Genomic DNA, 229155 nt, shown 5'->3' on the forward strand with positions numbered 1-229155 from the left:
ACCATAAGCCACCCCGCCCCTATCCCTATCAAGCAGCAATCAGCCGGAGTGCCCATGAACGACATGATTCAACAGCACGGCCTCAAGGTCGCATCGAGCCTCGCCCAGTTCGTCGAAGAAGAAGCGATTCCCGGCACGGGCGTCGATGCCGCCGCGTTCTGGCAAGGGTTCGATGCGATCGTGCACGACCTCGCGCCGAAAAACCGCGCGCTGCTCGCCGAACGCGACCGCATGCAGACGGAACTGGACAACTGGCACCGGAGCAACCCCGGTCCGGTGCGCGATCTGCGCGCGTATCGCAAGTTTCTGGAGGGCATCGGTTATATCGTTTCCGCGCCCGCGCAAGTGCGCGCGACCACGCAGAACGTGGACCGCGAAATCGCCGAGCAGGCCGGCCCGCAGCTCGTCGTGCCGCTGTCGAATCTGCGTTATGCGCTCAACGCCGCGAACGCGCGCTGGGGCAGTCTGTACGACGCGCTCTACGGCACCGATGCGATCGACGAAAGCGACGGCGCCGAGCGCACCGCCGGGTTCAATCCGAAGCGTGGCGCGAAGGTGATCGCGTACGCGCGGGCGTTTCTCGACGACAACGCGCCGCTTGCGCACGGCTCGCACGCCGACGCCACGAAGTACAGCGTCGAGCAGGGCCAGCTCGTCGTGACATTGCGCGACGGCCGCAGCAGCCTCGCGAATCCGGAACAGTTCGCAGGCTTTCAGGGCGATGCGAGCGCGCCGCACGCCGTGCTGCTCAAGCACAACGATTTGCATATCGAGATTCAGATCGACGCGAATGACGCCATCGGCAAGACGGATTCGGCGCACGTGAAGGATCTGCTGATCGAAGCGGCCGTCAGCACGATCATCGACTGTGAAGATTCGGTCGCCGCCGTGGATGCGGCCGACAAGACACAGCTCTATCGCAACTGGCTTGGCCTGATGAAGGGTCATCTGTCGGAGGACGTCACGAAGAACGGCAAGACCTTCACGCGCAGCCTCAATGCCGACCGCGAGTACACCGCGCCGAACGGCTCCACGCTCAAGCTGCATGGCCGCTCGCTGCTCTTCATCCGCAACGTCGGTCATCTGATGACGAACCCCGCCGTGCTCGATCGCGACGGCAACGAAGTGCCCGAAGGCATTCTCGATGCGGTGATGACCACGCTCGGCGCCATGCACGACCTCAAGAACAAGATCAACTCGCGCACCGGCTCCGTCTACATCGTGAAGCCGAAAATGCACGGCCCGGCCGAAGTGGCGTTCTCCGACGAGCTGTTCACGCGCGTGGAAGACCTGCTGGGCCTGCCGCGTCACACCATCAAGATGGGGATCATGGACGAGGAGCGGCGCACCAGCGTCAACCTCAAGGCCTGTATCGCGGCGGCGAGCGCGCGGGTCGCGTTCATCAACACGGGCTTTTTGGACCGCACCGGCGACGAGATGCATTCGTCGATGGAAGCCGGCCCGATGATGCGCAAGGGCGACATGAAGTCGTCGGCATGGATCAAGGCGTATGAGCGCAACAACGTGCTCGTCGGCCTGAATGCCGGCTTGCGCGGGCGCGCGCAGATCGGCAAGGGCATGTGGGCGATGCCCGACCTGATGCACGCGATGCTCGAACAGAAGATCGCGCATCCGAAGGCCGGCGCGAACACCGCGTGGGTGCCGTCGCCGACCGCCGCGACGCTGCACGCCCTGCATTACCATCAGGTCGATGTGCAGCAAGTCCAGCAGGAGATGGAAAGCATCGACTATGAAGGCGTGAAGAACGAACTTCTCGATGGACTCCTGACGATTCCGGTCGTCGAAAATCCGTCGTGGTCGGAAGACGATATCCGCAACGAGATCGAGAACAACGCGCAGGGCATTCTCGGCTATGTGGTGCGCTGGATCGATCAGGGCGTCGGCTGCTCGAAGGTGCCGGACATTCACGACGTCGGCCTGATGGAAGATCGCGCGACGTTGCGCATTTCGAGCCAGCACATCGCCAACTGGCTGCGGCATGGCATCGTCAAGGAAGAGCAGGTGCGTCAGACGCTGGAACGCATGGCCGCCGTCGTCGACAAGCAGAACGACGCCGACCCGTACTATCGTCCGATGGCGCCCGCGTTCGATAGCTCGTACGCGTTCAAGGCCGCGTGTGCGCTCGTGTTCGAAGGCCGCACGCAGCCGAACGGCTACACGGAACCGCTGCTGCACAAGTTCCGTCTCGCCGCGAAAGAGACGTCGTAAGCGTTTCGATGAACGCAGCAGCGCCATGCTGCTGCGTTCATTTTCATCGGACTACTGGTCCGACCAGAGCTTGCCAGCGGTCGCCCAGTTCTCGCGTTTCACGTCCGTCAGGATGATGTCCACCGAGCCCGGCTCGCAGCCGAGCGTCTCGCATGTCGTTCGCGTGATCGCCTCGACGAACTTGCGCTTCTCTTCCGCCGTGCGGCCTTCGAAAAGCTGGATGTTGAAAGTCGGCATTGCTTCGCTATCCTATTGAATATTGAATGTTCAATTGCGGTACGACGAATCGATGCGATCGAGCTTGCGCAGAAGCGCAGGCCATTCGAGCGCGCCCTCTATGGCGTCGTCGTCATGCAACTGCGCCGCCGTGCGCGCGACCACCTCCGGCGTCGGCACGATCATCTTGCTCACGCCGGCCAGCGCGCGCAATTGAATGTCGCACGCTTTGACGAGCATATCCATGAGCACGTAGGCTTCCGCGACCGTGCGCCCGAGCGTGAGCGGCCCGTGATTACGCAGCAGCATCGCGCGATGCGCGCCGAGACTGGCGACGAGCCGCTCGCCCTCGGCGGGCGAGAACGCGAGGCCCTCGTAATCGTGGTAGGCGAGATGACCGTGGAAGCGCATCGCGTGCTGCGACGCCGGCAGCAGACCGTGCGGCTGCGTCGATACCGCGATGGCCTCCCGCACATGCAGATGCATCACGCAGGCGGCGTCGGCGCGCGCGGCATGCACCGCGCCGTGGAGCGCGAAGCCGGTCGCGTTCACGCCATGCGCGCTTTCGCCGATCACGTTGCCGTCGATATCGATCTTCACGAGATTCGACGCGGTGACTTCATCGAACGCGAGCCCGAACGGGTTGATCAGAAAGCGTCCCGGCTCGCCGGGCACGCTCGCGGAAATATGCGTATAGACGACGTCGTCCCAACCGTTCAGCGCGACGAGCCGATACGCGGCGGCCAGTTCGACGCGCGTCGCGGCTTCGGCGGCGGAGCGCGGCCCGCTCTCTTGGATACGGCGCTCGGGAGTGTGAGTGAATGACATTGGGGTCTCCTGTTGGCCCGAGTGGGTGCTTCGACACCGGAGTCCGGTCCCATGCAAACTGTCTCGCGTCAGCGCCCCGCCCACGCAAGCCGCAGCACGCCTACTTCGGTCCCGCGCAGCATACCTCGTCCCGCGACGCCCCTCCGAGCCGTCGCGCGAACGCCATCACCGCCCACGACGCCAACACGAACGGCGCGGTCAGCGCGGCGATACCGATGCTATCCGCGATGCGCTCGATCAGCACCGCGACCGCGATGGCGATGACCGCGTACCGCGCGCCGAGCGGCGCGGCGGCGAGCGCGGCCAGCGCCGCATTGAAGCCGCACGCGCCCGACAGCAGCACGGCGTCGTCCGCGCCGCCCAGGCCGTGCAGAGCCGCACCCAACGCACTGCCGGCGAGCGCCCAGCCTGCCCGCGCGGGCCGCGCGGCGAAAAGTCCCGCGGCGATGAGCCCGCCCGCGAGCGCGCCCGACGCGAACACGATCGGCGCGAGTCCCGCGAATGCGGCCTTGGTCAGTGCAGCGAGACTCGTCGAAACCGGACCCAGCGCGCCCACTTCGCCGTGATCGGCGAAAAGCGGCATCCAGCACCAGGTGACGATGATCGCCGGGCTCGAAAAGATCGGCAAGTTCACGCGCGACAGCCGGCGCGCGAGCGCGCCCGCAAGCATCGTCGAGACGATGGCGGCGACGATCGCGACGGCCGCCGCCTGCGACGTATCGCGGATGAACGTGAACGCCGCGAGCGCCGCCAGTGCGCCGTTGAAACCGTACAGGTCGTCGCGCATGGCGGGCGAATCGGCGGATTCGGTGATGACCGTCACGACCTTGCCCGCGAGCGCGCCGATCAAGAGCGCGCACGCGAGGCGCGGGCTCGCGCAAAGCACGCCCGCAAAGACGAACGCGCCGGTCGTGGCATTTCGCTGCAGGACGATCTGCCCGATGCTGCGAGCGAAACTGCGGATGGATTCGCCGAGAACGGCGTCGGAACGGAGAACGGTGGACATGCGCGGCGGCTTGCGTGAAACGAAGCCGCCAGCATAGGACAAGCGGCGCGCGCCGTGCGACGGCGGGCCGAATAGCGGGTATGCGGGACCGAGAAAACGCCGTTAGAAGCGGCGGCTTAGTTGAAGGCCATCGGCATCAGCGTCGAGCCGTCGACCGTGGCGGTCGCGTAGTTCAGCTCGGAACTCTTCTGGACGAATTCCGTGACGTTTTCGCGGAAGTTAGGGTGCTCTTGCCATGTGATGTAGCTTGCATCGACGACGGCAGACAGCGTGAGCAACGTAAAAGCAATCTTTTCGAGAATGAGGTAACGGTGGCGCATGGCTTTCTTTCCTGAATTTGCACGGCATTGTAACAGAGCCTAGGGGTTTTCCCGTAGTCGTATGTTGCAATGCCGCAAATCCGGCCATGCGCCCTTTCGAGTGCCCTCTTACATCGACGCTTCGAGCATCGCCGCGTAATCGTCGCTCGTCGCCTCGCGCGGGTTCGTCTTGTGGCTGTGATCCTTCATCGCCCCGGCGATGATGCGCGGGAACAGTTCGCGCGTCACGCCCAGTTCCGCCAGGCCGCGCGGCAGGCCGAGCGTCGCGGTCATCGCGCGAATGGCGTCGCCGACCTCGTCGCCGGATGCGAGCCCCATCGCCTGCGCGATGCGGTCGAGCTTGCCCTCCTCCTGCATCGAGGGCGCGCTCTGGTTGAACGCGATCACCGCCGGCAAGAAGATCGCGTTGAGCGTGCCGTGATGCAGCTTCGGATTGATGCCGCCGAGCGAATGGCTCAGGCTGTGCACGCAGCCGAGGCCCTTCTGGAACGCGAGCGCGCCTTGCATCGACGCGCTCATCATGTTCCAGCGCGCGGCGCGGTCCGACCCGTCGCGCGTCGCCCGCTCGATGAAACGCCACGCGCGCCACAGACCGTCCAGCGCGATGCCGTCGGCGGGCGCGTTGAACGCCGGCGCCATGAAGGTTTCAAGGCAATGCGCGATCGCGTCCATGCCCGTCGCGGCGGTGAGCATCGGCGGCAGGCCGAGCGTCAGTTCCGGGTCGCAGATGGCGACTTTCGGCACGACGTGCGGCGAAATCACGCCGACCTTGCGCCCGTCGTCGAGAATCAGAATCGCGCCGCGCCCCACTTCGCTGCCTGTGCCCGCCGTCGTCGGAATGGCGATGACCGGCGCGGTCGCCGCCGTGATGCGCGCAAGCCCGCCTTCGATCACGGCGAAGCTTTGCAGCGGCCCTTCATGCGTCGCGCAGACCGCCACGCCCTTCGCCAGATCGATCGACGAGCCGCCGCCCGCCGCGATCACGCCATCGCAGCCGTTCTCGCGATACAGCGCCACCGCCGCACGCACGGCGGCTTCGTTCGGGTTGGGCGGCGTGGCATCGAAAACGGGCGCATCGAATGCGGGACCGAGCGCATCGACGATCTTGTCGAGCAGGCCCGCCGCGCGGATACCCGCATCCGTCACGATGAGCGGACGGCGGATACCGATACGCTCGCACTCGCCGGCAAGCAGGCGCACCGCGCCGAAGTCGAATTGAATCTGCGTGATGTAGTTGATGAGCGGCATGTCGAAATGAGGAAAAGTTATAGGCGCTTCGGCCGAGTATACGGACCGTCATGCTTCCGCGATACTGACGGCATGTGATAGGGGTATAACTTTTCCTCATGCCTGACGGTAGATGACGCCATCGCTCAATTCGATTCTCTCGCGGCTGCACGTGCGGCAATTGCGCCTTCTCATCGCGCTGGAAGAACGCGGTTCGCTGCAAGGCGCGGCGGCACAGCTCGCGCTCACGCAACCGGGCGTGAGCAAGTCGCTGCATGAAATCGAAACCACGTTCGGCACGCCGCTTTTCGTGCGCACGCACCGGGGGCTACAGCCGAACGCCGTCGGCCATTGCGTGATCCGCTACGCGCGCCTCATTCAGACCGACCTCACGCATCTGCGCGAAGAGATCGTCGGCATCATGCGCGGCTTCGGCGGGCGCGTGTCGGTGGGCGTCATCATGGGCGCGGTGCCGCTCGTCACCGATGCCATCACGGCGCTCAGCGCGCGTCAGCCGGAGATGTCGGTGGAGATCGTCGAGGATACGAGCGCGACGCTGCTGGGCCTCATCGATGCGGGACGGCTGGACGTCGCCGTGTGCCGCACGAGCGTGAGCCAGACGCCGTATCTGTATGACAGCGTCGTCGTGCAGCAGGAGACGCTTGCCGTCATTGCGAACACGGCGCATCCGCTGGCGAAACGGCGGCGCGTGGCGCTCAGAGATCTCGCGAAGCACCGCTGGGTGGTGTATCGCGCGAACATGCCCATGCGCCTTCTGCTCGAACGCGAGTTTCACGATGCAGGGCTGCGCTTTCCCGCGCATTTGCTGGAGACGACCTCGGCGTTCGCGACGCTCGCGCTCTTGCAGAAGAACCCGTCGCTGGTGGCGCTGGTCTCGGTGGATGTCGCGCGTTTCTGCACCGCGCATGGCGTCGTATGCACGCTGCCGCTGGCCTTCTCATCGAAGAGCGAGCCGTACGAAATGGTCACGCGACGCGATGCGCCTTTATCTCCCGGCGTTCGTTTGCTAATGGAAGAGATCGCTCAAGCGGGGCGCGACGTTCTTGCTTGAATCGGCGAAGCCATAGTTACCGATCAAACGATCGAACACGCATTTATTACTCACGAGCAGCCCGCGAATCAGCACTCACCGCGCCCTTATTTTCGCCACGCGAAACCTCGGCGTTTTAGGCAAACGTTTGCGTTTCGTTTGTGTTTCAATTGGAGCCCTTCAGCCACCGATACGACGAATCCCGCGCGCTACACTCCGCGCTTCATCGATGGAACACGAGCTATGCGCTTTCAGTATGAGGCTTCAGCATTCGACAAGAGGCACAAGCCCGATCAGCAACGCCAGGCGCATTTCCAGCGGTGGTTCGTCACCTTCGCCAGTCTCGCGCACTCGCGCCTGCCGCTGCCGGAGTATCTGCAGAAGGTCACGGACACGTTGAGGGAAGTCGCGGCTGTCGGGTCTGCGGTCGTCGAATGGATCGAAGGCGATGAGCTCGTCTATCGCGCGGCGAGCGGCAGCGCCGCGCAACACGTCGGCGTGCGGCTGCCGAGCGCCGGCAGTCTGTCGGGCCTGTGCATCACGCGTCAGCAGGCGCTGATCAGCCGCAACACCGTGAGCGATCATCGCGTGGATCGCGCGGCGTGTCAGGCGGTCGGCGCGATCTCGATGGTCGTGGCGCCCGTCATCTACGAAGGCCGCTCCGTCGCGGTGCTCAAGCTCATTTCCGGCGAGCCGGACCAGTTCAACCAGTCGGACATCGCGATCCTGAACGCGTTCTGCGCGTGCATCGCGGAGACCATCGCGCGCGAGGAAGTCGCGCAGGAAAACCGCCAGCTTCTCGCCGCCAACGCGAGTGTGAGCGCCAACCTGAGCATCGAATTGTCGCTGCGTGCCGAGCACGAGAAAAAGCTCGCCGATGCGCTGCGCCGCCGCCGCACCGTGCTCGACAATGCAAACGTCGCCTTCGTTTCGATGGACGAAGCCGGCATGATCGTCGACTGGAACGCGGCCGCCGCATCGCTCTTCGGCTGGCGGGCGCAGGACGCGATGAACCGCGAACTCGCGGAACTGATCGTGCCGGAGCGCATGCGCGACGCGCATCGCGCCGGGCTCACGCGCTATCTCGCGACGGGCGAAGCGCGCGTCATCAACACGCGTATCGAACTTCCGGCGGTGCGCCGCGACGGCACCGAATTCGCCGCCGAACTGACAATCAGCGAAGTCTGGTTCGACGGCCAGCGCCAGTTCGCGTGCTTCATCCACGACATCACGGACCGGCTGCGCGCGACCGAGGCGAACCAGCGTCTGCGCCTTTTGATCGATTCGGTCAGCGACTACGCGATCTGCATGCTGGACCGGCACGGCATCGTGCAATCGTGGAACGACGGCGCGCGCGCGCTCTACGGCTACACGTCCGACGAAGCCATCGGGCGGCATTTCGCGCTCTTTTACTCGACCGACGAGCTGGGCCGCGACCGCCCCGGCGACGACCTGCGCCGCGCGAGCGAACAAGGCCGCGTGGAGCACGAAGACTGGCGCATGCGCAAGGACGGCTCCGCGTTCTGGGCGCACGCCATTCTGAGCGCGCTGCCGTCGAGCAATGCCCGCGAGCAGAACTTCGTCGCGATCACGCGCGACATGACCACGCGCCGCCGCCTCGAAGAACTCGAAGCATCGAGCCGGCGCATGAACGAATTTCTCGCGCTGCTCGGTCACGAACTGCGCAATCCGCTCGCGCCGATCCGCAACGCCGTCAGCATCCTCAAGCTGAAGGCGTCCGACGATCCCGATGTCAACCGCAGCCGTCTCATCGTCGACCGGCAACTCGCGCATCTGACCAAGCTCGTCGACGATCTGCTCGAAGCGGGCCGCGTCAGTTCCGGCAAGATTCGCCTGTCGACGGAGATCGTGGATATCGCGGATGTCGTGCACTTGAGCGTCGAAGCCAGCCAGCCGTGGTTCGATGCGCGCGGCCAGCGCCTCGTCGTCGAGGACAGCGGCCAGCCCATGCACGTGAACGGCGATCCGACGCGGCTCGTGCAGGCGCTCAACAATCTGCTCAACAACGCGTCCAAGTTCAGCCCGCCGCAATCGACAGTCACGCTCGAAGTCGGTCCGCGCGGCGGCGCGGCGATGCTGCGCGTGACCGATCAGGGACGCGGCATTTCCGCCGATGCGCTCGCCACGGTGTTCGATCTGTTCGTGCAGGAGCATCCGCCCGGCGCGCATCCGGACGAAGGCGGGCTCGGCATCGGCCTCACGCTCGTGCGCGCGATCGCCGAGCTGCACGGCGGCCACGTCGAGGCGAAAAGCGGCGGTCCGGGCAAGGGCAGCGCGTTCACGCTGTGGCTACCGCTCGCGCAAGCGCCCGCGGGCATCGCGCACGCGCCGGCGGAGCCTGCCGCATCGGCGGACCGGCAGCTCGAAGTGCTCGTCGTCGACGACAACCGCGATTCCGCCGACAGCATGACGCTGCTCGTCGACATGCTCGGTCATGCGGCGCGCCCGGCTTACGACGGCGAAGACGCGTTGCAGCAGTTTGGCGCGCGCCGGCCGCAGGTCGTGCTGCTAGACCTTTCGATGCCGGGGCTGACGGGCTTCGACGTGATACGCGGCATCCGCGAACAGGCGAGCAACGACGGCGGCAAGCATGTGATCGTCGCCGCGATGACCGGGCTCGGCTCCGACGAGGATATCGCCCGCACACGCGCCGCCGGCTTCGACGCGCATCTGGTGAAGCCTGTCGATCTCGACGAAGTGGAAGCCGTGCTGGCGCTCGCCGGGAAGTGAGCGGCAAGTCAGCGGCTAGGGCGCGTCCGTCTCCGCGCGCTCGACGCTGACGTTTCCGCGCTCCATGAAGCGGCTCGCGGCAGACGGTTCGGCGAGCGAATCGGTGATGAGCGTCCAGTCGCGTTCGAGCGGCGTCCAGTGCTGCTGGCTCGCGCGCCCGAGCTTGTCGGAGGTGACGAGCACGAACACGCTCGCCGCCTGCGCGACGATGCACTCCTTCAGAAACGCCTGCTCCGCCGTGGCTTCGCACAGGCCGCGGCCCGCCACCACGCCGTCCGCGCCGAGAAACGCCTTGTCGTACGTGACGCGCGACAGCGCAAGCTGCGCGATGGGCCCGAGCGTGCTCATGCTCGACGGCCGCACGTCGCCGCCGATCAACGTCACGCGCACGTCCGCTGCCGCGAGCGCGCTGACCGCCAGCAGATTGTTCGTAACGACCTGAATCTCTCTGCGGCCGGCGAGGCACCGCGCGAGCGCGGCGGTCGTCGTGCCGCCGTCCAGGAAAAGCGTGTCGCCGTCCTGCACGTGCCGCGCCGCCGCCCGCGCGATGGCTTCCTTCTGCTCCCGAAAGCTCTCGCGCCGCGTATCCAGGGATTCCTCCGGCTCGTGCATGCCGACCGACGCCGCGCCGCCGTATGTCCGCACGATGCGGCGTTCTTCGGCGAGCGCGCGTAGATCGCGCCGCACCGTCGCCTCCGACATGCCGAAATGCTCGCAGAGCGCGGCGACGTCGTTCATGCCCGATAGCACGGCCTTCAGCATGGCTTCGCGGCGTTTCTCGACTTTCATGCGGTTCCTGTTCGATTGAGCGTCATTGAATATGCCTCACGGCGGCGGTCCGCAAGTGTAGCGAATCGGGCGGCGGTTCCGGGCTCAGGCAATGCTGATCCGAAGCAGAAACGTGCGCGGCTCCATTTGATCGCTTCGATCATTCTGATTCGCAACGTTTGCGTGAATCGCTCAGCGTAAACGCCTATGCGCGCTAAATTGCGCTCGGTTCGATCAAGCGATACACTCGGAATGATCGATGCAATCATTCCGCGATCGAATCAGACAAGATCTTCTTGGAGACACCCATGGCCCAGATTCCTATCAAGCGCGCGGTGGAGCGCGTACCCGGCGGCATGATGATCGTTCCGCTTCTGATCGGCTCGCTCATCGCGACGTTCATGCCGGGCATGCCGAAGTTCTTCGGCTCGTTCACCAGCGCGCTGTTCACCGGCGCGCTGCCGATTCTCGCCGTCTTCTATGTCTGCATGGGCGCGGGCATCGACGTGAAGGCAACGCCCTACCTTTTGAAGAAAGGCGGCGCGCTGTTCGCGACGAAGATCGGCATGGCGATTCTTGCTGGCATCGTGCTGGGCCACTTTCTCGGCGAGCAGCCGATCACGTCCGGCATGTTCGCGGGTCTCTCCACGCTCGCCGTCGTCGCCGCGATGAACGACACGAACGGCGGCCTGTACATGGCGCTGATGGGCCAGTACGGACGCTCGGAAGACGTCGGCGCGTACACGATCATGTCGCTCGAATCCGGACCGTTCCTCACGATGGTCACGCTCGGCGTCGCGGGTCTCTCGGCGTTTCCGTGGCCGACGCTCGTCGGCAGCATCCTGCCGCTCGCCATCGGCATGTTGCTCGGCAATCTGGACCGCGAAATGCGCGACTTTCTGGGCCGCGCGGTGCCGGTGATGATTCCGTTCTTCGCGCTGGCGCTCGGCGCGAGCCTCGACTTGCACAAGGTCTGGCAGGCGGGTCTGCTCGGCATCGGGCTTGGGCTCGCGGTCGTCGTCGTGACCGGCATTCCGCTCTACTTCGCGGATCGCCTGACAGGCGGCACGGGCGTGGCGGGCGCGGCGGCGGCCAATACCGCAGGTAACGCGGCGGCGGTTCCGGCGCTGATCGCGGCGGCCAATCCGGTCTACGAATCGGCGGCGAAATCGGCAACGCTGCTCGTGGCGGCGTGCGTGGTGGTGACGGCCATCGTCACGCCGATCGTCACCGCCGCCATCGCGAAGCGCGTGAACGCACGCAGCGATGCGCGCGTGGGAGTCGGCGCACGCGAGAAGCGGGGAGCCACGCAATGAGCGCGCAGGAAGCCAAAGCGGGGAGCATGCTGATTCTCGCCGACGATCTCTCCGGCGCGGCGGACTGCGCCATCGCGTTCGCGGCGTCGGGGCGAAAGACCGTCGTCACGCTGGATGTCACCGCGCCCGGCGACGACGCCACCGTGATCGCCGCCGACACCGACACGCGCCGTCTCGCGCCCGCCGACGCCGGCGCGCGCGTCGCGGATGCGTGGCAGGCGCTTCGCGCGCCCGGCCGGCGCCTGTACAAGAAAATCGATTCGACGCTGCGCGGCAACTGGACGGCCGAAGTCGCGGCGCTCGCGCGCGTCGCGGGACCGGCGATCGTCGCGCCCGCGTTTCCGGCGACCGGCCGCGCCGTGCGCGATGGCATCGTCTTCGTGCATGGCGTGCCGCTCGAAAAGACGGAAACGTGGCAGCTCGAACACGCCGGGCGCGACGCCCGCCTCGGACCGATGCTCGAAGCAGCGGGTTTGTCGACCGCGCACGTCGCCCTCGACACGCTGCGCGGCGCGCCGCAGACGCTCGCCGCCACCCTCGCGGCGGCGGCGGGCGAAGGTATCGGCGCGTTGATCGTCGATGCGGAAACGAGCGACGACCTCGCCGCGCTCGCGCGCATCACGGCATCGCTCGATACGCCGTTCTTCTGGGTCGGCTCGGGCGGTCTCGCACGCGAACTGGCGGCGCTGCCGGACCTTTTCGACGCAGCCTCGCCGGCGGCGCTGCGGCCCGCGTCGGCGGACATCGCGCACGGTCCGGTGCTCGCGCTCGTCGGCAGTCTGTCGGCGGTGTCCGAGCGACAATGCGCGATGCTGCGCACCGAAGCGGGCCTCGTCGAATTCATCCTGCCGCCGGCCGTGCTGCGCGACGGCGAGCGTCATGCGGACTGGCGCACGTGGGGCGAGCGCATCGGCGAAACAGTGCGTGGCGGGCAGGATCTGATCGTGCGTATCGGCCGCGACGATGCCTTCGATCCCGCCGAAGGCGCGCGCCTCTCGACCGCGCTCGCCGCGCTCGTCGCGCCGCACTTCGACGCGTTGGGCGGGCTGATCGCGACCGGCGGCGAAACCGCCCGCGCGATGCTCGCGGCGGCGAACGTCGGCAGTCTTGAACTCGTGCGCGAAATCGAAGCCGGCGTCGCGCTCGGCCGGGCCACGACGAGCGCATCGGAAATGGCGAGCGGCGCGGCCATCGTCACGAAAGCGGGCGCGTTCGGCAGCGAACACGCGCTCTACGGTGCGTATCGGCATTTGCGCGGCCTCTCGAACGAAAGTGCGGAGAAGGCCGGAAGCGCCGCGCCCGCCGCCGTCCGCCAATAGCGGCGAACGCCATACAACACCACGCGAAATCTCAACATTCACGAACCATCATGACCAACTATCTTCCCGTAATCGGCATCACGATGGGCGACGCGAGCGGCGTGGGCCCGGAAATCGTCGTCAAGAGCCTGGCACACGACACGGTGTATCAGCAGTGCCGTCCGCTCGTGATCGGCGATGCGCGCCGCCTCGAGCGCGCCATCGAAATCACCGGCGTGAAGGCGACCGTGCGGCGCGTCAAGGACGCCTCCGAAGCGCGCTATGAACCGGGCGTGATCGACTGCATCGATCTGGACCTGATACCCGACGATCTGCCGTTCGGCCAACTGTCGCCCGTCGCCGGCGACGCGGCCTACCGCTACATTGCCCGCGCGGTCGAACTCGCGCAGGCGAAGCAGATCGACGCCATCTGCACCGCGCCGCTCAACAAGGAAGCGTTGCACGCGGGCGGCCACAAGTTTCCGGGCCACACGGAGATGCTCGCGCATCTGACGGGCGTCGACGAAGTCTCGATGATGCTCGTCGCGCCGAAGCTGCGCGTGATTCACGTGACGACGCACATCGGCATCATCGACGCGATCCGCAAGATCGAGCCGGGCCTCGTGCAGCGCACGATCGAGCGCGGCGACGCGACGCTCAAGAAAGCGGGTATAGAGAAGCCGCGTATCGGCGTGTGCGGGATCAATCCGCATGCGGGCGAGAATGGGCTTTTCGGCTACGGCGAGGAAGAGGAGAAGATCATCCCGGCGGTGAAAGCCTTGCAGGCGCGCGGCCTCGACGTGACCGGCCCGCTGCCCGCCGACACGCTTTTCTATCGCGCGGGGCGCGGCGATTTCGATCTCGTCGTCGCGATGTATCACGATCAGGGCCACGGCCCGGTGAAGGTGCTCGGGCTGGAAGCGGGCGTGAATGTCACCGTCGGGCTAGACGTGGTCCGCACGTCGGTGGATCACGGCACGGCGTTCGATATCGCGGGCAAGGGCATCGCCGATGAAGGCAGCATGCTGGAGGCGCTGCGCCAGGGCGCGGTACGGCGAATGCGCCAGGACTGAGGCCGAAGCCGCTGCGCCAGCGGAACCCGCGATGCGGCCCGCTGTGGCTGGATCCGCTGCGCCAGGCCGGAGCCGCTCTGCGGCTCGGCTGTGGCTGAATCCGCTGCGTCAAGGCGCAACCGGCGACGCGAAGCGGCTGAGCCGAAGCCGCTGCGCCGAGGCGCGGAGCCCGCGACGCGCCACGGCTGTGGCTGCCGGCGCTGCGCTGGGAGGCCGAAAACCGGCGGCATGAAACACCCGAAGCTGAGTCCGTTGCGCTAGGCGCCCGGACTCGCGCTCGGCTGCGGTTGAGCACGTGGCTGAAGCCGCCCCGGAACCAGACCGCAGCGCCCCCGGCTCGGCGGCCGCGCATCGAACTGTAGCGGGAAAGCAAACCGAATCGGCGCGACAATGGCGCATCCAATCGCCGCGTCGCTCCGACCATGACCGCCTCCTTCGATACCCTCGCTTCCCTCTGGCGCATCGCCGGTCTGCCCGGCGATGCGCTTTCCTTCGCCGAGCTGACCGGGCACGACCCGGTCTTTCCGTCGACGTTCGCCATCGGCACGGCGGCGCAGTCCACTATCGCTGCCGCCGCGCTCGCCGCCTGCGAGCTTGCGCACGCGCGCGGCGCGCCGCGTCAGCGCGTGGCGGTCGATATGACGCACGCGGCCATCGAATGCACCGGCCATTTCACGCTCGACGGCAAGGAACCGCAGACGTGGGGGCCGTTTTCGGGGCTGTACCGCACCGCCGACGGCTACGTGCGCATCCACGCGAACTTCGCGCATCATCAGGATGGCGCGTTGCGCGTGCTCGGGCTCGATCCCGCCACCGCGACACGCGCCGACGCCGAGCGCGCGCTCGCCGGCTGGCGCGCGGCCGACTTTGAGGAAGCGTGCGCGCAACGCGGGCTCGTCGTGACGATGCTGCGCCGCTTCGGCGAATGGGACGCGACGCCGCAAGGCCGCGCCCTCGCCGCGCAGCCGCTGATGACTTTCACCCGCATCGGCGATGCGCCGCCGCTCCCGCTCGCGCCGCTTGCCGCAGACGCGCGTCCGCTTTCGGGCGTGCGCGTGCTGGATTTGACGCGCATTCTGGCCGGTCCGGTCGGCGGCCGCGCGCTCGCCGCGTTCGGCGCGGACGTGATGCTCGTGAACTCGCCGCATCTGCCGAACATTTCCGCCATCGCCGATACGAGCCGGGGCAAACGCTCGGCGCACGTGGATTTACGCTCGGAAGATGGACGCGCGACGCTGTGGCGCCTGATCGACGAGGCGCATGTGTTCTCGCAGGGGTATCGGCCGGGCGGGCTGGCATCGCTCGGCTTCGGACCGCAGGCGGTGGCCGCGCGGCGGCCGGGTATCGTCCAGGTCTCGCTGACGGCTTACGGCACGCAGGGCCCGTGGGCCGGGCGGCGCGGCTTCGACTCCCTCGTGCAGACGGCGATCGGATTCAACGCGGCCGAAGGCGAGGCGGAAGGCGCGGGCAAACCGCGCGCGCTGCCGATGCAGATGCTCGACATGGCGACGGGCTTTCTGATGGCGTTCGGCGCGGCGGCGGCGCTGTGGAAGCAGCAGCGGGACGGCGGAAGCTGGCATGTCGAGGTATCGCTTGCGCAGACGGGGCAGTGGCTGCGCGGCCTTGGCCGGATCGAGGACGGCTTGCGCACGGCGAGGCCGAATATCGCGCCGTTTCTCGAGCGCGTGCCGTCCGGCTTCGGCGAACTAGAAGCGGTGCGGCCGAGCGCGCAACTCGCGCGCACGCCCGCCGGCTACGAGAGGCCGTCGGTGCCGCCGGGCACATCCGAGGCGTGTTGGTGAGGGCGGGATGTGGCGGAAGGGCCGGTGGCGCCGCAGAACTCCCGACGAGCCGAACGCATCGGAGTTTGTAAACGACGGCGCTCGGCTTCTTGTCGCCGCGTGAATGCGAAGTGGAATCGCGGCGGCGACAAGATCATGGCTGGGATGGGCAAGTCGGAATGCATTCATTCGGTTTCCGAACAATCTCACACTTAACTCGCGCCGCTCACTAACAAGCTTCCACACAACCGGCGCAAACAGCGTTCACTTCCCCGACTTCCTCACTTTCGCCTGATTGAACTCGATAGCAGCGCGCACGAGACGCGTGAGCCGCGTCGCATCGACCGTATCGCCCTCGAAGAAATCGATGGCGCGTCGCGCGTTCCCTTCCAGCCCTGCGTTGAACAGCTTGTCGGGGTCCGGCAGCATCGCGCCGTGAGCGAACGTGAGCTTCACCTTGCCCTTGTGCGCGTTAGCCACCGCGATCATGCCGTCGCGATACCACACCGGGCTGCCCATGTACTTCCATTCCTCGACGATCTCCGCGTCCGCTTCGAGAATGCACTTGCGCACGCCGGCGAACGTCTCGCGACGCCAGTCCGTCAGCCCGGCGATCAACTGATCGATGCGTTGCGATGCGTTCATTCGAATTCTCTCAATCACGCGATGCCGCGAACGAAGCTATCGCGCAAGCAGCCCGAACACGCCGACGCCGCTTCGCGTGCCCACGTACACTTTGCCGTTCGCGATGGTCGGCGTGATGAACTTGTTGCCCTGGCCGAACTGATCGCGCGCGCCCGCCTGATTGCTGTTGTAAAGCTCCCGCGCGAGATTCGCTGCATCGTACGCGTGCAGCGCCGCGATGGTGCCGTTCTCTGCCGCCCACACGATGCCGTTGGCCGCGCCGTTCGCCGACACACTCGGCGTCGCGCCCGGCGAGCCGAAGCTGTTCGGCGTCTGGCTCGCGGGCGTGGACGAGAGCCGCGCGTCGGTGATCGTGAACGCCTTGATGCTGTCGCCGATCGCGCCGAAATACACCGTCCGGTTGAAATACGCGGGCATGCCGAACACCGGCCCGTGAATCTGCCCGACGATCTCCTGATAGATGTGATCCGCGTTCGAATCGAACTTGCCCATCGAATCGCGGTCGACCACGTAGATCACCGAGTTCTTGCCCGCGCCGAGCGCGAGATGGCGCGTCGTGCCGCTTGCATCGGGAAAATCGGGCAGCACCAGCGCGCCGCCGGAACCGAGATCTTCGTCCGCGCTGGATTGCTGCACCGTGTTCGACGGCTGGAAGTAATCGGTGACGGCGAGCGTCGGCGTCGCGCCGAGCTTCAGAAAGCCGTTGCCGAAGTCGCCGTGAATCGGCATGCCCTGCCCGTCGAGCGTCGCGTCGAAGGTGCCGTTCGCATCCAGGAAATAGATGGACGTGCCATCCGACGCGAGGCCCGCGCCGCTCATCCAGATCGCGCCCATCTGTCCGTTGGGCGTGACGTTCAGCACGCTCGCCTGTTGCAGCGTGCCCGCGTTGTAGCCGATCACCCAGCCGGTGTAAGGCATGATGTCGCAATGCGACGTCCACGACGTGTAGACGACGCCATTGAGCAGCAGCAGCGACGCGCGCTCCGCGTACTGGCCCGGATCGAAGGCGACGCGCCCGTTCTGGCTGCCCGCGCCGGTGCCGGGATACGACGCCGCGATCTCCGTCGGCCCGCCGAGCAGGTCCGCGCCCGTGGCGATGTCGAGCGCATGAATGCGCTGGTGATAGCGGCCCGCGCCATCCTTCGACATGCCGACGACGTACATCGCGCCGCGCGTGCGGTCGATGACCGGCGTCGCCGTGATGCCGATGGTCGGCGTGATCTGTGGGCAGCCGTGCTGGTCGCTCGGCGTCTCGCCGCTGGCAAGCGTGCTCGCTTTCCAGAGCGTCGCGCCGGTGTCGGCGTCGAAGGCATAGACGCTCGCGTTCTCGGTCGCGACGTACAGCACGTTGTGCTTGCCGCCTGCGATCGGCACGGCGGCGAGAAAAAGCGGCTGGGCATCGACGGGGCCGTCGGAAGCGAAGACGGCGAGCTTGCCGAAGGTCGCCGAATTGACGTTCGCAGGCGTGAGCACGGATTCGGCAAGCTGCTGCCCGGTGCGCGCGATGTCGTTGTGGTAGGTCGCGACGTCCATCGGGTTTGTGACCGGCTGCGTCGTGGTGGCGCTGCCTGAAGCGCCTGCCGGTGCGCTCGCGCCCGACGCCGCCGACGCCCCCGCGGGACTCGACGCGCCCGCCGGCGCGCCGCCGCCTGCCGCGACCGAACCCGTCGAAGAAGAACTGCCTCCGCTGCATCCGACGACAATCGCCGTTGCGATCATCGCCGCGCCAAGCAGGGAGAGCACTGTGCGACCTGAAAAACGCCGTCTCATGTGCATTCTCCTTCTGCGGACGCAGCCAAGCACGCGATGTCACTCGATTATCGCCCGCCGCGCACAGTCCGACGACGCGTTTTCGAACGGTGGCTAGCTCTTGTCGGATGCGTCGTTTGCTGCGTCGCATCAAAAGTGCTAATATACGGGTTACTACCTAGGTAGTTAACCTAGCATTCACAGATTCAAGGAGTCGCCATGGGTATCGTAGCCCCGTTTTTTTCGATCATCGCTGACGCCATTCGTGACGCACTGAAGGCGCGTGCCAATGTCAGCGCGCTGATGGCCGAAGCCTGCCGCCGCGCGATGTAAGCGCATCTGCGGGCGGCTGCGCCACGCGCCGCCGCCCGCAGTCTCGCTTCTCACGGCAACGTGTAAGCGATCACGTAATCCCCCGCCTTGGTTCCGAGCGAACCATGCCCGCCCGCCGTCACCACGACGTACTGCTTGCCGCTCGCGTCGGCGTAGCTCATCGGCGTCGACTGGCCGCCCGCCGGCAGACGCGCTTCCCAGAGCTTGTTGCCGTTGTGCACGTCGTAGGCGCGCACGTACTGGTCGAGAGTGCCTGTCAGAAACGCGACGCCGCCCGCCGTCACGATCGTTCCGCCCAGGCTCGGCACGCCGAGCGGCATCGGGATCGGCAACGGCGCCTTGTCGCGGATCGTGCCGTTCTTGTGCTGCCACGCGATCTTGCCGGTGCGCAAATCGACACCCGCGATATAACCCCACGGCGGCGCCTGGCACGGAATGCCGAGCGGCGACAAAAACGCGTTCAGCTCGAAACCAAACGGCGTGCCGCGCGCCTGCTTGATGCCGCTCGTCTCGCTGCCCTTCTTCTCGCCGGCCTGTTCGTCCAGCTTTTCGCGCGGAATCAGCTTCGACGTGAACGCCATGTAATCCGGATTCGCGATGAGAATCTGCCGCACGGGATCGACCGAAATGCCGCCCCAGTCGAACACGCCGAAATTGCCCGGAAACACGAGCGTGCCCTGCTCGGACGGCGGCGTGAACGGCCCGTCGTAGCGCAGACGCTTGAACGCGATGCGGCACCAAAGCTGATCGAAAGGCGTCGTGCCCCACATGTCCGCCTCGCGCACGCGCGGCGGATTGAAGTTCAGCGCGGAAACGGCCTGCGTCGGCGACGTGCGGTCGCCTCGCGCCGCGCCCTGCGGCACCGGCACTTCGCTGATCGGAACGATCGGCTGGCCGGTTTCGCGGTTCAACACGTAAATGCTCCCCTGCTTGGTCGATGCGATCAGCGCGGGCTGCATGCCCTGCGCGGTTTGCAGATCGACGAGCGTCGGCTGGCCGCCCACGTCCATGTCCCAGAGATCGTGGTGCGTGAACTGATAGTTCCAGCGCAGCTTGCCGGTCGCGAGATCCAGCGCGACGACGCCCGCGCCGAATCGCTCCGCCTGCTGCGTGCGCTGGCCGCCCCATTGGTCGGGCGTCTGATTGCCCATTGGCAGATAGATCATGCCGCGTTTTTCATCGACGCTGAACATGGACCACATGTTCGGCGAGTTGCGCACGTACGTCCCGCCGGGCGCGATCGGCTCGGTGGCGTCCGGGTTGCCCGAATCCCAGTTCCAGACGAGATGACCGTCGTTGACGTCATATGCGCGGATCACGCCGGACGGCTCGTTGTTCGATTCGTTATCCGTCACGTGGCCGCCGACGATCACGAGGTTGCGCGCGACGGCTGGCGGCGAGGTCGAGTAGTAGCCGCCCGGCGTGAACGGCCCGATGTTCGTGCGCAAGTCGATCGTCCCGTTCTTTCCGAAGCTGCTGCAGAGCTTGCCCGTGTCGGCGTCGAGCGCGATCAGGCGCGCATCGGCGGTCGGGAGAAAGAGGCGGCGCGGGCATTCGTTCGAGGGCGCGGCGGGTTGTGCGGCGGTCTGCGCGGGTGCTGATGCAGCGGTCTGAGCGGGCGCCGAAGCAGCGTTCTGCGTGGGCGCAGATGCAGCAGTCTGCGCGGGCGCCGATGCAGCAGCGGTCTGCGTGGGTGCTGAGGCAGCGTCCTGCGTGGGCGCCGAAGCAGCGGCATCGGTCGAAGCGGCTGGCGCAGACGCAGCGGCGTCCGTGGTCGCCGCAGGCGCCGAAGCCTGCGAATCAGACGCCGCCTCCGACGCGCCAGGCGCGGCCTGAGCCGCAGTCTCATGCATCGCCGGATCGTAATACGCGACGCCCCGGCAGGTCATGTGCTCCCAGTGCTTGAACCCGACCGGACTCTGAATCTGCGGATCGAAATGCCAGCGTTCCTTGCCCGTGGCGGCATCGAGTGCGAAAACCTTGCTGTGCGGCGTGCAGAGAAAGAGCGTATCGCCCACTTTCAGCGGCGTGTTCTCGTCGGTGGTTTCGGTCGGATCGTCGGGGCCGGGCATGTCGCCGGTGCGAAACGTCCACGCCGTCTTCAACTGATGCACATTCTGCGGCGTTATCTGCGCGAGCGGCACGTAACGCTGGGCGAGCGGCGAGCCGCCATAATCGATCCAGTCGCCCGGTTGACGTCCGGTTGCCGCGTTCTGATCGGGCTGGTTCGGATCGGCGGCGACGTTCACGTCGATGCTGCCCGCGCGGTCATGCGGATCCATGAAGTAGGTGCCGATGCCGAGCAGCACGGCCAGCACGATGGACGCCGCGAGCGGCACGCGCGCCTCGCGCGCGGTGGCGAGCGGACCGAACAGCGCGCCGCGATGCACGGACGGAATCAGCAGCCACACGGCGAGCAAGACCCAGATCCACAAGCGCGGCAGAAGCTGCCAGAAATCCAGATGCGCTTCGAACACCGCCCAGATCGTCGAGCCGAACAGCACGAGCGCGAAGAGGAGCAGCGCGGAGCGGCGTCGGATGAGCAGCAAGAGCCCGGTCAGCACGATCGCCACGCCGGTGATCGCGTAGTACCACGATCCATTGAGCGTCACGAGATACACGCCGCCTGCCGCGAGCACCAGGCCGATCACGATGAACGCAATGGCGGTGCCGAACGTGAGTGAATGAGGTCTTGAGGTACTCGCCATGCTGCAACCCTCCCTGACGAAGAATGGCGGAACGCGGCCGTCATCGGCCGTGGTTCGGACGTTGCGACGCGCATGCGGCAGCAAGGCACGTGCCGTTCGCGGATGGGGGAGCGACAGAGGAAGAGAAAGAAACGGCTTACGGCAATGTTTCGACGCGATGCGCCGAACCGTTCAGCGCGGACGCGGCCACCGTCCGCCGTGAACCGTCTCGGAATGCGTTCCCGAGACGAGCGCGGCTTTCAGATCGCCGCGCTCGGAGAAACGCGGCGCGTCGAACCAGAGCAGGAACTCGTCGCGCCAGACGCCCCAGGCGTTCTCGTCGAAATCGAAATCTTCGTCGATGCAGCCGTTGTCGCGCAGATATGCGCCGACCACTTGCTTGCCGTTCCAGTACGCAACGGCCACATCGGTCAGATCGGCGGTCATGCCGCGCGGGAGATCGCGGAGCAGCATGGCGACGTGCGCCTTGAACGATGTGAAGTCGGTCGGTCTCATCGTGTGCTCCGCTTCGAAAGATGCGTTGAAAACACATGCGCGGCGCGCGGACTCAGCCGAACGCGCCCTTATTGAGGTCCTTCTCGAACGCCGTCACCCATGCCGTGCCGTGTCCCGTGCGATAGTCGCGCTCCTTGAGCGTCGAGCGCCGCACGATGTTCACGTGCCCCTGCAGCGGATAGACATCGTCCACGACATCCGATTCGCCCGCCTCCTGCACAAGGAAATCGCTCGCGTCGAGCCGGTGGCGCGCGAGAATCGCGAGGAAAGCCGCCTTTTCGTCCGGTGCGATCACTGACATGGCGCCCTCCACCATCGAACGCTGCTCTTTCAAGGTAGCACACGCGCGCAGGGACGGCGAAGCGAATCGCGTCGCGCGCGCGGCCAGGCGCACGCGCCTGCACGCAACTTGCTGCAAGCTACGGCCGATTCATGCCCGGAGGCGTCGCCAATGAACATTTCGCCGCATCGCCACGCGCTGTTGTGCGCGGCCCTTCTCGCGTCCGCCCACGCCCACGCCGACCCGGCCGCGTGCGGCGTGCTGCAAGGCGAGGCGGGCAACGCGCTGACCTTGCAGGAAGGCGCGCGCGCCGATCTCGCGCAGGGCGACAAGGCCGTGCACGGCGCGTTGCATATCTATCGGGATGGCGCGGTGTATCGCGTGTACTGGCAGCCGGATGGGAGCGCGGAGCAATACGTGCTCGCGAATGCAGGAGAAAACAGCGTGCGGCTCGTTTCGACGCCGCGCGGCTCGAAAGTGGACGCGGGACCGGGCACGCTGCCGCCGCAGCAAGTGTTGTCGTGCCCCGCGTTGTGATACCGATGCGTCGAACGATGCCTTACTTCGCCAGCACCTTGCCGATGGCATCGGCGACAGTCTGGACATTGCTCTCGTTCAGGCCCGCGACGCACATGCGCCCCGAGCGCAGGATATACACGCCGAATTCCTCGCGCAGACGGTCCACTTGCGGCGCCTCCAGCCCCGTGTACGTGAACATGCCGCGCTGCTTGATATAGCGCGACAACGCCTCGCCGCGCACGTGGTCGCGCAGACCGTCGTGAATCGCGCGACGCATCCGCGCGATGCGTTCGCACATCGCGGCAAGCTCTTCTTTCCACGATTGCGCGAGTTCGGGCGTCGTCAGCACCTTGGTGACGATCTTCGCGCCGTGCGTCGGCGGATTGCTGTAGTTCGCGCGCACCGCGCTCGTGAGTTGACCGAGCACGCGGTCGGCTTCTGCGGCATCGTCGCAGATTACATGCAGGCCGCCGCAACGCTCGCCGTACAGCGAGAAATTCTTCGAAAACGAATTCGCGATGAACGCGGGCACGCCGCGGCGCGCAAGTTCGCGCACGGCAAACGCGTCGTCATCCAGTCCCGAGCCGAAGCCCTGATACGCCATGTCGACGAACGGCAGGAGATCGCGCTTTTGCAGCACGTCGATGATGCGCACCCACTGCGCTTCGTCGAGATCGACGCCCGTCGGATTGTGGCAGCACGCATGCAAGAGCACGACGCTCTTGGCCGGCAGCGCGTCGATGGCTTCGAGCATCGCATCGAAACGCAGGCCGCCGGTGGCTTCGTCGTAATACGGATACGTGTGAACGTCGAAGCCCGCGCGCTCGAAGATGAAGCGATGGTTCTCCCACGTCGGATCGCTCACCCACACCTTCGACGCCGGAAAGTATCGCTTGATGAAGTCCGCGCCGACCTTCAGCGCGCCCGAGCCGCCGAGCGTCTGCACGCTCGCGATGCGGCCCTCGGCACGCGCCGAACTGCCCGCGCCGAACACGAGCGCCTGCACCGCGTCCCGGTAATGCGCGAACCCGGCCATCGGCAGATACGGCTTCGGGCCGAGCTCTTGGAGTATCGACAGTTCGGCTTCGCGCACGGCCTGCATCACGGGCAAACGGCCGGCGTCGTCGAAATAGATGCCGATGCTCAGATTGACCTTGTTCGTGCGCGGGTCCTTCTGGAAGTTTTCGTTCAGCGAGAGAATCGGGTCGCCGGGATAGGCATCGATATGTTCGAACATGGTGTCGGTATCAGGACGTGAGTCAGGACGAAAAAGCAGGACGAGAAATCAGCGGGACGGCGCGCCGCGTCGGTTGCCGGCGGCGTCGGCCCTGGTTTTGAGATAGTAGCCGATTCCGAGAACCGCCAGCCAGATAGGGATGAGATACACGGACAGCCGCAGGCCCGGCGTCTCGTACATCACCCACACGATGCCCGCGACGAACGCAAGGCACAGATAATTGGTAAATGGATAGCCGAGGCTCCGGAACGACGTCGCCTCGCCGCGCTCGCGCTTATGCTGGCGAAACTTCAAATGGATGATGCTGATCATCGCCCAGTTGATGACGAGCGCCGATACCGCAAGGCCCATCAGCAGTTCGAACGCGCGGCCCGGAATGAAGTAATTGATCAGCACGCACGCCGCCGTGACGATCGCCGAGACGAACAACGCCGCGAGCGGAATGCCGCGCGCGCTCACGCCGCGCAACGCACGCGGCGCGTTGCCCTGCTGCGCGAGGCCGTACAGCATGCGGCTGTTGGCATACACGCCGCTGTTGTAGACGGAAAGCGCGGCCGTCAGCACGATCACGTTGAGCACGTTGGCAATGACCGTGCTGTTCATCTCGCGGAAGATCAGCACGAACGGGCTGCCGCCGGTGGCCACCTTGTCCCACGGATACAGCGAGAGCAGCACGCCGAGCGCGCCGATATAGAAAATGAGAATGCGGTAGATGACCTGATTCGTCGCGCGCGGAATGCTGCGCGACGGGTTCTCCGCTTCCGCCGCCGTGATGCCGACGAGTTCCAGCCCGCCGAACGAAAACATGATGACGGCCATCGACATGACGAGTCCGCTCGCGCCGTACGGAAAGAAGCCGCCGAGCCGCCAGAGATTCGTGACGCTGGCTTGCGGTCCCGCATGGCCCGAGGCGAGCAGATAGCCGCCGAAGAGGATCATGCCGACGATCGCCGCGACCTTCACGATGGCGAACCAGAATTCCAGCTCGCCGAATGACTTCACGCTCGTGAGATTGATCGCGTTGACAATCGCGAAGCACGCGAGCGCCGATACCCACGCAGGCAGCGCCGGCCACCAGTACTGCATGTAGATGCCCACGGCCGAAAGCTCCGCCATGCTCACGAGGATATACACGGCCCAGTAGTTCCAGCCGGAGACAAAGCCGGCGGCGTGCCCCCAGTATTTGTCGGCGAAGTGGCTGAACGAGCCGGCCACGGGCTCGTCCACGACCATTTCCCCCAACTGCCGCATGATGAAAAACGCCATCACCCCGGCGATCGCGTAGCCGAGCAGCACGGACGGCCCGGCGAGCTTGATGGTCTGCGCGACGCCCAGAAAAAGCCCGGTGCCGATGGCGCCGCCCAGCGCGATCAACTGGATATGGCGGCTCTTGAGTCCGCGCCTGAGGGTGTCGTGCTGCGCTACTGCCGGGTTGTTGCTCGATGCCATTGTCGATGTCTGCCTGAACTGCGAAAAAACGCGCCGCCTTGGCGCTGCGTGCCGGAAAGCGCGAGAAGTGTTGTTTTTTCGTCCGACGAGCCGGCGCGCGGCGCCCGCGTTCGCCGATCCGCCCTTGGCGGCGCACGGAAAAAACACGCGATTTTACCGCCCCGCCGCCCGCAAACCCTTGCCGGGCGGACTGCGTGCGTTTGCGCGGCCCGAGGCCGCGTCGCCAAGAACTCAAACTGAGGCCGGAATCAGGTCTTTTTCGGAGGATTGATTCGGACGCTCGCCGCGCAGAATTGGTTCATCCACTCACGGGGAAGCGAACATGTTCCAGACGATGCAAACGAATGGCAGGCCGCAGCAAACGGGGATTCTCGGCGCGATCGACTCTCAAGCCGACTCAGAAGCCGGCATGGCGGCTCTGGAAGCCGACCTGCTCGCCGAATTGCAGACGGCATCGGACAACGTGATGCGCCTCGCCGTTCAGGTGCGCACGCACGCCGGCGCCGACGCGGCCGCGACGCTCGCCGAGCAGCACGCAATCGCGCAACGGCTGATCGGCCGCCTGCTCGCGATGCCCGTCGCGCAAGCCTGAGCACAGAGAACACGCACCGAATCGGGAACACGAAAATGAACTACTTGACCATCATCGCCGCCGTCTGGACCGTTTGCGCCATCTTCGCCGTGCTGTTCATCCGTGGCGCGACGCTGCGCGACCAGAAGCCGGTGCCGGTCCAGAGCCGCGCGCGCAACGCCGCCTCCGTGAAGGACGTGAGCCGCGCAGCCTAAACGCGCATGACGACTGAACGCGCGGTGAGACGCGGCATCATCTGATCGCCGATACCGCCGCGCGCAGTCCCAGCAGATAGCTTTCCACGCCGAAGCCGCAGATTTGCCCCTTCACGACTTCGGAGAAGACGGACACGTGCCGGAACGCTTCCCGTGCATGGACGTTCGACATATGCACCTCGATCACGGGCGCGGTCAGAATGGCGAGCGCGTCGCGGATGCCATAGCTGTAATGCGTCCATGCGCCCGCATTGATGATGACCGCGTCGATGTTCTCGGTGAACGCCTGATGGATGCGCGAGCACATCTCGCCTTCGATATTGGTCTGATAGCACTCGACTTCGACGCCCAGCTCCTTGCCGAGCGCGGCGAGTTGCTCGTCGATCTGGGCGAGCGTGGCGGTGCCGTACTGCTTGGGATCGCGCTTGCCGAACATGTTGAGGTTGACGCCGTGCAGCGTCAGGATCTTTGCCATGGTGTGTCCTTGATTGAAAACTAGCGGCTCGGGGATTCGCAGATTCTGAATGCCGGCTCGCGCGATGACAATAGCGCCCGCCGACACGCATTCAGTTTTGCCGCCTGTTGCCGTAAACCCTTGTATGACGGTCCGCGCCGGCCGCCCGCGCTTCACCGAACCCTTCTCCGTTTCTTTCCGGTCCGCCGGTCATCCGCATGTCAGGCTCCTCGTCCTTGCTCGATTCCCTTCTGGCGACGCCGGCAACGGACGACGGGCGCATCACGTCCGGCATGCGCTCCTCCCTGCTCCTGACTCTTCTCGACGACATCCGCCCGCTGTTGCTCGCGGCCGGCTCGACGGCGTTCGTCGCGCTGGTGGCGCTCGTGCGCGTGCATACGCCTTGGACCGTCGCGTGGCTCCTCGCGGACGCGCTGCTGCTCCTTGCGCGCGTGGCGGTCGTGTATCGCTATCGCGCCGCGCGTCGACGGCAAGCGCCACAGCCCGAGCCGTGGGCGCGGCGCTATGCGCCATTCGGGCTCGTCGCCTGCGGCCTGACCGGACTGGGCGCAATGGCCTGCGTCACGTCCGGCGACGCCATGCTCGCCTCGCTCGCCATCATGGTGACGGCGGGGATGCTCGGCGGGATCGCGTCGCGCAACGCGGGCGTGCCGCATCTCGCGGTCTCGCAGATCTGCGCCGGCAGCCTGCCGATTGGCGTAGGCGCGCTCTTCGGCCCCGCTGGTTACTGGATGCTCGTGCCGCCGCTCATCGTCTATATCGCCGCGATGAGCGTCGTCGTGCGCCGCCACTACCGCAACCTCGTCGCGCTGATGACCGCCGAAGAGGAGCACGCCGAACTGGCCGCGCGCTTCGACGCCGCGCTCGCGCACATGCCGCACGGCCTCTGCACGATCGACGCCACAGGCACGGTTGTCATCGCGAATCGAAAGGTGGCCGAACTCTTCGGCGCGACCGCCGACATGCTGCGCCTGGGCGTGCCGCTGCCCGAGTTCATCGGCTATCTGGCGCTCGCGCAGCATGGCGAAGCCGTGCGCGGCAAGCTGACGAGCCGCTGCGCGCAATGGCTGAAGGACGGCCACGCCACGCTCGATGTGGCGCTGCCCGATGGCCGCCAGCTCGAACTGAGCCGCAATCCGGTGCCGGACGCAAGCGCCGTGATCATCGTCGAAAACGTGACGGAGCGCCGCCGCGCGGAAGCGAAGATTCTGCACTGGGCGCATCACGACTCCCTCACCGGCCTGCCGAACCGGCGCTATCTGAGCGACCACGCCGAACGCCTGATGGCCGGCAGCGCGAATCGCGAAAAGGTGATGGTGATGTACGTCGATCTCGACGGCTTCAAGCACGTCAACGATTCGCACGGCCACAACGCGGGCGACGAACTGCTGCGGCACGTCGCGGACCGTCTGCGCAACGCGATGCGGCGCGGCGAACTCGCGGCGCGTCTGGGCGGCGACGAGTTCGCCCTTGTCGCGACCTGCTTCGCGGACGCGGCGAGCATCGCGTTCGCGCGGCGCATCGTGCGCGATCTGTCGCTGCCTTACGAACTGGACGCGGGCATCGTCGTGAAAGTGGACGTGAGCATCGGCATTGCGCTCGCGAAGCCGGGCGAATCGTTCGAGCGCGCGCTCAAGCGGGCCGACATCGCGCTGTACGAAGTGAAGACAACAGCCCGCGGTGAATACCGCTTCTCGGAAGACGACGCGCTCGCGGCCCGTGAGGAACTCGAAGCGGCCGGCGCGCCTGCGCATCGCATGTGACCACGCCTCGCTATCGGCCGTGCGGATCGAGCGCCGCATGCAGCATGTCGCGAAGCTCGATCAGGTCAGCGCGAATGAGCGCGCTGAACGTGTCGACGTCTTCCACCCAGCTTTCCGATTCCCTCAGCAACGCGCGCAGTTCCTGGCACTGGTCGTAGAGCATCGACGGACCGAGCACCGTCAGCCCGCCCGCGAGCTTGTGCGCCCAGCGGCGCAGCTTGCGCGCGTCCTTGTTCTTTGTGATGTCGTCGAGCGCGACGATGTCCTCGTCGATCTGTCCGGCGAGATCGGGCATGTAGGCCGCGGGAATGGGCGGGAAGCGCGGAGGGAGATCGTCGTGCTCCGCTGATTCGCGCTCGTCGCTCTCGTTGCGCGCGTCGGCTTCGTGAACGGCGTTCCCCGCATCCGCGCCGGCCGTCTGCAACACGCCGGCCAGCACTGCGAGCGGAACGGGCTTGGTCAGATAATCGGTGAAGCCGCGCGCGCGACCGCGTTCGACGTCCTGCGCGCTGGCGCTCGCGCTGATCGCGTAGATACGCATGGCGGGATTCAGCGCGCGCGCGGCGACGAGCAACTCCGCGCCGGACATCTTCGGCATGTCCATGTCGGTCAGCACCAAATCCACGCGATGCTTGCGCAACAGATCGAGCGCCTCCTCGCCGTCGTGCGCTTCCAGCACGGACGCGCCGAGCGTCAGGAGCTGATCGCGCAAGAGCCCGCGATTGAGCCGGTTGTCCTCCGCGATCACGACAGTCGGCCCCGTCTTGCGCGCAGCCGGCAGCGCGAGCGCGTCCTGGGCGCCCGGCAGCGACGCCGCGCGTTGCCGTCCCTTGATGGTCGCGATCGCATCCTTGAATCCCTTGAGACTGAAGATGCTCACTTCCAGCACGCCGTCGCCCCAATGCACCGGCACGAGCGGGCCGTCCTGCGTCATGCGGATGACGCGCGCCGGGTCTTTCCACGCGGCCTGAATGTCCTGTTCGGTGAACTCGTCGGTGGCGATCAGATACTCGCAGCCTTCCGCGAGCGCCGGATCGGCATGGTTCAGATAGGTGACGGAACTGCGGTCCGGGTCGTACACATTCTCGAACCATTCGCGATACTCGCTCGCGCGGCACAGAATGGCCGGCTTGCCGTCGAGCCCGGCGGCATCGTCGCTTTTCGCCGATGCGTCCACGGCGAGCGGCAGCGTGACCTGAATGCGCGTGCCGACGCCTTCGGTGCTGTCGAGCGAGATGCGGCCCTTCATCAGCTGGCAAAGCCGCACGCAGATGGACAAGCCGAGCCCCGTTCCGCGCGCCTGCGTGAGACGGTGCGCGTCTCCCTGCATGAACGGCTGAAAGAGCGTCTCGCGCTGCGACGCCGGAATGCCGATGCCCGAATCCGCGACGCTGAGTTCCAGCGCGTCGTTCACCCATCGCGCGCGCACCACGACCTTTCCGGAATACGTGAACTTGAGCGCGTTGCCGAGCAGGTTGTTGACGATCTGCGAGACGCGAATCGGATCGAAGAACAGCTTCGCGGGGCAGGAACGGTCGATCACCACGAAAAGGCGCAAGCCCTGCCGGTTCGCGAGCGGCGCATGGGCGACAATCGCGCGGACGACGAGCTCGCGTACCGAGCTCCATTCCTCCGAAAGCCGCATTTCGCCGATATCCATCTTCGAGAAATCGAGGACATCGTTGACGACCTGCAAGAGCGCGCTCGCCGACGCCTGCATCGCGTGAACGCGGGCTTCCTGTTCGGCGGCGAGCGGTCCGAGCGCGACGAGCTCCAGATTGCCGACGAGCGACGAAAGCGGCGTGCGGATCTCGTGGCTCATCGAGGCGAAAAAGCTGAGCTTGGCTTTCGCGGCGGCGTCGCTGCTTTCCTTCGCGTCGCGCAGCAGCCGTTCCACTTCGCGGTGCTCGGTGATGTCGGCGATCGCGCAGAACAGCACGTCGGTTTTGTTGACGACCGCCGACGCGTACGACACCTTCAGATGCAGCGTCCCGGCATCCGGTTTGTCGAGCGTGTAGTGAAGCTGCCGGATGGTCGCGTCGGGGCCCTCTTTCGCCGGCGCGATGCCGTGCGCGCGAAACGCTTCGCAGAGACCGGCCGGCAGGCGCATGGACGCGTCGGTCAGATCGAACAGCGAGCGCGCGACCTGATTGGCCGCGATCACATGCAGGTCTTCCTTCAGCGCGATGCACAGACCCACGGGCGTCGCATGCACGAGCAGGTGATTGAGTATCTCGCCTTCGACCGCGCGGCACGCCTGCTCGTACGAGCGCGTGAGGAAGCGGAAATTCCAGTAGCGGTACATCGCGAGCAGCATGGCGATGAGCGCCCCGGTGACGGTCGTCAGAATGGACAACTGGATGCGCTTCGAGGACAGTTCGGTCGCGACCGGCAGCCCCACGACGATATGCCCGATGCCTAGCGCGAGCGTGTCGAGCCGTGCGCCCCAGCCGTGACCGGGCGTCCAATGGAACACGCCCGGTTGCGCTTTCGCGAGCTGCGCGTTGATGGTTCGCACATAAACCGTGTCGTCGCCGGCCAGCACGTGATTCCCGTCGTCCATGATGGCCATCTGCGATTCCATCGATATCGGCGTCGCGGCCTCCAGCGCCCCCTGAAGCGAGACGCGCGTGTACACGAGTCCGAAAGGCTCGTTGTTTCGCGCGACCACCATGAACATGATGACCGTCGGCGTCGCGAATCCGATCGACGCCGGCGCGATGAACCACATGACGCGCCGGGCGCGGGCGGCGTCGAGCGGCGCGATGCCGCGCGTGCGCATGAAGATTTTCGCCAGATCCGTGAGTGCGGACAGCCTCTCGGGCGGCGCGACCTTGTTGTCGGTGCCCTCGAAAAACGCGAAACCGTGGGACGCACTACCGTCGAACCTCGCGTACTGCAGGATGGGCGGCGTGCTTTCCTCGGGGATCATCTGACGCGCTGCCTCGCATGCGGCGGAGAGCGCCTCGTCCTCCGGGCCCGATGGATACGCCTGGCACTGGGGCTTGCCTCGCGGCTCCGGCACGCTGTTTTCCGGAGGCAGCGCGCCCACTTCCAGCAGCAGGCTGCCCGGCGTGAGCATGTTGTATCGGCTGAATACGCTGACGTTCACGCCGCGCATGGCCGTCTGCGCGAACTCGGCCTCGGTCTTCAACGTCGAGTTCAACATGAAGAACGCGGTGGCCGTCGCGCCGCACAGCGCCGCGAAGATCAGCAACCCCACGGCAATCGCGAAGATGCGCCGCTCGCGCTTCAGGTTGCTTTCGAGCATCCGCAGCATTTGCAGAGGGGAATTCTGCGATGCGGCGAAAAAACGCTCCATCAGGCTAACCCTGTTTTCGCGGCGTATTTGACGAGGTCCACGTGATTCTCGACATGCAGCTTGCGCATGGCGGAGCGTTTCTGGGTCGCGACCGTCGGCACCGAGCGGTTGAGCGTGCGCGCGATCTCTGTGACCGAGAGCCCCTGCGCGAAGAGGCGCACCACTTCCAGCTCGCGCGGCGAAAGCGGCTGTTCGCGGGCGAGGTCTTTTGTCGTGGACCCTTCCCGCGCGAGACGATGCTGGATCTTCGGCGAGAAGATCGTTTCCTTCGTGGAAAGCGCGCGCATGCTGATCTGCGCCAGTTCGCTCGCGGGCTCTTCCTTGCTCACGATAGCGGCGACGCCGAGCTTGCAGAGCTCATGGAACATGCCGCCGCTCGTCATCATGGTGAGCACGACGAGCGGAATATCCGGATACGAGCGGCGCAGCTTGCTCACGAGCCGCAAGCCATCGAGTTCGACTTCCTCGTCGCCCTGCATCACGAGATCGGTAATGATGAGATCGGCAGGCGCTTTGTCGAGCACGCGGATCAGTTCCGCGCCGGAGTTCACCGTGCCGGTGATCGTGAAGCCGGGAAGCTTGGAGAACTGGTCGGACACGGCCAGAAGAACGATGGGGTGGTCATCGGCCAGCACCACGCGGATGGGACCCGTGTGTCCCTTCATGAGCACACCGTTGCCGGCGTGTTGGACAGGTGCTTCGAGAAACGAAATGGACTCGCTGCCCGGCGCGATTGGAGCAACAGACGAACCGACTGTTTCATCATCACGTCTCCCCAGCGGGCAGAGATGCCCTGTAGTTATTTTAGGATAAGGGCATTCGCATTGAAAGACGGGGGACGGCGCGTGCGCAAGCGCGGTCTGGTCCGATGGGACGCTATTCATTCCTGTCTTCACAGTGGGCTCCAGGGGTCAGGCAGCCGAGGCGCAGGCGCCGGCCGCCGCTACGGCACAGGCGGCAACGCGGCTCGATACAGTCGCATTGTTCGCTGTTCGCAAGGGGGCGTTCATCGTCCTGCGGCGCGGGCTCAATCAGGCGACAGAGCGGCATCGACGTAACATGTGACTTTCCGCGTTTTTTGTACTTCCGGCTCTCGGCTAACAGCATGCCGGTAATCACGAGCATCGCCACGATGAACACGACTGCAATCGTTATATTTAATATGGACTCCGACATACCCACGCACAGCACCGCGAGTATGACGAACGACATGGCGAAGAACGCGGGCACCAGGAACGTCGACGCGATTCCCACTGCTTCACAACACTTGCGAAAGGCCTGGCTGATCGAATCTGAAACGAACATGTGAGCACCTGTCTAGGAATGCGGCTGGCAGCCGGTGAGGCGGCCGCTTCGCCTATGCGGTGCGTCTGCGAATGAACGGAGCCATCGCCGACACGCTGCATACATGGCTCGCGTCCATCCCCTGTAGCATCAATCCCATGACTCTAGTCAAACGTTGTCGCGCGATATATCGAACAATGTCGATAACGTGCAGCAACGAGGCAGACGCACTGTTTCGCTCGTCGAGCCGTTTTCTCCAGCAAAAAAAAACCGCCCGGGTAAGGCGGCGAACGGGGTCGAACAAGAACCGGAGGTCCGGGCGGGATGACTCCCTTGTGATTGAACGCGCCATGCATTGCACGCGCGGGCAAGCTTTCCCGGACATCGCAGGTCGCTTACATTTTCACGCGCCCGCAGCCTCGCGCGATATAGACGGATTTCGATTCGTTGACACAGGCTCGCCGGTTCAGCGCAACGACATGCCGAACCAAAGAAAAGCCATCACGCCGAGCGCGAGCCCCATCAATCGGCCGATGAAGAGGGCGTCGATGTCCGGCTCCGAGGCGAACATCGAGCGGCTCGCGCGGCGGCGCTCCGTTCTCAACGCGGGCCGCGCCACGACGATGCACGTCGCCGCCGCAATCACGATCAACGCGCGCTGTGGCGCCGCACAGCCGCTGCACGAGTCTCGCAACACGTTCGACGCGGCGAGCAGCACGCCCAATGCAAGCACGAAGCTGCCGATGAACGTCACGAACACCTGGCGCGGCGAAGGGCGTTTCATCACGCGCTTGCGGCCGGGGCCTGCATCGCCCGTTGATATCGCAAGTGGCCGCCGATGCGCGCGACGACTTCCGCCCAGTCGCCACCGAAGCGGCGGCGAAAGAGGCGCATGCTCGGATACCACGGACTGTCTTCCCGCGTGTAATGCCAGCGCCAGTCGCCGTAGGCGGGCAACATCAGCCACACCGGCTTGCCCATGGCGCCCGCGACGTGCGCGACCGACGTATCCACGGTCAGCACGAGGTCCAGTGCCGCGATGGCGCTCGCCGTTTCCGCCATCGTATTGAGGCGTGCGCCCACGTCGTGGAAATTGGCGCGCTCGGTTGCGTACCGTGCCGCTTCGTCGGCGCCCGCGCCCTTTTGCAGACTGAAGAATTCGATACCGTCCATCCCGAGCAGATCGTTCAGCACGGCAAGCGACGGCAGCGAGCGGTGGCCATCGTTCTCGTGCGTCGGGTTGCCCTTGAATACGACGCCGACCTTCAGCTTGCCCGGCGCGACATCGGGCAGCTTCGACGCAACGGCTGCGGGCGCGCGCAGATAAGGCACCGCGCGCGGCAGCGCGTCGAGTTCGAGCGGCATATGCGCCGGTATGGCGTGCGGAAACACCCAGTAGTCGATGCCCGTCATGTTCGCGGCGTGCTGCGCATTGACGACATCGCCCGCGCCGAGCGACGCCTCGTAAAGTTCGACGAGCGGCGCCTGACACACGACGACCACACGCTTCGCGCCGCACTTCTCGCGGAAGATCTTCGAAAAGCGCAGGAAAAAGATCTCGTCCCCCAGGCCGAACTCGCTCCAGATGGCGATCGACTTGCCGCTCAACGATTCGCCCTTCCACTGCGGCACGTTTTGCGGGGGCTCCATGGTGGTGCGGCGCTTCCATCCCAACGGCGCCATCAGCGTTTCCCGCAACGCGAAGCCTTCGTTCAGCTTGCCGCGCGCGATCAGATGCAACGCCTCGTAAAGACGCGGCAAATGCTCGCCCGGCAATCGCTCGACGCACTGCTTCCAGATGGCGTCGGCGAGTTCGGGCGCATCCCAGCGCAGGAACTGCATCATCGCGCGGTGATAGATGTCGAAGCGATACGGATACTGACGCACCGCCGCCTGCGCCGCGGCGATGGCGTCCGCCGCGTTGTGCGCGTGTTCCATCGCATGCTTCATCTCATGCGCTGTTGGCACGGCGCGCTTGCGCAGCACGAGTTCGATCACGCACTCGGCGTTGCTGTCGGCGGTCTGGTCGGCGTCCGCTCTCGCGGCGTTGAAGCTGTCGCGCACGAGCGCGATGCGCTCGCAGTCCGCCACGTGCGACATCGCCTGTACGAGTTCCAGCACGTTCACCGAGCGCGGGAGCGTCTTCTCGGCCTTGTAAATGGTGAAGCTCACCTTGTGCGCGCCGTTGAAGCGGCTCGGCCACACGCCCTTGCCGTAAAGGTCTTCGTCCGGCACGGTGACGACCACATGACCGCCCGGCTTGACGAGATCGAGCCATCGCGCGAGCGCCTTGTGCGGATTCTGCTGGCGGGCGAGCACATGGCTCGCGTGCACGAAATCGAATCCCGCGTCGCTCGCGCCGTCCATCGAGGCGAGATCGCCCTTGTCAGCGGCCCACGACGTGACCTTGCCCATGCGCGGAAAGACGTGTGCATGAGACGAAAGCGGATCATCCGTTACGCCGATATCGAGGCCGTCGCCCACGAAATAGTGCTGGACGAATGCGGGTTCATGCGAACGGCGCTGGCTTGCTTTGCTGGTTTCCTTCATGTTTGCCTCACTTCGCAGCGACAGCCGCAGCCGCCCCAGTCGCCACAGTCGCCGCCCGAGCGGCACACAAGTCCTTCAAGAGCGCCTGAATGCGCTCGCCCAAAATCTCCGGCCGGCCCTTGAAAATGAGCTTCTCGATGGCTTTCTTGCCCGCGAGCGTGCGCGACAGATCACGCCGCTCGCTCTCGTTCGCGATGAGACGCAGCGCCGCCGCCTTGTACTCGTCGTTGGTCTTCGCGACCATCCACTCGGGGAAACCGAGACGGCGGAACATGCCTTCGTCGATATGCTCGTGCACTTCCCGCCCGGTCTTGCATACGCCGACCAGACCTGCCCACACCGTATCGACGATGCCGTTCGTGTTGCCGAACGGGAACGGATTGAGGAACATGTCGCATCCGGCAATCACGTTCATGTAGTTCGCGTAGTCCTGATGCTTGTGGACCACGGCCTTCTCGCCCATCAGGCGGCGCACGAGATTGCGCACCTGCGGGAAAGTGAGGCCCGTCGCCTGTCCGACGAGGAAGTGAAACTCCACGGGCACCGGCGCTTCATGCGCAATGTCGGCGCACATCTGCAAGAAGCCCGGATTGAGCTTGATGGTCGTGCCCGCCACCGCGATCTTCACGGGATCGGCCTTGAGGCGCTTGCGCTTGGGCAAGTCGAGCTCGAGCATTGCCGCGGGCGGACGATACGGCATGCCGTCCGACGGCAGCTTGAGCAGCTTCTCGCTGAAGCAGGCATCGTCGCCGACATAGTCTTCTTCGACGACCACGTAGTCCATCGCGTGACCGTGCGTGGTGGCCGGATGACCGAGCGCCATCATCTGAAGCGGCGCGACGCGCAGGCACGCGAGCACCATCGTGATCGGGAACATGCCGACGCTCGGCATATACATGGCCTGAGCGCCACGCGCTTCGCTGACATCGCGCACCTGGCGCGCGTGGTCCCACAGGTCCGCGCCGTCGAGTGCGATGAATTCGTCAAAGACGTCGCGGCCCGCTTCATCGACGCGGCCTTCATAACCCATGCCGATCAGATGGAACTTGTCGCGCATCGCGACCATCGTTTGCGAATGCGTGCGATAGATCGAGTGATTCTTCGAGAACCATTCGAGCACCACCAGAAGCACCGGCTTTTCGCCTTTCTTCACCGCTTGCGCGCGGCGCTCGACATCGTGAATGCCGAGGCTCGCGAGATTGCGGTGAATCAGCGTGTTGATCGGTTTCTTGATGTCGTGCTTGCCCGGCAGGTCCGCATAGCTGCAATGCATGTACATGTCGTGCAGCACGCCGACCGGCAACGCGTCGATGCTTTCGATCTGGTCCAGCTTGTCCGGCAGCCAGCGCAGCAGCATTTCGCGCTTCTGATGCGCGGCAGGCGTGCCGAGAAAGCGCGACGACATGATGGTCGTCGCGAGGCTCGCGGTGGCGACCTTGTCGTGATTCCAGAGCACGTCCCAGTCGAGCCGCACTTCGGACTCGGGCGTATAGAACAATTGGAACTTGCGCATGTCGCCGGCGCGCAGTTGCACGGAGTGGCGCGCCTCTTCGTCGAGACCGAGCGAACGCAGAATGTGATCGGCGTTGCGGAACGGGCTCGCGGCGAACAGGCCCGCGAGCCAGCGTTGAAACACCTGCGTCTGACGGATGCCGACTTCCGAGAATCGAAAATCCGGATCGCTCATCAGCGCCGTGATGGCCGAGGTGATGCGCGTCAGCAGGTGATCGTCCATGATATTGCTTGCTTCGCCGGACTGCGCCCAGCTGTCGACGTCCATCAGAAGGCCGTAGTTGGCGTCGATTCGTGCGAGCAACTTCAAGAGCTCGCGGCCGGCGGCTTCCTTCTCACGACGATAGCAAAGGTACTCGAATTTATTGATGCTGAATTGCATGGTGCTGTGTCCCGGTTGTTGCAGCAAATGGGGTTGATCGCCGGCATCGCCTAAGCGGGTCGCGAGCTCAATGGCTCCAGGTGACGGAGAGCCAGTACTGCGTCGGCTTCTTGCCGGGCTCGACCCATGAGCTTTCGGAGAAGCGATACGGCCTCGAAACGGACGCGGACACCGTTGCGCCGATCGGCGTCAGCCAGTCGACGCTCACGCCATAGCCCGCGAGCACGCGGTTGTTGGTCACGCCGTCGACGCCGGGATAGGTGTTCTCCCAGCGGTCCCAAGGCGAATGGTTCACGCGTCCATAGGCGAAGTCGTTGAAAAGGCCCAACTGGATTTGATGGCCCGTGGCGACCGGAATGCGTTGATACAGGCCCACGTTGGCGACAAAGCCTTCATCGGCCGAACCTTCGTCGGCGCGGTAGGCGCGCACGGCATCCGGACCGCCGAGCGAGAGCTTCTCGCTCGCATCGAGATTGCGGCTCGCAAGCTGACCGGTGAAGCGGCCCGAGACAAAGAAGTTGCCGCTCTTCGAGAGCGCATACGTGCCGAACGCGGTGCTGCTCAACTTCGCGTAGTTGCCCGCGCGCTGCGTGATCGGGTCCGACGGGTCATCGTTGCGTTGATGTCCGAGCGTCAGCGCGATCTGCCCTGCCGCGAGATCGGTGCGCAGCGCGCGGGCGCGTTCGCCGTTATCCGCGGTCAATGAAAGTTGCAGCGAATCGAGCTTGCTGTGCGTAGTCTCGTGGTAATCCGTGAGGTCCGTCGAAGTCTGACTGTGCAGCAGCGACACACCGCCCCACACATTCGCGTCGAGTCCACGGGCGAACGGATACTGCACGCCGGCTTGTCCGGTCGTCGCCACGCCCCTGACCGGCGTCCCTGCGTTGATGAAGTACTGCTGACGCGTGACGCCGCCGGTCATGCGCAGGCCGTCGTCGAAAATCGGCGCGCTGCCGGTCAACGCGCCCGTCCACATCTTCTTGTCCGTGCTCGTGATGGTGAACGCATAGGCGTCGCCGGCATGGAACAGATTGTTCGCCGATGCCGTCACGCCCGCGCGATACGTACCCGTCGACTCGACACCCTTGTTGTCGAGAATCAGGTCCGCACGGACGGGCTTGCCTTGCTGTGCGATGTTGAACACGACATCGACGTCTCCCGTGGCCGCGCCCGGCGAGAAGCGCGGTGCGCCATCGAGCGCGACGCCCGGCAGGTCTTGCAGCAACTGCGTCGCGCGTTCGAGCCGCGACGTGCGCAGCAGGCACACGCCGCTCACGCCTTCGCTGCCGCACAGCGCATGGGTGACGAGCCGTTGCAGGCGCGCATCCGCGACGCGCGACTTGTTGTTGACGACGATCTTGCGAATGCGCCCCGGAAACACCGTGAACTGCACCTGCCCGCCCTTCTGCGCCGCGCGCCAGTCGGCATCCGTCATCAACACCTGACCGAGCGGAAAGCCGCCCTGACGCAGCGCCGTCGTGAGCACGTCGGACCAGTGATCGACTTCCTTGAGCGAATGCGGCGCATCTCCCAGCTTCCTGATATCCGCGTCGAGCATTTGCTTGACGAGGAGCGCATCCGCGCCTTCGGCGGGAACCACCTTCACGCTTGCGCGCGCTTCGTGCGCTTCTTGCGCTTCGTTCATTTGATGCGACTCGCTCGCGGCTGCATCCTGCGTGGCGGGCATCGCCTTCTGCACGATCGCCTCTGCATCCGTGACTTCCGATGCCACCGCGCGCTCGGCGCCCGTCACGCCGACCAGCACGACCGATCCGACACACACCATGCGGCGGACCGCTGCCGCAATCTCATTCATCTTCAACATTGCACGTATCCTTGCTATGAACCCGAACGCTGGAACGTCGCGCCTGGTTCATCGACCTTTGTTCGCGTATCGTCCTCAGAACAAAGGTTAAGGATTCGCTTGTCCGATCCGAATAGAACAAGTTCTAAAGTGCCTTCCAGCAAGCAAGAAACGCTGTGTTTCGATGCGTGCGTTTCGCTTTTCGAGCACGCTCGGACCCCGAATGCGGACCGCCAATGCAGAGAGCCCGGCACGATGGCCGGGCTCTCGACAGATGAGACGTGTCAGCGCGCTGGATGCTTATGCGATAGCCTCGGCAGGCTCCGCGTTCTCCGACTCGGCCTTGACGCTCGTCGCGCTTCGCAGCTGCTCTTGCCAGAGCGCCTGCATGCGTTCACCGAGAATCTCCGGCCGCCCCTTGAAAATGAGCTTTTCGATGGCCTGCGGTCCTGCCAGCTTCGCGGCGAGTTCGTTGCGTTCGTCGGCGTTTTCGATCAGGCGCAGCGCCGACGCCTTGTACTCGTCGTTCGTCTTCGTGACCATCCATTCCGGGAAGCCGAGACGGCGGAACATGCCTTCGTCGATATGCTCGTGCACTTCGCGCCCCGTCTTGCACACGCCGACGAGTCCCGCCCACACGGTATCCACGATGCCGTTCGTATTGCCGAACGGGAACGGATTGAGGAACAGATTGCAACCGGCGATCACCTTCATGTAGCTGTGGTAGTTCTGGTGCTTGTGCACGGTCGCCTTGTCGCCCATCAGGCGGCGCACGAGATTGCGCACCTGCGGGAAGATGAGACCGTTGGCCTGCCCCATCAGGAAGTGGAAATGCACCGGCACCTTGGACTCACGCGCAATCTCCGCGCACGTGTTCAGAAAGCCCGGATTCTGCTTGATGGTGGTGCCGGCGACAGCGATCTTCACCACGCCATCCGACGGCTGCTTCGGCGGCAATTCGAGCTCCAGCAGCGCAGCGGGCGCGCGGTACGGCATGCCGTCCGAGGGCAGCTTCAGCAGCGTCTCGCTGAAGCAGGCTTCATCGCCGACATAATCTTCTTCCACGACGACATAGTCCATTGCATGACCGTGCGTCGTCGCCGGATGACCGAGCGCCATCAATTGCAGCGGCGCCACACGCAGACAGGCGAGCACCATGGTGATCGGGAACATGCCGACGCTCGGCATGTACATCATCTGCGCATTGCGCTCTTCACTCGTCCGGCGAACATGCTTGGCGACCTCCCAGACATTGCCGCCTTGCAGCGGAATGAATTCGTGAAACACAGCCTTTCCTGCATCGTCGACACGGCCATCGAAGCCCATGCCGACGATATGAAACTTTTCGCGCATCGCAACGATGGTCTGCGAATGCGTGCGGTAGATCGAATGATTCTTCGAGAACCACTCGAGCACGACGAGCAGCACGGGCTTCTCGCCCTTCTTGACGGCTTGCGCGCGGCGCTCGACGTCATGGATGCCGAGACTCGCGAGCTTGCGGCGCACGAGTGCGTTGATCGGCTTCTTGATGTCGTGCTTGCCCGGATAGTCCGCGTAGCTGCAATGCATGTACATGTCGTGGAAGACGCCCATCGGCAGCACATCGAGGCTTTCGACTTCGGCGAGGCGCTCGGGCAGCCAGCGCAGCAGGAATTCGCGTTTGGCGTGCGCGGAAGGCGTCGCGAGAAAGCGCGACGACATGATCGTCGTGGCCATGCTGGCCGTCATCACCTTGTCGTGCTTCCAGAGCAGGTCCCAGTCGAGGCGCACTTCCGATTCCGGCAGATAGAAGAGCTGGAACTTGCGGAATTCCGCGTTGCGCAATTCGAGCGAGTTGCGCGATTCCTCATTGACGCTGAACGAGCGGAGGACGTGGTCCGCGTTGCGGAACGAGCTTGCGGCGAACAGCGCGGCGAGCCATCGCTGAAACAGCATCAGTTTGCCGATGCCGTGATCGGAAATGGTGAATTTCGGATCCGAGGCCAGCGCGGTGATCGCGGAGGCGAGGCGCGTGAGCAGATGATCGTCCATGATGTCGCGCGCTTCCACCGACTGCGCCCACGTATCGATGTCCATGAGAACGCCGTAGTTCTGATCGATCTTGTTGAGCAGCTCGAGCAGCATGCGGCCCGCCTTTTCGTATTCGCGGCGATAGCAGTGGTGTTCGAACTTTGCGATGCTGAATTTCATGTTTCGGTTCCTGGTCGATTGTTTCAACGCGCCGCTGACTGACGTTTCGTTGCTGCTCGTATTCGCTCTGGCGCTGACGAATAGAAGATTAAGGTTTCGACGGAAGCTGACGAATAGAAGAAGTTCTAATTTGCTCTGTGCGAATGTCGCGAGCACGCACGAAAAAGCCCGGCGCGAAGGCCGGGCTTGAAATTGCGTCTGTATCAGACACACGACGAGCGTGCTAGCTGCTCGTCGTGCGCTTCATCAGGCCTTGATTGCTGCAGTCGCCGCGTTCGGGTTCCCTTGAAGAACCGCCATGCCCGGCTTGAGCCAGCCATGCGACTTGACGACGTACGGCTTGCCGTCCTGCATGCCGCTCTCCGTGTAGAAGTACTCACGCGTCTGCATGTTCACCGACAGGTCCGCTTTGGTCTGCTTCTTATCGTCCTCGAACGTGTAGTGCTTCACGCCGTCCGCGCCGTCACGGTACGTCATGTGGCGCGAGAGCACGCCTGCGCGGGTCAGCAGATCGACATCAGCCGTGTCCGTGGTCAGGTCGATCGACACTTGCTGCACGGTTGCATCGGCCCAGAAAGCCGCATCGCCCAGTTCCAGCGTCAGCGGTTGTGCCTGATCCAGATACATGTGCATCGCGTTTTCATAGATCAGGTACGACAGACCGCCCGCCAGCGCCAGCCCGCCAACGACGCCCGCCGCCGTGCCGCCCGCCGAACTGCCCGAGCTGCCGTGGGCATCGGTGTTGCCACCGTTGTCCGTGCTGTTGCCGTTGCCGCCGTTGCCGCCGCCGTTGGTACCGCCGTTATCGCCGCCGTTGGCACCGCCGTTATCGGAACCGTTATTGTCCGTGTTGTCACCACCTGTATGGATGATTACGCCGTTGTCGATCACGTTGACCGTACCGTTGCCGTCGGTGTTGAACGTGCCGTTGTCGTCGATCACGCCCTGGCCGTTGGTCGAATTGCCCGAGATGTTGGTCGTGCCATTGTCCGTGGTGTTGATCGTGCCATCGTCGATCACGCCAGAGCCATTGGTCGAGTTACCCGAGATATTCGTCGTGCCGTTGTCGGTCGTGTTGATCGTCGCGTTCGGCTCGATCCACGTGCCGTTGCCATCGGTCGAGTTACCGTCGATGTTGGTCGAACCATTACCGTCGGTATTCACCGAACCGTTGATGTCCGTGCCGTCACCGTTGGTCGAATTGCCCGAGATGTTCGTCGTGCCGTTGTCCGTGGTGTTGATCGTGCCATCGTCGATCACGCCAGAGCCATTGGTCGAGTTGCCCGAGATATTCGTCGTGCCGTTGTCCGACGTGTTGATCGTCGCGTTCGGCTCGATCCACGTGCCGTTGCCTTCGGTCGAGTTGCCGTCGATATTGGTCGAACCGTTACCGCTCGTATTGATCGAGCCGTTGATGTCCGTGCCGTCACCGTTGGTCGAATTGCCCGAGATGTTGGTCGTGCCGTTGTCCGTGGTGTTGATCGAACCGTCGTCGATCACGCCGCTGCCATTGGTCGAGTTACCCGAGATATTCGTCGTGCCGTTGTCCGACGTGTTGATCGACGCGTTCGGCTCAATCCACGTGCCGTTGCCATCGGTCGAGTTACCGTCGATGTTGAGCGCCTCGGCAATCTGGATTCGTTGCTGCCTTCGAAGGCAGCTGGCAAGTCGCGGCGTTCAACGCCGTATCGGCGCGCCCAACTGCCTTACCGAATCCACAAGACGAATGGTAAAAAGCGACCGCTTTGGGCCATATAGAAGAAGTTCGAATCTCGGAGAGCCAGCTGACAGCCGGCCTCGGGCTGCCCGGCGCATGAGGCGCGGCGCGTTCAGCCAGCACGGGCCGAACGCAAAAACCGGAAATGTCCTAGCGGCAAAACTGCCCTGAATGGCAACCGGCTCACATTGCGCGACCGGTCGAAACACGCGCTAGATGTGATGTACGTCGCGCGCCGCGCGCGAGCGGTCCAGCGACAATCCGCGATTCACCGCGAAGCGATGCAACTCCGCCTCGCGCGAAAAGCCGAGCTGTCTGCATGCCTTGACGCGCCGCGCGCTGATCGTGCTCTTGCCGAGGCTGAAAAGCCGAGCCGTCTCGACGACGCCCATGCCGCATAGCATCAGGCCCGTGATTTCCATTTGCCACTTCGTAAGCGCCGCGAAGCGCCGCAGGTCCGGCTCCGCATTGAACTGCGCGAGCGCGCACATCGCCACGGGCGAGCGATAGTGCTTGCCCGTCGCCAGGTCGCGCACCGCGTTCACCACGACCGACATTTCTTCGCGCTTGCTCACGATGCCGGCGACATCGCGCTGGGCCAGTGTGCCGACGAGGAACGGATCGTCGAACTCGCTATAGACGAGAATCGGCATGTGCGGATACTTGACCGAAACTGAAGAGAGAAAACGCCAGCCGTCGAGCGCGCCGCCCGCCGGCATCGAATAGTCGGTGACGATGACGTCGCAATGCCCGCGATTTAGCAGCGTAATCAATTCAGAAGGACAACTAACGGCTCCAATTACTTCGATACCGGCGGTTTCGAGTGCGTTACGCAGTCCGCAGACAACGAGGGGATGATCGTCGACGATCGCGACGCTGATTTTTTTTCTTAGCATTATTAAGTTTTCCATTCAGACGGCATTTTCGCCGTCGCCTCCAACCACAACTTACTCGGGCGACGCTTACGCGCGCCCCGTCACGCGGGCCGAAGCTCGTTTCCCGCCGCCGAGCGATCCAGCCACAAGCCATGTCCGACCGCGAAACGGTACATCTCCCATTCGCCCGAAAAGCCGAGCCGCCTGCATGCTTCGGTGCGCTGCGCGCTGATGGTATTGACGCGCCGGTCGAGCAGACGGGCCGTTTCGCACACAGTGAGACCGCAGAGCATCAGACCTGTCACTTCCATTTGACGGCGGGTGAGCGCCATGAACCGCTTGTATTGCGGCAACTCACCGAAGCGTTCCAGCGACGCGCGAGCGATGGGCGACAGATAGCGCTCGCCTTGCGCGAGACTGCGCGCCGCGGCAAGCACTTCCTGCATTTCGTCGCGCTTGCTCACGATCCCGGCGACACCCCGCTGCACCAGACTGCCCACGAGGAACGGGTCATCGAACTCCGTATAAACGAGAACCCGCGTCTGCGGAAACTGGCTCGAGACGGAAGCGAGGAAACGCCAGCCGTCGAGCGCCCGGTCGCCGGGCATCGAATAGTCGGTGACGACCACATCGCATGGCTCGTCGCTCAGCAGTTTCAGCAATTGCGCCGGACTCGTTACCGCGCCCAGTAATTCGAAGTCCGCGCTCTCCAGTGTCTTCTGAAGTCCGCACAGCACGAGCGGATGATCGTCGACGACGGCGATTCTTGTCTTTCCCATCCTTAACCTCTCCCGACAGGCCGAATGGCCTTTCCATCAACTGACTCGCGCAGTTTTCAACCGTTAGCCCGGCTGGTCGGCGAGCGTCGCAGGAACGCGATAAGCGCGCTCTGCGAGGTCGTCACGGCGATACGATGCAAGCGTCCGTCTATCGACGTTCATCGGTGCATCCATGTGGTCGTGACTTGCATTGAACGATAAAGGCGCGGCAATTTCGGTCATATAGAACGATGTCGAAAACCCTGTCCCCTTAAATCGGGCATGCAGACCTTTGGCGCAGCGGGGCTTTCGGAGAGGCGGTGATGCGGCATGCGGATCGCATCGCAGATGCGCGGCCTGCCGTCCATAGAATGAGTTCTAAACGCTTTTCCGCGCGGTATTGCGAAGGTGCCATGCCCGATGGTTATTCGTCGTTATGCCGGGCATGGAGCGCGAGTCAGGCGGGCAGCGACGGCTCGGTTTCGACGCTGCTCTGCATACGCCAGCCGTCGAGCCAGTCGATGAGCTTCGCGGGCGGCAGCGGCCGGCTGAGGTGAAAGCCTTGCGCGAGATCGCAGCCGAGCGCGCGCAGGCACTGCATCGTCGCTTCGTTTTCGACGCCTTCCGCGACCACTTTCAGCCCCATGTTGTGCCCGAGGTCGATGGTCGATCGCACGATGGTCTCGTCGTCCTTGTGATGCGTCATGCCCATCACGAACGACTTGTCGATCTTCAGTTCGTCCACCGGCATGCGCTTCAAATACGAGAGCGACGAATAGCCGGTGCCGAAGTCGTCGATGGACAGGCAGATGCCGAGCGCGTGCAGACGGTCGAGCGTCTCGATGGCGTGATTCGGGTCGTCCATGATCGCGCTTTCCGTGATCTCGACGCGTATCCAGTGCGGCGCGACGCCGTGCCGGTCGAGCAGGCTTTGAAACGTCTCGGGCAGCGTCGACTGAATCAGCTCGCGCGCCGACACGTTCACCGACACGGCCAGCTCGATGCCTTGCGCCCGCCATGCCGCGCACTGCGCAATGGCTTTGTCGGCCACCCAGCGCGACACGGTCTTGATGTAGCCCGTCTGCTCCGCGAACGGAATGAACTGATCCGGCGACACGAACCCGCGCGTCGGATGATCCCAGCGCACGAGCGCCTCGACATATTTCACGCGATGCGTCGCCAGATCGATCTTCGGCTGATAGTAGAGCGTGAGCTGATCGTGCTCGACCGCCTGCCGCAGTTCGCTCATCAGCGAGAGACGTTCGGCGCTGTTCTGGTCGTGCCGCTCGTCGTAGAGCGCGTAGCCGAGATTCGCGCGCTTGGCGACATACATCGCGATATCGGCGCGGCGCAGGAGCACGGTCATGTCGCTGCCGTTGTCCGGAAACGTGACGATGCCGATGCTCGCGCCCACATCCACAAGCTGGCCTTCGATCATGATCGGCTCTTCCAGCGCACGCAGCATGCGCGCGGCGATCGCGCGCGCGGCCGGCAGATCGTCGGCGGGCAGCAGAACCGCGAACTCATCGCCGCCCAGACGCGCGACCGTGTCCGCCGGCCGCTGCAACGTGGCGCGCAGCCGCTTGGCGACTTCGCACAGCAGCATGTCGCCGATCGGATGCCCGAGCGTGTCGTTCACGAGCTTGAAGCGGTCGAGGTCCATCATCATGACGGACAACGCGCGGCCTTCGACGCGCGCCGCCGCGATCGCCTCCTGAAGCCGGTCGTTGAAGAGCGCGCGGTTCGGCAAGCCGGTGAGCCGGTCCATGTACGCGAGCTCGGTGATGCGCCGCTCGCGCTCCACGATACCTTCCTGCATCTGATTGAACGCGCTCGCCAGTTCGCCGATTTCGTCCTGATGGCGCACGTCGATCGGCGCGCTGTAATCGCCGTGTCCGACGCGCCGCGAGAACTGCGCGAGCGCCGCGAGCGGACGCGTGACCGAACGCGCCGTCAGCATGCTGCCCGCAATGGAGACGATTACACCGAGCATGGTGATGAGCAGCAGCGCGGACTGCAGCCGATGAAACGGCGCGAGCGCCTGACTGAGCGAACGCTCCAGCAGCACAGCGACGGTCTGCCCTTCCGAATGCAGATGAAGCACGCGCGTCGCGTAGCCGTCGTCGGCGAGTTGCGCCTGATTCTTCAGCTTCGCGCGCGCCGCTTCGGGCAGGGAACTCGCCAGCACGCCCCATGTGCCGCGGTCGTCCACGGTGAGGAAGGACACGTCGAGCGATGTCAGCGAACTCATCTCGCGGGCGAGCGCGTCGTCGATGGCGAAACCCATGACGACCCACGCCACGACGATAGGCGCCTTCACCGGCACCGCGACGAGCTGATACGCCTTGCCGCCGATCATGCCGAACGACGACGCATCGCCCTTTTGCGCCACTGTCTTGATCAGATGCGGGAACGGAAACGCGCGGCCCTGATAGCCCGCGCCGCCGCTGTCGGCAATGAGCGTGCCGTCAAGATCGACGAGCATCACGACATCCGCGCGAATGCGGTCGCCGTGATTCTGGAGCGCGGAAGCGACGGTCTTGCTGTCGTGCGTCGCGACCGCTTCGCGAAAGCCGAAGTCGGACGCGGCCACGCTCGCCGCCTGCGTCAACTGCTGGCTGTTGCTCCGCAGCACTTGCCCGAACACGCGCTCGGCCACGGACAACTGCTCTTCCGCGTTCTGATGCGCGTTCTTCAGAATCACGGAATTGATGACGACATACACCGCCGCCTGCGCGACGAGCATCAGCAACACGAACACAAGCGCGATCCGCGCGCGCAGGCTGTGCAGGCGCATGCTATTCGGCGGCCTTCAGTTGCAGCGAAAATTTCGCCGCGACGTCCGAGGCCGCGCTGATCTTCTGCGTGGGCTGAGCGTTCGGATCGGTCTGCCGGAAGTGCCACGCGATCAGCCTGTACGCGTCGGCGGGCAGGTTGTCGATCGTGGCCGCGCCCTTCGCGTCGGTCTTCGCGAAATACGGCGTATCGACGATCAACAGATACGCGACCATCGCATCGTGGATGTTGCAGCCCATCACGACGAGGCCGGGTTTGTCGAATACGACGGGCGCGCCCGGAATGCCGTGATACAGGTTCAGCTCGAAACGCTTGGCCGGCGAGAACGAATAGACGTCGTGCTCGATGTTGTCCTTGTTCGGAAACGTGACCGATGCGCCCGTCTGGACCACCGAGACGAGCGGCACGAAGCGGCGCTTGACCTGATCGATGACCGCGCTCGCGGGTTTCGCCGCGGGCAGCCTGCCGCTCGCGGGCACCGCATACACCACGGCATCAGGCACGGGCGCGCCCGCCTGATCGACGACTTGCACATGGACGCTTGCCGCGTGCGCGCACGCCGCGAAAACGGCCATCAGGGACAGCAGGGATGAGATAAGCAGGCGGGGTGTCATTCGCGGTCCTGTACGTCGCGGTACATCGGCGCGAGTTTCGCGAGCAGCTTGTTCTGCGCGTGAAACGGCACGCCGTTCTTGTCCATGGCGGCCTGCAAGTCTTCGACGAGCGCGTCGAACGCCGCGCGGTCGATGTTCTGGCCTTCGTGCGTGCGCCGCATCGGGCGGCCGGTGTATTGGCACGGTCCGCCGAGCAGCACGCAAAACTGTTCGACGAGCTTCGTCTTGATGCGCTTGATGGGCGCGTTCTCGAAGTAGGGCGCGGTGCGCGGATCGGCGAGCACGTTCGTGTAGAGATCGTCGACGATTGTCGTGAGTCCGGCCTGTTCCCCGAACTGGCGATAGAGCGTGTCGTCGCCGGCGCAAGCCGTGCCGCTGAGAGCGGCGAATGCGCTGACGGCGAGCGCGGCGTGGCGTAGCTTGATCATCATCAGAACCCCGCCTGTAAGGACAAGTACGGCCCGCGCTGATTCCTGATCGTCGCGATATCGCCGAGCGCGACATACGCCGCCGTCAGCGAAATGTGCTTGTTCGGCGCCCACGCGATGAACGCGTCGTACGCGTCCTGCTCCCGCGCGAACGAGAGGTTGTTCGGCTTCATGCGATATTCGCCGCCAATCGCGATGTTCTTCGTCAACAGATACGCCACGGACGATTCGAATTCAGGGTGATACGCATTCGACTTGTCGCCGCCGAAGCCCAGCAAGCCGAACTGATTGGCCTTCGTGAAGCGCAGCGTGCCGTTGAGCAGCAGGCTTTGCGCGAGCAGCAGCTTGGTCGCGGAGAGATAGAAGTCCGTGCCCGAATTGCTCGCCGCGCCGATCGCCTTCAGCACGCCGCCCTCTTCGTTGTGTTTGAACTGGACGCCGGCTGCGATCTGCGGCAGCCACGTGTCCTGATCGAGCACGGCGTCGCCGAGCAGACGCACCTTCACGCCGAAGATGTTCTGGTTGAACGTGTAGTTCTCGCCGAGGCCGAGTTGCGCGCCCGCGTCGCGGGTGTCGAAACGCTGGCGCGCAAGCGATAACTCGACGCGGTTCGCCACGCCAACGGTCAGTCCCCACGTGCCGAGCGCGTAGTCCTGCGTGTGAATGTAGGTGCCGTGGACGTTCGCGCCGAGTTGCCGTGCGGTGCCGTAGCCGCCGATGACGGCCCACGGCGTGAGGCCGCCGCCGGCCGCGCCTTCGACCTGCGACACGCCGCCGGTCAGGAGCAGCTTGCCGCCGGTGAGCGGCACGGTGGGCACGTCGTCGGCGCGCGCCAGCGGCGAAATGGTCGCGACGCCGGCGCTTGCGCACGCGATGGCGCAGGCGAGGCTCGCAGTCTTGCGATTGAATTGCATTGCGTGGATGGGCTCTCGAAACGGGTTCGTCAGAATCCCGCAGGCCGCGCTGGGAATGCCGCGTGCAAAGCGCGGCGAGCCTCGGCGTCTGGGCGGCGCTCGTCCGTGCGGGACGGCGCCTGTCATCCACGTGTATACGGCGGTCTAAGACAAAACTTGATGGAAGCCCGCGCGACGCTAGGGCTTCGGAATGCGGATGCGGCTGATCATCAGCGAGCCGGAGAGCGCGTAGACGAGCACGAGCGGATGCAGCGTGAAGCCCGCGAGCCGCCATTCGCCGAACCACATGCGCGGCCCGAGCGCGCCGAACCACGCGGCAAGCGCGAGCATCAGCACGATGGCGAACGATGTCGGTATCGGCGTGCCCTCGAAGTGCGTGACCTTGCCGCTGCCGCCCGACATTTCCTCGGTCGTCACGTTGTAGCGCGCGAGCCGCGAGACGCCGCACGCGACAAAGTACGCCAGCATCACGCGATCATAGAGGCCGCGCATGCCGCATCCATAACCGATGATGGCCGGCGCGACGCCGAACGAGATCACGTCCGCGAGCGAATCCAGCTCCTTGCCGAGCAGCGACGCCTTCTGCCGCCAGCGCGCGATGCGGCCGTCGAGCACGTCGAACACGAGCGCGGCGAACACCAGCGCGCACGCGAGATAGATATGCAAGACGTCGGCGTCGTCGATATAGCTCATCGTCGAGAAGAGCGCGCCCGTGCCGCAGATTGCGTTGCCTAGCGTGAACCAGTCGGCCAGGTGGAAATCTCGGATCATCGAAAAACGTTTCATGCGTTTTTATCTTTGCTGTTTGTCGGTCGTTTGCGTCGGGCGCGAGAAGCCTCTGAGTCGGGTCAAGTCTATCATCGCGCCCTCTTTCGGAACGCCCGCGCAAACCTGAACGTGGACGTACACGTTAGCGTTATAATCGGCGCACTTTCCCGATTCGCGAATGCCTGCGCTCAGCGCCATGTCCTCCAGCAAGCCCGCGCTGCTCACCATCCGCGACGCCGCCGAGCGTCTGAACGTCACGCCTCGCACGCTCAAGTACTACGAGGAGCGCGGGCTCGTCGCGCCGAGCCGCAGCGAGGGCCGTTACCGCCTTTACAGCGAGCAGGACCTCGAACGGTTCGCGCGCGTCTTGCGGCTGCGCTCGCTCGGGTTCTCGCTGCAAGGCATCGTGGAACTGTTGAAGCGGCCGGTCGAACCCATGGGCGACGGACGCAAAGGTTATTCCAGCGAATCGCTGCGCGAGATCGAAGAGGCGCTCGCGCAGCAGGTCGACGCACTCGACGCGCGCATCGCGAGCGTGCGGCGCGAACTCAAAGAGGCGCAAGCCGTGCGCGGCGAACTGAGCGACGACCTCGACTACATCCGGCGGCGCATCGCGGGCGAAAAGCAGGAAACGCTCTTCGAAGCACGGTTGGCCGCGCGGCGGCGGCGCAAGAGCGAAGGCAGCGAAGGCAGCGAGGGCGCCGACGAATGACCGCCGTGGCGCTTTCCCGCAATTCGTTGGTCTCACGCCTCTTCGACAACGCGTTCCCGTGGGCCATCGCGCTCGCCACCGGCCTCGACTACTTCGACAACGCGGTCTTCTCGTTCTTCACGAGCTATATCGCGGGCGGTATCAACGCATCGGCGGACGAACTCGTGTGGGCGTCGAGCGCGTATGCCGTCGCCTCGGTGCTCGGCATTCTTCAGCAGCAATGGTGGGTCGAGCGGCTCGGCTACCGGCGTTATATCGGCGGATGCCTGCTGCTGTTCGCGGCGGGCGCGGTCGCGGCGGCGGCCTCTGAATCGTCGCTGGAACTGGCGTTCGCGCGCGGCTTCCAGGGCTACTTCATCGGCCAGATGATGAGCGCGTGCCGCATCCTCATTCAGACGCGGATCGCACCGCAACGGCGCGCGACCGCCGTGCGTTACTTCCTCGTCATGATCCTGCTCGGCAGCGGGCTCGCGCCGCTGATCGGCGGCTATGTCGTCGCGTGGTTCGGCTGGCGCGCGCTTTTCGCGTGCGGCGCGGCGGGCGGCGTGGCGATGGGCGTGTTCGCGTTGCTCGCGGTTCCGCATACGGGCCACGTCCAGCCCGAGCAGCGCGGCGATGCCCACTTCTGGCCGTACATTCTCTTCGCGTTCGCGCAGGGCGCGTTGCAGATCGTGATGCAGCAAGTGCGCTTCGAGTTGTTCAGCACGTCGCCCGAACTGATCGTGCTCACGGTGGCCGGGCTGCTGTCGCTCGGCTGGTTCGTGTGGCATCAGTGGCATCATCCGCAGCCGTTGCTTCGCCTGCATGCGCTGCGCGAGAAGACGTTTCGCGCGGGCATCATGCTCTACATCGCGTTCTATTACGTCAGCAACGCGATGAGCTATCTCGTCTCGCGTTTTCTGGAAGGCGGCCTGCACTATCCGGTCGAAAACGCGGGGCGGCTCGTCGGGCTTTCGTCTTTGTTCGCGATCGTGATGGCGTTCGTGTACTTCCGCTTTTCCGCGCGCATCACGCACAAGAAATGGATGATCGTGCCGGGCTTCCTGCTTGCCGCGTTCGTCGGCGCATGGATGGTCAGCATGCCGCCCGATGTCAGCATGCAATGGCTCGTCGCGCCGCTCGTGCTGCGCGGTCTGCTGCTGCTTTTCATCGCGCTGCCGGTGGCGAACGTGACGTTTCGCCTCTTTGCGATCGAGGAGTTCAACCACGGCTACCGCTTCAAGAACATCGTCAAGCAACTGACGTATTCGTTCTCGACCGCGACCATCATCATCCTCGAACAGCATCGCATGGCCTTGCACGAGTCGCGGCTCGCGGAATCCGTGAACGCGTTCAATCCGCTGTTTCAGAACACTTTCGAGAAATTGACCGGCGGCTTTGAGGCGCTCGGCTACGGCGCGGCGCAGGCGAAGAGTCTCGCGCTCGCTGAAGTGGGACGCATCGTCACGCAGCAGGCGAGCTTTCTGAGTTCGCTCGACGGCTTCTACTTTCTGATCGGCGTTGCACTCTGCGCGAGTGTGATCGCCGTGTGGCAGAAGCAGATCGACTGAATCCGCGGATCAGTCCTCGGCGGCCTGTCCGTTGCGCAGCACGCGCGCGCCAGCGACGGCATCGGGCGGCATCATCCGCGTGTTGATGCCCATGACCGGGCGGTGGACGTCGACGGCGCGCCAGTGCGTCATGCATCCGCACGACGCGCAGCGATGAAACTCGAGCCGGCGCGGGCCCCACATGTACACGTCGGTCGGGCCGGAATCGGGCGCGAAGCGAACCTTCGACAATGCGTAGTACGCCCATCGCGCGCCATGGCGACGGCAGAGGGAACAGTCGCAATCGTTGATTTCGGCGGGCGCGGCGTCGAGCGTGAAGCGGACGGCGCCGCAATGGCAGGATGCGTCGATCATGGCAATGTGCGCGGCGGTTCAGAGTTGGGCTTCGATCGCGGCTTTGTCGATCACGGACCAGACCTGCGCGATCTTGCGCTCGCGGAATTCATAGAACACGTTCTCCGCGAACGACACGCGCCTGCCGCCGATGCGCAGGCCCATGAAGTCCTGCTTCGGCGTGCAATCGAACCACAGGCGGCTAGCGATGATAGGCGGTTCCGCTGTCAGCAGGCGGATATCGAAGCGCAGATCCGGAATCTGCTCGAAGTCGCGTTCGAGCATCTCACGATACCCGGCGAGGCCGATGGACTTGCCGTTGTGGACGACGCTATCGTGAACGAACGCGCCGAGCATCGTCCAGTTCTGCTCGTTGAGGCACGCGATGTAGTCGCGGTAGATGGCCGCGAGCCCGCTCTGTTCCGTATGCATTGCAAGCCTCATCGCGATGACACCACGCGCGCACCGCTTCGAGTCGCCGAAGCGGTGCGCGGAAACGACGCGTTCAGCCTTCTATCTTCGACATGACGGCCGTCGCGGGATCGTACCGATAGCCCTTCTGCGCAAGCTGCTGCGCGATCTTCTCGCCGATCACCTTCTGCTGCGCCTCGCGGAACACGAGTTCGTGGTCCGGCTTCAGGCGCTCCAGTTCCGTCGAGAGCCGGCGCAGCAGCGCGACTTCGCCGGTGCTGCGGGCATCGATGAAGAGGATCTTCTCGTTCGCCACGTCGAGCCGCTGCTTGAGGTCCCGCGCATACGTAACCCACTGCTCCGCGTTGCCGCGAAGCTCGTCGTAGGCCTTCGAATGCGTCTGCGCCTGCGCGGAAATCCGCCGCTGCAATGCCGCGATTTCCTCTTCCTTGGCAGCGCCCGCCGTCTGCAACGCGATCTTGTGGTCGCGCAGTTCGTCGCGGATGGCGGACTCGCTCTTCTCGCGTTCGGCAAGCTGCTGCGTGAGCGCCGCGGCGTGCTGCTGCGCTTCGTCGGCGCGGGCGAGCGCGGCGGCCGCTTCCTGCGATACGCGCGCCAGTTCGCCCTGCGCGACGTTCTTCTCCTGCGTGATCGCGTCGATGCGCTCGCGTGCTTCCTCCAGTTCGCGCGTGGCCTGCTGCAACGCTTCCTGCGCGGTGGATGTCTGCGCGCTCTGCGCCGCGTTCGCCTCGCGCTGCGTGGTCAATTCGGACTCCAGCGCCGCGATGCGCGCGTGGCCTTCGTTGATCTGAGCGCGCGCTTCGTCCAGTTCGCGCCTCGCCTGCTGCAACGCTTCTTGCGCCGTGGATGCCTCTGCGCTGTACGCCGCGCTCGTGTCACGGTGCGTCGCGACTTCGGATTCCAGCGCCGCGATGCGGTGCTGGCTTTCTTCGATCCGGGCGCGCGCTTCATCCAGTTCGCGCGTGGCGTGCTGCAACGCTTCCTGCGCGCCGGATGCCGCCGCGCTCGTCTCACGCTGCGCCGCCAGTTCGGATTCCAGCGCCGACATGCGTGCCTGGCTTTCGTCGATCCTGGCGCGCGCTTCGTCGAGCTCGCGCGTCGCGTGGTGCAACGCTTCGTCGCGGGCGGATGCCTCGGTTGCGCGCGCGGCGCCCGACTCGCGTTCGCTCGCGAGCGCCGTGCGCGCGGCGTCCAGTTCCGCTTCGAGCGCGGCGATGCGCGCGGCGCTCTCGCCGGCCTGCGCGGTCGCGCTCTCGGCGCGCGCCGCCGCCGTGCCGGCTTCCTGCGACAAACGCTCCGCTTCCTGCGACGCGGCCGCGTGCTGCTGCCGCGCTTCGTCGCGCTCGCGAGCAATACGCGCGATGTCCTCGTTCTTGCCCGCGAGTTCGGCGCTCAATGCTTCGCGCGCCTTGCGCTCCTCGTCGAGCGACAGTCGCGCGGTGCTCAGTTCGGCGTCCTGCGCGGAGACGCGCTGCGCCAGTTCGCCGGCGCGCGATTCCGCGGCCTCGGCGCGCTCGTTCGCGGCGTTCTGTTGATTCTGCAGACGCGCGACCGCTTCTTCCGACGCGCGCAGCGCGTGCATCAGCTCTTCCAGTTGACGGCGGCTGTTCGCCGCATCGCCCTCTGTCTGCTGGTAGACGGCGAGCGCCTCGTCGCGCTCGGTGAGCGCAGTCTGAAGCCGTTGCCCGAGGATGTCGGCGCGCTGCGCGATCGCGCTTTGCGCCTCGTCCCATGACGCCTTTCTCATCCGATGCGCCGCGCTCATCAGCGCGTCGGCGAATTCCTGCGGCATGTCAGCCGAAAATTGCGCGGCGGGCATGGCGGGCTGTTGGGCGTCGCGCCAACGCTGCAGCGCGGCGGCAATGGATACGATCGAACCGCGACGCAGTTCCGACCAGACCGTCACGGGCGAAACCGGACGACCGGCATCGGTCAGGCGTTGAACGGTCGAGAAAATCTCTTCATCGGTGATGTTGTCTGCTTCTGTGAACATAGGCGCCTCAAATTACAGGCATCGGGCAACGACTTGCCAGACGAAAGATAGGATTATCCAACAACTTGGCGCTCGCGCCGCGCTTTCGTCGGATGAACGCTTCGCTTTAGTCCTGTTCCTGCTCCAGAAGGCGCGACCGCGCCGCCTGAATCGACTGATGCAGTTTCGCCTGCAGCGCCTCGCGCGGCGGCAGCACCGTCAGATATTCCGCGACGTGGATGCCGCTCTTGTTCAGTTCCAGAAGCTCGATCTGCTCCTGCTTCTTGCCCGCGCACAGGATGATGCCGAGCGGCGGCAATTCGTCCGGCTCCTGCTCGTGCTTCGCGAGCCAGCGCAGATACAGCTCCATCTGGCTCTTGTATTCCGCCTTGAACCCGCCGAGCTTCAGTTCGATCGCGACGAGGCGCCGGAGCTTGCGGTTGTAGAACAGCAGGTCGATGTAAAAATCGTCGGCGTCGATCTGAAGGCGCTTCTGGCGCGCGACGAACGTGAAGCCCGCTCCGAGTTCCAGGAGGAACTGCTCCATTTCGCGAAGAATCGCGTCTTCGAGGTCTTTTTCGAGGTAGTGGTCGTTGAGCCCGAGAAAGTCGAGCACATAGGGGTCTTTGAGAAGCGCCGCCGGTTCGACGCGCCCTTCGTCACGCATGACGGCGATGTCATGGGCAATGGCGGCTTCCGGCTGACGCGAGATGGCGCTGCGCTCGAACAGCATCGAATTGATGCGTTCCTGCAGTTGCCGCGACGACCACCGCTCGACGCGCGCAAGCTCGATGTAGAAATCGCGCTTGAGCGGATCGTCGAGATAAATGAGTGTCTTGAGATGCGTCCAGCTCAAATGTCTCCGCACTGCGGAGACACTTTGCTCGTCCGGAAAAATTTCGGCGAGACGCATGCAGTGCCGCAGTTGCTTCTCGCTCCAGCCGCGACCGTAGCGCGCGCCGAGTTCGCGGGCCAGCGTCGCGACGACTTGCCGCCCGTATTCGGCGCGCGTGCCGCGCAGCACTTCGTTGCGCACGCGCTGTCCGATCTGCCAGTAGAGCAGCGTCAGTTCCGCGTTGACGGCGGCCGCCGCGCGCTCGCGGGCGGAATCGATCAGCCGGCGGACTTCGTCGAGAAGCGAGGAAGGAAGGAGGTCGCTCATAGGGTGAGAGTCGGGATCGGCGGTGAAGCCTAGCATCGCAGCGCGCCGATTGTCTCCGCGGCGCGGAGACAATCCGGTGGCGCGCCAGTGCCGATCGTAGCGCAAGCCGGGCGACGCGGCTCTCGCGCGCTCAGAACCCCGCCGACGCTCCCGGCGCCGAACCGATGTCGCGCCACGACGAGCGCGCCACGCCGCCGCCCGCTGCGCGGTTCAGAATGGCGCGCGTGCCGGGCGTCACGGCCAAGCCCGCGAGCTGCGAAAGCTCGACCCAGCGCACTTCGTCGATGCCCGCGCGGTAGTTCGCATGCGGACGCACGTCGGCGGGAATCGCCACGCGATAGACGTGATGCACGTGCTGCGCCGACATGTGCTGCCACAGAAACGCCGCGGCGCTCGCCTCCGCGCCGGTTTCCTCGTAGAGCTCCCTGATCGCCGCGCTCATCACCAGTTCGCCGTGACCGACCTCGCCGCCCGGCAGGAACCACGGGCCTCCGCGTTCCTTGACCAGCAGCACTGCGTGTTGGCGAACCAGCAATACCGTCGCCCGAACCCTCATGTCCCCGTCTCCAGATGAATGCCGCGCCGCCCAGTTCGCGCGCGGCGGTGTGTTACAGCGCCTTGCATCCGCGTCTTGCAACCTTATGGTCGGTCCGTTGTAACGCATAAGGGACGCATGACGCAATCGGTTACACCGCTATTTCGGCAAGGTCTCGCGGAAGTTGAGGGCTCCGTCGTGCTGAGAAAGTCGTATGAAGGTTGCGTTCCACGTCGCGGCCAGCGTCGATGCGCGCTGGGCGGGACCACGCGATGCCGCTATAGTGGCGCTACCGCATCCGCCGCATCCGACGATGAACGAGACCTTCAGCGAGATCGAACGCAACGCCGTCTATCGCGCGATCGAAGAGCGGCGCGACATGCGCCACTTCGTGAGCGACCCGGTTGCGCCGCCCGTGATGCAGCGTCTCATCGATGCCGCGTTGCATGCGCCGAGCGTCGGCTTCATGCAGCCGTGGCGCATCGTGCGGATCACGTGCAGCGAAGTGCGCGCGCAACTTCATGCGGCCGTCGAGCGCGAACGGCTCTTGACCGCCGATGCCCTCGGCGAGCGCCGCGATGCGTTCATGAAGCTGAAAGTGGAAGGCTTGCGCGAGTGCGCGGAAGTGCTCGTGGTCGCGCTGATGGACCGACGCGAGCGGCATATCTTTGGCCGCCGCACCTTGCCCGAGATGGACCTCGCCTCCGTCGCCTGCGCCATTCAGAACATGTGGCTCGCGGCGCGCGCGGAAGGCATCGGCATGGGATGGGTGTCGCTCTTCGATCCGCAGGAAATCGCGCAATTGCTCGCCATGCCGCCGGGCGCGCGGCCAGTGGCGATTCTCTGCATCGGGCACGTCGCGCGGTTCTACGACGCGCCGATGCTCGAAACGGAAGGCTGGGCGAAGCGCCGGCCACCGGAAGAATGCGTCTTCGAAAACCGGTGGCCGAACGAGTGACGATCAGCAGGCGGTCGGTCTGACGCGCTCGACTTCGAGCCCGAACAACGGCCGCAGCCGCGTGCCGATCACGTTGCCGAAGAACGCGGCGACGAGCCACAGCCAGCCGTGCAGACTGCCCGACACGATGCCGCTGAAATACGCGCCGATATTGCATCCATACGCGAGCCGCGCGCCGTAGCCGAGCAGCAGGCCGCCGACGACAGCCGCGACGAGCGAGCGCATCGGCACCCGCCACACGGGCGCATAGCGGCCGGCGAGCGCGGCGGCGAGCATCGCGCCGAGCACGATGCCGATATCCATGACCGACGTGACATCGTGCGAAATCGGCGCCGCGAGCGTGGCGGCGTTCGGCTTGCTCATCCAGTAAGGCCAGTTCGCGACATCGACGCCCAACGCCGACGCCGCTTTCGCGCCCCACAGCGCGAACGCCGAGGTCACGCCCCAGGGCCGCCCGGACAAGGCGAGCGTCGCGAAGTTGAGCACGGCGAGCGCGAGCGCGCCGGCCACGAGCGGCCACGGCCCATGCAGCCACGGCGAGGTATGCGCGGGCTGCACGTGCGCCGCGACGAGCTTGCCGTGCCGGCGCTTTTCGACGAACACGGTCAGCGCCGCGATCGCCGCGAACACGATCCAGTTGAGCAGCAACGCGGGGACGGCGCCCATCGACTTGACGAGCGAGATCGGCGCAAGCGCCGGCATCGCGGTCCAGAACGGCATGTGCGCGGTCGCGACCACGGAGCCTAAGATGAACGCGGCGAGCGTCACGATCATGCGCGTGCTGCCGCCGCCGACGGTATAGAGCGTGCCGGACGCGCATCCGCCGCCCAATTGCATGCCGATGCCGAACATGAACGCGCCGACGATCACCGAGGTTCCCGCCGGCGAAACGAGCCCCGTCACCGGCATGCCGAACAGCGAGCCCGAGGCCAGCGCGGGAAAGAACAGCGCGACGCCGACCGCGAGCATCAGCATTTGCGCGCGCAGGCCCGCGCCGCGGCCATCGGCGATGAAGACGCGCCACGCGGACGTGAAGCCGAACGCCGCGTGATACAGCGCGACGCCGAGCAGCGCGCCGACCACGTAGAGCGCCGCCTGACGCGCGCCGGCGGTCTGCGCGAGATACCACGCGCCTGCCACGATGAGAAGCGCGGCGACGCCGAGCGGCTTCGGATTCACCTCGCTGCGTCGAGGGAGTGAGGTTGCGAAATCGGACATGACTTTTCTGCTTTCGAAAACTTCGGGAAGAGGGAGCAACCCGGCATTGTCCGATTTTTGAGACAACCTTGCTGGCGGACGCGCGGGCGTCTCACCTTCAGCATTGGACGTTCCGCGAGCCGCGACGCAAAAACGCCCTCAATGCTTGCCCACTTCCAGCGCCTTCGAATACCCCGTCAGTTCCAGATAGCCGCGGCCGCGCTGCTGCGCGCCCGGCGCGTCGCCCGTCACCGTGACCGCGCCTTCCCAATAGACCGCCCCCGTCGATTCGCGCGAATCGAGTTCCTGATCGTCGATGAGCGGCGCGAGCCGCCAGCGCGTCGCGCCGACGCGCACCGTCATCGCGACGGGATACGCCGTGTTCGTGGCCGGCGAGCGCCACTGGCGTTCCGGCGTGAAATCGACATCGGCGGGGCCGTATTGCGTCGCGCGGCCCGTGCGATCGCGCAGCGCGGCGTGCGCCCAGATCGCGCGGCCATCGCGCGAGCGGACCTTGAACGCCATCAGCGCGGAGCCGTCGTCGAGATTCGCGCCGAGCCAGTCCCAGCCGGATGCGTCCGCCGAGAGCAAGGTGCTCGACCACTCGTGATCGATCCACGCGCTGCCGGTGACATCGACCGTTTCGCCTTTGCCCGAAGCCGATGGCCGCGTGACTTTTCCGCTCACCTGCAATTGCGGCTCGCTGTAGTAATAGCTCGCCTGCTGCGGCTGCGGCCCCTTGCGCGAATAGCCGGCTTCGCCCTGGATCATCGGCGGCTGCGTCGGCGTGAAAACAAGATGCAGCGCGAATCCCGCGGCGTCGGCATCGACGGCGTAGCGGCCATCGGCTGCGCGGACCATGCGCCAGGCATCGAGCTTGACATCCGTATTGCCCGCGTTCGCATACGCCAGCCCGAAGCCCTGCCGCGCGATGTCCTGATCGTGCACGAGCCGGCCGTAAGCGGGATCGGATAATGCCGCGTGCGCGACGATCAGCTGCGACGGATCGAATGCGCCCGCGCCGTTGCCCTTGCCGGTACTGGAGCGAAAGAACGTGATCTGGAAACCGAGCGGCTTGTGGTCGGGCGTTTCCAGCCAGCCGGTCGCGTACCACCACTCCGTGCGGTATTCGGGATGCGCGCCGCTGTCCTGCGGCCAGTCTATCGGCCGCCCCGGCACGACCGCCGCGAACTGCGGCTCGGCGGCGAGCGCGGCGCTCGCGGCGCTTGCCGAAAGAAGCGCGAGCAGCATCGTGAGGAAAGCGCGCATCACCAGTCCTCCCGCACGGCGCGCACCGCATCGACCGACACCGCGCGCCGCCCCGCCAGCACCGCCGTCGTGCACGACGACGCCAGCATCACGCAGCCGATGACGACGAGCATGGCCCACGGAACATGCAGCGACATCGTCCAGTGAAAGGACTGCGGATTCACGACGAACACGAGAATCAGGCTGATCGCGAAGCCGAGCACGCAGCCCATCGCGATGCCGAGCATCGTCAGAAGACCGCCTTCCGATGCGAGCAGCGCGAGGATCTGCCGCCGCGTCACGCCGACATGCCGAAGCATGCCGAACTCTCTGGCGCGCGCGAGCGTCTGCACCGAGAACGTGGCGGCCACGCCGAACAGCCCGATGACGATCGCCACCGCCTCCAGCAAATACGTGACCGCGAAACTGCGGTCGAAGATGGTGAGCGTGCGCGCGCGGATGTCGCCCGGCTGCGAGAATTCGAGCGCGTCGCCGAACGGCAGCTTTCTGAGCGCGGCGATCACCTGCCCCGCCGATGCGCCTTCGCGCAACGTCATGGCGGCATCGGTCGCGCCCATGTCGCCGGTCAGCCGCCGATAGTCCGCGAGGCGAATTTGCAGCGCGCCCGTCTGCCGCACGTAGTCGCGCCAGATGCCCGCGACGACGAAGTGCTCGCCCGCGCCGCCGATCGGCAGCGTGAGCCGTTGGCCGGTGCGATAGCCGTAGAGATCGGCCATCGCCTCGGACGCCCAGACGGGCGTTTCGTCCGCGCCCCACGTTTCGGGCGGCAGCGTCGCGCCGCTCATCTGCATCATCGCGCCCGGATCAGCGCCGTTGATTTCGCGGGCGATGAGCGCGACCGGCGGTTTCGAAGCGTCGAGCGTCACCTGCGATGCGCGCGAGAACGCCACGTGCGCGACGCCTTGCGTGGCGGCGATTTGCGCCTGCTGGTCCGGTGTCAGGCCGCCTGTGTCGCCGCTCGACGCCACGCGCGCGTAGACATCGGCGGAAAGGAGATGTTCGAGCCAGTCCACGACAGACACGCGAAAGCTCGCCACCATGATCGCCATTGCGACGATCAGCGTGAAGCTCGAGAGCACGCCGCCCATTGCGATCGACGCCTGCCCCGGCGCGTTCGCCAGCCGCGCGAGCGCGAGCGTGCCGACGGCGCTCCGGCTGCGGCTCTTTCGCAGCCACGCGTAGCTCGCCTCGGCCGCGCCGAAGACGATGGCCGTGAGGCGCGGCATCAGCGCGATGCCGCCGATCAGCAACAGCGCGACGGATGCGTAGCCGGCGAACGGCGCATCGTCGATGGGCGGAGCCTGCGTGAGCGCCGCGCCGAGCGCGAGACACGCGAGCGCGGGCGACGGCGTCGACAAGCGCGAGAGCGCGGCTTCCTCGCTGCCCGCCTTTAGCGCGGGCGCGGGCCGCGCGCGGGCCGCTTCGAGCGCGGGAACAAGCGTGCCGGCAAGCGCCACGCCGATGCCGAGCGCGAGGAAAACGGCCGTCGAGACGGGCTCGAAATGCACGCGCGGCTGAACGCCGGGGAAGTATCCGCCGCCGAGATCGCTGCCGAAGAAGCGCAATGCGACGCCCGCTACAGCGAAGCCGAGCGCGACGCCGAGCACCGCGCCCGCCACGCCGAGCAGCGCGCCTTCGAACATGATCTGCCGCAGCAGATGCCCGCGCGTCATGCCGAGCACGCGCAGCATCGCAAATTGGGCGCGGCGGCGCACGACGCCTGCCGCCTGCGTCGAAAAGACGAGAAACGCGCCCGTGAACAGCGCGACCAGCGCCAGCACGTTCATGTTGATGCGATACGCCCGCGAGAGCCGGTCCGTGCGGCTTTCGACATCGCGCGGCTCGCCGACGACGATGCGCGCGCCGAGCTCGTCCTGCAACGCGCGCCTGAACGCCTCGCGGTTCACGCCGCGCGCGAGCTGCAGGTCGATGCGCGTGAGCCTGCCTTGCAGGCCGAAGCGCGATTGCACGGCGGCAATGTCCATCACGCCGATGCGCTGCCCGGGCAACGCGCGCACGATGCCGCCCGCCACGCGCAGCGGCACCGGCGACGTGCCGTTCTGGAGATCGACCCGCGCGCCGACGCGCGCGTGCAGCCATTGCTGCGCGGCGGGCGAGAGGAAGATGGCGTCGCCGGACAAGACGTCGAGCGGCGCCTGTGGCGACGGCACGCCGGTCAGATCGGGCGCGATGCGCCGCGCGCGGAACACGTCGATGCCGAGCACCTTGAGCGGCGCGGTCTCTTTCGGCACGGCGACGTCGACTTCAAGCACGGGACTCGCTACGACGACGCCCGCGCGCATCGCGAGCATCGGGTACACACGTTCGTCGATGAACGGCTGCACGCCGCGCACGGTTACGTCGGCCTGGCCGGACAGACTGCGCGCGGCGGCGGAGAACTCATTGAACGCGGCGCTGTTGATGAGCTGCACCGCGTACCCCAGACCGACGCCGAGCGCGATGGTCAGAATGGCGACGAGCCCGCGCCCGCGATGACTGCGCCATTGCGCGCCGAGCAGCCAGCGCGAGAGCGTGCGATGAGCGGCGGCGCGGGCCGTCATCGTCCGCGCGCTTCGTTGAACGCGGCAAGCGATGCCGCTTCGTGCAGCGTGCCGTCGGCGAGGATCAGCACGCGGTCGGCGAAAGCGGCGGCGGCTTCCGAGTGCGTGACCATGATCGCGGCGGAGCCCGTGCCCTTCATCTCCGCGCGAAAGAGGTCGAGAATTTCATGCGCGGTTTCGGGATCGAGATTGCCGGTGGGTTCATCGGCGAGAATGAGACGCGGGCGATGCACCAGCGCACGCGCGATCGCGACGCGCTGAAGTTCGCCGCCCGACAGCTGGCGCGGAAGCTCGTCCTGACGATTGAAGAGGCCGACCGCCGCGAGCATGGCGTGCGCGGGCGCGATGGGCAGACCGTTGAGCAGGAGCGGCACGGCGACGTTCTGCGCGAGCGTCAGATGCGGCAGCACATGAAACGCCTGAAAGACGAAGCCGAGTTTCTCGCGGCGGGTCCGGCTGGCCGCTTCGTCGCTGAAGGTGGAGATGGGCGCGCCATCGATGAGAATCTCGCCGCTGTCCGCGGCGTCGAGGCCCGCTATGAGGTTGAGCAGCGTGGACTTGCCGACGCCCGAGTCGCCCATGATCGCGACGAATTCGCTGGAACCGAGCGTGAAGTCGAGGCCCGCGAGAATGGTTCTGCCAGGACCGAAAGTCTTAAGAAGGCGGCGGCATTCCAGGGCTGGGCTCATAGGCAGACATGTTCCGGTGTCCTTGCGGTGATGCCTATTATGCCTAGTTGTTTCGTCTGACGTGAAGCGGCCGGGCGGCGTCTGCATCGTTAGCCGTTGCACGCGCGCAGGGTTGCGCGTCAATTCATTCGGGTTCCTAACGATGACATGATTGATCCGCGCGCCGGCTAACGCGATGCGCCGCGCCCGTCGCCCTCGCCCGACCGATCCCAGCCGAACGCCTGCACGCTCGCGACCGGCCGGTCCACCGCGACGACGCCCCGCAATTCTCCGGGCATCGGCAGCACGAGGCCATGCCATGATGCTGCGCCGTCCTCGCCGCGCTCGGCTCGCGCGCGCGCAAGACGCGCCGCTTCCGCAATCGCCTCATGACCGCCCGGCGCCTCGACGCTCAGCCCGATCTCCACGTTCGCCGGCGCGACCGCGATCACGATCCAGATGCCGGAATACGACACATCGACGCTCACGCCGCGCTCGCCGCTCGCATCCCTCACGACGATGCGCTCGTTCGGCGCATCTTCCACGCGCACGTCCTGCGGGCGGCAAGCGAACATCTGCGAGGTAATGAGCCGCAGCGTCGCGCGTGCGACGCTAAAGCGCCGGCCGATCGACGAGTTCGGATAAAGCCGCGCCCGCTTGCGCTCCGCGACGCTCAGCCAGCTCCCGATGTTCGATGCCGACGCAAAGCGGAATTCGCTCGTGACGAGCCAGAGGCAGACCTCGCCCTCGGCAGGCGGGCATTCGACCGCGCGCGATCGGGACAGATCGTGAAAGCGCCACGGCACGTTGTCCGCGAACTCGAGCGGAAGCGAAACGGAGCCGCTCTGCATCACGCATGCGCTCCACACGAAACGGCCATTCCACGCGGCACGGCTTCTCCCATTAGTCGATCTCTTTCGATTTGCCCGGCGGGCAAAGGTCGATTTTCCGCAAAGAATTGTTAACAGATGCTTAGGAGATCCGAGACGTCCAGAATTCGTTCACGAACACCATGGCGATGGACGGTCGTTCGCTTCTCGCATCGGCGATGCGGTTGCGCATCGGTGTCAATCGGTCGTTTTCCGTCTGCATGGTTGTCACGCTCGCGCATTACGCTTTGCGCTTTTGCCATGTGCTTCGCGCGCGAACGCATTGCGCCGCTCATCTAATGTCTGACGGATAGGCGCACGAAGCGTGCATCTCATTACTTAAGACACCGCATTGACTCACACGCCCGCGACGCACGCCGGTATAGTCTCTATCGTCCGCGACGCCTCTTTAGCGCGTGGCTTTAAAAGACAACGCGTTAATCGTAAGAACGATGCTTGAAGCCAAGGGGATCTAGGTGCTGACATTCGCGCTCGGGGTACTGAAAAGACGCATACGAAGCGTCCACACGGATCATCGGCGCATCGCGAAGGGCGCCGTCATCGTTTCGGTGTTCGTCTTTCTCGGCAAGGGCGCGGGCGCTTTCAAGGAAATGGCGGTGGCCTACCGCTATGGAATCGGCGGAACCGTGGACGCGTATCAGCTCGCGCTCACGCTCGTTTCGTGGCTTCCGCTCACGGTCATCGGCGAGTTGAGCATTCTTCTCGTGCCGCTTTTCGTCGCGATGCGGGACAAGAAAGAGGAAATGGCGCAGTTTCTCGCGGAAATCGAAGGTGTCTGCATGCTGCTCGGCGTCGTGCTCACGTCGCTGCTCTTGCTGAGCTGGCCGCTTCTCGCGCATTTCACCGCGTCGAATCTCTCCGAGAGCACGCGCACCATGTGCCTCTATCTGCTGATGGGCCTCGCGCCGGTCGGCGTCTTGAGCTTCACCGTCTGCATCACCGCTGCGCGGCTTCAGGCACGCGAGAAGCACATCAACACGCTGCTGGAATCCGTTCCGGCGCTCGTGCTGCTGTGCCTCGTCCTCGTCGTGCCGCGTCGCGATTCGCTCCTTCCGTTGATGCTCGGCACGTCGCTCGGCGTCGCCGTGCAGGCGCTGCTGCTGCGCCTCTGCGCGCGCAACGTCGATGGTCAGACGGCGCGCCCTCGCCTCTCGTTTCGCTCGCCGCACTGGCGCAAGACCTTGCATTCGGTGAGCGTGCTGATGGTGGGCGGCGTCATCGTCAGCATGATCACGCCCGTCGATCAGTACTTCCTCGCTCAGGTCGGCGATGGCGCCATCGCCACCTACGGCTACGCGTATCGCGTGCTCACGCTATTGATCGGCATCGGCGCGCTTGCGATCAGCCGCGCCATTCTGCCGATCCTCTCCGAAATGCTGGCGGCGAAGGACGCCACGCGCGCCCGCAACACCGCGCTCAAGTGGTCGCTCGTGATGCTGGCGATCGGCGCGCTCGGCGCGCCGATCGCGTATGCGCTCGCGCCGTGGATGGTCGAGCTGCTGTTTCAGCGCGGCGCCTTCACGGCGGACGACGCGCGCGCCGTGACGCTCGTCTTCCGCACGGGCCTGATTCAGATACCGTTCGCATTCGCCGGTTTCGTCGTCATTCAGTTGTTCGTGAGCGAGGCGCGCTATCGGGCGCTCACGTTCATCGCGGTCGTCAGTTTCGTAGTGAAGGCAGGCGGCAACGTGCTGCTGGCTCCGCTTTACGGCGCGCAAGGCGTGATGCTCGCGACCGGCCTCATGACCGCCGCGTGCTTCGTCTGCTATCTCGTCTTCCTGAAGCAGCCGTCTGGGCAGCCGCGCGCCATTGCGCCGCACGGAGCGAGCGAAGAATGACCGCACGTTCGACGCCCGGCAGCCTCGACGAGCGCCCCGCGCACAATGCGACAGGCGGCGCGCAGCGTTTTCCGATGACGCTCGAACTCTGGATGGCGCTGGAGCGTGCCGCGTATCGGGCACCGCGCCCGCAGGAACAATCGCCGATGGATCGCCTCGACGACCTGCAATGCGTCGTGGCGTACAACGGCGCGTGGGGCGTCGCGAATTTGTGGCGCACGCTGCTGCGGCGGCAAACGCCGCATCTTCAGGTGGTATGGCGCGGGCCGGATGGAAAGACGCGTCTGATCGCGGAGTCGCACGTCGCGCTTCCGAATCGCGAGTTCTTTTGCTCGTCGCTCGCGCTAGCGCTCGACCGGCAGCGGCAACTGTGCGAACGCGCGCGTCAACGCCTTCGTGACAGGCCGCCTCCGGACGCCTTCCCCGTGATCGATATCGCGGACTCCGAACGCCCGCCCTCGCCCACCGACGTGTTGCGCTTCGCGATCCGGCATCTGCTCGGCAAAACGGCCAACAAGTTTCGCCGGGCGTTCGTTCGCAGCGACCATTGGGGCATGGCGTGGCGCAGCGACGAATCGTCCGATGCCAGTTGGTCCTTTTCCGACCGCGCGCCGTGGCGCCTGCTGATTCCATCGCCGGGCGACCGCTTCTACGCTGACCCGTTTCTCTGGCGCGACGCGGCGGGGCAGGTACATCTGTTCTTCGAAGACCTGCCCTATGCAACGAACAAGGGCGTGATTTCGCACGTCACGCTCGATCCCGTCTCCGGGTCATGCAACGCGCCGCCGCGCGTCGTGCTGGAGCGGCCGTACCATCTTTCGTACCCGTTTCTATTCGACTATGCGGGCGACGTCTTCATGATCCCCGAGACATCGGCCAACAGGACGATCGAGGTGTATCGCGCGGCGCCGTTTCCCGACGCCTGGGTGCATCACGCGACGCTGATGGAAAACCTGGTCGCCGCCGATACGACGCTCTTTCACGAGGCCGGAACGTGGTGGCTATTTACCACGATCGAGCAGGGCGGCGGGCCTAACTGGGACGAGCTGCATCTCTTTCATGCGCAGTCGCCATTCGGTCCGTGGGAGGCTCATCCGGGCAACCCGGTGGTGTCGGACTGCCGCGGCGCGCGAATGGCCGGCAACGTCTTCCGGGACGAGCACGGACGCCTCATCCGGCCCGCACAGGATTGCGAGCGCGAATACGGCGCGGCATTGCGTTTCTGGGAAATTACGGCGTTGAGTGCGTCGCACTATGCCGAAACGCAGGTGGCGGTGATGAACGCCCCGAGCAGCCGATCCGGCGTGCATACGTGGAACCGGACGGGAGACATCACGGTCGTGGACATCAAGCTGCGCGCATTGAAACGCGCGAAAGCGCAGACGGGATACTGCCGGTTTTGACGTTCCGAACGATGCCCGCTTGCCTAGCGGTCCGTGCCGTCGGAGCGTTCGAATTTCTGCCGCCGTGGGGCTTCCCGGCCTGCTGTCGCAGGGCGAGAGGTCTCAGGACGATCGTGTCGCCCGGCCCGTTTCGCGCCCGGCGAACGGACGATGTCGGAAACGGCGACCCCCGCTAAAACCACGACGGCCCCGATCGCAACGGTCCCAATCACGTTGAGCCAATCCATGTTTTCTCCGCGAGTTGCGCAGTCAGGATCCGGTTAAGGTCCGAACGCATGACGCACCGTCTTTGAAAGCACTACAGACGGTCGCACCAATATCTGCCATGGTATCACGCAGCCCTTCCTATGTGCGGAAGCACACGTTTCCGAAGAATCCATCGCGGCTACGCATAAGAACCGACACGATACCGTGCGATCCTGCACAGACGCGCGAGTTGATCGGGCGTGAATAATTGCCGCATTCAAGGCTGCTCTCGTCGCGCGACGAAGCGCAAGCACGAGTAATGCCGGCGGTTGGCATAGACCCCGCCGAGCATCTGAAATAACGGCTTCGGAGCGGAAAACTTTAGATGGCGCACGTGCGCCGGGCATGAAAAAACGCGGCGCGCCCGAGCGAGCGCGCCGCTTGTTTGCCAGCCCGCGAAATGTTCAGCTCGCGGCGTCGGTCAGGTCGAGTTCTTCAGCATCGACGGACTTGTTGGCATCGAGCCATGCCTCGAACATCAGCACGGTCCAAAGACGCGTGTGCCAGCTATGCGTCCCCGCCAGATGCTGGTCCCACATGGTCTTGACCATCTGCGCGTTGAGATAGCCCTCGCGTTTCAGACGATCGGCGCTCAGAAGATCGGACGCCCAGTCGCGCAGTTCGTTGCGCAGCCATGAGGCGATCGGCACGCTGAATCCGTGCTTGGGACGCTCGAACATGGCGCGCGGGACGTAGCGATCGAGCAGGCTGCGAAGCACCACTTTCCCGACGCCCTTGTTGATTTTCATCGACAGCGGCAGACGCCAGGCGAACTCGACGATGCGCCGGTCCAGGAACGGCACGCGCGTCTCCAGGCTCACGTGCATCGCGGCACGGTCGACCTTCGCGAGGATATCGGTCGGCAGATAGCGGACGGCATCCAGATACATCATGCGCTCGGCATCGGTCAGGGAAGCCGGCAAGCCGCTTAAACCGGACGCCGTCACCGGCGCGCGGTAGCCGAGCACGATCCGGTCGGGTGCATCGAACGCGGATGCAAGCCGTTCATACGATGCCTCCAGTCCTTCGGCGCTCATGGCGTCCGCGAGTTTCAGCAGCTTGTCGCCGACCTGCGTGTGACGCATGCTCGGCGGCATCATGCCGACGATTGGCGCCGCCATGCGGTCGAGACGCTCCGCGCCGAGGCCGCGCACGCAACGCGCGGTGAACGCGCGCGCGGGCAAAGGCACGCGGCTCAATTTGTCCCATAGCCCCTGCGCCGCGACATGGCGGTTATAGCCGCCGAAGAGTTCATCGCCGCCGTCGCCCGACAGGCTCACGGTCACATGACGCCGCGCCATCTGCGAAACGAGGAACGTGGGAATCTGCGAGGAGTCCGCGAACGGCTCGTCGTAGATCTGCGGCAACTGCGGGACCACGGCGAGCGCATGGGCGGGCGTCACATACAGTTCGTGATGCTCCGTTCCCAGATGCTCCGCGATGCGCCGCGCATGCGTCGCTTCGTCGAAACCCGCCTGATCGAAGCCGATCGAGAAAGTCTGCACCGCGCGCGCGCTTTCGGCCTGCATGAGCGAGACGACCAGCGACGAATCGATGCCGCCCGATAGAAACGCGCCGAGCGGGACGTCCGCGACCATCTGGTCCCGCAGCACCTTGCGGAACACGCTATCCAGTTCGCCGACCGCATCGGCTTCGGTGAACGGTTCGGCCTTCGCTCGCGCGACGACGTCTTCCAGACGCCAGTACGGGCGCACGACGACATCGCCGTACGCGGGCCGGACTGTCGCGAGCGCGCCGGGAACCAGCTTGCTGATGCCTTCGTAGATCGTGTGCGGCGCCGGAACGCTGGAATAGCGCATGTACATGCCGAGCGCATCGCGGTCGATGCCGACATCGCGGAACGCCGGATGACGCCGCAGCGCCTTCAGCTCGGACCCGAAGACGAACGTGTCGCCGAGCCACGCGTAATAGAGCGGCTTCTCGCCGAGCGGATCGCGTCCGAGCGTGAGGACGCGCTCGTGCCGGTCCCACAACGCAAAGGCGAACATGCCGTACGCCTTGCCGAGCGTCTTCTCGATGCCCCACTGCGCGAAAGCCGCGAGCAGCACTTCGGTATCTGAATGCCCGCGCCAGTCGGGCGTTCCCGGCAGCGCATTCAGTTCCTTGCGCAGGTCTTCGGCGTTATAGACCTCGCCGTTGTAGACGATCATGTAGCGGCCACACGCCGATGCCATCGGCTGATGACCGAACTCGGATAGATCGACGATCGCAAGACGCCGATGTCCGAGCGCGACGCCCGCTTCGGCATCGATCCAGTATCCGGCGTCGTCGGGGCCGCGGCGCGCGAGGCTGTCGCACATGGCGCGCAGCCGTGGCATGGCGCTCGATCCGTCAAGCCGACCGCGAGTCAGGAAGCCCGTAATTCCGCACATTCCCACGCTCCTTCTTTGACCGCTGCATAAACGCGTTCATATTTCTGCCACGTCGATTCGATGGAGAACACCGACACGATGCGCTCGCGCGCAAGCTCGCCCATGTTTCTTCGCTCGTCGAGCGGCAAGGACAGCACCGAAAGAAGCCCGGCGGCGAGCGCCTGCGGATTTCGCGCGGGCACGAGGCGGCCCGCATCGCCGATCAGCACCGCCGTATCGCCGACATCGGTGGCCACGCACGGCACGCCGCAGGCCATCGCTTCGCCGATCACGGTCGGAAAGCCCTCGCTTCTCGATGACAAACAGAAGACGTCGAAGCCCGGCACCAGCGCATCGACATCGTCGCGCGGGCCGAGCAGATGACACGCGTCGGCTACGCCCGCATCGTGCAGCGTCTGCTGCAAAGCGCGATTCTCGCTCACCAGTTCGTGACCGATCATGACAAAGCGGCACGCCGGCATCTCCCGATGCACGCGTGCGATTGCCGCGATGAAATTGTCGTAGTCCTTCACCGCGTGATAGCGGCCCACGATTCCGACGACCGGCGCGTCTTCACTTACGCCGAGCAACCCTCTGAGATTGCTTCGCGCGTCGGGCCGCGGCCTGAACGCTTCGACATCGAAACCATTGTGAATGACGTGCATGCGCGACGCGTCATAGCCGCCTTTCGCGTGATTGGCCCGCGCGGCTTCCGCGCAGCAGATGATGAGATCGGGAATGCGCGACGAACTCGCCGCGCAACACCGCGCGACCACGCTCAGCTTCGGCTCCGACGCGAAGACGGGATACTCGCTTTGATGGATGGCCCAGAACACGCCGAAGCCCGCGCTCCCGGCGCTTCTCGCGGCCAGCGTGCGTTTCGCGAGACGCGCCGCGAAGCCGCCGATGAGATCCGCGTGATACATCCATGTCTGCACGACATCCGGGGCGTAATCGACGATCCAGCTCGCGAGGCGGCGCACGAGCAGCGGTTGCGGCACGCCGTTGCTCATGCCGAGCGCGCGCACTTCGATGCCGAGCGCCTGCAGCCGGGCGCCCATGATGCCGACCGAAGACAGCGACACGACGAGATGCTGCGCACGCGTTGCGTGAGACATCTGCGTCAGCCGGTACAACAGAGTTTCCGCCCCTCCGACGCCAAGACCTGAAATGATGTGCAGTATCCGCATCCGATAGCCCTGTGCCGGTGAAACTTCTCGAAGACAGTCTGGCCGGTGCAATGTCCGATGCGCGATTTCGCGCCTGTTCAGACGAGTGCGCTTGCGCACATTGCTCACCAATCTTCGAGAGCTTAATCGATAACACGCGGGCAAAGTCGGTGACTTGTGTGCGCTAAAACACTTAACGCGTATTGATTTTGCGCAGCTAAGGAAAGCCCTACTCTCGCGCGCCGCATTCGTGTATAAGATCGTCGTGTCGCATTGCAGTACGAGCGATACGCGCGCTGCTTTTTTCGGTGGCTTCAGAGACGTCCGTTAGTTTTACTAACGGTTGTGCGGCGCGCCCGCGAAGGGCTTGTGAGGCGGCGTCCGAACGCTGTTCGTGAATCGTCGTTCTTTTACGCAGCCGGTTCGTAACATTATTAGGAATGCCTCGCGCCGACGCTCTCGTCGCTCGGGCTATCGCCAGATCATCGGCGTGCCATCGGATCGCTCAGCCGTGCCCGGTCCTCATACCAATGAACATCGTCTATTCAGGGGCAGCTCATGTATGACTATCGCGATCTCAATGTCGCAGTAATCGGTTTGGGTTATGTAGGACTGCCCCTTGCCGTCGAATTCAGCAAAAAGCGATCGGTCGTTGGATTCGACACCAATCGCCGCCGCATCTCCGCGCTCATCGAAGGCCACGACTTCACGCTCGAAGTGAGCGACGAAGAACTCGCCGGCGCGGGACGGCTCAGCTTCAGTCATGACATCGAGGATCTCAGCGGCTGCAACGTGTATATCGCGACCGTGCCGACGCCGATCGATCAATACAAGCGGCCCAATCTGGACCCGCTCATCAGCGCGAGCCAGATTATCGGCCAGGTGCTGAAGCAAAACGACATCGTCATCTACGAATCGACCGTGTATCCCGGCGCGACGGAAGAAGTGTGCGTGCCCGAACTGGAACGCGTGTCGGGCCTGAAATTCAATGTCGATTTCTTCGTCGGCTACAGCCCGGAACGGATCAATCCCGGCGACAAGGAACACCGCGTCACGAACATTCGCAAGGTCACGTCGGGATCGACGCCCGAAGTAGCCGAAGTCGTCGACCAGCTGTATCGCGAGATCATCGAAGCCGGCACCTTCAAGGCGGAGAGCATTCGCGTCGCGGAAGCCGCGAAAGTCATCGAAAACACGCAGCGCGATGTCAACATCGCGCTCATCAACGAGCTGGCCATCATCTTCAACAAGATGGGCATCGACACGAAGGCGGTGCTGGATGCCGCGGGAACCAAGTGGAACTTCCTGCCGTTCAGGCCCGGGCTCGTCGGCGGCCACTGCATTGGCGTGGACCCGTACTACCTGACGCACAAGGCGCAGGCAATCGGCTATCACCCGGAGATCATTCTCGCGGGACGGCGCCTCAACGACAGCATGGGCAAGTACATCGGATCTCAGCTCGTAAAGGCGCTGACCAAGCGCAATATCGCGATCGCGGGGGCCAACGTGCTCGTCATGGGGCTGACGTTCAAGGAGAACTGCCCCGACCTGCGCAACACGCGCGTGATCGATATCGTGAGCGAACTGAAGGAGTACGGCATGAGCGTGGACGTCTTCGACCCGTGGGTGTCGAAGGACGAGGCGCATCGCGAATACGGTCTCGATCCGGTCGACGCACCGCGCGCCGGCCACTACGACGCGATCATCCTGGCCGTCGCACATCGCGAATTCCGCAGCATGGACGAAGCGGCCGTGCGCGCCTACGGCAAGACGGATCACGTCCTGTACGACCTCAAATACGTCCTGGAAAGCCATGAGAGCGACTTGCGCCTTTGAGCGGCACGCCCTGCCCGTCACACTGGAGCCGACGATATGCTGAACCGCTTCGATGCAGTTTGTGAAGCCCTCGCGCGAGAACCGAAGCACTGGCTCATCACCGGCGTGGCCGGATTCGTGGGCTCGAATCTTCTGGAAGCGTTGCTTAAGCTCGATCAGCGCGTGACCGGCCTCGACAACTTCATGACGGGATATCGGCACAACCTCGACGAGGTGCGCGGTCTCGTCACGAAGCAACAGTGGTCGCGCTTCCGGTTCATCGAAGGCGATATCCGCCATGCGGACGACTGCGCGGCCGCAGTGAGCGGCGTCGATCACGTGCTGCACGAAGCCGCGCTCGGCTCGGTGCCGCGTTCCGTGCGCGACCCGATCACCACGCACGAGGTCAACAACAGCGGCTTCCTGCAGATGCTCGTCGCGGCGCGCGACGCCAAGGTGTCGAGCTTCACCTACGCGGCGTCGAGCTCGACGTACGGCGATCACCCGGACTTGCCGAAGGTCGAGGAAAAGATCGGGCGTCCGCTTTCGCCGTACGCAGTCACGAAGCTCTGCAACGAGCTGTACGCGGAAGTCTTCTCGCGTACCTATGGTTTCGATTCGATCGGCTTGCGGTATTTCAACGTGTTCGGTCCGCGGCAAGACCCGAACGGCGCGTATGCGGCGGTCATTCCGCTGTGGACGGCCGCGTTGATCCGCGATGAAGACGTGCATATCAACGGCGACGGCGAGACGAGCCGCGACTTCTGTTTCGTCGATAACGTCGTGAAGGCGAACATCCTCGCCGCGACCGCCGATGCTTCCGCGAAGAATCAGGTCTACAACGTCGCCGTCGGCGACCGGACCACGCTGAACGATCTCTACCGGGCGTTGCAGGAGGCGCTCGCCACGCAGGGCGTGTTCAACGACCGTGCGCCGAAGTACCGCGATTTCCGCATCGGCGACGTGCGGCATTCGCAAGCGAGCGTCGCAAAGGCGGAACGCCTGCTCGGCTACACGGACCGGGTCCGCATTCTCGACGGCTTGCAGCGGACCATGCCCTGGTACCTTCGCGCCCTTCGGCATGAAGAACCGCCTTGCGCCGCGCTGGAAACGAGCGTGACCGCCGATGCCCGCGCGACCGTGGATCGATCCGCATAAGAACCCGCTGTGCCCGAAGGAGCCCGCATGGATGCACCGAAAGTCGTCCTGTTCGCAAATACGGACTGGTATCTCTACAACTTCCGTCTCTCGCTCGCGCGCAAGCTGCGCGACGAAGGCTTCGAAGTCGTGCTGATCTCGCCCGACGGGGAATACGGGCCAAAGCTGGAGGCGCTCGGCTTCCGATGGCACGCCGTCCCGATGGCGCGGCGCAGCCTCAATCCCCTGCGCGAAGTCGCGCTGCTCGGATGGCTCGCGCGCTTTCTGTTTCGGGAGCGGCCCGCGCTCGTGCACGGATTCACGATCAAGAGCGCCGTCTATGGCGCGCTCGCGAGCCGCATCGCGGGCGTTCCGGCTCGCGTGAACGCGGTGGCGGGCATGGGGTATGTGTTCACGAGCCGCGATCTGAAAGCCCGCACGCTCAAGCCGCTCGTCACGCTCGCGATGCGGCTCGCTTTCGGCGGACGCAGCAGCGCATTGATCCTGCAAAACTCCGACGACCTCGAGTTCTTCCGTTCCACGAAGCTCGTCGATGCCTCCGTGCTGCGGCTCATCCGAAGCTCGGGCGTCTCGCTGACCCGCTTTCAGATACGGGCGCAGGCGCCTGCGGAAGCCGACAAGAAGCCCTTGCGCGTGCTGCTCGCGGCGCGGCTGCTGTGGGACAAAGGCATCGCCGAGTATGTGGATGCCGCCCGCGCGCTCAAGCACGAAGGCCGCACGGTGCAGTTCCTTCTCGCTGGCTTGCCGGATGACGGCAATCCCGCTTCGGTCGAACGCGCTGTCGTCGAGGGATGGGCCAAAGAAGGGCTCGTCACCTGGCTCGGCCATGTCGACGACATGCCGAAGCTGCTGTCCGAGATCGACGTGATGGCGCTGCCGAGCTATCGCGAAGGACTGCCGAAATCGTTGATCGAGGCGGCTGCCTGCGCGCTGCCGCTCGTCACGACTTACGCGCCGGGTTGCCGCGAAGTCGTCACCGAGAACGGCGTGGATGGTCTCGTCGTGCCGGTTCGCGACAGCGTCGCGCTGGCGGACGCGATCCGTTTGCTCGACGACGACAGAGCCTTGGCGACGAAGCTCGGCGTGGCCGCCCGCGATCGCGTGCTTCAGGAATTCGACGAGCGCATCGTCATCGACAAGACGCTCTCTGTCTATCTCGAGTTGCTGCCGAGCCGCAGCCCCGCTTTCGAGCGCGCGCCGGCGGAAGTGCTCAACGCCGGCGAGCAGCCCTGATAGCGCCTTAATGTGCGCGGCGTGCGCGGCACGCCTGCCGCGCACGCCGCGCAATCATCACGGTTCGAGGTCGGTGCGCAACGGAGCCCCCGCGACGGGCGCGCTCGTGAGCGCACGCGCCGATTTGTTCGCACGATACCAGCGTCGAACGTCCGCGAGCATGAACGCCACGTTCCCCCACGGACTCGTCGCAATGCGAAAGTCCGTGCTGGCATAGCTCGAGTCCCCCGCCCACACGCTCTTGTACTTGCCGCCGCCCGCGCCGAAGTCGAAGTCGCGGTGCGAGTCGAACGCCCACTTCACCACATGCTCCAGCAGTATCGCGCCGGGCGTGAATTTGCCGTAGTTGTCGTCGAACGCGGCCTGCATGCCGCGCACGCACGTCTTCTCCACCGCGACGAGGTTGACCGCAACGGGCACGTCGTCGAGGGAAAGCGCGAACAACAGGAATTGGCCCGACGTGCGCGGGTCTCGCAGCAGGCTCACGGCGAAGTCGCGAATGCGTGGCGCGAAGAAGATGCCTTGCCGGCCCGTCTTCTCGGCCCACTTCTTCTTCCAGTCGAAGAGATAGTCGATCAACGAATCGCCCGACGATTCGGCGGGATTGACGATCGACACGCTCACGCGGCCCAGCTTCGCGAGGCGCCGGTTGCAAGTGTCGAGTTCCTTGCGTGATTTCGACGGCAGCGACTGCCGCAACGCATCCCAGTCGGCCCAGCGCGCGCGGCGCACGACAGCAATGCTGACCTGCTCCGAGCGTCCTTTCGCGCGAACTTTGGATGCGTGCGCGTACAGTTCGGTCCCCGCGCACACGTAGGGCAAGTTCAGCAAGTCGGCGCCCGTCCTGGACTGAAGCAGCTGCCACGCGCGAGCAACGCGTTCGGCATGGTCCGGACCCGGTTCGGCCAGGACATCCGAAGGCACCGAACTATCGGGCGCGAGCGGACGAACGGAACGCCAGAGCATTTCACGCTCGCGCAACAACGGCCACGCGACGACGAGCCGCTCGCCTTCGAAGCCGACGATACAGAAGAGGCTCGCACCGGCCGGCAACGCGACTTCCTTCAGCGAGTGCAGGCAATACTCGAAACTCAGGTTGTGGATTCCATTAGCACGGACCCATAAGTCAGTCCACTCGTCCCGCAGCGACTGAAAGCGGTCGAATGTCGTGATCGTCTCAAAGCGGATCGAATTGGTGTTCAAGGTGCCCCTCTCTTCTGGCAGTTGTGCGAGATGCTGACCGGATGCGCATTTGCTTTAGTCCACGCGACATCCCTTCGTGCACGAGTTTCCGTAGTATTGAGCGGAGCGGCCGCCCTCCCGAGGTCTCACCGTGATGGTCGTGTTCTCGCCCACGACGACGTTGTACCGCACGATATTCCCGCTGTAGTTCGACGTTCCGCCGTGAACGCCGCCCGTGATCGAGCCCACCGCTTCACTCGCGCTCACGCGATTGCATTCGAAGATATTGCCGCCGGTATTGTCCGTTGGATGGTCGTTCTCCACGCCCGCCGTGCAATCGACAAGCTTGTTGTACGCGACATAGCCGTGCATGTGCCCGACGAAAACCGGCCCATAGAACGGGCAGCTTTTGAACGTATTGAAGACGATTCTGTCGCCACTGCCGCCGTTCGCGCCGGTTGTCTGGAACATTGCCTGCCCGTAGAACTGCCTGAACGTATTGCCCGCGAGCAGAAAATTGCTGACGTTATCTCTCGTCAATACCGGAATATCCCAGTGCCCTGGGGCGTCGAAGTCGATGTGCGGCTTCACCGCGTTCGCGCCCACGAAGTTGCAGTTCACGATGCTATCGCCGACGAGCAGGCCCGCGCTCGCTTCGTACACGAACATGCTCTCGGCATCCGATACGGTGCGCTTCAGTATCGTATCCGGCGCGCATTGAATGTGTCGATGGCTCGCTCTGACGAAAACCGTCTTGTTAATGATGCAGACGCCCGCCGCGATCGATACGTCGCCCGCATTCACGGCCTTCTGGAAAGCCTTGCTGTCGTCGGTGAGCCCATCGCATTTCGCGCCGAACTGTCGCGGGTCTTTCGGGCGATTCAGCGCGGGAGCGTCGAACGACGTCAACGGACAGTTCGCCGAATGCGGCACTGGCGACTCGACTGCAAGCGCCGCGCTGCATAAGCCAACCGCCAGCACTGCCAGCGTGTTGAACATCATACGCACCGCGCCCGCATCACGTCTGAAGTCGTCAACGCTCATACGATTGCACATCAAGATAGTTCGAAGTCCCGTCGATGGTCGTCACCTCTGCTTCAGTGTTATTCAACCACTCTAACGATTAAACCTGCGTGACGATGCCGATCGCGTAATGTGCCTCCGCGCGCCGTTTGATGCAATTGGCAGTGCCATCGATGTGCGGACATTGTGTGGGCCAACGCACACTCGATGACCATGCGCGAAGGCGAATTTCATGTCGGCCCGCATTATAGTTTTGCGTGCGGTATCGGCGGGGCCGACACTGTTTCCGGTCGAGACCAGATGACCCACTGCGTATCAAGCGCGTTTCCGCTCGATCGTTCGATGGAATCGATATGACGCGGCCTTCTTTCTCCGGAGCGTGCATGAGCAAGGTGTACAGATACGTCGCGAAGGCAACGCGTTCGCAAGCCGTGGCGAGAAGCGTCGATGCCGTCGCGCGCATTCCCATTTCGTGCCTGGCCGCTGCGTTGAAGCTCGCGCATGATGGCCGCGCCAACGCCATCGACGAGAAGGCGCTCGAAGCCCGCATACAGCAATTGAGGCCGTACCGTCCGTCCAGTCTCAAGCCTTTGACAGACGCGGATGAAAACGCGCCTCTCGCGCTTTCCGTCATCGTTCCCGTGTTCAATGCCGAGGCGTATGTGAGCAACTGCATCGACTCGGTACTCGAGCAGGACACGGCATTTCAGTACGAACTCATTGTCGTGGACGATGGATCGACCGACGGTTCTCCTCGCATCCTTCAGCAGTACGGAGACCATCCGCGCGTGTCGATAGTGCGCATTCCGAACGGCGGCGTTGCGCTCGCCCGGAACGAGGGTCTTCGGCGCGCGCGCGGCCGATACGTGATGTTCGTCGATTCGGACGATTATGTGCCGCGCGATTGCGTCGAGACCTTGCTTGCGCCAGCCATGAAAAGCGGTGCCGATATCGTGCAAGGAAGTTACTGGATTGTCGATACGGCCGGCGCGCTGCAAAGAACCCAGCAATTCGGCGACGTGGCCGCGGCTCGCGCGGACCCGGACGTGTCGGCGCTCTCGGGTTATCCGTGGGGCAAGGTCATCAAGCGCGAACTCTTTGGCCGCGTGCAGTTTCCCGAAGGCATGGCGTACGAGGACACTATCGTCGCGCTGATCCTGCTGCCTTCCGCGAAGGGCTACATCAGCCTTAGCCAGCCGGTCTACTACTACAGGGAGAATCCGCGCGGATTGTCGGCTCGCCTGACTAAGGATCATAAAACGCTGGATGCGTACTGGGTCGTGTCGAAGCTGCTGTCGGACCGCAGGACGTTGGGGCTTCCGTTCGACAGTCGCGTGTTTCGACAGGTGAAGACGCAATTCGGACCGCTGCTCTACATGCGGCTCGCGAACTATGCCGACGAAGTGAAACGCGCCGTGTTCTACCTGTGCTGCCGTCAGATGGACGCGCTGAGAAGCGAGATCGGCGCTCACCCTGCGAGCCGGGCCGACGACGCGCTAGACCACGCGTTCCGCACGCGCAATTACGCACTCTGGAAGCTGCTGTGTTTCTTCGAGCTTTGACGGGCGCCTGGTATGCGCAGTGACGCAGATTCCATAACGCCGTGATGGATTAAATCTGATACGTCACTCAATAAAAATAGGCGCATCGCTGCGGTCGAATTAATTGCCTTATCCAACGCTCTTTGAATGAGTGGGCAACCGGAGTCCGTCTTCGACGCACAGGTTGATTAGACGAATAAAGAGCCCGCCAAATGCGTACGTTCGTCTCCCTAACATCGGCCATAATCGAGTAAACCCGCACCTTCTTCTTTACCGACGCCTGGTGCTTCGTCGCCTGTCGCGCCAGGTGTTTTCTACCTTCATATTAACAACCTAGCGGCAATTTCCACCGGATTTACTTCGGAATCCGAACGTACGTTTTACATTCAGTTACGATTCGGCGGGTATCCCTTACTTGGGTCATACGATAAGATTCGTTCCGCGCTTAAATCTCAGGCAACAGAACGTTTCATCTGACGTTTTATGTGGTCTTGGCAGGAGTCAATGCTGAGTCTTGACGTCGGATTTACCGATCGACCGATACCCGCCGCGATCGATGTGTGAAGGCTCTCGTTAGTCGGCAATAGCAAACGCATCACGCTCTGACCGGGTCGCTTAAGGCTCATCCGGTGAAGCCGTTCGCCTGTGAACAAAGTCTGGAGTCCTAATGGATACCTTCGTTTGCCAGCGTACTGGCCAACGATCTGGTTTCCGTACGTCGACAGCGACGCAGCGAAACCGCCGCCCTTTCCGGCGGCTCCATTTCTCCAGGCATCCATCAGCCCGGCCCACTGCGCCGGCGCCTATCGCCATTCAGAGGACATCATGGCTTCGACGAAAACTGAGATTCAGGAAGTATTGGACATGCCCAGCACCATGCGTCGCAAAGTGGTTTCCGCATTCGTGCTCGGCGCCGGCTCGCTCGCGCTGGCCGCGTGCGGCGGGGGCAGTGACAGCAGCGTCGCGGATGCCGTGGCCAACCGCCAACGCAGACGTTGGGGCGCATCCGCTGCGACCAGCGCCAGTTCGGCGACGACCGCGAGCGCCCCGACGACGGCCAGCTCCACGACCGCGGCAAGCACCGGCTCGCAAGGCGCCAGCACGACCAGCACGAGCGGCGTGCTCCAGGACACGTCCTTCGGCGTGAAGGGCGACGGCACGACCAACGACCGCGCGGCGCTTCAGGCTGCCATCGACGGCTCCGTCGGACAGATTCTGCTCATCACGGGCAAGAGCCGCATCGACGCGACCGGCCTCACGCTGCACTCGAACACGCATATCCGTTTCGCGCAGGGCGCGTCGATCAAGATGCTGCCGCACAGCGCCGCCACGTATCAGATGATGCGCGTGTGGGACGTGAGCAACGTGAACATCGAAGCACCGTATCTCGACGGCAGCAAGGAACTGAACTCCGCCGGCTCGGGCGAATTCGGCATGGGCATCTCGATCACGGGCGCGACGGGCGTCACGATCACGAACCCGACGACGATCAACTGCTGGGGGGACGGCATCTACATCGGCAATAGCATGAGCGGCTCGGGCAAGACCAGCTCGAACGTGTCGATCAGCGGCCATCACGCGAACGGCTGCCGCCGTCAAGGCGCGACGATCACCTCGGGCAGCGGCATCACGTTCACGAGCCCGCTATGGGAGAACATTGCAGGCACCTCGCCGGCGTGTGGTCTCGACATCGAGCCGGATGACAACACCGCCGTGCTCGAGGCGATCAAGATCGTAAGCCCGACGACTCAGGGTTGCGCCGGCCCCGGCATCCAGATCTATCTGGGCGCGTTCCCCGGACCGACCGCGAAGAACGTGGACATCCAGATCACGAACCATACCGACAACTGCCCGATCGGCCCGTTCGGCGTCGGCGGTCTTCAGCTGAATGGCCGCGTCGTGACCGGCGCAATCACCAGCACGAACCCGGTGTGGAAGCAGAACTGGTACCTCGGCGGCTGGGACAGCAACGGCCCGAAGGTGTCGGTCGTGAATCCGAAGATCGGCTAAGCTGGGAGAGATGCGCTAGAGGGGTATTTCGGCGCGATAATTGGCTTGAGAAAAGGGCGGACATCCATTCGGAGTCCTCCCTTTTTGGCGTTGCTTGGCGCGTGGGCGAGCAGCGCGCTGCTGCATCAAAACGCACCAGCCCGCGACGTGCGGAACTGCTTCTGCGACACGGACGGAAATTCACTCGCGGCGGTCTCTAACGGGGGCCCGTCAAGTCGTAAAGGCGTAATTGCCCGACTCCGGCGAGCTCGTGCAATGCCCGCCACGCGAGGCGAAAGTTCTGCTGGCGCGGAACAACAGAGAACTCGGCCCTGTCCGCAGGCGCCGCGTCCGGCTCGACGTCGAATCCCAGGCGATTGAAGGCCAGCTTCGCGCGACGCATGTGATACGTCGACGTCACCAGCACGACGACATCATAGTGGCCGCTTTGCAACAGAGGCGCCACCAACTTCGCGTTCTCGTACGTCGTATTGCTGCTGCGTTCGAGGATGACATCTGCTTCCGGAACGCCGAGCGCCGCGATCTCTCCCGCGTAAAGTTCGGCATCGGTGATGCCGTGACCTTCAGGATCACCGCCGCTGATCACCACCTTGCACGCGCGAGCCTGCCGATGACATGCCGCATAACCGGCGGCGGCCTGCTGGATGCGCGACATGCCGTCGGTCGTTGGTCCGAAAGGGGCGTCCGGCTTCCAGCGGTCCAGGCCCGCGCTCAATAGCACGATGGCATTGCGCGCGCCGAAAGTCAGCGGGCTGCGCGACGAACTGCCCGCAAGCGGCAGGTCCCACACGCCGGACCCGGCGACCCACCATGCGCCGACCGCTGCGGCGGCAAGCAGCGCCGACCATGTAAAGAGCGACATCGAGCGACGCCTGAGCGCAACAGTCGGTGCGACGCCAATCTGTCCGCCCGGTCGAGGTCCGTGCTGCGGACCGCGCGCGCTCACGCGCTCACGCCTTGCCTGCTGCTTACGCCAGCCGCCGCGAAAGCCGCGCGCCATAGCGATAGCGCCGTTTCGAGCGAAAACGCGTCCTTGACGGCCGCCGCGCGCGATGCGAGAAGCTGCCGCCTGGCGTCGCTCTCCATGAGCGTCTTCAACGACTCCGCGAGCTTGCGCGTGTCGCCCACTTCGCTCACCAGCAAGCCATTTTCCCCGTGACGGATGATGTCGCGCGGGCCGCAATCGCAGTCGTAGCTCACAGCGGCCGTGCCGCTCGCCATCGCTTCGACGAGCGTCATCGAAAAGCCCTCGAAGCGCGAACTCAGCACGTACAGGTCGGCTCGTTCGTACCAGTCCGCGACGTTGCCGGCGCGCCCCGGCAACAGCACGCGGTCCTTGAGCCCGACCGTCTCGATCTGCCGTTCGAGCGGCGGCCGTTCGTCGCCTTCACCGACGATCACGAGATCCCAGTCCGGCACTGCGCTCGCGATATGCGAGAAAGCCTCGATCAGATAGTCGAAGCCCTTCGCATCGTGCAGACGGCCAACCGCGAGCAACATGCGGCGTTCCGGTGCGATCACTGCATCGGGCATGAGGATCGGCTCTAGCCGCGGAATCGGCAGAGTGAAAGGTGGCGGGATGACACGCACGGCGGTGCAGTCGCAGTTCTCTTCGAGCCAGTGCTTGCTGTCGCCGGTGAGCGCGACGACGAGATCGGCCATGCGAAACGACCAACGCCGCAACTGCTGCCAGACCGGAGTCAGCGGCAGCATCGGCGGATGCGTGTGTTCGGTCGCGATGACCTTGCAGGGCAATCCTTGTGTCGCGAGTATCGCCACGACTGAGGCGACCGTCATGATGCCGACCACCACGTCCGGCTTCAGTTCGCGCAATACCTTGCGCAGCGCACGCACGCGCACGACGTTGGCCGTGAGCGCGGCAAGCGCGCCTTGCGGCTCGCTCGCGAGATTCAGCGCGATGCGCCGCACAGCCGGATGCAACGGATAGAAGTCGACGCGCGTGGATTCCAGCGACACCACGCTGACATCGGCGCCCCGCGCGGCCCATTCATTGGCGAGGTTGGCCGTGGTCCGTTCGGCGCCGCCGCAATGCATGCAATAGATGAACAGGACGATCTTCATCGCACTTTCTCGTTGATTTATAGTGCGGCGCGCGCAGGCGCCGCATTTTCGGTGATCCGTGATGCGTCGCGCGCCGCTCAGTCGCTTGCGCCAGCACCCGCGTTTCTGTTCGCGCTCAACGGCGGGCTCGCCGTGCTTCTCGCCGAGTCGTGCGTCGACGTTGCGCCCACGCGCGCAAAGAGGCGGTCCCACATCGGCAGAATGGCTTGCAATCCGTACCGCTCGCGCATCGATTCCGATGCCTGCTGCCCCATCTCACGGCACAGGCGGTCGTCGTCGATCACGCGGCGCAACGCGTGCGTCAGCGCTTCGCGATCGCCGACGGGCACGAGCAGGCCGTAGCGCCCATCGCAGGTCAGCTCTCGCGGTCCGCTCGGACAGTCGGACGCGACGCACGGCACGCCTAGCGCGAGGCTTTCCATCAGCGCCATCGGCAGGCCTTCGAAGCGCGACGACATGGCGAACGCGCGCGCCGTCGCGAGTTCGTCCCACAGCGCCTCGGTCGTTCCGGGGAGCGCGATGCGCCCGTTCATGCCGAGCCGCTCGATCTGCGCTTGCAGGCTTGCGCGGTCTGCGCCTTCGCCGAAGATGCAGAGAGCGACATCGTCGCGCTCGCTGGCCACGGCGGCGAATGCATCGATCAGTACATCGAACTGTTTCTGAGCGGTGAGGCGCCCCACCGATACGATCTTCTTGCGCCCGGCAGACGGCTGTCGCGCGAGCGCCCGCTCGAAAACTTCATCCGGCAAAGGGTTCGGCATGACGACGATGTTTTTCGCACGCGGCACCATCTTGCGAAACGGCTCGACGACGCCCTCGGTCAGCACCGTGATGACGCGCGCACTCGGGTAGAACACGCGGCACAGCAAGGTCCATAGCCGCGAACGTCCATCCACCGACGGATTGTTGTGCTCGCACGCGATGACCGGCACGCGCGAGCCGCGCGAAGCGAGCAACGTCATCACGCTGACGTTCGGCAGAAACGAGACGAGCACGTCGGGCCGCGACTCGCGAATCAGCCGGCGCAGGGCCATCACGCGGGCAAGGTAACGCGCCGGCCCGCGCGCAGCGGGCGCGACCCGATCCGCCAGATGAACGACACGCACGCGCTCGTCCAGCCGATAGAACACGTCGCGCGCGCCGAGAAACGTCGGCACGAGCGTCACGTCGTCGCCGCGCGCAGCCCACGCATTCAGCAGTGTCGCCGCGACGCGCTCCGCGCCGCCCGTTCCCATCGAACTCACCAGCAGCACGATCTTCATGGACGCGTCGCAGGCAGTCGAAGCCCCAGGGGTTCACGGGCGCCCGTCATGTATTCATTTCCTGGTAGTACGCCTTGTAGGCGCCGCCGCCGTATCGCCGCGAATAGGCATAGCCGCCCGCGCCGTCCGGCACCGCGTTGAGCACGAGACCGTTCACCTTGCAGCCCGCCTGATTCAGCCGCTGAATGGCCGTTGTCACTTCCGTCGCGCGCGTCACACCGTAGCGTGCAAGCAGAAGGATGGTCGCGGCCGCCGGCGCAATGATGCCGACATCCGATACCGCCAGCACGGCGGCGGCATCCACGACGACGATGTCGTAGTCATCGACCACTTCTTCGAGCGCGCGCTGGAAATTGCCGCGCAGCAGAAGCTCGGATGCGTTGTCCGGATACCGTCCGACGCCCAGGAAATCCAGATTCGGCGTGACTTCGCGGCGAATGGCATCGCGAATAGGCAAGCTGCCCTGCATCACTTCGGTCAGGCCGGGCCCCCACGGCACACCGAGAATGCGATGGATATGGCCGCGCCGAAGGTCCGCGTCGACGAGCAGCACGCGCTTGCCTCCCGCCGCGAGCACCGCCGCGAAGTTCGTCGATGTGAACGACTTGCCGCTGCGTGGCATTGGACCGCTCAGCATGACCACGTTATTGCGCGCGCCGATCATCGCGACCTGAACCGCGGTGCGCAGCACGCGCAGGCTTTCGACAGCCGGATCCTGCGGACATTTCACGGCGAGCAGGCGCTCGGGCACCGTGGCATGGCGGTTCTTGGCGAGACGCCCTTCGTCGTCGCTCATCGGTATGGCGGCGTACAGCTGCAAGCCGGTGCCGCTGAGCTCGCCCGGGTCGACGACGCCCTTCTTCACGAAGTCCCAGCCGAACGCGAGACCCAGTCCCGCGAAAATCGCGGCGACCGCCGATACCCCGACGATCAGCATCCGGTTCGGCTTGCTCGGCATCTCGGGAACGTCGGCGGTATCCACGATCCGCACCGAACTGATCTTGCCAGCGCGCACGAGCTGCAACTGCTCCATGTTCGAGCGCATGGTCGAATAGACATCGGTCGCCACGCGCACCTCGCGCATCAGGCGAACCGTGCTCTGCTCATCGGTCGGGAGCGCCCGCACGCGCTCGGTGAGCGAGTCGCGGTAACGGCTCGTCGCTGCAATCTGCTTGTCGAGCTGCACGAGATCGGGATGCCCCGGCGCGAAACGCTGCGCGATTTCCTGGCGGCGCTGCATCAACTGATAGTAAGACGTCTCCGCCGCCGACGACTGCTGCAGAAGCACGCGCGCCTGTTCGCTGATATCGACCGATGCGTGCCGGTTGCGGAATTCGTTGTAGCGTTGCTCGGCCTGATCGACCTGCTGCTTCAACGCGGGAAGCTGCGAGTTCAGGAAGTCGATGGATGACTGAGCGCGCACCGCCTTGCGCTCCGCGTTCTGCCGTTCGTACGACTGCCCGATGGCGTTGATCGTCGCGGCGACCGCGACCGGGTCCGCGCCCGAGAGCGTCGCGGCGATCACATCGGACTTGTTGCCCTGCTCGTCCACCTGCAGCGCGCGCCTGAGCGCGTCGATGGCGGCCGGACGCGACGAGCGCCGCACGTTGAATTCGATGCCCGGCTGCGCGTTCATGGACGCGACGCGCAGCTTGATGACGCCCTTGCCCGTGTCGAACGCCGCGAGTTCGCCGACCTTGCCCGTCACGGGCGTTTCCAGACCGGGGCCGGAGAGTTCGTACATGCCGCCGGCGAGCGCCTTGACGCGGTACGCATGGCCGATGTCGGCCTTGGGCACGTCGAAGGAGCGCACATAGATGGACTCGTTGCCCCACGCGAACCCGCCGAGGCCGAAGATGCCGGGCGTCGACAGACCCTGCGCATAGCGAGCGACCACCTTACCGATGATCGGGAAGTAAACAGGCTCCGCGCTCACCGCGAGGTTCAGCGAATCGACAGCTTCGCCGACCACAAGCTTCGAGCTGAGAATCTGGATCTCGCCGTCCGCGTTCGACCGTGCGCCGACGATAGACGACACGTCGCCGACATATTCGTTGGACGACGGGCGCGCGCTGCCCTCGCCGGCGTCTTCCAGCTGGACGACGATTTTTGCCTGATAGACCGGCGGAGCGATGACTGCATAAAGGAAGCCCGTGCCGAAAATCACGGCGAAAGCGGCGATGATCAGCCAGCGGTGCGAATAGATGCTGTCGATGACGCTCGCGAAATCGAAACGTAGAGGGCTCCCGTTCGCCTCGGCATTACGTTGGTCGATGTACTCGGCCATGTCTTTCCCTCAGAGCTGACGCTTCTTTGTGGACAGAAAGTCGCGATGATTTCCGGTTCGCGCACGTGGACCACAGCCCCTTGCGCTTTGTTATGACGAGTCTGCTAGGCGACCTAATTATCTGATTAATCCGGTTTGCCTGCGGACACGACCCGGTCATATTGCGGATATTTCATTTACCGCATAACGCGCTATTGCTTGCTCGGTTCCGTATCGTATACCGCAGCAGTTGTGAACGGCAACACGGTTTATCTATTTAGTTGGTTCATCTGAACATACAAGAGCGTGTTCAGTAGGGATTTCCTGTATGAATTCCCGAAAAAAACTCTGGAATGCCTATGCGATGTTGTTTACGATACGTCTCGGATGCATGACTCCACTTTGATGCAATTCGCCAATTTCTGAACGACTATTTGTTTATCGGTTATTCGTGCGTACCGCAGCATCGACCCCCTGTTCGGATAAGAAGGACACCGAGTAATCTTTCGCAGTGCACCATGCCGCCTTGCTGCGCACCCGGAGAAGCAAATGGTTAACTTGACAGTTGGCTTCGCAAGCGCGTTTTTGATGACCTGGCTGGTTGTCAAGTATGCGGGAACCTGCGCACGCTTCTCGCTCGACTTCGACCTGCGCGCAGTTCAGCGGAACCATTACAACGCCGTGCCCAGGGTCGGCGGCCTCGCCATCTTCTGCGGCACCGCCATCACGTTCGCGACGTCCACCGTGTCCCATACCTCGCCGACGTATGAAGCGTTCCTGTTATTGAGCTGCGCCACGCCTGCCTTCATCGGCGGCCTTGCCGAAGATCTGACGAAGCGCGTGAGCCCGCGCGTGCGTCTCGTGTGCGCGCTCGTGGCGGCGCTTGCTTGCTGCTTCGTCCTGCACGCCGTGGTGGAGCGCGTCGACGTGCCCGCAGTCGATCTCGTGCTGGGCATCGCGCCTGTCGGCATCGTGTTCACGATGATCGCCGTGGCGGGCGTCACGAACGCGATGAACATCGTGGACGGCCTGAACGGCCTCGCGTCGGTCGTCGGCATTCTCATCTTCGCGTCCATCGGCTACGTGGCCGTCTCCGTCAACGACTGGCTGGTCGCGAGCGTCGCGTTCGCGATGATCGGCGCCATCGGCGGCTTCGTCGTCTGGAACTACCCGTCGGCGCTCGTTTTCATGGGTGATGGCGGCGCTTACTTCATTGGCTTCATGATGGCGGAACTCGTCGTGCTGCTGATCGCGCGTCACCCCAACGTCAGCGCCTTCTACGCGATCGTCGCCATGTATCCGGCGTTCGAGACGATCTTCTCGATCTACCGCCGCCGCTACGTGCGCGGCCGCGCCGTCGATGCGCCCGACGCGCTGCATCTGCATACGCTCATCTACAAGCGCATCGCGCGCAAGGGCATCGCGTTCAGCGACCGGCAACAGTGCACGCGCCGCAACTCGGTCACTTCGGTTTATCTGTGGGTGCTGAGCCTCATCCCGATCGTTCCCGCGACGTTCTTCTGGAACTCGCCGTATGTGCTCGGCATCGCGGCGCTGGCCTTCGCGAGCGTGTATCTGTGGATCTACTCCGCCGTGGTGAGATTCAAGACGCCGTCCTGGATGATGCTTCCGGTATGGATGCTCCGTCACGCTTCGCGCGCCGAACGCCGGACGGCAGCGCCTGATCGCCTGCGCTGATACTGCCGATACGCCCGTTCGCAGGCGCCCGACGGGCTTCTACACGGTCACTTGATCAGCGTTTTTGTTGCACTGAAGCAAGGCCGCCAAGTTAGCGGACAAGATGTCGTGATGCCTCTACTGACTTTCAGTTTCCCGCCGAATCGTTTTACGCCGAAGCCGGCGGTTGCGCATAAGCCGACCGCCGCTTTGGCATTTAGTGCATTGATTAAACGTCGCGCTTAGTCTAACTCGCGGAATTTATATGTGCGTCACCGCACGGATTTAATCACTTTTTCTAAATATATTGCGCGGGGAATTCGCGCGGAATAAAAACTGATTATGTTTTCCCTGCTTCTTTATTTTGACGCGATCATCCGGAGCGGGTTCCTGATAACGGATAACGATGCAAGAGACGCATGAAGAATCCAGCCGTGTATAGAAACTCCGGCCTGTTGGATGTCAATCAGGTGCGGCACGAAGCCCGTCCCTATTTCGCGACGCCTGCCGGATGGGCCTTTCTGCTGCTCGCGTTTTACATCATCTGGTTTCTTTCGACGTCCGAACGGTCGATCTATAGCATCGCGGATCAAGACGCGTACCTTGCATATTTCAGATACACCGACTGGGAGTGGCTCAAGGCCTACTTCGCCCACACAGGTTTCGGGCTCAGCGTCGTCCCGCACCTCATCACGGACGAAATCGGCTGGCGGCTCTGGATCATCCTCGTGAATTCGCTGGGCTTCACGCCGGAGTCGGGCATCCGGCTCACCGTCGCGCTGTCCAACGTGCTGGTCTTCTGTGCGCTCGCGCGGCTGCGCCGTCCGCTGCTCGGGCTCGTGATCTGGACGGTGGTCCCGGCTGCCCTTTTCACCATCGGCCTGTTTCAGTTGCGGCAAGGCTTCGGCTTCGGCGTGGCGATGCTGCTCGCCATCGGACTGCGCCGGCCGGTGCTCGGCATGTGGATCGCAAGCACCATCCACACGACATTCGTCATTCCCGCCATGCTGATTACCGTCGCATCGAGAAGCGGCAAGGACAACCGGATCGCCATTCCCGTCGTCGTCGTGTTCGGCTCGGTGCTGGCCGCGAGCGCGCAGACGCTGTTCGATACCTTCGGCGGCCGTCGTCTGGACGACTACGCGAACTACACGGCGGAGTTCTCGGTCAACCTGCTCGTGCTGCTCATGTCGTACGGGCTTGCATCGGTGCTGGTGCTCGCGGCGCTTCCGACCCTGCGCGCCGTGCGCCTGCGCACGCCCTTGCGTCATCTCGCGCTGATGCATCTCGGCCTGCTCGCCTACCTCGTGTGCGCGTTCGTCTTCTTTCCGTTCGGCAAGGACCGCGTGTTCTACTACATCTCGCTGCTGCTGCCGTTTCTGATGCAAGAGATTCGTGTCAAGGACGGCATCACGCTATGGATGACGACAGTGCTCTACTTCATGATGGCGGCGGATGTCTATCTCGCGTCACAGAAGGGCGTGTACACGTATTTCTTCAGATAGCGCGGGATGATGGTCGGCGCTTGCGACACGACACGACACGATGTCTTCGACAATCGCCACTTGTCGCGCAGTCGTTCGTCGCACCGACAGTTCTTCTCGATAGTCACAACGGCTGTTGATCGGAACGTGATGGCTCGCCGCGCAGCGCCCAATACTTGTTGCCGATGAAGCCCACGACCAGATACACCGGGATGCCGCTCACTTGCGCGAGGTAAGGCGCGTGCGTGAGGCGCAGCGTGAAGAGAACGGTCCCGAGATTGCACAGGTAAGACACGAGCACAACGACGAGAAAGCGCAAAGCCGACTCGCGCGTGGCTGCCGTCTTGAACGTGAACTTGCTGTTGAGCGCGAAGCTGACGAGGATGCCGATCGCATATCCGATCATGTTCGCGACGACGGGACTGCTGCCCGCCGCTTGCACGCCGAAGATGATGGCGGTCGACAGCACCGTGTTGAGGCCACCGACCAGCAAGTATTTGAGGAACTGGAGACGGACGTCGGCCACCGATGCGGACATGAGCAATTGAGCATGAAGGGTGATAATGCGGCGCAAAACGCGCTCTGTCACGCGCCTTTCGCATACACGGCGTACTGAGCGCCGAGCGGAATGCGTGTCATGGCCTTCTCGAACGGGCGCAGTGCAGCGAGCGCGTGAGGAAAGAAGATGCGGTAGCGCACTTCGACATCGGCGAATCCGGCCTCGCGGCAGCGCCGCTTCATGTCGGGCGCGGGGATGAGTTTGGCGTTGACATCGAACTCGCATGTATTCACCGCCTTCACGGTCAGCGGGTTATACGGGTTGTGTTCGAAGATCACGAGCGTGCCACTGCGCCCCACGACGCGCCGCAACTCGCGCAGCAAGTCGACATGTTCCGCATGGTCTATGTGGTGGAACACACACATTGCGTACGCCAGGTCGAACTCGCCAGGCTCGAAGGGCAGCGTGCGGCCATCGAAGTGAACGAAGCGCGCCAGATTAGCGAAGCGGCTTTGCGCGACTTCGAGCGACCGCTCGGACACGTCGGCGCACGTGAGGCTTGCATCGGGAAGATAGTGGCGAGCCCACGGAATCGACGCGCCCACGCCCGACCCGAAGTCCAGCATGCGCCGGGGCGCCACATGCCGGCGTGCCATTTCCTGCGCGATATCGCGGATCTTGTACTCGGCGAAGAACGCCGGACCTTCACCCGACGCGGCAATGTTCTTCGCGTGCAGCGAAAGATACTCGTCGGCGAATTGATCGAACTCGGCTTTGTCCATACGTGAGTCATCTCCTCGGCGTTTGCAGCCTGATTGCACATGCACGCGGCTCAGACGAGCGGCTCGTCGCGCGCCGTCATGTCATCTTAGAACATCGCCAACGTATTGTTGTTGCGGTCATCAGACGCTCGAATTATCCGACGGAAGATGACCCGCTTCGACGTGAAGGTGCGTGCTCGCTCGCGCTGCATCGCTGAATGCACGCACATCGCACACGCCATGTCAAACGTCCGCTCGACACAGGATTTAGGCGTTCGAAATGGTTGAAATTTTTTTTGCTCTGCGCGTAGTATGTACTGCGTCCTCGCACCCCCGTGTGCTGTCCTCGGCAACTGACGAATCGTCGATTCATCGCTTTGTACTTCGAAGGGAATAAGCAACTTGCCTCAAAGTTTCGATCTTGCCAAGACGCGGATCGAGGCACCTTGTCAATCAGGGGGCTCGCCCATGACGATGTTGAATATCATCGTGCCGTGCTACAACGAAGAGGAAGTTTTGACGGAAACGAGCACGCGTCTGCTCGCGCTGCTGAATCGACTGATCGGCGAAGGCGTGGTCACGGACGAAAGCAGGATCACGTTCGTCGACGACGGCTCGCGCGATCGTACATGGTCCATCATCGAGAGTCTGCACCTCGCCAATGCGCGATGCCGCGGCATCAAGCTCTCGCGCAATCGCGGGCATCAGAACGCGTTGCTCGCGGGCTTGCTGCTTGCGCAAGGCGACGTGCTCGTGAGCCTGGACGCCGACCTTCAAGACGACATCGAAGCCATTCCGCGCATGCTCGCCGAGCACCGCAATGGCGCAGAGATCGTCTTCGGCGTGCGGCACAAGCGCGCGTGCGACACGTTCTTCAAACGCTTCACCGCGCAAAACTACTACAAGGTGCTGAAAGGGTTGGGCGTGGACGTCCTGCCCGGTCACGCGGACTTCCGGTTGATGAGCCGCAAGACGCTCGAGGCGCTCAAAGAGTTTCAGGAAGTCAATCTGTTTCTTCGGGGCATCATTCCGCTGCTCGGCTTTCGCACGGCCGTCGTCGAATACGAGCGCGCCGCGCGATTCGCAGGTGTGAGCAAATATCCGCTCGGCAAGATGCTCGCGTTCGCCTTCGACGGCATCACGTCCTTCTCGGCAGTGCCCTTGCAATGGAGCACGCGCATCGGCGCGCTGCTCGCCGCCGGTTCGCTGTGCTTCGGCGCGTGGGCTGTGTATGCGCGCCTTTTCACCGATCTCGCCGTGCCCGGCTGGGCGTCCACGGTCGTGCCCATGTACTTTCTCGGCGGCATCCAGCTGCTTTTCCTCGGCGTGATCGGCGGCTATATCGCCAAGACGTATGCCGAGACAAAGCGTCGTCCACGCTTCATCATCGAGCGAACGCTATGAACATGCCGATCGAAGGTGCAGATGCCGCCGCATCGTCCGCCGGGCCGTCGCTCTCGCGCAGCGGCTCGTTCATCGACCGTTTGCCGCGCGCGCTTTTCATCGTGGCAGTGCTTTATGGGGCCGTGCTCTTCTGGATCGCGCCTCGGCCGCCGCTTGCCGATCTGCCGCAACATGCCGGGCAAGTCATGCTCCTGCACGATCTTCTTGAGCATGCGTCGCCGTGGACGGACCAGCTGCGGATCAATCTGTTCACGCCCTATCTGATCGGCTACGGTCTTGCGCTGCCGCTCACGTACGTGATGGCCGTTTCAGCGGCGATCAAGCTCATTCTCACGCTCGCCTACTTCGGATTCGTGGCGTCGTGCATCGCATTCCGGAAGGATCTGAACGGCGATCCGAGGCTCGACATCCTGTTTGTGCCGGGTTTCTTCGGCTTCGCCTTCGGCTGGGGCTTCTACACGTTTCTTGTCGCGGCGCCCGTGGGCATGCTGTTTTTGCGGCTCGTTCATCGCTATGCGGCGGCTCCTTCGTTGAGCAAGGGCGTCGTCGTGTCCGTGGCGGGAACGGCGCTTTTCTTCTGCCACGGCCTCGTCTTTCTGTTCGCCTGTGCGACCGGTGTCTGCTTCGTGCTCGTGAAACAGCGGCGTGTCGGGTCGATGCTGTGCGCGCTCGCGCCGTTCGTGCCGCTCGGCCTGCTATGCATCGCCCATGCGATGTGGAGCCATGCGAGCGATCCGGTTCTCAACCATGGCATCCAGAACGTGACCGCCTTCGAATGGGGCTGGACCGACAGGGTGTCGAAGCGTCTCATCTCGCTGCCCGTCTTCGTGTGGAGCCTGTCGAAGGACGGCGCGCGCTATCTGCCGGTCGTCGCGCTGATGGCCGCCGCGCCGTGGCTCTGGCGCGACAGGATCAATCGCGACCGCGCCGCCATCGTGCCGATGATCGTCGTCGTGTTCATCTGGATGCTCGTGCCCAGCACGGCGGCGGGGACGGCGTTCTTGTATCAACGGTTCGGCGTGTTCCTGCTGCCCGCGTATGCGCTGATGTTCGTCGCCGCAGAGCCAGCCCATTGGGATGCGCGGCGGGCCATGTCTGCCTCCGCCCTCACGCGCGTGCGTGACGTGGGCCTTCAACTGGCGATGATCGCGGGCTGCCTCGTCTTCTTCACCGACCAGTCCATCCGTCTGCATCGTTTCGCGGCGGAGAACGCCGGGCTGGAACAATTGCTGTCGCAGACCGAACCGGGCCAGCGCGCGCTCAACCTCGTCTTCGATCCTGAGAGCGCCGCCTACGGGAGTCCGGCTGCGTACATGCATCAGGCGTTGTGGTATCAGGCGGAAGAGCGCGGATTCGTGAATCCGAACTTCGCGATCTTCCTCCCTCAGATCGTGCGCTTTAGACCCGAGCACGTTCCCCCCGACACTGAGCACGTCGTTCAAGAGCCTGACACGTTCCAATGGAAGACGGACGGCGGCCGCGCATATCGGTACTTCTTCGTCCACAAGGCCGAGCCGTTGCGGGCGGACTTTTTCACCAACGACGAGTGCGATGTCGCATTGGTGACGCACTCCGGCGCATGGTGGCTCTACGAGCGGCGCAACTGTCGATGAAGGGTCGCTTACGACGATTCCATACGCATACCTAACTAACCTTACACCGAGCGTCGGGACGACATCGACGCTATACGCGCCGCATGCGGTGATTCTTGCGATCCCGCCCCGGCATGCCGCGCAAACGCTCCCTCGCGTGCCTGAGTTCGGCCACAACGCCAACCGTCCGACGCGACCTCCTCTCGCCGCCGGAATACGCATTGCTGCGCAACGGGCGACGGCGTCGGCTTTCGACGACGCTGAAACAATGAGGAGAATCGCATGGCACAAGCCGCACTTTTTACCCCCGCTCGCCTCCGCAATCTGGAGCTGGAGAACCGCATCGTCATCGCACCGATGTGCCAGTACTCGGCCGAAGACGGCTGCATGAACGAATGGCATCTGATCCATCTCGGGCAGCTTGCCCTGTCGGGCGCGGCGCTGCTCACCATCGAGGCGACCGCCGTGCTGCCGGAAGGCCGCATCACCTGGGCCGATGTCGGCTTATGGAATGACGAGACCGAAGCCGCCATCGAGCGCACGCTCAAGGGCATTCGCCGCTGGTCCGCCATGCCGATCGCCATTCAGCTGAGCCACGCGGGCCGCAAGGCATCGACGGAAGTGCCGTGGGAAGGCGGCGCGCAGATTCCGCCCGACCACGCGCACGGCTGGCAGACCGAAGCGCCGTCGTCCGTGCCGGCCGATGAAAGCGAAACCCCGCCGGTGGCGCTGGACCGCGCGGGACTCGAACGCATCCGCGACGCGTTCGTCGCGTCCGCGAAGCGCGCCGCGCGGCTCGGCATCGACCTGATCCAGATTCACGCGGCGCATGGTTATCTGCTGCATCAGTTCTTGTCGCCGCTTTCGAACAAGCGCGACGACGAATACGGCGGCTCGCTCGAAAATCGCATGCGTTTTCCGCTTGAAATCTTCGATGCCGTGCGCGCCGCGTTCCCGGAAGATCGCCCGGTGACGGTGCGCGTGTCCGGCACGGACTGGATCGATGGCGGATGGGATATCGAGCAGACCATTGCCTTCGCGCGGGCGCTGGAGGCGCGCGGCTGCGATGCGATCCACGTGTCGAGCGGCGGCTTGCATCCCGCGCAGCAGATTCCCGTCGGGCCGAGCTATCAGGTGCCGCTCGCGCGCGCAGTCAAGGGCGCGGTGAAAATGCCGGTCGTCGCGGTGGGGCTGATCACGGGCATCGAGCAGGCGGAAGGCATCGTCGGGACGGGCGACGCGGACATGATCGCGCTCGCCCGCACCGCGCTCTACGACCCGCGCTGGCCGTGGCACGCAGCAGCGGAACTGGGCGCGCACGTGCGCGCGCCGAAGCAGTATCTGCGTTCGCAGCCGCGCCAATATCGGGATTTGTTCGAAGAGGACTGAGGCTCGCGCCGACGCCGCGGCGTGCTATCTTCAAGCCGTCGCGCGTCGCCGTTTCATGTGGTGCCATCATGAGTCAAGTCCGCTATCCGCTCGGACCCGACGACCGGGTGCATCTTCTCTGCTGGCTGACATGCGGCTTTCTCGGCGCGTTCTATCTCGAAGGCGCGTGGCCCGAACCGTCGTTTCAGGTGCGCGCGGCGCATCGCTGGCTGGACAACCACAACCGCGCCGCCGACTGGATCGAAACCGCGAGGCTCTCCGTCATGGCGCAGTCGCTCGCTTCGCGCTTCTGTCCGCTGCTGGATACCGAAGCGGGACGCGCCGCAATCGAGCGGATCATCGAAGGCGACGACCTCGACTACGAAAGCGAGCTCGTGCAGCGCATCTTCCACGCGTGCGTCGTCCAGCTCACGGATCGGCGGCGGCCGTCGCGCTAGCCTTCGCTGCCCTCGCGGCGGTTGCATTTGTCCTACAAACATCCTTGGGCACGACACTTATTTTCCTTGACAACGCATGGCGCGCGCCTTGCAGCAAGCCTTCGGCCGTGCGGTCTTTTTTCTGACGAGGCAATGTGCGGTAGCCCACACTCCGGCGTTTGGGCGCATTGCTACATTCGTGCCGCCTGCTCGCACGTCGATGTCCGCGCCCTCTTGCTAGTCGATGATGGCCCGGCTACACCGTCAGCGGCCCAATGACGACAAAACAAATCGACACCGTCCGGAGGGTGTATGCAGCGCAGTATCGGTTCCTTCAGTCGCGCCTTGCGGCTTCGGCCGCTCTCGGCCATCGTGCCGCTCATCGCCGGTCTTTCCTGCGCGCACGCCGCGCCGCCGCTTCCGAGCGGCGGGCAGTTCGCCACGGGCAGCGGTTCCATCACCGGCGGCGGCCGGTCGCTCGTGATCGACCAGACGTCGACGCGCGGCGTCATCGACTGGAAGAGCTTTTCGATTGGCAGCGGTCGTCAGGTGACGTTCAACAACGGCAGCGGCGCGACGCTCAATCGCGTGACGGGCGGCGATCCCTCGACGATTCTCGGCAAGCTGACGGCCACGGGCAGCGTGTACCTGATCAATCCGCAGGGCGTGCTCGTCGGCCCCGGCGGCGTGGTCGCGACGGGCGGGCGCTTCGTGGCGTCGTCGCTGAACGTAAGCGATGCGGCCTTCATGAAAGGCGGCGACCTGACCCTGTCCGGCGATGGCCGCGGCGTCGTGGTCAATCTCGGCAAGATCGGATCGAGCGGCGGCGACGTGTTCCTCGTCTCACGCACGGCCGTGGTCAATGCCGGCTCCATCGACGCCCCGAAGGGCAGCGCCGAACTGGCGGCGGGCGCGCAAGTGCTGCTGCATGATGCATCGAGCGGCCAGCAGGTTTTCGTGCAGTCGGGCAGCCAGGGCATCGTGACGAACGCCGGCGCGATCCGCGCGGCGCAAGTCAGCCTGCAAGCCGCCGACGGCAACGTGTATGCGCTCGCCGGCAACAACGCGGCGATCCGCGCGACCGGCACCGCGACGCGCGACGGTCACGTGTGGCTCGTCGCCGATCACGGCGAAGTCCATGCGGCGGGCGCGATTGTCGCGGCGAGCGCGAACGGCAGCGGCGGCACGGTCGAAACCCGCGCGACCACGCTTAACGTCGCGGGCGCAAACGTTGTCGCGGGCGAGTGGACGCTTTTCTCGCCAGCGTTCACCATCGACAGCGCCACCGCTGACGCGATTTCGCGCAGCCTCGGCAACGGCACCTCCGTGAACGCGCAGTCCGGCGGCGACCTGACGCTGAACGGCAACGTGCGATGGAACGGCAACGCGGCATTGACGCTCGGCGCGGCGCAGGGCGTGACGGTGGCGCAGGCATCGACGATCGCGAACACGGGCGGCGGCAACCTCACGCTGCGCGCCGATGCGAACGGCGCCGACAACGGCGGCAGCGTGACGAATCGCGGCAAGATCGACTGGTCGGGCAGTACGGGCATCGTCAGCGCGCTCTACGACATGAACGGCAGCTACGCGCCCGGCACGCTGCTCACGCACGCCGGCCGGACAGCCGCGCCGTACAGCGGGCTCGTCACGCAGATCACCGCGTACAAGCTCGTCAACACGCTCGCCGATCTCGGCCGGGTCTCGCAGAATCTCGCGGGCAACTACGCGCTCGGCAAGGACATCGACGCAAGCGCGACCGCGTATCCCAATTCCTTCACGCCGATCGGCGCGACGCCTGCCACGCCCTTCACCGGCCAGTTCGACGGCTTCGGCCACACCATCGACCGTCTTGCGGTCGGCGATTCCTCGGCATCGGGCTATGTCGGCATGTTCGGCGTGATCGGCGCGAGCGGCGTGGTGCGCGACATCGCCCTGACGAACGCGAGCGTCGGCGGCGGCGCGCCCTCGACCTACGGCCTGCTCGCGGCGCAGAACAACGGCTTGATCGCGTATGCGTCGACCTCGGGCGATCTGTCCTATGGCGGCTTCGGCGGCGGGGGCAACGGCGGTCTCGTCGGCGCGAACAACGGCCGGATCTGGCGTTCGTCGAGCAGCGCGACGGTCGGTTTCCAGGGCGCGTCGGGCGGCCTCGTGGGCGTGAATGCGGGGACCATCGCGCAGTCGTATGCGACCGGCAACGTGAGCGGCGGCTCGCACGGATCGGTCGGCGGATTGGTGGCGTTCAACACCGGCACCATCTCGCAGTCCTACGCGACCGGCAGCACCGGCGGCCAGACCGGCGACGGCGGCCTCGTCTACGACAACGGCACCACGGGCGTCATCAACGAATCGTTCGCGGCGGGGCAAGTCGGCGGCGGCGGGCCTCCGTTCGCGGTGTACGGCGGCATCGCGGCGACGAACGAGGGCGTGATTCACAACGTCTACTGGAACCGTGACACGACGACGCGCACGAACGCCGCAGGCGCCGATAACGGCACCGCGCCCGGCAACGCGAACGGGCTTTCGAGCACGCAAATGCGCGTGCCCGGGAGCTTCGCGTCGTGGAACTTCGGCACGGGCGGCGCATGGGCGATGCCCGCCAACGCGACGCATCCGGTGCTGAGCTGGGAGCAGGCGCGGCCCTAACGCCCTGACGCGTTTTTGCGAGAAGCACGAAGGGCGGGCGGCCGTCCGCCCTTCAACTCCCGATCACGACGAACACCTCGCCCAGCGGCGCCTTCGATCCGTTCGGCGCGACGGCTTTCAGCGGGAATCCGAACGTTCCCCGCACGCTGACGAAGCGCCCCATCTGGAAGCGAATCCCCGCGCCGATGCTCGCGAGCGATGCGTTGTTGACCTCGCCCGCTTCGGGAATGCGGTTCCAGACGTGCCCGGCATCGAAGAAGACGAAGGGCTGCATGGCCGCGACGCCGAGTGTCAGCGCGGGCGCGCGCATCTCGGTCTGCACGTTCCAACCGCGATCGCCTTGCGCCGCATACGGCTCGTAGCCGCGCACGGTCGCATCGCCGCCTAGTCCGAGTTCCTCGCTCGGCAAGAGCGTGTTGCCGGTCCACTGGAAGAGCCCCCGCGCGGACACCGAAAATCCCGACGCGCCCAGCGGCGACTCGTGCTGCCCCGACACTTGGAAATACTGATAACGCGGCGTCGCGCCGAGCCGGGCGGCATCGAAAGCGGCTTCGTTGTTGCTGCTGTCGAGACGGCCGGGGCTCGCCACGAGCGACGCGTTCAGATGCGTGCCGCCGGACGGATCGGCGTTCGTGAGGTCATAGGCAATCACGAACTGGTGAATATGCGTGTTCGCGTTGAACACCTGAAAGCCGCCGAATTCGAGGTCGTTGTTCGACCGCTTGAAGTCGTAGCCGAACTGGAGCTGCTGCTGCCACGCGCCCGCGTGGTCGAGCGGCGGAAGCAGGCGGTCGTATCGAAAGCTGAACTGCGAACTGATGCCGGACTGTCCATAACTGTCGGGCAGGCGCGGCGTGCTTTGCGCGAACACCCCGAACAGTTCGATGCGATCCATCCACGGCAGCGGCGCGAAGAAGTTGAACGCATGCGCGATAAAGCGCGCACGGTCCGGCCGTCCTTCGATATCGGGATTGCCGGAGAAGAGATCGTTGCTCGCCGTCGCCTGATAGCCGATGCGCGCGTCGATGCCGAACAGGTTGCCGTAATCAAACCCCGCCAGAAAGCGGTCGCGCCCCAGGTCGCGCACGCCGTCGTTGTTGTAGCCGCCATACACGCGCAGCGGCAGGCGGTCGTCCGTTTGCAGCAGCACATCGGTCGTGTTTTGCGCCTCGCCGGGCGCATAGATGACGTCGACGCGGCGATACGGATTCGCGTTGAGCAGCGCGAGCCCCGCTGCGACATCGGCTTCGTGGATCGGTTCGCCGCTCGCAAGCGGCATCTCGCGCGTGAGCAGCGCATCGGAGAAATAGCGGTTGCCCTTCGCGATCACGCGGCCCGCGCGGAACTCCGCGACCGCGATCGTCACGACGCCGTTGCTCACGTCCTGCTCGGGCACGTAGACATCGACGAGCGGCTGGCCCGCGCCGCGATACCGCTGCACGACCGCGCGGCGGATCTGCGCGAGGCGCGCGAAGGTGAGCGGCTTGCCGAGATCGGCGGCGAAGGTGTCGAGAAAAGCCGGGTCGAGGAGCGGCAGGCCCGTGGACGTGATCGCATCGTGCGCGGCGGACTGATGATCACTCGATGCAGCCTCGCCTGCGCGTGCGAACGCGATGCCACGCAGGTTGTCGATGGCGACGGCTTGCGATTCGTCGCCCGGCTGCTGCGGCGGTTGCGGGGCGCGCGGGCGGGCGGCGGCGGGCGGCGCAATCGGCGCGACATCGCGATACGCCTGCGCGGCGGCATCGCCGATATGCGCACACATGGCCACCATCGCGACGGCGAACGCGCGCATCGGCGCCGAAAGACGCGTCATGCGACGCGGGTGCGGTTGCCCGGACTGTCGATGCGACGGGCGGGCCGGCCGCGCCGGGCTTGGTCAGCGTGTGTCACCTCGCCTCCGATGCTGTCTTTTGCTGGGCCGCCGACTATATATCGGCGGCCATCCGGCTCGCCAGCATGCGTCCGGCGTGAATGTGCGCCAGCGCACGCTGAATACGACCCGGCGCGCGCCTGCGCATCGCATCACGCGCTCACGGCTTGAGCACGACCTTGATGCAGCCGTCTTCCTTGTCGCGGAACGTTTTGTACATGGCCGGTCCGTCGGCCAGCGACACCGTATGCGTGATGACGAACGACGGATCGATCTGTCCGTCCTGGATGCGCTTGAGCAGGTCGTCCGTCCAGCGGTTCACGTGCGTCTGACCCATGCGCCAGGTCAGTCCCTTGTTCATCGCGGCGCCGAACGGAATCTTGTCGATCAGCCCGCCATACACGCCCGGCACCGACAACGTGCCCGCCGGGCGGCACACATAGATCATCTCGCGCAGCACGTGTGGACGGTCCGTCTCAAGCATCACGGCCTGCTTCGCGCGGTCGTACATGGCATCGACCGAACGCGTCGCGTGCGATTCCATGCCCACCGCGTCGATGCACTTTTCCGGACCCTTGCCCTGCGTGAGATCGCGCAGACGCTCCAGCACGCTCTCTTCCTTGAAATTGATGACGGTCGCGCCGCCCGCGCGCGCCATCGCGAGGCGCTCGGGCACGCAGTCGATCGCGATCACCTGCTTCGCGCCGAGCAGCACGGCGCTGCGAATCGCCATCTGGCCGACCGGGCCCGCGCCCCAGATCGCGACCGTGTCCGTCGGCTCGATATCGCATTGCACGGCCGCCTGCCAGCCGGTCGGGAAGATGTCGCCGAGAAAGAGCACTTGCTCGTCCGTGAGGCCATCCGGAATCTTGACGTGCGTCTTGTCCGCGAACGGCACGCGCACGTATTCGGCCTGTCCGCCGGGATAGCCCCCCGTCAGGTGCGTGTAACCGAAAAGACCCGCGGTCGTGTGGCCGAAGACTTTGTCCGCGACATCCTTGTTGCGGTTGCTGCGTTCACAGACGGAGAAATTGCCGCGTTTGCACTGATCGCACTCGCCGCAGACGATGGTGAACGGCACGACGATGCGGTCGCCCACCTTGAGCGCCTTGTTTTCCGCGCCGACTTCCATCACTTCGCCCATGAACTCGTGGCCCATGATGTCGCCGGATTCCATGCCAGGCATGAAGCCGTCGAAGAGATGCAGGTCCGAACCGCAGATCGCGCACGTCGACACCTTGATGATGGCATCGCGCGGCTGCTCGATGACCGGGTCTGGAACCGTCTCGTACCGGATGTCCTTCTTGCCTTGCCAAATCAGCGCCTTCATTGTTTGCCTCCAGCGGAGTGAATGATCGGATCGCGCGTCAGTTAGGTCAGCAGCGGAGCACCGACCATGACGCTTGTGCAGCAACGCGTGTACCGCGCCGTTAGCCGGCATCACGTAAGCAATACAAGAACGCAGCCGCTGGCGTTGAACGTTGCTCGCGCGCCGAAAACACGAGCGCGCCTGCGAACGCCCTCGCAAGCCGCGCCGCGTGTCGCCCCTATCGATGCGATTGGAAAAATGAAACGCCGATGTGCGCGCTGGGAATACCCACTGCTATCAACTCATGCGCCCATTCGGCTCAAACCATGGACGCTCGATGGCGCTTCCCCGCATCGATTGTTTCGAACTTTCGCACTTTCATCGAAGGAGCCTGCCATGTTCATACACAACAAACGTCTGCAATACACGGTGCGCGTTGCCGCGCCCAATCCGGGCCTCGCCAATCTCCTGCTGGAGCAATTCGGCGGACCGCAAGGCGAGCTTGCCGCCGCCATGCGTTACTTCACGCAAGCCGTCACCGAAGACGATGCGGGCCGCAAGGACTTGCTGTTCGATATCGCGACCGAAGAGATGAGCCATCTGGAGATCATCGGCAGCATCGTCGCGATGCTGAACAAGGGCGCGAAGGGCGCGCTGGCCGAAGCCGTGGAGCAGGAAGCGGAGCTGTATCGGTCGATGACGGGCAACGGCAACGATTCGCACACCACCGCGATCCTGTATGGCGCGGGCACGCCGCTGACCAACTCGGCCGGTGTGCCGTGGACGGCGGCGTATATCGACACCATCGGCGAGCCGACGGCCGATCTGCGCTCGAATATCGCAGCCGAAGCGCGGGCGAAGATCGTCTACGAGCGGCTCATCAACGTTACCGACGATCCCGGCATCAAAGACGCGCTCGGCTTTTTGATGACGCGTGAAATCGCGCATCAGAAGTCCTTTGAAAAGGCGCTGCACTCGATTCAGCCGAACTTCCCGCAAGGCAAGCTGCCCGGCGTGCCGGAGTTCACGAGCGTGTACTACAACATGTCGAAGGGCGACGACGCTCGCGGCCCGTGGAACGAAGGCGGCGACTGGAAGTTCGTCGCGGACCCAGAGCCGGCAGTCGACGGCGGCGACGGCACGGCGAGCGTGAACGTGAGCGAGATGGAGAAGGACGCGCTGACCACGATGGCCACGCGCACCGCGTCCGACCCCACCGCCGATCCGGTGACGGGCGCGGATCTGGGCGCGGGCAAGGCGGTCTGACGCGTGATTGGCGTACTTGAACAAACGGCCGCGATCATGGCGATCGCGGCCGTTTGCTTTCGATCAAGCGGGGCGAGCTAATTCTGCGAAGTCGAGGCGACAGCGTGTCGATCATCGCGACGTTCGCGCCCACGTTGCCGAGTTGGCCGGCCGCATGATGTGCGTGCCACATCGGATTGCCCGTGCGTTTCGAGCCCGTGGGCTATTCGACACGGGCAGCCCGGTATCGGCGGGACCGAGCAGCAAAGGGGAACCTGACGTGGAGAAGTCCTTCGCATCTCTCGCTAATCTTTGCGGCGTCTGACGTCTTCGACACGACGAGTTGCAGTCGGAGGACACGGGGCTTCTAAGCGGCAGGGTCCAGTTTCACCTTGATCCATCCCGGCTGACGCAGATCGAACGCCTTATACGCGTCGATGACATTCATCATCGGCTCGCGTGTCGTCAAGACGCGAAGCGGATCGAACGAACCGTTGCTCACGCGCTCGATGAGCGGCGGCGTGATCGCGCGATGATTGCAGTTGCCCATCTTGATCGTGAGATTCTTGTTCATCGCGATACCGAGCGGGAAGAAGCGATCGTTCGGCGGATACACACCGATCACGCCGAGCGTCCCCGCCTTCGCGAGCGCGGCGACGGCCCAGTCGAGCGCCTGCGTCGGCGCATTGCCCGGCGTCCAGTTGTTGCCGTCCTGATTGCGCTCGGGCGTGACCGTCTGGCTTTCCTGCTCCGCTTGCTTCGTCTTGTCTTGCGACGCCGCCGGTCCGCCTTCGGGATGCACGGCATCGACGCCGACCGCATCGATGGCGCGATCCACGCCGATACCGTTCGTCAGCTCGAGAATCGCCTGCACCGGGTCTTCCTCATCGAAGTTCACGGTTTCCGCGCCCTGCGCGCGCGCCATGTCGAGACGGTCCTGTAAGCGGTCCACGGCGATCACGCGCCCTGCGCCGAGCATCCAGGCGCTCGCAATCGCAAACTGGCCGACCGGCCCCGCGCCGAAAACGGCGACCGTATCGCCCGGACGCACTTCCGCGAGTTGCGCGCCGAAATAGCCGGTCGGAAAGATGTCGGAGATGAGAATGGCGCGCTCGTCATCGACGTTATCGGGCAGCCGAATGAGGCTCGCGTTGGCGAGCGGCGTGCGCGCGTATTCGGCTTGCAGGCCGTTGATCGGCCCCGTGCTTTTCGGTCCGCCGAAGAACGCGGTGCCGGCGGACGGGCCGTTCGGATTCGCGAGGTCGCATTGCGCGGTGTAACCCTGCCGGCAATACCCGCAGCATCCGCACGAAATAGTCGATGGAATCAGCACGCGATCCCCGCGCTTGAGATTGCGCACGCCCTTGCCGATCTCTTCGATCACGCCGACGCCTTCGTGTCCGAGGATCGTGCCCGGCACCATGCCCGAGAGCGTGCCGCGCACCATGTGCAGGTCCGTGCCGCAGATCGCGCTCGAAGTCAGCCGGACCACCGCGTCGTGATCGTGCTGGATCGTCGGGTCGGCCACGTTGTCGAGCGATATGTTGCCTACGCTGTGAAACACGACTGCTTTCATCGTCTGACTCCTGGAATGGTTAATCGAACGCTAGTTCAGCAACGCACGCGCCCGTGAAGCTCGGGCATAGCCGTTGCGACCTTCAGTGCGTTGAAACCGCTAATCCCGAAAGGAGAGTCACATGAACAAGGACGCGACCGAAGGCATCAAGGAACAGGTGAAGGGCTGGGTCGATACGGCCATCGGCACCGTGACCGGTGACGAGGACCGCAAGCTCAAGGGCGACGTCGAGATCACCAACGGCGCGAACCGCAAGGACTACGCCGACCAGAAAGACAATATCGAAAAGGGCATCGAAGATCCGGGCGAACCGACCAACACATAACGCCGCTTCTCCCGATCACGCCGCGCGCTTCACATAGCGCGCGATGAAGGTGCGCGTCTCGTCGTCCGGGAAGCGCACCGCCACGCGGTCCGCGCTCACCATCTCCACGACGCCATCGCCATATCGACGCACGCGCACGCGGTCGCCCTGGCTGAACGTTTGTGCATTTCGCTTCGGCTTCGCTTCTTTCTCGTGCTCTTCCGATAGCGCCTGTTCACGCACTTCGCGCGGGCTTTCCTGCACTTCCGGCGGATGCAGGCAGTTGTCGCATGAGCCGCACGTTCCGCCGCCGAGTTCATCGTCGGGTGCGCGATAGGTGACTTCCTGCTTGCTTGCGGCCGGCGGCGCGGCAACGTCGTCCGCATCGTCGGCGAAGTAGTCGAGCAGCATGCGCCACCGGCACCGCGCGCTTTGCGCATAGTTGATCATGCGTTCGAGCACCGCGCGATCGCGCCCCGCTCGCGCCGCATAGCCTTGCGCGGCGTCGTCCAGCTGCGCGATGGCCGCGCCGTCGTCGATCAGCTTCATGCCGCCGCGCCGCGTGCGACGTGTCACGCCCAGGTCATTTAGCAGCGTCGCCGCGACACGCAGCTTGTTCGCGCCGACATGCGGCAATGCTTCGCGCAGGCGTTCGACCGGCTTTTCGAGCGTCAGACTCGCGTTCTCGCGCGCGAGGTCGCGCACCGTTTCCGCGACGCGGCGAATCGTCTCCGCGCTCGGATAACGTCCGCCGAGGAAGAACTGCTGGACCTGCTTGTCTTTCAGTTCGAAGAGCAGGATGCACCTGGCCGGCTCGCCGTCGCGGCCCGCACGACCGGCTTCCTGATAGTACGCGTCGAGGCTGCCCGGTACTTGCGCATGCAGCACGAAGCGAATGTCCGGCTTGTCGATGCCCATGCCGAATGCGTTGGTCGCGATCATCACCCGTGCGTCGTCGCCCATGAAGGCGTCTTGCGCTTCGGATCGTGCGCTCGCGGCCATCTTGCCGTGGTATCGCTGGGCCGCGACGCCGGCTTCCACGAGCGCGGCGTGCAGCGCGTCGCATTCGGCCACCGTCGCGCAATAGATGATGCCGCTGCCTTCAAGCGTGCTCGCCAGTTCGATCGCGCGCGCCCGCTTGTCTTCGGGATTGGTCAGTTGCTCGACCGAGAAATGCAGGTTGTCGCGATAGACGCCCGTATGGATCACGGTGGCGTGCCGCATCTGCAATTCGCGCACGATGTCTTCGATGACAGCGGGCGTCGCCGTCGCGGTGAGCGCGAGCACGGGCGGCCGGCCGAGCGTCTTGACCGCGTGAATCAGCTCGACGTAGGCAGGGCGAAAGTCGTGGCCCCACTGCGAAATGCAATGCGCCTCGTCGATGACGACGAGCGGCACCGAGGGCATGTCCTTCGCCGTGAGCGTCGCAGTGAACTCCGCATTGACGAGCCGCTCCGGCGTGACGAAGAGAATGCGGACCTCGCCCGCCGTCACCGCTTGCATGGCTTCGCGTTCTTCTGTCGTGGACAAGGTGCTGTTGATGACCGCCGCCGCTACACCGGCTTCGGTGAGCTTCACGGCCTGATCGCGCATGAGCGAGATGAGCGGCGACACCACCACCGTCATGCCGTCTAGCTGCAAGGCCGGCAACTGATAACACAGAGACTTCCCCGCGCCCGTGGGCATCACGGCGAGCGTGTCGTTGCCGTCGAGGACGCTGCGGATGACTTCATCCTGTCCCGGCCGCAAGTGCGGGAAGCCGAATACTTTGCGAAGCGCGGTTTCGAGTTCACGGTCGAGCGGTTTGCGCGCGCGAGTGGCGATGCTACGTGTGGTGTCGTTCATGTCGATTGCGTTGGATTGGAGCGTCGCGCGGTTCGCATCCGGAGGTTCATCGAGCGAGGTTGACGCGCCGCCAATCAAGCAAGCGTCAGTCCCACGCCAAACGTTTGAAGAAAAGCACACCATCGCGTGAAAACTTTGCGGGCGGGTCCGTGCGGTAGCCGACGTACCGGTGCAATCGGAGTCGGCGATATCGGCCAGGTTTCTAACAGACAAATAAGGGTGAACGCTAATGCCCGCGCGGCTCCGCGTACGTCCGTTTCATTTGGAAACACATTATCTGCGGCAAAAACGCGCGGAAGGTACGCACCTTGCTCTATTAGGTGCTTTCCGAATTCACGCAGGATGATTCCCATGACACGAACCCTTGCAGCCGCCGCTGCCCCCGCATTCCGACAGCGTCGCCCGGCCCAACTCGCGGAGCGCGAACTCAAGCATCTGGAATTGATTCTGGCGAGTTTCGTGGAAGGCAGCACCGCACCGGGACGTCTGCCGACGAAGTACTGGGACATGCGCGTGGCGCAGCTCGATAGCGACTACGAGCTTGTTCCGTCACAAAGTCACCGCGTCGCCTCTCTGCAACGCAAGCTGGCGATGCTCGATGCGGCACTCGGTTCCGCCGCCGCCGACGCACAAGAGAAGCAGAATCGCCGCGTGGCAGCCTGAGCTCAAGCCTCCGCCACCCGAGCCACCGCAGTTTCCCGTCTATCGCGCGCGCCGACATTGCCGCGTGCGTTGCCCAAATTGAACGACCGCGCGGCGCTACTTGGCCCGCCGGATAAGCGCGCGCGCCACGTTGGCGGCCAGATCCGCGCGAAGCTCGGCCCATTTGCCGAGCAGTGAAGCATCGTTGGTCAGGAAGTAAGGCGCATCGGCCCAATGCGTGTTCTTGCCGTCCGGACTCGCGAGTTCGAAGACGCGCATGTCCAGGTCATCGCAGGTGCCCATGCTCACGAGTTCGCCGAACGAATGCACGCCTGCAAGCGCGACGTTCTGAATGCCGACGCCATGCACCACCGCAATGACGGTCTTGCCCATGCGCCACGCAGCCTCGCGGCTGTCGGCCATGACGAACGCGATGCCCTCGACAGGCGCTATCAGCGTCACGCGAAAAAGCCGCGATTTGCATACGTCACTGAGTTGAGTGGTCATGGTGGCCGCCGGCGCGAGAATGAGATCCGATATGCGAGGAGAGCGACGAAGCAGCAAGACACGCTCCCGCCTCAGCAGCAAGACACGCTCCCGCCTCGCCGCCGCTTTGAGCGGCTTTGGTTCTACGAGTTCCGGCGACGCTCCCCGGTTCGTTAAAGCTCGGGACGCGCGAGATCGGCTTGCACGACTTCGTCGCCCCGGCGCTGCGCCGCTTCGATCGCATCCGACTTCGACGCGTAAGGCCCGAGCGTGTCCGCGCCTTCGAATGGAAACAGCAAACGCCCGTCCGTTTTTCTCACGACTTTCAGCGTGCCGTAATAGCCGCTCGCGGCGCTGCCGCGATACGACGCATAAATCTGGAAATCACTCTCGCTCGCGCCTGGCGTCGGCGCGACGATGCGGGTAGGAAAATAAACAAGCTTGGGGCGTCTGCCACTCGAATACGTCACGAAAATCACCGGTTGAACGCGCGTGAACCATGCGTTCGTTTCGTGAGGTCAACGCGAACGCGGCTCGTCGCCATGCGATGCGAACCGGGTGCGCGCCTGCCGTCGGAATTGAACGTAGGAATTGAAATGCCGCTGCTTCAATACTGAGCAATCCGCAAGCCGCATCGCGTGTCCAGGACGCGAGCACCGCTTGAAGAATTCACGCTACGGCTTCGAAGCGTGGGGTTCGTCGCAGAACACGCTGGCCGCGTTCTTTCGTTCGACGGTGAGATTCACGGACCGCGCGCCCTTCGGACGGGTGCGATGACGCACGCCCGCCGGAATCGTGAGCAACTGACCGGCGTGCACGTCCACCGGGCCGTCTTCGAAGTCGATGACGAGCGTGCCTTCGGTCACGATGAACGTCTCGTCCGAGTCCGGATGCAGATGCCAGTCATACGGTGCGGTCATCACGCTGATGTGGATGCCGTGATCGTTGACGGTCGCGATAACGCGGTTGAGATAGCCGTCGTTCGGCATGTCGGCGAGCGTCGTGAGATCGATGGGCGGGATCATTGCGGCTCCTTTCGTGCGCGTGGTCATGCCGTCGAGGCTAATGAGCGTGGGCCCGCTGCGCAAACGAATCGTTTTGCCTTGTCTGCGAAGCGCGCTCACACTGGCAGGCTTACTGCACATCAGGCAACGGATGGCCTCGGTCGGGGCACTCAGTGGACGTCCGGTCACGATTCGTCACGCGCTGCTCCTCTTACGCCTGAGTTGCAGTTACGATACTCGCGAGCGCCTTGCGTATCGCGCGTTTGCCGGTGGAAACTGCGCGTCTGAGGGCGATGGCGCTTCATGACGGCGCCATCATCGCGATTACGGCTGACGTGCGCCCGACTTCCATTCATCAACACTGCGACTCGCCACACCATGCGTCGAATCACTGTCCGAACATCGCCTGTCCACGGCCGGGGCGTCTTCGCGCTCGCCGATCTGCCTGCGGGCGCGCTGCTCTTCGAGTACAAAGGCCAGCGTCTTTCGTCGAAAGAAGCGCAGCGCATGTACGAACGCTCGAACGCCGAGGACGGCCATACGTTTCTCTTCGGACTCGACGACGGCCGCGTGATCGACGGCGCGCGCGGCGGCAATTCCTCGCGCTGGCTCAACCACAGTTGCGCGCCGAATTGCGAGGCGGAGCAGGACGGCGAGCGCGTTTTCATCCGCTCGCTCAGCCCGATCGTCAAGGGGCAGGAACTGTTCATCGACTATCGGCTCACGGTCGAGGGACGGCGCACGGCGGCGCTCAAGCGCCTGTACGCGTGCCGCTGTAGCGCAGCGAACTGCCGCGGCACGATGCTGTCGGGCGAACGCTGACACGCGGGGAACGCCGCGCTTCTTGAGGATTGCCGCGTTGTCGCACAGGCTCACGTTCACCGCGCGCCGCGCGTCAACCGAGTGCATTACATTCGACGCTCAGCGCGGCGAGGCGTGATTCCCAGTCGCGTCCCGTTGGCGAGGCGGCCATCTCACCAGAGCCGCGCGGCGCCAGCGCGGTACAACCGCGCTAGCTCCAAGGAACGCTGTCTTAGCGCATCAGCATCGACGCTCAACGCATCGCGCATGGCCGTTTCGAGTTCGTCGATCGGGACGGCGCCTGGCGTGTCCGCATCCTCCCACGTCAGCGCATAGGCCGCCTGCTTGCCGGTCCGCGCCGCTTCGTCCGGATGAAGAATGTTGACGCGCGGCAGCCCGCACGCCATCGCGACGATGCGCCCGTGCAAGCTGCTCCCCGCGTAACCGGCGCTCGTCGCGATCAAGGCGCACACGTCCCAGATGTCGAGCGACCGGAACATCACCGGGCGATGACGCATGCGCGCGGCGAGACGCTCGTACGCGTCGATGTCGTCGTGCCACGGCGCCGCGCCCGCGCGAAACAGTGCGATCCCGAGTCCGGTCGATGTGGCAAGCGCATCGAATTGGCGCGCCAGCCGGTCGAGCGTGGCATCGTCGCCGAAGTCAGCGCTGAACTGCACTGCGAGATGGCCGCGCGGAAAGGCCCGTCGCACGTCGGCCGCCGCACCGTGGCCGGCGCGCGAGCGGATGCGCGAGTTGAAAAGTTCGGCGATCATCGTCACCGGGTCCGTAACGAGCCGCGCCGCGATGCCGGCGGCGCGCAGCGTCGCTTGCGTGTGCGCGTCGCGCACGCTCAGGTCGTCGGCGCTGCGAAGCCTCGTCAGGACTTCGTTGCGCAGCGCAGCGTCGCGGGAATCGAGCGATGCGCCGCCCACCGCGTTGAAACATATCGACGACGCCTGCGGGAAGGTCTCGCGGCCAACGACGTAGGGCGCGAGCGCATCGGAGTGCAGCATCGCGCGCGCATACGCCGAGCGTTCGTCGGCTCGCACGCCGTATCGCGCGATGTGGGCCTGCGCGTCTTCGGGGTCGCCGAGCATCACGGCGGCTTCCCAGGCGTCGCAGGTCAGCAGTTCTCCGCCTGCATGCACGAGCGTGACCGGCGCATCGCGCAAGCGCCCGGCCAACGCGCCGAGCGCGGCGACATCGTGGCCGCCATATGCGCGCAGATCGCGGGCGCGCAGTCCCGCGAAAAGCGGCTTCACATCCGGCCGACGCTCGGCAAGCAGACGTTCCGCGACGTGCGCGAACAGCATGTCGCCGAAGTTATGGCGGTCGAATGCGCCGAACACGATGACGTTGGCGGCGGCGTCGGGCAAATGGCCTCCTTTGCACGCGGTCTGATGCTTTTGCGACCTATTGGGCGTGACGGTTACAGCGGATTCCGCCAGTTGTCTCGGCTCGGACCGCGTTGTGAGCGAATCGGTCGACTTGAGAGCCTTGTGCCTAGAAACGCGCTCGATGCTCTCAGAAACTATCTTAGCGTGACGGTCACAGCGGGTTCCGTCAGTGCTCTCCGCTCCGACCGCGTTGTCAGCGAATCGGTCGACACGAGGGCATCGTCGCGAAAGGGACGGCGCGACGGGCAAGCGTGCTCCGTCAGCCTTCTCGCCTCAACCGCGTCGTCAGCGATCAAAGTCGACACGGGGGCATCGTCTCGAAAACCGCCGAGGCTCCCGCTTGACTCGCCGTATGCAAGCGCCTATACCAAACGTTCCGCTTCGCGCAGCGAGGCGAGCACCACCGCGACCGGAGCCTCCAATGACAAGCACGACACGCGCCGCGCCGTTCCCTGCCCCGCTTGCCCTTCCCTTCGTTGCGCTTTTGGCCGCATGTTCGACAAGCGTACCGCCCGCCCCGCCAGCGGCAACGGTGACGACCACGCTGCCCTCGGGCGGCGTCTACAAGGGCACGCTCGGCAGCGCCGACGCCACCTTGCTCATGCTCTTCGACGGCACGGCATATCTCTTCTATGCGACTTCCAGCGAAGGTCTCGCGGGCGTCACCATCGCAACGAACGGCTCGCAAACGAGCGATGGGCGCTTCACCAGCGCGTCCGCACTGGATTACCGCATCGGCCAGGCGCCGCCGTCGCCGGTAGCGTTCATGGCGAATTTTGCGCACGCGCCCGCCGTCGACGGCGCGATCACGCGCGACAACGTCGGCGAGAGCCAACGCTTCACCGCGACCGCTGCGCCCATGCTCGACACCGCGCCGACCCTGGCCAATGCGGGCGGCCTGTACAGCGGACACGGCATGTCGCTCGGCGGCGCGACGACGACGCGCATCACCGTTGCCGCCGATGGCTACGCGGCCGGCACGACCAGCGCCGGCTGCATCTTCAAGGGAACGGTGCGCCCGCTTTCCGGCGTCAACGCCTACGCCGTGTCCGTCACGTTCGGTCCCGCGCCCTGCCCGCTGCCCGACGCGATGGTAAACGGCAACGCCATCGTCGACGGCGCGCGGCTCACGGTCGCGCTGCCGAGCCCGGACCGCTCGAACGTCTTTCTCTTCGACGGCCGGAAATAACGCCCGCGACGGCATCCCAACGTTCACAAAATTCGCGCGCCGCTTACATAAGGCATCGTTTCCTGTCCTAACATTGCTTTACCGCAGCCAGCGGCGCCGCACGCTCACGCGCACGGACGCCGCGGCTCGGCGAGGCAAGTCGTTTGTTGCAGCACCCTCTTCCGATGCCGTAAAAAATGGAGACAACCGGATGAACGCAACGCTCAAGCTTTTGCCGTTGGCCGTCGGCGCGATGCTCGCCTGCATTCCGCCCGCGGATGCCGCGCAGGATAACGTCGGCGCGCTGTCCAATTTCCGTCAGACGGGCACTACGCAGCCGCCGGAAACCATCCCCCAAAGCGGTCAGACCGCCGACGCGCTTCGCGAAAACCTCAAGCAGATCAAGCTGCCGCCCGGCTTCAAGATCGACCTCTACGCGGTCGTGCCGGAGGCGCGGCACATGGCGGTCGAGCCGTCGACGGGCGTCGTGTTCGTCGGCACCCGCAAGAATCGCGTGTGGCAGGTGACGGACCGGACCAAGCAGCGCGTCGCGAGCGACGTGGTGCAGTTCGCGTCGTCGGTCACGTTCAAGGTGCCCAACGGCGTGTGCTTTTCGCCGGACGGCATTCTCTACGTCGTCGAGCAGAACCGCGTGCTCGGCTTTCCGGCCGCGCAGTTCTTCGGCGAAGGCGGCCCGGACGTGGCCGCGGCGGTCGTCGCGCCGCAGGGCAAGCTGATTCCGACGCAGTTCGAGAGCTTCAATCACGGCGCGCGGGCGTGCCGCATCGGGCCGGACAAGAAGTTGTACATCGCGCTCGGGCAACCGTGGAATGTGCCGCCGAAGGACAAGCTCGCGGAGCTCGACCGCAACGGGCTCGCGGGCATCATCCGCATGGATCAGGACGGCAAGAACCGCGAAGTGTATGCGCACGGCGTGCGCAACTCGGTCGGCCTCGACTTCAATCCGAAGGACAAGACCTTGTGGTTCACCGACAATCAGGTGGACGGCATGGGCGACGACATTCCGCCCGGCGAGCTGAATCACGCGACCAAGGCCGGCGAGAACTTCGGCTTTCCGTGGTACGGCGGCGGCAAGGTGCGCACGGTGGAGTACAAGGACCAGAACCCGCCGGCGGGCGTCGTCTTCCCGCAGGTCGAGTTTGCCGCGCACGCCGCCGACCTCGGCATGTCGTTCTATACCGGCAAGATGTTTCCGCAGAAATATCAGGGCGGCATCTTCGACGCGGAGCACGGTTCCTGGAACCGCACCAAGCCGATCGGCGCGCGCATCATGTACACGCCGATCAAGGACGACGGCACCGCCGGCGAAACCGAAGTCTTCGCGGAAGGCTGGCTCACGCAAAGCGGCGAATACATGGGCCGTCCGGTCGACGTCCAGATGCTGCAGGACGGATCGCTGCTCGTCTCCGACGACTACGCCGGCGCCATCTACCGCATTTCGTACACGGGGTCGAAATGAGGCGCGCGACGCAGACGGCGGCGCTCGCGGCTCTGGTGGCGATGCTGACGACGATGTCCGACACGTCCGTTGCCGCGGGCGACGTCAAGGCGGGACGCGCGAAGGCGGCGCAGTGTCAGGCGTGCCACGGGCTCGACGGCCTGTCGAAGCTGCCCGAGGCGCCGAACCTTGCGGGCCAGACGGAGGAATATCTCGTGAAGGCGCTCAACGACTTCCGTTCCGGCGCGCGGCAGAACGAGATGATGTCGGTGGTGGCGAAGGGCTTGTCGGATACGGATGTCGCGAATCTGGCGAGCTATTACCACAGCCTCGGCAAGCAGTGAGACGATCGGCTGTTTTTTGATTCAACGCTTGACTTGGCGGACTAAGGGTTTATACTACCTCTTGTCTCCTCCATGTCTCAACCGATGTGGATTCAAGCCCGCTCTTCTGAGCGGGCTTTTTTTTGGTCTTTGCAATCTCGCGGGAGATCAGTTTCACGGGCGGATCGCGCAAGAACCTATCCACAGAATCCGTGGAAAAGCCTGTGGATATCCCGCCGACCAACGCCCTAACCCGTTGAACGCGAAGCCCTTACCCCGACCGCTTCGCCACGCACCTCGTCACTTCCCCTCGCCGACACACGATGCGACCATCGCGTCGGCGCGGCTCATGTCGGCGACGAAAATCGCTTGCGGCGCCGTCGCCACGCGCAACTCCTCGGCGGCTGAGCCCGGCAACGCGAAAAGGATGGTGCCCGTCGCGACGAGCGCCACGACCATCGATAAGAACCACGAAAAGACGTACATCGCCCGTACCTCGTGAGAGAAGACTCGTCGTCTGGACAGGCGCGTCGAACGTCAGCGCCTGATGCGCAGAATAGAGCCCGGCGACGCGCCGCACAGCCCCACGGAGGGAGGGACGTGAAGGAGGGAATCGGCGCGGTCAGCGCGTGTCCGGCGCGGGCACCGGCGAAACGTCTTGCGCGCGCGCAGCCGCGTCCTGCGCGTGCATCGCGCGAGCGAAGCCATCGCGTTCGCGCAGTCGCGCCCAGTAGCGCGCAACGGGTTCGGCAAAGCGCGCGCTCAGCCCCAGGTGTTCCGCCAGCATCAATGCATAGCCGACCGAAATGTCCGCCGCCGTGAAGCGTCCGGCACACAGGAAGTCCTGGCGCTCCAGCAGCGGCGCGAGCGCGCGCAAGCGCGCATGAAACCACTTCGCGTAATCTTCCGCAACCTGCGGCTGCCGGCGCTCGGGCGGCTCGAAATGCGTGTAGCGCAGCACGAGCGTCTGCGGAAACGTAAGCGTCGCCTCGCCGAAATGCAAAAAGTTGAGATACCGCCCGAAATCGGCCTCGTGCGCGGCGACATCGAGCACGCCGGGCGAGTATCGCGCCGCGAGATACTGGCAGATCGCGGCGGATTCCGTCATGAAGAGCGCGTCATCGGCGAATGCGGGCACCGTGCCGAGCGGGTTCACGTCCATGAAGGCGCGCGCCATCATGCGCGGCGGGAACGGCAGCATCTTCAGTTCATACGGCAGGCCGATTTCCTCGAGCGCCCACAGTGGCCTGAACGAACGCGCGCTGACGCAGTGATGGAGCGTGATCATCGTCGTGCTCCGTGCGCGCTCAGGGCAGCCACGACGGTTTGCGCTTTTCGAGGAAACTGCGCACGCCCTCGCGCCCTTCGTCCGATGCGCGAATCCGCGCAATGCGATCCGCCGTGTCCGACATGAGCGTCTCGTCGATCACGCCGCCCGCCAGATCCACGACCAGCCGCTTGCATTCGCGCACCGCGTTCGGACTGTTCGCGGCGATGCTCGCGGCGATCGAGTCGACGGCGGAATCAAGGGCATCGGCTGCCGCGACCTGATGCACGAAGCCGATGCGCAGCGCCTCGGCCGCATCGAAAAGTTCGGCCGTCACGAAGTAGCGGTGCGCCGCGCGTGCGCCCATCGCGCGGATCACGTACGGCGCGATGGTCGCGGGCATCAGGCCGAGCTTGGCTTCCGACAGGCAGAAGCGCGCCGTATCGACGCTCACCGCGATGTCGCACGCGGCGACGAGTCCCACGCCGCCGGCATAAGCGTCGCCCTGCACGCGGGCGATGACCGGCTTCGCGCTCGTGTAGATGGTGTTGAGCATGGTCGCGAGGCCGAGCGCGTCGGCGCGGTTCTCCGCGTCGGTGAAGCCCGCCATGCGCTTCATGTAATTCAGGTCCGCGCCGGCGCAGAAGGCCGGACCCTTCGCGGCGAGGATGATCGCGCGCACGTTGGCGTCGTCGTTGAGCGCGCGAAATGCGGCGGTCAGTTCGACGATGGCCGCGTCGTCGAACGCATTGCGCACGTCCGGCCGATCGAGCGTCACACGGGCGACCGGGCCATCGACCGCGAGTGTCAGGCGTTGCAGGTTCATTGCATCGCTCATGTGTTGTCTCCCCTTCTGCCACGGATATGTGAGCGCCGCTCAGTGATCTGCGGCGCGGCGCTTCGGCTTGCTCAACAGTGTCGACGAGAACACGAGGCGCAGTCAACAACGACGCATGAGCCGCACTCACATGTGACGGACGCCGTGCCTATCCGCATCATGTCACGAACGCGCGTAATATATTCGGCTATATTACGCAGGCTCGTTTGGCGGCAGACGCCGCGACACATCATTCATGGGAAAGAACAGGAGCCTCTAAGTGAAGACCCGTTTCATGCGCGCGATGCTTGGCTTTTTGCTTCCGCTCGCTGCCGGCATGGCCGCATCCGCCGCGTTCGCCGGCGAAGTGCAGGTCGCGGTCGCCGCCAATTTCACGGCGCCCGTGCAGGCGATCGCCGCCGACTTCGAGAAGGATACGGGCAACAAGGTCGTCGCCTCGTACGGCGCGACGGGCCAGTTCTACGCGCAGATCAAGAACGGCGCGCCGTTCGAAGTGTTCCTCGCCGCCGACGACACCACGCCCGCCAAGTTGGAAAGCGAGGGCCTGACCGTGCCCGGCAGCCGCTTCACGTATGCAACGGGCGCGCTCGCGCTATGGTCGGCAAAAGACGGCTATGTCGACGACAAAGGCGAAGTGCTCAAGAAGAACCAGTTCGCGCATCTCGCGATAGCGAATCCGAAGGCCGCGCCGTACGGCCTTGCCGCGACGCAGGCGCTCGACAAGCTCGGGCTCACGCAGGCGATGGCGTCGAAGATCGTCGAAGGGCAGAACATTTCGCAGGCGCAGCAGTTCGTCGTGACGGGCAACGCGGAGCTCGGCTTTGTCGCGCTGTCGCAGATCTACAAGAACGGCAAGATCACGGGCGGCTCGGCGTGGATCGTGCCCGCCGCGCTGCATGAGCCGATCAGGCAGGACGCCGTGATCCTGAACAAGGGCCGTGACAATCCGGTCGCGAAGCAGTTCGAGGACTATCTGAAAGGTCCGAAGGCCGCTGCGGTCATCAAATCGTTCGGTTATCAGCTCTGAGCCGGACATGCCGATCGATTCCGCCGATCTTCAGGCGATCGCGCTGACGCTGGAACTCGCGTCGATTGCGACGGCGCTGCTGCTCGTCATCGGCACGCCGGTCGCGTGGTGGCTCGCGCGCACCGCATCGCGGATGAAAGGCCCGATCGGCGCCGTCGTCGCGCTGCCGCTCGTGCTGCCGCCGACGGTCATCGGCTTCTATTTGCTCGTGCTCATGGGGCCGAACGGCACCGTCGGCAAGCTCACGCAGGCGGCGGGCATCGGCCTGTTGCCGTTCACGTTCGCGGGGCTCGTCGTCGGTTCGGTGATCTATTCGATGCCGTTCGTCGTGCAGCCGTTGCAAAACGCGTTCGAAGCCATCGGCCGCCGTCCGCTCGAAGCCGCCGCGACGCTGCGCGCCGGTCCGTGGGACACGTTCTTCACGGTGGCGCTGCCGCTCGCGCGGCCCGGCATCGTGACCGCCACGATTCTCGGTTTCGCGCACACGGTCGGTGAATTCGGCGTCGTGCTGATGATCGGCGGCAATATTCCGGGGCGCACGCGCGTGGTGTCGGTGCAAATTTTCGATCACGTCGAAGCCCTCGAGTACGCGCAGGCGCACTGGCTCGCGGGCGGCATGGTGCTGTTCTCGTTCATCGTGCTGCTTCTGCTCTATTCGACTCGCCGGACGGCAGCGGCGCATGTCTGAACTCACGTCATCCCCGCTCACGCTCGACGGCGCAAAGAGCGGCGCGACGCGCGCGGCCATCGAAGCGCGCTTCGTCGTCGAACAGGGCAGCTTCTCGCTCGATGTCGATCTGAACTTGCCGGGGCGCGGCGTCACCGCGATCTTCGGCCAGTCCGGTTCCGGCAAGACCACGCTGCTGCGCTGCCTTGCCGGACTGGCGCGGCCGACACGCGGGCGGCTCGTCGTCAATGGCGACGTGTGGCTCGACACCGGGCGCCGCGTTTTCCTGCCGACGCATCGGCGTCCGCTCGGCTACGTGTTTCAGGAAGCGAGTCTTTTTCCTCACTTGAGCGTCGAAGCAAACCTGCGCTACGGCCTGAAGCGCGTGCCGGCCGCGACGCGCCGTGTCGATTTCGCGCAAGCCGTCGAACTGCTCGGCATCGCGCATCTGCTTGCACGCATGCCAGCGGGCTTGTCCGGCGGCGAGCGGCAGCGCGTGGGGATCGCGCGGGCGCTCTTGACGAGCCCGCGTTTGTTGCTGCTCGACGAACCGCTCGCCTCGCTCGACCATAAGCGCAAGCTGGAAATCCTGCCGTATCTCGAACGGCTGCACGACGAGCTCGATATTCCGATGCTCTACGTGAGCCACGCGCCCGAAGAAGTCGCGCGGCTCGCGGATCATCTCGTGCTGCTGGAGGCGGGACGCGCGCTGGCGAGCGGGCCGATCACCGAGACGCTCGTGCGGCTCGATCTGCCGATCGCGCTCGCCGACGACGCGTCGGTGGTGCTGGAGGGCATCGTCGCGGGCTACGACGCGCATTATCGGCTGCTGACGCTCGCGCTGCCGGGCGGACGCGCGACGCTGCGCGTGCTGCACGATCCCGTCGCGCACGGCAAACGGATGCGCGTCGCGGTGAAGGCGCGCGACGTGAGTCTGATCACCGGCGAGCACGACCACACGCAGAGCAGCGTGCTGAACGTGCTGCCCGCCACGGTGAAGGCGATTGCCGACGACGGCCATCCGTCTCAGGCCGTCGTGCGGCTCGACGTGGACGGCTCGCCGCTGCTCGCCCGCGTCACTCGCTACTCGCTGGATCGTCTGAAGATCGCGCCGGGCATGACGGTGTGGGCGCAGGTCAAGGCTGTGTCGCTGCTCGCCTGAGTGCGAGGTGCTGCAACAGCATGATCGTCTTGCCGTCCATGATTTCGCCGCGTTCGATCATCGCGATCGCCTCGTCCAGCGGCGTTTCGATCACCTCAATTTCCTCGCCCTCGTCGATCACGCCGCCGCCGTCGCCCACGCGCATCGACCCGTCGTACTCGCCGACATAGAAATAGAGCTTCTCCGTCACCGATCCGGGGCTCATGAACGCCTCGAAAAGCTTCTCGATATGGCCGACGCGGTAGCCCGTCTCCTCCTCCACTTCGGCGCGGATGCGCGCGTCGGGCGTCGCGTCGTCGAGCAATCCGCCCGGCGCCTCGATCAGCATCCCGTGATGCCCGTTGACAAACGCCGGCATGCGGAACTGGCGCGTCAGCAGAACCGTGCCCGTGCGCGGATTGTGCAGCAAGATGGTCGCGCCATTGCCGCGGTCGTAGGTTTCGCGGCTCTGCCGCTGCCATGTGCCGTCGCCGCGCCGGAAGTCGAAGATGACTTTTCTGAGCACGTACCAGTCGTCGGACAGCGTGACTGTATCGACTACGCGAACGCGTTCCTGGGTGATGCGTGCATCGGTCATGATCGCCTCGGTCCTGAGTGTTTTCGTCACGCATTATTACCGGGTAACACGCCGAAAGAATGATTCGGCGCGCTGTGATTGAAATTCTTCGGCAACTGGAATAGCGTAGAAAGATGCGCGGTATGCGGCCATGCGGGAGTCATTTATTTCCTGCCGCTTGGCAACCGGGCGAAAATTTTTCTGGAGAAAGTCGTGAATCGCGTGAAGGCTTTTATCGCGGTATCGGTGCTTGCCACGGCGGGCGTGGCGACGACCGCGAGCGCGCATGGCGGCCATGTCGGCATATGGTTCGGCGCGCCGCTCTACTACCCCGTCGCGCCCGTGCCGTACTACTACTATCCGCCCGCGCCCGTGGTCGCGGTGCCCGCCGCGCCAACCACCTATGTCGAACAGGGACAGCCCGCCGCCGCGCCTGCGCAGCCGAGCGGCTCCTGGTACTACTGCGACGGCTCGCGCACGTATTACCCGTATGTGAAGGAATGCCCGGGCGGCTGGCGCGAGGTTCCGGCACAGCCGCCTGCGCCGTCGAACCAATGATGAAGTCCTAACGAAGTCACGTTCATGAACTACCGAAGGCTCGTATTTCTTCTCGCGCTCACCGGTCTCTCGGCATGTACCGTCATGCCGAGCGGACCGAGCGTCATGGCGCTTCCCGGCTCCACCAAGACGTTCGACCAGTTCCGCGCTGACGACGCCTCCTGCCGTCAGTTCGCGTTCCAGCAGGTCGGCGGCGTCAGCGCCGATCAGGCCGCGACCAACAGCGCGGTCGGAAGCGCGGTCGTCGGCACCGCAATCGGCGCGGCGGCGGGCGCGGCGTTCGGCGGCGGCTCGGGCGCGGCTATCGGCGCGGGCGCGGGGTTGCTGACAGGCAGCGCGTTCGGCGTCGGCGCGGCGCAGTCGTCGGGCTATGGCGTGCAGCGCCGCTACGACTACGCGTATCTCCAGTGCATGTACGCGGCTGGCGACAAGGTGCCCGTGAGCGGCGCCATGCGAACCGTCCCGCCCGAAGGCGCTTCTTACGCGCCACCGCCACCACCGCCGCCCGGCATTCAGCCGCCTCCGCCGCCGTCCAGTTGAGCCGGGTTAGCGGCGTCTGCGCCAGCTATCGTCGGCGGGGCGCGCGTGCCGATTGATCGGAGCGACGAGCCCCGGCGCGACCACCAGCCCCGTCACCCAGCCGATATAAAACCGCAGGTCGCTCCAGAAATCGGCGCTCGTGTAGACGCGAAAGCTCTCTATATGCGCGAGCCACAGCGCAAGCTGCAGGGCGCCAGTCAAAACGAGCCAGCTCAGCGCGACGACAGCCGTCGCGCGGGCGCAGCGGCGAAACGTGGACGGGTCCCATTGCTCGCGCACGATCACGCAGCCCGCAATCAGAATGAGCACTGAAGGGATAAGCGTCGTCGCGATCACGCGCCCTCCCCATTCGAAGACGAGACCGCACAGATAGCCGATCACGACCGCGAGTGCCGCCGCCGGCCACGCCGTCCAGCGCGGCCCGCGCGCCGCGAGCCACGCAACCGTGATGACGAACGGCATCGCCGCCCATTGAAGCGCCTGCGAAACCGCTGTCGCCAGATTCTCGCTGGCCTGAGCGTTCGAATGGCTTGCGGCGACGTACACGGTGATCGCCTCGTGCACGCATACGGCCACGACCGCGAAGCTCAACGCTTCGCACGCGGCGAAAGCGGGCGACTTCTCGGGCCGTCGATGCGCCGCATCCTCGCCGAGTGCGCGCACGCGTTCGAGCACCGGATCGACGAAGAACGCGAGAATCGCGCCGATCAGAAGCGCTGCGGCGGCATCCGTGAACGAGAAATGTCCGACGAGCGAAACGAGTCCTTGCCACAGGAACTCGGGCGCGGCCGCGCAGATGGCGACCCACAGCGCGAAAAAGAAGCCGTTCGATGCACGTCTGAGCGGCATGGCCACCTCGATGCGGTTGAAACGGACAGCAGCCGGCGCGCGCTCAGCCTACCTCGGGCAGCGCAGCCTGCGCGAGACGCGCGGCGAGCGCATCGCACACGCGCGCTTGCAGGTCGGCGGGAATGTCGAAGCATTCGTAGGCAAGCGCCTGCGCGACGGTGACGACTTTCATCTCCTGATACGACCGGCCGCTGCTGATAAGCGCCTCGAATGCGTTGGCGCGCTCGTTGATTTCGACCGGGTCGGCGTTCACCAGCAACACCGCGTGGGCGAGCACGGCGTAAAGCGGCGTATCGCGATCATCGGATGACTGCGGCACACGCCGCCAGTACTGCGCGGTGCCCGCGATCTTGCGCGCGTCGTTGCCGGGGCCCCAGGCGAGGTTGAAGCGTCCATCGCAGAACGAGCCTTCGACCGCCTGATGATGCGTGAGGACGCCGAGCGTGTACAGCGCGTCGCCGAGAATGCGGCACAGGTGCAGATAAACCGCGTCGGAAAGCGTGCCCATCGGCGCGCGCACCGGATAGGCAAGGCTTAGATTCACGATGCCGGGGCCTTGCGGAACCAGGCCGCCGCCCGACAGACGCAGCCACACCGGACAGCCGCGCCGGGCGAAGCTCGCGCGGGCGTCGGCGAGCGCCGGGTAACGCTGGTAGCTGCGCGGCAGGGACAGCGAGACCGGCGCGGTCCAGATGTGCGCGACGGCCTCGCCGGATGCGGCGCGCGCGAGAAGTGCTTCTTCGGCGTCGAGCGGATCGCCGGCGAGCGAAGCGGGATCAAGCAAGGCGAAGGGCATGGGAAGGAAGGAAAGCCGCGCCGGCATCGACGCCATCGGGAGATGGTAGCGAAGAACGGCGGCGGCGGCCAATTGCGTGCTTCGGGTGGTGCGTGAAGCGGCGTTGGGCATGGGGCCATTGCCGTCTCACCCGTGTCACTCGCGTCGCGGATCGCGCACTCGGTCGCGCGTTCTTCGTCGCGTTTCGGCCTGCGCGAAGAGATCGACGCGGCGCGCTGCAGCGATTCCTTCGCGCACGCGAACCGTCACTTTCGAATTCGCAGACAACGCTTCGTCCCACCCTCCGAACGCGCCCGAACCACGGGTAAACCGCCCCGCGCGCGGCATCGATCACGCCATATGATGCTCGAATCGGCAATGCGACGCGCGGGCGCGCTCGCTGCGCTGCGGCATCCACGGCGCCGATCTCATCAAACGCGCCGATCCATAACGCAAAAAGGAGACGACCGATGACGAAGATCGCCTATGAAGACTTCGAGCGACAGGTGGTGCAGCATCACCTCATCAAGGGCAACGTGTACGAGAACGGCGCGGCGCTCGTCGAACGCGCGAACCGTTGGATCGCGGAGAACGCCATCGACGTCTTGAACGTGGAAAGCCTCTCGACCTTCGGCGCCGGTGACGATACCAGCGTGAGCCATTGGTACTCGGGCATCCGCGTCTGGTATCGCACCCAATAACGCGCGTTTATCCGCGCCCGACGAACGGCATCTTGGTCGCCATCACGGTGTGGAACAGGACATTCGCTTCGAGCGGCAAGTTCGCCATGTAGAGCACCGACTGGCCGACGATTTTCACGTCCATCATCGGTTCGACGGCAATCTCGCCGTTCGCCTGCGGCACGCCGCGCGACATGCGTTCGGAAAGCTCCGTGAGCGCATTGCCGATATCGATCTGACCGACCGCGATGTCGTGCTTGCGGCCGTCGAGCGACGCCGACTTCGTGAGGCCCGCGACCGCGTGCTTCGTCGCGGTGTACGCCGCCGAATTGGGACGCGGCGCGCTCGCGGAAATCGAACCGTTATTGATGATGCGCCCGCCTTTCGGCGACTGGGCGCGCATCGTCCGGAACGCCTGCTGCAAACAATAGAACATGCCGTTCAGATTGACGTTGACGACGCCCTGCCACTGTTCGGGCGTCCAGTCTTCGAACGGACCGGGCGGATTGCTCACGCCCGCGTTATTGAACAGCAGATCCACGCGGCCAAAACGCTCGACCGCGGCCTGAAAGAGCCGTTCGACGGATTGAGGATCGGCCACGTCGGTCGGCACCGCGAGTCCGCGTTCGCCTGCGCCGGCCTCGGCGATGACGGCCTCGAGCGGCGCGGCGCGGCGGCCCGCGAGCACCACCAACCAACCATCGCCGAAGAGCGCGAGCGCCGCCGCACGTCCGATGCCGCTGCCCGCTCCGGTCACGATCGCAATACGGGAATTCGTCTTGGCTGCTTCAGGCATGTCTCCGTTCTCCTGTCGACCAGAGTGGGCGCGCGAGCGTCTGTCTCCGGTTCCGTGTGATGAGGTGTTGGGTGGCGCGCGACAGTGCGCGTCGTCGATCAGGAGAACATTATCAGCGAAACGCCTTGCAACGCCGCTTCAATGACTGCTGGACGTGCCGGCCGCGGCTGTCCCGGCGGTGTTGCGCATCGCCTGCCGTTGCAGAAGATGGCGGTCATCAGCATCGGGACGACTTCGTGGACCACGGCCGTGCTGCCCGACTCGCGCACGCGCGCCTCGACCGACTCCTTCGATCCGACCACGACGACGCCGTACGCCGAATCGTTGATCGGCTCGCCTTTGCCCTGCTTGAAGAGCGCGTCGCCCTGTTCGAAGCCCAGCACGGCGTAGACGCGAAAGCCGTACGCGGTGAGCTCGCTGCCGTGCGCCGGCCGGAAAGCGTTGACGGAGTTGGCTTCGACGCGCATCGGGCTGGCGTCGATATAACGCTCGTCGCGCAGCGGCGCGATGAAGCGATGCGCGCTCGACTTGCAGTCGAGTTGCTGTTCGAGCGGATAAGCCTGCGACGCGCTGGGCGGCAATCCCCCAACCACAGCGGCGAGCGCGGTAAGCGTTGCGAGAGGAACGGTTTTCATGGCAGCGGCAAGGCAACGGTTGGGATTTGGTCGTTGAAGTCGGGCTGTCGACCTTGGTTTTGTTGCGGACGCGTGAGAAATGGAGCAAGTCTTGAGCCAGGAGTGGTGCGCGCGGGCGGGGGCGTTGCACAGCGGAGCCTATGTTCGCATACGGCAACGCGGCGACGGTCTGACGAAACGTCTGAAGCCGCGCTCGCAACCGTCCCGTCCAGTCACCGGTCGCTGCAACGCGCGCCTTTGATTCGGCCCCGCCCTGCGGCGCGTGCGCGAACTCGCTATATTGAGCGATCCCAATCGCAACCAAACCAAAACAGGACCCGCCATGCCCGCGCTCTCAGACTATCCGATCACCCGCAAGTGGCCCGCGCAGCATCCCGACCGCATCCAGCTTTACTCGCTGCCGACGCCGAACGGCGTCAAAGCGTCGATCATGCTCGAGGAAACCGCCCTGCCCTACGAGCCGCATCTCGTGCGCTTCGATACGAACGATCAGACGTCGCCCGAATTTATGTCGCTGAACCCGAACAACAAAATTCCGGCGATCATCGACCCGAACGGGCCGGACGGTGAACCGCTCGCGCTCTTTGAATCCGGCGCGATTCTGATCTATCTCGCCGACAAGTCCGGCAAGATGCTGCCGAAAGACCCGGCACGCCGCTACGAAGCAATTCAATGGCTGATGTTCCAGATGGGCGGCATCGGTCCGATGTTCGGACAAGTCGGCTTCTTCCATAAGTTCGCGGGCAAGGACTACGAGGACAAGCGTCCGCGCGACCGCTACGTCGCGGAGTCGAAGCGTCTGCTCGGCGTACTCGACGGACGGCTCGCAGAGCGCGAATGGATCATGGGCGACGAGTACAGCGTCGCCGATATCGCGGTGTTTCCGTGGGTGCGCAATCTGGTCGGCTTCTACGAGGCGCGCGATCTGGTCGGATTCGACGCCTTCGCGCACGTCCAGCGCGCGCTCGATGCGTTCGTCGCGCGGCCAGCAGTGCAGCGCGGACTCGACAGTCCGAAGCGCGTTTGAGTCGAAGTCCTGAGAATGCGCGGCGCAATTGTCGCCCGCCGCACGCTTGCGCGACGTCTGAGGAAATGCGTGCAGTGTCAAGGCGTTAGCCGCGTGATGCTCAGGATATCCACATAGTTGATCACCGAAATTGTGGACAACCCGTTCTGCCGCTGCCAGAGCGTCCGGCTTTATGATTACGCCCGACGCGCTTTCTGCAACGGGTTCACAATGGGCGATTCCCGCGCGCATTTCGCACGACGGGCGAAACACGTTTCGCATCAACGCGTTGGCTCGGCGATGCTCAGGATATCCACACGCTTGTGCACGGAAACTGTGGACAACGTGGTGTTCATAACGGGTATCGACGGGCCAGGCGCGCCATTTTCCGATACAAAGCTCCGTCGGATCGCGACGCCATGCACATCCTTCGCTTCGTTCCTTCTCGTCTACGCAGCGCCCGAACACTGGCGGCGACCGCGCTCGTCAGTTCCCTATGCGCGGCGGCTTACGCACACGCCGAGGCGCAATGTCCCGGCTATGTCGAAACCGATGCGGGCAGTGCCTTCGATGTCGCCGCCATCGTGAAGGACAGCGGCTCGCCACAATCGGCGCTCGAACGGGTGCGCAGGGCCGTATCGAAAATCGATGCGGGCGGCGGATGTTCGATCTTTGCCAACGTTCACGCTTGCGAAGAGACGCTGACGCTCGCGCGCAAAGCGATCGTCGCGCTGCAGGCGTGCGCGGCGGGATCGGCGCCGAAGAATACGACGCGCGGTTGAGTGCGCGGGCAATAAAAAACGCGTGCCGCCCATCTGGACGGCACGCGTTGCCGATTTGCCGGAACTGCGGCTTTACAGCTTAGCGATCCAGGAACGGACGCAGCTTGTCCGCGCGGCTCGGATGCATGAGCTTGCGCATCGCCTTGCTTTCGATCTGGCGGATACGCTCGCGCGTCACGTCGAACTGCTTGCCCAATTCTTCGAGCGTGTAGTCCGATGCCGTGTCGATGCCGAAGCGCATGCGCAGCACCTTCGCTTCGCGCGGCGACAGCGCGTTGAGCGCATCGTCGATAGCAGCGCGCATGTTCGCGTGCACGGCGGCATCCGCCGGCGACGCCGCGCCCTGGTCTTCGATCATGTCGCCGAGCGTTGCATCGGCGTCCTCACCGACAGGCGTTTCCAGCGACACCGGCTGCTTCGCGATCTTGAGAATGCCGCGGATCTTCTCCTCGGGCATTTCCATACGCTCGGCGAGCACCGACGGATGCGCTTCCTGACCGGTCTGCTGCAAAATCTCGCGGGAGATGCGGTTCAGCTTGTTGATCGTTTCGATCATGTGAACCGGCACGCGAATCGTGCGCGCCTGATCCGCCAGCGAGCGCGTCACGGCCTGACGAACCCACCACGTCGCATACGTCGAGAACTTCCAGCCGCGGCGATATTCGAACTTGTCCACCGCCTTCATCAGCCCGATGTTGCCTTCCTGAATCAGGTCGAGGAATTGCATGCCGCGATTGACGTACTTCTTCGCGATCGAAATCACGAGACGCAGGTTCGCTTCGATCATCTCGCGCTTCGCCTGACGCATCTTCAGCTCGGCAGCCGTCATCTGACGATTGATCTGCTTCAGTTGCTTGAGCGGCAGCGCCACAGTGGCTTCGATGTCGATCAGCTTTTGCTGCTCAGCCTGAATGGCCGGCAGGCTGCGTTCGAGCGATGCGCCATACTGCTTCGCGCCCGCCGCCGTGCGCGCGGTCCATTCGAGATCCGTCTCGTGACCCGGGAACGACTCGACGAACTTCTCGCGCGGCATGCCGCAGCGATCTACCGCAATCTGCAGAACGCGGCGCTCGATCTCGCGCACCTGCGCGACTTGTTGCTGCACGTTCGCGCACAAGCGGTCGATCGTTTTCGCGGTGAAGCGAATGGAGCCCAGCTCGCGCTGAATCTCCGCGCGAGCGCGCTCGACGGCCTTCGTTGCTGCGGCACCCGAACCTTTCGGATGACTGGCTTGTTCGGCCAGTTCGCGCACGCGGGCGAAAATCTCGAGACAGTCCGCCTTCAACTGCTTCAAACGCGCTTCGTTCGATGCGCCGGCGTCGGCGCCATCGATGTCGCTGTCGTCGTCTTCGTCGCTATCCGATTCTTCGGAATCCGTATCGATATCCGTCGATTCGGTCACTTCGGACGCCGAAATTTCTTCTTCCGCTGCGTCGTCTTCCTTCAGGCCGTCGACCAGTTCGTCGATCTTCAGCTCTCCGGATTCGACCTGCGCGGCGTCCGCGAGAATAGTCGCCACCGTCGACGGGCACGCGGCAATCGCCTGGATCATCTCGTGCAAGCCGTCTTCGATGCGCTTGGCAATGGCGATTTCGCCGGCGCGCGTGAGCAGCTCGGTCGCGCCCATTTCGCGCATGTACATGCGAACCGGGTCCGTCGTGCGGCCGAACTCGGAGTCGACCGTGGAGAGCGCGTTTTCGGCTTCCTCTTCCGACTGTTCGTCGGTAACGACGGCGGGCGCGTTGTCGCTCAACAGCAGCGTTTCGGCGTCGGGCGCTTGTTCATAGACGGCCACGCCCATGTCGTTGAACGTGCTGACGATGGTTTCCATCGCAGCCGTCTGCGCGAAGTTATCGGGCAAATGGTCGTTGATTTCGGCATGCGTGAGATAGCCACGCTCCTTGCCCAACTGGATCAACGCGCGCATCTGCCGCTGACGCTCTTCGTCCTGCTCCGCCGTCATCACGACATCGGGCTGCACGGCGCCGGTCTGGCCCTTTGCCTTGCCTGCGCGTCGGCCGGGCGACTTGCGCGCCGGCGCGACGATATCCAGCTCCGAATCTTCCCGATCAAAACTTGCCATACTTTCTCCTCGACAGGTTTGCTCGGCGATGACAGGTCCCCGGAAGCGAGCGTACGGCCCGCATGAATATCGACTGAATCTTCGATCACGGACGGCTTGCTGAGAATCGCATCGAGCAAAGCGCGCAAACCCGCTATTCGCGCAGCTTGCGTATTTCAATCGCCTCTAGAGGCGGAACCTTAGAGTATATCAGGATTTGTTGCGACGCAGCAGGTTTTATTGAAACGTCTGCGCGTGGCGAGGGAATGCATTCGTTTGGCCCTGATACAGCCTCCGCCTGCGCCTCGTTAGCGATCGACAGTGCGGCTTTCGTTTCCTCGCTCATCGATGTGGGGACGATTCCCGCGGCTTTCAACCGAAGCATACGCTTCAGGGCTTGCAGGCGCTCCGCACTGGGTAACGCAGCGTGGGCGTTGCTGTTGGTCAGGCGATCGGAATGTGCCGGCTGAGCTAGCTCGTTCGGGTTGCCGTCGGCGACCGACACGACACGGCTTTCCCGCACAGCGGTGACGAAATCGCTGGTCCACGCGCCTACGCGTACGCGCGGGCGAGATTCGTCCTTGTGATGCGCCGTAAGTTCGCTGCCGTCGTCAGAAACCGAATAGCGTGTCAGGCCATCTTGGCTTACGAAGATTTTCCCAGCGAGCTCTTTAGCGGTCTGTTCGTGCGTTGAGTCTCTCGATTGACGAATTTCGCGTTCGGCGGCGTCGGCGCGAAGCGTTTTGACGCGATAGGCGTAGTCCACGGGCTTTTGCAATAGTGCTCGCAGATAGCTGATCGGATGCGTCGCGCGGCGGAGATGCTCCCACGTGGTCTCCACGACATCAGACAGGCGCTTTCCGTATTGGCGTGCCTCTCGCATGAATTTGAAAATCAAAAATTCACGAAATCCCAGTGCCCGAAGGCGGCAGAGGTCGTCGGGGAGGCGTCCCGGTTGTCTCTTTTGATTAATAGGGTTTAGATCCTTATATATACCACCGTCTGCCATGCTGACAGACGGTGAGCTAGAAAACGTAGCCGTTGGTGCGCATGCTGCGGTTTGGAGTGTGCGGTGTGAAGTGGAGCTGGCATCTTCTTGCGACTCGGTTAAACCGAGCACCGTAGCCGCCTTCGCCGTGAGGTGCAGATAGGCGCGGCCGAACAAGCCGGCGTCGACGTATCGCGTTTGCGGCGGTCGCGTGATGAAGCCGGACGCCTCGAGGTCTTCGAGACTCCGATAGAAGGTACGCATGGATTGCAGCGCGCGGCCGGTCAGCAGCTCGCGGCGAGCGAATATTGCCGCGAATGGACGAGCCGCATCAACGGTTCGCGCAAGCGCGGCGAGGACTGCACGGGCGCGGGCCGGCAGCGCAGAAATGTGATTGGCGCGGTGCGCGGCACGGAAGATCACCCAAGGCAGGTTCGACCGGTCACAGGCGAATTCGTCGAAGGCCTGCTGATCGCCGGGCGACGCGAGGGAATCAGCGTTTAGCGAACGAGGAACACCCTCGCCAGCAACGGAATGTTGCGCGATATGCATGTCAAGTGCGTCCATTTCGGAAAATGGAGGGGCAAACGCTTGACTGCCGATCGCGATCCGCTAAACTTCGAGGTGTGTACTCGTGACCCGATTGGCGTCGGGAAGCGAACCGGGCGACTAGCAGTTAAGCCCGAATTCAAAAGCCTTCGGTTGGCGCCGAAGGCTTTTGTCTTTCTACAGCGTGCTGATCACATGGCGATTTCGTCCGTCTGATCCGTAAGTCACTGATTTCTAAAGAGTTGCTAGAAGGTACTGCTTGCGTGGGACGTATTGTTGCTGCTAAGTCGTTGTTTCGTATCGACTACCTACTAGGTTCAATCGTCAGCACCGGCCTCATCCAGCGACTTGCTGATAAATTCGGCGATACGTTGGCCCCAATCGTTCGCGGCGCCCGCGTCCTTCTCAAAGAAGCGAATCCCTACCACTCCGTTCCTAGTCGAAACTTCACAGACCTTTCTGCGGCCCGCACGCACAACCGTCGAACTTGGCGCCGCCAATTTCGGCTTCTCTGCGGCCAGGGCAACCGCCTTGTCCTGCGTGAAGTTCTCGTCGTCGACAAGACGTCGTACCGCTTCAACGACCTTTTCCGCCTTCCCTGCCTCTGAGAGTGCGGCGAGCTTCTGCGCCGCATTGCTGCCTAGTCGCTCGGGCTTAAGAGCGAGTGCTTCTTTCGCTGCCTCAGGAAGCGCATCGAACGAGAAAATCCGACTCACATGGCTTTTGCTCAGACCGGCGCTCTCCGATATCTCGGTGCGCGACAGTCCGCTCAACTCTTGCAGGCGCTTGAAGTTCCAATACTTCTCGAAGTCGGTGAGTGACGGCGAGAGCAGATTCGAAAAGAAAGCGGCGAACTCGATCTCGCCTTCTTCGATCGAAGCGACATTCGCTCGAATGCTGTTGCGTCCGAGCTCGCGATAGGCAGCGACTCGGTTATGACCCGCCACGATTTCATATCGTCCGTCGACAACGGACCGAACCAGAATGGGAGTGGCAAGCGCGTGCTGCGCGAGGTTACTTTTCAGTTCCTGGAACTGTTCCGCCGTGAGCTTCCGGCGTCGTCCGGGCACTTCGACAAGCGCATCGAGCGGCACTTCAAGCGCCGCTCGTTCTTCCAGTTGCGATTCGAGTTCTTTGATTCGCGCCTGAGCTGTGTTGATACGATGCTGAGCATCCATCAACCTGCCCGGCGACGTGCGCGGTTCGTTATTCGTGGGCCGCTGCACGGCATCCGCCGGCTTGCTGCCGACGTTCGCGGTCTTCGCGAGAAGCCTGTCGCCAATCCCCATTTAATCCTCCTTCTGGTTCCACGCGCGGACGAATTGCGCGTCGAGATGTTCGGCCAGCCGGTCGAGCGGCTCCTTGAACCGGTTGTACGCAGCCGTGCTTCCGTCGGGCTTCGATAAGTCGTACACGGTCGAGAGTTGCGCGGACGCGCCTTTCGGCACTGTCGACTCCGGTATCTCAAACGGCAACACACGATCGCCGTAAGCCTTTTGCAACCAGCCGCGTACGACGCGAGACACATCGTCCGACTTGGCTTTTGTCAGGATCACGTTGACGAAGTCGAACCGCTTTTGCTCGAGCACGCCCGGCAGCTTCTTCGCAATGTCGGCGAATAGATGCCAGAACTGCGTCGAACTGGCAAAGTCGAGTGCTTCGGGCGGGCAGGGCAGAAGAATGGCGTCCGACGCGAGCAGCGCGTTAATCGTCAGATAACTCAGCGCGGGCGGCGTGTCGATGACGATGGCGTCGTAGTCGTCCGTCAATGGCAGCAGGCCCTTACGAACGATCTCCCAGAATTCGAAGGTGCTGTCGTTCAGCACCTTTGCCGGGATCTCGAACTCCGCGTCAAAAAGCGACGACGAAGCTGGAATCAAGTCGAGGTTGTGCCAGTACGTCTCCTGGACGGCGTATCGCAGCGTCTGCTGATCGCCATAGATCAACGGCAGGAGTGTCTGGTCATCCGAAATTTCGGCGTCGGGAGCCCAGCCGCAGAGTTGCGTCGTGGTGCCCTGAGGATCGCAGTCGATCACGAGCACGCGCCGGCCGAGCAGGGTAAGCGCCTGTGCGGCCGACACGGCTGTCGTGGTCTTCGCCACGCCGCCTTTGAAGTTCGCCACCGTGACAATACGTCCGCGCTTCCCTTCGGGGCGGCGCACGCGTTCCTTCGTCGCGCGGATCCACGTCAGAGTTTCCTCGAGCGTGAATTCCTTGCTCCGTCCCGCGCCCTTCGAGGTTCCCGCCGGCAGTTCGCCCTTGGTAGTCAGATACTGGAACCGCTGCTTGTCGATGCCGCACAGCGACGCCACCTGCGCGCTCGTGAACGTAGGCGCGCTTTTGCGCGGATACGGCTCCAGCATCGCGTCGCGGATCTGGTTGAGAATGTCAGTGGCTTGCGCGGCCACCCCCAGCAGCGTTTCGATGGAAACGGATTGATCGACTTCGGGAAGCCGGGCGCTTAACATGGAATTCGCAGTCACTGGCGGGCCTGGGTAAGCAAATAATTCTTCGGTTTGTGGAAAACATACTGCAAACCGAAGAATAAACGGCCAACCGGTAAACCTCAAGTAAACTCTGAAGTCGCTTTTGCGCCCCAGCGGGCGTTTTTACAACATTCTGCGCGCCTGCAAGGCGTTACTAGGCGGATTCTGACGAAGATCCGAGCCCGAGCGTCGCCCGGAGCAGTGTCTCAACGCCGAGTAAACGCGAAGAACCGTCGATCTGGAGGTATAGGGAAGTCGTGGAAACGTGCGCGTGACCCAGCCCTTTGCCGACTTCAACAATATCGGCGCCTTGCGAGAGCGCATGTGCCGAGTGCGTGTGCCGCAGCCAGTGCGTACTCGCAAGAGCGAGGCGGCGGCCTGAGCCGGGAACGCTTTTCTCCGCCTGCGCGGCCGCTGCCGCGAACATCGTTTTGAATAGCTTCCCGATTCCGTCGGGCGTGATGGCGAGGCCCGTTCTGGCGTGAGCGAGAATCGACGTGCCTTCGGGGCAATTGAACGGCTCGGCGAATCCTCGCATGGCGAGATTCTCTCGCAATGCCTCGACGACGATGGGTGGCAGAAGCACCGTCCTGTCGGCGCTTCGGCCCCGCGCACCGGGAACACTCAGTTGCCAAACCGGGGCACTCACGCCGGGCAGCCGACCAACCGAAAGCGCGTCCGTCGTCGCTGCGGACAACTCGGCGCGACGCAAGCCAGTGGCGTACGCAAGCAGTAGGGCGAGCCTGTCCCGATGCTCCGCAAACGTGTACTGCGCCCGCGTCGCGGACTGGAAAACGAGCCGCCACTGTTCGAAGTCGAGCGTGCGCGTCTGTGCATCGAACACGGCTGGCGCCGCCGCGCGCTCGATTCCGCCGACCGGATTCGTCGAAAGATAGCCGACGTCTACGAGCCATTCGCCCATCGCGTTCAATATGGAGCGGGCCGACTCCCGGCTCCGGTCGGAGAGGGGACCGGCGAATGGGCGCCACGCGGCAAGGCATCGTTCGACGCGGCCCTTCGCGACCCAGCGTGCGGTCGGAATCGGATTAGCGAGAAACGAGTGGATGTATTCAGCGCAGTCGTTTGAATTCAACGACGACAGCGGCTTACGCTTCTCAGTCAACGCCCAAAGAAGCAGCCGCTCGGCCTCGCGCCGGTACGCCCGCCGTGTGTGTTCGCTCGCGGAACGCGCGTCGAGCCAGGCGGTGATCGCCTGAATATCGGTACGGAAACGGCCCGCTAACTCGCCCCGGCGATTTGTGCCTTTAGACCCGTCGAGCGCAGCGGGAACGCGTATCGCCTCGAGTGGCGCGACGGCCACCGTTTCGCCGTGGTCAGCCGGGCGAGGCGTCAGATCGGCTGTCCACTGCCTCCGAGGCACGAGCGCGATCGGAGAAAGCGTGTGCCGCAGCGCGTCCCCGTGCAGTTGCAGCCAGTCGACAATGCGCTGCGCGCCCCTCGGCCCGAGCCGCGGCACCGCCGTGTACCAGCGATGCTTTCGCGTTTCGATCAGCGCGATCAGATCCGCGATAGTCGAAATCCCCGCAGCCGCCAGTCGGGCCGCGACTACCGGCTCGAACCATCCGTCGACTGGATGATCCGGACGCGGATCGTGGACGAGGCTCGCTTCCATCCGGGCGAGAGCGTCTGCCTGACGCCGCCGCAGGCGGACGTTGCGCGCCGCCCGCCGATCCAGCGCAGGCGACGCGTCCGCAGGAAACGACTCTTGATACAACGCGAGCAGTTCCGCTTCGCCGAAGACGCCTTCCGGGTCGATGCGCTCGCGAAAAGCATCGAGCGAAGGCGCGCTCGTCGCCGGATCGGGCGGCGCAGACGGAATGCTGCCGGGCCGCAGCCGGAGCAGGTGGGCGGCTTCCGTGTCATGCGCGCGGCGGGCGAGCACGGAGAGCGTGTCGCGCAACGCCGCGATCAGCCGGCGTGTGCTACGCACATCGGTGCCGGAATCGGCGTAAGAAGCGTGAAGCTGGGCTTCCGAGACGCCGTCGAGATAGCCGCGATACAAGGCAAAGTGTTGTCGCGTGAGCCGACGGGGCGCTGTATTGACCTGGTAAGCCGTCTGCGCCATAAGAGAATCATGTTTGGAATCAGCCATTTGCGGCGAGGTTATCAAGTGGAGTCGGATTTGACAACATAATTCGCTACTCCTGATAAGTCTTACTATCAGAACTCGAGGAACGGAAAGCGCCATCGCTTGAATCTTCACCGCGCCCGGCGCATATTCGATCACTGAAAAGCGCCCAACCCGGAGGTACGTGCCGATGCGCGACCCTCGCCGCCCCGCGTACAAAGAGCCAGAAGAGGACGACTTTCGCCCGAGTCTGCCGGAGGTGTACGCGTCGGTGCGAGTGCCCGTCGCCGGCGGATGGCTCCGGCGTCTGCTCGCATTCGCCGGCCCCGGCTACATGATTTCCGTCGGCTACATGGACCCCGGCAACTGGGCGACGGACATCGCGGGCGGATCGCGCTTCGGCTATACCTTGCTTGCCGTCGTCCTTCTCTCCAACCTGATGGCGGTCCTGCTGCAGGCGCTGGCGGTCCGGCTCGGTGTCGCGACGGGGCGCGATCTTGCGCAGGCGTGCCGCGATCACTATTCGAAACCCGTCAATCTCGCGCTGTGGCTCGCCTGCGAAATGGCAATCGTCGCGTGCGATCTCGCGGAAGTCATCGGCACGGCCATCGCGCTGCAACTGCTGTTCGGCATTCCGCTTATCGCGGGCGCGCTGATCACCGCGCTCGACGCCTTCCTTTTGCTGCTGCTCGTCAACAGGGGATTCCGGTTCCTGGAAGCGTTCGTCATCGCGCTGCTTGTGGTGATCGCGGCGTGCTTCGCGTTGCAGATCGCCGCGGCGGCGCCGCCCATCGGCCAGGTGCTGCGCGGTTTCGTGCCGTCGACGCAGATCGTGACGAACCGCGAGATGCTGTACCTCGCGATCGGCATTCTCGGCGCGACGGTGATGCCGCACAATTTGTATCTGCATTCATCGGTCGTGCAGACGCGCGCCTACGGGCATTCGGTGGATGCCCGCCGCGATGCGATCCGCTGGGCGACCATCGACAGCACGATCGCGCTGACGCTCGCTCTTTTGATCAACGCGGCGATCCTCGTCGTGGCGGCCGCCGTCTTCCATGCGAGCGGGCACGAGCAAGTCGCCGAAATCGCCGATGCGTATCATCTGCTGTCGCCGCTGCTCGGTCTCGGCATCGCGTCGACGCTGTTCGCGGTCGCGTTGCTCGCCTCGGGCCTCAATTCGACGGTGACGGCCACGCTCGCCGGCCAGATCGTGATGGAAGGCTTTCTGCGCATGCGGCTGCCGAACTGGGCGCGGCGGCTCCTGACCCGATCGATCGCCATTGCGCCGGTCATCGCCGTCACCGCGATCTACGGCGAAAAGGCCACCGGCCAGTTGCTCGTGCTGAGCCAGGTGATCCTTTCGATGCAACTGCCATTTGCCGTCGTGCCGCTCGTGCGTTTCGTCTCGGACCGCGAGAAGATGGGCGCCTTCGTGATCGGCCGATGGCTGGCCGTGGTTGCGTGGCTGGTCGCGGGTGCGATTGTCGTGTTGAATGTGAAGCTGCTTGCCGATACGCTGCTTTCCTGACCGACGACTTCCGGAGACGCACGCCATGCCTGGGACTTTCATCGACATCGCCGCCCGCGAAGGCGCCCCGATTCGCGCCTACGTCACGCGCCCGGCGCAAGGCTCCGGGCCGGGAGTCGTGCTGCTGCACGATGCGGCGGGCCTCGACGCCTTCACGCAATCGACGGCCGACCGCTTCGCCGAGGAGGGCTATGTGGTGCTCGCGCCCGACCTGACGGGACGCGCGCCGAAGGGCGGCGGCGTGTCGATGGAAAACTTCGCGGCCGTCATCGACGCCCTGCGCGCATTGCCCGAACACGCGGGCAAGGTGGGCGTGCTCGGCTTCGGCGCGGGCGGGCGGCTCGCCGTGCAGGCCGCGGCCAACGCGGACATCGACTGCGCGGTCGCCTACTATCCGCATGACCTCCCCGCCTGCCTCGACGACCTGCGCACCATCCGCTGCCCGATGGTCTTCCACTTCGCGGAGCCGCAAGCGAGCGATGCGTTCGCCGGCAAGCCGCCGATCCAACGCTATGTCTACAGCGGCTGCGCGCCCGGTTTCGCCGAGCCCGCTGCGAACGCGGATTCGCCCTACGACAAACCCGCCGCGCTCATGGCGTACTCGCGCACGCTGGCGTTGCTGCGCGAAGTGCTCGGGCCGGTCTACGACCTCGACCGCCTGTGGGAGCAGCACTGCTATTTCGAATTCGCCACGCGCGATGTCGATGCCGTCATGCCGACCATGGTCGCCGAGCCTTACGTGAACCATGTGCCGACGATGACCGGCGGCGTCGGATACGGCCAGTTGAAACGCTTCTACAAGTACCACTTCGTCGACTCCAATCCGCAGGACACGAAGCTGATACCGGTATCGCGCACGATCGGCGCGGACCGTATCGTCGACGAATTCGTATTCTGCGCGACGCATGATCGCGAGATCGACTGGCTGCTGCCGGGCCTCGCGCCCACGGGCCGCTATTTCGAAGTGCCGATGCTCGCCGTGGTCCGCTTTCGCGGCGACAAGCTCTACAACGAACACATCTACTGGGATCAGGCGTCCGTGCTCGTGCAGATCGGCGTGCTCGATCCGACGGGCTTGCCTGTCGCCGGTCGCGAAACCGCGCGCAAGATGATCGACGAGACCTTGCCGAGCAACACGCTCATGCGCAACTGGGCATCGAGTGAAGGAAAGCCGGTCTGACGCACCTATAAACAAGGAGACGAATCCATGAGCGACGCGAGCACCGCGACTTCCACGCCGCAATGCCCCTTCCATTCGACCGCGCCGAACGGCTGCCCGGTGAGCGCGCGCGCCGCGGAGTTCGATCCGTTCAGCGACGGCTATCAGCAAGACCCGCCCGAATACGTGCGCTGGGCGCGCGAGCAGGAGCCGGTGTTCTACAGCCCGAAGCTCGGCTATTGGGTCGTCACGCGTTACGACGACATCAAAGCGATTTTCCGCGACAACCTCACGTTCAGCCCGTCCATCGCGCTCGAAAAAATCACGCCGACCGGACCGGAAGCGAACGCGGTGCTCGCGTCCTACGGTTTCGCGCTCAACCGCACGCTCGTCAACGAGGACGAGCCCGCGCACATGCCGCGCCGCCGGGCGCTGATGGACCCGTTCACGCCCGAGGCGCTCGCGCATCACGAGCCGATGGTGCGCGCGCTCACGCGCGAATACGTCGATCGCTTCATCGACGATGGCCGCGCCGATCTCGTCGATCAGATGTTGTGGGAAGTGCCGCTCACGGTCGCGCTGCACTTTCTCGGCGTGCCCGAAGAAGACATGGACACGCTGCGCGACTATTCCATCGCGCATACGGTGAATACGTGGGGCCGCCCGAGGCCCGAGGAACAGGTCGCGGTGGCGCACGCGGTCGGCAAGTTCTGGCAGTACGCGGGCAAGGTGCTCGACAAGATGCGCGAAGACCCGTCCGGTCCCGGCTGGATGCAGTACGGCATCCGCAAGCAAAAGACCTTGCCCGATGTCGTGACCGACTCGTATCTGCATTCGATGATGATGGCTGGCATCGTCGCGGCGCACGAGACGACGGCGAACGCGGCCGCCAATGCGATCAAGCTGCTGCTGCAACACCCTCACGCGTGGCGCGACATCTGCGATGACCCGAGCCTGATTCCTAACGCGGTCGAAGAGTGCCTGCGGCACAACGGATCGGTTGCGGCGTGGCGGCGGCTCGCGACGCGCGACGTGACCATCGGCGGCATCGCGATTCCGGCGGGCGCGAAGCTCCTGATCGTGACGTCATCGGCCAATCACGACCCGCATCAGTTCGCGGACGCCGATCTCTTCGACATTCGCCGCGAAAATGCCAGCGATCAGCTGACCTTCGGCTACGGCGCGCATCAGTGCATGGGCAAGAACCTCGCGCGCATGGAGATACAGATCTTCCTCGACGAGCTGATGCGCCGCCTGCCGCACATGCGCCTCGCCGAGCAGCGTTTCACGTACGTGCCGAATACGTCGTTTCGCGGGCCGGAGCATCTCCATGTGGAATGGAACCCGGCGATGAATCCCGAGCGCACGAATGCGGCGGTGCGCGAGCCTCGCGCGACGGTACGCATCGGCGAGCCGTCGTCGCATGCGGTGAGCCGCGCGGTGATCGTCGAGTCGGTGACGATGTGCGCGGACCGCATCGCGCGGGTGCGTCTCGTTGCCGCCGACGCTCGCGCGCTGCCGCGCTGGACGCCGGGCTCGCATATCGACGTGGTCTGCGGCGACAGCGGACTCTCGCGCCAGTATTCGCTATGCGGCGATCCGGCCGATCACGCGGCCTACGAAATCGCCGTGTTGCGCGAGTCGGCGAGTCGCGGCGGATCGGCATGGGTTCACGACAACGTCAAGCCGGGCGCGCACTGGCGCATTCGCGGGCCGCGCAACCACTTTCGGCTCGACCCGGCCGCGCGCCGGCTCGTGCTGATTGCCGGCGGCATCGGCATCACGCCGATCAGCGCGATGGCGCGGCACGCGCGCGAGCACGGCATCGACTACGAAGTGCATTACAGCGGCCGCAGCCGCGCGTCGATGGCGTTCGTCGACGACCTGCGCGCGCTGCATGGCGAACGGTTGCGCATGTACGTATCGGAGGAGGGCGCGCGCAACGACTTGTCGGCGCTGCGCGTGGACGCAGGCACGCAAGTGTATGCATGCGGTCCGGCGCGGATGCTCGACGCGCTTTCCGCCGCGAGCGCCGCGTGGCCCGACGGCGCACTGAAGATCGAGCATTTCGAATCGACGCTCGGCGCGCTCGACCCGTGCAACGAGCACGCGTTCGAGGTCGAGCTGAAGGATTCCGGTGTCACGCTGACCGTGCCGCCCGATCAAACGCTGCTCACGACGCTCAGGCGAGCGAACATCGACATTCAGAGCGATTGCGAAGAAGGCTTGTGCGGATCGTGCGAAGTGCGCGTGCTCGAAGGTGAAATCGACCATCGCGATGTCGTATTGACGAAAGACGAGCGCAAATCGAACACTAGAATGATGGCGTGTTGTTCGCGCGCGAAAGGTATCAAACTGGTACTAGCGATTTAACGCGCAATCAAAAAGTCCGTATTCATCGCGGCGTCATGAAGACCTCTAATCGGTCAAATGCTTTGCCTTGGACAAATAAACCATTACTAAGTGGATAGTGAATTGATTCGTCCTGCCGGCCGCTGGCGACCGGTGCATGTGCGTGCGCCTGCGACGGCACATTTTCATACGGCATTCATCAGACTAGCGCGCAATTTCCGCTGCTAAACAGCACATTTCTTGCACGAGCGTTCGACGTTTAGCCAAAGGCTTAGCATCTTTGTCGCGGTACTTATTACCACACCTAGGGTTATTACCTAGGAATATGCAAACTTTTGTCGATGTTTTGCGTTTAGAATTGTCTGCAATTGGTGCGACGCACAAGCGTACGCCCTGACTTACTTCTCCGAAGCGACTGTCGAATACGCGCGCAAAACGCGCGCGGTGGAATTGCGTCCGCGCATTTTCCGGCGTTATGCAATCGGAAGAAGGCCGTCGTTACACCTGAGAGACTATTAAAAGCCCATATAAATGAGCGCGTGGTTTGTTTCGAAAGCGCATGATTCAGTGCGTGGACGAAACGCATGAAGCCGGGATTTGCGAGTTCTGCTGTTCTACGAGGATTGAAGATGAGTGACGTAGTGATCGTATCGGCCGCGCGTACAGCGGTCGGCAAATTCGGCGGGTCGCTGGCGAAAATCGCGGCGCCGGAACTGGGCGCAACGGTAATTCGCGCGGTGCTCGAGCGCGCGGGGCTGAAGCCCGAGCAGGTGAGCGAAGTCATTCTCGGTCAGGTGCTGACGGCGGGCTCGGGCCAGAATCCGGCGCGTCAGTCGGTGATCAAGGCCGGCCTGCCGGACATGGTCCCCGGCATGACGATCAACAAGGTCTGCGGCTCCGGCCTCAAGGCGGTGATGCTCGCGGCCAACGCGATCATCGCGGGCGATTCGGAAATCGTCGTCGCGGGCGGCCAGGAGAACATGAGCGCGGCGCCGCATGTGCTGCCCGGCTCACGCGACGGCTTTCGCATGGGCGATGCGAAGCTGATCGATTCGATGATCGTCGATGGCCTGTGGGACGTTTATAACAACTACCACATGGGCACGACGGCGGAAAACGTCGCGAAGGAATACGGCATCACGCGCGAAGCGCAGGACGCGTTCGCGGCGCTGTCGCAGAACAAGGCCGAAGCCGCGCAGAAGGCCGGCCGCTTCAACGACGAAATCGTGCCGGTGTCGATTCCGCAGCGCAAAGGCGAGCCGCTCCAGTTCGCGACCGACGAGTTCGTGCGCCACGGCGTCACCGCCGAAGCCCTCGCGGGACTCAAGCCCGCGTTCTCGAAGGAAGGCACGGTGACGGCGGCGAACGCATCGGGCATCAATGACGGCGCGGCGGCGGTCGTCGTGATGTCGGCTAAAAAGGCCGAGGCGCTCGGTCTTACGCCGCTCGCGCGCATCAAGGCGTACGCGAGCGCGGGCGTCGATCCGAAAGTGATGGGCATGGGCCCCGTGCCGGCGTCCAAACGCTGTCTGGAGCGCGCGGGCTGGAGCGTCGACGATCTCGATCTGATGGAGATCAACGAAGCGTTCGCCGCGCAGGCGCTCGCCGTGCACAAACAGATGGGCTGGAACCAGGAAAAGATCAACGTGAACGGCGGCGCGATTGCGATCGGCCATCCGATCGGCGCATCGGGCTGCCGCATTCTGGTCACGCTGCTGCACGAAATGCAGAAGCGCGACGCGAAGAAGGGCCTGGCGTCGCTGTGCATCGGCGGCGGCATGGGCGTCGCGCTGGCGGTCGAGCGGCCGTGATCCGTTGAGCGCGTCGATGCCCGCGCGACGGGCGTCGGCCAGCAGCACACCCGGCTTCGCGAACCAATAACATTCCAAGCGCGATGCCGGGCGCATTCGAGCACCATAGAACCTGAGAGGATATTTCGCATGACTAAGCGTATTGCAGTGGTAACGGGTGGCATGGGCGGCCTTGGCGAGGCCATCAGCATCAAGCTGAACGACGCGGGTTACGCCGTCGTCGTGACGCATTCGCCGGGCAACACGATCGTGTCGGACTGGCTCGCGAGCATGGACCGGCAAGGGCGCAACTTTCGCGCGTATCCGGTCGACGTGGCCGACTACGACGCAAGCCAGCACTGCATCGCGAAGATTCAGCGCGAAGTCGGGCCGATCAGCATTCTCGTGAATAACGCAGGCATCACGCAGGACACGACCTTCAAGAAGATGACGAAGGTGAACTGGGACGCCGTCTTGCGCACGAATCTCGACTCCGTCTTCAACATGACGAAGCCTGTCTGCGAAGAAATGGTCACGCGCGGCTGGGGCCGTATCATCAATATCTCGTCGGTGAATGGCTCGAAAGGGCAGATCGGGCAGACGAACTACGCGGCGGCGAAGGCGGGCATGCACGGCTTCACCAAGTCGCTCGCGCTGGAAGTGGCGAGGAAGGGCGTGACCGTCAACACCATCTCGCCGGGCTATCTCGCGACCAAGATGGTCACCGCCATTCCGCAGGAGATTCTCGACTCGAAGATCCTGCCGCAGATTCCCGCTGGCCGGCTCGGCAAGCCGGAAGAAGTCGCGGCGCTCGTCGCGTTCCTGTGCTCGGACGATGCGGGCTTCGTCACGGGTTCGAACATCGCCATCAACGGCGGCCAGCACATGCATTGATCGCCATCGCGCGATCTCGCGATTTCGCTTTTGGCGCTCCATTGTCCACGGCGCGCGAAGCAACCCGCTTCGCGCGCGCCCCGTTCTTCAGATCACACGCCGGCGTCCATAAGGCGTGCGGCGGCATTTAGCCAATGGAAGACTTAAGCCCGGGCACACGTCCCTATACCGTGCATCATCTCGACGCGGCTATCGCGCATCTCGAACAAGTGCTCAATCTGGACGGCGCGAATTCGCTATTCTCGAAGACCTACTGGCGCTCGCGCGTGGAAGAGGCGCTGTCCACGCCGGGCCTCGCGCCGTCTCAGCATGCCCGTCTGCAGCGCCTGCTGGATCGCATCGAGGAGTCTTGATCGCGATGAAAAAGGGCGGCCACCGCGCCGCCTAATCGTCTGACCCGTGAAGGATTTCGCGCACGGCGTTACCATGCGTGCCTTCCCGGATCACGATCAGACGCGTATGCCTCATTCATCCCACTTTTCATTCGCCGGGCGCACGGCCCGCGCGTGCATCGCATGCCTGCTTCTCGCGCTCGCCGCATGCGGCACGACGAGCGCAGTGGCCCCTGGCTCGCAGCCCAATGTCTTTACCGTCACCGGCAAGGCGACGGGCACGCGCATGTCATGGGTCACAGCGCGCAACCGGGCGATGGACGCCGCCGACGACTACTGCAAAGAGCGTTCGCAACGCGTGCTGGTCCGATCGGAGTCGACGAGCGGCGTGCGGTCGCTGGAAGAGCAGACGTCTACCGTGACATTCACGTGCGTGGCGCAGCCGACGCAAGCGGCGAGCGAATAAGTCCGCAAGCAGCGCCCGAACTACCGTCCTCATTCGGCCATATCACACGGCTAGCGCGGCAATCAGGACTACGATTCAATCATCGGATGCGTCACGCAACGCCGCTGCCGAGGATGCCTGGGGAATGCGAGAAAAATCGAGCACGCCGCATCCAACGCGGCGCGCCTCCAGCTACGGCCTTACTGACCGATGCCGGCCTTCTTCTGCGCGTTCTGGATATCCTGCGGATACGAAGCGTCATCGCGCTGCGAGGGGTTGTATCCCGCGCCTTCGAGCTTCTTCAGTTCCGCGTTCTTCTTCGCGCGCGCTTCCTTGCGCGCGGCCTTGCGCTGGGCTTTGGTCGACGGCGCGGCGTCGCTCGCGCCGCTGTTGTCCTGCGCATGCGACACAGCCGCAGCCGACAAACCGAAGGCCGCGACGATCATCGACACGGTGAGCTTTCTGGCAAGCGTTACGTTCATATCCTCTCCACGGTTGAGATGCAAGGAACATCGAACGATGCGCGGCCGGCCTGATTCGACACGGCCGCCGCGCGACGATTGTATGGCGGTTCGCGCCACGGTACAGCGCACATGCAAGCGCGCGGGGAAAAGATAGCGACGCCCCGGACCACATGCCGCGCGCGCGTGACGCTCAGATGTTGAGCGCGCGCTTGTTCACTGCGAGCGCCGCCTCGCGCATCACTTCCGAGAGCGACGGATGCGGATGCGAGATGATGCCGATATCCTCCGACGCCGCCTTGAACTCCATGGCCACGACCGCTTCGGCGATCAGATCCGACGCGTTCGCCGACACGATGTGCACGCCGAGAATCTCGTCGGTTTTCGCATCCGCGATGACCTTGATGAAGCCGTCCGTCTCGCTGATGCCGAGCGCGCGGCCATTCGCCATCATCGGGAACTGGCCGGTGCGGAACTCGCGGCCTTCCGCTTTGAGCGCCTGCTCCGTCTGCCCGACCCACGCGATCTCCGGGTGCGTGTAGATTACCCACGGAATGCAGTTGTAGTCGATATGCGGCTTCTGTCCGTCGATGATCTCGGCCACCATCACGCCTTCGTCTTCGGCCTTGTGCGCGAGCATCGGGCCGCGCACGACATCGCCGATCGCGTAGACGTTCGGAACCGTGGTCGCGCAGTGGCCGTCCACGGGAATGAAGCCGCGTTGATCCGTCGCGAGGCCGATCGAGTCGAGGCCGAGATTGTCCGTGTTCGGCACGCGGCCGATGGACACGATCAGGCGGTCCGCGTCGAGCGTCTGCGCGGCGCCGTCCTTGTCGGTATAAGAGAGGGTTACGCCCGCGTCCGACGCCTTCACGTTCTCGATCTTCACGCCGAGGTGAATGGTCAGCCCTTGCTTCTTGAAGAGCTTGGCGGCTTCCTTCTGGATTGCGGTGTCGGTCGAGGCGAGGAATTCGGGCAGCGCCTCGAGAATCGTCACGTCGGCGCCGAGTCTGCGCCACACCGAACCAAGTTCCAGCCCGATCACGCCCGCGCCGATCACGGCGAGCTTCTTCGGCGCGGAGTCGAAGGCGAGCGCGCCTTCGTTATCGGACACGATGCGGTTGTCCACGGGCACGTCAGGCAGATGCCGCGCTTTGGACCCCGTCGCGATGATGACGTGCTTCGCGGTATGCGTCGCCGCCTGCTCGCCGCCGCTCACTTCGATGCGAAACGCGCCGCCCGCCTTGCCCGCGAGCTTTCCGTGACCCTTGAGCCACGTGATCTTGTTCTTGCGAAAGAGGAACTCGACGCCGCCAGTAATCTTCTCGACGATGGCCTCCTTGCGACCGACCATCTTCTTGATATCGACGTTCAGGTTGTCCATCGAGATGCCGTGATCGCCGAAGTGCAGTTTCGCGTTCTCGAACGCTTCGGACGACGCGAGCAGCACCTTCGACGGAATACAGCCGACGTTCAGACACGTGCCGCCGAGCTTCGGCTTGCCCGCCGGGTTGATCCATTCCTCGACGCACGCGACCGACATGCCGAGCTGCGCCGCACGGATCGCGGCGATGTAACCGCCGGGGCCCGCGCCGATCACGATTACGTCGAAGTCTGCTTTTTGAGCGCCGCTATCGGCAGCTTGCGGCGCGCTCGCCGCTTGCGTCGGAGCGGCTGCGGGCTTTTCAGACGCGGGGGCAGACGCAGGCGCAGCTGAGGAAGCAGCGGCTTTCGCCTCGGTGTCGATGGCGGCGAGCAGTTCGTCGGCGTGAACGATATCGCCTTGCTGCTTCAGCACTTCCGCCAGCACGCCCGATGCAGGCGCGGGCACTTCGAGCACGACCTTGTCGGTCTCAAGCTCGACGAGAATTTCGTCTTGCGTCACGGGGTCGCCCGCTTTCTTTTTCCACGGCAGCATCGTCGCTTCGGTGACGGATTCGGAAAGCTGCGGAACCTTGACTTCAACCCTGGCCATTCAGTTTCTCCTGTGTGCGCTGCTTGGTCGTTTGAGGACGCGCCGAAGCCACAGGATACGCCGTGTGCGTGCCATCCGTGCTGCCGGTGGCATCGAAACGCGCGCGCACTCGCATGACGCCTGCTGTCAGCCCGCCGCCGGCGATCTGCGCAGCGCGCGCCGGCGCGTGCGAGTTGCCGAGCTGGACTCGCATTTGCGTTGTTCGATTATCGGCACGTGCTTGAGCGCAGCGGGGTTGCGCAAGCTCGTGCTAGGGCTTCAGCAGTTTCGCCAGCGAGTCGATCTCATCGGCGCAGGCGGGCTTCGGCGCGGGCTTCGACATCGCGTTAAAGCGTGACGATGCTTTCGCCCACCGGCGTCAGCACGCAGCCGCCGCCGCTTTGACCGCCTTGCTCGGACACGGTCGCAGGCAATTTGAGCGAGCGGTTGAGTTCGTCGATGAGCAGTCACGCGCGCCGATACGACATGTCGAGGCTGCGCGCCGCCGCTGAAATGGAGCCGTGTTCGCGCACGGCTTCAAGGAGCGCGACCTTGCCGGGGCCGATCGCGACGGTTTCGCCTTTTCGGATGCGCATGCGAAAGCGCACTTCCGCGTCGGCGTGCGCGGACGCGGCCTTCGCGGGTTCCTTCGGTTTGAGAGACGTCGCCATGCCCGCGAGAATACACGACGCGTCGCCCGCTTCAACACGCGAGCGACGCGTCATCGCGGGCGACGAATTCCCGCTCGATGCGCCCTTAATGCGGCGACGACCATCCCTTGTAATTGGCGACGTTTTCGCGCGTGACGAGGGTCGACGGCATCAGGATCGTCGTGCTGCTCGGCTTCTTGCCGTTCATCAGGTCATACCCGACGCTCACCGCCTGCTGCGCCATCGACCACGGATCCTGACTCGCGGACGCCTGAATCAGCGTATCGGTCTTGAGCGCGTTCTCGATATCCGGCGCGCCATCCACCGACGTGATCACGAGGTTCGAGCGATGCAACTGCTTCGCCGCGAGATCGCTGCCGATGGCTTGCGGGTCGTTGATCGCGAAAAGGCCGTCGAGCTTCGGAAAGCGCGTGAGATAGCCCTGCATCGCGTTCATGCCGCCTTCGCGCGAGCCTTTCGCGTCCTGATCGTCGGAGAGCACCTTGATGCCGGGATTCTTCGCGAGCACGGTCTTGCAGCCGTTCACGCGGTCGATCACCGCCGACACCTGCGGCCCGTTTTCGATCACGACACTGCCCTTGCCGTTGAGCTTCTTCGCGAGGAAGTCGCACGCGAGCTGGCCGGCCTGCACGTTGTTGGTCTGCACGGTCGCGTCCGCGCCGGCCGCCGCCACGTCCACCGCGACCACGACGATGCCCGCCGCCCGCGCCTTCTTCACCGCCGGCTCGATGGCCTTCGGGTCCACGGCGTTCAACAGGATCATGTCCACGTGCGCGGAGATGAAGTTGTCGATCTGCGTGAACTGCTTGTTCATGTCGTAATCCGACGAGACGGCCGTGACCTTCACGTTCGGATTGATGGCCTTGGCTTTCGCTTCGGCGCCCTTGGAGATGGTCACGAAGTACGGATTGCCGAGCGAGCCGACCGTGATGCCGACCGCCTTCAGCGGCTTGTCGGCGGCATGAGCGGTGAGCGTCATCGTGCATCCGAGCGCGAGGGCGATGCTTGCGAACAGCTTGGTGTGCTTGCGCATGAGAGTTGTCTCCGGTTGTTTGGTTGTGTCGATTGTTGCGACTCTAAGCGATCTGAAGCGACGTGAAGCGACAAGATTTCGTCATGTACGCGCCGATCCGCGCTGACGATAACGGTCGAGCGCCACTGCGCCGATGATCACGAGCCCCTTGATGATGTACTGCCAGATATCCGACACGCCGAGCAGCACGAGGCCGTTCGACAGCACCGCGATGATGAGCGCGCCCACCAGCGTGCCGACGATCGAGCCCACGCCGCCCACGAAGCTCGTGCCGCCCAGAATGACCGCGGCGATGGCGTCGAGTTCATACGACTGGCCGATCTGCAGGCCGTTCGCCGCATAGAGCCGCGCGGCGGACATCACGGCGCCGAGACCCGCGAGGAGACCGGACATCGCGTAGACGAACATCTCGATGCCCCACACCTTGATGCCCGAGAGCCGCGCCGCCTCCGGATTGCCGCCGACCGAATAGATACGCAGGCCGAGCACCGTGCGCCGCAGGATGAACCACGAGACGATGACCACCGCGAGCGCGATCACGACGAGCCACGGCACGCCGAGAATCGAATCGTTGCCGATGAACGCGAACGGCAGTTGCGGATTGAAGATGGTCGTGTCGTGCCCGATCAGCCGCGCGATGCCGCGCACGGCCGTCAACGAGCCGAGCGTCACGATGAAGGGCGGCAGCTTCAGCAGCGCGATGAGCGCGCCGTTGATGACGCCGAAGGCGAGCCCGACGCCGAGCGCCGCAGGCACGCCGAGCCAGCCCATGCCTGGCAGATTCGACGCGAGCAGCGCCGTGACCGCCGCCGCCGACAGCACCGAGCCGACCGAAAGGTCGATGCCGCCCGTCAGAATGACGAAGGTCATGCCCGCCGCGAGCACGATGTTGATCGACGCCTGCTGCGTGACAATCGAGATGTTCTGCAAGCTGAAGAAGCCGTCGGTGACGACGCCAAAGCCGATGCACAGCAGAATCAGCACGGGCAGCATGCCCGCGGTACGCATCAGGACCTGCATGCGCTCGCGATGCTCGATGCTGCGTTGCCGTTGCGCCGTGCTTTCGGCGCTTGGGGCGCTTGAGCCGCTTGAGCCGCTTGAGGCGCTCGCAACTGGCGCGGCGCCGGTGTCGTGGTGTTTCGTCGTGTTAGCCATGTCTGTCTCCCGATAACGTCAAGCCGCCTGACCGAGCGCGGCCCGCGAGCCCGTCGCCAGTTCGATGATTGCTTCCTGCGAAATCGGCTTGCCCGAATGGCCGCCGAGTTCGCCCGCGATTTCGCCTTCGCGCATCACCAGCACGCGATCCGCCACGCCGATCACTTCCGGCAACTCGCTCGATATCACGATCACGCCGACGCCCGAGCGCGCCAGATCGTTGATGATCCGATAAATCTCCGACTTCGCGCCGATGTCCACGCCGCGCGTTGGTTCGTCGAGGATCAGCACTTCGGGCTTCGTTTCGAGCAGCCGCGAGAGCAGCACTTTCTGCTGATTGCCGCCCGACAGCGCGCCCGCGTTGACGCGCGCGTTCGGCACGCGAATCGAGAGCGCCGCGATGGCGTCGCGCGCGCGCGTGTTGCCCCGCGCGATGTCCATCACGCCGGCCCTCGCATCGCGCCCGGCGACCGCGATGTTGATGTTGTCGCGCACGCTCATGTCGAGGAACAGGCCCTGTCCCTTGCGGTCTTCGGTCAGATAGACGAGACCCGCGTCGATGGCGTCGCGCGGCGTGCGCAGCGCGAGCGGCTTGCCGTGCATCGACACTTCGCCGCGCGTGCGTTCCTCCGCCCCGAAAATCAGGCGCGCGAGTTCGGTGCGGCCAGCGCCCACGAGCCCCGCGATGCCGAGCACTTCGCCCGCGTGCAGGTCGAGGCTGCATCCGCGCACGCGGTTGTCGTCGCTCATGTCGCGCACGGAGAGCACGACGTGGCCGGGGTCATACGGCGCGTGCTCCTTCTTGTAGAAGCCGGAAATGTCGCGGCCGACCATCATGCGCACGAGGCTTTCGGCGGACAGTTCGTCGCGCATCAGCGTGCCGACGTAGCTGCCGTCGCGCAGCACCGAGACGCGATCCGACAACTCATAGATTTCCGCCATCCGGTGACTGATATAGATGATCGCGATGCCTTCCTCGCGCAGTTGCCGCACGAGTTCGAAGAGACGGTCGGTTTCGCGCGACGAGAGCGGCGTGGTCGGCTCGTCCATCACGAGGATGCGCGCGTGTGCGTGCACGGCGCGCGCGATTTCCACCAGTTGCCGCTCCGCGATCGACAAGTCGCCGACGAGCGTATGCGGCTTGAACGCGGCGCCCAGGCGCTTGAGCACGTCTTCGCAGCCGCGCTCCATGCCGGGCCGGTCGACGAAGCCCCACGCGCCCTTGCCGCGACGCAGCTCGCGCCCGGCGTAGATGTTCTCGGCCACCGACAGATTCGGCGCGAGACTCAGCTCCTGATAGATCACGGCGACGCCGAGCGAACGCGCGGCCAGCGGTCCGTCGATGACGACCGGCTTGCCGTCGATCAGAATCTGGCCGCCGGGATCCGCCTGATACGCGCCCGAGAGGATTTTCATCAGCGTGGATTTGCCCGCGCCGTTTTCGCCCATCAGCGAATGCACTTCGCCGGGATAGACGGACAGGCGCACGTCGTTCAGCGCGCGCACGCCGGGAAACGTCTTGCTGATCCCACGCATTTCCAGGAGCGGCGTGCGTACGTCCGGCGAAACGGCAGAGTCATGCGGCATGATTCACCTCCTGCGATTTGACACCCGCGCCGCGATGCAGCCCCACGCGTGGCGAGAAGTTGAAGAACATCGGCAGCGTGGCCGCGCCGATTGCGCCCGCGTCCGGGCCGAAGTTGCCGCGCACGATCTCCGGCGTGCCGCGCGCTTCGGGCGCGTTCGCGGTCATCGTCGCGGCGAGGCGCGCGATCAGGCGGTCGAGCAGGCCGCCGTCGATATCCGAATCGAGCACGACCATCGGCACGTCGAGCACGCAGAGCATCGCGCGCAACGCGGGAGCCAGGGCTTCGATGCAGTCGTCGATCCATTCCTCGACCGCGGGCAGACGCCGCTCGATGCACGCTTCCACGTCCATGCGGTTGCCCGCCGGCGCGCCGCTGAAGTGCAGATGCCGCACGAGCGCATTGAGCGATGCGCGCGAGAGCAGAATGTCCCAATGCCCCGGCGGCTGCGGCGCGGACGGCAGGCGGCTCGGCCGCACCGGCATCACGCCGATGTCGCCCGCGTTGCCGGTCGCGCCGCGCAGACAGTCGCCGTCGATGGCGATGCCGCCGCCGATGGCCGAGCCCAGAAAGAGATAGACGAAGTCGTCGCAGTGGCGGCCGTGGCCGTAGAACAGTTCGGCGGTCGCGGCGGCGTTGCCGTCGTTTTCGCCGAAGACGGGCAGCGCGAGCGCGCGGGACAGCGCGGCGGGAAAGTCGGTCTGGTCCCAGGCGCGGAAGATGTCGGCGCTCGACGTGTCGGCGCTCACGCCGAGCTCGCGCAGCCAGCTGCCGAGGTTGTACGGCTGCGCGACGCCCACGCCCGTCAGACGCTCGCGCTCCGTCGCGCTCAGGAGGCCGAGCATATTTTCGATATCGCGCTGAACGATCTCCAGCACCGCCGACGGATGCGGCAGCACGCGATCCAGCGCGCTGCGCGCGAGCACGTCGCCCGCGAAATTCACGAGCACCGTCTCGATGCTCGTGCGATCGAGCCGCACGCCGATACCGAACGCGCCGCGCGGATCGAGCCGGATGAGCGAGGCGGGCTGCCCGCGCTGGCCTTCGAGCCGCCGTCCGGTGTACTCGATCAACCCGGCCTTGCCGAGCGATTCGACGATACTGCCGACCGCCGTGCTCGTGAGATTCGCGTGCCGCGCGAGATCCGCCTTCGACGCGGGCTCGGTGCGCCGCAGCGCCTGGAGCAGCAAACGCTCGTTGTATCGGCGCACGGACGCGGAGTTGCTGCCTCTGCCGCTCGGCAATTTCACTGGCTGTCTCCGAATGTTCCGGGGAAGGTCATCTGTGTGACCATTAATTAAATCAAGTTGATTTATTTAATACCGGGGCAGAAACGGTGTAAAGCAGGGAATTCCCGAGGGCGGGCTGGCATCGAGCATGCGTTGTGCGTCCACTCCTCGGAGCCGCGCACGCCGCGCGTCCCGTTAAGCTATCGCATTTGGCATCGTCGAGCCGCCGCCGTGTCTTTGCTCTCCATGACTTCCCACGCAAGCAAGGGTTAGCGGACGCCGCGCTTCCCGCTAAGCTAGCGTCATCCGCATTTTTCGAGCCGCCCGCCATGTTTTCGCTTTCCACGACTGCCCACGCCAGCAAGGCCGCGCAATATGACGACCTCCTGCAACAAACCCGCTCGCTGCTCGGCGACGAAGCGGACTTCATCGCCAACGCGGCAAATTTTTCTTCGCTCGTGTATCACTCGCTGCCGGATCTCAACTGGGCGGGCTTTTATCTCTTCGATGGCGACGAACTCGTCGTCGGACCGTTTCAGGGCAAGCCCGCGTGCGTGCGTATCGCGCTCGGACGCGGCGTGTGCGGCACGGCGGCCCGCGACCGGCAAACGCAAGTCGTCCCCGATGTCGAGGCGTTCCCGGGCCACATCGCCTGCGATTCGGCGTCGCGCTCGGAAATCGTCGTGCCGCTCGTCGCGAGCGACGGGACGCTGATCGGCGTGTGGGACGTGGACAGCCCCGTGCCCGGCCGCTTCGGCGACGAAGACGCACGCGGCATGGAAGCGTTGTGCGCCGCGTTCATCGCGCTGGCGTGGGAAGAGCGTCCGCGAGGCTGAATTCGCGACCGCTGCCGTTTGTCTACAATGAGCCGACCGTCGATTCCCGGCCCGCCGACATGATCCGCCTCGCCCGCCGCCGTCTGCTCACCCTGTGCGCCTTCGCCGCGAGCGGGCTCGCGCCCGTGCGCCACGCCGCTGCGCAGCCCGGCAACAAGGCGAGCGTCGCGCTCGTGATGAAATCGCTCGGCGATCCCTTCGTCCAGTCGATGATCGACGGCGCGAAGAACTACCAGCGGCACTACGCGTCGCAACTCGATCTCACGACGCAGGGCACGCTCACCGACAACGACGTAGCCGGGCAGACGCGCATCATCGAATCGCTGGTGGCGGCGAAAGTGGACGCCATCGTGATCGCGCCGACCGATTCGAAGGCGCTCGTGCCGGTGGCCGCCAAGGCGATCGCGGCGGGCGTGCTCGTCGTCGCCATCGACAATCCGTTCGACGACGACGCGCAGGAAGCCGCGAACGTCACCATTCCGTTCGTCGGACCAGACAGCCGGCGCGGCGCGCGGCTCGTCGGCGCGTATCTCGCCTCGAAGCTGAAGCCGGGCGACGAAGTCGGCATCATCGAAGGCCCGCCGAACGACCGCAACGCGCAGCAGCGCACCCTCGGCTACCGCGAAGCGATGAACGCCGCGCAACTGCGCGTGAGCGCCACCGACGCGGGCGACTGGACCGCGCCGAGCGGCAAGTCCATCGCGCTGCAAATGCTGTACGCGCATCCGGCGCTGCGCGGCATGCTGTGCGCGAACGACAACATCGCGATGGGCGCGATCGACGCCATCCGCATCGCGGGCAAAAAGGGCCGCGTGCTCGTGACCGGCTACAACAACATCAGCGCCGTGCAGCCGCTGCTCGACGACGGCCGCATGCTCGCGACCGTCGAGCAGTTCGGCGCGCGGCAGGCGGTGTTCGGCGTGGATGTCGCGGTGAAGGCGCTCGTCGAACGGCGCCGTCAGCGCGACTTGTCGCCTTACATGGAGACGCCGGTGCAGGTGGTGACGCGCGACAAGACGCACGCCCCGCGCGCTTAAGCGTCCGCCGCGAGGAGGCCGCGCGCTGCCAGACTGCGATACAGCGCGCGCACGCCGAAGGTCCACGGCTCGATTTCCGTCGACAGCCGCACCGTGTTGACGAGCGCGCCAAGTTCCGGCGTCGAGATGGTAACGACATCGCCCAGATGATGCGTGAAGCCGCCGCCTTCCGTGTCGCGGTCCTTGATCGGCGAGAACATGGTGCCGAGAAAGAGCATGAAGCCGTCCGGATACTGATGATGCGCGCCGTGCGTCTGCGCGACGAGATCGGCGGGATCGCGGCTGATCTCGCTCATGTGGCTCACGCCTTCGAGCACGAAGCCGTCGTCCGCGCCCTCGATGCGTAGCGACACGCTCGTGCCGCGCACGGTGTCGAGCGTGAATTGCCCGTCGAAAAGGCGCACGAACGGACCGATCGCGCACGACGCGTTGTTGTCCTTCGCCTTGCCGAGCAACAGCGCGCTGCGGCCTTCGATATCGCGCAGATTCACGTCGTTGCCGAGCGTCGCGCCGACGATCTCGCCGCGCGCATTCACGGCCAGCACGATTTCCGGCTCCGGATTGTTCCATTGCGAGGTCGGATACAAGCCGACGTCCGCGCCGAAGCCCACCGACGACATCGGCTGGGACTTCGAGAAAACTTCCGCGTCCGGCCCGATGCCGACTTCCATGTATTGCGACCACGCGCCGCGACGCTCCAATTCCGCCTTCAGCTTCTGCGCGCTTTCCGAGCCCGGCTCGATCTTTGAAAGATCGGCGCCGATCAGCTTGTTGATGGTGTCGCGCACTTCCTGCGCACGGCTCGCGTCGCCGCCGGCCTGTTCCTCGATCACGCGCTCGAGCAGGCTCACCGCGAACGTGACGCCGCACGCCTTCACGGCTTGCACGTCGCACGGGGCGAGCAGGCGCAAGCCGCCGGGCGCTTCGTCGAGCGTCGCTTGCAGCAGTTCTTGCGCCGTGCCGAGGCGCTCGCCGGACGCGTTGCGCGCGATGTCGAGCGCGTCGGGGCGGTCGAAGAGATCGGCGGTGGTCGGGCAGGCGGGCGTGATGTCGAACACCTCGCCGTTTCGCACCGCGACGACAGCGGGACCATCGACCGGCGCGGGACGCCATACGCGGCCAATCAGCACGGCATCGGCGAGGTCTTCGGGCAGGCAGGACGAGACGGAAACGGGCGGCATGTGAGGGTCACCGGGCATGGGAAAAGGGAAAACGATCGTAGCCCGGCCCCGCGTGGCTGTCCATCGGGTTGCATGTTTGTCCAACATGCTGGACGATTCACCCATCCCGCCACGCGACGACTCACATGGAAAAGACCTACGACGTGCCGGCGCTGCGCCGCGCGAACGATATCCTAGAAGCCCTCGCCGACGCCGCGAAGCCCGTGCGCGCCGCGACGCTCGCCGAGCGCACCGGCCTGTCGCGCAGCACGCTTTATCTGATGCTCGAAACGCTCGCGCGCATGCAATGGATCGAGAAGCGCGATGAGGGTTATGTGATCGGCGTCGGCCTGTTCGAGCTCGGCAATGCCTACGTGCGGCACGACGCGCTGCAAGCCGCGTTTCGCGAGGGCGCGGGCGCGTTCATCAACACGCACAACGAAGTCGTGCAGCTTGCCGTGCTCGACGGCGTGCAGGTGGTTTATGTCGCACGCGAGGACGCGCATCGGCCGGTGCGGCTCGTCTCCGATCTCGGCTCGCGGCTGCCCGCGCATTGCTGCGCGCTCGGCAAGGCGCTGCTCGCGGGTCTTTCGGATGGAGCCGTGACCGAGCGGCTGCCCGAGCGCCTCGAAGCGGTAACGCCGCGCACCATCACGCGCCGCGCCGCGCTATTGCGCGAACTCGCCGCGATACGCGCGAGCGGGCTCGCCGTCGAACGTGAGGAAGTGGCCGAAGGGCTCGCGTGCTTCGCGGCGTATGTCGGCGTGACGCCGGCGGGCAAGCGTGTCGCGGTATCGACGAGCGTGCCCGTCGGACGGCTCGACGCACGGCGCGAGAAGCAGATTTCGATGGGCATCGTGCAGCTTGCGGCGCAGCTACGGCAGGCGCTTTGAGGCAATTGCTCGCAGTGTGCCGTCGTCGGCGCGTGCAGCTTTTACCAGCGAAATTGGAAACTGCGCCGGGCCGCTGCGTTCGTACGACGGTACGGTTTCATGCCAGTCCGCACGGGCGTTCGCGTCGGCCAGGTGGGACGGATTCGCCGCGATTTGGGAATGCGTCTTGCTTAATGTGTCCGCTCGAATGACCCGGCCGCCAAGCCGCAGTCTGGTCACGCCCGTCACGCAAGATCAGCACGAGGTTCCGCCCGCCCGCGTCCGAAATTCACCCCGGAGTTCAATCCGCAGGTCCAATCCGTCACCCGATAGCGAACGCTGATGTCAGATCGAAACGAAACCGAGGACGATGCACGCGACGGCGACCGCGAGTCATCGCACGCGCACGACGACGCCGGCCAGGAGGACAAAGACAAAGACAAAGACAACGGCAACGAACAGCGCAAGAAGCCCGGCAAGAAGCCGTTGATCATTCTCGGCATCGTGGTCGTGGTGCTCGCGATCGGCGCGTTCATCTGGTGGTTCATGACGCGCAATCAGGAAAGCACCGACGACGCCTACACCGACGGCGACGCCGTGACCATCGCGCCGAAGGTGTCGGGCTATGTCGTGGCGATGAACATCGACGACAACCGCTTCGTGCACAAGGGCGATCTGCTGATCCGCATCGATCCCCGCGACTATCAGGCGCAGGTCGATCAGGCGAACGCGCAACTCGGGCTCGCGCAGGCGCAGTTGCACGCGGCGGAAGTGCAGTTGCAAGTTGCGCGGGTGCAGTATCCGGCGCAACTCGCGCAGGCGCAGGCGCAGGAGACAAGCGCGCGCGCTAATCTTGCGCAGGCGAGCGCGTCGTATCAGCGTCAGCAGTCCGTCGACGTGCGCGCGACGTCGCAACAGAACATCGACGCCGCGACCGCGCAGCAGAAAAGCGCGCAGGCGAACGTCGCCGAAGCGCGGGCGCAGGTTCGTACCGCGCGGCTCGTGCCGCAGCAGATCGCGCAAGTCGTCGCCACGGTGGAAGAGCGGCGCCAGCAAGTGCGGCAGGCCGAGGCGCAAGTCGAAACCGCGCGGCTCAATCTCTCGTACACCGAACTGCGCGCACCCTCCGATGGCTGGGTCACCAAACGCAACGTGCAATTCGGCACATTCCTGCAGGCGGGCACGTCGAATCTCACGCTCGTCACCACGCGCATGTGGGTCACGGCGAACTTCAAGGAGTCGCAGCTTTCGCGCATGCATCCGGGCGACAAGGTGGATATCGACGTCGACGCCTATCCCGGCCTCTCGCTGCACGGCCATGTGGACAGCATCCAGCTCGGCAGCGGCTCGCGCTTCTCCGCGTTCCCCGCCGAAAACGCGACCGGCAACTTCGTGAAGATCGTGCAGCGCGTGCCGGTGAAGATCGTGATCGACAGCGGCATGAAGCCGGACACCTCGCTGCCGCTGGGCTTGTCCGTCGTGCCCACCGTCATGCTGCGCCACTGAGACATGAGCGAATCCGCCGATCAAGACCACAGCGGCTGGAAGCCCAGCGCGAATCCGTGGCTCATCGCCGTGGTCGTCACGCTCGCGGCCTTCATGGAAGTGCTCGACACGACCATCGTGAACGTGGCGCTGCCGCACATCTCCGGCACCATGTCCGCGAGCTACGACGAGGCGACGTGGACGCTCACGTCGTATCTGGTCGCGAACGGCATCGTGCTGCCGCTGTCCGCGTATTTCTCGAAGATTCTCGGACGCAAGCGTTACTTCCTGATCTGCATCGCGGCGTTCACCGTGTGTTCGTTCCTGTGCGGCATCGCGACCAATCTCGGACAACTGATCGTCTTTCGCATTCTGCAAGGCTTCTTCGGCGGCGGTTTGCAGCCGAGCCAGCAGTCGATCATTCTCGACACCTTTCCGCCCGAGCAGCGCGGCCGCGCGTTTTCGATATCGGCGGTGGCGATCGTCGTGGCGCCCGTGCTCGGCCCGACGCTCGGCGGCTGGATCACCGACAACTTCACGTGGCGCTGGGTGTTCCTGCTGAACGTGCCGGTCGGCGTGCTGACGACCATCGCGGTGATGCAGTTCGTCGAAGACCCGCCGTGGGAGAAGCGGCAGAGTCACAAGGACGTGGGCATCGATGTCGTCGGAATCGGGTTGATCGCGCTCGGGCTGGGCTGCCTGCAAGTGTTCCTGGATCGCGGCGAAGACGACGACTGGTTCGCGTCCAACTTCATTGTGACCTTCGCGGTGCTGGCGGCAATCGGCATCGTCGGCGCGGCGTTCTGGCTCTGGTACGCGAGAAAGCCCGTGGTCGATCTGCGCGTGATGAAAGACCGCAACTTCGCGCTCGGCTCGCTTTCGATCGTTGGCTTCGCGTCCGTGCTGTACGGCAGCGCGGTGCTCATTCCGCAACTCGCGCAGCAGCAGCTCGGCTATACCGCGACGCTCGCGGGGCTCGTGCTGTCGCCGGGCGCGCTTTTCATCGTGTTTCTGATTCCCGTGGTCAGCAAGCTGATGCTCTGGGTGCAGACGCGCTATCTTGTCGCGTTCGGCTTCTTTCTGATGGGCTGCGCGCTGATCTATTCGCATCAACTGGTGCCGAACATCGACTATCGCACGCTCACGATGATGCGCAGCGCGCAGTCGGCGGCCATCGGCTTTCTGTTCGTGCCGGTGACGACGCTCGCGTATCTCTCGCTGCCGAAGTCGATGAACAACGACGCCTCCGCGCTCTTCACGATGTTCCGCAACGTGGCGGGCTCTATCGGCATTTCGCTCGCCACCGCGATGATCCGCGAGCGCACGCAGGCGAACATGGCGCATATGGTCGAGCATCTGACGCCGTTGAATCAGCCATACAACGATTCGGTGCAGCACATCGCGCGAACGCTGATGGACACGGGGCAGACTCTTTCGCAGGCGATGGGCGCGGCGACCGGCCAGATGTACAAGACGCTCGTCTCGCAGGCGACGATTCTCGCGTACCTCGACGTCTTCGCCGCGTGCGCGATCTTTTCTTTCCTTTTCATCCCGATCACGTTCTTCTTCTCGCCGGTGAAGGCTTCCGGCAAGGCGGGAGGACATTGACATGACGCCGCGACTTTCTGTTCTGATGTTCGCGCTCGCGATGAGCGCATGCGCGGTCGGCCCCGACTTCAGGTCGCCTGCCGCCGATACGCCCGGCAACTGGAACGACATGCAGCGCGCGCAGAACGCATCGCCGGATGCGCGCGCGCCGCATGCCGAGGCGCCGTCGGTGGCGACGACCTCCGCCGATCCGGACCCGCGCTGGTGGAAACAGTTCGACGATCCGACGCTCGATTCGCTGATCGACCGCGCGGTGGCCGGCAATCTCGACTTGCAAAGCGCGGTGCTGCGCATCGCGCAGGCGCGGGAGCAGAGCGTGTCGGCGGCGGCGCAGGGCTTGCCGCAGATCAGCGCCAACGCGAGCGTCATGCGCGAACAACTAGGGCTGAAGGGACTGCTCGAATCGCAAGGACTGTATAACCGCATCGACGCGCTGGGCGCGAACGGCGCGCCGATCCGGCAAGGTCTCGACTCGGCGACAGGGCCGGTGACGCTGTTTCAGGACGGATTCGATGCGTCGTGGGAACTAGACCTTTTCGGGCGCGTGCGGCGCTCGGTCGAATCGGCGAACGCGCAGACCGAGGCGGAGATCGAGAGCCGCAACGACGCGCTCGTTTCGCTCGAAGCCGAAGTCGCGCGCACCTATGCGCAGTTGCGCGGCGCGCAGTCCATCCGGCAGATCACGCTCGCCGAAATCGATGCGGAGCAACAGATTCTCGACCTCACGCGCGAGCAGGCGCGCGTCGGCCTGACGAGCCAGCAGGATGTGCAGAGCGCGAGCGCGCAGGTCGGCGGGTTGCAGGCGCAGGTGCCGTCGCTGGAGGCGCAAATCGCGCAGGCGATGAACGGGCTCGCGGTGTTGACCGGCAGCGCGCCGGGTACGCTAGACGCCGAACTGTCCGATGCCCGCGCGGTCCCGCCCGTGCCGCCGACGGTGCCGGTCGGCTTGCCGTCGACGCTCGCGCGCCGCCGTCCCGACATCCGCCGCGCCGAAGCGCAGTTGCATGCGGCGACGGCTGAAGTCGGCGTGGCGGTCGCGCAGTTGTATCCGGACATTTCGCTGACGGGCCAGGTCGGCACGCGCGCGACGAAAGCGAATTACCTCGCGCACTGGTCGAGCCTCTTCTGGTCGGTCGGCCCGAGCATCTCGCTGCCGATCTTCGAAGGCGGCGCGTTGCGCTCGAACGTGCGCGTCGCGAAGGCGCAGGCCGCGCAGGCGGCGCTGCAATATCGGCAGACGGTGCTCACGGCGCTTCAGGATGTGGACAACGCGCTCGTCGCGTATCGCACGGAGCAGGACCGGCGCGCGGCGCTCGCGCGCACCGTCGAGGCGAACAGCGTGAGCCTGCAACTGGCGACGGACAGCTATCGCAAGGGGCTGACCGCGTTCGTCACCGTGCTCGACGCCGAGCGCCAGCTTGCGCAAACGCGCGAGCAGCTCGCGCAATCGACGGTGAACGTGACGACGGATCTCATCGCCGTGTACAAGTCGCTCGGCGGCGGGTGGCAGGACGATGCATCGAGCGGTGCGGATCAAGGGCACGGTTAGCGGCGGCGCTTCTTCCAGTCGCAGTCCGCGGGCGGATCGGCGACGCCCGGCTTGCCGACCGATTGAGGATTTTCGCTGCATAGCGTGACGAAGCCGACCGGCTCGCCTTGTGCCTGGCGCTTGCGCAGTTCCTCCGCGAAGCGCAGCGCCTCGGCGAGCGCGGCGGCGTCGAACTGCCTGTGCCGGGCGTGGCTTTCAGCGCGCGCATCGCCTTCGAGCCAGTAGACGACGAACATCGTGTGCCTCCGGGTTGCATGAGCGGGCGTTATCGGTCATTGATGGTGCAGGAACGGGGTTCGTGCGAGCTGCGGGTATTCCCGAGGTGCAACGTTGGCGAGCCGCGTTCGGTGGGCCGTCACACACCGAATGCTGCGGCGCGGAACGTTCGTTGCTGAAACAATCGGTCACTCCGAGGCCAATATATGCAATCTACGCAACGACAGGCACGCGTACCCGAAGAAGCGGTCTGGCAGATTCCCGTTCGCGCCGTGCATCACGACGAACCGCGCGTGCTGATCGCCGACGACGATCTCAACGCGACGCGCGCCCTCTGTCTGGCGTTCGAAGACGCCGACTTCACGGTGCGCGCGGTGCATACGGGCCTCGACGCCGTGGCGCTCGCGCGCAAGTGGCGGCCCGGCGTGGTGCTGCTCGACCTGATGATGCCGCTCGGCGACGGCTGGGAAGCGGCCGAGGCGATCCGGTCGCTGGACAGGTCGATGATGCTGATCGCGCACACCAGCCGCACGAGTCCCGACGACTGCGCGCGGGCGCGTCGCACCGGGTTCAACGGCTATTTCGTGAAGCCGAGCCCGCTGGACCGCATGATCGACGTGATGCGCACGTACTACTCGACGCACGAACCGCAGCGGGCGCGCGAATGCTGAAGCCGCGCCGGGGCGGCGCGGCTAGACCTGCTTGAGACGCCGCAAGGCGTCGTTGCGGGAAGTGCCGGCCACGGCAGCGGGCGTCACCAGCGCGCTGTCGTTCCGGTCGACGGGCCGCGCGGGCAGCGTGCGTTGCAAACCGGCGCTGAAGCCCTTTCTGAAAGCGCGGCGGTAGGTCCGGCGATACGCTTCTTCGGCCGATACTTCGCCGGTGTAGTCGCAAAGCGCCTCGGTGAGCGCGCGTTGTTCGTGCGCGAGCGTGCGCAGCAGGTCGATCAGCACGGGCTGGCCGACGCCCGCGCCGTCCGCACCCTTCGCACTCGCCAGCACGTCCGCCACTGCGGCGAGCGCACGCGCGACATCGGTGCTGCGCTTTTCGATCGCTATCGGATGCGCGATGACAGGATGCCCGTCCTGATTGATCGTGATTTTCACTTCGTCCATCTGCTTGTCCTCGTTGCTCGATACCTGGCGCACCCGCGCCCTCTTCTTCGGCAACAAAGCATTCGATTGCATTCAGACGAACGGCGCGCACGGGCGCGCGAAGTGTGCCCGACTTGGACGCCGGCGGCAACTGCCGTGCATCGCGGACGGGCGGATCAGGCGTTGACGCGCCTTGCCGGAACTTCGTCCACCGCGACGGCGGGCGTGTCCCTCTCGCGCTCGACGTGCTGCTTCAGCACGTCTTCCCAGTATCGACAGTAGCCGGCCCAGAACGGGACTTGCGTTCGCGCGCAGGCATCGGCCGGCAGCGGATGCGGCAGCATGCGGGCGAGGCGCGCGATTTCCCTGCGCTTCCACTGCAGCAGCGTGCGGCGCGGGCCGCGCACCGCCGGGCACAGTTCGTTCATGCGCGTGATGGCCAGCCACAGCCCTTCCGCCGGATGCGAAGCCATGGTCGCGAGGATCGCGGTGTTCGGACGCGGCCCGCGCTCGTGACAGACGATCGCGCCGATCTGTCCGAGGATGTACATGGCTTTTTCGATACTCTCATCGGCTGGCGGCTGCATGGCGCGTCCTTTTTTGTGATGGATGTCTCATGGCGCTCTCGAGTGCCTCATGCGCGGCGGGATGCGATCTTCGCGCGGTTTCCGCCATCGCGATATTGATACGTTATTGCGTGAGCGCATTACGATACCGTATCGAAAATGTTTGGCATCGCCTATCGACAAAAATCTACATTGACGAGGCGCGGGTTTTTATGCCGCTCCGAGTCGCGCGTTAAGGCGTGATGTGCCGGTAATCGAGGATCACCGCTGCGTGTAATTGATGGGCTCGTGCGGCGCGTTCGCCAGGAGTTCCTGGCGCCGCTGCTCCGTCGCGGCCTGCACGCCCTTGTCGTAGAAGGACTGCGCGGTGTGTTGTTCGAGCGCCGTGATGAGCGGAAGGCTTTCTTCGGCGAGGGAGTGCATGAGACTGAGCATGTCGCGCCTCATCGGCTCGGGGAACGCGCTGAAGTGCTCGAACGCGCCGGGCGCGGCGATCATGCCGACCAGCGACGAAAGCAGGCGCGCCCGGCTCTTGCAATGCTCGCCGATAGGCTCGGCGTGCGAAACGACGACGTGTCCCTGCGCGTCTACCGTAATGTCGAAGGACTTCATGCGGATACCTCGCTGGCCTCGAATGCCGCGCCGGAACGGGCGCTAAACGAGATTACCTGCACGCGAGGCTTTCATCTGCGCTCAGTTCGGAAACGAAGCGGCGAGCAATGCGAAACAACGCCCGCGCGAATCAATGGGCGTCGAGGCCGAGCACGTGTTCTTCGAAGAGCGCGCGAACGTCCTTGTTCGCGCCGGTGTTGTCGCACGTCGCGGCGGCCACGGTCTGCTGATCGCGCGCAATGAAAATGAACTGCTCGCCGAAGCCCGCTGCGAAGACGTAGCGCGGCGCGATCCACCAGAGGTAGCCGTACTGCGCGTCTTGCATCGGCGGGCCGCCTTCGCTGTGAATCGACATGGCGTCGTCGATAAACGCCGCATCCACGAGATGCGCGCCTTGCCACTTGCCGCGATCCAGCATCAGCGTGCCGAGCTTCGTCATGTCGCGGGCCCGCAGCATGAGGCCGCGCCCGGCGAACGTATGGCCGGCTTCGTCCGCGATCCATTCGCTCGTCTCAATGCCGAGCGGCGCGAAAAGCTTCTCGCGCACGTATTCTTCGACGGTGTCTCCCGTGACCGCTTCGATGGCGAGCGACAGCAATTGCACCGCATGCGAGTCATAGCGAAAGCGCGTGCCAGGCGCGTCGGCCATCGGCCGCGACAGGATGAAGTTCAGGCGGTCTTCCTCGCCTGCAAGCCGCTCGCAAGCGCCGAGCAGACACTTGTCGACGGCGCCGGGTTCGCATTCGAAGCCCGAGGTCATCGTGAGGAGATGCCGCAGCGTGATGCGTCGCACGCGCTCGTCGAGCGCGGGATCGCGGGCTTTCTCTATGATGTCGCCGATCGGCGTGTCGAGGCTCGCGAAGCGCCGCTCTCCGAAGGCGATGCCCACGGCCAGCCCCACGACGCTCTTCGTGACCGAATTGACGTTTTCGAGCGTATCGGGCGTGCTGTCGCTGCGGTAATGTTCGAAGGCGATGCCGCCGCCGCGCACGACGACAAAGGTTCGCACGCCGCTGTGCTCGCTTTCGAGCGCATCGCGCAGGGCGTGGAAGCCTTGTTCGTCGAGCGGGCCGGGCGGCGACGTATCTTCCGTTTTCATATCCATGGCGGTTTGAAGTAGAGCGCGGGTGCGAATCCTGCTTCGAAACGCGAGCAAGCCCGATGCCACGGTTCGTTCCAGCCCACAGAGACCAAATTTGCCGATCCGACGACTCGCGACGCTCTGGCGTCTTGGCAGGGCGTTCGTCCGCGAAAGCCATTCGAACGGCGACGGCGCGTCGATGCAGCGCATCGCGCGCTTTTTCGCGTTGCACGGCGCGCGGGCCGCGCCGCTCGCGGGCGGCGTGCCGGCGCTGCGGCAGTTGCCGCGCGTGTTCTCGCTGGCATCGGGCGCGCTCACGCGGCATCCGGCGCTCGCCGAGGCCGCCGTGCGCGTGGCGCTCTCCGAAATGGACGGGCTCTTCGCACCGTACGACGCCGCGCAATTTCGCAGCGCGTGCGCCATCGCGTTCGCGGCCGCGCCGCGTGCCGAGATCACGCAGATCAGCGCATCGCCGCTGCGCTCGGGCATCGCGGAGCAAACCCACGCGGCGCGCCTCGACGGCGCGCCGGTCCGCATCACGCTGCTTCGCGCCGATGCCCGCCAGGAACTCGCCGACGATCTCGACCTCGCGCTGGCCGCCGCGCGCTTCGCGGAGCGGCGTTCCGCGACGGCGCGCGAGTTGCAGGCGGTGCAGTGGCTGACTCGCGTGCGCGAAAGCGTGAATTCGATGATCGACCTGCGCCAGCGCGCCGCCGATCAGAGCTATCTGCGCTACCGCCTGCGCGAAGACAACCGGCTGGCGGTGCCCGAAGTGCTCTGGGATTTTTGCAACGACGCCGTGCTGACGACGCGTGCAATCGGAACCGTGCCGCTGTCGGACGGCCACGCGCTCGCGTCGCATGGTTTGCAACAGGCGGATCTCGTCGCGACGTTGATCGAAGCGTTCTTCGAAATGGCGCTCGGGCAGGGCGTGTACCACGCGGGGCTGGATGCGGCGGGCGCGCGGGTCAGCATCGAGCCGGACACGCGCGGCCGGATCGTGCTCGAAGCCGACAATCCGATATCGTTTTTCGCCGCGCATGAGCGCGATTTCATTGTCGGCGTGTCCAATTCGCTGCTGGAAGGCGATCACAAGGCGGCGGCGCGCACGCATCTCGAACACGGGCGGCCGGAGCACCATGCGGCGCATCACGAAGTGCGCGTCGAATCGACGTATCGCCGCGAGGCTGAGCGGTTTTCATCGCCGGATGCGCGGCAGGGCGCGCACGTCTCGCATTTGTTCGATGCGATCGGCAAGGCGCCCGCCGAGCACATGTTCAGCGCGGCGCACGGACGGATCGCATCGCGGGCGATGCTGCTGTCGCGCTCGGTCGAGACGATCGAGCGCATGGCGCACACGGTCGCGCCGGATGTCGATGTCTGGAAGATCGCGCGACGCGTGATTGCGCGGCTCGCGGCTGACCAGTTCGGCTGCCACGGTCTGCTCGCGCATCTGGCGCATGAGGCGACGCAGTGGCCGCAACTGCTGCCGCGCCTGCCGACGCTCATCGCCAGGCGCGCGGGGGCGTCGCAAGGCAACGCGTTCTGACGCTCAGCGCGTGCCGGGACTCATCCGCTCGGCGATCGCGCGGCACGCAGCCTGGAGCGGCGCGACGTAGGTTTCCATCGGCGTGGCGCTTTTTCTGAAGAGCGGAATGCTCACGCTGACGCAGCCGATCGGCGCGCCGTCCGCGCCGACGATCGCGCTGCCGTAGCAGAAAATCTGCGCTTCGTTCTCCTCGCGGTCTTCGGCATAGCCGCGCGTCTGGCACGCGTCCAGTTCGGCATCGAGCGCGCTGCGCTCGACGATGGTATTCGGCGTGAATGGCTGGAACGGGATGCCTTGCAGGAGCGCATCGCGTTCGGCGTGCGCGAGCGTCGAGAGATACGCCTTGCCGACCGAGCTCGAATACAGCGTGACGCGCGTGCCGATGCGCGACGCCATGCGCACCGCGTGCGGGCTTTCGAGCTTCTCGACATACACCATTTCGGCGCCGCTTCTCACCGCGAGATGCACGGTTTCCTGCGTGGCGTCGCGCAGCGTCTGCAACGCGTCGGCGGCGGCGATGCGCAAGTCCGACCGCTCCCAGCTTCGGCTCGCGAGCGACATCAGGCGCGGGCCGAGCGCGTAGCAGCCGCCGCGCGTACTTTCGACGACCAGCCCTTCGGCCATCAACGCGCCGACGATGCGGTACACGGTTGGGCGCGGATAGCCGCTTTGCGTCGTCAGTCGCGCGATGGTCGGCGGCTCGGCGGCATCGGCGATGAGTTGAAGCACCGCCATGAACTTCGAGAACGCGGCAGTGCCGGTCGCGCGGGCGGCGTCGAGAGAGGCGGAATCGGCGGACATGATCGGACTCGGGAGCGGCGGCGCGGCGATTATATCGGCGCTCGCGTTCACGCCACGAGATAGCCGCCGTCGACCGGCACGATGGCGCCCGTCATGAACGCCGCCGCCGGCGACGCCAGGAACGCGACGACGCGCGCCACGTCCTCCGGCACGCCCCAGCGTTTCATCGGCGTGCGCTCGAGAATGACCTGCGAGCGGCCGCCGTCGTCCTGAAGCGCCTGCGTGAGCGGCGTCGCGATCCAGCCGGGCGCGACCGCGTTCACGCGAATGCCGTCGGCCGCGTACGCGATGGCGAGCGACTTCGTCAACTGCGCGACGCCGCCCTTGCTCGCGCTGTACGCGGGCACGAGGCCGCCGCCGAAGAACGTCAGCATCGACGCCGTGTTCACGATGCTGCCGCCGCTTTTCGCGAGCAATCCGCGCGCGGCGGCGCACAGGCGCATCGTGCCGCTGAGATTCACGGCGATCACGCGCTCGAAGGTCTCGATGTCGTGCTCGTCGCCGCGCTTGATCATGCCCGCGCAGTTCACGAGCACGTCGAGCGCATCGAGGCGATTCATGAGATCGGCGGTGCTGGCGGCATCCGCGACATCGAGCGCGGCGACTTCGATGCCGCCGCCGAGCGCGTCGCGCTGCGCATCCGTCGGCGCGAGGCCCGCCGCGATCACGCGCGCGCCGAGCGCCGCGAACTGCTGTGCGACGCCCGCGCCGATGCCCTGCGTGCCGCCCGTGACGACGACGGTCTTGCCTTTGAAGAGATCAGTCTGAAAAGTCATATCGCTCATCCTCACGCTCACACGACAGGAACAGCGGACGCCGGCTGCTCGGCATCCTGAATCGGCACCCGCACGACAAACATATAGACGAGCGCGGCTGCGAACGCGACGCCCGCGCTGATGAGGAACGCGTTGACGAACGAATGCGTCTTGTCGACAACGAGCCCCGTGATGAACGGCGCGAACGATCCGCCGAAATAGCCGCCGAAGTTCTGAATGCTGCCCAGCGACGCCACCATGTGACGGGGTGCCGCCACCGAGACGAGCGCCCACGCCGCGCCGCTCGCCATGTTGACGAAGAACATCGCCGCCGAGAGGTACGTGATCGCGAGCGCGAGGTTCGGCGTGAACGCGGCGGGCACCGTGAACAGCGCCGCGCCGATCAGACCGGTGCAGATCGGCCATTTGCGGCTGCGGATCGGGGCGACGCCGCGCGCCATGAGTCCATCGGCGATGAAGCCCGACGAGAGCATGCCGAGCGTGCCCGCGAGATACGGAATGGACACGATCCAGCCCGTCTTCGCGATAGTCAGATGCCGCTCATGTTCGAGATACGCGGGCAGCCACGTGAGATACAGCCACACCATGTAGATCACGCCCATGAAGCCGAAGATCATGCCCCACGTGGTCGCCTTGCCGAACAGCCCGCGCCATTCCGCGAAGCTCATGCTGCGTTCCCTGCGCTGCGCGGGTTCGCCTTCGGTCAGATGCGCGATTTCCTGCGGCTCCAGCGCGACATCCTTCCGGTTGCGATACACGATGTACCAGCCGATCGCTACCGCAATGCCGAGCACGCCCATGATGACGAACATGTTGCGCCAGCCGAAGTTGAGCAGCAACACGGTGAGAATCGGCGGCGCGAGCGCAGGGCCGATGGTCGACGACGTGACGAAGATGCCGGTCGGCTTGCCGCGCTCGTGTTGCGCGAACCATTCCGACACGACCTTCGCGCCGGCCGGAAACTGCGGCGCCTCGCCGATGCCGAGCGCGATCCGCGCACCCAGAAACTGATGCAGGTTCGTGACGAGGCCGCCGAACAACTGCGCAACCGACCAGACGAACATGCCGAGACCGAGCATGATGCGCGCGCCGAAGCGGTCGAGCATCACGCCGATGGGCAATTGCGAGAACGCATACGCGAACGAGAACGCGGAGAGCAGCAGACCCATCTGCGATGCGGAGAGCCCGAGTTCCTGCGTGACGGAATGATTGGCGATGGACAGCGTGCTGCGGTCCAGATAATTCACGATCCCGGCGAGCGTCAGGAACGTGAGCGCGATCCACTGAATGCGCTTGATGCGCGGCGATTTACTCTGCATGGTGTCTCCCCGAATGCGCTTCTGCGAGGCTTCGGTTGCATGTTGATTTGGCTGTTTTCGCGGACGAACTAGCGAATGAACTGATCGAGGAAATCCGCGCCCAGCCCGACCGATTCGTAGTGCTTCCGGCACATGTCGACCTTGGTGAATACGTCTTCGTAGCCGGTGTAGTTGCCGTACGGATCGCAATAGAACATGACGCCGTTCACCTGGAAGTACGTGATCATCTCTTCGACGTCTTCCGGCACGTACAGCGTGTGCGTTTCGCCGGGCGGCTCGAAGACATAGCTGCCTTCGGTTGCGACCCAGTCGTGCTCCAGATATCGCCAGCGGCCCTTCAGCACCATGCCGTGCACGGCCTGCGGATGACGATGCCGCGACAGCACGCCGGATTTGCGCACGCGCAGCAGGTTCATCCAGTAGCCGGTGGACACGTTCAGGCAGAGCGGGCGAAACCAGACGTTCTCAGCCTGCGGAACCCATTCGCGCTCGTCGGTCGGAATCGCGTGGCCGATCACGATCTCCTTTTGCGCTTCCTTTGGATTGGGATATTGGTACGGCGTCATGGCGTCCGCCGACGGTTTGGGTGCGGGCATCGCGTCTCCTATGTCCATAATGTGGATCGTGCAATCAAATTATGGACAAATGGTCGCGCCGCTTTAAGCAATTGTCAAGATTTGTCAGCGGCTTCCGAAATGCGCGAACGAAAAAAAAGCGGGCCCGAATCCGGACCCGCCTTACTTCGCCGGTGCGCTGCGCGTTATCGCGCCATCATCAGCATGTGGACGTTGTGCATGACCCACACCGTACCGACGACGATCACGAGCGACATCAGGATCGTGTAGGCGAACGACAGGGCGTGCCAGCGTTGTCCCTTCGACGTGTTCACGTGCAGGAAGAACACCACATGGACGACCATCTGCACGGCGGCGAGTACCGCCAGCCACACGAGCCCTTGTTCGCCCGACACCTTGCCTGCGGTCACGAGCCAGAACGAAGCCACCGTGAGGACGACGGCCAGCACGAAGCCGGCGAGATATCCGCCCACGGTGACGTGCGGAATATCGCTATGCGTTGTATGCGTATGAGCCATTAGACGACGCTCGCAAGGTAGACGAAGGAGAACACGCAAATCCAGACGATGTCGAGGAAGTGCCAGAAGAGGCTGAGACAAGCCAGCCGGCGGATCTGGCGCTCGTTCAACTCGGGCTTCTGCATGATTTGCACGGCCAGCACGACGAGCCACACGAGGCCGAGCGTGACGTGCAGACCGTGCGTGCCGACCAGCGTGAAGAACGACGACCAGAACGCGCTGCGCTGCGGGCCCGCGCCTTCAGCGATTAGATGCGCGAACTCGTGCAGTTCGAGCCACAGAAAGCCCGCGCCCAGCGCGAACGTGACGAACAGCCACGCCAGCACTGCGCCCGTCTGCTTGCGATGCGCCGAGATCATCGCGAAGCCGAACGTCAGGCTGCTCGTGAGCAGCAGGGCGGTTTCGATCGCGACATCGCGCAGATTGAAGAGATCCTTGGCCGTGGGCCCGCCCGCAAACTGGTTCGCCATCATCGCGAAGGTCGCGAAGAGGGACGCGAACAGCACGCAGTCGGTCATCAGGTAGGACCAGAAGCCGAACACCGAGTGAGACGGCTGGTGTTCGTGCTCGTGCGCGTCATGCGCGGAAAGCGTCGATTGCGACATTTACAGCACCTCCAGTTCCAGTTCGCGCCCCGCGCCGGTCTTGACGGGCGACTTCGGCGGACGGTTCCGCTCTTCGGTCGCCTTCACCGTGGCGGCGGGGATGATATAGCCGGCGTTCTCGCCGAAGCTGTAGCCGATCACGACCGCTGCGACGCCGATCAGACCGACGATAGCCAGCCACCAGATATGCCAGATCGCCGCGAAGCCGAATGCCAGCGCGAACACACCAACCAGGAAGCCGGCGCTCGTGTTCGACGGCATGTGGATGTCGCGGAACGGACGGGTTTCGACGCGGTTCGTTTCCTTCGCGTGAGCGAAGTCGTCGAGTTCACGGACGGCCGGCACATGCGCGAAGTTGTAGACCGGCGGCGGCGAGCTGATCGACCATTCGAGCGTGCGGCCGCCCCACGGGTCGCCGGTGACATCGCGATAAGCGGGCTGATTGCGGCGAATCACGCTCACCACGATCTGCGCGACCTGGAACGCCACGCCCAGCGCGATGATCCCCACGCCGCACGCCGCGACGATCAGATACGGTTGCCATGCGGGGTTGTCGTAGTGATTCAGGCGGCGCGTCATGCCCATGAAGCCGAGAATGTAGATCGGCACGAACGCGACAAAGAAGCCCACCAACCAGCAGATGAACGCGTTGCGGCCGAGCTTCTCGTCCAGCTTGAAGCCGAAGACCTTCGGCCACCAGTACTGCACGCCCGCGAAATAGCCGAACACCACGCCGCCGATGATGGCGTTGTGAAAGTGCGCGATCAGGAACAGGCTGTTGTGAAGCACGAAGTCCGCGCCCGGAATCGCGAGCATCACGCCCGTCATGCCGCCAAGCGTAAAGGTGATGATGAAGCCGATGGTCCACAGAACCGGCGTCGTGAACTGCACGCGGCCGCGGTACATCGTGAACAGCCAGTTGAAGATCTTCACGCCCGTCGGGATCGAGATGATCATGGTCATGATGCCGAAGAAGGCATTGACGTTGGCACCCGAGCCCATGGTGAAGAAGTGGTGCAGCCACACGAGGAACGACAGCACCATGATGCAGCACGTCGCCCAGACCATCGTCTTGTAGCCGAAAAGCGGCTTCTTCGAGAACGTTGACACGACTTCGGAGTAGATGCCGAACGCCGGCAGAACCAGAATGTAGACCTCGGGGTGGCCCCAGGCCCAGATCAGGTTCAGATACACCATCGGGTTGCCGCCGCCATCGTTCGTGAAGAAGTGCATGCCGAGATAGCGGTCGAGGCCGAGCAGCGCGAGCGCGACGGTCAGGATCGGGAACGTCGCCATGATGAGCACGTTCGAGCAGAACGCCGTCCACGTGAACACCGGCAGCTTCATCCACGTCATGCCGGGCGCGCGCATCTTCACGATCGTCACGAAGAAGTTCACGCCGGTGAGCAGCGTGCCGACACCGGACAACTGCAGCGCCCAGATGTAGTAATCCACGCCCACGCCCGGGCTGAACTGCGTTTCCGACAGCGGCGGATACGCGAGCCAGCCGGTCGCCGAGAACTCGCCGATGAAGAGCGACAGATTGATCAGCACCGCGGCCATCGCCGTCATCCAGAACGACAGCGAGTTGATGAACGGGAACGCGACGTCGCGCGCGCCGATCTGCAGCGGCACGACGAGATTGAAGAACGCCACGAGCAGGGCCATCGCCATGAAGAAGATCATGACGGTGCCGTGCGCCGAGAAGATCTGGTCGTAGTGATGCGGCGGCAGGAAGCCCGGCGAGTCGAGCGCGACGGCCTGCTGCGCGCGCATCATGACGGCGTCGACGAAGCCGCGCACGAGCATCAGTCCGGCGACGACCAGATACATGATGCCGATGCGCTTGTGGTCAGTCGACGTCAGGTACTCGCGCCAGAGCCAGCCCCATTTTCCGAACTTGGTGAGAGCGGCGGCCGTCCCGAGCGCCAGGACCGCCATGAGGACGGTCGCCCCCATGATGATCGGCTCGTGGTACGGGATCGCCTCAAGCGTTAATTTGCCAAACATGGCTTACCCCTTGGTTACGCAATTCGTGCCAACGGTGACATTCCCGTTGTTGTACTTGCCGACGATGTTGTTGAAGAGCTTGGGATCGACGGTCGAGAAATAGCGGACCGCGACCTTTTCACTCGGACGCGCGACGCCCGCGTAGACGTTCATGTCGAGTGCCTCCGGCGCGGTCTTGACCTTCTTGACCCACGAATCGAAGTCCGCCTGCGACAGGGCGAGGGCGCGGAATTTCATGTCGGAAAAGCCCGCGCCGCTGTAGTTCGCCGAGATGCCCGCGTAGTCGCCCGCGGAGTCGGCTTGCAGGTTCAGACGCGTCTGCATGCCCGCCATCGCGTAGATCTGGCCGCCGAGCTGCGGGATGAAGAACGAGTTCATCACGGAGTCCGACGTAATGCGGAAGCTGACCGGCGTGCCGACCGGGAACGCCACCTGATTGACGGACGCGATGCCCAGGTCCGGATAGACGAAGAGCCATTTCCAGTCGAGCGCGACGACTTCGACGTTGATTGGCTTGACCTGCGACGGAAGCGGCTTGTAGGGATCGAGTTCGTGGGTGGTCTTCCACGTCAGCACGCCGAGATACAGGATGATGACTGCGGGAATCGCCCACACGACGACCTCGATGGCCGTGGAATGCGTCCATTTCGGCGCGTAGGTGGCCTTATGGTTGGACGCGCGATAGCGCCAGGCGAAGATCAGGGTGAGCAGAATCACCGGAACGACGACGAGGAGCATCGTATAAGTCGCGGTGGCGATAAGCGAGCTTTCCGCGGCGCCGATGACGCCTTTTGAATCGAGCACCTCGAGATTGCATCCCGATAAACAGACACTGGCCAACAAACCCGATAACAATGGCGCTGCTAAACGGTGAGTATTTTCATTCATTGCATTCGCTGGTTTTTTGGATCGAAGCGTCCTGGGAAGAACGCCGTTTCACGGCGTTGCGCCGCGACGCGATCATGCCACGCGAGATTTATCGCGATGTTGCGAATCTATGGAATTTGGTCGTAAAACTCAGCATTGCGACGCTGTGTCGCGCGGGCTACGCCTTTCGAATGAAGGAGAGCTCGAAACGTTTTCGAGCATGACCGCGCGAGAGCGGAACCGGCTATTCTGCCCGCATCCCGCGATGCTTGCGAGCGTTACAAGCAGTCGATGTCGAATGCGTCAAAATTTTGCATCGCGAAGGACTTTTCTTGTCAAATGGTGTTGCGCGAGGTATCAGCGGGACGTTCAGCCGTCAGAATGCGTGGCCCGAATGGCTGCCGCGCTTTGGCCGTCATTCGGGACGACGAGATGGCCCGATACCACACCACATGAAGAAGAAACTCATCACCTTGGCTGCCAGCCTGCTGGCGCCGATGCTCGCGCACGCCGGTTGCGAAGACATGATGCAGACGTGGGCGAACACGCTGCATCCCGATAAGGCGCTCGATACCGAGCTGAGCGTCTGTGAGGCGTGGCCCGCCGATCCGGACTTGACGCTTGCCGCGCTTGCCCTTCCCGGCGACGACGCGCAATCGAACGGCGGCGCGAACGACCTGGACGTCCTCGTCGCCGACAGCGCGACCGGAGCGATCGTCGCGCATGTGTACCAGCCGGGTGCGATCAGGCGCGAGGCGGGCGGATCGACGGATATCGCACTCGACACCGCACGCTATCGACTGACGCCGACGCAGCGCGCGTTCGGCGTGCGTGTGAGCGTCGACGGATCGTCGGGGCCGAAGCCATACGGCGAGACGTCGCTGAGCCTCTATGCATTCGACGGCCAGACGCTGCGCCCCGTGCTCGACCCATTGACGGTCGCGCGGGCGAGCGGCGAATGGGACACGCGTTGCGACGGCTGGTACGACTCGACCACGCGCACGCTCTCGATGGGTGCGCCCGGCGCCGAAGGCTATGCGTCGCTCCAGATTGCCGAGAAGACGGTGCACAGCGTCTCGCGCATGGCAAAGGGCGTGTGCGTCAACAAAGACGGCGCGCCGAAGCAAAAGAATTTCACACTCGCTTACCGCAACGGACGCTACAGCGTGCCGAAGGGCTTGCAGCGTAACGGCTGATTCGCGTCCGCGCTTCGCGTCTACTCCTTTTTGAGTAGCGACCTTCCGTCGCGCTCCTCCGCCCGGCGGATAGCCGTTCGCCGCCGCGCTGCGTAATCTCGGGATGAAGTCTTTCATCACGAGGAATGGACGATGACCGTCGTCAACTCACCTGCCGCATCTTGCGCCGCGAACGATGCCACCGCGTGGCGCGTGCTCGGCGCGAGCACTTTTGCCTTCACGGTGTGCTTCGCCGTCTGGATGATCTTCGCCATCCTCGGCATTCCGCTCAAGCAGCAACTGCATCTCACGGACACCGAGTTCGGGCTGATCGCCGCGACGCCCGTGCTGACGGGGTCGCTCGCGCGGGTGCCGCTCGGCATCTGGACGGACCGCTACGGCGGCCGCCCGGTCTTCTTCTGGACGATGATCGCCACCATCGTGCCGATCTGGCTGATCGCGTATGCCACGGCGTTCTGGCAGTTCCTGCTGCTCGGGCTTTTCGTCGGCGTCGCGGGCGCGGCGTTTTCCGTCGGCACGCCGTACGTCGCCCGCTGGTTCCCGAAGTCGCGTCAAGGGCTCGCGATGGGCATCTTCGGCGCGGGCAACTCCGGCGCCGCGGTCAACAAGTTCGTTGCGCCCGTGCTGATGCTCGCGGCGGGCACGTGGACCATCGTGCCGAAGGTCTATTCGGTGGCGATGCTCGTCACGGCGCTCGTCTTCTGTCTGCTCTCGGCCACGAACCCGGCGCATCGGAGCGCGAACGCGCAGGGCTTCGTCGCGCAGTTGGGCGTGCTCAAGGACCGGCGTGTGATGCGTTATGCGCAGTACTACTCGGTCGTGTTCGGCGGCTACGTCGGTCTCTCGCTCTGGATGCCGCAGTACTACGTGACGCAATACGGCCTGCCGATCGGACATGCCGCGTTTCTCGCCGCCTGCTTTTCGCTGCCGGGCGGTGTTTTGCGCGCGCTCGGCGGCTGGATGTCGGACCGCTTCGGCGCATACCGAACGACATGGATCGTCATGTGGGTCGCGCTCGCGTGCTTCTTCCTGCTGAGCTATCCCGAGACCGATTTCACCGTTCACGCCGCGAACGGCCCGGTTGCCTTCCATATCGCCACGGGGCCGGTCGCCTACACGGTGCTGATCTTCGTGGTGGGCGTTGCCATGGCCATCGGCAAGGCGTCGGTCTTCAAGTTCATCTCGGAGGACTTCTCAGCGAACATCGGCGCCGTCTCCGGCGTTGTCGGGCTCGCGGGCGGCTTGGCGGGATTCCTTCTGCCTATTCTGTTCGGCATGCTGGTCGATCTCACGGGCGTACGCACCACCTGTTTCATGCTGATGTTCGGGGCCACCGCCGTCAGCCTCGTCTGCATGCATTTCACGTTCGAACCGCAGCGGCCCGCGCTCGCTACCTGACGCATCAAGCGCGCGGGCATTCATGAGCCGCGCGTTCAATCAAAGGCGCATCTCATGTCACGTTATCTTCTCACTCAATGGGAGCCTGAAAACACGGGCTTCTGGCGCGAGACGGGCGAATCCATCGCGCGTCGCAATTTGTGCATATCCATTCCGGCACTTATGCTGGCCTTCGCCGTCTGGTCCTTGTGGAGCGTGGTCGTCGTCAATCTGGATAAAGCCGGCTTCCATTTCTCGAAGGATCAGTTGTTCTGGCTCACCGCGTTGCCGGCCGTATCCGGCGCCACGCTGCGCATTTTCTATTCGTTCCTCGTGCCGATTTTCGGCGGACGGCGCTTCACGGCGTTCTCCACCGCGAGCCTCTTGATTCCCGCGCTCGGCATGGGGTTCGCGCTGCGCGATCCTTCCACGACGTATCCGACGCTGCTCGTGCTCGCGCTGCTCTGCGGTTTCGGCGGCGCGAATTTCAGCTCGTCGATGGCCAATATCAGCTTCTTCTATCCCAAAGCCAAGAAGGGCTTCGCGACGGGATTGAACGCGGGGATCGGCAATCTGGGCGTCTCGGTGGTGCAGTTCGTCACGCCGGTCGTCATCGCGGTGTCGGTGTTCGGGGCGCTCGGCGGCGCGGGGCAGTCGTATGTCGCGCACGGCGTCGAGCGCGGCATCTGGCTGCAAAACGCGGGCTTCGTCTGGGTGCCGTTCATCGTGGTGTCCGCGCTCGCGGCATGGTTCGGGATGAACGATATTGCGGACGCGAAGGCATCGTTCGCCGAACAGGCGGTCATCTTCAAGCGCAAGCACAACTGGCTGATGTGCCTGCTCTATATCGGCACCTTCGGGTCGTTCATCGGCTTCTCGGCAGGGCTGGCCTTGCTGACGAAAGCGGAGTTTCCTTCGGTGAATCCGACTGCCTATGCGTTCTTCGGTCCGCTCGCGGGCGCCCTGACACGGCCCGTCGGCGGCTGGATCTCTGATCGCATCGGCGGTGCGCGCGTCACGTTATGGACGTTTATCGCGATGATTGCGGTCGTCATCGGCGTGATTATTTCGCTGCCGCACGACGGCGCGCCGGGCAGCTTCGGCGGCTTCCTCGCCATGTTTATCGTGCTGTTCGCGCTGACTGGCATCGGCAACGGCTCGACGTTCCGCATGATCCCGGTCATCTTCCTCACCCAGAAGCAGCGTGAAGCCGCCGGGCGGTCCGACGTCGCGAAGAAACAGGCCGTCCACGATGCGAGCAAGGAATCCGCGGCAGTGCTCGGTTTCGCGGGCGCGATCGGCGCTTATGGCGGCTTCTTCATCCCACGTAGCTTCGGCACGTCGATCGGCGCGACAGGCTCCCCGGCCATGGCGCTGTGCTGCTTCATCGCCTTCTATGCGGTGTGCGCCGCCGTGACGTGGTGGTGCTACGCGCGACGCAACGCGCCGATGCCTTGCTGATCGCGTGGACTAGCACTAAAGGCTTAAGCGCGCCGAAAAAGACTACGCCTTCGGAAGTGCGGCTAGCCCATCTTTCGGAGGATGGGCGCGCACGCTTAACACCCCTAAACTCGACAGCAACAGACCAACATAAGCCGCCGCGCGTGCCTTTACTGGCGTACGCATGGCCGGAGAGTCGGAGAATCGGATGAGTCACTTCTTGGACCGGTTGAAGTTTATGTCCCGCGTCAAGTCCACGTTTGCAAATGGACACGGCGCGGTCGTGGAAGAGGATCGCAAGTGGGAAGACGGATATCGCAGCCGCTGGCAGCACGACAAGATCGTGCGCTCGACGCATGGCGTGAACTGCACGGGCTCGTGCTCGTGGAAGGTCTATGTCAAGAACGGGTTGATCACGTGGGAAACCCAGCAGACGGACTACCCGCGCACGCGGCCTGATCTGCCGAACCACGAGCCGCGCGGCTGTCCACGCGGTGCATCGTATAGCTGGTATGTCTACTCCGCGCAGCGCGTGAAGTACCCGCTGATTCGCGGCCGGCTCATCGAAATGTGGCGTGAGGCTCGCAAGACGCTCGATCCCGTGGCGGCGTGGGCGTCGATCTGCGAAGACCCGGCGAAGGCCAAGCGTTACAAGAGCGTGCGTGGCCTCGGCGGCTTCGTGCGCGCGGACTGGGATACGGCCACCGAGATCATCGCGGCCGCCAACGCGCATACCATCGGCAAGTACGGTCCGGATCGCGTGATCGGCTTCTCGCCGATTCCGGCGATGTCGATGGTCTCGTACGCCGCCGGCGCACGCTATCTGAGTCTGATCGGCGGCGCGTGTCTCTCGTTCTACGACTGGTACTGCGACCTGCCGCCCGCATCGCCCCAAGTCTGGGGCGAGCAGACCGACGTGCCTGAATCGGCCGACTGGTACAACTCCACCTACCTGATGGTCTGGGGCTCGAACGTGCCGCAGACGCGCACGCCGGACGCGCACTTCTATACCGAGGTGCGTTACAAGGGCACGAAGACGGTAGCGGTCTCGTCCGACTTCGGAGAGATGGTCAAGTTCGGCGACATCTGGCTCGCGCCGAAGCCGGGGACCGACGAGGCGCTCGCCATGGCGATGGGCCATGTGGTGCTCAAGGAGTTCCACGCAAGCGGCAAGTCCGCGTACTTCCGCGACTACGTGAAGCAGTACACCGACATGCCGATGCTGGTGCTGCTTCGCGAGCGCGAAGGTGCGATCGTGCCCGACCAGTTCCTGCGCGCATCGCAACTACAAGGCAATCTCGACGAGGCGAACAATCCGCAATGGAAGACGCTCGTCATCGACGACAAGACCGGCGATATCGTCGCGCCCAACGGCACCATCGGTTTCCGCTGGGGCGAACAGAACCATCAGGGCGGCGCGAAGGCGGGCCGCTGGAATCTGGAGCAAAAAGATGGCGGATCGGGCCGTGAGATCGATCCGCGGCTGTCGCTCGTCGGCGCGCACGACGATGTCGTCGATGTGAGCTTCCCATACTTCGGCAGCGAGCACGGCGCGCAGCTCGCGCGGCGCGTGCCTGTCAGACGCATGACGCTCGCGGACGGCACGAGCGTCCTTATCGCGACGGTGTACGACCTGCAGATGGCGAACTACGGCGTCGATCAGGGTCTCGGTGGCGCGAACGTCGCCACATCGTTCGACGACGACGTACCGTACACGCCCGCGTGGCAGGAGAAACACACCACGGTGCCGCGGCATCTGGTCATTCAGGTGGCGCGCGAGTTCGCGGACAACGCGGATCGCACGCACGGCAAGAGCATGGTGATCGTCGGCGCGGCGCTGAACCACTGGTATCACAACGACATGATCTATCGCGGCATCATCAACCTCTTGTTGATGTGCGGCTGTATCGGTCAGAGCGGCGGCGGCTGGGCGCACTACGTCGGGCAGGAGAAACTGCGTCCGCAGTTCGGCTGGGCGCCGCTCGCGTTCGCGCTCGACTGGTCGCGTCCCCCGCGTCAGATGAACGGCACCTCGTTCTTCTACAACCATACGAGCCAATGGCGGCACGAGAAGGTCGGCATCGAAGAGATTCTCGGTCCGGGCGCGGACAAAGCGCGCTACGCGGGCCTTTCGATGATCGACCTCAATGCCAAATCCGAGCGCATGGGGTGGCTGCCTTCCGCGCCGCAACTGGGCGCGAATCCGCTGGATGTCGTGGAGGCCGCGAAGCGCGCCGGACGCGATCCGATCGAATATACGGTCGAGCAGCTGAAATCCGGAGCATTGAAGCTCGCGTGCGACGATCCTGACAATCCCGCCAACTTCCCGCGCAACATGTTCGTGTGGCGTTCGAATATTCTCGGAAGCTCGGGCAAGGGTCACGAATATTTCCTGAAGTATCTGCTCGGCACGCAGAACGCGCTCTTCGACGACGAATCGGCCGCGATCAAGCCAGCCGACGTGAAATTGCGTCCGGCCGCCGAGGGCAAGCTCGACTTGCTGACGGTGCTCGATTTCCGCATGAGCACGACGTGTCTTTACGGCGATATCGTGCTGCCGAGCGCGACGTTCTACGAGAAGGACGACCTCAATACGTCGGACATGCATCCGTTCATCCATCCGTTGTCGGAGGCGGTGCAGCCGTTGTGGGAGAGCAAGACTGACTGGGAGATTTACAAGGCCATCGCGAAGAAGTTTTCCGAGATCGGCGGCAAGCATCTCGGCACGCGCACCGACCTCGTGACGACGCCGCTCATGCACGACACGCCGGGCGAACTCGGACAGCCCTTCGAGCCGAAGGACTGGCGCGCAGGCGAATGCGATCTGATCCCGGGCAAGACCGCGCCGGCCATGACGCTCGTCGAGCGCGACTACCGCGCCATCCACGACAAGTTCACGTCGGTCGGACCGCTGTTGGAAAAGCTCGGTAACGGGGGCAAGGGCATCAACTGGAATACGGCGCACGAGGTCCGCGAGCTTGCGACGCTGTCCGGCGACAAGAACGGCCGTCCGCGCCTCGACACGGCCGTCGACGCCGCCGAGATGATTCTCACCTTCGCCCCCGAGACGAATGGCCACGTCGCCGTGAAGGCATGGGATGCGTTGTCGACGATCACGGGCCGGGATCACACGCACCTTGCAGCCGGGCGCGAGCACGACAAGATTCGCTTTCGCGACGTGCAGGCGCAGCCGCGCAGGATTATTTCCGCACCGACATGGTCCGGTATCGAGTCGGAAGAAGTCAGCTACAACGCGGGCTATACCAACGTCCATGAGCTGATTCCATGGCGGACGCTCACGGGGCGGCAGCAGTTCTATCAGGATCACCGCTGGATGCTGGACTTCGGCGAAGGTTCGTGCGCGTACAAGCCCGCCATCGACACGAAGACCATTGCGCCGATGCTCGGAGCGAAGCCCAACGGCGAACATGAACTCGTCCTGAACTGGATCACGCCGCATCAGAAATGGGGCATCCATTCGACGTATTCCGACAACCTTCGCATGCTCACGCTGTCGCGCGGCGGCCCGCACGTGTGGGTGTCGGAAGCGGAGGCAAGGGAAGCCGGCCTTGTCGATAACGACTGGGTGGAAGTGTTCAACACGAACGGCACGTTGACGGCGCGTGTCGTGGTGAGCCAGCGCGTGCCGCGCGGCATGTGCCTCATGTATCACGCGCAGGAAAAGATCATCAACGTTCCGGGCGCGGAAATGAGCGGGATGCGAGGCGGCATCCATAACTCGGTGACGCGGACCGTGCTCAAGCCGACCCATATGATCGGCGGCTATGCGCAGCAGGCTTATGGCTTCAATTATTACGGAACGGTCGGCAGCAATCGCGACGAATACGTGATCCTGCGCAAGATGAAGAAAGTGGACTGGCTCGAAGGTCCGCCCAAGGAAGGAGCAGCATCATGAAGATCCGCGCTCAAGTGGCGATGGTCCTGAATCTGGACAAATGCATCGGTTGCCACACGTGTTCCGTCACGTGCAAGAACGTCTGGACATCGCGCGATGGCGTCGAATACGCGTGGTTCAACAACGTCGAAACGAAGCCGGGCGTCGGCTACCCGAAGGAATGGCAGAACCAGGAGAAGTGGAACGGCGGCTGGGTGCGAAGGAGCGACGGGCGCATCGAGCCGCGGCAGGGCGGCAAGCTGAAGGTGCTGGCCAACCTGTTCGCGAATCCGAACTTGCCCGCGATCGACGATTACTACGAACCTTTCACCTTCGACTACGCGCATTTGCAGAAGGCGCCACTGTCCGAAACGCCGCCGACCGCGCGCCCGGTCTCGGCCCTTACGGGCAAGAAAATGGACAAGATCCATTGGGGACCGAACTGGGAAGACGACCTCGGCGGTGAGTTCGACTCGCGCAGCCGCGACAAGCTGTTCGAGAATGTGCAAAAGGAGATGTACTCGAGCTTCGAGAACACCTTCATGATGTACCTGCCGCGTCTTTGCGAGCATTGCCTGAACCCCGCATGCGTGGCGTCGTGTCCTTCGGGGTCCGTGTACAAGCGCGAGGACGACGGCATCGTGCTCGTCGATCAGGACAAGTGTCGCGGCTGGCGTATGTGCGTGTCCGGCTGCCCGTACAAGAAGATGTACTTCAACTGGAAATCCGGCAAGGCGGAGAAGTGCGTCTTCTGCTTCCCGCGAATCGAAGCGGGACAGCCCACTGTGTGTTCAGAAACGTGCGTCGGACGTATTCGCTATCTGGGCGTCATGTTGTACGACGCGGATCGGATCGGTGAGGCTGCATCGGTCGAGCAGGCCACGGACCTGTATCAGGCGCAACTCGATCTGTTTCTCGACCCGCACGACCCGTATGTCCAGGCTGAAGCGTTGCGTCAGGGCATCGCGCAAAGCTGGCTGGATGCCGCAATGCGCTCGCCGGTTTATCGCATGGCGTGCGAGTGGAAGATCGCGTTTCCGTTGCACCCGGAATATCGCACGTTGCCGATGGTCTGGTACGTGCCGCCGCTTTCGCCCATCCAGTCCGCGGCGGATGCCGGGCACATGGGCATGAACGGCGTGATTCCGGACGTTCAGAGCTTGCGCATTCCAATGCGCTATCTGGCGAACCTGCTGACGGCGGGAGACGAAGCGCCGATCGTTTTGGCTCTCACCCGCATGCTCGCCATGCGCGCATACAAGCGCGCCCAGACGGTGCACGGCGTCGTGGACGAGACCGTCCTGCGCGACGCGGGCCTTACCGCGTCGGAAGTGGAAGCCATGTATCAACTCATGGCGATCGCCAACTACGAGGACCGCTTCGTGGTGCCGTCGTCACACAAGGAAATGGCCGAGGACAGCTTCGACGAGAAGGGCAGTTGCGGGTTCTCGCTCGGCAACGGCTGTTCGACGGGCGTTTCGGATGGCTCGCTGTTCGGGGCGCGCGCGCACGGCGAGGTCGCATTCGCGGATTTGCCGACATCGCGCAAGAAAGTCGTTTGACCGAGGAGCTACGATGTCGCCTTATCCTATTCTTTCCGCGTTGCTGGATTACCCGGAACCCGCGTTGATCGAGGCATTGCCGGAGATCGAAGCCGCGCTCGCCGAATGGCCGCAGGCGCAGGCGGACGTTTCACCGCTCATCGACAATCTGAAGGCGCGTTCACTGATCGCGCTGCAGGAGGACTACGTGGCGACTTTCGACCGCTCGCCATCGCATTCGCTGCATCTGTTTGAGCATGTGCATGGCGAGAGTCGCGATCGCGGGCAGGCAATGGTCGATCTGCTGAACGAATATCGCGGCCTTGGGTTGGATGTCACGAGCAATGAGTTGCCGGACTACGTGCCGCTTTTCCTGGAAGTGCTCGGTGTAATCGAGCCGGCCAAGGCACAGGCGCTGCTCGATGATGCCATCCACATTCTCGACGCCCTCGGCACGCGGCTCGCGAAAAGCGAGAGTCCTTACGCGGGCGTTTTTGCCGTCCTGCGCGGGCTCGCGTCCGTCGAGCCTCGGCCGCTCATGCAATCGCCCGTGCGCGACATGGACGAGGCGCTTGAAAGGTTCGGTCCCGGTCACGATGGCGTCGAGCCGCTACTCGTGCCGTCCCATCCCGCGACGATGCAGATTATCCGTTTTCATCCGCGCGGCCCCGCATCGGCGGCGGAACACCGTATATCGACCGCAAAGGAGGCGCGATGAATACGTTCTTCTTCGGCATCTATCCGTACATCGCGGCGTGCATCTTCCTCTTCGGCAGCCTCATGCGCTTCGAGCGCGAGCAGTACACGTGGAAAGCCGACAGCACGCAACTCATCGACCGCGGAAACCTGAGGCTCGGCAATATCCTGTTTCACGTCGGCATACTGGGCTTGTTCTTCGGCCATCTGGTCGGGTTGCTGACGCCAGTTGCAGTCTGGGACTGGCTCGGCGTCGCGCATAGCGTGAAGCAGGCTGTCGCGATGATCGCGGGCGGCGCGATGGGCGCTCTCTGCCTCGTGGGGCTCGCTATCCTGCTGCACCGCCGGCTGACGAGCGTGCGCCTTTCGGCACTTACGAAGACTAGCGACCGTGTGCTGCTGCTCTGGATTCTGGTTACGCTGCTTCTCGGGCTCTCGACAATCGGCGAATCTGCCGGACACCGGGATGGCGCGATGATGCTTCGTCTCATGACCTGGGCGCAACACATCGCAACCTTCAGGGGTGATGCGGCAAGCTACGTGGCGAACGCGCCGCTCCTGTTTCGAGTGCATCTCGTCATGGGTATGAGTCTCTTCGTGCTTTTCCCGTTCACGCGCCTCGTGCATGTGTGGAGCGGCTTTGCGTCGGTGACGTACGTCGCCCGCGCGTGGCAACTCGTTCGCACGCGCTGAGCATGAATCGCCGCGCGTCGTATCCGCAGCCGCGCAAGCGGCTGACCCTGCGCATCGTCCGCTTGTCGACGGTGGCGCTCATGCTCGTGCTCACCATGATCGGCGGAACGTTGTGGCTGTCCTGGCAACTGCAGGGCGCGGGCGCGGCCATCAACGATGCGGGCAGCCTGCGAATGCGCGCGAATGCCGTCGGCATCGCACTGCTCACGACTCAGCGCGACGGCGACCGCGCCGCACTCGATGCGCAGATCAGTCAGTTGAACGTCACGCTGGATCGTCTACGGCATGGCGATCCCGCGCGGCCACTGTTCCTCCCGGACGATGCCGGCATTCGCCAGAAATTCGATAACGTCGAGTATGTATGGCGCAGCCGGCTGGAGCAGGAGGCGCGCTACGCGTCGAGCGCGTCGGCGTATCTGGCGGCGCTGCCGCCGTTCGTCGCGCAGGCGGACGCGCTCGTGAGCCTGATCGAGCGCGACAATGCGCGAAAGACGGCATGGCTGCGCATGTCGCAGGTGGCGCTTGCGGCCATGTCGTGCCTGGGCGCCGTGGCCATCGTGTATCTGCTTTACGTGTGGTTTGTCGCGCCGGTTCAGCGATTGCAGGAAGGGCTCCTCCGAATCCAGAAGCGGCAGTTCGAAGCGCGGCTGCCGGTGATGACGCTCGACGAATTCGGGCAACTCGCCGCAGGCTTCAACCGCATGGCGGCTGAACTCCAGCAGCTTTATGGCGAGCTCGCCAAGCGCGTGGAGTCGAACATGGCTGAACTGGAGGCGCAGAATCGCGAACAATCGCGCAAAGCCTCAACTTTCTGAAGATGCAAGTACACATGCTCGACGCCGCGGCGACCGGCGACCGGATAGACGAAATCCGCGACATCGTGCCCTTGCTCGCGGGCGGCGTCGCTGAGAGTTACGAGGACGTGCGCGAACTGCTCATCAACTTCCGGTCGAAGCTCGGCACCGGCAAGCTGAAGTTCGCGGTCGAGACCACCGTTGACCGCTTCAGATCGCAGTCCGGCATACCGGTCGCACTGGATTATCGCGAGGCGGGCGGCCCACCGCTGGCGGCCGATCATCAGTTGCAGATTCTTTTCGTTTTGCAGGAGGCGCTCTCTAACATACGCAAGCATGCGGAAGCAACTGAGGTTCGTGTGACGATTGTCAACGAAAGCGAATTCAGGCTCCTTGTTGAGGACGATGGCCAAGGCTACGATCTGGCAGAGATGGGCGCGCTGGACGAAAGACACGTAGGTTTTCACATCATGCGCGAACGGGCCGAGCGGTTGTCGGCGACCTTGCGCTTGACCGGCATGCCGGGGCGTGGCGCGCGCGTTGAGCTTGTTCTTCCGCCTCATGCCCGTCAGGCTGTCTGACGCATCGCGCTTCATCTGTCGTCCCGGTTTTCATCATGGCCATCCGTATCCTGCTCATCGACGATCACACGCTGTTTCGCTCCGGTGTGCGCGCGCTGCTGCAACGCCAGCCGGACCTGGAGGTCGTCGGCGAAGCGGCGGACGGGCTCGAAGGCGTCAAACGGGCAAAGCAGTACTGCCCCGACGTGATCCTGCTCGACAACAACATGCCGGGACTTTCCGGGCTCGAAACGCTGCGGCTCCTCGCTCAGGACTTGCCGGGCGCCGCCGTCGTGATGCTGACCGTTTCTGAGGACGTGGATGAGTTGACCGTCGCGCTGCGCGAAGGGGCGTGCGGTTATTTGCTGAAGAACATCGAAGCGGAGACGCTTTGCGTGGCCATCCGCAAGGCGGCGGCAGGCGAACCCGTGGTCGCCGACGACATGACCGCAAAGCTCGTCGCGAGCATGCGGCGGCCGGTGTCGCAGGCGCAAGCCGCGCACGAGCCTTTGACAACCGCGCTTGCTCCCGAGCCCGATTCGCTCACGACGCGCGAACGCGACATCATTCGCGAGCTCTCGCGCGGCGCAAGCAACAAGGAAATCGCGCGCACGCTCTCGCTGGCCGAAAGCACCGTGAAGATCCACGTGCGCAATATCCTGCGCAAGCTCAACTTTACAAGCCGCGTTCAGGTCGCGCTTTACGCCGCTGGGCACGACGCCGACCGCGCGGACGCGTCCGCTGCGGCCGTTCCCTATGAAACACCATGAACGTCGCTTTGCGCCAGCGTCGTTTCAACGGCTCTTGCCGGACACATCAGGCAGTCAGATCATGAATCGAAATCAAGCTGAAATTCAGGTTTCACCGACCTCGTGGCAACACGCTTTCCCGCCGCTCGTCATCCGCGGACGCAGTGTCCTGCCGATCGTGCAGGGCGGCATGGGCGTCGGCATTTCGGCGCACCGGCTCGCGGGCAGCGTCGCGCGCGAAGGCGCGGTAAGCACCATCGCGAGTATCGATCTGCGGCATCATCACGCCGACCTGCTGGACATGTGCCGCGCGGATCCGTCGCGCGAAACGCTGGAGCGGGCGAACTTGACCGCGCTCGAGCGCGAGATTCGCGGCGCACGCGAGCTGTCGGACGGGCGCGGCATGATCGCGGTGAACGTCATGAAGGCGGTCAGCGCCCATGCCGACTACGTGCGCGTGGCCTGCGAAGAGGGTGCCGACGCCATCGTCATGGGCGCGGGCTTGCCGCTCGATCTGCCCGATCTGACGCAGGGCTGCGACATTGCGCTGATCCCGATTCTTTCGGACAGCCGCGGCGTCGCGCTCGTACTGAAGAAATGGATGAAGAAGGGGCGTTTGCCGGATGCCATCGTGATCGAGCATCCGGCGCATGCCGGCGGGCACCTCGGCGTCAACGATGTAGCGGACATGAACAATGAGCGTTTCAGCTTTGCGCGCGTGCTCGCGGAACTGGAGACGGCGTTCGCGTCGCTGGGACTCGCGCGTTCCGACGTGCCGGTGATCGTCGCGGGCGGCATCAACAGTCACGAAGCCGTGCGCTCCTGGCTCGCGGCCGGCGCGAACGGTGTCCAGATCGGCACGCCTTTCGCCGTGACGCAGGAAGGGGACGCGCATCCCGAGTTCAAGCGCGTGCTCGCGGAGGCGAAGCCTGACGATATCGTCGAGTTCGTCAGCGTGACGGGGCTGCCCGCGCGTGCGGTCAAGACGCCGTGGCTCATGCGCTATCTGCGCAACGAAGAACGTATTCGCACGAAAATCGGCGCCCGCAAGCAGACCTGCCCGACGGCGCTCGAGTGTCTGAGCGCGTGCGGCCTGCGCGACGGCATCGAGAAGTTCGGGCACTTTTGCATCGACACGCGGCTTGCGGCGGCGCTGCGCGGCGACGTGGGCAACGGTCTCTTCTTCCGTGGCCGCGAGAAATTGCCGTTCGGCGCGGCGATCCGCAGCGTCCGGGAACTGATCGAACTGCTCCTGACCGGAAGCACGAAAACGGCCGTCGCGGGTTGCTGATCGCCAAGAGGCGCGGTGCTTGATAAGCCATCCGCTCGTTCGCGCGGCGAAACCGCTTTCCGCGAACGTTCGAACTTGTCCGATTGGCCGTCTGCCGGGCGCGTCGTAGCCTCTCGAAAACGGCGAGGCCCGCGCCGGAACCAGGAGCAAAGCAACCATGGCAAAGCGATTTCCCCTTCATCCCAAGCATCCGGAACGCAACTGTTGGGGCTGCGACCACTACTGCGCGGCCGATGCCCTGCGCTGCGGGAACGGCTCCAGCCGCACGCAGCATCCGGCGGAGCTATTGGGCGAAGACTGGTACACGTTCGGCGACTGGGGACTGGACGTCGTGGAGGAGGCTACGTCCATCAAGCCGGCTGTCACGAAGACGCGTTGAACGTGGAAGAAACGCGAAACGCAGTGATCGCAAACGCACGCGTCTAATTCGGCCTTCTCCTACGCAACGGCCGTGACCGAATGCCTAGAATTTCGGCAACCCACCTCACGCGTTGCCACCGTCATGCACACGAAGCTCGAATTCGAATCCCCCGAAGGCCGTCTGTCCCTGTCGATCGACGACATCCAATTCATGGCCTATGACGCCGGCGAGGCCACGTTGCGGTCCATGCGTCACTTCATCGAGCGCATGCGGGCGATGGGTCTTGGCCAGCTGGCCGAAGCGCACGCGCGGCTCCTCGCACAAAACAAGCTTCACGTGATCGAACTGCGGGAAGCGCGTCACGACGCCGAGGCGCTGCTCGCATGTGGCGCAATCGGCGAGGCGATCGAAGACAGAATCACGCCCCGAATCGAAATCCTCCGCGAGGATATCGGGCGGACGCATGCGCAATTGCGCGCGAGCGTCGAGCGGCTGGCCGCGTTGTCGGCGGCGTGCCATCAGGCGTTGCATCAGATTCCGGGGTATCGCCCGCCAAGCCGGCCGCGTGATTGAGCGGAGGCGCCCTCGGGCGAGTTCACCCGGCGGAATACTTGCGCAGCAACGCGCTGACATCGATGCGCTGACCCTGCAGCACAAGCAGCCGCGCGTGCAACACGAGGTTCTCGATCACGAGCAGCGCCGTGGTGAGCATGTAGGTGAGATTAACGTCGCCAGGATTCAGCCCGCTCGCCTGAAGGCTGCGATGCCTCTCCAGAAGCGAAGTCAATACGAGACCGCGTAGCTCCGGCTCGCCGAACGGCAGGTCGCCGTAATCGACCGGGTCTTCCTTTTCCAGTTCCTCGAGCAGCCCTGTCAATTCGCTGATGGTCACTTCCATGGCGTCTCCGGCGAGAGATTGCGTGGATGGCGGACAGCGCCTTCATGATGCCACGTCGAAGCGGACTGCGTTGTGGGTCGTCTGCGGACGGTTGCCAATGAGATGGCGAGGCGCTCGGCATGCGCCTCAATGCGCCACCGCCGCTCCCTTACCCAACGCATCCATCCCGAACCGCTGCATGACAAAGCTCTGCAGCACCAGATAAAGATCCGACTCGCGCGGCCGCGTACCCCATCGGCTGTTACCGGCCACCGACGCAACGGTGAACCACGACTGTGGCGGGAACAGTTCGACGCGCAAGACGTCGCGTTCGAGAATTCGCAACCGGCCTGTGTCCGGATAGAACTCGGCGCTCACCGCACCGCACGGCAAATCGATGCTCACCGTCATTGCATTCGCTTTCATCGTCGTGGCCCCCCGTGTATCGACAATGCCGGGCGCGTGCATGGCGCCTGGCTTTCCCGTAATCGTATGACGCGCGTTTCGAGCGCCACTGTCTCTTGCCGCTCGCTGGCAGGCACGGCGAAGCTCGCGGATTCCCGGCTTCCACCGTTCCAGCAGACATCTCCCGATAGGCATACAGTAACGACGTTGCGCGCCGCCGCCGAAGTATCGGCAGGATCGGCAATCACGGAGCAACGGCAGCAGAGCAGGGCGGCGAGCGTTCGCTCCCGCACATAAACTGCCGCGCGCTCCGTTCGCACACGTCTGATTCGGCCGCGTCTTCCCAATGCGCGAAGGCGCCGGCCTCACGTCCACGCTTCACGATCAACAGGGAACGACCATGTTCAAAGCCTATTCCTATGCAGCGTCCGCAGCCGACAAGCCGCTCGGTCCGCTCGAGATTCAACGCCGCGATGTCGGTCCGAACGACGTGCGTATCGACATTCTCTTTTGCGGCGTCTGCCACTCCGATCTGCACACGGCGCGCAACGAATGGGGCGGCACGAACTATCCGGTCGTGCCGGGTCACGAGATCGTCGGGCGCGTGACGGAAGTCGGCTCGGACGTGACGAAGTTCAAGGCCGGCGACATCGCGGGCGTCGGCTGCATGGTGGATTCGTGTCGCGTGTGCGAAGCCTGCAGGGAAGGGCTCGAACAATATTGCGAAAGCCCGGAGAGCTTCGTGCAGACCTATAACTCGCCGGACAAGAAGTCGGGCGGCGTGACGTATGGCGGCTATTCGACGTCGATCGTCGTCGATGAAGCCTTCACGCTGCGCGTGCCCGAGAACCTCGAACTGGCCGCGGTCGCGCCGCTCTTGTGCGCGGGCATCACCACGTACTCGCCGCTGCGTCACTGGGGCGTGAAAGCGGGCGACAAAGTGGGCATCGTCGGTCTGGGCGGCCTCGGGCACATGGGCGTGAAGATCGCGGCGGCGATGGGCGCGCATGTCGTGCTCTTCACGACGTCGCCGAGCAAGATCGAGGATGCCAAGCGGCTGGGCGCGCATGACGTCGTCGTGTCGAAGGATCCGGACCAGATGGCCGCGCATGCCAACAGCTTCGATTTCATCCTGAACACGGTGGCGGCCTCGCACAGTCTCGACCCGTTCATCGCGCTCCTTAAGCGTGACGGCACCATGACGCTCGTCGGCGCGCCGGAGCACCCGCATCCTTCGCCTTCGGTGATGAACATGATCTTCAAGCGGCGTTCGCTGGCGGGCTCGCTCATCGGCGGCATCGCGGAGACGCAGGAAATGCTCGACTTCTGCGGCAAGCACGGCATCACGTCCGATATCGAAATGATCCGCATGGACGAGATCAACACGGCCTACGAGCGCATGTTGAAGAGCGACGTGAAGTACCGCTTCGTGATCGACATGGCGTCGATGGAGCGGTAAGCCGGCGTATCGGCGCATGTCCGTGAACGCCCGCCCGACGTCCGACACCCGGATCTGGCGCGCGCCCGATCTCGGCGCGGAGTTGCTGCGCGGGCGCTTCGCGGACTTCGCCTATGACGTCCACGCGCACGACACCGCGTGTTTCGCGCTGCTCACGGGCGGCGCGATTCGCATCCGCATGCGCGGCACGGAGTTCGTCGCGCGGCGCGGCGATCTGTACGCCATCGACGCCGACGAACCGCACGCCGGCTGGCCCGTCGACGGCGAGGGCTGGACGCAGCGCACGCTCTATGTGGATGTCGCGCATCTGCTGGAGTTGACTGGCGAGAAGCGCGCGGGCAGGCTCGTCGGTCCGATCATTCGTGATCCGGTCCTGAGCATGGCGCTTCAGGACGCGCATCGGTCGTCGGAGGTGAGCGGTTCGTCGCTGTATCGCGACGAGCGGTATCTGGCGTTCGCGGGGCGGCTCGCCGGACGACACATGAAGCAGCAGACGGCGCCGCGCGAGGCGAGCGAGCCGCGCGCCATCCTCGCGGCGCGGCGTTTTCTCGAAGACCGTCTCGGCGACCCGCTGCGTCTGCATGAAATCGCGGCGGCGGCCGACTTGCCGCCGTATCGCTTGTTCCGTGCGTTCAGTCGGGCAACCGGCATGACGCCGCACGAATATCAGCGGCAGGCGCGCGTGCGCCGCGCAATGGCGCTCATCCGGCGCGGCAATGCGCTCTCCGATATCGCCGCCGAAACCGGCTTCGCGGATCAGGCGCATCTCACGCGCACGTTCCGCCGCATGCTCGGCGTGACGCCGGGCGCGTACAAGGCGGCGACGCGCGGCTGACGCGTCCTTGCATTACTTCAACAGGCCGAGGTTCCCGACGGCCTTACTCACCGGCTTTTTCTCGCCAATCAGCGCGACGCCGACGTAGCGCAGCGCGTCGGTTGCGACCGTCGAGACGGCGTCGCGAAAGGCGGCGTAGTCCGTCGTCTGCTGGCCTTGCTCGGGAAACGCGACGACATCGCAAGCGGCGGCGAGCGCCTTGCCGCGAATCGACGCGAGTTCGTCCTGAGTGGCCGCGAGCACCGCGATGCCGACCGGAATCAGGCCCGGATGCGCGACGCCGGACGCATCGACGAGCGGCTCGCCGACAAGCGCCGGGTGCCGCTGCCCGATGGTCAGCGCCAGCACCGCCGCCGCATTCGCGGCCTTGCCGGCGGGCAGCGCGCGGTCCACCACGATCACGCAGCGTTGAGCGCGCGCGCCGGCTTCCGTCGTCTCGTTCGTCATGTGTTTCCCCGTTCAGTTTGCAGAAAGCGCCATTGTCGAGGCGCGCGCAGCCGGCGTCTTGAATCCTGTTGCACGCGGATGCCGGCGAGCGAAACGAGCCAGCGCGACCTCATGCTGCATGAAACAAAGTGTCGAGCCGCTTGCCCGCAAAGCGAAAGCGAACGCAGAATCGATGATTGCCTGCGCCGTTCATCGAGCCTCCATGACGACCCGAGTCATCAGTTTCTTCGCGAGCCGGGACGCCCACGCGTCCTTCGACAATCATCGGCGCTATTGCGCGCATCGCTCCTACGCGCACGCGTTCGTCGATGCGAGCCGCATCGGCTGGGCGCATCTGCGCATGCTGCTGAAATTCCAGACGCTGTTGCGCGCGCTGCGCGCCGCAGCCGATGGCGACCTCGTGCTGCTGCTCACCCAGGACTGCCTGATCGTGAGCGATATCGCGTGCGAAACGCTGATGGCCGAGCCGGCGCGCGACTCGCTGATCGTGTCGATGGGCGACGCCGAAAGCGATAGCGTCATCGGCGGATTCCAGCTCTGGCGCAATACGCCGGCGTCGCGCGCGCGGGTGGAACGCCTGTGCGCGGGCGCGCGTTTCGGCGGCGCGCTCGCGAGCGAATCGGCGCTGCTGCGCACGACGGCGCCGCTGCACTACATGACGCAGATCGACGGCGTGCATGCCGTCGTGCCCGCGGCGTGGCATATCGAGCCGATGTGGGCGCGGCTGCGCGTCTTCGCCATCGCGCTCGCCGACCTTCCCGACGCGCCGCCGAACGAGCCCGTCCACGCCGATCTGCGCGATCTCTTCGCGTCGCACATCAACGCGTGTCAGGCAAAAGGCGAGGCATATCTGACGCTGCCCCCGCCGGACGCGGCGCACGACGCGTACGAGGCGCTGCGCCCCGACGCGCCCATCGCGCTCGCCATGCTCTACACGCCGAACATCCGCGCGTACGGCGCCATCGCCGAGCGCAATCTGCGCCGTTACTGCGCGCGCCACGGCTATGCGCTGCATCTTTATCGAGATATCCCGCAGGCATCGCCGCACGGCGCGAGCGGCAACTGGCTGAAGCCGTGGGTGCTGCGCCGCCATCTGTCTCAGCACGAATGGGTGTTCTGGATCGACGCGGACGTGCTCGTGATCGACCAGTCGATGCCGCTCGAACGCTTGCTCGACAGCCGCGACCGCCTGATCGCGATGGACATGAGCTGGCAGTTCAACTCCGGCATCATGGGCTTTCGACGCACGCAGGCGAACTTCGACGTGCTCGGCGAAGTGGAGCAGGCGATCGGCGGCGTCGCGGACAAGTCATCGACTTATGCGAGCGGCGGCGATCAGGACACGTTCATAAAGGTGCTCACGCGCCACGGCATGGCGAGCGATGCGGAACTGGTCGACTGCATCACCCTGAACACGCCTTATCAGCTTCAGCGCGCGGACAGTTTCATGGTTCACTACATGCATATGTGGCCGTCGCTGCGCGCGCTCGCGATGCAGCACGGCGACCTCGCGAGTCAAACGCTCTCGGACCGGCGCCCATAGCCGGAACCGGCGTTTGCCGCAACGCAATATGCTGAAATGCCACGAGAACCTAGTCGTTACCGGCGTCGCGGTCGGGGAGAGCTCGGTCCTGTGGCCGCATCCGGTGAAGTAAAATCCCAGCCTCTTTTCTTTATATGGCGACGCATGTTGCGCAAGGCCTGGCGCGGAGAAGAACGCTTCTGGAAAGTCTGGTGGCTACTGGGCCTGCCGCTGCACCTCGCATGGTGGGCGCTGTACCTGTACCTCTGGGGCAGCGGCGTCGCTCCAGAAGCGTTTCTCCTGATTACCGTATGGTTCTGGCCCGGCACACTGGGCCTGTTCGCCGCGTGCGGCGCGCTTTATCTCGCGTGGTGCACGGCGGCATGGCGGTGCTCGGGCAACGTCGACCGGCGTATGTGGGCGTATGTCGCGCGCGTGCTGATCGGCGCGGGGCTCGGCTCGTTTCTGACCGAGTGCGCGCTGATTCTTACGGCGCCGCTGGTGTCAGGCTGAAGGGTCTAGAGGCAAAACCAACCACACAAACCTCTCGAGCATGTTCAACGAATTCGTCAAGACCGTGCTCGTGATCGTCGCCGGGCTCTTTCCGATCATCAATCCGCCTGCGGTCGCGCTCGTCGTGTTGAGCATGCTGCCGTATATCAGCGATGCCGAGCGGCAGGAACTCGCCCGGCGCATCTCGCTGAACAGCTTCGTGATTTTACTGGCGTCGCTGTCGGTGGGCGCGTACGTGCTCAACTTCTTCGGCATCTCGATTCCGGTGCTGCGCGTGGCGGGCGGCATCGTGGTCTCGATGGCGGGCTGGAGCCTCCTGCAGGCCCCCGACGAAGACGCCGCCGCTGCCGAACCCGCGCCGAAGCCTCGCAGCGGCGCGTCGTTGCGCGCGAAGGCGTTTTATCCGCTGACGCTGCCGATCACCGTCGGCCCGGGCTCCATCGCCGTCGCCATCGCGCTCGGAACCGGCTCGCCGCGCCACGGTTTGCAGCCGGTGCATATCGTGGGCGTGAGCGTCGGGCTCGTGCTGCTCTGCGCGAGCATCTATGTCTGCGTGCGCTTCGCCGGCTATCTCGAACGGCTGCTCGGCACCGTCGGCACGCAAGTCGCCATGCGGCTTTTCGCATTCGTGATCTTCTGCATCGGGGTGGAGATTCTTTGGCTCGGACTCTCCGAGCTTCTCGGCTCCGTTCACGCCGTCGCCAAATAGCGTCCTCCACTTCGTACAAACCCCAAGCGACGCGCGCCGATGATAACGCTACCATCGCGTCTATCGATATGGTAACGCTACCATCAAGGAGACATCGCTTGGCCTACGACCCCACGAAACGCAAGACGCCGGAAGAACTGCGCAGCCATCGGTGGTACGGCGTGAACGATCTGCGCTCCTTCGGGCACCGGTCGCGCACGGCGCAGATGGGCTATCACTCGTCCGATTACATGGGCAAGCCGGTCATCGCCGTGGTGAATACGTGGAGCGAGATCAACTCGTGCCACACGCATTTCAAGCAGCGCGTCGAGGAAGTGAAGCGCGGCATCTGGCAGGCGGGCGGCTTCCCGGTCGAAATGCCGGTGATGACGCTGGCCGAACCGTTTCAGAAGCCGACCACGATGCTCTATCGCAATTTTCTGGCGATGGAAGTGGAAGAGCTGCTGCGTTCTTATCCGTTCGACGGCTGCGTGCTGATGGGCGGCTGCGACAAGACCACGCCCGGCCTTCTGATGGGCGCGATCAGCATGGATTTGCCCGCCATTTACCTGCCCGCCGGACCGATGCTGCGCGGCGACTGGAACGGACGCACGCTCGGCAGCGGCTCGGATACGTGGAAGTACTGGGCGGAACTGCGCGCGGGCAAGATCACCGCGGACGAGTGGAAGGGCGTGGAGAGCGGCATCGCGCGCTCGCCGGGACACTGCATGACGATGGGCACCGCCTCCACTATGACGAGCGCCACCGAAGCTCTCGGCCTTACGCTGCCGGGCTTCGCCTCGATCCCGGCGGTGGATTCCCGTCATGCGCAGTACGCGTCGCTGACGGGGCAGCGCATCGTCGAGATGGTCTGGACCGATCTGAAGCCGTCCGACATTCTCACCGCGAAGTCCTTCGACAACGCCGTCACCACCGTGCTCGCGATGTCCGGTTCGACCAACGCAATCGTGCATCTGGTGGCGGTCGCGCGCCGCGCGGGCGTGCCGCTGACCACCGGGCGCTTCGACGAGCTGTCGCGCGTGACGCCTGTCATCGGCAACTTGCGGCCGGCCGGGCAGTATCTGATGGAAGACTTCTTTTACGCGGGCGGCCTGCGCGCGCTCCTCGCCGAACTCGGCGATTTGATCGACGGTTCGCAACTAACTGTCAATGGCGCGACGCTCGGCGAAAACATCGCGGGCACCGAAATTTTCAACGACGACGTGATTCGCCGGCTCGGCAATCCGCTGGTGCCGAACGATGGCCTCGCCGTGCTCACCGGCAATCTCGCGCCCGATGGCGCCGTCATTAAGCCGGCGGCAATGGAAGCGCATCTGCTGAAGCATCGCGGGCCGGCGGTCGTGTTCAAGGACTACGCGGACATGGCCGCGCGCATCGACGACGAAGCCCTCGATATCACCGCCAATTCCGTGATCGTGCTGCAGCACGCAGGGCCGGTCGGCGCGCCGGGCATGCCGGAGTGGGGCCAACTGCCGATTCCGCAAAAGCTGCTGAAGGAGGGCGTGCGCGACATGGTCCGCATCTCGGATGCACGCATGAGCGGCACGAGCTACGGCGCGTGCGTGCTGCACGTCGCGCCGGAATCGTTCGTGGGCGGGCCGCTCGCGCTGGTGAAAGACGGCGACATCGTCGAACTGGACGTGCCCGCGCGCCGCCTGCATTTGGAAGTCAGCGACGAAGAACTCGCCGCGCGCAAAGCCGCCTGGACGCCGCCGAAGCGCCCTTTCGAACGCGGTTTCGGCGTGATGCATCAACTGCATGTGACGCAGGCGAACAAGGGCTGCGACTTCGATTTCCTCGAAGAAAAGACCGCTACGCACGGCGACGAGCCGGAAATCCACTGAACGCGACAACGACACCATGACGACACAAGACATCGCCATTTCCGACGAAACGCTCGACTTGCTGCGCCACGTCAGCACAGCGACGCTCACGACGCAGCTCTTCAAGCGCGGCCTGCGCAACGTGTTCCTGCAAGGCGTCGCGCCGCTGGTGAAGCCTGAGAAGGGCGCGCCGAATCTCGTCGGTCCGGCCTTCACGCTGCGCAATATCCCGGCGCGCGAGGACATCGATCACGTCGGCGTGTTCCAGGACCCGGATCATCCGCAGCGCAAGGCTGTCGAGAGCGCGCCGCCGGGCAGCGTTCTCGTGCAGGATTGCCGCGGCGATCGCACGGTGGCATCGACCGGTTCGATTCTCACGACGCGCCTCAAGGTGCGCGGCGTCGCGGGCATGGTGTCGGATGGCTGCGTGCGCGATAGCGGCACCATCGGCGAGATCGGACTGCCGCTTTTTTGCGCGGGCGCGAGCGCGCCGCTCAATCTGGCGAAGCATCACGCGGTGGATATGAACGTGCCGATCGCGTGCGGCGGGGTGGCGGTGTATCCGGGCGATATCGTCGTCGGCGATGTGGATGGCGTCGTGATCGTGCCGCGTCACATGGCCGAGCAGGTCGCGAAAGATGCCGCCGAGCAGGAACTGCTCGAAGAATTCGTGACGGCGCGCGTGGAGGCGGGCGCGCTGTTGCGCGGCACGTATCCGCCGAGCGAGGAAACGCTCGCCGCGTATGCGCAATGGCGTAAGCAGCGCGGGTGAGCTGGCGGCGCGCTAGTGGCAAACGCATACACCGGAGCCGCGCTGCCGACCGCAGCCGGCCGCCCCGCATTGGAGACACCGTGAACACCGGACGACCGCCTTCCCCTCACGCGCCGCGCACCGTCGACGAGCCGCGTCTCATCAACCGCCTCGCGTGGCGGCTCATGCCGCTCGTCGGCCTGCTCTATCTCGTCGCGTACATCGACCGCTCGAACATCGGCTTCGCCAAGCTGCAGATGCTCGGCAGCCTCGGCATCTCGGAAGTCGCGTATGGACTCGGCGCGTCGCTGTTCTTCATCGGCTACCTGATCTTCGAGATTCCGAGCAACGTGCTGCTGCACAAGTACGGCGCGCCGCGCTGGATCGCGCGGATCATGCTGACGTGGGGCATCGTGACGATTCTTCTCGCGTTCACCACGAACGCGACCATGTTCTACGTGCTGCGCTTTCTGCTCGGCGCGTCGGAAGCGGGGCTGTATCCGGGCGTCATCTATTACCTGACGCTGTGGTTTCCGCAGCGGCATCGCGTGCGTATGCTCGGCTATTTCACGCTCGGCAGCAGCATCGGCAACATGGTTGGCGCGCCGATCTGCGGTTATCTGCTCGACAAGGCATGGTTCGGTCTGCAAGGCTGGCAGCTCGTGTTCATCGTGACGGGCGTGCCTTCCGTGCTGCTCACGGCGGTCGTGCTGCTGTGGCTGCCGGCATCGCCGAAAAAGGCGCGCTTCCTCTCCGACGACGAAAAGCTTTGGCTCGACGCCACGCTCGAAACCGAACGGCAGCAGGCGAAGAAAGCCGAGACGAGCCACGCCAACGTGATGCGCGTGCTGACCGAGCCGCGCGTGATCGGCATGGCGCTCTACTACATGATGCTGTCGATGTCCGTCTACGGCGTCAGCTACTGGCTGCCGACGCTGGTGAAAGGGTTCGGCGTCTCCAACACGACCAACGGCTTGCTGAACATCGTGCCGTGGCTCGCGGCGACCATCGTGCTCGCGTGGCTGCCGGCGAAGCTGCGCGCAGCCAACGGCTCCGACCGGCGCACGACCGTGGCGATGCTGACGGCGGCGCTGCTCGGCGTCGTGTTCTTCCTCGCGAGCGTGTTTCTGCCGACCAACACGCTGCGCTTCATCGCGCTGTGCCTCGGTGCGCCGTGCATGTATCTGCTGCTGCCGTGCTTCTGGACGATTCCGCCCAAGTTCCTCACCGGCGCGCGCGCGGCGGCGGGCATCGCCGCGATCAATTCGCTCGGCAATGTCGGCGGGTTCATCGCGCAGAATCTGGTGCCGTGGGTCCGGCAGACGAGCGGAAGCGTGAAGGCGCCGATGCTGATTCCGGCCGCGTGCCTTCTGATCTTCGCCGTCGTCACGATGCTGCTGATGCGGCGCGGGAAAACGCGCAGCGACGCCGCCCTCGATGCGCCCGCGAAAGCCTAGAATGGCGCGTTTTTACCCGTCCGCTTCCGAAGCGCCAACGAAAGCATGACCAAGCCCGCCGATATGGCCAACCGCGTGGCCACCCGCGCCGCCGAGTCCGCCGCCGATCTGCTCGCGGCCCCGCCCGCCGCGCCGCGCCGCACACGCGGCACGCCGAAGGACGTGCGTATCACGGACGTGGCGGCGTCGGCGGGCGTCTCGCCGATCACCGTGTCGCGCGTGTTCAATGCGCCCGACACGGTCGCGCCGGAGACGCTCGCCCGCGTGCGCCAGGCGGTGAGCGAACTCGGCTACGTGCCGAACCGGCTGGCGGGCGGCTTGTCGTCGGCGAAATCGCGGCTGATCGCGGCCATCGTGCCGACCGTCGCGCATTCGCTATTCTCGGAAACGGTGCAGGTGTTCAGCGATACGATGTCGCGCGCCGGCTATCAGGTGCTGCTCGGCCTGTCCGGCTACAGCGACGAAAACGAAGATCAACTGCTCGACGCCGTGCTGAGCCGCCGTCCGGAGGGCGTGTTGCTGACGGGCGTGGCGCACACGGCGACGCTGCGCGAACGCCTGCGCAAGATCGGTATTCCGATTGTCGAGACGTGGGACATGACCGACGACCCGATCGACATGCTCGTCGGCTTTTCGCACTATCGGATCGGCGCGGCGGTGGCGGAGCGTTTCGTCGCGCGTGGCGCGAAGCATCCGGCGCTCGTCTGCGCGACGGATCAGCGGGCGCTCGCGCGGCGCCGCGGTTTCATCGATACCCTCGCGCAGCACGGCATGCACGACGTCGCCGATGTGCTGATGCCGCCGCCCACGTCCGTTGCGCTTGGCAAGAACGCGCTGCGGCGCATTCACGAAACGCGGCCGCAGGTCGATGCCATCTTTTGCAGTTCCGATCTGCTCGCGCTCGGCGTGGTGTCCGAGGCGCGGCGGCGCGGTCTCGATGTGCCCGCGCGGCTCGCCGTCTGCGGCTTCGGCGACCTGGACTTCGCCGCCGACACGACGCCCGCTCTGACCACGGTGCGCGTCGATGGCAAGCGCATCGGCGCGACGGCGGCGCGCTGCCTGATCGAGCGGCTCGGCGGCGCGGCGCCCGTTGCGCCGGTCGATGTCGGCTTCGAGATCATCGGGCGCGAGACGCTCTGAAGCTTTAGTTTCCTTCGACGAACGCCTTCAGCAAGTGATGCGCGATCGCGAACGGCTTCGGCGCGTTGAGTCCTTGCCGGTGCGTGCCGTCGAGCATGGCGGCGACTTCTTCGCGGCTGAACCAGCGCGCGTCTTCCAGCTCGTTCTTGTCGACGGTGATCGCCGTGCCCGTCGCGCGCGCGAAGCAGCCGATCATCAGCGAGGACGGGAACGGCCACGGCTGCGACGCGAAGTAACGCACGTCGGCGCAGCGGATGCCCGCTTCTTCCAGCACTTCGCGATAAACCGCGTGCTCGAACGTCTCGCCCGGCTCGATGAAGCCCGCGAGCGCGGAGTACATGCCCGGCGCGAATTGCGGCTGACGCCCGAGCAGGCAGCGTTCGCCATCCGTGACGAGCATGATGACGACCGGATCGACGCGCGGAAAATGCTGCGCGCGGCAGTTGGCGCAAATGCGCCGCCAGCCAGCGCCCGCGCTGTCGGTGGGATGCCCGCAGTTCGCGCAGAACCGGTGCCGCCGATGCCAGTCCAGCATCGAGCGCGCCTCGCCGAGCGCGCTGACGAGCGGCGGCGCGACGAGGCCCTGCATCGCGACCGGGCGCAATTCGATGGCTTCGACTGGCGCGCCCGCGAGCGCATCGGCGGCGGCGTCGGCGGTCGTATCGAGCGTGCAGGCGAAGAGCGCGCGGTTGTCGGCGTCGCGGCCGAGCAGCACGGTCTCGAGCGGCGCGCCGAATCGCGCGGCTTCCTGCGCGGAGAAAAGCGGATCGTGCCCGTCCGTGCGCTTGAAAAGCGGCACGTCCTTTACGAACAGCAGAAAGCGCGTCGCGGCGTCGTCGCGGAGGCTGGCGACGAACGCTTCGTCGTCGCGCTTCTCGGACATGCGGTCGAGCGGATCTTGCGTGAATCCAATGGCGTGAGGCGGCGTGGGCATGGTGTTTTCGAAAGGCGGCGGCGCGCGCCGGGGAGCGAAGGCAAGCGAGCATCGTAGCGAAGTTGACGCATCCTTGCTGGCGGCTCCGTATGCCGTGAAGGCCGGCTCTTTTGTCAGAGCGCGTTCGAAATCGGAGCCTCGACGCGGAGTTGTCGTCGAACGAGCCGGCGCGCCATGCCGCGCTCGGCTGCGCGCAATGGAATGCCATCGCTCTGGTATGGGACCGCACGCTGCGCGATCTGCTGACTTGACAACCGATCACAAGTCTTTCGGATTATTCCGCTGGCGCCGGCTGATGCGCGGCTTCTAGAGTTTCGGTCCCCCAATTCAAAAAGGAGACGCTCATGGAGTCGAACGTGTCGGTATCGGTCAACGAGAAAGGTCACGCGGTCATCACCCACGCGATGCCGCTCGTCGACTATTGCGTGAAGCGCGCGCAGACGCTGCGCGCAATGGTCGAAGTCGTGAGCGGCCCGCACGGCCATCCCGACGGTACGAGCGCGGTGTCGCCCGCGCTCGCCAAACCGCTGATGGAGTTGATCCGCGCGCAAGTCGAAGAACTCGCGCCGCTTTTCCGGGCGCTCGATCAACGCGCTTACGAGAAAGGGTTCGACGACGGCAAGGACATCAGCTATCCGCGAAAGAAGGCGCTTGAATTGTCGAACGACGCTTCGCCGCCAACTGCCTGAGCCTGCGCGATTTTCGCCGCGTTGCCGCCTCGATACGAACGCGCGACGGCGGGCGCGTCGCTAACGAAATATCACATCCGGGCGGCCAGTGTCGTCGCGCTCAGGCGCACGTCGCCATAGACGGCGTGCGAATTGAACGTGCCGTGCGCGCTCTGCCCCTCGCTTTCCATGCAAGCGGCGATGCGCCTCGACAGCACACCCGTCACGCCCGACAGCACGCGCTCGCACACGCGCCCGAAATCCTTCAGTTCGTCGCGCGTACTGGCGATGCCGTCCGCGCCCGCGCGCTGCATCGCGCGCACGGCAAGCGGATCGGTGTCGCGCGTCAAAGCGACGATCGGCGTGTGCGGCACACACTCACGCAACGCGCGCAGGATCCCGAAGCGGTCCCCCGCCGCGCGCGCATCCAAACTCAGCGGGCAGCCCACGATCACCAGTTCGCTGCTCGCGTCACGCAATTTCAACAACAATTGCTGTGCGCCCGTTGCGCTTGCGACCACGCGATAACGCTCGCGCGCCTCGAACCACGATTGCAGTCCGAGCACGATTGCCGGTTGCTCGTCAGCGACAACGAGCCTTATCTTGTCTGTTCGTACCATTCTTTGCCTCGACCCATAAGATTTTTCCGTCTTTCCGGCGCGAGCGGTTCTGACGACTGCTTCCCGGCGGAACTTCGCACGGTAGCAAAGGCGCGAGCCCGCCACAATGCGCGGCGTAAGCGCGCTGCATCGCACAACAAAATTTTCTGGTTCGCCAGCGGGAAGCTGTCGATTTGCCGTCACGCCGCTCGTCGTCGCTATACCGGCCATGCATCGCGCCGTCCACTTGTTTCACATTTCAACGCGGAGTCCGTCCCGATGAGCCTGATCCTCTACGCACATCCCTTTTCGTCCTATTGTCAGAAGGCGCTGATTGCGCTCTACGAAAACGCCACGCCCTTTGCATGGCGGCCGCTCACGCCCGACGCGCCGCAGTCCATGCGCGAACTCATCGAAATGTGGCCGATCCGGAAATTTCCCGTGCTCGTGGACGGCGGCAAGCCGGTCATGGAAGCGACGGTCATCATCGAATATCTGGACGTGTTCTATCCCGGCCCCGTGCGTCTCATTCCGGACGATCCGCGCGCCGCGCTGGAAGTGCGCTGGATGGACCGCTTCTTCGACAACTACGTTGCCACGCCGCAGCAAAAGATCGTCTTCGACTGCATGCGCGCCGAGAACGAACGCGATCCGCGCGGCGTCGCCGATGCCCGCGCGATGCTCGACACGTCCTACGCGTATCTCGATCGCGTGATGGCGAACCGCGAATGGGCCGCGGGCGATGCCTTCAGCCTCGCCGACTGCGCCGCCGCGCCGTTCCTGTTCTACGCGGACTGGACGCATCGGATCGGCGACGCGTATCCGAAAGTGATCGCGTATCGCAAGCGGCTGCTCGCGCGGCCTTCGTTCGCGCGGGCGGTCGACGAGGCGCGGCCGTATCGGCCGCTCTTTCCGCTCGGCGCGCCGGACCGCGATTGAGCCGATCTCAACCAAGGAGAAGGAGCATGACATCAGCGACGACACCCGTTGCGGCGGCCGAATTGGCCAGCCGCGCGACGATGCGGTTCCCGAACGAAAGCGCCGAATACCGCCGGGCGCGCACCGCGTTGCTCGCGGAGGAGATCGAGTTGCGGCGGCACATCGAACTCGTCGCGCAGATGCGGCGCGCGCTGCCGCCCGGCGGCGAAGTGACGGGCGATTTCCGCTTCGAAGGCGAGGGCGGTGTCGTCGATATGGCCGGTCTTTTCGGCGACAAAGGGACGCTCGTGACGTATAGCTACATGTTCGGCCCGCAACGCGAGCGGCCGTGTCCCATGTGCACGTCGCTGCTATCGGCGTGGGAAGGGGAAGCGCGCGACATCGAACAGCGCGTGGCGCTCGCCGTGATCGCGCGCTCGCCGCTGCAAAGGCTCGTCGCGTTCAAGAAGGCGCGCGGCTGGCGCGATCTGAAGCTCTATTCCGACACGAACGGCAACTTCAGCCGCGATTACCACGCTGTGTCGACAGACGGCGGCGACGAGCCGGCGCTCAACGTCTTCACGCGGCGCGACGGCGTGATCCGTCATTTCTGGAGCGGCGAAATGGACTTTGCGACAGCCGATCCCGGCGAAGATCCGCGCGGCGCGCCGGACCCGATGCCGCTCTGGACCGTGCTCGACATGACGCCGGAAGGGCGCGGCACGGACTGGTATCCGAAGCTGGACTACGTTTGAGGTCGGACGGGCGTTTTCTGTCAAGTTGAGTCATTTCTGCGCGATGCGGGTCAACTGCGCGGGCGAGGCGGCGTTATGGGCGAGCCGGTTTCGGATGAACCGGCGTTACATGGAGAAGCTCGCTCATGGTCGCAAAGGCATGGATTCGCCGCTCGCGCGTGGCCGGTGTCGCATCGGTCGGCGCGTGGGTGCTGCTGAGCGGCTGCGCGGCGCATCGGCCCGCGGCCGCAACGCCGCCGCCGCAGAAAAAACCGCAAGAGGAAAGCGCGCCGGCGGCATCGGCGCCTGATAGCGCGTCGGGGGCGGTGGATGCGCCGTCGTCGTCGCCTGCACCCTCGGCCGGCGATGCATCGGCTGCGTTCCGGCAAGTCGGCGAGGCATCGTATTACAGCCACAAGTTTCAGGGCCGTCGCACCGCGAGCGGCGAGCGGTACGACATGCACGCGCTCACGGCGGCGCATCGGACGCTGCCGCTCGGCTCGTACGTGCGCGTGAGCAACATGTCGGCAACGAAGTCGGTCGTCGTGCGAATCAACGATCGCGGCCCATTCGTGAAGACGCGCGTGATCGACCTTTCGTTCGCCGCCGCGAGCGTGCTCGGCCTGCAACAGGCGGGACGCGCGCGGGTCGTGCTCGAACCGGTGACGCCCGTGGCGTTGAAGCTTGCATCGACGCGCGGGGAGCCGGCGCATGCATCGACGGCGCTCGCATCGAACCGCGCGGAGCCGGTGCGCGCATCGCTCACGCTCGCATCGACCGGCGCGGAACCGGCGCACGCATCGACCGGCGGGGAGCCGACGCTCGCATCGCCCACGCTTGCATCCACCCGCGCCGCGCTGTCGCACGCATCGCCCACGTACTCATCGGCCGCACTCGCAACGCCCACGCTCGCATCGATCCACGCCGAGCCGTCGCCTGCATCGCCGACGCTCGCATCGACCGGCGCGGAGCTGACGCTTGCATCGGCGCGCGCCGAGCCGTCGCACGCGGAGCCGACGCTCGCATCGACCCGCGCCGAGCCGTCGCACGCATCGCCCCCGCTTGCATCGACCCGCGCCGCGCCGACGCACGCATCGACGCACGCCCGGCCAGCACACGCATCCCCGCCACACACCGCACCGGGCCGGACCCGGATTCGCCATGCAAAGACGGCGGTCAAGCCGGTCACACTGCATCTCTCGCACGCCCGGCATCGCACGGCGGCGCACAAGCACTAGCGCAACGAATGCACGAGCGAACGCACCCGGACGGATACAATGCGGCGGCGCGCACGGCCGCGCGCCTCGCCGAGTCATCCGATCCGACACATGAACCCATCACCCCGCGCGTTTCTGCTTGGCCCGTTACTGAAGCGCGTCTCCCGGTCTTTCTATCTGACGCTGCGCATTCTGCCGCCCGGCATGCGCGATCCCATCGGACTCGCGTATCTGCTCGCGCGTGCCGCCGATACCATCGCGGATACGTCGCTCGTTTTGCCCGGGCGGCGTCTCGATCTGCTGCTGTCGCTGCGCGCGCAGGTCAACGGCGAGCCGGAGGACGGCGCGCTGGCACGCATCGAAAGTGAAGTGGCGGGGCAGCAGGCGCAACCCGACGAACGCACGCTGCTGCAATCGCTCGGCGCGGCGCTCGCAATCCTGCGCGAGCTGAACGCCGCCGACCGCGCCGCCGTGCGCGATATCGTCACGACGCTGACGACCGGCATGGAATTCGATCTGCGCACGTTCCCCGACGAAACATCCGGCCAGGTCATCGCGCTGCAACGCTTCGACGAACTAGACCGCTACACGTATCTCGTCGCGGGATGCGTCGGCGAGTTCTGGACGAAAATGACCTACGCGCATAGCCCAGGCACGCTGAAAGCCGCGCCCGACGCGATGCTCTCGCGCGGCGTGGGCTTCGGACAAGCGTTGCAGATGACAAACGTGCTGCGCGATTGCGCCCGCGACTTGCGCATCGGCCGATGCTATCTGCCCGCCGAGATGCTCGCGCGTCACGGTCTGACGCCAGCCGATCTGCTCGACGCAGGCGCGTCGGCGCGTGCGCGGCCCGTGCTTGCCGATCTGCTGCACACGACGCTCTCGCTGTATCGCGACGCGCTCGATTACACAGTGGCGATTCCCGCGAGCGCGGTGCGGCTGCGGCTCGCGTGCCTGTGGCCGATCATGATCGGCCTCGACACGCTGGCGCTGCTCGCGCGTAACGACGCGTGGCTCGACCCCGCGCGCGTCTCGAAGATTCGACGCAACGACGTCTATCGCATCATGGCTGCGTCGCTGCCGCTCGTCGCGTCGAACGCGTTGCTGCGCGCGTGGGCGTCGCGGCGCGTGGGCGCCATCGAAGCGGAACTCAGCGCCGCAACTCGGCGATGATGCGTTCCGCGAGGAAATCGCACGGCGGACGCCTCGACGCCGCACTGCGCGCGAGCACCACTTCCAGCGCCGCGATTTCCGGCAGGCCGTGCGCCTGCCCGAGCAGCGTGAAGCGCGACGGCACCGCGCACTTCGCGAGCGGCGCGACGGCGAGTCCGGCTTCGACCATCGTCAGAAGACCGAGCAGGCTCGGACTTTCGTAAGACGTGCGATAGCCGATGCGCGCCCGCTCCAGACTGTGAATGGCGTTCTCGCGCGCGACGCTGCCCGGCAGAAACACCGCGATCGGCAACGGCCGTTCGCGCCAGATTTCGTTGGCGCTCGGCGCGGCGGCCCAGACCATCGGCTCGTGGCGCAGGAATTCGCCCGTGATGCCCTTGATGCGCGTCGCGCAGACGAGATCGACCGCGCCGTCTTTCAGCATGGGCGCGAGCGCGGCGCTCGGCAGCCCGACGACCTGAATCTCGACTTTCGGATACGTCGCAGAGAACTTCTTGAGAATCGGCGGAAACAGCGACGACGCGTAGTCGTCCGGCACGCCGATCACCACGCGCCCGGTCACGTCCGGCCGCACGACCGCCGCCCACGCCTCGTCGCGCAGCGCGATCATGCGGCGCGCGTAGGTCAGCAGCACTTCGCCGTCCTGCGTGGGAACGACGCTGCGCGGCTTGCGCACGAAAAGCGCCTTGCCGAGCGCGGTTTCCAGCGTCTTGATCTGCATGCTCACAGCCGACTGCGAGCGATGCACCAATTCCGCCGCGCGGCTGATGCTGCCGGTATCGGCGACGGCGACGATCATCGCGAGGACATCGAGGTCGAGGGCTTTCACGTCAGAAGGTCGGCGTTTGTATCAGAAAATCCGAACGATTCTATCAATATTATGCGATTTTCTTTTGCATCGGCGCGGAGCATAGTGCAGGAAAGGAGCAAACCGATGAACGCGCGTACCGATCCCGCCGTGCTGGCCGCAGTGCAAACCCTGCCCGAACCGTCTTTCGCGACGGTCGCCTCGGGCATCTCGGTGCCTTACGTCGAATGCGGCGAAGGCGAGCCGTTACTGTTCGTTCACGGTTCCCTCTGCGATTTCCGCTGGTGGAATGCGCAGCTTGCGCCGCTTGGCGAGCACTTTCGCTGCATCGCGCCGAGCCTGAGCCACTACTGGCCCGCCGTCGATGCGTACGTGCAGGGCGAATTCGGCTGGGAAGCGCACGTCGCGGAAATGGCCGAATTCATCGCCGCGCTGGATCTGGCGCCCGTGCATCTCGTTGGGCATTCGCGCGGCGGATGCATCGCGTTTCATCTGGCGCGCGAGTATCCGCGGCTCGTGAAGACGCTGACACTCGCCGACCCCGGCGGTCCGCTGCAAACGTCGGCGCAGGCCACGCCCGCCGCGCTTCCACCCGCGGCGAACGCGCTGCGCACCCGCGTCGCGGAACTGATCGAAGCAGGCGAATTCGACGCCGGCCTCGAAATGTTCGTCGATTCGGTCAGCATGCCCGGCTTCTGGCGCAAGAGCACGGAGAGCTTCCGGCGAATGGCGCTCGACAACGCGCTCACGCTGCCCAAGCAATTTCGCGATCCGCTGCCCGCCTACACGCGGGAGGCGGCGCGGGACATCAAGTGCCGCACGCTGCTGATCGACGGGCAGAAGAGTCCGCGCATGTTCCGCAACAACGTCGACAAACTCGAAGAATGGATCGAATTCGCGCAACGCGAGACAATCGCGGGGGCATCGCACGGGATGAATGTGGCCAGTCCCGGCGCATTCAATCGCGCGGTGCGGGCGTTCGCGGCGGCGTGGTGAGGCGGCCGGAACGAACGGTCATGCGGGAAAACGACGCCCGCGCGTCTCGTCGTACTTTTTGTGTCGCTTGTTGTGACATGACAACGGAGAACGCGCGGCGCTCGGGCTAACATCGTCGGCACCTCATTGCCAACAGAGGCATGTGTGAGCACGGGCCACGACGATCTCGCCGCATGGAAACGCCAGCGCACCGTCACGCTGGCGCTGGAACTGGCCGATAGCGGCCGCTACGAGAACTTCGCCGATATCGCCTACGCGCTGCAATTCGAGCATGGAATGGCGATGGCGCAGGCGCTCATCGACCATCCGGAGATGCGCCGCCAACTGAACGAGCGATGCGCCAACGCGCGCGAGGCGCGGGTTCCGCAAGCGCCCGAAGCGCCCGAAGTGCCTCAGGAGGCAGAAACGCCCGAATCGGCCCCGGCGCAGCCCGCCGCGCCCTCCCTTCTTCGCCGCGCCGCCACGGCGCTCCGGCGAGCAGGCGCGCCCACGACCGAGCCGGTCGCTGCCGGCGACCTGAACTCCGCCGCTTCCTGATCCGATCTGCCGCGACTCGCGCGCCAATGAGGCGCCAGGATGGCTGCAACGCCGGGGAAATGGCGGATTTGCACGAGAAAGCCACGCCTCAAAACCTTTAAACTTGAAGGAGTTGAACCAGAAGCCCGGACCGTGCTTGCACGCTCCGGTGTTTGAACTTTGAGGAGAGATGTTCGTGGCTAACGAAAAGATGCTGGCGCAGATGGCGGAAAAGCAGGGTTTCATCGCCGCTCTGGATCAAAGCGGCGGTTCGACGCCCGGCGCGCTGCGCCAATACGGAATCGCAGACGACGCCTATAACGGCGACGCCGAAATGTTCAAGTTGATGCACGACATGCGCGTTCGCATCATGACCGCGCCCGCCTTCACGGGCGAGAAGGTGATCGGCGCGATTCTGTTCGAGCGCACGATGGACGGCGAAGCCGAAGGCAAGTCGGTGCCCACGTTCCTGTGGGAAGACCGCGGCGTCGTGCCGTTTCTGAAGGTCGACAAGGGTCTCGAAACCGAAGCCGACGGCGTCCAGAGGATGAAGCCGATTCCCGGCCTCGACGCGCTGTTGCAGCGCGCCGCCAAACTCGGCGTGTTCGGCACGAAGATGCGCTCGGTGATTCATCAGGCGAACGAGAAGGGCATCGCGGCGGTCGCGCAGCAGCAGTTCGAAGTGGGCGCGCAGATCATCGCGCAGGGTCTCGTGCCGATTCTCGAACCGGAAGTCTCGATCAAGAGCCCGGACAAGAAAGGCGCGGAAAAAATTCTGCGCGACGAGTTGCTCAAGGGCCTCGACGCGCTGCCGGAATCGAGCAACGTGATGATCAAGCTCACCATTCCGGACGAAGCCGATTTCTATCGGCCGCTGATCGAGCATCCGCGCGTCGTGCGCGTGGTCGCGCTGTCGGGCGGTTATTCGCGCACGGACGCGTGCAAGCGTCTCGCCGAAAACCACGGCATGATCGCGAGCTTCTCGCGCGCGCTGATCAACGAGCTGAAGAAGTCGATGAGCGACAGCGAATTCAACGCGACGCTCGCGGAGTCCATCAACGAGATCTATGAGGCATCAGTGCAGAAGGTTTGAACATCGACATCGGCTGATTGCTGAAACGAAAACGCGCTCCTTCGTGGGCGCGTTTTTTTTTGTGAGGGCCAGGCATTCAGCGCCGTGAGCAATCGTTCGTATTATTAACTGGGGTTTGCCGTCGTTGTGCGGCCAATGGTCCGTCCCTATACTTCAATATATGGGACGCGAAGTGCGGGATGCGCGCCATCTCGTCCGCTTGCGGTCGTCACTTGTCACGGCACCGCGTGCCGAACCATTATCGACGCCCTCATCATGAACGATCTTGCCTGGAACCTGTTCTTTCTGGTGTCCTCACTATCGGCCGTCGCGCTGCTCTCGTGCACGATCACGACTTATCTGGACCTGTGGCAGCTTCACGACGCCGATACGCGCGGCGAAGATCGCGCACGCTTTGGCGTTCTGCGCTCGACGTGGTTTTTCTATGCGAGCGCGTGCACGTGCCTGATGTCGGTGGCGTGTCTGCTGTATGTGACGTGAACCTCTATGCGCGCCGAACGCGCATCAAAGCGGAAAGCCGCCTGCGAAAGCCTCGCGCAAATAGCCGATGAACAGCGCGACGGCGCGCGGCACGTGCGTCGCATAAGGCCGCACGACGTAGAGTTGATCCGCGAACGCGCCCACGGGCCGCCAGTCCGGCAGCAGCACGATGAGCTTGCCCGCCTGCACCGCCGCTTGCGCAGTGAAATCCGGCAATAGCGCGATACCGAGATCGTCGAGCGCCGCATCGCGCAGCAATTCGCTGTTATTGGCGGAGAACGCGCCGTTGATCGCGAGCGTGAAGGGTCCCGCCGTCGTCTTGCGCGCGCCCTTGCGCACGAACGACCAGATGCTCGCCGCCTGCGTGCGCGGATAGTACAGACAGTCGTGCACGGCGAGATCGCCGGGCGTGGCGGGCGTGCCGCGCCGCCGCAGATAGGCGCGCGTCGCGACGATCACCGAATGCGTATCGCACAGCTTCCACGCGACATGCGTTTCCGGCGCCTGCGCGCTGTGGCGAATGGCCAGATCGAAGCCTTCGGTTGCAATCGACGTCAGCCGGTCGGATGCCTCCAGTTGCACGCGCACTTCCGGATGCGCGTGCAGAAAGCCCGCCAGCTTCGGCACGATCTGCTGCCGCGCGAACGCCACCGGCGCCGTCATACGAATGAGGCCGCGCGCCACGCCCGCCATCTCCCGCACGCTCGAAAAACTCGTCGCGATCTGCGCGTATTGCGCGCGCGTATCGTCGACGAGCCGGCGGCCGGCTTCCGTGAAGCGCACGCTGCGCGTCGTGCGCGTGACGAGCGGCACGCCCGCCGCGCGCTCCAGCTCCGCGATGCGCTGGCTCATCGCCGCCTTGCTGACGCCGAGCCGCGCCGCCGCCGCCGTGTAGCTGCCTTGTTCGGCAAGCACCGTGAGCCAGTGAAGATGCGTCCAGAGCGCCTCGATCTTTTGCTCGTCCATGCGCGGATTGTTTGCCGTAGTGAACAACGAATTCAATCATAGCGCCTTTGCACCGCGCGAATCGCTTCCTAAACTGGTGACATTGCCGAAACGTTCGGAACCAGGAGACAAAATGCAAGCCTTCAACGATACCGCCGATGTCGTTCACTTCATTCACGGCGCGCGCGTGAGCGGCTTGGGCACACGCTCGCAGCCCATCTTCAATCCCGCGACCGGCGAGCGTCCGCGCAAGCTCGTGCTGGGCGAAGCAGCCGACGTTGAAGCGGCGGTGCAGAGCGCGAAGGCCGCGTTTCCCGCGTGGCGCGACACGCCGCCCCTGCGCCGCGCGCGCATCATGCTGCGTTTTCTCGAGCTGATGAATCAGCACCGCGACGAACTCGCCGCGATCATCACGGCCGAGCACGGCAAGGTCTTCTCGGATGCGCAGGGCGAAGTGACGCGCGGCATCGAAGTCATCGAATTTGCGTGCGGCATTCCGCAACTGCTGAAGGGCGACTTCACGGAACAGGTCTCCACGGGCATGGATAACTGGACGCTGCGCCAGCCGCTTGGCATCGTCGCGGGCATCACGCCGTTCAACTTTCCGTGCATGGTGCCGTGCTGGATGTTCCCGGTCGCGATTGCAACGGGCAACGCATTCATCCTGAAGCCGAGCGAGCGCGATCCGTCGGCGTCGCTCTTCATGGCCAATCTGCTGAAGAAAGCGGGCTTGCCCGACGGCATCTTCAACGTTGTTCAGGGCGACAAGATCGTCGTCGATGCGCTGCTCGAACATCCCGATGTTCGCGCGATCAGCTTCGTCGGCTCGACGCCTATCGCGAACTACATCTACGAGACCGGTGCGAAGCACGGCAAGCGCGTGCAGGCGCTCGGCGGCGCGAAGAATCATATGGTCGTGATGCCGGATGCCGACATCGACCAGGCTGTCGATGCGCTGATCGGCGCGGCGTACGGCTCCGCCGGCGAACGCTGCATGGCGATTTCTGTCGCCGTGCTGGTAGGCGATGTCGCCGACAAGATCGTGCCGCGCCTGGCCGAACGCGCCCGTCAGCTCGTCGTGAAGAACGGCATGGAGCAGGACGCGGAAATGGGCCCGATCGTCACACGCGCCGCGCTGGAACGCATCGAGGGTTATATCGCGATGGGCGTGGATGAAGGCGCGCAGTTGGTCGTCGACGGACGCGGCCTCAAAGTGCCGGGCCACGAAGACGGCTTCTTCACGGGCGGCACGCTGTTCGATCACGTGACGCGCGACATGCGTATCTACAAGGAAGAAATCTTCGGGCCGGTGCTCGCGTGCGTGCGCGCGAAGGACTTCAGCGAAGCGGTGGATCTCGTCAACGCGCACGAGTTCGGCAATGGCGTCGCGTGCTATACGCGCGACGGACACGTCGCCCGCGAGTTCGGCCGACGCATCGAAGTGGGCATGGTGGGCGTCAACGTGCCGATTCCGGTGCCGATGGCATGGCACGGCTTCGGCGGCTGGAAGCGTTCGCTTTTCGGCGACACGCATGCTTACGGCGAGGAAGGCGTGCGCTTCTATACGAAGCAGAAGTCGATCATGCAGCGTTGGCCCGAAAGCACCGAAAAGGGCGCGGAATTTGTGATGCCGACCGCGAAGTAATACTTGAGTGCATGAACACAACGCCCGCTTGTTCCACTGGAATAAGCGGGCGTTGTGCTGTTCGGCGTGCCGGTTGACCACGTTCGCGCAAGCGGTCAAGATGCATCGGCACCCTTAAGCCTTCGGGAGGACATCCACATGACCCAGCAGACCAGGCGCAACACATTGATGCCCTTGCTCGGCATCACGAAGCCTATCATTCAGGCGCCGATGGCAGGCGTCAGCACGCCCGCGCTCGCGGCGGCCGTATCGAATGCGGGCGGGCTCGGCTCGCTCGGCGTCGGCGCGATGAACGCAGAAAGCGCGCGCAACGTGATCCGCGAAACGCGCGCGCTGACCGACAAGCCGTTCAACATCAACGTGTTTTGTCATCGTCCGGCGCAAGCGAAGGAGGCGGTCGAGAAAGCGTGGATCGACTGGCTTGCGCCGCTCTTCGCGCAATACGACGCGAAGCCGCCGCAAAAGCTCGGCGAAATCTATACGAGCTTCGTGGTCGATGAAGCCATGCTGAAGGTCTTCGTCGAAGAGAAACCCGCTATCGTCAGCTTTCATTTCGGACTACCATCTAAACAGTATGTCGATGCGTTGCGCGGGGCCGGCATCACGCTGATGGCCGCAGTGACGAATCTGCGCGAAGCGGAGCAGGTCGCCGCTGCGGGCATGGATGCGATCATCGCGCAGGGTATCGAAGCAGGCGGGCATCGCGGCGTCTTCGATACCGAAGCCGACGACGACCGCATCGGCACCTTCGCGCTTACGCGCCTGATCGCGCGCCAGTTCGATCTGCCGGTGATCGCGGCGGGCGGCATCATGGACGGCGCGGGCATCGCGGCGGCGCTCGCGCTCGGCGCGCAGGCGGCGCAATTGGGCACAGCGTTCGTGCCTTGCAAGGAGACGTCGATCGACGCCGGTTTTCGCCGCGCCATCCTGAGCGATGCCGCGAACCGCACCACGTTCACCGCCGCGATCTCGGGCCGCGTCGCGCGTGGCATCGTCAACAAGTTCACGGAGCTGGGACGCAGCGCGGGCGCACCGCCGAACCCTGATTATCCGATCACCTACGACGCTGGAAAGGCGCTGCACGCGGCGGCGAAGGCGAAAGGCGAGTTCGGCTACGGCGCGCAATGGGCGGGCCAGGCTGCGGCGCTCGCACGCGAACTGCCCGCAGCCGAACTCATGGTGCAACTGGTCGCTGAACTGGAAGAGAGCATCGGCGGGCTGCAGGAGTACGCACAAGCTTTGCGCATGACGTCCACGCTGTAAAGCTAAGTCGAAACGCTTCGTTGGTCGGGCCGTGAGGAGATGCTTCAATGTTTTCTCCCAGCCGAAACCACGATCAACGGAGCCTTCGATGTCCTCTACCGTCTCGCTCGCCAACGAATCCTCCACCGACAGCAATCACGACACCGGTGCCGACGCCGCTCGCCAGCCGGCCACGTCACACGAGCCGTTTCACGTTCGTCCGATAGGCGGGCGCATCGGTGCGGAAGTGCGCGGCGTGACACTATCGCCGGATCTCGACGATGCCGCCGTCAGCGCGATCAACGCGGCGCTGCTTCAGCACAAGGTGCTGTTCTTCCGCGGCCAGTCGCATCTCGACGACGCCGCCCAAGAAGCCTTTGCCGCGCGCTTCGGCGAGACGGTCGCGCATCCGACGGTGCCTTCGCTTTCCAGCGGCAGCCGCCTGCTCGAACTGGACTCGAAGCATGGCGCGCGCGCGAACTCGTGGCACACGGATGTCACGTTCGTGGATGCCTACCCGAAAATTTCGATTCTTCGCGGCGTGGTGATTCCGCCCGCTGGCGGCGACACCGTGTGGGCCAACACGGCCACCGCGTACCAGCACTTGCCGCAAGCCTTGCGCGAACTCGCCGACGGCTTGTGGGCGCTGCATTCGAACGCCTACGATTACGCCGCCGCGCGGAATACGCCGGACACCGAAGCGGACCGCGCGTACCGTCAGCAGTTCACCTCGACGCTGTATGAGACCGAGCATCCGGTGGTGCGCGTGCATCCGGAGACGGGCGAGCGCAGCCTCGTGCTCGGCCACTTCGTGCAGCGTTTCACCGGTCTGTCGCAGCGCGATTCGGACCGGCTGCTCGCGCTCTTTCAGGATCACGTCACGCGTCTGGAGAACACGGTGCGCTGGCGCTGGACGCAGGGCGACGTCGCCATCTGGGACAACCGCGCGACGCAGCACTATGCGGTGAACGATTACGGCGACGCGCATCGCGTGGTGAGGCGCGCGACCGTGCACGGCGATGTCCCGGTGGGCATCGACGGACGCGCGAGCCGCATCGTCAAGCGCGAAACGCGCACGCATTGAATCGATCCATCAGCGACGCCCCTGTCTACCAGCAATCAAGCGATGAAATCGAACACAACTTTCCGTGTCATCACACGCAGTCTGGCCGCGTTGTTCAGCGCGACACTTCTATACGCCGCGCACGCGGCGGAACCGCAGGTGGTGCGTATCGGCGTCGCCCAGCAAGGCATGGGCGATCCCCCGACGTTCGGCGGATCGCCTGCCGCGACCGCGCAATTGCAGCATCGCGTGGAAGAAGCATTGAAGCCCGAGCATATCGATGTGCAATGGCTCTTCTTCAAGGGCGCGGGCCCCGCCGTGAACGAGGCGCTCGCGAACAAGCAGGTCGACTTCGCGTATCAGGGCGATCTGCCCTCGGTGCTCGGACGCGCCAACGGGCTCAAGACGCATCTCTTGCTTGCATCGAACGTACGCACCGGGATTTATCTCGCAGTGCCGCCCGACTCGGACATCAAGGGCGTGAAGGATCTGAAGGGAAAGCGCGTCGGAGTATTTCGGGGTACGAATCTTCAGCTCGTCACCGACAACGTGCTCAAGGAAAACGGCATGACCGAGCGCGATCTCCGCGTCATCAACCTCGATACGGCGGCGGCGCAAGCGGCGCTCGCATCGAAGGGCGTGGATGCGGTGTTCCTCGACTATTCGCTGTTCAAGCTGCAACGTCAGGGCCTGGCGAAGATCATCTATGCATCGCGCGATGGCGGCTTGCAGCTCACGCGACAGGCGCATCTCCTCGTGCTCGACGACTTCGAGCGCGCGCATCCCGATACGGTGCAGAAAGTGGTGACATCGGTGGTGCAGGCGGCGCAATGGTCGTCGGACGAATCGAACCGTGACGCGCTCTTCGCGCTGTGGGCGAAAAGCGGCGTGCCGGCGCAATCGTGGCAGGCCGAGTATGCGAACCAGCCCTTGAAGGACCGCATGTCGCCGCTCATCGATCCGTTTCTCGTCGCACGTTATCAGGCCGTCGCCGACGACGCGCTGCACCTCGGTCTGATTCGTCAGCCCGTCAGCGTCAACGGATGGTTCGAGCCGAAGTATCTCGATCAGGCCATCAAGTCGCTCAAGCTCGATGGCTACTGGCCGCGCTTCGATGCGTCGGGCAAGCCGCAGGCGTGACGCTCAACCCTCACGGAGAATCGGCTCATGGCCAATACACTGTCCCGCGCGTTGCTCACGACTGAGCGCGCCGCCACCCGCACGCCGGGCTTGCAGACGTTGCGCACGGTCGGCTGGACCGCGCTTCCCTGGCTTCTGCCCGTTTTGTGCGCGCTCTTGTGGGTGCTCGGTTCGCGCTATGGCTGGATATCCGCGCAGGTCTTGCCGCCGCCCGCGCTCGTCTTCGAGACGCTCGGCGCGCTCGCAAAAAGCGGCGAATTGTGGACGCATCTTGCCGCGAGCCTCTCGCGCGTGGCGGTCGGGTTCTTCGGCGGCGTGGCGCTCGGCGCGGTGCTGGGTGCGGCGCTCGGTCTGTCTCGATCGCTCGAAGCGTATGTCCTTCCGAGCTTCAACGCGATCGTGCAGGTGCCCGTGCTCGGATGGCTGCCGTTTCTGATGATCGTCGTCGGCATCGGCGAGCCGCTGAAGTATCTGCTGATCGGTCATGCGGCGCTCGTGCCGGTCACGCTCAGCACGTTGCAAGGATTTCGCAGCACGCCGCCCGCGCTGCGGGAGGTCGCGTCGGTCTATCGCTATTCGCGCTGGCAAAGCATCGTGCACGTCACGTTGCCCGCCGCCATTCCGATGATCGGCACCGGCGTGCGCCTCGCGTTCACGAAGGCGTGGCTCACGCTCGTCGTGGTCGAACTCGTGGCGTCGTCGGAAGGGCTCGGGTATCTGATCGTGTACGGTCGCCAGCTCTTTCAACTCGATCTCGTGCTTGCCTCGGTGCTGATCGTGGGCGCGATCGGCTTCATCGCGGACCGTTCGCTCGCGGCGCTGGAGCGCAAGCTCGACCGCGCGAACGCGGCCTAAGGAGCCAATATGTCGACACTGGAACTCGAAGCCGGAACCCTGAACAAGCGGCGCGCGACCGGTTCGCAACGCTGGCGCGGCTTCGTGCTGCCGCTCGCCGGGCTCGCGCTCTGGTGGCTCGTGTCGCGTCACGCGCAGCCGGGCCACGGCGTCATGGTCTCGCCTGCGCAAGTGCTGCAAACTGCGCTGGAGCAGGCACGAAGCGGCGCGCTCGCGCGTGCGTTGTCTGCATCGCTTGCACGGGAATTGACGGGCTTTGCGATCGGCACGACGCTCGGTCTCGCGCTGGGCGCGCTGCTCGGCGTCTCGCGGCTTGCGAATCGCGCGATAGCACCGAGCTTCGACACGTTCAAGCAAGTGTCGCTGTTCGCGTGGATTCCGCTGATCTCCGTGTGGTTCGGTCTGGGCGATGTCGCGAAAGTCGTGTTCCTTTCGCTTGCAGCGCTCGTGCCGGTCGTCGTGCATACGAGCGATGGCATTCGCGCCGTGCCGCCGCAATGGGTGGAAGTCGCCCGCACGTTCGGCTACGGCCGCCTGCAAACGCTCGCGCATGTGGTGTTGCCCGCCGCGTTGCCCTCCATCTTCACGGGCATTTACCTCGCGCTCATCTATTCGTGGCTCGCCACGCTCGGCGCGGAGTATCTGCTCGTGGCGGGCAGCGGCATCGGCAATACGCTCGTGGACGGCAGCGAGCAGTTTCGGATGGATCTCGTCCTGTTCGGCGTGATCGTGGTCGGGATAACGGGGTGGGCGCTCAATGCGCTCGCCCGCGCGATACAGCGGCGATGGTTCGAATCGTCGCACCATGTTTGAGGAGAAGAAGCGGATGGCAACGATAGCAACGCAGGACGGCAGCCTCGCCTTGCGGCACGTGAGCAAGCGTTTTGCCGGCGACGACACCGCGCCCGTGCTGGAACGGATCGACCTGAACGTGCGATGCGGCGAGTTCGTGAGCATCGTAGGCGCCAGTGGATGCGGAAAATCGACGCTGTTGCGGCTCGTCGCGGGACTCGACGACGCATTCGAAGGCGAGATCGAGTTCGACGGCGCGCGGGTCGTTTCGACGGATCTTTCGCGCGGCATCGTGTTTCAGGATCATCGGCTGTTCCCGTGGCTCGATGTCGAACAGAACGTGGCCGTGGCGCTGCGCAACGCGCGCTTGTCGAAGAGCGAGAAGGCCCGCGCGGTGGCCGAGCACATCGCGCTCGTCGGGCTGTGCGGGTATGAGCGGCACTATCCGCATCAACTGTCCGGCGGCATGGCGCAGCGTGTGGCGATCGCGCGTGGTCTCGTGAACCGGCCGCGCCTCTTGCTGCTCGATGAACCGTTCGGCGCGCTCGATGCGCTCACGCGTGCGCGCATGCAGGACGAACTTCAGCGCATCTGGGCCGCCGAGCGGATCACGATGGTTCTCGTCACGCACGATGTCGAGGAAGCCGTGCTGCTCGCGGATCGCGTCGTGGTGATGCAGGCGCGGCCGGGGCGCATCGCCGACGTGATCGCTGTGGACGTGCCGCGTCCGCGTTCACGCACCGACGCGCGACTTGCGCGGCTGAAGGACGATATCGTCGCCGGGTTCTTCTCCGAAGCCTGAAATCAGGGCTCGCTGGCTGAAGCCGCCACCGGCGCTTCGCTCGCCGCCACACCGGGCGACGCGGGCAAGAGCGGCGGTACGGCGGGGAGCATCGGAGGTTGGGGCGGCGTTTCCGTCACCTCCGCCACGGGTTCCGCCGGCGTCCGCTTCACGCGCGCGGGTTTCTGCGCCGCCGTCTGAGCCGCCTTTGCCGCATCCGGCGCGGGCTTTTTCGAGAACGCTTCGTCGATCCACGCGCGCAGCCGCGCGATCCTCGTCTGCCACGCGCTCGGCGGCGCCTGCATGTCGAAGCGTGCGCGCGAGTCGATCAGACGCGAGCGCAACGCGCGCTGCACGAAGTCGCCGACCATCGGCAAGGCGCTATGCGCGCCCTGGCCCCAGTAGTCGCTGCGCAGCGTCACGCGGCTGTCGTTGAAGCCGACCCACGCGCCCGCCACGAGTTGCGGATGCATCAGGATGAACCAGCCGTCCGCGTTGTCCTGCGTCGTGCCCGTCTTGCCCGCCACATCGCCGCGAATGCCGAAGCGCGTGCGAATAGCGGTGCCGGTGCCGCGATTCACGACATCGCGCATGACGTCGACGAGCTTGTGCGTCGCATCGATCGACAGCGCGCGCTCCGGCGTGCTCTCGAATTGCGCGAGCACATCGCCCTTTTTGTTCTCGATGCGCGTGACGAGCAGCGGCTCCATGTAGTTGCCGTTATCGGCGATGGTGCCGTACGCCGAGACCATCTCCTTCAGCGTCACCGGACTCGTGCCGAGCGCGAGCGATGGCACGATATCGAGTCGACTCTCGCGCACGCCCATGTCCCGCGCGAGCCGCGCGACGCGCGCCGGCCCGACCGACTGCATCAGTTGGGCGGTGATGCGGTTCTTCGAGAACGCGATGCCGTCGCGCAGGCTCACCGGGCGGCCGCTCGGCGGCGCTTCGTCCGTGGGATGCCACGTCTCGCTGCCGTTCACCGGAATGGTCACATCCTGATCGATGAACGTGTCCGTCGGCATCGCGCCGCGCTCGAATGCCGCGCCGTAGACGAACGGCTTGAACGTCGAGCCCGGCTGGCGGCGCGCTTGTTGCACGTGATCGAACGGGTCCTGCGTGAAGTCGCGGCTGCCGACCCATGCCTTGATCTGTCCGTTGCGCGGATCGAGCGCGAGGAACGCAGCCTGCACGCGCGTCTTGTTCTCGCAGACGTTTCGCATGAGCGCGCGATCCGCCATCAGATGCTTGACGGCGTCCGCATCCGTCGCGCCCGTGTCGCGGGCGGCGCGGTATTCGCTCGTCTCGCGCACGAACGCGCGCACCAGATCGGCGTCGGCGTTGGCGCAGCCGCCATGCGCGCCCCACGCGGCGTTGGCGATCGACTGCAATTGATTGCCCTGCCACGTCAGCGCCTGCGTGGCCATCGCCTGAAGGCGCGAATCGATGGTCGTGCGAACGACGAGGCCGTCCGAATAGATATTGAAGTCGTGGTCGTCGGCCCACGCGATCAGCCACTTGCGCAACTGCTGCGCGAAATGCGGCGCGCGTCCCGGCTCTTCGGTCTGCCGCTCGAAGTCGATGCGCAGCGGCCGCTTCGTGAGCGCGTCGAGTTTCGCGGGCGCCAGATGCCCGAAGCGCACCATCTGCCCGAGCACGATGTTGCGCCGGTCGAGCGCGCGTTCGGGATTGATCACCGGGTTGTAATAGCTGTTGCCCTTCAGCATGCCGATCAGCGTCGCGCTTTCGAGCACGTCGAGCTGGCCCGCCGACTTGCCGAAGTACGTGCGCGCGGCCATTTCGATGCCGTATGCGTTATAGAGAAACGGCACCGTGTTCAGATACGTTTCGAGAATCTCGTCCTTCGAATAGACGGCTTCGATCTTGAACGCGGTAATCGCCTCCTTGAGCTTGCGCGTGAGGGTCTGCGAGCGGCCAATTTCATCGGGATACAGATTGCGCGCGAGTTGCTGCGTGAGCGTCGATCCGCCCTGGCGATCGCCCGAAAACGTGTGCAGCGCCGCCGAAGCCGTGCGCCGCCAGTCGATGCCATGATGCGCGTAGAAACGCCGGTCTTCCGTCGAGATGAGCGCGTCGATGACGTACGGCGAGACCTGCTTGATACTCACCCATTCGCGATGCGTCGGCTTGAACTCGGCCAGCAGCTTGCCATCGGCGGACAGAATTTGCGCGGGCTGATCGACCTTGGCCTTGCGGATATCGCTGATGCCGGGCGTGAACGGAATCAGCACGAGCACATAGAGCGCGAAAAGCGCCGGCAGCAGGAGCAGCGTGCGCGGCCGGACGTGCGGACGCAGCCGGGCCGCGAGACGGGTGAGCATCGCGCGGGCGATGACTTTGAATTCGGACGCAGTCAAGACGAAACGGCGGGGCGGGGCGTGGAAAAGACGCATCGTAACGCATCTTTACAATGCGCTTGCCGCTTGGTTGCCGCTTGGCCGCCGCTCGAATGTTCAGGCTTTGCGCACGAACTCCGATTTCAGGATCATCGCGCCGAAGCCGTCGATCTTGCAATCGATGTCGTGATCGCCATCGACGAGGCGAATATTCTTAACCTTCGTCCCCATCTTGATGACGCCGCCGGAACCTTTCAGCTTCAGATCCTTGATGGCCGTGACGGTGTCGCCGTCACTCAGGACGTTGCCCGCCGAGTCGCGATAGACCTTCGCCAACGCTTCGGCGGCCGTGTCGGCGTTCGCCTGCCATTCGTGCGCGCACTCGGGGCAGATAAGCGTGCCGCCGTCTTCGTACGTGAGGTCGGAATGGCATTGCGGGCAAGGGGGAAATGCGTTCATCGGTTGTCCTTCGGGCCGTGCGTGGCGCAAAAGCGCGTGAGTATAGCGCCGCGCACGGTCCCGAATTCCTACGATCCGACGCGGGCTTATTGGCCGCTCGGCGTCGGTGTCAGCCGATGCGTATTCTTCGACGCCTTCGCCGCCGATGCCGCCGCGTCCGCGACGCCGGCCGCGCCCGAGGGCACGTCGACCGGACGCGTGCTCGCGCCCGCCGCCGACGGATACATGACCATCAGCGTGCGCAACACGCCGTTGGTCCAGCCGAAGCCGTCCTGAAGCGGATACTCGCCGCCGCCCGCCGCAGTCGATCCCGCCTTCGCATCGACGTCGTATTTCTCGACGAGCTTGCCGGTGTGCTGGTAATACGCGACGTTCGTCTGAATCCAGCGTTCGGCAATCTGCCGTGCGAGCGCGGACTCGCCATAGCGGCGCAGCCCCATGACCGCGAGATATTGCAGCGGCGCCCATCCGTTCGGCTCGTCCCATTGCTGACCGGAGCGCACGGTCGTGGTCGCGAGGCCGCCCGCGCGCAGTAGTTTGCCGCGAAGGGTCGATGCCACCGCGCTCGCCTGCGCTTTCGTCGCGATGCCCGCGTATAGCGGATACACCGTGGCCGCGCTTAAGCGATGCGTGAGCGCGTGCGCCGCGAGATCGTAATCGCCGAACGCATGCAGTTGCGCATCCCACAAGTGACTGCGGATCGCCTGCGCCCGCGCACGCGCGCGTTGCTCGAAGTCCTCGGCGTGCGCGGCGTCGCCCTTCACGCGATACGCGCGGGCCAGCGTGCGTTCGAGATCGTAGAGCAGCGCGTTCAGATCGACCGGTGCGAGCGACGTGACTTCGACCGTGGCGAGCGACTTGCCGTCCGCGAACCAGCGCGAGCTGAAGTCCCAGCCGGTTTCGCCGCCCGCGCGCAGGTTGCGCCACAGGTCTTCGGGATTGCGCTGCGGCATGTCCCTGGCGGTTTCCACGTCCTCACGATACGACTCGTCGCGCGGCGTGGCGCGGTCGTCCCAATAGCGATTCAGCAACGTGCCGTCGGCAAGCCGCACGACATGCCGATACGCGTCGCCGGGCGCGACCTTGTCCTCGCCGTCCATCCAGTACGCGTACTCCCGCGCGAGTTCGGGCAGATAGCGCAAGTACGCGCTGTCGCCGTCCGTTTCGGCGGCGAGTTGAACCATCTGCGCGAAAAACGGCGGCTGCGAGCGGCTCAGATAGTAGCTTCGGTTGCCGTTCGGAATATGGCCATACCGGTCGATGAGCGTCGCGAAGTTATCCAGCTCGTTTTTCATCAACTCGCGCTGCCCGCTTTGCAGCAGTCCAAGCATGATGAAGTACGAATCCCAGTAGTAGATCTCGTCGAAGCGGTCGCCGGGCACCACATACGCGTACGGCAGCGCCAGCAGCGATGACCACGGGCTCGCGTTCGCATCGGGATTGCGGCGCAGAACGCTCCACAGCGTGTCGATATGCTCCGTCACGCTTTCGTTGGGATCGGACGTGTAGCCCTTTGTCTCGCGTTGCGGCAGCGTGAAGTGGGAGCCGACGAAGCTGGCCAGATCGAACGGCTGCGTGCGGTTCGCGTAGTCGGTCATGACCTGCTGCGGCGAGACAGTCGGCGTCATGTCGGCGAACGTCTTGCTGTCGGGATAGAGATGCGCGAGTTGCACTTCCCGATAAAGCTCGCCGTACAACTCCGAAGGCGGCAGCGGCGACGAGGCGGGTGCGGCTTGCGCCTGCGTCTGGGCTTGCATCTGCGCTTGCGCCACCGTCGCGAAGGCGGCGGCGCTAGCCGCGATCAGCAATGCGCGCGCAAGCGCCTTGATGCGTGTTGCAGGATGATTCGCTCGATGCATTCGATTCTCCGCGTGATGCCGAAAGCACAGGGTTCAAGACCGAACCGCTTTCGCAAGATGCATTCCGCAGAGCAATCGAACGCGTTCCTTACGAATTGGAATTCGTATCCGACGTTGGCTGCCAACCCAGGCCGAGACTCTTTTGCAGCGAGACAAAGTCTTTCAGCAACTCGGCGCGCGCCGCGACCACGTCCTGTTGCGCGGCGAACTGCGTGCGCTGTGCGTCGAGCAAGTCGATCAACGTCGAGACGCCCGCCGTGTAGCGTTGCCGCACGAGCGTTGCCGACCGCTCGGACGACGCCTGCACGTCCTGCAGGCGGACGACATGCTCGCGCTGATTGCCATAACGCGAAAGCGCGGAGTTCGCGTCCTTCAGCGCGGCGAGCACGGTCTTGCCGTAACGCGCCTCGGCTTCGTCACGCGATGCCTTCGCCGCATCGACGCTCGCCGCCGTGCGGCCGAAATCGAGCACATTCCATTGCAGGTACGGCACGCCCAGCCACGAAAAATTTTCCTTGCGGAACAGATGCCCCGGTTCCGACGCCGAGAAACCGATGTCGCCGAGCAGCGAGACCTTCGGGAAATAGTCCGCGATATGCTCGCCGATTTGCGCGTTGCTCGATGCGAGACGCCGCTCCGCCGCGCGAATGTCCGGGCGCTGCTGCAACATCGTCGCGGGATCACCGATCGATACCGACGCGGGCAGCGCGGGCAGCGGCGCGGGCTGCGCGAGTTCGGCATCGAGTGCGCCGGGCGCGCGGCCCGTCAGCACGGCGAGCTGATCGAGCGAATCGGTGATCTGAACTTGCAGCGGCACGAGCGTCGCGCGCGTGGTGTTGACCTGCGTGCTGAGACGCTCGACATCGACTTCGGCTGCCGTGCCGCGTGCCCGCCGCTGCTCGGTCAACGTGAGCATCTGCTGCTGGTATTCAGCGGTGCGCTGCGCGAGCGCGAGGCGTTCCTGCTCGTCGCGCAAGTCGATATAAGCGGACGCGACTTCGGCGGCGAGCGAGACTTGCGTATCCGCGAGATCGGCTTGCACGGCTTCGGCCTCGCCGGATGCCGCTTCGATCGCGCGGCGCGTGCCGCCAAAGAGGTCGATTTCCCACGATGCATCGAAGCCGACGGTGTAGAAGTCCAGCGGGCCGCGACCGCCGGAGCCTCCCGATCCGCCGAGCATCGCCGTGTCGGGCGAGCGCATGCGCACCGCCGCTGCCGACGCCGACGCCTTCGGCAATTCGTTCGCGCGCTCGCCGCGCAGTTGGGAGCGCGCCTGGCGCAAGCGTGCCTGCGCCATCTTCAGGTCGAGATTGTCGGCGAGCGCCGCGTCGATCAACGCGTCGAGCTGCGAGTCGTTCAACGAGCGCCACCATGCCGCCGGCGCATGGGTGGCGAGCACGCCTTCCGATGGCGCGCGCACGAAGGTGCTGCTCTTGATCGACTGCTTGGCGACATCCGGCGCGCCGTGATAGTCGGGTCCGACGGTGCATGCCGCGAGCGCAAGCGCCGCGAGCGGCAGCAGGCGGGTGAAACCAAAGTGAGAACGGGACATCGTGTGAGAATTCATTGCTTCAGTGTCCGGCGGACGGCGCTTCGCCGGGTTTGAACGACGGCGTTTTTAGCAGCATCGCGAGGGGCAGGCATGCGAGCAGCGCAATGGCCAGCACGTAAAACGTTTCGGAGTACGTCATGACGACAGCTTGCTGGCTGATTTGCATCGAGAGCTGTCCGAGCGCCTGCAATTTCGCGTGCGCCATGTCGCCGGTCTGCGCGAAAAAGCCGGCTGCGCTGCTCGCGATCCGCTCCTGTCCGATGACGGAATTCGCCGTGACCGATTCGCGGATTGCTTCCGTATGGAAGTCGTTGCGCCGGTCGATCACGGTGCCGAGAATCGCGAGCCCGACTGAGCCGCCGAGATTGCGCGCCATGTTGTAGAGCCCGGCGGCATCGCCCGATTCTTCACGCGACACCGCAGCCATCGACGCTTGATTCAGCGGCATCATCGCGAGCATCTGGCCGATGCCGCGCAGAATCTGCGACCCGAAGAAGTCGTGTCCAACGCTTTGCGCGGTCAGCGAGATGTCCAGCAGGCAGCTTCCGGCGAAGGCCAGGAGGCCGGCAATCACGAGCACGCGGGAGTCCACCTTGCCGAGCAGGCGCGGCAACACCGGCATCATGAGGAACGCGGGCACGCCGGAAATCAGCATGATCGAGCCGGATTGCAGCGCGTTGTAACCCGCGACGATGCTCAGGAACTGCGGCAGCAGAAACGACACGCTATAGAGACCGGCGCCGACGGCAAAGACAATCAGGATCACGCTCGCGTAGCGCGGATTGCGCAACAGCGAGAGCCGCACGATCGGGCGCTTCGCAACCACCTGCGACACGGCGATCAACATCATGCCGAATGCGGCGATGCACGAGAGCAGCACGATCTCGCTCGACTCGAACCACTGATTGCGCTGGCCTTCCTCCAGCACCACTGTGAGCGAACTCAGACCGATGGCGAGCCCCGCGATGCCGGTCCAATCGGCCTTGAAAAACGCATCCCACTGCGGCTTTTCGGGCGGCAAGCCGGACAGGAGCAGCACGACCAGCGCGACACCCACCGGCAGATTCAGGAAGAAGCACCACGACCACGAGATGTTTTCCGCGAGCCAGCCGCCCACCACGGGCCCCATGAGCGGGCCGACCAGCACGATCAGACCGAAGAGCGTCATGCCCACCGGCATCTGCTCGCGCGGCAGCCGCGTGCGGATGATGGTTTGCGCCGTGGGGATCATCGCGCCGCCGGTGAAGCCTTGACCGATGCGGCCCGCCACCATCATCGGCAGGGAATGGGAAAGGCCGCACATGGCCGAGAACAGCGTGAACAGCACCGCGTTGCCGAGCAGGAAATTGCGCAGCCCGAAGACGCGCGTGAGCCATGCGGCGAGCGGGATCATCACGATCTCCGACATCAGATAGCCGGTGGAGATCCACGTGCCTTCCGTGCCGGTCGCGCCGATTTCGCCCTGAATCTGCGGCAGCGCGGAGTTCGTGATGGAGATATCAAGCGTGGCCATCAACGCGCCGAGCGCGCCGGCGGTCACGGCGATCCAGTCGGTCGCGCTCGCGCGTGCCGGCGCGTTCGCGCTTGCCTCAGTCATGGCGATTCTCGGCTGCGATGCGCTTGCTTTGGTCCGTGGCCGATTTCGTATCGACGTCGACGGTGACTGACAGCCCCGGCAGCAGCACCTCACGCGTCTGCGGCCCCGTATCGATGCGAATTCGCACCGGCACGCGCTGCACGATCTTCGTGAAGTTGCCGGTGGCGTTTTCCGGCGGCAACAGCGCGAACTGCGCGCCGGTGCCCGGTGAGAAACTCTCGACGACGCCGTGCAGATCGGTGCCTTTCAGCGCATCGACATGCAGCGTCGCCGGCTGACCGACGCGCATGCGGCCCACCTGCGTTTCCTTGAAGTTGGCTTCGAGATAGAGGCTCTGGACCGGCACGACCGTCATCAGGCGCGTACCCGGCTGCACATATTGGCCGACGCGCACGCTGCGGTCGCCGACGCGCCCGGCGAGCGGGCTATAGAGCGTGGTGTCGTTGAGATCCAGCTTTGACTGATTCAGTTGCGCGTCCGCCGCTTCCATCTGCGCGCGGGCCTGCACGATCTGCGCTTGCGTTGCGCCGATCTGCGTGGCCGCCGAGCGCGCCGCGGCCAGATTCGCGGCGAGCGTGGCGCGCGCCTGATCGCGTGTGCTCACCAAGCTCGCGAGCCGCTCGGCGGTTTCCGCGCCGGTGGCGACAAGCGGCTGATAGCGGCGCACGTCGTCTTCCGCGTGCGCGAGGCTCACCCGCGACACGTCGGCCTGGGCTTTCGCCTGATCCGCGTTGGCCTGCTGCTGCCTGAGTTCCGCCTCGGCGCGCTGGATGTCGGCGGCGCGCGCATCAAGCGTGGCCTTGGCCTGATCGAGCGATGCCTGATATTGCCGCGTATCGAGCCGCGCGAGCGGTGCGCCCGCCGCGACCGCTTGATTGTCGGCGACGAGCACTTCGGTCACGTAGCCGGCCACTTTCGGCGCGATAGTCACGCTGTCCGCCTGAAGGTACGCGTCGTCCGTCGTTTCGATGAAGCGGCCGACCGTCCACCAGCGCAGTCCCCAAACGAGGCCCGCGACGATCGCGATAATGCCGACGATGATCAGCAGGCGTCGCCGGGACGGTTTACGTTGAGCCGCTTCTCCGCTCGCTTCATTCGATTCGCCGCCGTGAGCAGGCGCAGGCGCTGTAACTGCCATGATTTCTCCAACCTCGATGTGACCGCGAAAAGAATGCGGCCGTAATGAATGCCCGTCCGCACGGCGCGCCGCGAACATGCGGACACTCGCCAAACTAGACGGCATCGTCTAGTATGCACGAATGTAGACGGAGGCGTCTAGTTTGGTTCGACGATTGGAGACACGATGACGAAGCACCACGATCAGGAGCCGCACGCGCCCGAACGCGCGAGCAGCGCGCGGTCGCCCTTGCAGGCGCGAGGCCGCGCGCGCATCGAAGCCGTGCTCGACGCGACAGCCGACCTGATTGTAGAAAAAGGTCTTGCAGGCGTGACCATGCACGGCGTGGCGCGCAGCGCGCAGACGCCGATCGGTTCGATGTACCACTTCTTTCCGGACCGCGAGAGCTTGCTGAGTGCGCTATGGGACCGCCACATCGCGGCGATGGGCGAGATCGACGACGCGCTCGGCCAGATCGATACCGAGACGTGGCGCACGTTGTCGTCGGAGGCCGTCATCGACCGCATCATGACGCCTTACATCACGTACCTCGAACAGAACCCGGACTGCCTCATCCTGATGTCCGTCATGCCGCACGACGACAAGACGAAGCGCGAGCCCGGCACGCTCAGAAAGGTGATCGACATTCGCATGGCGAGCGTGAAACCCGCCGAGCGCGCGCTTTACGTCGACATGCTGCGCGCGCTGGCGAGCGGCTCGCTCGCCATCCGTTTGCGCCCCGCGATGGGCGATGTGCAACTCGCGAAGCGTTACCTGCGTGAGGTCAAGCGGGCGCTCGCGGCCTATCTTGCGGCGGTGGAAGCGTCGGTGTCCGGCTGACTTTCTTCCGATTACAGCGCGCTTTCGGCGTGCTTTGAGGCGACCCGACCGTCAGCGTCCGTTCAGGGTTTACGACGAAGATACAACGTTCGTTCTATTCACTAAGGCATCCTATCTTGTTAGGCAGCGATCAATTTAGTGCTTCACTCGTGTCGTTAAATCGTGAATACGTCGGGAGAATCGCCATGCGCATGATCGCGTCTTACTCGTTGGCCGCCGGAATTTCCATTGCACTCGTGTCGCCGTTCGCTCACGCCTATGGCAACGACGACTATCCGTCGGGACGTTGCATGCTTCCGCAAGGCACCGTGTCGATGGTGGAGAACCAGCTCGCCAAAGTCGTCAATTTGCCTGACCACAACGGCGGCATCTTCAAGCCGAACCGGATGTGGGCCGCCGTCGTGGATCGGGAAGGGCATCTGTGCTCGGTCATCAAGACGGGCGATGCGTGGCCCGGCAGCCGCGCCATCGCCATTGCGAAGGCGTACACGGCGAACGGCTTTTCCAACGATGCCCTCGCGCTTTCCACCGCGAATCTCTATGCGGCCACGCAGCCGGGCGGCTCGCTCTACGGTCTGAACAACTCGAACCCGTTCGACCCGCGCTTTCTCGAGCAGGGAACGGGCATCGGTCATACGCTTGGCGGCGTCATCACATTCGGCGGCGGCGTGGCGCTCTATGCGGGCGGAAAGGTGATCGGCGGTCTGGGCGTGAGCGGCGACAGCGCCTGCGCAGATCACGCCATCGCGTACCGCATGCGCAAGTTGGCCGGGCTCGGCAGCGTCCCGGCGGGTCAGGGGCCGAATAACACCGACAACATCATCTATTCGACAGGCGCATCGCCAATCGGCTTCGAGCATCCACACTGCTTTCCGACCGATCTGAGCCCCGCCGCCATCGAGTCCGCGCGCTGAAGCGCATCGCTTAACGGGTCGCTCGGAACAACTGGCCACGCGCCGGTAAAATACGGGCCTTGCCCGCCATCTGGCCGCGTCGCGCGTCACCCGCGCGGCGCGGCATCGCCAACGGGCATTCGCCCCACGAAGGCAAGCATATCGTCCTACACGCGGCCCGCGACCCATGCCGCGCGCAGTTCTCATCCGACGCCAGCACGCTTCATAGACCGTGACGCTTTTGCGCGTCACGCGCCGCTTGCTGCGCTCGACGTTCGCTCCGACCACACACGTCACGACATTCGAGGATCGCATCACATGCTAGCCCGCATCACCCGTCTCTTTCCGCTCTGGGCCGTACTCGCTTCCATCGCCGCGTATTGCTCGCCATCGTCTGTCACCGGCATCGCGCCGCACGTGACGACGCTGCTCACCATCATCATGCTGTCGATGGGCGTGACGCTTTCCATCGACGATTTCCGGCGCGTCTTCACGCGTCCCGCGCCGGTTGTCGCGGGCATCGTCCTGCACTATCTCGTGATGCCGCTCGCGGCGTGGGTGATTGCGAAGGCCCTGCGCATGCCGCCCGACCTGACCGCCGGCATGGTGCTCGTCGGCAGCGTGGCGAGCGGGACGGCGTCGAACGTGATGATCTATCTGGCACGCGGCGATGTCGCGTTGTCCGTGACGATCAGCGCGCTTTCGACGCTCGTCGGCGTGTTCGCGACGCCGCTGCTCACGCGCCTTTATGTCGATGCGTCCATTGCGGTCGATGTTCACGGCATGCTGATGAGCATTCTGCAGATCGTTGCGCTGCCGATCGTCGTCGGGCTGATCGTGAATCATCTGTTCGGCAAGTTCGTGCGCAAGATCGAATGGCTGCTTCCGCTCATTTCGATGGTCGCGATTCTGCTGATCATCGCGGCTGTGGTCGGCGGAACGCAGAAGAGCA

The 229155-nt window shown here is 64.7% G+C and carries 204 protein-coding genes and 1 pseudogene (1 of these 205 only partly in view); 100 read left to right on the top strand and 105 right to left on the bottom strand.

The annotated features are described in order from the left end of the window. Positions 1-54 precede the first annotated feature (54 nt). A complete protein-coding gene (locus GV035_RS00005; RefSeq protein ID WP_159832514.1) occupies positions 55-2229 on the top strand; it encodes a malate synthase G in 2175 nt (724 codons plus the stop codon). A gap of 51 nt (positions 2230-2280) precedes the next feature. Here GV035_RS00005 and GV035_RS00010 read toward each other — a convergent pair whose 3' ends face one another. The 5 genes from GV035_RS00010 to GV035_RS00030 form a co-directional block, all read right to left on the bottom strand. Next, entirely contained in the window at positions 2281-2466 is a 186-nt protein-coding gene (locus GV035_RS00010; protein ID WP_035960104.1) for a 4-oxalocrotonate tautomerase, read from the bottom strand. A 30-nt stretch (positions 2467-2496) separates the two neighbouring features. Continuing rightward, a complete protein-coding gene (locus tag GV035_RS00015; protein ID WP_159832515.1) occupies positions 2497-3273 on the bottom strand; it encodes a class II aldolase/adducin family protein in 777 nt (258 codons plus the stop codon). A 100-nt stretch (positions 3274-3373) separates the two neighbouring features. Beyond that, a complete protein-coding gene (locus GV035_RS00020; RefSeq protein ID WP_159832516.1) occupies positions 3374-4279 on the bottom strand; it encodes an urea transporter in 906 nt (301 codons plus the stop codon). Positions 4280-4395: 116 nt separating this feature from the next. Further along, positions 4396-4599, bottom strand: coding sequence for a hypothetical protein (locus GV035_RS00025; RefSeq protein WP_159832517.1), 204 nt, complete (start codon positions 4597-4599; stop codon positions 4396-4398). A gap of 108 nt (positions 4600-4707) precedes the next feature. Then, complete coding sequence (locus tag GV035_RS00030) at positions 4708-5847, bottom strand: iron-containing alcohol dehydrogenase (protein WP_159832518.1); 1140 nt, start codon at positions 5845-5847, stop codon at positions 4708-4710. 112 nt (positions 5848-5959) lie between these two features. On the opposite strand from GV035_RS00030, the gene GV035_RS00035 reads away from it, so the two are divergent. Both GV035_RS00035 and GV035_RS00040 read left to right on the top strand, forming a co-directional pair. Beyond that, positions 5960-6898 carry a LysR family transcriptional regulator gene (locus tag GV035_RS00035; RefSeq protein ID WP_159832519.1) on the top strand — a complete coding sequence of 313 codons (939 nt, stop codon included), beginning with the start codon at positions 5960-5962 and terminating at the stop codon, positions 6896-6898. Between the two features lie 222 nt (positions 6899-7120). Further along, on the top strand, positions 7121-9628 hold the full coding sequence (locus GV035_RS00040; RefSeq protein WP_159832520.1) for a hybrid sensor histidine kinase/response regulator: 2508 nt from the start codon (positions 7121-7123) through the stop codon (positions 9626-9628). Between the two features lie 15 nt (positions 9629-9643). Here the strand turns inward: GV035_RS00040 and GV035_RS00045 are convergent, their stop codons facing one another. Beyond that, entirely contained in the window at positions 9644-10417 is a 774-nt protein-coding gene (locus tag GV035_RS00045) for a DeoR/GlpR family DNA-binding transcription regulator (protein ID WP_159832521.1), read from the bottom strand. A gap of 287 nt (positions 10418-10704) precedes the next feature. On the opposite strand from GV035_RS00045, the gene GV035_RS00050 reads away from it, so the two are divergent. From GV035_RS00050 to GV035_RS00065, 4 genes are all read left to right on the top strand, one after another. Continuing rightward, complete coding sequence (locus GV035_RS00050; RefSeq protein WP_159832522.1) at positions 10705-11712, top strand: 2-keto-3-deoxygluconate permease; 1008 nt, start codon at positions 10705-10707, stop codon at positions 11710-11712. After that, positions 11709-13031 (top strand): four-carbon acid sugar kinase family protein, encoded by a 1323-nt coding sequence (locus tag GV035_RS00055; RefSeq protein WP_159832523.1) that lies wholly within the window; start codon positions 11709-11711, stop codon positions 13029-13031. The genes GV035_RS00050 and GV035_RS00055 overlap by 4 nt, the downstream gene beginning before the upstream one ends. Positions 13032-13081: 50 nt before the next feature. After that, on the top strand, positions 13082-14083 hold the full coding sequence (gene pdxA / locus GV035_RS00060) for a 4-hydroxythreonine-4-phosphate dehydrogenase PdxA (RefSeq protein WP_159832524.1): 1002 nt from the start codon (positions 13082-13084) through the stop codon (positions 14081-14083). A gap of 422 nt (positions 14084-14505) precedes the next feature. After that, entirely contained in the window at positions 14506-15885 is a 1380-nt protein-coding gene (locus GV035_RS00065) for a CoA transferase (RefSeq protein ID WP_159832525.1), read from the top strand. 243 nt (positions 15886-16128) lie between these two features. On the opposite strand, the gene GV035_RS00070 is transcribed toward GV035_RS00065, so the two are convergent. The 5 genes from GV035_RS00070 to GV035_RS00090 all read right to left on the bottom strand — a co-directional run bounded on the left by GV035_RS00070 (position 16129) and on the right by GV035_RS00090 (position 22095). Beyond that, the gene (locus GV035_RS00070; protein WP_159832526.1) at positions 16129-16509 is read right to left on the bottom strand and encodes a DUF1801 domain-containing protein; all 381 of its coding nucleotides are present in this window, start codon (positions 16507-16509) and stop codon (positions 16129-16131) included. A 36-nt stretch (positions 16510-16545) separates the two neighbouring features. Then, positions 16546-18279 carry an outer membrane protein assembly factor BamB family protein gene (locus GV035_RS00075; protein ID WP_159832527.1) on the bottom strand — a complete coding sequence of 578 codons (1734 nt, stop codon included), beginning with the start codon at positions 18277-18279 and terminating at the stop codon, positions 16546-16548. 362 nt (positions 18280-18641) lie between these two features. Then, positions 18642-21299 (bottom strand): glucose/quinate/shikimate family membrane-bound PQQ-dependent dehydrogenase, encoded by a 2658-nt coding sequence (locus GV035_RS00080; RefSeq protein WP_159832528.1) that lies wholly within the window; start codon positions 21297-21299, stop codon positions 18642-18644. A gap of 171 nt (positions 21300-21470) precedes the next feature. Beyond that, positions 21471-21794, bottom strand: coding sequence for a hypothetical protein (locus GV035_RS00085; protein ID WP_159832529.1), 324 nt, complete (start codon positions 21792-21794; stop codon positions 21471-21473). Positions 21795-21846: 52 nt separating this feature from the next. Next, complete coding sequence (locus tag GV035_RS00090; protein WP_159832530.1) at positions 21847-22095, bottom strand: hypothetical protein; 249 nt, start codon at positions 22093-22095, stop codon at positions 21847-21849. Positions 22096-22245: 150 nt separating this feature from the next. On the opposite strand from GV035_RS00090, the gene GV035_RS00095 reads away from it, so the two are divergent. Continuing rightward, positions 22246-22611 carry a hypothetical protein gene (locus GV035_RS00095; RefSeq protein ID WP_159832531.1) on the top strand — a complete coding sequence of 122 codons (366 nt, stop codon included), beginning with the start codon at positions 22246-22248 and terminating at the stop codon, positions 22609-22611. Positions 22612-22633: 22 nt separating this feature from the next. Here GV035_RS00095 and GV035_RS00100 read toward each other — a convergent pair whose 3' ends face one another. Both GV035_RS00100 and GV035_RS00105 read right to left on the bottom strand, forming a co-directional pair. Continuing rightward, the gene (locus GV035_RS00100; RefSeq protein ID WP_159832532.1) at positions 22634-23830 is read right to left on the bottom strand and encodes an amino acid aminotransferase; all 1197 of its coding nucleotides are present in this window, start codon (positions 23828-23830) and stop codon (positions 22634-22636) included. A gap of 48 nt (positions 23831-23878) precedes the next feature. Further along, positions 23879-25279: an amino acid permease gene (locus tag GV035_RS00105; protein WP_159832533.1), complete on the bottom strand. Its 1401-nt coding sequence runs from the start codon at positions 25277-25279 to the stop codon at positions 23879-23881. 322 nt (positions 25280-25601) lie between these two features. Between GV035_RS00105 and GV035_RS00110 the strand changes: the two genes are divergently transcribed. Both GV035_RS00110 and GV035_RS28995 read left to right on the top strand, forming a co-directional pair. After that, positions 25602-25871, top strand: a complete 270-nt coding sequence (locus GV035_RS00110) for a hypothetical protein (RefSeq protein WP_159832534.1) — start codon at positions 25602-25604, stop codon at positions 25869-25871. Between the two features lie 35 nt (positions 25872-25906). After that, positions 25907-26065: a hypothetical protein gene (locus GV035_RS28995; protein ID WP_201303874.1), complete on the top strand. Its 159-nt coding sequence runs from the start codon at positions 25907-25909 to the stop codon at positions 26063-26065. A 37-nt stretch (positions 26066-26102) separates the two neighbouring features. On the opposite strand, the gene aroQ is transcribed toward GV035_RS28995, so the two are convergent. Then, positions 26103-26540, bottom strand: coding sequence for a type II 3-dehydroquinate dehydratase (gene aroQ, locus GV035_RS00115; protein ID WP_159832535.1), 438 nt, complete (start codon positions 26538-26540; stop codon positions 26103-26105). Between the two features lie 197 nt (positions 26541-26737). Here aroQ and GV035_RS00120 point away from each other — a divergent pair, with 197 nt between their 5' ends. Further along, positions 26738-28303 (top strand): sensor domain-containing diguanylate cyclase, encoded by a 1566-nt coding sequence (locus GV035_RS00120; protein ID WP_159832536.1) that lies wholly within the window; start codon positions 26738-26740, stop codon positions 28301-28303. A gap of 10 nt (positions 28304-28313) precedes the next feature. Here the strand turns inward: GV035_RS00120 and GV035_RS00125 are convergent, their stop codons facing one another. The 16 genes from GV035_RS00125 to pssA form a co-directional block, all read right to left on the bottom strand. Then, positions 28314-31574 (bottom strand): ATP-binding protein, encoded by a 3261-nt coding sequence (locus tag GV035_RS00125; protein ID WP_236572359.1) that lies wholly within the window; start codon positions 31572-31574, stop codon positions 28314-28316. A gap of 50 nt (positions 31575-31624) precedes the next feature. Further along, entirely contained in the window at positions 31625-32290 is a 666-nt protein-coding gene (locus tag GV035_RS00130; RefSeq protein ID WP_236572360.1) for a response regulator transcription factor, read from the bottom strand. A gap of 211 nt (positions 32291-32501) precedes the next feature. Continuing rightward, complete coding sequence (locus GV035_RS00135; RefSeq protein WP_159832538.1) at positions 32502-32930, bottom strand: hypothetical protein; 429 nt, start codon at positions 32928-32930, stop codon at positions 32502-32504. A 445-nt stretch (positions 32931-33375) separates the two neighbouring features. Further along, entirely contained in the window at positions 33376-33693 is a 318-nt protein-coding gene (locus tag GV035_RS00140) for a hypothetical protein (RefSeq protein WP_159832539.1), read from the bottom strand. Continuing rightward, the gene (locus GV035_RS00145; protein ID WP_159832540.1) at positions 33693-35459 is read right to left on the bottom strand and encodes a methyltransferase domain-containing protein; all 1767 of its coding nucleotides are present in this window, start codon (positions 35457-35459) and stop codon (positions 33693-33695) included. Before GV035_RS00145 ends, GV035_RS00140 begins: the two co-directional genes overlap by 1 nt. 7 nt (positions 35460-35466) lie before the next feature. After that, positions 35467-37353: a peptide transporter gene (locus GV035_RS00150; protein WP_159832541.1), complete on the bottom strand. Its 1887-nt coding sequence runs from the start codon at positions 37351-37353 to the stop codon at positions 35467-35469. Between the two features lie 67 nt (positions 37354-37420). Beyond that, positions 37421-39178, bottom strand: a complete 1758-nt coding sequence (locus tag GV035_RS00155) for a ShlB/FhaC/HecB family hemolysin secretion/activation protein (protein ID WP_236572361.1) — start codon at positions 39176-39178, stop codon at positions 37421-37423. A 279-nt stretch (positions 39179-39457) separates the two neighbouring features. Further along, complete coding sequence (locus GV035_RS00160) at positions 39458-41347, bottom strand: peptide transporter (protein WP_159832542.1); 1890 nt, start codon at positions 41345-41347, stop codon at positions 39458-39460. A 246-nt stretch (positions 41348-41593) separates the two neighbouring features. Continuing rightward, on the bottom strand, positions 41594-42847 hold the full coding sequence (locus GV035_RS00165; RefSeq protein WP_159832543.1) for a hypothetical protein: 1254 nt from the start codon (positions 42845-42847) through the stop codon (positions 41594-41596). A 429-nt stretch (positions 42848-43276) separates the two neighbouring features. Further along, entirely contained in the window at positions 43277-43960 is a 684-nt protein-coding gene (locus GV035_RS00170) for a response regulator (RefSeq protein WP_236572362.1), read from the bottom strand. Between the two features lie 80 nt (positions 43961-44040). Further along, complete coding sequence (locus GV035_RS00175; protein WP_159832545.1) at positions 44041-44718, bottom strand: response regulator transcription factor; 678 nt, start codon at positions 44716-44718, stop codon at positions 44041-44043. A gap of 436 nt (positions 44719-45154) precedes the next feature. Beyond that, positions 45155-47494, bottom strand: a complete 2340-nt coding sequence (locus GV035_RS00180) for a putative bifunctional diguanylate cyclase/phosphodiesterase (protein WP_159832546.1) — start codon at positions 47492-47494, stop codon at positions 45155-45157. A gap of 1 nt (position 47495) precedes the next feature. Then, on the bottom strand, positions 47496-48107 hold the full coding sequence (locus tag GV035_RS00185) for a methylamine utilization protein (RefSeq protein ID WP_159832547.1): 612 nt from the start codon (positions 48105-48107) through the stop codon (positions 47496-47498). Next, a complete protein-coding gene (locus GV035_RS00190; protein WP_236572363.1) occupies positions 48104-48538 on the bottom strand; it encodes a group I truncated hemoglobin in 435 nt (144 codons plus the stop codon). The genes GV035_RS00185 and GV035_RS00190 overlap by 4 nt, the downstream gene beginning before the upstream one ends. Next, positions 48538-49449: a DUF3034 family protein gene (locus GV035_RS00195; protein ID WP_159832548.1), complete on the bottom strand. Its 912-nt coding sequence runs from the start codon at positions 49447-49449 to the stop codon at positions 48538-48540. The genes GV035_RS00190 and GV035_RS00195 overlap by 1 nt, the downstream gene beginning before the upstream one ends. Positions 49450-49626: 177 nt before the next feature. Further along, on the bottom strand, positions 49627-50235 hold the full coding sequence (pssA, locus tag GV035_RS00200; RefSeq protein ID WP_159832549.1) for a CDP-diacylglycerol--serine O-phosphatidyltransferase: 609 nt from the start codon (positions 50233-50235) through the stop codon (positions 49627-49629). A 178-nt stretch (positions 50236-50413) separates the two neighbouring features. Between pssA and GV035_RS00205 the strand changes: the two genes are divergently transcribed. Further along, positions 50414-50929 (top strand): MerR family transcriptional regulator, encoded by a 516-nt coding sequence (locus GV035_RS00205; RefSeq protein ID WP_159834882.1) that lies wholly within the window; start codon positions 50414-50416, stop codon positions 50927-50929. Then, complete coding sequence (locus GV035_RS00210; RefSeq protein ID WP_159832550.1) at positions 50926-52479, top strand: MFS transporter; 1554 nt, start codon at positions 50926-50928, stop codon at positions 52477-52479. Before GV035_RS00205 ends, GV035_RS00210 begins: the two co-directional genes overlap by 4 nt. Positions 52480-52488: 9 nt before the next feature. On the opposite strand, the gene GV035_RS00215 is transcribed toward GV035_RS00210, so the two are convergent. From GV035_RS00215 to GV035_RS00235, 5 genes are all read right to left on the bottom strand, one after another. Next, complete coding sequence (locus GV035_RS00215; RefSeq protein WP_159832551.1) at positions 52489-52833, bottom strand: GFA family protein; 345 nt, start codon at positions 52831-52833, stop codon at positions 52489-52491. Positions 52834-52851: 18 nt separating this feature from the next. Then, positions 52852-53244 carry an ester cyclase gene (locus GV035_RS00220; RefSeq protein ID WP_159832552.1) on the bottom strand — a complete coding sequence of 131 codons (393 nt, stop codon included), beginning with the start codon at positions 53242-53244 and terminating at the stop codon, positions 52852-52854. Between the two features lie 73 nt (positions 53245-53317). After that, positions 53318-55237: a DNA-binding protein gene (locus tag GV035_RS00225; protein WP_159832553.1), complete on the bottom strand. Its 1920-nt coding sequence runs from the start codon at positions 55235-55237 to the stop codon at positions 53318-53320. Positions 55238-55343: 106 nt separating this feature from the next. Continuing rightward, positions 55344-56378, bottom strand: coding sequence for a PDDEXK nuclease domain-containing protein (locus tag GV035_RS00230; RefSeq protein WP_159832554.1), 1035 nt, complete (start codon positions 56376-56378; stop codon positions 55344-55346). A 130-nt stretch (positions 56379-56508) separates the two neighbouring features. Continuing rightward, complete coding sequence (locus GV035_RS00235) at positions 56509-56934, bottom strand: NUDIX domain-containing protein (protein WP_159832555.1); 426 nt, start codon at positions 56932-56934, stop codon at positions 56509-56511. 292 nt (positions 56935-57226) lie between these two features. Here GV035_RS00235 and bluB point away from each other — a divergent pair, with 292 nt between their 5' ends. Further along, the gene (bluB, locus tag GV035_RS00240; protein WP_159834883.1) at positions 57227-57871 is read left to right on the top strand and encodes a 5,6-dimethylbenzimidazole synthase; all 645 of its coding nucleotides are present in this window, start codon (positions 57227-57229) and stop codon (positions 57869-57871) included. A gap of 3 nt (positions 57872-57874) precedes the next feature. Here the strand turns inward: bluB and GV035_RS00245 are convergent, their stop codons facing one another. The 5 genes from GV035_RS00245 to GV035_RS00265 all read right to left on the bottom strand — a co-directional run bounded on the left by GV035_RS00245 (position 57875) and on the right by GV035_RS00265 (position 64417). After that, on the bottom strand, positions 57875-59089 hold the full coding sequence (locus tag GV035_RS00245; RefSeq protein ID WP_159832556.1) for a YeeE/YedE family protein: 1215 nt from the start codon (positions 59087-59089) through the stop codon (positions 57875-57877). Between the two features lie 138 nt (positions 59090-59227). Then, entirely contained in the window at positions 59228-60337 is a 1110-nt protein-coding gene (locus GV035_RS00250; protein ID WP_159832557.1) for a lipocalin-like domain-containing protein, read from the bottom strand. Further along, positions 60337-62898: an FtsX-like permease family protein gene (locus tag GV035_RS00255; protein ID WP_159832558.1), complete on the bottom strand. Its 2562-nt coding sequence runs from the start codon at positions 62896-62898 to the stop codon at positions 60337-60339. Before GV035_RS00255 ends, GV035_RS00250 begins: the two co-directional genes overlap by 1 nt. Next, complete coding sequence (locus GV035_RS00260) at positions 62895-63587, bottom strand: ABC transporter ATP-binding protein (RefSeq protein WP_159832559.1); 693 nt, start codon at positions 63585-63587, stop codon at positions 62895-62897. The genes GV035_RS00255 and GV035_RS00260 overlap by 4 nt, the downstream gene beginning before the upstream one ends. Positions 63588-63754: 167 nt before the next feature. Beyond that, the gene (locus GV035_RS00265; RefSeq protein WP_159832560.1) at positions 63755-64417 is read right to left on the bottom strand and encodes a hypothetical protein; all 663 of its coding nucleotides are present in this window, start codon (positions 64415-64417) and stop codon (positions 63755-63757) included. A 494-nt stretch (positions 64418-64911) separates the two neighbouring features. On the opposite strand from GV035_RS00265, the gene murJ reads away from it, so the two are divergent. Together murJ and GV035_RS00275 are read left to right on the top strand one after the other, a co-directional pair. Then, positions 64912-66294 carry a murein biosynthesis integral membrane protein MurJ gene (murJ, locus tag GV035_RS00270; RefSeq protein ID WP_159832561.1) on the top strand — a complete coding sequence of 461 codons (1383 nt, stop codon included), beginning with the start codon at positions 64912-64914 and terminating at the stop codon, positions 66292-66294. Continuing rightward, positions 66291-67697, top strand: a complete 1407-nt coding sequence (locus GV035_RS00275; protein ID WP_159832562.1) for a glucosamine inositolphosphorylceramide transferase family protein — start codon at positions 66291-66293, stop codon at positions 67695-67697. Before murJ ends, GV035_RS00275 begins: the two co-directional genes overlap by 4 nt. Positions 67698-68347: 650 nt before the next feature. Here the strand turns inward: GV035_RS00275 and asnB are convergent. Both asnB and GV035_RS00285 read right to left on the bottom strand, forming a co-directional pair. Continuing rightward, positions 68348-70336: an asparagine synthase (glutamine-hydrolyzing) gene (gene asnB / locus GV035_RS00280; RefSeq protein ID WP_159832563.1), complete on the bottom strand. Its 1989-nt coding sequence runs from the start codon at positions 70334-70336 to the stop codon at positions 68348-68350. Continuing rightward, positions 70312-71505: a glycosyltransferase family 4 protein gene (locus GV035_RS00285; RefSeq protein ID WP_159832564.1), complete on the bottom strand. Its 1194-nt coding sequence runs from the start codon at positions 71503-71505 to the stop codon at positions 70312-70314. The genes asnB and GV035_RS00285 overlap by 25 nt, the downstream gene beginning before the upstream one ends. A 537-nt stretch (positions 71506-72042) precedes the next feature. On the opposite strand from GV035_RS00285, the gene tviB reads away from it, so the two are divergent. Genes tviB through GV035_RS00300 form a run of 3 tightly spaced genes read left to right on the top strand, consistent with a single transcriptional unit; the run spans position 72043 to position 75690 of the window. Beyond that, complete coding sequence (gene tviB, locus GV035_RS00290) at positions 72043-73320, top strand: Vi polysaccharide biosynthesis UDP-N-acetylglucosamine C-6 dehydrogenase TviB (RefSeq protein WP_159832565.1); 1278 nt, start codon at positions 72043-72045, stop codon at positions 73318-73320. Between the two features lie 36 nt (positions 73321-73356). After that, the gene (locus tag GV035_RS00295) at positions 73357-74457 is read left to right on the top strand and encodes an SDR family oxidoreductase (protein WP_159832566.1); all 1101 of its coding nucleotides are present in this window, start codon (positions 73357-73359) and stop codon (positions 74455-74457) included. Between the two features lie 27 nt (positions 74458-74484). Next, positions 74485-75690 (top strand): glycosyltransferase family 4 protein, encoded by a 1206-nt coding sequence (locus tag GV035_RS00300; protein WP_159832567.1) that lies wholly within the window; start codon positions 74485-74487, stop codon positions 75688-75690. A gap of 57 nt (positions 75691-75747) precedes the next feature. On the opposite strand, the gene GV035_RS00305 is transcribed toward GV035_RS00300, so the two are convergent. Next, positions 75748-76893: a GNAT family N-acetyltransferase gene (locus GV035_RS00305; protein WP_159832568.1), complete on the bottom strand. Its 1146-nt coding sequence runs from the start codon at positions 76891-76893 to the stop codon at positions 75748-75750. A gap of 54 nt (positions 76894-76947) precedes the next feature. Continuing rightward, complete coding sequence (locus GV035_RS00310) at positions 76948-77916, bottom strand: hypothetical protein (RefSeq protein ID WP_159832569.1); 969 nt, start codon at positions 77914-77916, stop codon at positions 76948-76950. 362 nt (positions 77917-78278) lie between these two features. Between GV035_RS00310 and GV035_RS00315 the strand changes: the two genes are divergently transcribed. Together GV035_RS00315 and GV035_RS00320 are read left to right on the top strand one after the other, a co-directional pair. Further along, positions 78279-79457, top strand: coding sequence for a glycosyltransferase family 2 protein (locus GV035_RS00315; protein ID WP_159832570.1), 1179 nt, complete (start codon positions 78279-78281; stop codon positions 79455-79457). An 804-nt stretch (positions 79458-80261) separates the two neighbouring features. Further along, the gene (locus GV035_RS00320) at positions 80262-81446 is read left to right on the top strand and encodes a right-handed parallel beta-helix repeat-containing protein (protein ID WP_159832571.1); all 1185 of its coding nucleotides are present in this window, start codon (positions 80262-80264) and stop codon (positions 81444-81446) included. Between the two features lie 196 nt (positions 81447-81642). Here the strand turns inward: GV035_RS00320 and GV035_RS00325 are convergent, their stop codons facing one another. The 4 genes from GV035_RS00325 to GV035_RS00340 all read right to left on the bottom strand — a co-directional run bounded on the left by GV035_RS00325 (position 81643) and on the right by GV035_RS00340 (position 87077). Further along, entirely contained in the window at positions 81643-82308 is a 666-nt protein-coding gene (locus GV035_RS00325) for a YdcF family protein (protein ID WP_159832572.1), read from the bottom strand. A gap of 80 nt (positions 82309-82388) precedes the next feature. Beyond that, entirely contained in the window at positions 82389-83528 is a 1140-nt protein-coding gene (locus GV035_RS00330) for a glycosyltransferase family 4 protein (RefSeq protein ID WP_159832573.1), read from the bottom strand. 77 nt (positions 83529-83605) lie between these two features. Beyond that, the gene (locus GV035_RS00335) at positions 83606-84790 is read right to left on the bottom strand and encodes a glycosyltransferase family 4 protein (protein WP_159832574.1); all 1185 of its coding nucleotides are present in this window, start codon (positions 84788-84790) and stop codon (positions 83606-83608) included. A 46-nt stretch (positions 84791-84836) separates the two neighbouring features. After that, complete coding sequence (locus tag GV035_RS00340) at positions 84837-87077, bottom strand: polysaccharide biosynthesis tyrosine autokinase (RefSeq protein ID WP_159832575.1); 2241 nt, start codon at positions 87075-87077, stop codon at positions 84837-84839. Positions 87078-87605: 528 nt separating this feature from the next. Between GV035_RS00340 and GV035_RS00345 the strand changes: the two genes are divergently transcribed. Beyond that, the gene (locus GV035_RS00345; protein WP_159832576.1) at positions 87606-88754 is read left to right on the top strand and encodes an MraY family glycosyltransferase; all 1149 of its coding nucleotides are present in this window, start codon (positions 87606-87608) and stop codon (positions 88752-88754) included. 398 nt (positions 88755-89152) lie between these two features. Beyond that, entirely contained in the window at positions 89153-90238 is a 1086-nt protein-coding gene (locus GV035_RS00350) for an EpsG family protein (protein ID WP_159832577.1), read from the top strand. A 103-nt stretch (positions 90239-90341) separates the two neighbouring features. Here the strand turns inward: GV035_RS00350 and GV035_RS00355 are convergent, their stop codons facing one another. Further along, positions 90342-90755, bottom strand: a complete 414-nt coding sequence (locus GV035_RS00355; protein WP_159832578.1) for a GtrA family protein — start codon at positions 90753-90755, stop codon at positions 90342-90344. Positions 90756-90802: 47 nt separating this feature from the next. Further along, complete coding sequence (locus tag GV035_RS00360; protein WP_159832579.1) at positions 90803-91498, bottom strand: class I SAM-dependent methyltransferase; 696 nt, start codon at positions 91496-91498, stop codon at positions 90803-90805. 447 nt (positions 91499-91945) lie between these two features. Here GV035_RS00360 and GV035_RS00365 point away from each other — a divergent pair, with 447 nt between their 5' ends. From GV035_RS00365 to GV035_RS00385, 5 genes are all read left to right on the top strand, one after another. Continuing rightward, positions 91946-92881: a glycosyltransferase family 2 protein gene (locus GV035_RS00365; protein ID WP_159832580.1), complete on the top strand. Its 936-nt coding sequence runs from the start codon at positions 91946-91948 to the stop codon at positions 92879-92881. Then, positions 92878-94494 carry a hypothetical protein gene (locus GV035_RS00370; protein ID WP_159832581.1) on the top strand — a complete coding sequence of 539 codons (1617 nt, stop codon included), beginning with the start codon at positions 92878-92880 and terminating at the stop codon, positions 94492-94494. The genes GV035_RS00365 and GV035_RS00370 overlap by 4 nt, the downstream gene beginning before the upstream one ends. A gap of 261 nt (positions 94495-94755) precedes the next feature. Then, the gene (locus GV035_RS00375) at positions 94756-95862 is read left to right on the top strand and encodes an NADH:flavin oxidoreductase/NADH oxidase (RefSeq protein ID WP_159832582.1); all 1107 of its coding nucleotides are present in this window, start codon (positions 94756-94758) and stop codon (positions 95860-95862) included. Between the two features lie 68 nt (positions 95863-95930). Continuing rightward, positions 95931-96299, top strand: a complete 369-nt coding sequence (locus tag GV035_RS00380) for a hypothetical protein (protein WP_159832583.1) — start codon at positions 95931-95933, stop codon at positions 96297-96299. Between the two features lie 291 nt (positions 96300-96590). Then, positions 96591-98924 (top strand): beta strand repeat-containing protein, encoded by a 2334-nt coding sequence (locus GV035_RS00385; protein ID WP_159832584.1) that lies wholly within the window; start codon positions 96591-96593, stop codon positions 98922-98924. 52 nt (positions 98925-98976) lie between these two features. Here the strand turns inward: GV035_RS00385 and GV035_RS00390 are convergent, their stop codons facing one another. Both GV035_RS00390 and GV035_RS00395 read right to left on the bottom strand, forming a co-directional pair. Then, entirely contained in the window at positions 98977-100740 is a 1764-nt protein-coding gene (locus GV035_RS00390; protein ID WP_442859506.1) for a ShlB/FhaC/HecB family hemolysin secretion/activation protein, read from the bottom strand. Between the two features lie 217 nt (positions 100741-100957). Further along, positions 100958-102127: a zinc-dependent alcohol dehydrogenase gene (locus GV035_RS00395; RefSeq protein ID WP_159832585.1), complete on the bottom strand. Its 1170-nt coding sequence runs from the start codon at positions 102125-102127 to the stop codon at positions 100958-100960. Between the two features lie 375 nt (positions 102128-102502). Here GV035_RS00395 and GV035_RS00400 point away from each other — a divergent pair, with 375 nt between their 5' ends. Further along, a complete protein-coding gene (locus tag GV035_RS00400; RefSeq protein WP_159832586.1) occupies positions 102503-103372 on the top strand; it encodes a manganese catalase family protein in 870 nt (289 codons plus the stop codon). A 346-nt stretch (positions 103373-103718) separates the two neighbouring features. Here GV035_RS00400 and GV035_RS00405 read toward each other — a convergent pair whose 3' ends face one another. Continuing rightward, positions 103719-104927: a zinc-dependent alcohol dehydrogenase gene (locus GV035_RS00405; RefSeq protein WP_159832587.1), complete on the bottom strand. Its 1209-nt coding sequence runs from the start codon at positions 104925-104927 to the stop codon at positions 103719-103721. 121 nt (positions 104928-105048) lie between these two features. Between GV035_RS00405 and GV035_RS00410 the strand changes: the two genes are divergently transcribed. Beyond that, on the top strand, positions 105049-105252 hold the full coding sequence (locus GV035_RS00410; RefSeq protein ID WP_159832588.1) for a CsbD family protein: 204 nt from the start codon (positions 105049-105051) through the stop codon (positions 105250-105252). Positions 105253-105267: 15 nt separating this feature from the next. Here the strand turns inward: GV035_RS00410 and GV035_RS00415 are convergent, their stop codons facing one another. Next, complete coding sequence (locus tag GV035_RS00415; protein ID WP_159832589.1) at positions 105268-107076, bottom strand: RecQ family ATP-dependent DNA helicase; 1809 nt, start codon at positions 107074-107076, stop codon at positions 105268-105270. Positions 107077-107427: 351 nt separating this feature from the next. Between GV035_RS00415 and GV035_RS00420 the strand changes: the two genes are divergently transcribed. Then, positions 107428-107739 (top strand): hypothetical protein, encoded by a 312-nt coding sequence (locus GV035_RS00420; protein WP_159832590.1) that lies wholly within the window; start codon positions 107428-107430, stop codon positions 107737-107739. Positions 107740-107835: 96 nt separating this feature from the next. On the opposite strand, the gene GV035_RS00425 is transcribed toward GV035_RS00420, so the two are convergent. The 3 genes from GV035_RS00425 to GV035_RS00435 all read right to left on the bottom strand — a co-directional run bounded on the left by GV035_RS00425 (position 107836) and on the right by GV035_RS00435 (position 109229). Then, positions 107836-108225, bottom strand: coding sequence for a hypothetical protein (locus GV035_RS00425; protein WP_159832591.1), 390 nt, complete (start codon positions 108223-108225; stop codon positions 107836-107838). A 152-nt stretch (positions 108226-108377) separates the two neighbouring features. Next, a complete protein-coding gene (locus tag GV035_RS00430; RefSeq protein ID WP_370650741.1) occupies positions 108378-108674 on the bottom strand; it encodes a DUF6723 family protein in 297 nt (98 codons plus the stop codon). A gap of 204 nt (positions 108675-108878) precedes the next feature. After that, the gene (locus GV035_RS00435) at positions 108879-109229 is read right to left on the bottom strand and encodes a cupin domain-containing protein (protein ID WP_201303875.1); all 351 of its coding nucleotides are present in this window, start codon (positions 109227-109229) and stop codon (positions 108879-108881) included. A 357-nt stretch (positions 109230-109586) separates the two neighbouring features. Here GV035_RS00435 and GV035_RS00440 point away from each other — a divergent pair, with 357 nt between their 5' ends. Then, entirely contained in the window at positions 109587-110030 is a 444-nt protein-coding gene (locus GV035_RS00440) for an SET domain-containing protein (RefSeq protein ID WP_159832592.1), read from the top strand. Between the two features lie 152 nt (positions 110031-110182). On the opposite strand, the gene GV035_RS00445 is transcribed toward GV035_RS00440, so the two are convergent. Next, positions 110183-111388: a polysaccharide pyruvyl transferase family protein gene (locus tag GV035_RS00445; protein WP_236572365.1), complete on the bottom strand. Its 1206-nt coding sequence runs from the start codon at positions 111386-111388 to the stop codon at positions 110183-110185. Positions 111389-111830: 442 nt separating this feature from the next. Between GV035_RS00445 and GV035_RS00450 the strand changes: the two genes are divergently transcribed. From GV035_RS00450 to GV035_RS00460, 3 genes are all read left to right on the top strand, one after another. Next, positions 111831-112598 (top strand): hypothetical protein, encoded by a 768-nt coding sequence (locus GV035_RS00450; protein WP_201303876.1) that lies wholly within the window; start codon positions 111831-111833, stop codon positions 112596-112598. 190 nt (positions 112599-112788) lie between these two features. Continuing rightward, positions 112789-114057 (top strand): PQQ-dependent sugar dehydrogenase, encoded by a 1269-nt coding sequence (locus GV035_RS00455; RefSeq protein ID WP_159832593.1) that lies wholly within the window; start codon positions 112789-112791, stop codon positions 114055-114057. Next, on the top strand, positions 114054-114380 hold the full coding sequence (locus tag GV035_RS00460) for a c-type cytochrome (protein WP_201303877.1): 327 nt from the start codon (positions 114054-114056) through the stop codon (positions 114378-114380). The genes GV035_RS00455 and GV035_RS00460 overlap by 4 nt, the downstream gene beginning before the upstream one ends. A 279-nt stretch (positions 114381-114659) precedes the next feature. Here GV035_RS00460 and GV035_RS00465 read toward each other — a convergent pair whose 3' ends face one another. The 3 genes from GV035_RS00465 to GV035_RS00475 form a co-directional block, all read right to left on the bottom strand. Continuing rightward, positions 114660-114845 carry a hypothetical protein gene (locus GV035_RS00465; protein WP_159832594.1) on the bottom strand — a complete coding sequence of 62 codons (186 nt, stop codon included), beginning with the start codon at positions 114843-114845 and terminating at the stop codon, positions 114660-114662. A gap of 136 nt (positions 114846-114981) precedes the next feature. Further along, positions 114982-115647: a glutathione S-transferase family protein gene (locus GV035_RS00470; protein ID WP_159832595.1), complete on the bottom strand. Its 666-nt coding sequence runs from the start codon at positions 115645-115647 to the stop codon at positions 114982-114984. A gap of 19 nt (positions 115648-115666) precedes the next feature. After that, positions 115667-116452, bottom strand: coding sequence for an enoyl-CoA hydratase/isomerase family protein (locus GV035_RS00475; protein WP_159834890.1), 786 nt, complete (start codon positions 116450-116452; stop codon positions 115667-115669). Positions 116453-116738: 286 nt separating this feature from the next. On the opposite strand from GV035_RS00475, the gene modA reads away from it, so the two are divergent. The 3 genes from modA to modC are packed head-to-tail and all read left to right on the top strand — an operon-like array spanning position 116739 to position 119320. After that, complete coding sequence (gene modA / locus GV035_RS00480) at positions 116739-117491, top strand: molybdate ABC transporter substrate-binding protein (protein ID WP_159834891.1); 753 nt, start codon at positions 116739-116741, stop codon at positions 117489-117491. A 7-nt stretch (positions 117492-117498) separates the two neighbouring features. Then, positions 117499-118179, top strand: coding sequence for a molybdate ABC transporter permease subunit (gene modB, locus GV035_RS00485; RefSeq protein ID WP_159832596.1), 681 nt, complete (start codon positions 117499-117501; stop codon positions 118177-118179). Continuing rightward, positions 118172-119320: a molybdenum ABC transporter ATP-binding protein gene (modC, locus tag GV035_RS00490; RefSeq protein WP_159832597.1), complete on the top strand. Its 1149-nt coding sequence runs from the start codon at positions 118172-118174 to the stop codon at positions 119318-119320. The genes modB and modC overlap by 8 nt, the downstream gene beginning before the upstream one ends. On the opposite strand, the gene GV035_RS00495 is transcribed toward modC, so the two are convergent. Next, positions 119295-119897, bottom strand: a complete 603-nt coding sequence (locus GV035_RS00495) for an NUDIX domain-containing protein (protein WP_159832598.1) — start codon at positions 119895-119897, stop codon at positions 119295-119297. The two genes, modC and GV035_RS00495, sit on opposite strands and share 26 nt — an antisense overlap. A gap of 192 nt (positions 119898-120089) precedes the next feature. Here GV035_RS00495 and GV035_RS00500 point away from each other — a divergent pair, with 192 nt between their 5' ends. Both GV035_RS00500 and GV035_RS00505 read left to right on the top strand, forming a co-directional pair. Then, positions 120090-120434 carry a hypothetical protein gene (locus GV035_RS00500; protein ID WP_159832599.1) on the top strand — a complete coding sequence of 115 codons (345 nt, stop codon included), beginning with the start codon at positions 120090-120092 and terminating at the stop codon, positions 120432-120434. Between the two features lie 24 nt (positions 120435-120458). Continuing rightward, entirely contained in the window at positions 120459-120974 is a 516-nt protein-coding gene (locus GV035_RS00505; protein ID WP_159832600.1) for a glycine zipper family protein, read from the top strand. 6 nt (positions 120975-120980) lie between these two features. Here the strand turns inward: GV035_RS00505 and GV035_RS00510 are convergent, their stop codons facing one another. Both GV035_RS00510 and GV035_RS00515 read right to left on the bottom strand, forming a co-directional pair. Continuing rightward, positions 120981-121823 (bottom strand): hypothetical protein, encoded by an 843-nt coding sequence (locus GV035_RS00510; RefSeq protein WP_236572367.1) that lies wholly within the window; start codon positions 121821-121823, stop codon positions 120981-120983. A 43-nt stretch (positions 121824-121866) separates the two neighbouring features. After that, positions 121867-122619 carry a lipoyl protein ligase domain-containing protein gene (locus tag GV035_RS00515; protein ID WP_159834892.1) on the bottom strand — a complete coding sequence of 251 codons (753 nt, stop codon included), beginning with the start codon at positions 122617-122619 and terminating at the stop codon, positions 121867-121869. A 449-nt stretch (positions 122620-123068) separates the two neighbouring features. Between GV035_RS00515 and GV035_RS00520 the strand changes: the two genes are divergently transcribed. Next, on the top strand, positions 123069-123299 hold the full coding sequence (locus GV035_RS00520; RefSeq protein WP_159832602.1) for a hypothetical protein: 231 nt from the start codon (positions 123069-123071) through the stop codon (positions 123297-123299). Between the two features lie 7 nt (positions 123300-123306). Here GV035_RS00520 and GV035_RS00525 read toward each other — a convergent pair whose 3' ends face one another. Further along, entirely contained in the window at positions 123307-124074 is a 768-nt protein-coding gene (locus tag GV035_RS00525) for an SDR family oxidoreductase (protein WP_159832603.1), read from the bottom strand. Positions 124075-124172: 98 nt separating this feature from the next. After that, a complete protein-coding gene (locus tag GV035_RS00530; RefSeq protein WP_236572368.1) occupies positions 124173-124709 on the bottom strand; it encodes a hypothetical protein in 537 nt (178 codons plus the stop codon). Positions 124710-125031: 322 nt separating this feature from the next. Here GV035_RS00530 and GV035_RS00535 point away from each other — a divergent pair, with 322 nt between their 5' ends. Further along, complete coding sequence (locus GV035_RS00535; protein ID WP_159832604.1) at positions 125032-125736, top strand: glutathione S-transferase N-terminal domain-containing protein; 705 nt, start codon at positions 125032-125034, stop codon at positions 125734-125736. 398 nt (positions 125737-126134) lie between these two features. Then, complete coding sequence (locus GV035_RS00540) at positions 126135-126497, top strand: hypothetical protein (RefSeq protein ID WP_201303878.1); 363 nt, start codon at positions 126135-126137, stop codon at positions 126495-126497. Between the two features lie 79 nt (positions 126498-126576). On the opposite strand, the gene rpoD is transcribed toward GV035_RS00540, so the two are convergent. The 5 genes from rpoD to GV035_RS00565 all read right to left on the bottom strand — a co-directional run bounded on the left by rpoD (position 126577) and on the right by GV035_RS00565 (position 134668). Next, entirely contained in the window at positions 126577-128580 is a 2004-nt protein-coding gene (gene rpoD, locus GV035_RS00545; RefSeq protein WP_159832605.1) for an RNA polymerase sigma factor RpoD, read from the bottom strand. A 133-nt stretch (positions 128581-128713) separates the two neighbouring features. Further along, positions 128714-130099 (bottom strand): replication protein O, encoded by a 1386-nt coding sequence (locus tag GV035_RS00550; protein WP_159832606.1) that lies wholly within the window; start codon positions 130097-130099, stop codon positions 128714-128716. Positions 130100-130413: 314 nt separating this feature from the next. Further along, complete coding sequence (locus GV035_RS00555; protein ID WP_159832607.1) at positions 130414-131385, bottom strand: ParB/RepB/Spo0J family partition protein; 972 nt, start codon at positions 131383-131385, stop codon at positions 130414-130416. Then, positions 131386-132564: a ParA family protein gene (locus GV035_RS00560; RefSeq protein ID WP_159832608.1), complete on the bottom strand. Its 1179-nt coding sequence runs from the start codon at positions 132562-132564 to the stop codon at positions 131386-131388. Between the two features lie 172 nt (positions 132565-132736). Further along, the gene (locus tag GV035_RS00565; protein ID WP_159832609.1) at positions 132737-134668 is read right to left on the bottom strand and encodes a site-specific integrase; all 1932 of its coding nucleotides are present in this window, start codon (positions 134666-134668) and stop codon (positions 132737-132739) included. Positions 134669-134861: 193 nt separating this feature from the next. Between GV035_RS00565 and GV035_RS00570 the strand changes: the two genes are divergently transcribed. The 7 genes from GV035_RS00570 (at position 134862) to GV035_RS00600 (ending at position 143195) form a co-directional block, all read left to right on the top strand. Further along, positions 134862-136202: an Nramp family divalent metal transporter gene (locus GV035_RS00570; protein ID WP_159832610.1), complete on the top strand. Its 1341-nt coding sequence runs from the start codon at positions 134862-134864 to the stop codon at positions 136200-136202. 25 nt (positions 136203-136227) lie between these two features. After that, positions 136228-137382 (top strand): dienelactone hydrolase family protein, encoded by a 1155-nt coding sequence (locus GV035_RS00575; RefSeq protein WP_159832611.1) that lies wholly within the window; start codon positions 136228-136230, stop codon positions 137380-137382. Between the two features lie 27 nt (positions 137383-137409). After that, a complete protein-coding gene (locus tag GV035_RS00580; RefSeq protein WP_159832612.1) occupies positions 137410-139734 on the top strand; it encodes a cytochrome P450/oxidoreductase in 2325 nt (774 codons plus the stop codon). Positions 139735-140342: 608 nt separating this feature from the next. Continuing rightward, entirely contained in the window at positions 140343-141524 is a 1182-nt protein-coding gene (locus GV035_RS00585; RefSeq protein WP_159832613.1) for an acetyl-CoA C-acetyltransferase, read from the top strand. A gap of 129 nt (positions 141525-141653) precedes the next feature. Continuing rightward, the gene (gene phbB / locus GV035_RS00590; RefSeq protein WP_159832614.1) at positions 141654-142397 is read left to right on the top strand and encodes an acetoacetyl-CoA reductase; all 744 of its coding nucleotides are present in this window, start codon (positions 141654-141656) and stop codon (positions 142395-142397) included. Between the two features lie 134 nt (positions 142398-142531). Further along, positions 142532-142750, top strand: a complete 219-nt coding sequence (locus GV035_RS00595) for a hypothetical protein (protein ID WP_159832615.1) — start codon at positions 142532-142534, stop codon at positions 142748-142750. A gap of 106 nt (positions 142751-142856) precedes the next feature. Further along, on the top strand, positions 142857-143195 hold the full coding sequence (locus GV035_RS00600; RefSeq protein WP_236572369.1) for a hypothetical protein: 339 nt from the start codon (positions 142857-142859) through the stop codon (positions 143193-143195). A 179-nt stretch (positions 143196-143374) separates the two neighbouring features. On the opposite strand, the gene GV035_RS00605 is transcribed toward GV035_RS00600, so the two are convergent. The 7 genes and pseudogenes from GV035_RS00605 to GV035_RS00635 all read right to left on the bottom strand — a co-directional run bounded on the left by GV035_RS00605 (position 143375) and on the right by GV035_RS00635 (position 151284). Continuing rightward, positions 143375-143656, bottom strand: a complete 282-nt coding sequence (locus GV035_RS00605; RefSeq protein ID WP_159832616.1) for a DUF4148 domain-containing protein — start codon at positions 143654-143656, stop codon at positions 143375-143377. 172 nt (positions 143657-143828) lie between these two features. After that, positions 143829-145610: a dihydrolipoyl dehydrogenase gene (lpdA, locus tag GV035_RS00610; RefSeq protein WP_159832617.1), complete on the bottom strand. Its 1782-nt coding sequence runs from the start codon at positions 145608-145610 to the stop codon at positions 143829-143831. A gap of 250 nt (positions 145611-145860) precedes the next feature. After that, a pseudogene (locus GV035_RS00615) lies at positions 145861-146260 on the bottom strand (winged helix-turn-helix domain-containing protein). Between the two features lie 85 nt (positions 146261-146345). Continuing rightward, positions 146346-147239: an ABC transporter substrate-binding protein gene (locus GV035_RS00620; protein WP_236572523.1), complete on the bottom strand. Its 894-nt coding sequence runs from the start codon at positions 147237-147239 to the stop codon at positions 146346-146348. Between the two features lie 135 nt (positions 147240-147374). Then, entirely contained in the window at positions 147375-148448 is a 1074-nt protein-coding gene (locus GV035_RS00625) for an ABC transporter permease subunit (RefSeq protein WP_159832619.1), read from the bottom strand. A gap of 18 nt (positions 148449-148466) precedes the next feature. Further along, positions 148467-150035 (bottom strand): sugar ABC transporter ATP-binding protein, encoded by a 1569-nt coding sequence (locus tag GV035_RS00630; RefSeq protein WP_159832620.1) that lies wholly within the window; start codon positions 150033-150035, stop codon positions 148467-148469. Then, positions 150025-151284, bottom strand: coding sequence for an ROK family transcriptional regulator (locus tag GV035_RS00635; RefSeq protein WP_159832621.1), 1260 nt, complete (start codon positions 151282-151284; stop codon positions 150025-150027). Before GV035_RS00635 ends, GV035_RS00630 begins: the two co-directional genes overlap by 11 nt. 308 nt (positions 151285-151592) lie before the next feature. On the opposite strand from GV035_RS00635, the gene GV035_RS00640 reads away from it, so the two are divergent. Together GV035_RS00640 and GV035_RS00645 are read left to right on the top strand one after the other, a co-directional pair. After that, positions 151593-152099 (top strand): GAF domain-containing protein, encoded by a 507-nt coding sequence (locus GV035_RS00640; RefSeq protein WP_159832622.1) that lies wholly within the window; start codon positions 151593-151595, stop codon positions 152097-152099. 59 nt (positions 152100-152158) lie between these two features. Next, entirely contained in the window at positions 152159-153136 is a 978-nt protein-coding gene (locus GV035_RS00645) for a substrate-binding domain-containing protein (RefSeq protein WP_159832623.1), read from the top strand. Here the strand turns inward: GV035_RS00645 and GV035_RS00650 are convergent. Continuing rightward, positions 153133-154317, bottom strand: coding sequence for a fumarylacetoacetate hydrolase family protein (locus tag GV035_RS00650; RefSeq protein ID WP_159832624.1), 1185 nt, complete (start codon positions 154315-154317; stop codon positions 153133-153135). The genes GV035_RS00645 and GV035_RS00650 overlap by 4 nt on opposite strands. A 125-nt stretch (positions 154318-154442) precedes the next feature. Here GV035_RS00650 and GV035_RS00655 point away from each other — a divergent pair, with 125 nt between their 5' ends. The 4 genes from GV035_RS00655 (at position 154443) to GV035_RS00670 (ending at position 159810) form a co-directional block, all read left to right on the top strand. Next, on the top strand, positions 154443-155189 hold the full coding sequence (locus GV035_RS00655; protein ID WP_159832625.1) for an IclR family transcriptional regulator: 747 nt from the start codon (positions 154443-154445) through the stop codon (positions 155187-155189). A gap of 321 nt (positions 155190-155510) precedes the next feature. After that, positions 155511-156674, top strand: a complete 1164-nt coding sequence (locus tag GV035_RS00660; protein WP_159832626.1) for an HlyD family secretion protein — start codon at positions 155511-155513, stop codon at positions 156672-156674. A gap of 3 nt (positions 156675-156677) precedes the next feature. Further along, the gene (locus GV035_RS00665; RefSeq protein ID WP_159832627.1) at positions 156678-158261 is read left to right on the top strand and encodes a DHA2 family efflux MFS transporter permease subunit; all 1584 of its coding nucleotides are present in this window, start codon (positions 156678-156680) and stop codon (positions 158259-158261) included. A 1-nt stretch (position 158262) separates the two neighbouring features. Next, positions 158263-159810, top strand: a complete 1548-nt coding sequence (locus tag GV035_RS00670) for an efflux transporter outer membrane subunit (protein ID WP_159832628.1) — start codon at positions 158263-158265, stop codon at positions 159808-159810. Here the strand turns inward: GV035_RS00670 and GV035_RS00675 are convergent. Next, positions 159807-160046: a hypothetical protein gene (locus GV035_RS00675; RefSeq protein WP_159832629.1), complete on the bottom strand. Its 240-nt coding sequence runs from the start codon at positions 160044-160046 to the stop codon at positions 159807-159809. The two genes, GV035_RS00670 and GV035_RS00675, sit on opposite strands and share 4 nt — an antisense overlap. Before the next feature lie 186 nt (positions 160047-160232). On the opposite strand from GV035_RS00675, the gene GV035_RS00680 reads away from it, so the two are divergent. After that, the gene (locus tag GV035_RS00680; protein ID WP_159832630.1) at positions 160233-160697 is read left to right on the top strand and encodes a response regulator; all 465 of its coding nucleotides are present in this window, start codon (positions 160233-160235) and stop codon (positions 160695-160697) included. Positions 160698-160718: 21 nt separating this feature from the next. Here the strand turns inward: GV035_RS00680 and GV035_RS00685 are convergent, their stop codons facing one another. The 4 genes from GV035_RS00685 to GV035_RS00700 all read right to left on the bottom strand — a co-directional run bounded on the left by GV035_RS00685 (position 160719) and on the right by GV035_RS00700 (position 163403). Continuing rightward, positions 160719-161141: a hypothetical protein gene (locus GV035_RS00685; RefSeq protein WP_236572370.1), complete on the bottom strand. Its 423-nt coding sequence runs from the start codon at positions 161139-161141 to the stop codon at positions 160719-160721. A gap of 155 nt (positions 161142-161296) precedes the next feature. After that, positions 161297-161707 carry a hypothetical protein gene (locus GV035_RS00690; protein ID WP_236572371.1) on the bottom strand — a complete coding sequence of 137 codons (411 nt, stop codon included), beginning with the start codon at positions 161705-161707 and terminating at the stop codon, positions 161297-161299. Positions 161708-161947: 240 nt separating this feature from the next. Beyond that, positions 161948-162298 (bottom strand): hypothetical protein, encoded by a 351-nt coding sequence (locus GV035_RS00695; RefSeq protein WP_159832632.1) that lies wholly within the window; start codon positions 162296-162298, stop codon positions 161948-161950. A 130-nt stretch (positions 162299-162428) separates the two neighbouring features. Then, the gene (locus GV035_RS00700) at positions 162429-163403 is read right to left on the bottom strand and encodes a serine hydrolase domain-containing protein (protein ID WP_159832633.1); all 975 of its coding nucleotides are present in this window, start codon (positions 163401-163403) and stop codon (positions 162429-162431) included. A gap of 91 nt (positions 163404-163494) precedes the next feature. On the opposite strand from GV035_RS00700, the gene GV035_RS00705 reads away from it, so the two are divergent. Further along, positions 163495-164928, top strand: coding sequence for an AarF/UbiB family protein (locus tag GV035_RS00705; protein ID WP_159832634.1), 1434 nt, complete (start codon positions 163495-163497; stop codon positions 164926-164928). A gap of 3 nt (positions 164929-164931) precedes the next feature. Here the strand turns inward: GV035_RS00705 and GV035_RS00710 are convergent, their stop codons facing one another. From GV035_RS00710 to cyoA, 8 genes are all read right to left on the bottom strand, one after another. Continuing rightward, a complete protein-coding gene (locus GV035_RS00710) occupies positions 164932-165729 on the bottom strand; it encodes an IclR family transcriptional regulator (RefSeq protein WP_159832635.1) in 798 nt (265 codons plus the stop codon). Positions 165730-165776: 47 nt separating this feature from the next. Next, entirely contained in the window at positions 165777-166505 is a 729-nt protein-coding gene (locus tag GV035_RS00715) for an SDR family NAD(P)-dependent oxidoreductase (protein ID WP_159832636.1), read from the bottom strand. Positions 166506-166522: 17 nt separating this feature from the next. Then, positions 166523-167824, bottom strand: coding sequence for an MFS transporter (locus tag GV035_RS00720; protein ID WP_159832637.1), 1302 nt, complete (start codon positions 167822-167824; stop codon positions 166523-166525). A 68-nt stretch (positions 167825-167892) separates the two neighbouring features. Beyond that, a complete protein-coding gene (locus GV035_RS00725; protein ID WP_159832638.1) occupies positions 167893-168420 on the bottom strand; it encodes a 2,4'-dihydroxyacetophenone dioxygenase family protein in 528 nt (175 codons plus the stop codon). A gap of 164 nt (positions 168421-168584) precedes the next feature. After that, positions 168585-168917, bottom strand: a complete 333-nt coding sequence (cyoD, locus tag GV035_RS00730; protein WP_159832639.1) for a cytochrome o ubiquinol oxidase subunit IV — start codon at positions 168915-168917, stop codon at positions 168585-168587. Further along, positions 168917-169522 (bottom strand): cytochrome o ubiquinol oxidase subunit III, encoded by a 606-nt coding sequence (gene cyoC / locus GV035_RS00735; RefSeq protein ID WP_159832640.1) that lies wholly within the window; start codon positions 169520-169522, stop codon positions 168917-168919. Before cyoC ends, cyoD begins: the two co-directional genes overlap by 1 nt. Then, entirely contained in the window at positions 169523-171532 is a 2010-nt protein-coding gene (gene cyoB / locus GV035_RS00740) for a cytochrome o ubiquinol oxidase subunit I (protein ID WP_159832641.1), read from the bottom strand. It lies immediately after the preceding gene. Positions 171533-171535: 3 nt separating this feature from the next. Then, a complete protein-coding gene (gene cyoA, locus GV035_RS00745) occupies positions 171536-172420 on the bottom strand; it encodes a ubiquinol oxidase subunit II (protein ID WP_159832642.1) in 885 nt (294 codons plus the stop codon). Here cyoA and GV035_RS29000 point away from each other — a divergent pair. The 14 genes from GV035_RS29000 (at position 172387) to GV035_RS00805 (ending at position 187565) form a co-directional block, all read left to right on the top strand. Continuing rightward, positions 172387-172623, top strand: a complete 237-nt coding sequence (locus tag GV035_RS29000; protein WP_201303960.1) for a hypothetical protein — start codon at positions 172387-172389, stop codon at positions 172621-172623. The two genes, cyoA and GV035_RS29000, sit on opposite strands and share 34 nt — an antisense overlap. 228 nt (positions 172624-172851) lie before the next feature. After that, entirely contained in the window at positions 172852-173595 is a 744-nt protein-coding gene (locus GV035_RS00750) for a hypothetical protein (protein WP_159832643.1), read from the top strand. A 132-nt stretch (positions 173596-173727) separates the two neighbouring features. Further along, positions 173728-174993 carry an MFS transporter gene (locus tag GV035_RS00755; protein WP_201303879.1) on the top strand — a complete coding sequence of 422 codons (1266 nt, stop codon included), beginning with the start codon at positions 173728-173730 and terminating at the stop codon, positions 174991-174993. Between the two features lie 54 nt (positions 174994-175047). Next, positions 175048-176433, top strand: a complete 1386-nt coding sequence (locus tag GV035_RS00760) for a NarK family nitrate/nitrite MFS transporter (protein WP_159832644.1) — start codon at positions 175048-175050, stop codon at positions 176431-176433. Positions 176434-176620: 187 nt separating this feature from the next. After that, positions 176621-180328: a nitrate reductase subunit alpha gene (locus tag GV035_RS00765; protein ID WP_159832645.1), complete on the top strand. Its 3708-nt coding sequence runs from the start codon at positions 176621-176623 to the stop codon at positions 180326-180328. Beyond that, positions 180325-181869: a nitrate reductase subunit beta gene (gene narH, locus GV035_RS00770; RefSeq protein ID WP_159832646.1), complete on the top strand. Its 1545-nt coding sequence runs from the start codon at positions 180325-180327 to the stop codon at positions 181867-181869. Before GV035_RS00765 ends, narH begins: the two co-directional genes overlap by 4 nt. A 13-nt stretch (positions 181870-181882) precedes the next feature. Beyond that, positions 181883-182566 carry a nitrate reductase molybdenum cofactor assembly chaperone gene (gene narJ, locus GV035_RS00775; RefSeq protein ID WP_159832647.1) on the top strand — a complete coding sequence of 228 codons (684 nt, stop codon included), beginning with the start codon at positions 181883-181885 and terminating at the stop codon, positions 182564-182566. Continuing rightward, positions 182563-183237 (top strand): respiratory nitrate reductase subunit gamma, encoded by a 675-nt coding sequence (narI, locus tag GV035_RS00780; protein ID WP_159832648.1) that lies wholly within the window; start codon positions 182563-182565, stop codon positions 183235-183237. Before narJ ends, narI begins: the two co-directional genes overlap by 4 nt. 2 nt (positions 183238-183239) lie before the next feature. Then, complete coding sequence (locus tag GV035_RS29890) at positions 183240-184052, top strand: type IV pili methyl-accepting chemotaxis transducer N-terminal domain-containing protein (protein ID WP_442859507.1); 813 nt, start codon at positions 183240-183242, stop codon at positions 184050-184052. A 14-nt stretch (positions 184053-184066) separates the two neighbouring features. Continuing rightward, a complete protein-coding gene (locus tag GV035_RS29895) occupies positions 184067-184612 on the top strand; it encodes a sensor histidine kinase (protein ID WP_442859508.1) in 546 nt (181 codons plus the stop codon). Between the two features lie 35 nt (positions 184613-184647). Then, on the top strand, positions 184648-185361 hold the full coding sequence (locus GV035_RS00790) for a response regulator (RefSeq protein ID WP_159832649.1): 714 nt from the start codon (positions 184648-184650) through the stop codon (positions 185359-185361). Between the two features lie 61 nt (positions 185362-185422). Beyond that, positions 185423-186631: an NAD(P)H-dependent flavin oxidoreductase gene (locus GV035_RS00795; protein WP_159832650.1), complete on the top strand. Its 1209-nt coding sequence runs from the start codon at positions 185423-185425 to the stop codon at positions 186629-186631. A 157-nt stretch (positions 186632-186788) separates the two neighbouring features. Further along, positions 186789-187010 (top strand): DUF3079 domain-containing protein, encoded by a 222-nt coding sequence (locus tag GV035_RS00800; RefSeq protein WP_159832651.1) that lies wholly within the window; start codon positions 186789-186791, stop codon positions 187008-187010. A gap of 123 nt (positions 187011-187133) precedes the next feature. Beyond that, on the top strand, positions 187134-187565 hold the full coding sequence (locus GV035_RS00805; protein WP_159832652.1) for a hypothetical protein: 432 nt from the start codon (positions 187134-187136) through the stop codon (positions 187563-187565). Positions 187566-187587: 22 nt separating this feature from the next. Here GV035_RS00805 and GV035_RS00810 read toward each other — a convergent pair whose 3' ends face one another. Both GV035_RS00810 and GV035_RS00815 read right to left on the bottom strand, forming a co-directional pair. Continuing rightward, a complete protein-coding gene (locus GV035_RS00810) occupies positions 187588-187890 on the bottom strand; it encodes a hypothetical protein (RefSeq protein ID WP_159832653.1) in 303 nt (100 codons plus the stop codon). A 126-nt stretch (positions 187891-188016) separates the two neighbouring features. Further along, a complete protein-coding gene (locus tag GV035_RS00815; RefSeq protein ID WP_236572372.1) occupies positions 188017-188280 on the bottom strand; it encodes a hypothetical protein in 264 nt (87 codons plus the stop codon). 394 nt (positions 188281-188674) lie between these two features. Here GV035_RS00815 and GV035_RS00820 point away from each other — a divergent pair, with 394 nt between their 5' ends. Both GV035_RS00820 and GV035_RS00825 read left to right on the top strand, forming a co-directional pair. Then, positions 188675-189733, top strand: coding sequence for an NAD(P)-dependent alcohol dehydrogenase (locus GV035_RS00820; RefSeq protein ID WP_159832655.1), 1059 nt, complete (start codon positions 188675-188677; stop codon positions 189731-189733). Positions 189734-189749: 16 nt separating this feature from the next. Then, positions 189750-190568 carry a helix-turn-helix transcriptional regulator gene (locus GV035_RS00825; RefSeq protein ID WP_159832656.1) on the top strand — a complete coding sequence of 273 codons (819 nt, stop codon included), beginning with the start codon at positions 189750-189752 and terminating at the stop codon, positions 190566-190568. Positions 190569-190580: 12 nt separating this feature from the next. On the opposite strand, the gene GV035_RS00830 is transcribed toward GV035_RS00825, so the two are convergent. Further along, a complete protein-coding gene (locus tag GV035_RS00830) occupies positions 190581-191015 on the bottom strand; it encodes a DUF2000 domain-containing protein (protein ID WP_159832657.1) in 435 nt (144 codons plus the stop codon). Positions 191016-191217: 202 nt separating this feature from the next. On the opposite strand from GV035_RS00830, the gene GV035_RS00835 reads away from it, so the two are divergent. The 7 genes from GV035_RS00835 (at position 191218) to GV035_RS00865 (ending at position 198930) form a co-directional block, all read left to right on the top strand. After that, complete coding sequence (locus GV035_RS00835) at positions 191218-192558, top strand: hypothetical protein (RefSeq protein ID WP_159832658.1); 1341 nt, start codon at positions 191218-191220, stop codon at positions 192556-192558. Positions 192559-192702: 144 nt separating this feature from the next. Beyond that, positions 192703-193050 (top strand): hypothetical protein, encoded by a 348-nt coding sequence (locus tag GV035_RS00840; protein WP_159832659.1) that lies wholly within the window; start codon positions 192703-192705, stop codon positions 193048-193050. Between the two features lie 40 nt (positions 193051-193090). Continuing rightward, the gene (locus GV035_RS00845) at positions 193091-193759 is read left to right on the top strand and encodes a MarC family protein (protein ID WP_159832660.1); all 669 of its coding nucleotides are present in this window, start codon (positions 193091-193093) and stop codon (positions 193757-193759) included. A gap of 98 nt (positions 193760-193857) precedes the next feature. Next, a complete protein-coding gene (gene araD, locus GV035_RS00850; RefSeq protein WP_236572373.1) occupies positions 193858-195603 on the top strand; it encodes an L-arabinonate dehydratase in 1746 nt (581 codons plus the stop codon). Between the two features lie 16 nt (positions 195604-195619). Continuing rightward, complete coding sequence (locus GV035_RS00855) at positions 195620-196354, top strand: ribonuclease activity regulator RraA (protein ID WP_159832662.1); 735 nt, start codon at positions 195620-195622, stop codon at positions 196352-196354. A 164-nt stretch (positions 196355-196518) separates the two neighbouring features. Next, complete coding sequence (locus tag GV035_RS00860; protein WP_159834896.1) at positions 196519-197790, top strand: MFS transporter; 1272 nt, start codon at positions 196519-196521, stop codon at positions 197788-197790. A 63-nt stretch (positions 197791-197853) separates the two neighbouring features. Further along, on the top strand, positions 197854-198930 hold the full coding sequence (locus GV035_RS00865) for a LacI family DNA-binding transcriptional regulator (protein WP_159834897.1): 1077 nt from the start codon (positions 197854-197856) through the stop codon (positions 198928-198930). Positions 198931-198934: 4 nt separating this feature from the next. Here the strand turns inward: GV035_RS00865 and nudC are convergent, their stop codons facing one another. Beyond that, the gene (gene nudC, locus GV035_RS00870; protein ID WP_159832663.1) at positions 198935-199864 is read right to left on the bottom strand and encodes an NAD(+) diphosphatase; all 930 of its coding nucleotides are present in this window, start codon (positions 199862-199864) and stop codon (positions 198935-198937) included. Positions 199865-200208: 344 nt separating this feature from the next. Between nudC and GV035_RS00875 the strand changes: the two genes are divergently transcribed. Further along, positions 200209-200553 carry a hypothetical protein gene (locus GV035_RS00875; RefSeq protein ID WP_159832664.1) on the top strand — a complete coding sequence of 115 codons (345 nt, stop codon included), beginning with the start codon at positions 200209-200211 and terminating at the stop codon, positions 200551-200553. Positions 200554-200624: 71 nt separating this feature from the next. On the opposite strand, the gene GV035_RS00880 is transcribed toward GV035_RS00875, so the two are convergent. After that, positions 200625-201152, bottom strand: coding sequence for a DNA-binding response regulator (locus GV035_RS00880; RefSeq protein WP_159832665.1), 528 nt, complete (start codon positions 201150-201152; stop codon positions 200625-200627). A 258-nt stretch (positions 201153-201410) separates the two neighbouring features. Between GV035_RS00880 and GV035_RS00885 the strand changes: the two genes are divergently transcribed. From GV035_RS00885 to GV035_RS00900, 4 genes are all read left to right on the top strand, one after another. Next, positions 201411-202070 carry a glutathione S-transferase family protein gene (locus tag GV035_RS00885; protein ID WP_159832666.1) on the top strand — a complete coding sequence of 220 codons (660 nt, stop codon included), beginning with the start codon at positions 201411-201413 and terminating at the stop codon, positions 202068-202070. 26 nt (positions 202071-202096) lie between these two features. Continuing rightward, a complete protein-coding gene (locus GV035_RS00890) occupies positions 202097-202804 on the top strand; it encodes a DUF899 family protein (RefSeq protein WP_159832667.1) in 708 nt (235 codons plus the stop codon). A 125-nt stretch (positions 202805-202929) separates the two neighbouring features. Beyond that, a complete protein-coding gene (locus tag GV035_RS29005; RefSeq protein ID WP_201303880.1) occupies positions 202930-204021 on the top strand; it encodes a septal ring lytic transglycosylase RlpA family protein in 1092 nt (363 codons plus the stop codon). Positions 204022-204111: 90 nt separating this feature from the next. Beyond that, positions 204112-205173: a phytoene/squalene synthase family protein gene (locus GV035_RS00900; protein WP_159832668.1), complete on the top strand. Its 1062-nt coding sequence runs from the start codon at positions 204112-204114 to the stop codon at positions 205171-205173. On the opposite strand, the gene GV035_RS00905 is transcribed toward GV035_RS00900, so the two are convergent. After that, positions 205151-205972 (bottom strand): LysR substrate-binding domain-containing protein, encoded by an 822-nt coding sequence (locus GV035_RS00905; protein ID WP_159834898.1) that lies wholly within the window; start codon positions 205970-205972, stop codon positions 205151-205153. The two genes, GV035_RS00900 and GV035_RS00905, sit on opposite strands and share 23 nt — an antisense overlap. Positions 205973-206107: 135 nt before the next feature. Here GV035_RS00905 and GV035_RS00910 point away from each other — a divergent pair, with 135 nt between their 5' ends. From GV035_RS00910 to GV035_RS00925, 4 genes are all read left to right on the top strand, one after another. After that, positions 206108-206977 carry an alpha/beta fold hydrolase gene (locus tag GV035_RS00910; protein WP_159832669.1) on the top strand — a complete coding sequence of 290 codons (870 nt, stop codon included), beginning with the start codon at positions 206108-206110 and terminating at the stop codon, positions 206975-206977. A gap of 144 nt (positions 206978-207121) precedes the next feature. Continuing rightward, positions 207122-207514 (top strand): hypothetical protein, encoded by a 393-nt coding sequence (locus GV035_RS00915; protein ID WP_159832670.1) that lies wholly within the window; start codon positions 207122-207124, stop codon positions 207512-207514. A gap of 169 nt (positions 207515-207683) precedes the next feature. Beyond that, positions 207684-208586, top strand: coding sequence for a fructose bisphosphate aldolase (locus GV035_RS00920; RefSeq protein WP_236572375.1), 903 nt, complete (start codon positions 207684-207686; stop codon positions 208584-208586). A gap of 255 nt (positions 208587-208841) precedes the next feature. Next, positions 208842-209066, top strand: a complete 225-nt coding sequence (locus GV035_RS00925; protein ID WP_159832672.1) for a hypothetical protein — start codon at positions 208842-208844, stop codon at positions 209064-209066. A gap of 24 nt (positions 209067-209090) precedes the next feature. Here the strand turns inward: GV035_RS00925 and GV035_RS00930 are convergent, their stop codons facing one another. Next, on the bottom strand, positions 209091-210032 hold the full coding sequence (locus tag GV035_RS00930) for a LysR family transcriptional regulator (protein ID WP_159832673.1): 942 nt from the start codon (positions 210030-210032) through the stop codon (positions 209091-209093). A 112-nt stretch (positions 210033-210144) separates the two neighbouring features. On the opposite strand from GV035_RS00930, the gene GV035_RS00935 reads away from it, so the two are divergent. The 7 genes from GV035_RS00935 (at position 210145) to GV035_RS00965 (ending at position 217550) form a co-directional block, all read left to right on the top strand. Further along, complete coding sequence (locus GV035_RS00935; RefSeq protein ID WP_159832674.1) at positions 210145-211656, top strand: CoA-acylating methylmalonate-semialdehyde dehydrogenase; 1512 nt, start codon at positions 210145-210147, stop codon at positions 211654-211656. A gap of 138 nt (positions 211657-211794) precedes the next feature. Beyond that, the gene (locus GV035_RS00940) at positions 211795-212919 is read left to right on the top strand and encodes an NAD(P)H-dependent flavin oxidoreductase (RefSeq protein WP_159832675.1); all 1125 of its coding nucleotides are present in this window, start codon (positions 211795-211797) and stop codon (positions 212917-212919) included. Between the two features lie 88 nt (positions 212920-213007). Then, entirely contained in the window at positions 213008-213982 is a 975-nt protein-coding gene (locus GV035_RS00945; RefSeq protein WP_159832676.1) for a TauD/TfdA dioxygenase family protein, read from the top strand. A gap of 42 nt (positions 213983-214024) precedes the next feature. Continuing rightward, positions 214025-215101 (top strand): ABC transporter substrate-binding protein, encoded by a 1077-nt coding sequence (locus tag GV035_RS00950; protein ID WP_159832677.1) that lies wholly within the window; start codon positions 214025-214027, stop codon positions 215099-215101. Between the two features lie 27 nt (positions 215102-215128). After that, positions 215129-215956 carry an ABC transporter permease gene (locus GV035_RS00955; RefSeq protein WP_159832678.1) on the top strand — a complete coding sequence of 276 codons (828 nt, stop codon included), beginning with the start codon at positions 215129-215131 and terminating at the stop codon, positions 215954-215956. Between the two features lie 9 nt (positions 215957-215965). Beyond that, positions 215966-216769, top strand: a complete 804-nt coding sequence (locus GV035_RS00960; protein WP_159832679.1) for an ABC transporter permease — start codon at positions 215966-215968, stop codon at positions 216767-216769. 13 nt (positions 216770-216782) lie between these two features. Beyond that, entirely contained in the window at positions 216783-217550 is a 768-nt protein-coding gene (locus tag GV035_RS00965; RefSeq protein ID WP_159832680.1) for an ABC transporter ATP-binding protein, read from the top strand. A 2-nt stretch (positions 217551-217552) separates the two neighbouring features. Here GV035_RS00965 and GV035_RS00970 read toward each other — a convergent pair whose 3' ends face one another. The 6 genes from GV035_RS00970 to GV035_RS00995 all read right to left on the bottom strand — a co-directional run bounded on the left by GV035_RS00970 (position 217553) and on the right by GV035_RS00995 (position 226491). Further along, the gene (locus GV035_RS00970) at positions 217553-219871 is read right to left on the bottom strand and encodes a penicillin-binding protein 1A (protein WP_236572524.1); all 2319 of its coding nucleotides are present in this window, start codon (positions 219869-219871) and stop codon (positions 217553-217555) included. 132 nt (positions 219872-220003) lie between these two features. Then, on the bottom strand, positions 220004-220345 hold the full coding sequence (locus GV035_RS00975; RefSeq protein WP_159832682.1) for a zinc ribbon domain-containing protein YjdM: 342 nt from the start codon (positions 220343-220345) through the stop codon (positions 220004-220006). Between the two features lie 86 nt (positions 220346-220431). Beyond that, entirely contained in the window at positions 220432-222204 is a 1773-nt protein-coding gene (gene treF / locus GV035_RS00980) for an alpha,alpha-trehalase TreF (RefSeq protein WP_159832683.1), read from the bottom strand. A gap of 88 nt (positions 222205-222292) precedes the next feature. Continuing rightward, a complete protein-coding gene (locus GV035_RS00985; RefSeq protein ID WP_159832684.1) occupies positions 222293-223756 on the bottom strand; it encodes an efflux transporter outer membrane subunit in 1464 nt (487 codons plus the stop codon). A 19-nt stretch (positions 223757-223775) separates the two neighbouring features. Then, positions 223776-225353 (bottom strand): MDR family MFS transporter, encoded by a 1578-nt coding sequence (locus GV035_RS00990; RefSeq protein WP_159832685.1) that lies wholly within the window; start codon positions 225351-225353, stop codon positions 223776-223778. After that, on the bottom strand, positions 225346-226491 hold the full coding sequence (locus GV035_RS00995) for an HlyD family secretion protein (RefSeq protein WP_159832686.1): 1146 nt from the start codon (positions 226489-226491) through the stop codon (positions 225346-225348). Before GV035_RS00995 ends, GV035_RS00990 begins: the two co-directional genes overlap by 8 nt. Before the next feature lie 165 nt (positions 226492-226656). Between GV035_RS00995 and GV035_RS01000 the strand changes: the two genes are divergently transcribed. From GV035_RS01000 to panS, 3 genes are all read left to right on the top strand, one after another. Beyond that, positions 226657-227310, top strand: coding sequence for a TetR/AcrR family transcriptional regulator (locus tag GV035_RS01000; protein WP_159832687.1), 654 nt, complete (start codon positions 226657-226659; stop codon positions 227308-227310). 185 nt (positions 227311-227495) lie between these two features. Next, positions 227496-228224, top strand: a complete 729-nt coding sequence (locus GV035_RS01005; protein WP_159832688.1) for a GlcG/HbpS family heme-binding protein — start codon at positions 227496-227498, stop codon at positions 228222-228224. 297 nt (positions 228225-228521) lie between these two features. Further along, positions 228522-229155 carry the 5' portion of a ketopantoate/pantoate/pantothenate transporter PanS gene (gene panS, locus GV035_RS01010; protein WP_159832689.1) on the top strand. The gene runs 332 nt beyond the window's last position, so only the first 634 of its 966 coding nucleotides appear in the window; it begins with the start codon at positions 228522-228524; the stop codon falls past the right edge of the window.

The sequence above is a fragment of the Burkholderia sp. 8Y genome (assembly GCF_902506145.1).
Lineage (GTDB): Bacteria > Pseudomonadota > Gammaproteobacteria > Burkholderiales > Burkholderiaceae > Caballeronia.

What these genes read in the sequence shown, in the direction of transcription:
- GV035_RS00005 (WP_159832514.1), top strand. Translation starts at nt 55, where the DNA reads ATGAACGACATGATTCAACAGCACGGCCTCAAGGTCGCATCGAGCCTC.
- GV035_RS00010 (WP_035960104.1), bottom strand. Translation starts at nt 2,466, where the DNA reads ATGCCGACTTTCAACATCCAGCTTTTCGAAGGCCGCACGGCGGAAGAG.
- GV035_RS00015 (WP_159832515.1), bottom strand. Translation starts at nt 3,273, where the DNA reads ATGTCATTCACTCACACTCCCGAGCGCCGTATCCAAGAGAGCGGGCCG.
- GV035_RS00020 (WP_159832516.1), bottom strand. Translation starts at nt 4,279, where the DNA reads ATGTCCACCGTTCTCCGTTCCGACGCCGTTCTCGGCGAATCCATCCGC.
- GV035_RS00025 (WP_159832517.1), bottom strand. Translation starts at nt 4,599, where the DNA reads ATGCGCCACCGTTACCTCATTCTCGAAAAGATTGCTTTTACGTTGCTC.
- GV035_RS00030 (WP_159832518.1), bottom strand. Translation starts at nt 5,847, where the DNA reads ATGCCGCTCATCAACTACATCACGCAGATTCAATTCGACTTCGGCGCG.
- GV035_RS00035 (WP_159832519.1), top strand. Translation starts at nt 5,960, where the DNA reads ATGACGCCATCGCTCAATTCGATTCTCTCGCGGCTGCACGTGCGGCAA.
- GV035_RS00040 (WP_159832520.1), top strand. Translation starts at nt 7,121, where the DNA reads ATGCGCTTTCAGTATGAGGCTTCAGCATTCGACAAGAGGCACAAGCCC.
- GV035_RS00045 (WP_159832521.1), bottom strand. Translation starts at nt 10,417, where the DNA reads ATGAAAGTCGAGAAACGCCGCGAAGCCATGCTGAAGGCCGTGCTATCG.
- GV035_RS00050 (WP_159832522.1), top strand. Translation starts at nt 10,705, where the DNA reads ATGGCCCAGATTCCTATCAAGCGCGCGGTGGAGCGCGTACCCGGCGGC.
- GV035_RS00055 (WP_159832523.1), top strand. Translation starts at nt 11,709, where the DNA reads ATGAGCGCGCAGGAAGCCAAAGCGGGGAGCATGCTGATTCTCGCCGAC.
- pdxA (WP_159832524.1), top strand. Translation starts at nt 13,082, where the DNA reads ATGACCAACTATCTTCCCGTAATCGGCATCACGATGGGCGACGCGAGC.
- GV035_RS00065 (WP_159832525.1), top strand. Translation starts at nt 14,506, where the DNA reads ATGACCGCCTCCTTCGATACCCTCGCTTCCCTCTGGCGCATCGCCGGT.
- GV035_RS00070 (WP_159832526.1), bottom strand. Translation starts at nt 16,509, where the DNA reads ATGAACGCATCGCAACGCATCGATCAGTTGATCGCCGGGCTGACGGAC.
- GV035_RS00075 (WP_159832527.1), bottom strand. Translation starts at nt 18,279, where the DNA reads ATGAGACGGCGTTTTTCAGGTCGCACAGTGCTCTCCCTGCTTGGCGCG.
- GV035_RS00080 (WP_159832528.1), bottom strand. Translation starts at nt 21,299, where the DNA reads ATGGCGAGTACCTCAAGACCTCATTCACTCACGTTCGGCACCGCCATT.
- GV035_RS00085 (WP_159832529.1), bottom strand. Translation starts at nt 21,794, where the DNA reads ATGAGACCGACCGACTTCACATCGTTCAAGGCGCACGTCGCCATGCTG.
- GV035_RS00090 (WP_159832530.1), bottom strand. Translation starts at nt 22,095, where the DNA reads ATGTCAGTGATCGCACCGGACGAAAAGGCGGCTTTCCTCGCGATTCTC.
- GV035_RS00095 (WP_159832531.1), top strand. Translation starts at nt 22,246, where the DNA reads ATGAACATTTCGCCGCATCGCCACGCGCTGTTGTGCGCGGCCCTTCTC.
- GV035_RS00100 (WP_159832532.1), bottom strand. Translation starts at nt 23,830, where the DNA reads ATGTTCGAACATATCGATGCCTATCCCGGCGACCCGATTCTCTCGCTG.
- GV035_RS00105 (WP_159832533.1), bottom strand. Translation starts at nt 25,279, where the DNA reads ATGGCATCGAGCAACAACCCGGCAGTAGCGCAGCACGACACCCTCAGG.
- GV035_RS00110 (WP_159832534.1), top strand. Translation starts at nt 25,602, where the DNA reads ATGTTCCAGACGATGCAAACGAATGGCAGGCCGCAGCAAACGGGGATT.
- GV035_RS28995 (WP_201303874.1), top strand. Translation starts at nt 25,907, where the DNA reads ATGAACTACTTGACCATCATCGCCGCCGTCTGGACCGTTTGCGCCATC.
- aroQ (WP_159832535.1), bottom strand. Translation starts at nt 26,540, where the DNA reads ATGGCAAAGATCCTGACGCTGCACGGCGTCAACCTCAACATGTTCGGC.
- GV035_RS00120 (WP_159832536.1), top strand. Translation starts at nt 26,738, where the DNA reads ATGTCAGGCTCCTCGTCCTTGCTCGATTCCCTTCTGGCGACGCCGGCA.
- GV035_RS00125 (WP_236572359.1), bottom strand. Translation starts at nt 31,574, where the DNA reads ATGCTCGAAAGCAACCTGAAGCGCGAGCGGCGCATCTTCGCGATTGCC.
- GV035_RS00130 (WP_236572360.1), bottom strand. Translation starts at nt 32,290, where the DNA reads ATGAAGGGACACACGGGTCCCATCCGCGTGGTGCTGGCCGATGACCAC.
- GV035_RS00135 (WP_159832538.1), bottom strand. Translation starts at nt 32,930, where the DNA reads ATGTTCGTTTCAGATTCGATCAGCCAGGCCTTTCGCAAGTGTTGTGAA.
- GV035_RS00140 (WP_159832539.1), bottom strand. Translation starts at nt 33,693, where the DNA reads ATGAAACGCCCTTCGCCGCGCCAGGTGTTCGTGACGTTCATCGGCAGC.
- GV035_RS00145 (WP_159832540.1), bottom strand. Translation starts at nt 35,459, where the DNA reads ATGAAGGAAACCAGCAAAGCAAGCCAGCGCCGTTCGCATGAACCCGCA.
- GV035_RS00150 (WP_159832541.1), bottom strand. Translation starts at nt 37,353, where the DNA reads ATGCAATTCAGCATCAATAAATTCGAGTACCTTTGCTATCGTCGTGAG.
- GV035_RS00155 (WP_236572361.1), bottom strand. Translation starts at nt 39,178, where the DNA reads ATGTTGAAGATGAATGAGATTGCGGCAGCGGTCCGCCGCATGGTGTGT.
- GV035_RS00160 (WP_159832542.1), bottom strand. Translation starts at nt 41,347, where the DNA reads ATGAAATTCAGCATCGCAAAGTTCGAACACCACTGCTATCGCCGCGAA.
- GV035_RS00170 (WP_236572362.1), bottom strand. Translation starts at nt 43,960, where the DNA reads ATGCTAAGAAAAAAAATCAGCGTCGCGATCGTCGACGATCATCCCCTC.
- GV035_RS00175 (WP_159832545.1), bottom strand. Translation starts at nt 44,718, where the DNA reads ATGGGAAAGACAAGAATCGCCGTCGTCGACGATCATCCGCTCGTGCTG.
- GV035_RS00180 (WP_159832546.1), bottom strand. Translation starts at nt 47,494, where the DNA reads ATGCGCCTGCACAGCCTGCGCGCGCGGATCGCGCTTGTGTTCGTGTTG.
- GV035_RS00185 (WP_159832547.1), bottom strand. Translation starts at nt 48,107, where the DNA reads ATGACACCCCGCCTGCTTATCTCATCCCTGCTGTCCCTGATGGCCGTT.
- GV035_RS00190 (WP_236572363.1), bottom strand. Translation starts at nt 48,538, where the DNA reads ATGATGATCAAGCTACGCCACGCCGCGCTCGCCGTCAGCGCATTCGCC.
- GV035_RS00195 (WP_159832548.1), bottom strand. Translation starts at nt 49,449, where the DNA reads ATGCAATTCAATCGCAAGACTGCGAGCCTCGCCTGCGCCATCGCGTGC.
- pssA (WP_159832549.1), bottom strand. Translation starts at nt 50,235, where the DNA reads ATGAAACGTTTTTCGATGATCCGAGATTTCCACCTGGCCGACTGGTTC.
- GV035_RS00205 (WP_159834882.1), top strand. Translation starts at nt 50,414, where the DNA reads ATGTCCTCCAGCAAGCCCGCGCTGCTCACCATCCGCGACGCCGCCGAG.
- GV035_RS00210 (WP_159832550.1), top strand. Translation starts at nt 50,926, where the DNA reads ATGACCGCCGTGGCGCTTTCCCGCAATTCGTTGGTCTCACGCCTCTTC.
- GV035_RS00215 (WP_159832551.1), bottom strand. Translation starts at nt 52,833, where the DNA reads ATGATCGACGCATCCTGCCATTGCGGCGCCGTCCGCTTCACGCTCGAC.
- GV035_RS00220 (WP_159832552.1), bottom strand. Translation starts at nt 53,244, where the DNA reads ATGCATACGGAACAGAGCGGGCTCGCGGCCATCTACCGCGACTACATC.
- GV035_RS00225 (WP_159832553.1), bottom strand. Translation starts at nt 55,237, where the DNA reads ATGTTCACAGAAGCAGACAACATCACCGATGAAGAGATTTTCTCGACC.
- GV035_RS00230 (WP_159832554.1), bottom strand. Translation starts at nt 56,378, where the DNA reads ATGAGCGACCTCCTTCCTTCCTCGCTTCTCGACGAAGTCCGCCGGCTG.
- GV035_RS00235 (WP_159832555.1), bottom strand. Translation starts at nt 56,934, where the DNA reads ATGAGGGTTCGGGCGACGGTATTGCTGGTTCGCCAACACGCAGTGCTG.
- bluB (WP_159834883.1), top strand. Translation starts at nt 57,227, where the DNA reads ATGAACGAGACCTTCAGCGAGATCGAACGCAACGCCGTCTATCGCGCG.
- GV035_RS00245 (WP_159832556.1), bottom strand. Translation starts at nt 59,089, where the DNA reads ATGTCCGATTTCGCAACCTCACTCCCTCGACGCAGCGAGGTGAATCCG.
- GV035_RS00250 (WP_159832557.1), bottom strand. Translation starts at nt 60,337, where the DNA reads ATGCGCGCTTTCCTCACGATGCTGCTCGCGCTTCTTTCGGCAAGCGCC.
- GV035_RS00255 (WP_159832558.1), bottom strand. Translation starts at nt 62,898, where the DNA reads ATGACGGCCCGCGCCGCCGCTCATCGCACGCTCTCGCGCTGGCTGCTC.
- GV035_RS00260 (WP_159832559.1), bottom strand. Translation starts at nt 63,587, where the DNA reads ATGAGCCCAGCCCTGGAATGCCGCCGCCTTCTTAAGACTTTCGGTCCT.
- GV035_RS00265 (WP_159832560.1), bottom strand. Translation starts at nt 64,417, where the DNA reads ATGCAGAGCGGCTCCGTTTCGCTTCCGCTCGAGTTCGCGGACAACGTG.
- GV035_RS00275 (WP_159832562.1), top strand. Translation starts at nt 66,291, where the DNA reads ATGACCGCACGTTCGACGCCCGGCAGCCTCGACGAGCGCCCCGCGCAC.
- asnB (WP_159832563.1), bottom strand. Translation starts at nt 70,336, where the DNA reads ATGTGCGGAATTACGGGCTTCCTGACTCGCGGTCGGCTTGACGGATCG.
- GV035_RS00285 (WP_159832564.1), bottom strand. Translation starts at nt 71,505, where the DNA reads ATGCGGATACTGCACATCATTTCAGGTCTTGGCGTCGGAGGGGCGGAA.
- tviB (WP_159832565.1), top strand. Translation starts at nt 72,043, where the DNA reads ATGTATGACTATCGCGATCTCAATGTCGCAGTAATCGGTTTGGGTTAT.
- GV035_RS00295 (WP_159832566.1), top strand. Translation starts at nt 73,357, where the DNA reads ATGCTGAACCGCTTCGATGCAGTTTGTGAAGCCCTCGCGCGAGAACCG.
- GV035_RS00300 (WP_159832567.1), top strand. Translation starts at nt 74,485, where the DNA reads ATGGATGCACCGAAAGTCGTCCTGTTCGCAAATACGGACTGGTATCTC.
- GV035_RS00310 (WP_159832569.1), bottom strand. Translation starts at nt 77,916, where the DNA reads ATGAGCGTTGACGACTTCAGACGTGATGCGGGCGCGGTGCGTATGATG.
- GV035_RS00315 (WP_159832570.1), top strand. Translation starts at nt 78,279, where the DNA reads ATGAGCAAGGTGTACAGATACGTCGCGAAGGCAACGCGTTCGCAAGCC.
- GV035_RS00320 (WP_159832571.1), top strand. Translation starts at nt 80,262, where the DNA reads ATGGCTTCGACGAAAACTGAGATTCAGGAAGTATTGGACATGCCCAGC.
- GV035_RS00325 (WP_159832572.1), bottom strand. Translation starts at nt 82,308, where the DNA reads ATGTCGCTCTTTACATGGTCGGCGCTGCTTGCCGCCGCAGCGGTCGGC.
- GV035_RS00330 (WP_159832573.1), bottom strand. Translation starts at nt 83,528, where the DNA reads ATGAAGATCGTCCTGTTCATCTATTGCATGCATTGCGGCGGCGCCGAA.
- GV035_RS00335 (WP_159832574.1), bottom strand. Translation starts at nt 84,790, where the DNA reads ATGAAGATCGTGCTGCTGGTGAGTTCGATGGGAACGGGCGGCGCGGAG.
- GV035_RS00340 (WP_159832575.1), bottom strand. Translation starts at nt 87,077, where the DNA reads ATGGCCGAGTACATCGACCAACGTAATGCCGAGGCGAACGGGAGCCCT.
- GV035_RS00345 (WP_159832576.1), top strand. Translation starts at nt 87,606, where the DNA reads ATGGTTAACTTGACAGTTGGCTTCGCAAGCGCGTTTTTGATGACCTGG.
- GV035_RS00350 (WP_159832577.1), top strand. Translation starts at nt 89,153, where the DNA reads ATGAAGAATCCAGCCGTGTATAGAAACTCCGGCCTGTTGGATGTCAAT.
- GV035_RS00355 (WP_159832578.1), bottom strand. Translation starts at nt 90,755, where the DNA reads ATGTCCGCATCGGTGGCCGACGTCCGTCTCCAGTTCCTCAAATACTTG.
- GV035_RS00360 (WP_159832579.1), bottom strand. Translation starts at nt 91,498, where the DNA reads ATGGACAAAGCCGAGTTCGATCAATTCGCCGACGAGTATCTTTCGCTG.
- GV035_RS00365 (WP_159832580.1), top strand. Translation starts at nt 91,946, where the DNA reads ATGACGATGTTGAATATCATCGTGCCGTGCTACAACGAAGAGGAAGTT.
- GV035_RS00370 (WP_159832581.1), top strand. Translation starts at nt 92,878, where the DNA reads ATGAACATGCCGATCGAAGGTGCAGATGCCGCCGCATCGTCCGCCGGG.
- GV035_RS00375 (WP_159832582.1), top strand. Translation starts at nt 94,756, where the DNA reads ATGGCACAAGCCGCACTTTTTACCCCCGCTCGCCTCCGCAATCTGGAG.
- GV035_RS00380 (WP_159832583.1), top strand. Translation starts at nt 95,931, where the DNA reads ATGAGTCAAGTCCGCTATCCGCTCGGACCCGACGACCGGGTGCATCTT.
- GV035_RS00385 (WP_159832584.1), top strand. Translation starts at nt 96,591, where the DNA reads ATGCAGCGCAGTATCGGTTCCTTCAGTCGCGCCTTGCGGCTTCGGCCG.
- GV035_RS00390 (WP_442859506.1), bottom strand. Translation starts at nt 100,740, where the DNA reads ATGACGCGTCTTTCGGCGCCGATGCGCGCGTTCGCCGTCGCGATGGTG.
- GV035_RS00395 (WP_159832585.1), bottom strand. Translation starts at nt 102,127, where the DNA reads ATGAAGGCGCTGATTTGGCAAGGCAAGAAGGACATCCGGTACGAGACG.
- GV035_RS00400 (WP_159832586.1), top strand. Translation starts at nt 102,503, where the DNA reads ATGTTCATACACAACAAACGTCTGCAATACACGGTGCGCGTTGCCGCG.
- GV035_RS00405 (WP_159832587.1), bottom strand. Translation starts at nt 104,927, where the DNA reads ATGAAAGCAGTCGTGTTTCACAGCGTAGGCAACATATCGCTCGACAAC.
- GV035_RS00410 (WP_159832588.1), top strand. Translation starts at nt 105,049, where the DNA reads ATGAACAAGGACGCGACCGAAGGCATCAAGGAACAGGTGAAGGGCTGG.
- GV035_RS00415 (WP_159832589.1), bottom strand. Translation starts at nt 107,076, where the DNA reads ATGAACGACACCACACGTAGCATCGCCACTCGCGCGCGCAAACCGCTC.
- GV035_RS00420 (WP_159832590.1), top strand. Translation starts at nt 107,428, where the DNA reads ATGACACGAACCCTTGCAGCCGCCGCTGCCCCCGCATTCCGACAGCGT.
- GV035_RS00425 (WP_159832591.1), bottom strand. Translation starts at nt 108,225, where the DNA reads ATGACCACTCAACTCAGTGACGTATGCAAATCGCGGCTTTTTCGCGTG.
- GV035_RS00435 (WP_201303875.1), bottom strand. Translation starts at nt 109,229, where the DNA reads ATGATCCCGCCCATCGATCTCACGACGCTCGCCGACATGCCGAACGAC.
- GV035_RS00440 (WP_159832592.1), top strand. Translation starts at nt 109,587, where the DNA reads ATGCGTCGAATCACTGTCCGAACATCGCCTGTCCACGGCCGGGGCGTC.
- GV035_RS00450 (WP_201303876.1), top strand. Translation starts at nt 111,831, where the DNA reads ATGACAAGCACGACACGCGCCGCGCCGTTCCCTGCCCCGCTTGCCCTT.
- GV035_RS00455 (WP_159832593.1), top strand. Translation starts at nt 112,789, where the DNA reads ATGAACGCAACGCTCAAGCTTTTGCCGTTGGCCGTCGGCGCGATGCTC.
- GV035_RS00460 (WP_201303877.1), top strand. Translation starts at nt 114,054, where the DNA reads ATGAGGCGCGCGACGCAGACGGCGGCGCTCGCGGCTCTGGTGGCGATG.
- GV035_RS00465 (WP_159832594.1), bottom strand. Translation starts at nt 114,845, where the DNA reads ATGTACGTCTTTTCGTGGTTCTTATCGATGGTCGTGGCGCTCGTCGCG.
- GV035_RS00470 (WP_159832595.1), bottom strand. Translation starts at nt 115,647, where the DNA reads ATGATCACGCTCCATCACTGCGTCAGCGCGCGTTCGTTCAGGCCACTG.
- GV035_RS00475 (WP_159834890.1), bottom strand. Translation starts at nt 116,452, where the DNA reads ATGAACCTGCAACGCCTGACACTCGCGGTCGATGGCCCGGTCGCCCGT.
- modA (WP_159834891.1), top strand. Translation starts at nt 116,739, where the DNA reads ATGCGCGCGATGCTTGGCTTTTTGCTTCCGCTCGCTGCCGGCATGGCC.
- modB (WP_159832596.1), top strand. Translation starts at nt 117,499, where the DNA reads ATGCCGATCGATTCCGCCGATCTTCAGGCGATCGCGCTGACGCTGGAA.
- modC (WP_159832597.1), top strand. Translation starts at nt 118,172, where the DNA reads ATGTCTGAACTCACGTCATCCCCGCTCACGCTCGACGGCGCAAAGAGC.
- GV035_RS00495 (WP_159832598.1), bottom strand. Translation starts at nt 119,897, where the DNA reads ATGACCGATGCACGCATCACCCAGGAACGCGTTCGCGTAGTCGATACA.
- GV035_RS00505 (WP_159832600.1), top strand. Translation starts at nt 120,459, where the DNA reads ATGAACTACCGAAGGCTCGTATTTCTTCTCGCGCTCACCGGTCTCTCG.
- GV035_RS00510 (WP_236572367.1), bottom strand. Translation starts at nt 121,823, where the DNA reads ATGCCGCTCAGACGTGCATCGAACGGCTTCTTTTTCGCGCTGTGGGTC.
- GV035_RS00515 (WP_159834892.1), bottom strand. Translation starts at nt 122,619, where the DNA reads ATGCCCTTCGCCTTGCTTGATCCCGCTTCGCTCGCCGGCGATCCGCTC.
- GV035_RS00520 (WP_159832602.1), top strand. Translation starts at nt 123,069, where the DNA reads ATGACGAAGATCGCCTATGAAGACTTCGAGCGACAGGTGGTGCAGCAT.
- GV035_RS00525 (WP_159832603.1), bottom strand. Translation starts at nt 124,074, where the DNA reads ATGCCTGAAGCAGCCAAGACGAATTCCCGTATTGCGATCGTGACCGGA.
- GV035_RS00530 (WP_236572368.1), bottom strand. Translation starts at nt 124,709, where the DNA reads ATGAAAACCGTTCCTCTCGCAACGCTTACCGCGCTCGCCGCTGTGGTT.
- GV035_RS00535 (WP_159832604.1), top strand. Translation starts at nt 125,032, where the DNA reads ATGCCCGCGCTCTCAGACTATCCGATCACCCGCAAGTGGCCCGCGCAG.
- GV035_RS00540 (WP_201303878.1), top strand. Translation starts at nt 126,135, where the DNA reads ATGCACATCCTTCGCTTCGTTCCTTCTCGTCTACGCAGCGCCCGAACA.
- rpoD (WP_159832605.1), bottom strand. Translation starts at nt 128,580, where the DNA reads ATGGCAAGTTTTGATCGGGAAGATTCGGAGCTGGATATCGTCGCGCCG.
- GV035_RS00550 (WP_159832606.1), bottom strand. Translation starts at nt 130,099, where the DNA reads ATGCATATCGCGCAACATTCCGTTGCTGGCGAGGGTGTTCCTCGTTCG.
- GV035_RS00555 (WP_159832607.1), bottom strand. Translation starts at nt 131,385, where the DNA reads ATGGGGATTGGCGACAGGCTTCTCGCGAAGACCGCGAACGTCGGCAGC.
- GV035_RS00560 (WP_159832608.1), bottom strand. Translation starts at nt 132,564, where the DNA reads ATGTTAAGCGCCCGGCTTCCCGAAGTCGATCAATCCGTTTCCATCGAA.
- GV035_RS00565 (WP_159832609.1), bottom strand. Translation starts at nt 134,668, where the DNA reads ATGGCGCAGACGGCTTACCAGGTCAATACAGCGCCCCGTCGGCTCACG.
- GV035_RS00570 (WP_159832610.1), top strand. Translation starts at nt 134,862, where the DNA reads ATGCGCGACCCTCGCCGCCCCGCGTACAAAGAGCCAGAAGAGGACGAC.
- GV035_RS00575 (WP_159832611.1), top strand. Translation starts at nt 136,228, where the DNA reads ATGCCTGGGACTTTCATCGACATCGCCGCCCGCGAAGGCGCCCCGATT.
- GV035_RS00580 (WP_159832612.1), top strand. Translation starts at nt 137,410, where the DNA reads ATGAGCGACGCGAGCACCGCGACTTCCACGCCGCAATGCCCCTTCCAT.
- GV035_RS00585 (WP_159832613.1), top strand. Translation starts at nt 140,343, where the DNA reads ATGAGTGACGTAGTGATCGTATCGGCCGCGCGTACAGCGGTCGGCAAA.
- phbB (WP_159832614.1), top strand. Translation starts at nt 141,654, where the DNA reads ATGACTAAGCGTATTGCAGTGGTAACGGGTGGCATGGGCGGCCTTGGC.
- GV035_RS00595 (WP_159832615.1), top strand. Translation starts at nt 142,532, where the DNA reads ATGGAAGACTTAAGCCCGGGCACACGTCCCTATACCGTGCATCATCTC.
- GV035_RS00600 (WP_236572369.1), top strand. Translation starts at nt 142,857, where the DNA reads ATGCCTCATTCATCCCACTTTTCATTCGCCGGGCGCACGGCCCGCGCG.
- GV035_RS00605 (WP_159832616.1), bottom strand. Translation starts at nt 143,656, where the DNA reads ATGAACGTAACGCTTGCCAGAAAGCTCACCGTGTCGATGATCGTCGCG.
- lpdA (WP_159832617.1), bottom strand. Translation starts at nt 145,610, where the DNA reads ATGGCCAGGGTTGAAGTCAAGGTTCCGCAGCTTTCCGAATCCGTCACC.
- GV035_RS00620 (WP_236572523.1), bottom strand. Translation starts at nt 147,239, where the DNA reads ATGACGCTCACCGCTCATGCCGCCGACAAGCCGCTGAAGGCGGTCGGC.
- GV035_RS00625 (WP_159832619.1), bottom strand. Translation starts at nt 148,448, where the DNA reads ATGGCTAACACGACGAAACACCACGACACCGGCGCCGCGCCAGTTGCG.
- GV035_RS00630 (WP_159832620.1), bottom strand. Translation starts at nt 150,035, where the DNA reads ATGCCGCATGACTCTGCCGTTTCGCCGGACGTACGCACGCCGCTCCTG.
- GV035_RS00640 (WP_159832622.1), top strand. Translation starts at nt 151,593, where the DNA reads ATGTTTTCGCTTTCCACGACTGCCCACGCCAGCAAGGCCGCGCAATAT.
- GV035_RS00645 (WP_159832623.1), top strand. Translation starts at nt 152,159, where the DNA reads ATGATCCGCCTCGCCCGCCGCCGTCTGCTCACCCTGTGCGCCTTCGCC.
- GV035_RS00650 (WP_159832624.1), bottom strand. Translation starts at nt 154,317, where the DNA reads ATGCCGCCCGTTTCCGTCTCGTCCTGCCTGCCCGAAGACCTCGCCGAT.
- GV035_RS00655 (WP_159832625.1), top strand. Translation starts at nt 154,443, where the DNA reads ATGGAAAAGACCTACGACGTGCCGGCGCTGCGCCGCGCGAACGATATC.
- GV035_RS00660 (WP_159832626.1), top strand. Translation starts at nt 155,511, where the DNA reads ATGTCAGATCGAAACGAAACCGAGGACGATGCACGCGACGGCGACCGC.
- GV035_RS00665 (WP_159832627.1), top strand. Translation starts at nt 156,678, where the DNA reads ATGAGCGAATCCGCCGATCAAGACCACAGCGGCTGGAAGCCCAGCGCG.
- GV035_RS00670 (WP_159832628.1), top strand. Translation starts at nt 158,263, where the DNA reads ATGACGCCGCGACTTTCTGTTCTGATGTTCGCGCTCGCGATGAGCGCA.
- GV035_RS00675 (WP_159832629.1), bottom strand. Translation starts at nt 160,046, where the DNA reads ATGTTCGTCGTCTACTGGCTCGAAGGCGATGCGCGCGCTGAAAGCCAC.
- GV035_RS00680 (WP_159832630.1), top strand. Translation starts at nt 160,233, where the DNA reads ATGCAATCTACGCAACGACAGGCACGCGTACCCGAAGAAGCGGTCTGG.
- GV035_RS00685 (WP_236572370.1), bottom strand. Translation starts at nt 161,141, where the DNA reads ATGGACGAAGTGAAAATCACGATCAATCAGGACGGGCATCCTGTCATC.
- GV035_RS00690 (WP_236572371.1), bottom strand. Translation starts at nt 161,707, where the DNA reads ATGCAGCCGCCAGCCGATGAGAGTATCGAAAAAGCCATGTACATCCTC.
- GV035_RS00695 (WP_159832632.1), bottom strand. Translation starts at nt 162,298, where the DNA reads ATGAAGTCCTTCGACATTACGGTAGACGCGCAGGGACACGTCGTCGTT.
- GV035_RS00700 (WP_159832633.1), bottom strand. Translation starts at nt 163,403, where the DNA reads ATGGATATGAAAACGGAAGATACGTCGCCGCCCGGCCCGCTCGACGAA.
- GV035_RS00710 (WP_159832635.1), bottom strand. Translation starts at nt 165,729, where the DNA reads ATGTCCGCCGATTCCGCCTCTCTCGACGCCGCCCGCGCGACCGGCACT.
- GV035_RS00715 (WP_159832636.1), bottom strand. Translation starts at nt 166,505, where the DNA reads ATGACTTTTCAGACTGATCTCTTCAAAGGCAAGACCGTCGTCGTCACG.
- GV035_RS00720 (WP_159832637.1), bottom strand. Translation starts at nt 167,824, where the DNA reads ATGCAGAGTAAATCGCCGCGCATCAAGCGCATTCAGTGGATCGCGCTC.
- GV035_RS00725 (WP_159832638.1), bottom strand. Translation starts at nt 168,420, where the DNA reads ATGCCCGCACCCAAACCGTCGGCGGACGCCATGACGCCGTACCAATAT.
- cyoD (WP_159832639.1), bottom strand. Translation starts at nt 168,917, where the DNA reads ATGGCTCATACGCATACAACGCATAGCGATATTCCGCACGTCACCGTG.
- cyoC (WP_159832640.1), bottom strand. Translation starts at nt 169,522, where the DNA reads ATGTCGCAATCGACGCTTTCCGCGCATGACGCGCACGAGCACGAACAC.
- cyoB (WP_159832641.1), bottom strand. Translation starts at nt 171,532, where the DNA reads ATGTTTGGCAAATTAACGCTTGAGGCGATCCCGTACCACGAGCCGATC.
- GV035_RS29000 (WP_201303960.1), top strand. Translation starts at nt 172,387, where the DNA reads ATGGCGCTGCTAAACGGTGAGTATTTTCATTCATTGCATTCGCTGGTT.
- cyoA (WP_159832642.1), bottom strand. Translation starts at nt 172,420, where the DNA reads ATGAATGAAAATACTCACCGTTTAGCAGCGCCATTGTTATCGGGTTTG.
- GV035_RS00750 (WP_159832643.1), top strand. Translation starts at nt 172,852, where the DNA reads ATGAAGAAGAAACTCATCACCTTGGCTGCCAGCCTGCTGGCGCCGATG.
- GV035_RS00755 (WP_201303879.1), top strand. Translation starts at nt 173,728, where the DNA reads ATGACCGTCGTCAACTCACCTGCCGCATCTTGCGCCGCGAACGATGCC.
- GV035_RS00760 (WP_159832644.1), top strand. Translation starts at nt 175,048, where the DNA reads ATGTCACGTTATCTTCTCACTCAATGGGAGCCTGAAAACACGGGCTTC.
- GV035_RS00765 (WP_159832645.1), top strand. Translation starts at nt 176,621, where the DNA reads ATGAGTCACTTCTTGGACCGGTTGAAGTTTATGTCCCGCGTCAAGTCC.
- narH (WP_159832646.1), top strand. Translation starts at nt 180,325, where the DNA reads ATGAAGATCCGCGCTCAAGTGGCGATGGTCCTGAATCTGGACAAATGC.
- narJ (WP_159832647.1), top strand. Translation starts at nt 181,883, where the DNA reads ATGTCGCCTTATCCTATTCTTTCCGCGTTGCTGGATTACCCGGAACCC.
- narI (WP_159832648.1), top strand. Translation starts at nt 182,563, where the DNA reads ATGAATACGTTCTTCTTCGGCATCTATCCGTACATCGCGGCGTGCATC.
- GV035_RS29890 (WP_442859507.1), top strand. Translation starts at nt 183,240, where the DNA reads ATGAATCGCCGCGCGTCGTATCCGCAGCCGCGCAAGCGGCTGACCCTG.
- GV035_RS29895 (WP_442859508.1), top strand. Translation starts at nt 184,067, where the DNA reads ATGCTCGACGCCGCGGCGACCGGCGACCGGATAGACGAAATCCGCGAC.
- GV035_RS00790 (WP_159832649.1), top strand. Translation starts at nt 184,648, where the DNA reads ATGGCCATCCGTATCCTGCTCATCGACGATCACACGCTGTTTCGCTCC.
- GV035_RS00795 (WP_159832650.1), top strand. Translation starts at nt 185,423, where the DNA reads ATGAATCGAAATCAAGCTGAAATTCAGGTTTCACCGACCTCGTGGCAA.
- GV035_RS00800 (WP_159832651.1), top strand. Translation starts at nt 186,789, where the DNA reads ATGGCAAAGCGATTTCCCCTTCATCCCAAGCATCCGGAACGCAACTGT.
- GV035_RS00805 (WP_159832652.1), top strand. Translation starts at nt 187,134, where the DNA reads ATGCACACGAAGCTCGAATTCGAATCCCCCGAAGGCCGTCTGTCCCTG.
- GV035_RS00810 (WP_159832653.1), bottom strand. Translation starts at nt 187,890, where the DNA reads ATGGAAGTGACCATCAGCGAATTGACAGGGCTGCTCGAGGAACTGGAA.
- GV035_RS00815 (WP_236572372.1), bottom strand. Translation starts at nt 188,280, where the DNA reads ATGACGGTGAGCATCGATTTGCCGTGCGGTGCGGTGAGCGCCGAGTTC.
- GV035_RS00820 (WP_159832655.1), top strand. Translation starts at nt 188,675, where the DNA reads ATGTTCAAAGCCTATTCCTATGCAGCGTCCGCAGCCGACAAGCCGCTC.
- GV035_RS00825 (WP_159832656.1), top strand. Translation starts at nt 189,750, where the DNA reads ATGTCCGTGAACGCCCGCCCGACGTCCGACACCCGGATCTGGCGCGCG.
- GV035_RS00830 (WP_159832657.1), bottom strand. Translation starts at nt 191,015, where the DNA reads ATGACGAACGAGACGACGGAAGCCGGCGCGCGCGCTCAACGCTGCGTG.
- GV035_RS00835 (WP_159832658.1), top strand. Translation starts at nt 191,218, where the DNA reads ATGACGACCCGAGTCATCAGTTTCTTCGCGAGCCGGGACGCCCACGCG.
- GV035_RS00840 (WP_159832659.1), top strand. Translation starts at nt 192,703, where the DNA reads ATGTTGCGCAAGGCCTGGCGCGGAGAAGAACGCTTCTGGAAAGTCTGG.
- GV035_RS00845 (WP_159832660.1), top strand. Translation starts at nt 193,091, where the DNA reads ATGTTCAACGAATTCGTCAAGACCGTGCTCGTGATCGTCGCCGGGCTC.
- GV035_RS00855 (WP_159832662.1), top strand. Translation starts at nt 195,620, where the DNA reads ATGACGACACAAGACATCGCCATTTCCGACGAAACGCTCGACTTGCTG.
- GV035_RS00860 (WP_159834896.1), top strand. Translation starts at nt 196,519, where the DNA reads ATGCCGCTCGTCGGCCTGCTCTATCTCGTCGCGTACATCGACCGCTCG.
- GV035_RS00865 (WP_159834897.1), top strand. Translation starts at nt 197,854, where the DNA reads ATGGCCAACCGCGTGGCCACCCGCGCCGCCGAGTCCGCCGCCGATCTG.
- nudC (WP_159832663.1), bottom strand. Translation starts at nt 199,864, where the DNA reads ATGCCCACGCCGCCTCACGCCATTGGATTCACGCAAGATCCGCTCGAC.
- GV035_RS00875 (WP_159832664.1), top strand. Translation starts at nt 200,209, where the DNA reads ATGGAGTCGAACGTGTCGGTATCGGTCAACGAGAAAGGTCACGCGGTC.
- GV035_RS00880 (WP_159832665.1), bottom strand. Translation starts at nt 201,152, where the DNA reads ATGGTACGAACAGACAAGATAAGGCTCGTTGTCGCTGACGAGCAACCG.
- GV035_RS00885 (WP_159832666.1), top strand. Translation starts at nt 201,411, where the DNA reads ATGAGCCTGATCCTCTACGCACATCCCTTTTCGTCCTATTGTCAGAAG.
- GV035_RS00890 (WP_159832667.1), top strand. Translation starts at nt 202,097, where the DNA reads ATGACATCAGCGACGACACCCGTTGCGGCGGCCGAATTGGCCAGCCGC.
- GV035_RS29005 (WP_201303880.1), top strand. Translation starts at nt 202,930, where the DNA reads ATGGTCGCAAAGGCATGGATTCGCCGCTCGCGCGTGGCCGGTGTCGCA.
- GV035_RS00900 (WP_159832668.1), top strand. Translation starts at nt 204,112, where the DNA reads ATGAACCCATCACCCCGCGCGTTTCTGCTTGGCCCGTTACTGAAGCGC.
- GV035_RS00905 (WP_159834898.1), bottom strand. Translation starts at nt 205,972, where the DNA reads ATGATCGTCGCCGTCGCCGATACCGGCAGCATCAGCCGCGCGGCGGAA.
- GV035_RS00910 (WP_159832669.1), top strand. Translation starts at nt 206,108, where the DNA reads ATGAACGCGCGTACCGATCCCGCCGTGCTGGCCGCAGTGCAAACCCTG.
- GV035_RS00920 (WP_236572375.1), top strand. Translation starts at nt 207,684, where the DNA reads ATGTTCGTGGCTAACGAAAAGATGCTGGCGCAGATGGCGGAAAAGCAG.
- GV035_RS00925 (WP_159832672.1), top strand. Translation starts at nt 208,842, where the DNA reads ATGAACGATCTTGCCTGGAACCTGTTCTTTCTGGTGTCCTCACTATCG.
- GV035_RS00930 (WP_159832673.1), bottom strand. Translation starts at nt 210,032, where the DNA reads ATGGACGAGCAAAAGATCGAGGCGCTCTGGACGCATCTTCACTGGCTC.
- GV035_RS00935 (WP_159832674.1), top strand. Translation starts at nt 210,145, where the DNA reads ATGCAAGCCTTCAACGATACCGCCGATGTCGTTCACTTCATTCACGGC.
- GV035_RS00940 (WP_159832675.1), top strand. Translation starts at nt 211,795, where the DNA reads ATGACCCAGCAGACCAGGCGCAACACATTGATGCCCTTGCTCGGCATC.
- GV035_RS00945 (WP_159832676.1), top strand. Translation starts at nt 213,008, where the DNA reads ATGTCCTCTACCGTCTCGCTCGCCAACGAATCCTCCACCGACAGCAAT.
- GV035_RS00950 (WP_159832677.1), top strand. Translation starts at nt 214,025, where the DNA reads ATGAAATCGAACACAACTTTCCGTGTCATCACACGCAGTCTGGCCGCG.
- GV035_RS00955 (WP_159832678.1), top strand. Translation starts at nt 215,129, where the DNA reads ATGGCCAATACACTGTCCCGCGCGTTGCTCACGACTGAGCGCGCCGCC.
- GV035_RS00960 (WP_159832679.1), top strand. Translation starts at nt 215,966, where the DNA reads ATGTCGACACTGGAACTCGAAGCCGGAACCCTGAACAAGCGGCGCGCG.
- GV035_RS00965 (WP_159832680.1), top strand. Translation starts at nt 216,783, where the DNA reads ATGGCAACGATAGCAACGCAGGACGGCAGCCTCGCCTTGCGGCACGTG.
- GV035_RS00970 (WP_236572524.1), bottom strand. Translation starts at nt 219,871, where the DNA reads ATGCTCACCCGTCTCGCGGCCCGGCTGCGTCCGCACGTCCGGCCGCGC.
- GV035_RS00975 (WP_159832682.1), bottom strand. Translation starts at nt 220,345, where the DNA reads ATGAACGCATTTCCCCCTTGCCCGCAATGCCATTCCGACCTCACGTAC.
- treF (WP_159832683.1), bottom strand. Translation starts at nt 222,204, where the DNA reads ATGCATCGAGCGAATCATCCTGCAACACGCATCAAGGCGCTTGCGCGC.
- GV035_RS00985 (WP_159832684.1), bottom strand. Translation starts at nt 223,756, where the DNA reads ATGTCCCGTTCTCACTTTGGTTTCACCCGCCTGCTGCCGCTCGCGGCG.
- GV035_RS00990 (WP_159832685.1), bottom strand. Translation starts at nt 225,353, where the DNA reads ATGACTGAGGCAAGCGCGAACGCGCCGGCACGCGCGAGCGCGACCGAC.
- GV035_RS00995 (WP_159832686.1), bottom strand. Translation starts at nt 226,491, where the DNA reads ATGGCAGTTACAGCGCCTGCGCCTGCTCACGGCGGCGAATCGAATGAA.
- GV035_RS01000 (WP_159832687.1), top strand. Translation starts at nt 226,657, where the DNA reads ATGACGAAGCACCACGATCAGGAGCCGCACGCGCCCGAACGCGCGAGC.
- GV035_RS01005 (WP_159832688.1), top strand. Translation starts at nt 227,496, where the DNA reads ATGCGCATGATCGCGTCTTACTCGTTGGCCGCCGGAATTTCCATTGCA.